Below are 179349 nucleotides of genomic sequence, written 5' to 3'. Positions count from 1 at the left end.
TGCCGATGGTACTGCGATTAGTGGGAGAGTAGGTTACCGCCGTTTTAAAGAAGAGTCCTCATACTTGATAGTATGGGGACTTTTTTGTGTTTAGAGGGGGAGGGATGTACAAGAAGTATTTTCAATTCGGAATCTAAAAGCTATTTTTGTCTTTCTATAATTAAATATGGAAGAACATCTCAAAATACTGAAATCATCATTGATATATGCTTTTCTTATAGTAGCCATCCTATGGCTTATAAGATTGATGGAATCATTGTTTGGCTTCGAATTTTATATGTATGGAATTCTTCCTCGCGAAACACAAGGACTGATTGGTATTTTTACTTCTCCTCTGGTTCATGCTAATTGGGAACACCTGATAGCTAATACAATCCCGATATTTGTATTGTTGTCTTTTCTCTTTTTCTTTTATAGAATGAAGTCCGCTTATATTCTTCCATTGCTGTGGCTGACAGCCGGTTCGATAACATGGTTTATCGGGCGTTTGTCATGGCATATCGGGGCAAGTTCGGTCATATATGCCTTAGCCTCTTTTCTTGTTTTTGGCGGATTTTTCAGTAAGAATATCAAGTTGATGATAGTATCTGTTATTGTAATTGCTGCTTATTACGGGCTTATATTCAGTATATTTCCGGGAGCAGAAGGGATATCATGGGAAGGGCATTTATCCGGTTTCCTGAGTGGACTGTTATGGGCTTATGTATTCAGGAAACATCTGCAAAACAAAAAGGATATCTCTATTTGAAAGCCTATGGATTAGGAAAAAGAGGTATTTGAAGACAGAAATACCTCTTTTTCTCTTTTCTCAGCTTAAATAGTCTGCTATTACCATCTCACAGGTGGAAACAAATTCAAGATGACTCTGAATATTTAAACAGACTCTTATAAGACAATATTTTTATTATCTCTATTATTTTTGACATATCTGTCCTCCACTTTCCTTGCATAATATACTATATCACTCACAGTGAGTGTCGGATTCGGGTTGTTTAGTATATACTGCACATAAAATCCTCTGGTATATCCGTTTTGCAATTCGGTATATCCGACCGGAGCCGGTGCATCCCAGTCCACTTTTTTAATATCTGTCTGATCAGGATTTATATATAACTTATATCCCAGTTCGGCATCAGTAAGTTTTCTGCACCATCTCACATTCAGCATGTGATACAATACGTGCTCGTAAGTATCTACAAAGTCGTGTATGGTAACCGTACCTATTGCCAGTTCGTCTTTAGGGTCTACAACAGCCAAGGGGGCTGTATAGAACAAATGGTAAATATCGCCTTTTTTGCCGTCATAGTAGCAACCGTCATCCGGCCCCAATCCGTTACACCAAAACCAGTCTCCGTTAAGTCGTGCGCCACCGGGCATCAATCCGAAACCGTACATATTGGTTGTATGAGTAGGGTCGAACCAATACGTTTTATATGTGCTGTTATCCGGATCTTGTATATTGTATGCCATCGGATTGTCGCCCTCTTTAGCTCCCAATGCAAACCGTACATCCCTTTCATTCAGATTGATATGGTACGGGTCGGAAGTAGTATTGAAAGGGCACATTGCAAATAATTGCCTGTAATCGCGTTGATACGGTAACCTCCAACCATCCAGCGTATTTCCTTCCTGATCACGCATTTGTCCGTGCTGGTTCATGTACAGGATGCTTGGGTATCCATAATACCGTCCATAGTATTTCTCAAAGTCACTCAGATTAGCCAGTTGGAACTGGTTAGGATTTATTCGTACCCGTTCGACATATCTATCCAACAGTTGCTGCGTTATTGGATGCGAGTTTTCAAAATCTCCGCCCCAAGGCACTTCATGTGAAAAACTTCTGTCTGTCCAGTAATACTCACCTATGCGGATTGCATTATATTCGCCCATAAGTTGCTCTGTATCGGTTCCGTAAAAGTTTAGGTTGAACGAAGAAGGTATTTGTCTATCATCTTCATCTATGTATCGGAATACTGTACTTTTGCATCCCGAGCCAGTGAGGGTTACCGTTTTTTTCTTCTGGTCGGCTATATAACCATCAGGAGCAGTTATTTCTTCAATGGAATATGTTCCTTCAGGCAGGTCATATACTTTTACCGTACCATTGTCTAATGTATGTGTTTGAACGATATTACCATGTTCATCTAATATGCGGTATTGTCCCCCATTCAGGGTAGAATTGTCAGCTATGTCTTTCGAAGATATGGTGAAACATTGTTCTTTCTCTTCGGTAACGTTGTTTTTGTCACTGCATCCGTATACTATGAGGGATAGCAACATATAAATAAATATATACTTTTTCATCACTTTTGTTTTTTTTGAGGTAAAGATTGTAGAATCTGTAATGAGAAATTAATTAGGCATTCCAACAAAGGGTGTTGTATTAATATCTCATACTAAACTGTATAATGTAGAAAATAACTTTCGCTACGAAAGGCTTTTATACATTAAGTTAACTTTCTCTATTATTGCAATATAGGTACACAGCTATAAATTGGAGAATAACCGGGTACTTTTAATCGGGTTCGGTGTCGTACCGACAGCTTAAGCGTTAAATCTGGGTATGAAAATTAGATTTTAATGGTTAATACTCATTTCATTTCTTCTCTATAATTGTTACAAGAACTGTATAGACCTGTGAAATGAGAGATTAACCGGATTCCGGAATTCCGGTCGGGGGGCATTAGTCATCCTGTATTTTGTCTTCACATATTAAAACAACTAAGTAGATAAAAGGTTCACTGATAGTTGTATTTTTTTTATATTTCTAAGAGCCTGTTTAAATTTTACCAAAATATTTTATTATGGATTCTTTTTCATTCATTTTTAGGCTCTTTTGGTTTAATTTATCCCTTTTATCGGCTTAAATAGCCCGCTATTATCACCTCAAAAAAGAATAAATTATTCCCAAAATGGCACTAAAAATCTGAATGAATAAAATTTAAACAGACTCTAAATAAATAATGCGAATTAGTATTCAATATAATCTCAACTACTGATTGGCATTAATTAAAATATGTAAGTCTGGTTGGAATAGCCGTTAACACAACGAAATGCGGCAGATAGCCTATAATTACACAGATTAATATTATCTTTGTGCTTCATAAAATAGATGGTATGCCGAAGATTTCGATAATAACGCCGACTTACAATTCAGAAAATACTTTACATGGTACGGTGGAAGCTCTTTTGAGACAGACATTTTCCGATTTTGAATATATTATAATAGATGGTGTGTCTAAAGACAGGACACTGGATAAGCTCAAAAGTTATATTCCCCGTTTCGAGGAAAAAGGTGTGACTGTCCGCATTATCAGCGAACCCGATAAAGGTGTCTACGATGCCATGAATAAAGGTATTTCACTCGCACAAGGTGAACTGGTTGGGATAACCAATTCTGACGACTGGTACGAAGATAATGCATTGGAAATCATGTGGACTAAATACACAGATGGGAAAACGGATAGAGCCAACTCCATGTTGTATGGCATAGAGCGTGTATGGAAAGATGATAAAATATTCAATGTGCAGCGTCGCGGAGCAGCCTTTATTGCCGAAAGCGTATTGCCCCATTCCACATTCTTTGTTGCCAAATCTGTGTACGATAAGTACGGTGCATTTGACTTATCCATCAGGGTGTTGGCCGATTACGATTTCATCTGTCGATGTGTAAGTCAGGGCGTGGTGCTCGGCGAAGTAGATGTTGTCATATCTAATTTCCGATTGGGAGGAATCTCTTCCTCATACTTCGATTTTTACTCCGACTACTATATGATCCAACATAAATACGGATTCATATCCGATAAAAAATATAAGGAGTATAAATACTTGTTAAAAGTTAAAAAACTGGTCAATAAAGTGACTAAAAGATGGTAGTTTACATCTTTTATTTTCTTGCTTTTTATGATAAAATTTCGTATATTTGTTAGATTTTAAAACGCAAAACATAAGGTGGATATCCGCCTGTTAAACAGCAAAATACAGATATGACAGAGAAACAAAAAATGGCGAGCGAGTCTTACTCCGCACAGAATATTCAGGTGCTTGAAGGCCTGGAGGCTGTAAGGAAAAGACCGGCGATGTATATCGGCGATATCAGCGAAAAGGGATTACATCATCTTGTATATGAAGTAGTGGATAACTCTATCGATGAAGCTCTTGCCGGATATTGTGATGATATCAAAGTTATCATACACGAAGATAATTCAATTTCAGTAAAAGATAATGGTCGTGGTATCCCTGTGGATATCATGCCGAAAGAAAATAAATCGGCACTGGAGGTTGTTTTGACCGTTTTGCATGCCGGAGGTAAATTCGATAAAGGAACATACAAAGTTTCGGGAGGTTTGCATGGGGTAGGAGTATCGTGTGTGAATGCGCTGTCGACACACCTGAAAGCTGAAGTGTATAAAGAAGGAGATATCTATGTGCAGGAATATTCTTGTGGAAAGCCTCTTACCGGAGTAGAAAAGAAAGGTAAGACTACCGAGACAGGGACTGTCATTACTTTCAAACCGGACGATTCTATCTTTATCGTTACCGAATACAAATACGATACACTGGCTTCGCGCCTGCGCGAACTTGCGTTCCTTAATGCAGGTGTTCGCCTGTCACTGACAGATGAAAGACATAAGAAAGATGATGGAACTTATCGCTCAGATAATTTCTATTCCGAAAAAGGACTTGAAGAGTTTGTTCGTTATATAGACGCCTCGAAGGAAGCCCTGATAGAAGATGTAATACACATCGTTACCGAAAAGCAAGGTGTGCCTGTAGAAGTGGCGATGACATATAACACGTCTTATAATGAGAATGTATATTCCTATGTGAACAATATACATACCATCGAAGGAGGTACACACCTTACCGGATTCAGAAGAGGCTTGTCGCGTACATTGAAAAAATATGCCGATGACAGCAAGATGCTGGAAAAGGTAAAAGTAGAGATTACGGGTGACGACTTCCGCGAAGGACTTACTGCCGTTGTTTCCATAAAAGTAGCCGAACCGCAATTTGAAGGGCAGACAAAAACAAAACTCGGAAACAACGAGGTTATTGGTGCTGTCGATCAGGCTGTAGGTGAAGCTTTAGGTATCTACCTCGAAGAGCATCCGAAAGAAGCAAAGATCATTGTAGAGAAAGTTATTCTTGCTGCTACGGCGCGTGCAGCGGCGCGTAAAGCACGCGAGCTTGTTCAGCGTAAATCTCCGCTTACAGGTGGAGGTCTTCCGGGCAAACTGGCAGACTGTTCGAGTAAAGTTGCCGAAAGCTGCGAGTTGTTCCTTGTCGAGGGAGACTCTGCGGGTGGTACTGCAAAACAAGGGCGCGACCGTATGTTTCAGGCTATTCTGCCACTAAGGGGTAAGATACTGAATGTGGAGAAAGCAATGCCTCACAAGGTGCTCGAAAGCGATGAAATAAAGAATATATATACTGCACTCGGTGTGACGATAGGTACAGAGGAAGACTCGAAAGAGCTGAACCTCGAAAAACTGCGTTATCACAAAGTAGTAATCATGACGGATGCCGATGTGGACGGAAGCCACATTGCTACACTGATACTTACATTCTTCTTCCGCCACATGAAGGCGCTGCTCGATAAAGGATATATCTATATTGCTACACCGCCGCTTTACCTGTGCCGTAAAGGAAAAGTTGAAGAATATTGCTGGGATGACCGTCAGCGTCGTGCCTTCATAGATAAGTACGGAGACGGAGACGAGAATTCTATCCATACCCAGCGTTACAAAGGTCTTGGAGAGATGAATGCCAGTCAGTTGTGGGATACGACTATGAATCCGGAACACCGCACATTGCGTCAGGTGACGATAGAAAGTGCAGCCGAAGCAGATCATATCTTCTCTATGCTGATGGGCGAAGACGTAGCGCCTCGCCGCGAGTTTATTGAAGAAAATGCGACTTATGCGAAAATAGACGCGTAAGGAGTATTATAATAAAAAGAAAGGCCGTAGAATGTTATCTGCGGCCTTTTCGTATTTAATAATCTTTGCGGAGTTTATAGTAAGTTCCCCGTTGTTTCCTCTGTACATAGTCTTTCCGGTTGTTCTCGTTCAGAAACTTGACGATAAAGTCGGCGGTTTCTTCTATTATATCATTATTGCAGATCAGTGAATTAGGGATTCGCAATGTAAGGAAACCTTTCAGAAAAGAGTAATAGGTACGTTTCAGATCAGCCATAGCCTGTTTTGTATCGTAATTGTGATGGCCGCCGTCTATTTCCAGATTTACGCGGGCATCGGTGATGGCTATGTCGATGTGTTTGAAGCCGTCAAATTTTTCAAGTTCGGCAGGTACACCTCTAGTTTTCAGCGCAAAATAGAGTGTTATGGTCTGCCATGTACTTATCTTCTCTACATCTTCGAGCCATTGCTGATGCGGTATGCAGAGTGAAATTCCGTATTTTCGGTTTGAAAAATCATGAACCTGCTCACTGATAGTGCAATTACATTCTAAACAATTATTCATGTTTGTGCAAAGTTTCTTATTTGTTAAATAACAAAGTAAAGTAAAATAATAAAATTAACAAAATAAAGGTTAAAGCAAATCTGATTAGACTGAGGTATTCTATTCTAATAAACAGTTACTAACAGACAGGCTTAAAGAATTTCATCATTTTCAAAAAACTTTATCTATACTGAAAAAGTATTCACTAAAGAATTTTGAAAACCATGAAATACAGCGATAGACTTGTTGAAAAAATAGTAAAACTGATCGAACAGGACAGCTACACCATCACCGAAATTTGCAGAACCCTGAAACTGACTACCAAAACCTTTTACGATTGGAAGAAAACCCGCAGCGACTTCCGCCGAGCCATAGAAGAAGCCGAAGACCGCCGCGACGAAGCCCTTGCCACCCTTGTGCGCCACTCCCTGCGCGACCAGCTCGAAGGCTACATAGAAGTTAGCGAACGCATCACCTACGAAGACGATGGCTGGGGCGGTGAGAAAATAAAGAACCGCGTAGTAACTAAGCGTAAGCGCGCACCAAAAGCGCATGTAATGAAGCTCGTGCTCGACCGTCAGGACAAGAAGCGTGAAAAGCAAAAAGAAACGGAACAGACCAGCAGGCCTTTTGTCCTAAAATTCCCGAAAGATGCCAATGTGGAAGCCTCCACACAGATGGTGAATAAATTTCTGGATAAGGTGACAAGCCCACAGCCCCACGAAATCCGCCAACAGGACAATGGCGAGACTGACGATGACGACAGGTACACAACGGTAATATTATAAGCAGTGCTTCCAAACCTTCCCATAAGACAGGGTTGTTAAGTTCTGCGAGTTGCCACGTCTTTTAAGGCGTGGGTTGGAAGTAATACCTAAAACGACTTTAGTCAAATCTGTTTTGGCTAAAGCCATGTCACAATTATCAAACTTATTCCTCCACTTAAAAGTGGAGGCAATTAATTGAATAGAAATCAGAACTTAACAGCCCTGCTCTAAAGAGAGGCAACAAAAGAGAATAGTAAGAGCCTGTTTAAATTTTACCAAAACATTTTGTTATCGTTCTTTTTTCGTTCATTTCCAGTCTCTTTTGGTGAAATTTATCCCTTTCTTCAGCTTGAATAGCCCGCTATTCGCGCTTCAGATAAGAAAAAATCATTCCAAAAATAGTGCTGAAAACCTAAACGAATAAAATTTAAACAGGCTCTAAAAAAAAGTAACAAAAAACAAAAACGATGCAAAAACGTTACATTCGTTACATTTTAGTTAAAATAAAAACTGATTGCTCATAACTTGTAACTTACAACTAATCCTTATCTTTGTCTGCTGTAATTATAACTTTCACAAAATGACAATGAAAAATATCTTGATTATAGGTCTGGCTTTTTCGTTAATTACCTGTTCGTGTGTCAACAAGACAAGTTCCGGGACTACAACTGTAGAAGCATATCAGAAAATATCACCCGACTTTAGTGGCGACAGTGCTTATGCTTTTGTTGACAAGCAAGTCTCGTTTGGTTACAGAATACCTAATACGGCCGAACATGTGGCATGTGGTAACTATCTGGTATCGGAACTGAAACGTTTGGGCGCAGAAGTACAGGAACAAAAAATGACACTAACAGCCTATAACGGAACCAAGCTTAATGCACGAAATATTATCGGCTCATACGGATTGGATAAGAAAACGCGTGTACTACTGTTTGCGCATTGGGATACACGTCCGTATTCAGACCACGATGCTGATCCTGCAAACCATCATAAACCGTTATTAGGAGCAAATGATGCTGCCAGTGGAGTAGGGGTGTTGCTCGAAGTGGCGCGTGTGCTGCAAACCAAATCGCCGGAAGTAGGTGTAGATATAATCTTCTTCGATGCCGAAGATTACGGTTTACCTGTATTTGTAAAAGATTATAAAGGAAATTCTGATGAAACGTGGTGTCTGGGTTCCCGCTACTGGTCGAAAAATCCGCATGTGGCAGATTATAAGGCCAAGTATGGTATCTTGTTGGATATGGTAGGTGCCGAAGGTGCGACATTCTATAAAGAATATTACTCGAAACGCTATGCTGCTAATGTAGTGGAAAAAGTGTGGAGTACGGCCGGACAGCTGGGCTTTGGTAAATACTTTATAGGTACAGACGGAGGTGGTGTCACCGACGATCATGTACCGGTGAACGAGATACGCCGTATACCGAGTATCGATATTATTGATTATAAACTTGAGTCGGAAAACGGATTTTTCCATGCGTGGCATACTCAGAAAGACGATATGAGTAATATCAGCAAGGAAACACTCAGAGTAGTAGGACAAACAGTTCTGGAAGTAATATATAAGGAAAAATAAAGAGAGACATGGCTACAATAAACGAAGTACAGGATGAAATAATTGAAGAATTTTCTATGTTTGACGATTGGATGGATCGTTATGCACTACTTATAGAACTGGGAAATTCATTGGGAAAACTGGAAGATAAATATAAGACCGAAGACAACCTTATAGTAGGTTGCCAGAGTAGGGTGTGGCTCGAAGCCGAATATACTGACGGTAAAATCATATTCAGAGCAGAGAGCGATGCTGTTATCGTAAAAGGTATTATCGCCCTGCTTATTAAAGTGCTGTCGGATCGCACGCCCGATGAGATCATCAATGCCGATCTGTATTTTATAGAAAAGATCGGACTAAAAGAAAACCTCTCGCCGACACGTTCCAACGGTTTGGTTTCCATGATAAAACAAATGAGGTTTTATGCAATGGCTTTTAAGGCGAAAGAGGGACATTCGTAATTATAAGTTATAAATTATGAATTATAAATTGCGAAGCAATCGACGAAGTCAATTATGAATGTGGTTTTCCATGTGACGACTGCTATTGGTATCGCTGTAGCTCTTACCGATACAGCAAAAACGGATACGAAGAAAGCTGTTTGGATAACAGGTGCAGCGGCTTTTGTAACAGGTGTACTTGTACATGGAATACTCGATTATCTACCTCATACCTACCCTTTTGCAGCTAAGGTAGATGCTGTGCTGGGGCTGCTGATAATAGCTGTAACACTGTTCTTTACCAACAGGCAGTATATCTGGATTATGGTGCTCGCTTTTCTGGGATGCGTTTTCCCCGATCTGGTAGATCTTTCCGTTCCCATAGTGAACAAATATACAGGATTATCTCTGCCTGTGGGCGATAAGATATTCCTGTGGCATCAGAAGGAATATTCGGGTTCTATTTTTACAGGGCATAGTACTGCTTCGGATATAAACCATGTGGCTGTCATTGTCATAACAGTAATTGTCTGTCTATGTCGCAGAGCCGATTTAAAAAGAATTATAAATTATAAGTTATGAATTCTGAGCTTAGTATCTGTTGTCCATTCATAATTTATAATTAATGCGAATTTCTAAGATAGAACAAAGAAATATAGTTAATTTTTGTATATTATTCGATATGTTTGGTTAATAGAGTTTAAATAGCGTAATTGAAGTAAGTCATAAACTTTTCCTGTAAAGCAGAATGTTTACCCCATTTACCGAAATTCGGGGGTATATAATAAAATGTTTCGGGATTATTACCGGTTATATTAACCTCGAATTTAATAATCTTAGCAGACTTATCACCCATGATAAGGAAATTCATAAGCTTTTGCGTGTCGACACTCGTTATGACCTCGCCGGTATCGGTGTCAATGTCTTCACGACTAAAGTTGTCCTTAACAAAAGCCTGCAACTGATCTTCACTAATAACAAGACCCTGAGAACACCCCCAACGGCGACAATAGACTTTATCGGTAGATTTACCGATGTATTTCGAGATATAAGCGGACAGACGCCCGATATCCATACTGGAATAACGAATTCTCTCAAAGTCGACCGGACACAAAAACATAAAACGCTTAATACCCAAGTCATCACGAATGTACATGCGTTCGGAATCCTGCACAAAGTAATCATAATCACCCTTTGCAACAGCCTGACAAGCCCGTTTTAATTTGGCATAGTCCAGTGAAGTCTTTTTAAGACCGAGAGAATGAGATGATAAAATATTAAAACCATTCCGATGCAACAAACGAAGAAACCGCACATTAACAACGTAATAATTGATAGGATTTTCATAATCAAAGATACAATGATAGTGAAGCACTTCGCGGGCAGACTGTTCATGTTTTTCGAGCCGTTCACCGGATTGCCGTTCGTTTGTCCAAAGCCACATTTTAAGGCCGTAATTCTTTCTTTCATTATCGAGAAATTTTTTAAAAAGTTTATGCAAATACTTATCCTCTAGTATTTTAGAATTTTGGTTGTTATCTGAACCATCTTGCCGGGCAACAGAAGCCGGAAGAGGCGGGAAAGTGAACGTAATAAACCGAAGACGCGCCTTGTTTTCGCAACGGAAAAAGATCGAATTGCCGGCATTACGAATAGCCCTTTTACTTCGAGAACTAATAATATAACCATTCTCCGAATCATTGACAGACGGTTTTAAATTATCAGACTGTGTATCATCCAAACAACCATGACAGTCACAATCAATAGCATGACCAGCAGTAAAATGACCAAAACGGTCATACGCTCGAACCTTGTCATATTTTTTCCGCTTAAACTTCGGAGCAAAACAACTACTTGGAACAAAAACACTGCTAAAATCTCGGCGTATCTTAAGAACATAGTTTATTAGCATAATCAAATAATTTAACCAAAAGGACAGACAATAAACTGAAAGACAGCAGTAAACAGATAGAAAATAAAATAGACATAATAAGCTAATCCGAAAAGTGTAACATAAACAAGTCCAAGTAGTATACTAAGTAGCAAACAAATCAGGGTTAGCTTTTAAAGTATCAAAGAAGCCCAAAACACGTTTTATAGTAGACCTGTGATAAGGGTCGTTAGTTAAGCTTTGCAGTTCAGCAAAAGCCACTATAAGCAACTGCCGGAGATCGAAACCATGTAACACGAGCCTCGGATACATACACGTAACGAAATACTGACCGGAAACACCGTCTTTGGTAATACGCACATGAATATTGCTACCACTAAAAGAATAAAGACACAAATACGATTCAGTACCGGAATCAACATCCGCTTTAATCCACAGATGTCTAATATTTTTCTCTAATATATTCATAAAACTAGGGATATAAAGGGTTAAGGTGTGTATATTTCGACACACCTAAAATACTAATATAAAGTAAGTTAGCTAGCTGAGAGAGCCAGACTGCGTAACTGTCAATGTAGCAGTCACAGAAGGATTATCAACAGAGGCAAAAATAACAGTACCTTGTCTTGATTCAGTTAGAGTAGTAACATCTACACTAATATCTACACTACAGTCACCAGTATGATCATAAGGTTGCACGTTTATCCAAATCTCAGATTTTTTCAACTGCCAAGCACCCGAAGATTTTAAACTAATAACACTAAAACCGCCCCTCTCATCAAAAGGCAATATTTGAGGCGAAACCGTTAACGTAGGCAACGGGACATCCTGCAACCATGTAGCGATGACAACGACATCGCCGGAATCAAGCAGGAATTTAGCTCCCGACTGATAAATAGTGCCATTAACATCAAAGCCTTTAAAGGTATAACCGGAACGAACAGGAACAGCGGGAAGTGTAACCTGATAGCCTACAGGATAAGCACCCGCAGGGGTTGTATAGCTACTTAGCGTACCACCGTCAAGATTATAAGACAAATTATAAAAAACCTGTTTAGCTCCCTTTACGGGGCGGATAAAATAACCCGCAGACTGAGAAGATGTATCAACCGAAGCGCCCGGAGTACGAAGGACAAGATTATAAGCCATCGTAGTTGAACTAGATTCAGAACTCCGATAAGGATTATTAAGGGAAGAAGGAGTAGTAAACACACCATTATTACCAAGATAGCCAACTATAGCTAAAAAGATACAACCCTGCATATCTCCAATAGAAGCAGTAGCATGATTAGCACCGAAGAAGCTACCCGCTACATCATTACCGGCAGTACCGACCTCCCTGTAAGTAAAACCGGAAGAGGCCAAGGCCTGACACTCGGCGCGTGTAGGCAAACGCCATCCATCAGGACAAGGGTCATCTACCCAAAATTTTGCATAAGGATAAGAAGAATTCCAACCTGCAGGGGCAGTAAGACCGTTAGAAGCCCAGCCACGCCGGCGAGAATATTGGTAGTAGCTTGTTTCCATATCTTCACGCTCAGAGATAACACTTGTCATACCTGTAGTATCGGAAGCATCTGTTATCAGGTTACCTTTTGCCCACTTAATACCGGCTATTTCGACATAATCGACATAGGTATAATTATATTGAATTACCTTTTCTATATCACTACCGCTCTGCTTAATAATAAGATCAAAATAGACCGGCGGTTCTGCCTGATCTGTCCATGTCCATTCTATAAAACCGTTAACGGCATCAAAAACAATATCTCTTATACCGTCATGTGAACTAACAAGCACACAGTCATTAAAAGGCTCACCGTTTTTTGTGGATATAAAAGGCGTTGTAACCCTTACACCCTCTGTGACTTGCATTTCAACAACAAAATGACCGTTTGGCACTTCAAAGACATAAGTATCGACCGGTTCGGGCTCTTTTTCATCTATTTTATTATTGATTTCCCCTACTATTGTAACTAATGTACTGAGAGCTTCACAGGCACAATTTGTGTTATCGGCTATCTGATGAGAAAGCAGATTATTTTGCTCTAGCAAAGAAACCATTTGTGGCAAGCCGTCCAATTTAGAATTAATTTCAATAAGGGCAGAAGCCATATTCGACATAGATTTTTGCATTTCTGCAAGATAATCAAGTTGTTTTTGCGGGGAGCTTTTCCAGTCCAACCGGAATTTTTTAACATCCATAATATTAACTTATTAGAAGTTTAAACACAATAAAACATATACGTACTGATTAAAATCAGAACGGCTCAAAACGTTGCCGTCAATATCGACATCACCGTCAGCAGGACGAATGTCCTGCACATAGTAACGACCGGCAGCGATATGAAAAGAGCTGATCTCAGCCACATTCATAACTTGAACGATCGGATGCGCCTCTAAAAACAAAAGAGCATTACTCATACCCTGCGAGAGGTCAGAATAACGGTCATTCACATCTGGGTACAAGCTTGTAAAAGCATGAAGCAGAACAAAAGGCCTGTCAACCTGAAATTCGACAAGGTTATCAACCTGAACGCCGTCCTGCATGACGGGCAGACAGGGATACATCCGAAGAGCATATTTAGTTTGACGGTCAAAAATATTACCGGACTTATTTAAATTACTCATTTTTAAAAAGATTTAAAATATTTGTACTGGAGACATAGAAAATCGAATTAAAAAATTCGATCAAAGAAACGTGTAAAACGAAAGCTTGTGCGCTCTCGTAATACTCACCGCGCCAAGAAGAAAGGGAAAGACGCTTATTTGCATCGCTATACGTAAGCGGAACTAAACCCTGATAGGTTTTAACCTGCGTTACAATAAGGCTTTGCATCGGCGTGTTTATACACTTTGCAAATTCCGAATAGATATGATCGGAATCAGCAAATAACGACTGGAAATGTCGTCCCGTATATTCTGCAAGATGTACAGGGACTTGCAACGCGAATACAACATTATGCGCAGGGAATAACGAAGAATGCTCTGTTAATGCCTTGTAAAAAGACGCAACAGAGATTATATGCACAAGGAATTTGCGCTCAGATTGTACATAACAAACAAAAAGCCAACTGATATTAGATGTTTTCATAAATACGATAGGAATGATAATTAAAACTATAAACCTGCCTTATACGCAACTCTCTACCAGCAAGAGGCTCAATAGCCTCAGGGCAAGAGGCGCGAACGCGTATCCTGTCTAATTCAGACAGGTCTTTATCATAATAAACGATCACAAAAGTTTTCATGAAGTAACCTTTTTGAAGATAACAGATTCATTGTCTGAACGGTAGTGCTCGGAACAATTATAAAGTCTACAACTGAAGCAGTCATAAAAATAACAATCACAACAGCTTTCAGATATATTAGTAACAATCAGCTCAACACCATCAACCTTAAAACGCGTATCTATAGGTAATTCTATTTTAGACATAATAATAACGATTTAATAGATTAACCTCTTCTGCGTTTGCGCCAAACCCGGCGAGAGGTACTGCGAACCTGAGAAACACCAATATACAAAACCGCAGGATTTACATTAAAATCATACAGATCACGAGCTTTTGAAAGAGCAGCATCGTAAGACGGCAGAAACTTAACTTCACTATGAAGCGTCTTACCGCTCTTAGTCACCCAACTAAATTTATACTTAGGCATAATATTAAATTTTAAAAAATTAAACTTTTATGTAGACTGCATATCTGTTACCATGCCACTTCATGCCTGCATAAGCGAAATACCTAGCATCGTGAGCACAGGCAAACTTTTTGCAAATGCGGGCAGTAACGTAACCCCGATGATCAAAATACTCAATCAAATAATAGCGCATTCTACCGGACATAACTTTTTTATTTTTATATTTGGGGAAATATTAACGAAAAACAACAATAAAATGAACACATTGCTATTTTTAGGAAATATAGGAACAGGGGAAATTTTAATAATACTTTTATTAATAATACCACTATTTTTAATCTTCCCAATATGGACTATTATAAAAATCTCAAACCTCAAAAACAGAATTAAAAATCTTGAAAATCACACAAGATTTAAGTGAGATGTATATTTCTTATATTCAGAAGAAGAAAACAAATCTCGCAAATCAGCCAACAAATCAGCATTCCTATCAGAAACAGATAGAGAAGGCAAATTATCACGCTTATATAAAAGATAAGTGCTATTCAATTGACGAAATTCAGAACTGGTAACAGACAGTATATATTTACCAACAACACCCTCATCTGTATTTTTAAGCCATGGAAAAAACATAGCCTGAGAAAACATTTCATTAAATAGATAAACAGAACCCTGCATATACGTATCACCGTTTTGCATCCTATCAGACGACCTATTAACAATCTGCTTTGCATCAGCATCAGAAATAGAAGAAGTCAAAGACTTATTCAATACAAATTTCTTCAACAAAATAAAAATTGTAACAAAAATCAACGTAACCAACACCCAAGGGATAAACGTTAAAAACCCGTCAAAACTATTCTTTGACTTATTATATCTATAGCTCATAACCACACATTTTACAATTAATTTTAAAGTATCTTCCGGGAGTTTCACAACGACCGGAAGATGGATAAAAAACAAACTACTAGAAACCTAACACAACATATGTAAAAACAAAGAGTATCAATAGCAATATAGCGGGAACATTAGCTAACAGCAGGCAGCAGCTACTTAAACTGTATAAGAACGAACCAAAGGGAGTACCTAATTACTGTATAGCCTATAGTGATCACGCGTCAAAAAATTACACCTTAGTAGACCATTCAAGATACTTCTCGCGCGGAACCCAGTAATAACCAGCTTCAACCCTGTGGATATAGTAACCGACCGCAGCAAGCAACTGCCTGTTACTGTCAAGATTAAACTTATCAGTCGTATTCATACCCATACAGGAAGCAAGCGTTTGAGCATAAACAGCAGGGTTGTTATTACCATGTCCATAGGGAGCGTAACGCGTAGTAATACCGATCAGCGTATTTATACCATGCTTTTTATAGTAATTCTTCAGCGTCATTAGTTGAGCGCGGACACCGTAATCAACAGAATCGAAGTACATGATAGCACCCGATTTGCATTTTGATTTCGTCATACCCTGCCAGTTAGTCGAACCGTCCCAAAACAACGCACCGGGATTGTTTGTCCGTTGAGACAAGGCATTTCCCGTCTCCAGCGTTTCTTGCGGGGTAGGATTGAAACCGGTACTCAGTATTTTAGTGTCACTCATATCCACACTATCAGAATTACCAAATTCGCCGGTATTAATATTAACATAAGGCGGAGCAGTGGAACTCGAATCCTGTGGGCTAATAGGATTATTAGCTACAGGAGGTGGAGCCACAGAATCAGAAACAACCGTATTGGTTACCGTATTTCCTTTACGGAAAAAGAACCAATAAACGAGAAAGGCAATGATAGCGAGCAACCCCGCTATCATAAAGCCCATAAGACCCTTGTTTTCCATAACTTATATTTTTATGATCTTACCTTTCAGATACTTAGTCCAAACGAAATAAGCACCGAAGCCGATCAAAGCCAAGATAGCAAGGTACTTAATTGAACCCCAAAGATTATTACGACCGCCCATACTGCGGAAGCGCGTACGGTAGCGTGTTTTGAAAATCGTACGGAAACGCGTACGGTAACGGCGGAAACGACGGCGGAAGCCATAACGGCGATATCTTCTAAAACGTGCCATAATTAACCCTCCTTTCCTTCGCTAATGAATGCCTGTGCATCCGGTTTAAACAAATCTGATGCCTGAACGACATTACCGAGAGCCTCGCCGGCGTCCTCTTCGTCCTCTTCAGGTTCAGGTGGATATTTCTCGCGCCACGCCTCATACTCGGGCGTAAACGCATCGATAAAACTCTTAAGAGCAACGGCGATAATAGCCATAAGAGCCAAATACTTAACAACAGTTTTCATAACCAAACTTTTTAATTATTAACACTAAAATTTTAACAAATAATTTTATTTACCTTGAAAGCGATATTTATTTTTTACCACTTTTCGGATTAGACACAGAAGCCTTATTTTTCGCTTTCACAGTCGAACCCTGCAAAAATCTTTTGCGAAATTCTAAACGCCATACCTGACGCTCAGAAAGCTTGTCTTTTTGAGCAAGACGCGCATTAATAGAAATAATATTGATAGGCATAACTACAGCTTTTAACGGCGGGAGCGACCCGACAGAAAGACAATCAACAAAATGATACCGACAGCACCACCGAACACCAACAGCATGTTATCTTTGATAAACCGGCTGATCTTTTGAACAATAGTCTCTTCGACCATATTTGTGACGGTAGGCACAAGGATTTCACCCTCAATACGTTTTACCGTATCGCTCACACCGGGTATATTCGCAACCTTTGCCGTATTCCAAAGACCGGTAAGAATCGCAATCCAATCAACGGCGCTTTTACCCGTAGCCTGCGATAAAGCTTGAGCCGTATAACTCAGTGCTTCGGGGTCTTTGTTTATGACATCTAATGCGATAAGATTACTCTGTTGCACGCCATCCAAAGGATTTTGACCCGTAACGAAATTATTAACGGCACTCATAGTCATATTTGCCTTATCGACACCTAAAGGATTGGAATAAGAATCAAGCAACGTTTGTACATAGACAGCCTTTGCGCTTAAACTGGCAGGAATCGGAGTAATAGAACCGTTCGGAGCAACAGAACCCGATACGGGCGGGTTAGTCAAATCGCTAGGATTATAACTAACTGTACCATTATTATTTACCGTATAAGCGTAGGAACCGTCAGCATAGGTATATACACCCGGAGGATCAGCAGATGTTTGCGGTAACTCCTCTCCGGGCTGAAGCGCAGACGGGAAAATAACGCCGACAAGACCACCCGAACCGATAAGAGCCTCATTAAGACCGGCTTTAATATCATTCCCGATATTACCACCACCGGTAACAGATGCAATCGTATTACCGAGAGCCTCGACAGGGTCAAGACCGACAAGAGAGGTCGCAGCCTGATATATTTGACCGACACCGGGAGTAGCCTTAATAACACCGCCAACGACCTTTGAACCGGTCTTAACAACAGTGCTTACAGCCTTTCCGATGCCTTTAACTAAACCACTTAGAAAACCCATAACAAAAAGTATTAGTAATTAGATAACAGAAGTATCGACAACACGAAGCACATAGGCGCGGTCGTCGTAACGGCTGGTAACCTTAGCCGTAATGAAGTCACTCACACCGATAGCATTATAATAAGTGCCACCGGAAGCGATTTCCACAGCTTCAAAACCAAGATTAGAAGCCACAGAAGCACCCTGTATAGTGCGATTAGTGACAAGGTCTTTCCCGAACATAGCAAGGAGATCATTTTGAGCGCGGGAAACGGCTTCAATTTCAGGTTCAGACCAGTTCACAGAGTATTGTGTGTCTTTTGCGAGCAACTGAAAGTCAAGTATTTCCTTGCTTAGAATCAACTGATTACTGTTAGTCAGGTCAATAGCCTTTTGTGAAGACGCATTTAAATGTATGGACTCATACATAAATGCAAAATTCGACTTGACAGTATCAACGGCATAGATGCGCAATGATTTTTCATTGCCGGAAGCAGTGGAAGCCAAATTGCCAAAGTTTGTACTTACCGACAGATAACTATTATTGTCAAGCGTCAGAGCACCGCCCGCACCGATCATAACAGGGAATACAACGCGATTAATGTTACCATTTGAATCGAAATAACACTTTATGTGTTGTGGGCCCATAGTACCGGCAATAGCCAAAGGAAGAACAGGCAGTGACGGGATTAACGACCTTTGTCCACCTGTACGTGAAGTATATAATACTTTCAACGTATCGGAAGTAGGCAAATTAAGATCACCAAAGAAAGCCGGTAAACTGGCAGCACCGGTAGTCTTTGTTACATCGAACAAAAGAAAAAACGTACCATTCTCAACTTGCAAGTCTGCAATATTGGAATCTTTGTTGTAAACTCTCATAACTAATTAAAAATTAAATAAAACAATAAAAACAAAACAATATTTTATGAGGCGAAACCGCCTAATTTTACGAACGGACTACCACGCTTAATAACCGCAAACATTCTACATATAAGCTTAAACTTAATAGCATTCATCACAGAGCCATGATGCTTACCCGCAGCAATTTTACGTTGATAATAAAGACGAATTTCAGCATCAAAACGGGAAGCGGACAAAGCTGCCTGCGAAAGTTCAGCCTTAAGCAAATGATTACATTGCTTACTGACTCGAGGTGCAGAGTGAATACTTGTACCGGACTGTCTGCCAAACGGAGCAACACCGCAATAGCAAGCATAAGACCGGGCATTATTAAACGATGTGAAATTATTTGTATAAAGAATGATATTAACGGCATTTACAAGAGAAACACCAACAATACTAGTAAGTAACGTATAAGAAGATTGCAAACAGGAATCAGCAGAGACCAAAGACAGAATTTCTTTTTCTATATCCTTAACAAAAGAACTGATTAAATCTAATTCAGTTTTATAGCGGGACAATGAAGATTCATCTTTTTTATTCTTATACTCAGTTAAATAGCCTTTAATCTGAACAGAACGTTTAATGTAATTCCTGCGCTCCGAAATAAGCTCGCGAATACGCAACAAATTCTTACTCTTTTGACGCGTATAGACATGTTCATCACGTAACAGGTAGCAATAACGGGAAATACGGTAAGCGTCCAGCATATCAGTTTTACCACGAGCAAAACCGAGAGAACGGCGAATAACAAGACCGGAAACAGCAACATAATCAATACTTAATTCCTCTAAAAACAAACTGATATCCAAATTATATATACCGGTATGCTCCATACAAACAACAACAGAACTAAAATCAACTTTCTTCGATTTAAGCCATTTGGAAAATTGTTTAAAACCAGTCAAATTATTTGCTATACACAAGTAATTTTCTGGCAAATTATGGACAGCATTATAAATGCAGATATCCAATGTTTTTTTTGAAATGTCAATACCAATAAAATGCTCTTTCATGTCTAATTAATTAATAGTTAATAGATACACAATTTGACCAGAGTTGAGTTATCTAACACCTTTAATAGTTCAAAACTAAATTTCTACATAGACCTGTCAACAAAAAGAAAAGGGGGACTAAATCGCATAATAGCAGTAAAATGCTCGAATCAGTAATAGTTCACCCCCCTTTCAGGTCAAATCATTTATAGAAATAAAGAACACATATATTTGTTTTCAAAATGAATTTTTTCGAGTTAAACACGATCTAAAAGACCAAAAACGCGGAAACCGTTTAACATATAATATTCGTCTTTGTAAAGTAGAAGAAAACGCGTGTTAGCCGTTTTCAACCATTTGTCACAATAGAATTTAAGAACATGTTCGTCATTGTCACGACGGAAGCGATAAGTCCTATCTACTACTTCTTTTTGAGTTACACGCGTTACTTTCATAATTCTTTAATTTAAAATGATTTGTGATTGATTTAACATAGTGCAAATCTAAAGGAATCAGTAGTTGAAATTATATGTTCTATTATATTCTACTGCGCGCAATCACAGATTGCTTGCATTCCTTTTGCCCGAAGCCGCAAAAGGAATCAAAAAGTCTTTAGCGCCCCGCTTCATAGGACGACCCGTTAGAGGGCTCAAAGGCTAAACAAAAAAACTCGCTCACAACTTTGTATTGTTCCAATCAACGGTTAAGCTCAAACACGTTTTTGTTTTACGCCTTTCTCACCCTACGGGTGCCCCGTCCATAAAGCTAATGGCGCGTGCTGACGCTCGATTGAGTGACGATTACCCTGCCTTGTCGGCGCGTGCGACTCTGTGCATTAGCTCCGCAAGCGGGCACCTGTCCGGTGCAGGTGGCGTAGAAGGGGATGGGGCGATAGCCCGTTTGTCCCCTTCAGCCGTCAAACCGTTGACAGGTCGCTGAGGAGCGAAGCACTAGACTTTTGTTTACTTTTGGGCGATGCAAAAGTAAAAACAAGCACAGGAGTGTGCGTTAGTAATGAGCTAAATCTATTAACTCCAGACTAAGATTGAGGTTATACAAATCGAACGATTATTGAATACAATCTCAAATACTGATTGGCATAATTAGTCTAAACGAACACGCGGTAAACAACCACTCTGCCATCGGTATCTATACGGAATTGTTCGCCCTCTGATTCGTTGAGGGTTGCCTGCCACCAGTTGGTGAATATTTGGTCTTTGATAGGATATACAAGGTTGTGGGATGTCAGTTTGCACTGGTCGATACAAAACAGTGAAACCTGTTGCCCTGCTCTGCTCTCGAATGAAGATGGGGTGTCTATTGCATTAAATATGCCATAGTCTGTGATCATTTCCACATCGGCATCTTTCATATATTCGCACAGCAGACTCACATTGGCAATGGTATGGTCTTCGCGCTTACCTGTCGCACCCAGTATGGTGAGCTTGGTTCGCCCCTGTTGCAGGCAAAAGTGTACTGCTTTTGTCAGGTCGTTGGTTTCCTGTTCGGGTATGCGGTGAATGATATCGGCAAAGCGTACGAGGTTTTCCCCCGATAACGAATCGCAGTCGCCCACAATGGCATCAGGCCGTTTGCCTGCCTTTACCAGATTGTTGATAGCACCATCGCAGCACACAAGGTATTTACAGTTGTTGAGCAGCGACAGTGCTATAGGATGAGAGGGAAATTCCCCATTGGCTAATATTACTGTATCTGTTTGCCGGTTTGTGTCCGGCAGTATGTATTTCTTCATTCGGGTAGTTTAATCTAATAGAACAGCAAAATTAGCGAATTGTTTTCTATTATTGCTCCCCCGGTTTGTACATAAGGTCGAGTTGATAAGTCGTTTTGTTTGGGAACAGGTCGTTTTCCCTTACATCTTCTTTCCCCTTATCGTCGAAGGTGTACATCTTATATTGCTCATCGTTGCGGTCTACTCTGGTACCCCATGTATGACCGTCGGGGGAATGCCAGAAAGAGCATTTCCACTTGTTGTCGTCTAGCGGCATGTAATGGCCTCTCATTCTCAGGTACTCGAGTACATCATTGTATCCGTAGGCATCGCGCTCAATCTCGTGATTGATGATCGTACAACGGCCATAGTCGTCGCATTCCATCCATTTGCCGACTTTCACTTGTCGTGGCAGGAATACGCCCATCTCTTTCAGATTACCGTCGGCGTAGAATCTTTTATATACATAATGTATTGCCGGCTCCGGCGGAGTTTCTACTACTTCAAATCCGGCATCGTTCTGGAACGACTTTATCCGGATTGTGGTGCCGTCCGACTTTCGATAGCTATAATCGAGCATCGAGCCGTTATACCTGTTGCGGTGAGAATCGACATCGAGCCGTTCCTTGTTGATGGTGATTTTGTAGTTCGGATAAACTTCGGTAACAGCAGTCTGTGCATTGACTGCAAACTGGCTGCATAATAGAATAGGCAGCAGAATGATCTTCTGATAAATGGTACGCATGTCTTGTTTGTCTTAGTTTGTGTATATTCGTAACGTAATTTCCTTTCGTTTATCTATATGTTAATGGCATTCCGGACTCATATAGATTGCGTATTCAGTTTGCTAAGATAAGCATTATAGATTAAGAGTCTGTTTAAATTTTAACGAAATTTTTTATTATTGTTTTTATTTATATAATTCTTGGCTACTTTTTTCTGTTCATTTGAGCGTGTTTTTCATTTTTTCCTCTTGATTCAGCTCGCTGAATCTGCTAGTAAAAACTAAAAAATCCATCTCAAAGCAACTCTAAAAAAGATAAGCCATAAAATTTAAACAGACATTAAAAAATTAATATCTTTGGGCTTCAAAATGAAAAAAGAGTTTTAACAGATGATTGAAATAAATAAAATACCATCACCTTGTTTTGTGATGGAAGAGGAATTGCTGAGAAAAAACCTGTCTCTAATAAAATCGGTAAAAGAAAGAGCCGGAGTAAATATTATACTTGCTTTTAAGGCTTTTGCCATGTGGAAGTCGTTCCCTATTATCAGGGAATATGTCCCTTATTCTACGGCAAGTTCTGTTTTTGAGGCACAGTTGGCATTTGAAGAAATGGGCAGTTTGGCGCATACTTTTTCTCCGGCTTATACAGCCGAAAATTTCCCGGTGTTTATGCGTTACAGCAGCCATATTACATTCAACTCGCTGTCACAGTTCGAGCGTTTCTATCCCGAAACCCTGAAATACAGGAAGAAAGTTTCATGCGGTCTGCGTATCAATCCTGAATACTCGGTGGTGGAAACCGATCTATATAATCCGGCGACTCCCGGATCGCGTCTAGGGGTATCTGTCGAGCAACTTGGAAATGAGTTGCCAGAAGGAATAGAGGGGCTACATTTTCATACCCTCTGCGAATCGTCCTCTTACGATCTGGAAAAAACATTGGAAGTGATAGAACAGAAATTCGGACACCTGTTGCCAAAAGTAAAATGGTTCAATATGGGAGGCGGACATCTGATGACCCGTAAAGATTACGATGTGGAACATCTTATCCGCGTGTTGCAGTCGTTCAAGGCAAAGTATCCGAATCTGGAAATCATAATGGAACCTGGTAGTGCTTTTGCATGGGAAACAGGCGTATTGGTATCTACTGTAGTAGACATTGTAGAAAACAGGGGAATAAAGACCGCTATACTGGATGTGTCGTTTGCATGCCACATGCCCGATTGCCTCGAAATGCCGTATAAGCCTCGAATCAGAGGGGCATACCACGAACCTGTGGAAGGCCGTCCTACCTATCGCATGGGAGGAAGCAGTTGCCTGAGTGGCGACTTTATCGGAGAATGGTCGTTTGATGAGCCGCTTCTGGTAGGTGATAAAATAATATTTGAAGATATGATCCATTATACAATTGTGAAAACAACCATGTTTAATGGTATATCGCACCCTGCCATTGCTTTATGGAACAAGTATAACCAGTTGGAAATATATCGTGAATTTGATTATGAAGATTATAAAAACCGGATGAGTTAATATCCGTAAAATGTTAAAAATAAGACTGTAGACAATAAGACTTATATAAGGGCGTTTCTTTATTAGAAAACTAGAAGAACTAAAAAGAACTTAAAGAACAAGGGGATCGCCTATGAAAAAAGTCTTTACTCCGAAGAACGTTGGTAAGAAACAAAAGGAGGTTGTCGCACCTTCTGAAAAAACACTGGATTTCTTAAGACAATTTGCAAGAGCATATTATGTAGAGAAATCGCTGCCGAGAGCAGTCAACGAAATTTGTGTTAATTAATTGGTCCTTATACTAAGGGCAGAGAAGGTACAGGCAGTTATAGTTTGTGCCTTTTTTGTTTATATAAGCCTTTTTCTATACATTTACATTCATATTTCAGATCTATAAAAACAACCATTATGAGCCATAAAATAGCACCTTCTCTTCTGTCTGCCGACTTCCTCAATCTGTCTGCCGATATAGAAATGATAAACAACAGCGAAGCCGACTGGTTTCACTGCGATGTAATGGATGGTACCTTTGTTCCTAATATATCGTTTGGTTTTCCTATCATAAAGCAGATCAGTAAGATTGCCAAGAAGCCGCTGGATGTTCACCTGATGATTGTCAACCCCGATAAGTATATCGCGCAGGTGAAAGATGCCGGAGCTTATATGATGAATGTGCACTATGAGGCTTGTACCCATCTCCACCGCGTGGTAGGTGCTATCCACGATGCCGGAATGAAGGCCGGAGTGACACTCAATCCGCATACGCCTGTATCGTTGCTCGAAGATATTCTGCAAGATGTGGATATGGTACTATTGATGACGGTGAATCCCGGATTCGGAGGGCAGAAGTTTATAGAGCATTCTCTAACTAAAGTGGCACGACTGAAAGAAATGATACTGAAACGTAATCTGCATACACTGATAGAAGTAGACGGCGGCGTGAATCTGGAAACAGGAAAACGCCTGATAGATGCCGGAGCAGATGTATTGGTGGCGGGTAATGCTGTATTTGCAGATGCCAATCCTACAGAAATGATCCACAAGCTAAAGAGTATCGTATAAGCAGGCTTAACCCTCTTCGGGACAAATGAAGAATCCTCTGGCGAAGATACCCTTTCTGTTTCTGCTGATACCTTTGCTGGCAGGGATTGCGATTCAATACTATCTCGGGATAGATTATCTGAGCATTGCCTTTTTTAGTATTGGTGTAATGGCCATGCTGCTCTCATATCTGATAGCTGAGAAATATCAGTTTCGTTTCAGATGGCTGTTTGGCGCGGGTGCCGCATTATTCTTAATAGGGATGGGTATTATATCTACTGCCTTTTGTCAGCAACGATCTGAATTTACCTTTGTCGATGAGGTTCGTGCCTATCGGGGCGTGGTAACTGATACTCCGCAGGAAAAGCCATCCACTACTGCATACCGGGTATATCTACCCGATGAGGATAAGCAGATTGTTTGCTATTTTCAGCGTGATACGATATGTGATAAGCAATTGACTCCGGGCGATGAGTTTCTTTTTCAGGCTAAAATACAGCCGTTCCGTAATATGGGAAAACCTGATGATTTCGATTATGTGCGTTATATGTATAATCAGGGATTTGCGGGTTCGGCATATGTTACAAACATTTCATGGAAGGCAACAGGAAATGTCTCATCCTCGTTGAAATATACAGCTTTACGCTGTCGTCAGCAGATAATGGACTTTTATCGGTCGCTGGGTTTTAACCATACCGAATATTCCATACTATCAGCGCTTACATTGGGTTATCAGAATGACCTGACAGATGATATAAAGCAAGGGTTCAGAACTACGGGCACAGTACATGTACTTTCGGTGAGCGGTCTACATGTGGGTATCATTTACCTGATGATTAGTTTTCTGTTGGGATTTATCCGCAGAGGTACAAAGTATTACTGGCTGAAACCCGGTTTAATTATATTACTCCTGTGGGTATATGCCTTTATAACGGGCTTACCGCCTTCTGTAATCAGAGCGAGTGCTATGCTTACCGTCTTTTGTGCTTCGGAGCTTTTCGGTAAGAAGAGCTTTTCAGTACATGCCTTGTATATTGCAGCCTTCTTCATGTTGTTGGTAAATCCGTTCTCGTTGTTCGATATCGGTTTTCAACTGAGTTTTATGTCGGTTCTTTCTATTCTGTATCTGCAACCAAAAGCATCAGGCTTAATAAAGATAGAGAACAAATATGTGCGTAATCTCTGGCAGATGTTCACTTTGTCGCTAGTGGCGCAATTGGCAACTTTTCCTATCTGTTTGTATTACTTCGGTACGTTTCCGACTTATTTTTTTGCAGCCAATTTGCTGATTGTACCGTTAGTCTCGTTTATAACTTATGCGGTCGGAGGAATTGGTGTCGCTAGGTTGCTAAGTCTGTTATTACCTGATTTTAGTCATTACTTCTATTATCTTCCGGTAAAGATATTGCAGATATTGGTAAAGTTGATGACTTCTGTTATCCGCTTTTTTGAAAGCCTGCCTTTTGCACTGATTGACGATGTGAAAATATCCCTTGCCGATATGGTGCTGATCTTTGTTGTTATTTTATCATTTCTGGCGTTCTTTATCTATAAGAAGACAAGAGGGCTTGTTGTCGGTCTGTCGGCGGTATTGATTTTGTTACTTACCGGAATTTATAATAATACGGAAAATAGTCAGAATGTAGTTACTGTTTTCAATAGGAGACAGGCTACTGAAATAAAATGGAATGAAGGGCATACTGAAAATATAATAATGTCTGAAGATGTAGGTGATTATAAACTGATAAAAGCAGGAAATAACAGAGTGGTGGTCTTATCTTCTGATAACTGGAAAGACAAAGAAACGGCGAACAGATTTGATGTATCGCATCTGGTATTGACGGGTGAGGAAGAATTGTCTTTATACTCTTTAACTCAAATCTTTTTGCCACAAATGGTTGTTTTAGATGCTTCATTATCAAGCTATACCCGCAGAAGATTATCTAAAGAATGTCAAAAACTGAATATTCCCTGTCACGATGTAGTTGAAAATGGTGCTTATAGTCTGATTTTTTAGTATTTTTGTTGCTCCGTAAAAGATTCAAAAGAAGAAAAAGTAAATGATTTCAAAGATAATAGCAAGTGATAAGATAACAGCAGTAGAAGAACTGCTCGACAAATATGAAAAGATTGTAATTGTAACTCATGTGTCGCCCGATGGGGACGCTATCGGTTCATCTTTGGGATTATATCATTATCTGAGCGATTCGGGGAACGATGTGAATGTGATCGTACCCAATTCTTTTCCTGATTTTCTGAAGTGGATACCCGGAGCAAAAGATATTCTCGATTATGAAAAATATCCCGAGTTTGCCCAGAAATTGATAAATGAAGCTGAACTTATATTCTGTCTCGATTTCAATTTGCCTAAGCGGGCTTATCATTTGGGACCACTGATAGAAGCAGCCTCTGCAAAAAAAGTGATGGTAGACCATCATCCCGAGCCTGCGGATTTTTGCGATGTAGTGATTTCATATCCCGAAATATCATCGACTAGCGAACTCATATTCAGGCTGATCTGTCGTATGGGAGACTTTGAAGTAATGAGTCACGAAAGTGCAACAGCCATTTATACCGGTATGATGACCGATACGGGGGCTTTTACATATAATTCCAACAATGCCGAGATTTATTACATCATCGGCGAGTTGTTGAAGAAGGGAATAAATAAAGATCAGATATATTCGAATGTATATCATAACTATTCGGAAGACCGTTACCGTATGCTCGGTTATACGCTTTGCGAAAAAATGAAAATATACCCCGAATACAATTCTGCGCTGATATGGCTGACCAATGAAGAGCAAAGCCGTTATCGTGTGAAAAAAGGAGATACCGAAGGGTTTGCAAATCTTCCACTGAATATAAAAGGAATTATTTTCTCGGTTTTTATCAGAGAAGACAATGATTTCATAAAAATTTCGTTTCGTTCTCAGGGGAGTTTTCCGAGCAACAAGTTTGCTGCACAATGTTACAACGGCGGCGGCCACCTGAATGCCTCGGGAGGAGAGTTTTACGGAACAATGGAGGAGGCAATAGCTATTTTTGAAAACGCATTGCCCGAATTCGGGGATTTATTGAAAAAGAAATAAAAACATTTAAGTCATAATTTTAGAAAATAGATGAAGAAAATTATCAGTTTTATATTCGCCATGATGGCATTTGCTATTGTATTCACAGCCTGTGGCGGAGAAACATACGCCGATAAGCTGAAAAAAGAAGAAAAAGCGATCAATCGTTTTATCGATGCTCAGGACATAAAAGTTCTTCGTACATATCCTGATAAACACAAGTTTGCAGACAATGAGTTTTTTCTTGATGAATCTACCGGTGTGTATTTTCAGGTTGTAGACTCGGGCGGAAAAGACAAACCATCGAAAACAGACCCTAAGACCGATATATATCTGAGATATGATACGATATACGATCTGTTGGATAATGAAGTAATCGCAAATCCGAATTATTCGGGAATATATATGACATTCAAGTATGGCGATCCAGGTACATATTCCAGTAAAGATTATTCATCGACATATACATCACAGATGTATTATTTCATGTCTCCGGCATGTGTAATTCCTTTGGAATATGGTTTAGGAAAGAATGCAACAGTAAGGTTGATTATTCCGTTTGCGAGCGGATCGACAGTTCAGATGTCTACATATACTCCTTACTTTTATAGTTTGCTGAGATATGACTTTACGTTAGATGTACCACACGAATAAATAAAATATGGCCTTAATAAAATCTATCTCCGGAATCAGGGGAACAATGGGAGGCAAAGTAGGCGAAGGACTGAATCCGTTGGATACAGTGAAATTTGTATCTGCTTATGCCTCATTCATAAGAGAGAATGTGAAAAACGGCTCCAATACTATTGTTGTTGGACGCGATGCCCGTATTTCGGGTAAAATGATGGAACAGTTAGTTATTGGTACCCTTATGGGGATGGGATTCGATGTTGTTAATATCGGTCTGGCTACAACACCGACTACCGAACTGGCAGTGGCAATGGAACAGGCTTGTGGGGGTATTATACTTACAGCCAGCCACAACCCTAAGCAATGGAATGCCTTGAAGTTGCTTAACGATAAAGGAGAGTTCCTTAATGCTAAAGAAGGGGAAGAAGTTCTCCAACTGGCAGAAGCCGAAGACTTTAACTATGCACATATAGACCATATAGGAAAAGTAACGGAAAAAGACTATACCGATCGCCATATTCAGGCTGTGCTGGACTTGTCACTGGTAGACGTAGAATCTATTAAAGCTGCTGATTTTGAGGTGTCTATCGATTGTGTAAACTCAGTAGGGGGTATCGTTCTGCCTAAGTTGCTGAAAGCGCTGGGTGTGAACAAAATAAATGAACTTTATTGTACGCCTAACGGTGAATTTCCACACAATCCGGAACCGTTACCCGAACATCTGAAAGATATATCGGTGATGATGAAAACAACATCTTCCGATGTCGGCTTCGTTGTCGATCCAGACGTAGACCGTCTGGCTATTATTTGTGAAAACGGAGATATGTTCGGTGAAGAATATACACTGGTGGCTGTAGCCGACTATGTGCTGAAACATACGCCCGGCAATACTGTGTCGAACCTGAGTTCGAGCCGTGCCCTGCGTGATGTTACCCGCAAGTATGAAGGATGTGAATATTATGCAGCTGCTGTAGGAGAGGTGAATGTAACTACCAAAATGAAGGATGTAGATGCAGTGATCGGTGGTGAGGGTAATGGCGGAATTATTTATCCTGATAGCCATTATGGGCGCGATGCTTTAGTAGGTATTGCTCTGTTCCTATCCCATCTGGCATTTGAGAAGAAGAAAGTGAGTGAGATACGCGCTTCGTATCCGCAATATTATATCGCTAAGCAGAAAGTAGAACTTACACCAAGCATCGATGTAGATGCCATACTGAATGCTGTGAAAGAAAAATACAGCCAGTATGATGTGACAGATATAGATGGTGTGAAGATAGACTTCCCCGACAAATGGGTACACCTGCGCAAGTCGAATACCGAACCGATCATACGTGTGTACTCCGAAGCACACTCGATGAAAGAAGCCGAAGAGATAGGCGGTGAGGTAATGGCAGTAATAAAAGAACTGGCGAAATAAAGGATATATTGGAAAATAGCAGTTTTGGAAAAAGCTGCTATTTTTTTATCTTTATATTTTAATTATTAAAGATCAAATGGCAAAAGAAGATAGCCTTTTCAAAGGTTTCACACCACAAACATTTCAGTTTTTCAAAGATTTGAAGGAAAACAACTATAAAGAATGGTTCGATGCCAATAAACATATATATGAAAAGGAATTACTCAATCCGCTGAAAGCTCTTGTGACTGCATTATCGCCTGCCATGTATAATATCGATCCGGCATTCGAACTGCGTCCGCATCGTTGCCTTTCTCGGATATACAGAGATATCCGTTTCTCCAAGAATAAAGATCCGTATAAAGACTTTATGTGGATGGCATTTCAGATTCCCGTTACTAACGATGTATGGAAGGATTATCCCGGTTATTTTATGGAGATCAATGCCGATGGATATGCTTTAGGTTTAGGGCTTTTTCAGCCTAAAAAGAAAGTAATGGATGCCTTTCGCGATGAAGTGGCTTACGATGCCGAAGAGTTCCAGCGTGTAACACAGAAAACCGTATTAGACAGAGGATACGTGATAAACGGTGAAGAGTATAAACGTCCAGTACCAAACGATTTGCCGGAATATTTTCAACCATGGATACAGCGCAAAGGTATATGGGTGAGTAAGACCAGGCCGGTAGGGGAAGAACTATACTCTGCCGCTTTTGCAGAAATGGTGAAAGAAGACTTCGTGGCTATGGAATGGCTGTATAATTTTATGAAAGAAGCAACACAATTATAATTCAAATAGTTAATGAAAAAAATAAGAGCAGCTATTGTCGGATATGGTAATATCGGGCGATATGTATTAGATGCAATTCTTGCATCACCCGATTTTGAAGTGGCAGGTATTGTTCGTCGCGATCCGGCAAATATACCGGAAGAACTGAAAAAATATCAGGTGGTGAAAACAGTAAAAGAACTGAAAGATGTAAATGTGGCTGTGCTATGTACGCCAACACGCAACGTAGAAGATTATGCTAAAGAATGCCTTGCAGCAGGCATCAATACGGTAGATAGTTATGACATTCATGGCGGTATTGTAAATCTTCGCAAAGAACTCGATACAGTAGCGAAGGCGAACAATACAGTATCTATTATTTCTGCCGGATGGGATCCGGGTACAGATTCTATGGTACGTTCCATGCTTGAGTTTATGGCGCCAAAAGGAGTAACTTATACAAACTTCGGCCCCGGTATGAGTATGGGGCATACGGTTGCCGTAAAAGCAATAAAAGGTGTAAAAGCCGCCCTTTCTATGACTATACCATTGGGTACGGGAATCCATCGCCGTATGGTGTACATAGAAGTTGAGGACGGATACAAATTTGAAGATGTAGCTAAGGCGATTAAAGCAGACGATTACTTTGTACATGACGAAACGCATGTGATGCATGTAGACTGTGTAGACAGCCTGAAAGATATGGGGCATGGTGTAAACATGGTGCGTAAAGGTGTTTCGGGTGAAACTCAGAATCAGCTTTTCGACTTCAATATGAAAATAAACAATCCTGCACTTACTGCTCAGGTACTTGTTGCTTCGGCGCGTGCTACAATGAAACAAAGACCGGGAGCTTATACAATGATCGAAGTTCCTATCATCGACTATATATATGGTGACAGGGATGCCCTGATAAAAAAACTTGTTTAATAATTAGTTATAAATTATGAGTTATAAGTTATGAATGAAGTAGGAGTAATTTATAATTTATAACTCATAACTCATAATTCTACAACATGATCACTTTCCCCAATGCTAAAATAAATCTCGGACTGAACATTGTTTCTAAAAGACCTGATGGTTACCACAATCTCGAAACAGTGTTCTATCCTATTGCTATACAGGATGCTCTTGAAATTATTGTAAGAGAGGATCAGAATGAAGATACATTCGCCGAAACCGGAATAAAAGTAGATGCTGCACCCGAAAACAATCTGGTAATGAAAGCGCTGAAGCTAATGCGCCATCACTATGTTTTTCCTCCGGTAGAAGTGCATTTATTAAAGAAAATCCCTTTTGGGGCAGGATTGGGAGGCGGTTCGGCAGATGCCTCGTTTATGCTGAGACTGTTGAATGATACATTCGATTTGCAGGCGACAAATGAAGAGTTGGCTGCGTTAGCTGTTCAACTGGGTGCCGATTGCCCGTTCTTTATTTACAATCGTCCGGTATTTGCTACAGGTATCGGCGAGATATTCGAGGAAGTAGAACTATCGCTTAAGGATTATTACTTTGTATTGGTGAAACCCGATATCCATGTAGCTACCAAAGATGCATTTGCCGGAGTGCAACCACGACAGCCCGAAATGTCATTGAAGGAAATTGTCACAAAGCCATTGGAGCAATGGAAATCTCTGATGAAAAACGATTTTGAAGACAGCGTGTTTGAAAAATATCCTGCAATAATGGAGATCAAACAATCGCTATATGATATGGGTGCTGTTTACGCGTCCATGTCCGGATCGGGTTCTTCCGTTTTTGGAATTTTTAAGGAAGAAGTCAAAGACCTCGAAAACGTGTATCCGGACTGCTTTGTGTGGGGTGGAAGGGGATTGTAAGGGCTTCATCTGTTTTTTATAACTGAAAATTAAATAGTACCTTTGATAGTTATTATCTATAAATGCCACTCGGTTTTGAAAAGATTTTTCTATAATATTGAAAATGAGTCTTGAAAGCTTGGTCGGGAAAATAATAAAATAGAAGAATAATAACCTGTAAAAGAGAAGAGCATTGCACTTCTCCTTTTTTGATTATTGTTAATGTCTAAACTTGTTTATAATGTTCACATGAAAAAAAGTCTGATATATATCATCCCTATAGCATGTGTGGGAGCACTTGCTTTTCTTTTTTTATCGAATAATAGTATGGAGACAGCAGAATCTAAGTTACCTCATGTACTGTCGATGACTAAATCTGTAGGAGTTCCCCATAAGGTCGATTTTGCCGGAGAAGACCTTGTGCTCGACAGATACGATCTGCATGAGCGTTACGACAGGGAAATAAACGGATTCACATACCTGCATTCTACCACTTTGCTACTTATAAAAAAAGCCAATCGTTATTTTCCCATCATAGAACCCATACTGAAAGAAAACGATATTCCCGATGATTTTAAGTATCTGGCAGTGATAGAGAGCAGTCTCAATCATCGTGCTGTGTCTCCAGCCGGAGCTGTAGGCCTGTGGCAGTTTATGCCTAAAACGGCACCCTCATACGGGCTGGAAGTATCATCGGAAGTAGACGAAAGATACTCTATAGAAAAATCTACTGTTGCTGCCTGCAAATATTTTAAACAGGCATATGCAAAATATGGAAGCTGGTCGAGTGTTGCCCTTTCGTATAATGCCGGACAAGGACGTATAAGTGGAGAGTTGGAAAAACAACAGGCCGAAGACGGGCTAGATCTTTGGCTGGTAGACGAAACCACCCGTTATTACTTCCGTATGCTGGCAATAAAACAGGTATTTGAAAACCCTCAGAAGTACGGGTTTGTTCTTACCGAAAAAGATTTATACAAACCGATGGAATTTAAAAAAGTTGAGGTGACCCAGTCTATCGCTGATCTGACGGCTTTTGCAAAAGATAACGGTATATCCTATGCTCAACTGAAAGACTTTAATACATGGCTTCGCGACAGAAAACTGACTATTTCAGCAAAAAGCCAGAATTCATATACGATACTTATCCCTACACAAGAATCCCTTTATTACAAAAAAGGGGAGAAAATAAAAGTTCACAACAGGGCTTGGCTCTCTCGTGACTGATAAATATAGAAAAAGGAGTACAATATATATAATGGAAACAGCCACAGAGGAAAAAGAAAAAATAAGCGTGTATGGCGCACGCGTACACAATCTTAAGAATATAGACGTGGAAATTCCGCGCGATTCGCTTGTTGTGATTACAGGTCTTAGCGGCAGCGGAAAATCGTCACTGGCATTCGATACTATCTTTGCCGAAGGGCAGCGCCGCTATATAGAAACGTTTTCGGCATATGCCCGCAATTTTTTGGGAAATATGGAACGCCCCGATGTTGATAAAATAACAGGGCTAAGTCCGGTTATTTCCATCGAGCAGAAGACAACAAATCGCAATCCACGTTCTACAGTAGGTACTACTACCGAAATATATGACTTCCTGCGCCTGCTCTATGCTCGTGCCGGAGAAGCTTATTCTTACCTCACAGGTGAGAAGATGGTGAAATATACAGAAGAGCAGATACTCGAACTTATACTCGAACGCTATATCGGAAAAAAAATATACCTGCTTGCACCTGTAGTGCGTAATCGTAAGGGGCACTATAAAGAACTTTTCGAGCAGATCAGCAAAAAAGGATACCTGACTGTGCGTGTCGATGGTGTGATACGGGAGATAATACCCGGTATGCGCCTCGACAGGTACAAGATGCACAGTGTGGAGATACTGATAGATAAGCTTGTTGTCTCCAATAAATTTGCAGATAACCTGAAAACAAGCCTGCGCACAGCTATGAAGCAGGGTGACGGGCTGATCATGATACAGGATGTAGACAATGACGAAGTGCGTCATTTCAGTCGCCAGCTGATGTGTCCTACCACCGGCCTGTCGTACAGCGAGCCTGCACCGCATACGTTCTCTTTCAACTCGCCATACGGTGCCTGTCCTAAGTGTAAGGGGTTGGGTGCTGTCAATCAGATAGATATGGCTAAGATTGTACCGAAACCTCAATTAAGTATCTATGCGGGAGGAATAGCTCCACTGGGGAAATATAAGAACTCTCTGTTTTTCTGGCAGATAGAAGCTATTTGTGAAAAGCATGGAGTAACCATTAAAACGCCGATAAAGGATATTCCCGAAGAAGCGATGGATGAGATCATGTTCGGGACAGAAGAACGTTTGCAGATAAAGAACGAATCGCTTGGCAGTTCAAACTACGTAGTTGCATTCGAAGGGGTAGCCAAATATATAGAGATGCAGCAGGACAGCGAGTCGTCTGCATCGGCACAGAAGTGGGCTGAACAATACATCAAAACAGATGTATGCCCCGACTGTAATGGTCAGCGGCTGAATAAGGAAGCATTACACTACAAAATAAACGGAAAAAATATAGCTGATCTGGCGGTAATGGACATTCATAGTCTCTACGAATGGGTACAGGATATGGATGACTACACATCAGACAGACAGAAAACAATAGCTTCGGAGATAAAGAAAGAAATTGTTTCCCGTCTCTCGTTTCTGCTCGATGTAGGACTCAATTATCTGTCACTCAACAGGGCTTCCGTTACCCTGTCGGGAGGGGAAAGTCAGCGTATCCGTTTGGCTACCCAGATAGGCTCGCAACTCGTGAATGTACTGTACATCCTCGATGAGCCGAGTATCGGGCTTCACCAGCGCGATAACAACCGTTTGATAGATTCGTTGAAAAAATTGCGTGATAGCGGCAACTCTGTAATTGTAGTTGAGCACGATAAGGATATAATGCTAGATGCCGATTATGTAGTCGACTTGGGGCCTTATGCCGGTCGTCGCGGAGGTAAAGTCGTTTTCTCGGGTACACCGCAGGAAATGATGAAGGCCAGCACAATGACTGCCGATTACCTGAATGGTAGGCTCAAAATAGAAGTTCCTAAAAAACGCAGAAAGGGCAACGGCAAAAAAATAACATTGAAAGGAGCTACAGGGCATAATCTGAAAGATGTATCAGTCACTTTCCCGCTCAATACCTTTATTTGTGTGACCGGAGTTTCCGGTAGTGGCAAGTCCAGTCTTATCAATGGTACATTACAGCCTATCCTTAGTCAGCATATGTACAGGTCGTTGGCAGATCCGTTGCCTTACAAATCGTTGGACGGAATAGACAATGTAGATAAGGTAATAACCGTTGACCAGTCTCCGATAGGGCGCACACCACGCTCCAATCCGGCTACATACACAGGGATATTCTCAGATATTCGCAATCTGTTTGTCAATCTGCCCGAATCGAAAATACGCGGATACAAGCCCGGACGTTTTTCGTTCAATGTGAAAGGCGGGCGTTGCGAAGTGTGTAGCGGTAATGGATATAAAACCATCGCAATGAACTTCCTTCCCGATGTATATGTGCAATGTGAAGAATGTCATGGTAAACGCTACAACAGGGAAACACTCGAAGTACGCTTTAAGGGAAAATCGATTGCCGATGTGCTGGATATGACTATAAACATGGCGGTAGAGTTCTTCGAAAATGTGCCTAATATCCTCCATAAGATCAAAGTATTGCAGGAAGTCGGTCTGGGGTATCTCAAACTGGGACAACCATCTACTACGCTTTCGGGAGGCGAATCGCAACGGATAAAACTGGCTGCTGAGCTGGCTCGCGTAGATACAGGGAATACCATATACATACTTGATGAACCTACAACAGGGCTTCATTTCGAAGACATACGAGTATTGCTGGGAGTGCTGAACAAACTGGTGGACAGGGGAAATACGATTATTATTATAGAGCATAATCAGGATATTATTAAGTGTGCCGATTACATCATTGATATGGGCCCTGATGGTGGTGTAGGTGGCGGGAATGTGGTTGCCGTAGGAAAACCGGAAATAGTAGCAAAAGTAGATGGAAGCTTTACCGCTGAGTATCTGAGAAATGAGTTGTCGTAGGCGGGGAAAAACAATGTTTTTCAAAAAAAAATAGATTTTATCTATTGTATTGTGTAAAAATTGCTATCTTTGTTACGTAGTATGAGAGATCAGGGATGTAAATTGCTATCAAAAAGTAATTTAGCATTAAAAAAAAATATAATTGAACACAGAGTTGGTTCCTGAGATTACGAATGAACCAAAGATCAGGCTGCAATCAGCTCTATTGTGTAGTTTTGTAAAGTTTGTGTTAAGGTTGGGGAGTCTGCGAAGGTGATTTCGCGGACTTTCTATTGTTTTAGCCGCTTCTATTCCTTTTATCTGCACAAAAAGTTTTAGTAATAATATCCTGTAATTTCTACTGTTTATCATTTACCCTCAGCCCTTTTTTCCGTACCTTTGTGCCCGAATAAGAAAAAGAGAAAATAAAATATGGCTCAACCATCCCTATTGGAAAAATTAGAAGCTTTGGTCATTCGTTTCGAAGAGATCGGTAAACTTATAACCGACCCTGCCGTAATAGCAGACATGAAACGTTATGTAAAGCTGAATAAAGAATACCGCGATCTGGAGAAAATAAAGATAGCTCATGACGAATACAGGCAACTGTTGACAACGGTGGATGAAGCAAAAGATATTCTTGATAAAGAGAATGATGCTGAGCTACGTGATATGGCCAAAGAGGAGCTGGAAGCCGCTACTATTCGTTTGCCCGAACTCGAAGAGGAAATAAAGTTCCTGCTTGTTCCTGCCGATCCGCAGGATGGCAAAGATGCCATTGTAGAAATCAGAGGCGGTACAGGAGGTGACGAGGCAGCCATATTTGCCGGCGATCTTTACCGTATGTATATCAAGTATTGCGAAAATAAGGGTTGGAAGACGGAGATAACCAGTCTGACCGAAGGCTCATCCGGAGGATATAAGGAAGTAGTATTTACAGTAACAGGCGAAGGTGTATATGGTATTCTGAAATACGAATCGGGAGTACATCGCGTACAACGTGTGCCTGCAACCGAAACACAGGGACGTGTGCATACTTCGGCGGCAACGGTAGCGATATTGCCTGAGGCCGAAGAGGTAGACGTTGACATCAATCCGGCCGATATAGAAATGCAGACAGCTCGATCGAGTGGGGCAGGAGGACAGAATGTAAATAAGGTGGAAACAAAAGTACAGTTGACACACAAGCCATCGGGAATTGTTGTTGTCTGTCAGCAGGCACGTTCGCAGTTGGCAAACAGGGAGCTAGCTATGCAAATGCTGAGGGCAAAACTGTACGATATAGAACTGTCCAAATATCAGGAAGAAATAGCTTCGAGAAGAAAAACGATGGTCTCTACCGGAGACAGGTCGGCTAAAATACGGACATATAATTATCCGCAGGGAAGGGTAACCGATCATCGCATAAACCTGACGTTGTATAATCTGACGGGTGTGATGGACGGCGAGATACAACCGATAATTGACCAACTGATAATTGCCGAAAATACAGAGAGACTGAAAGAGAGTGAATTATAATTGCTATTAGCCAAAAATAAGAACATGACAAGGCAACAACTATTTGAAAATATAAAAAGGAAACAATCGTTCCTCTGTGTGGGGCTCGATACCGATATAAAGAAAATACCGGAGCATCTGTTGGAGGAAGAAGATCCGATCTATGCTTTCAATAAGGCGATTGTAGATGCTACAGCTAAATATTGTGTGGCTTACAAGCCAAATACTGCGTTTTATGAAAGTCATGGTATAACAGGGCTTATCGCATTGCAAAAGACTATTGAATATATCCGCACAAAATATCCCGACCAGTTTATTATACTCGATGCGAAACGCGGAGATATAGGCAACACTTCGGAAATGTATGCTGTATCGGCATTTGAAGACCTTAAAGCCAATGCTGTGACTGTCGCCCCGTATATGGGAGAGGATAGTGTGAAGCCATTTGTGAAATATTCCGGAAAATGGGTTATCCTGTTGGCTCTGACATCAAATAAGGGTTCTGCCGACTTTCAGTTAACTGAAGATAAAAATGGAGAACGGTTGTTTGAGAAAGTGCTGAAAAAATCGCAGGAGTGGGCTACTGATGAGCAGCTGATGTATGTGGTAGGTGCTACGCAAGGTGAAATGTTTTCTGATATTCGCAAAATTGTTCCTAACCATTTTCTTTTAGTACCCGGTGTAGGAGCTCAAGGCGGTAGTCTGGCAGAGGTTGTAAAATACGGAATGAATGCCCAGTGTGGTCTGTTGGTTAATTCTTCCAGAGCTATCATTTATGCCGATTCTACACGTAATTTTGCATTCGCAGCAGCAGCAGAGGCTAAGAAAGTGCAGGAAGAAATGAGCGGATACCTGAAAGATATTATTTCTTGAATCCGTGATAGTTGACTGAGTAGTAGTAGTCTACTGTTCCTTGTTCAATTTGCAGTACAATTGCTTCTATAGCAGCATCTTTATCGTCAGGGTCATATTTTGATTTGAGACTATTGCCAAAAAGGCCGGCAAATGCGTTGTAAACACTGGCTTTGAAGCTTCCTACCAATGCCTTTACTATATTATATGATGGGGTGTTACATTCGCGGTCGATAAGTTTAACCAGTATCTTGCCCTGATTTTTAGTCATCTTTTTCATTTGTGGTTTGTATTCTGCCATCATGTATTTCTGTACATCTTCCAGATATTTCTGCTTTGCTTGTTCAGTGGGTATAGTTTCCATATACTCGTATGTCTCTATGATAGAAGATGCTATCATACGGGCATAAGGATAGGCTTTTTTTACGTCCCGTACCAGTTTTGTATATTCCTGCCGTTCCTTGTTATTCTTAAATTTGATCGGAGCAAATATATAAACGGGCTTTAGTGCAAACATCGCAATGGTGTCTCCTTCGTATATCGCAGCCATATCTATATATGTCTTAGGCTTCTCATCTTGTGACCAAACTGTGGCCGAGAATAAAAGCAATATGCAGAGTATGAGTACGATTCTTTTCATAAGAGATTACGCAATATAAGCGTTCAAATATACAAGAAAATATAATATACTGATGAAATTTAGGATAAATTATAAATGAAGGTTCGAAAAATTTATCTATAGAATGAGGCGAATTATATATTATAAGTTATGCGAATCAGTATTTGAGATTGTATTAAATAATCGTTCAATTTGTATAACCTCAATCTTAGTCTGGAGTTAATAGATTTAGCTCATGACTAACGCGCACTCCTGTGCTTCTTTTTACTTTTGCATCGCCCAAAAGTAAACAAAAGTCTAGTGCTTCGCTCCTCAGCGACCTGTCAACGGTTTGACGGCTGAAGGGGACAAACGGGCTATCGCCCCATCCCCTTCTACGCCGCCTGCACCGGACAGGTGCCCGCTTGCGGAGCTAATGCACAGAGTCGCACGCGCCGACAAGGCAGGCTAATCGTCACTCAATCGAGCGTCAGCCCGCGCCGTTAGCTTTATGGACGGGGTACCCGTAGGGTGAGAAAGGCGTAAAACAAAAACGTGTTTGAGCTTAGCTATCGGTTCGTATTATGCAAAAGTCATGAGCGAGTTTTTTTTGTTTAGCCTTTGAGCCCTCTAACGGGTCGTCCTATGAAGCGTGGCGCTAAAGACTTTTTGATTCCTTTTGGGGCTTAGGCCAAAAGGAATGCAAGCAATCTGTGATTGCGCGCAGTAGAAAACAAACGAACAATTAATTCCGACTACTGATTCGTATAAGTTATAAATTAACTCGAAAAGCGATCTTTGAATTGATAAATTGGCGGGGAGTCAGTTAATAAGCAGGTGATACAAAAAGTAATGAAAAAATGAAACAGTGCAAAACCATTACTTTTACATACGCTTTGCTCCTGTGACCGTTGGTTGTTACTTTTTAGTTAAAATCGTCTGATCTGATATGCTGAAGAATGAAGTATCTCTTGATAAACGAAGGGAAGAGACTCTTACCTTTGGTCAGAGTAACAGCACGAAAAGTAATGAAAAAGAAAAAAGGTGGAATCCGTTACTTTCGTTACATTTTAGTTAAAATATGGGAGATAAGCTTTAATTAAAGCTCTTTAGCTTGGAGTACACTCTGACAAACCGGAGATAATATGCCGCCAGTACACTTTTGGGATAGATTGTTTTAACCTGATTAACAGTTCTTTTTGTCAAGTTTTCCTGTCTTGCACTTCTGTAGTTCCGTCTGTTGTCGTAAAAGTCTTTGTGCGCTCTGATTACTTCTTTCGCATTCGCATATTTTCCAGTCAGGGTAAACTGCACAGCTGCTATATAGTCGAGAATCAGGCGTATGATCATTACACGTTTCAGGTGTTTTTGTGGCAGGTTCTTATAGAGCATCAACAGGTTGTTCCTGAAGTTGAGGAATGTCTTGCGCGGACTCTCTTTTTTTAGAGTCGCAGCTCCTACATGATATACTGTAGAGAACGGCAGGCATACAATCCGTTTTCCGCGACAGTTGAGACGCCAGCATAGGTCTATTTCTTCCATGTGCGCAAAAAAGCTCGCATCGAAGCCTCCGGCAGTAAAGAATTCTTCGGAGCGAATGATCAGACAGGCACCTGTAGCCCACAATACATCTATAGGTTCATCGTATTGCGCAAGGTCTTCTTCTACGCGTTGGAATATTCTACCTCTGCAAAACGGGTATCCGTATTTGTCTATGAATCCACCCGATGCACCTGCATATTCGAAATAAGGCTTGTTTCGTTGTGCTCGTATTTTGGGCTGTGCAGCGGCAATGTCTCTATGTGTATCGAGGTATTCGATTACAGGTATCAGCCAGTTATCGGTGACTTCTACATCAGAGTTGAGCAGTACAAAATACTTGGCATCAATTTCTCTCAGTGCCCTGTTGTAGCCGTCTGCAAAACCATAGTTCTGAGGAAGCACAATGCGTGTAACGGGAGGGTATGTATTCTCAAGAAACAAAAGCGAATCGTCGGTAGAGCCATTGTCGGCCACCACGATTTCCACATCGGGATGTGTTGTGTATTGCAGCACTGATGGCAGAAACTCTTCGAGCAGTTCCTTTCCGTTCCAGTTGAGTATTACAACGGCTACCTTTTTCATTTGCGGTGTTGTTGTATTTGTTCCACCTCTTCGCGGGTTCTTTTCCAGCGTTTATGTGTCCACAGCCAATAGGCAGGATTTCGGAGTATTGTTTTCTCCATAGCCTGTATGTAGGTGTCGGTGATTCTGTTTTCCGGCTCGGCAAGCGGGTTGTCGGTAACCAATCTTACGGTGGCTTTGTAATATCCCCGCTTGATTTTCTCCATATCCAGATAGATCACCGCATAACCTGTTTGTTTGGCAATACGCTCCACACCTGTAAATACGGCACTATCCTGATTCAGGAAGTTAGTCCAGTAATGTATGTTGGGTACAGACGGAGTCTGATCGGCCATGAAGCCGATGAGTACCTGTTTTTTCTCGCGGCGGAGTTTCACAATCATGCGTAGTGTGTCGTTCTTAGGGATGCCTAGCGAGCCGAAGCGGCTGCGTATCTTAAGGAATAAATCGTCGACAGCCTTATTACTCAGCGGTTTGTATATCTGTCCTAATATTTTGTTCTCATCTCCCTTGTCTCGAAAATCCATAGTGATAGACGGAATCCATTCCCAGTTGCAGTAATGACCGAGAAACATGAGTACAGAGTTTCCGTCTTTCATCAGGTCTTTTATCTGCTCCACGTTTTCGAATTGCATCCGTTTCTTCATCTCTTCATCCGAGACGTGCAGTAGTTTCAAGGTTTCTACAAAGTAGTCGCAGAAGTGGTGGTAGAACTCCCGTTCTATTGTCTTTCTCTCCTTGTCTGTTTTGTTGGGGAAAGAGAGTGCCAGATTATGCCTGACTACTTTCAGCCGATAACCTGCAACTTTGTACACCAAGAAGTAGAGTATATCGGAAAGTATATATAGTACACTGAATGGCAGCAATGCATGCAGATACATCCAGCTATACATTATATAATAGAGTAGTTTGTTCATTGCTTAAGCTTCTACGAGTGCTGATTTTATCCCATTGAAAGTGCCTAAGGTAACTATTTTTATCTTATTGGCTTTATTCTCATGGAATGGAGTTTGTACTTTTATGTAATTTTCGGTAAATCCGTACATTATATCATCGTGTCGTGTGTGTTCGAATAACACTTTCCGTTCGGTACCTTGTTGCGACTGATAGAATGCTTCGAGTTTCCGGTCAGACAGATCGAGTAAAACTTTGCAGCGCGCATGTTTTGTTTTGGGATCCACTTCATGGTCTATCTTCAATGCCTGTGTATTTGGACGTTCCGAGTAGGTGAATACATGCAATTGTGAAAAATCGAGGCTTTCCAGAAACTGCCTGGCTTCTTCAAAGTATTCGTCTGTTTCACCTCGTGTGCCTACTATCACGTCTACACCGATAAAGGCATCGGGCATCACCGATTTTATCTTTTCCACTTTGTGGCGGAATAGTGCAGTGTCATACTTACGGCGCATCAGTTTCAACACTTCGTCGGAACCCGATTGCAATGGTATATGGAAATGTGGTGCGAAGCGTTTCGATGAGGATACAAACTCAATGATCTCGTCCGTCAGCAAATTGGGTTCGATGGACGATATGCGGTAACGTTCGATTCCTTCTACGTTGTCGAGCGCTTTTATAAGGTCGATGAATGTTTCTCCGGTTGTCCTGCCGAAGTCTCCGATATTTACACCAGTCAGTACGATTTCTTTTCCGCCTTTGGCTGCTACTTCCTGTGCTTGTTTTACCATGCTGTCGATAGAGCCGTTGCGGCTGCGTCCGCGAGCAAAAGGTATGGTGCAGAATGAACAAAAATAGTCGCAACCGTCCTGCACTTTCAGAAAGTAGCGGGTGCGGTCGTCCTGCGAGCAGGATGGTACGAATGATTTTATCTTGGCTGTCTTGGAAGTGTGGATCACTCCCTTGTCTTTCTTTTTCAGTTCGTCGAGGTATGCAACCACGTCCAGTTTCTGTTCAGAGCCCAGTACGATGTCCACACCTTTTATTCCGGATATGTCTTCGGGTTTGAGCTGTGCGTAGCATCCTGTAACGATAACGTATGCGCCGGGATTTTCCTTTATCAGTTTGCGTACTGCCTGACGGCATTTCTTATCGGCAAATTCGGTGACCGAGCAGGTGTTTATGACACATATGTCGGCAATCTCGCCCTCGCGTGCTTTGCGCACACCTACCTGAGAGAGTTGTTTGCCGATAGCTGATGTCTCTGCAAAATTAAGCTTGCAGCCCAGTGTAAGATAGGTTGCCTTCTTATTTTCAAATATTGAATGATCTATCATTGTTTTGAGAAAAACCTAAATAAGTAATATTGAACTATATACTATTTCCTTTCGATGAAAGGTAAATCTAAAAGAGTACAAAATTACATAATTGTTGCAACTTTACCGATAAAATACTTGTAGATTCTGAGCAGACTTTTTATTTTTGCACAAAATCATCAAAAATGAGCAATATTATATGGTTGATAAAAATCTAATAGAATTATACGAAAACAGTTTTAAATATAATTGGGACTTACAAGGGCTATCCGATTATTCAGAGAAGAAAACGCTATACTATAAAGACCTTGCCCGCGAAATAGCCCGCATACATATCCTGCTGTCAGAAGCTCAGGTGAAGAAAGGCGATAAGGTTGCCCTGATAGGTAAGAATAATATTCCCTGGTGTGTCACATATCTGGCTGTACTAACCTATGGAGCTGTGATTGTTCCTATCTTGCAGGACTTTCATGCCGATAGCATCCAGCATATCGTAAATCATTCTGAGTCGAAGCTTATGTTTGCCAGCACACAGATATGGGATTCTTTAGATGAGGATTATTTGCCTGCCATCAGAGGTGTGTTTTCTATAAACAGTTTTAAGTTTTCCTGCTTGTATGAGCAGAAAGGGGAGAGATTGTCAGCGATAGTAGAATCTCTGGATAATAAGATGGCAGAGAAGTATCCGAACGGCTTTACAGCAGATGATATAAAATATGCAAAGGTAGATAATTCGGAACTTGTGCTGATCAACTATACATCGGGTACAACGGGCTTCAGTAAAGGTGTAATGCTTTCAGCTAACAATCTGGCGGGGAATATTACGCACGCCCATTACCTGAAATTGCTTTTCAGGGGGCAGAATATTGTATCGTTCCTGCCGTTGGCTCATGCCTATGGATGTGCATTCGAATTTCTTTATTCGCTTACCGAAGGTTCTCATACCACATTGCTGGGGAAAGCCCCGTCACCGAAGATTTTGGCGGAAGCTTTTGCTGAGATCAAACCGCATCTTATAATATCGGTGCCGTTGGTTATCGAGAAAATATACAAGAAGTCTATACTACCTAAGATAGAAAAACCTGCCATTAAGATGGCATTGAAGATACCAATTGTAAGAGATCAGATATATGCTAAGATCAGAAAGGGTATGATGGAAGGGCTCGGAGGTAATTTCCATGAGGTTATCATTGGTGGAGCGGCCTTGAATGGTGAAGTAGAAGCTTTTCTGCATAAGATCAAATTCCCGTTTACAGTAGGCTATGGTATGACCGAATGTGCGCCGCTGGTTTCTTACGATCACAACTATGACTTTATACCTACATCGTGCGGAAAGGTCTTGGATAATATAATGGAAGTGCGTATCGATTCGGAAGATCCTTACAATGTTGTAGGTGAAATACAGGTAAGGGGCGAGAATGTGATGATGGGTTACTATAAGAATGAGGAAGCCACTAAGGCTGCCTTTACTGAGGACGGATGGCTCAAAACAGGTGACTTAGGGACAATAGACAAAGATTACCGTATATTTATACGTGGACGTAGCAAGACAATGTTGCTGGGGCCTAGCGGACAAAATATATTCCCGGAAGAAATAGAGTCGAAGCTGAATAATATGCCTTTTGTGCTTGAAAGCCTTGTGGTGGAGCGCAATGGAAAACTGGTTGCATTGACACATCCCGACTATGAGACAATGGATGCTGCTCACGTAGATCAGGAAATGCTTCCGGCTATAATGGAACAGAACAGGCAAAACCTGAATAAGATGCTCTCAAACTATGAAAATATATCTGCTATACAGATATATCCAAGTGAGTTTGAGAAAACTCCTAAAAAAAGCATAAAAAGGTATCTGTATGATAATTAGTGTCTTATGTAGCAAAAAGTAATCAGAGAGTAATTGCCTCTGAAAAATCTGAAAAAAAACACTAAAAAAAACATAATTGTGTTATACAACATCTGAATAATATGTATATCTTTGCATCGTGTTATCAGGAATAACTCAAATACATTTACCGTTTAAGTTTTAATAGAAAAGAAAAATGAAAAAATTAGTTTTATTTGCTGTTGCTGTTGTTGCAATTTCTTTCGCATCATGTGGTGGAAACAAAGTTGATCCTCAAGTGGAAAAACAAAGAATCGAAGATTCTATCAAAGCTGCTACTGAAGCTGAAGCTGCAAAACTTCAAGAACAAGCTCTTCAAGACTCTTTAGCTAAAGTACAAGCTGAAGCTGATTCTATCGCCGCTGCTGCGAAGAAATAATAGACAGACTACAGTAAAAAAAGATTAGACCTATATGGGAGTATTCCCGTATAGGTTTTTTGTTTTTAACCAAATATATCTGTACTAATAGCCTCATTCTGTCTGAATATCTGTGAAAAATGATTATCTTTGCACGTCGAAAAATAAGCACAAACAACCAAAAATAAATTTATATAAATGGAATCCGAAAAAGAGCATTGGGATATCATTATAAAACCCCGAAGTAGCAACTTTTCTTTAAATCTGGGTGAGATATGGAAGTACAGGGATCTCATCAGGATGTATATCCATCGTGATATTGTAACCATGTATAAGCAAACGGTTTTGGGGCCGTTGTGGTACGTTATACAGCCAATATTTACTACAGTAATGTATATGCTGGTTTTTGGTGGTATTGCAGGTATTGCTACAGATGGTATCCCTCAGCCGATTTTTTATTTGTCAGGGCTCATTCTTTGGAATTATTTCACTGAGTGTCTTGGACGCTCTTCGGGTACATTTAGTTCTAATGCGAGTGTGTTTAGTAAAGTTTATTTTCCTCGCCTGGTTGTCCCTATTTCAGGACTGGTTTCGAGCCTCGTAAAGCTGGGAATACAAATGGCCTTGTTTCTGGCTTTCTATTTCTATTTCTATTTTAAAGGAGAAGTATCAGCTCCAAATTCGATGATACTGATGGTTCCTGTTTTGGTTCTTATTACAGCACTGTCTGGCTTTGGTATTGGTATTGTAATATCATCTTTAACTACAAAATATAGAGACCTGACATTCCTGTTTGGTTTTATTGTTTCTCTATGGATATATGCTACCCCTATTGCATACCCACTTTCAGCTATTCCTGCAAAGGTCGGTAATTTTAAATGGGTAGTAGAGTACAATCCGATGACGCCTGTTGTAGAAGCTATGCGCTATGCATTTACAGGTTCGGGGCAATTCTCATGGTTTGGAGTGATGTACAGTCTGCTATTTGCAGTCATTATTTCTGTAATCGGTATCTGGATCTTCAATAAGATAGAGCGTAAGTTTATTGATGTTGTATAATATCTAAATTGAAAGGAAAAATATGTCGGATATAGCTATAAAATTTGAGAACATCTCTAAACAATATCGTCTGGGGGTAGTAGGTACAGGTACTATAAGTCACGATCTTAACCGGTGGTGGCACACAGTAAGGGGTAAGGAAGACCCATATCTTATGGTCGGAGAAGCAAATGACCGGTCGGTAAAGGGAGATAGCAAGTATGTATGGGCACTGAGAGATATTTCTTTTGATGTAAAGCAAGGTGAAGTAATCGGTATCATAGGAAAAAACGGAGCAGGAAAGTCAACATTACTTAAGATATTGTCGAGGGTAACATCTCCGACTATTGGTACTATAAAAGCGAAAGGGCGTATTGCTTCCCTTCTGGAAGTAGGTACGGGATTTCATCCGGAACTTACTGGTCGTGAAAATATATATATGAACGGTTCTATAATGGGTATGACAAAATCAGAGATAACCAGTAAACTGGATGAGATAGTTGATTTTGCCGGTATAGAAAGATATATTGATACTCCTGCCAAACGTTATTCATCGGGTATGACTGTGCGTCTTGGCTTTGCTATTGCTGCACATCTGGAACCGGAGATACTTGTTGTAGACGAGGTGCTAGCTGTGGGTGATGCCGAATTTCAGAAAAAGGCTATCGGTAAAATGCAGGATGTATCGCGTGGAGAAGGTCGTACAGTACTTTTTGTGAGTCATAATATGGGTTCGGTTAGAAGTTTGTGTAATAATGGTATATTATTGCAAAACGGGAGTATTGATTTTTCGGGAAATATATCAGATGTAATTGATAGATATCTGACCTATCAGGAAAATAGTGGAGACAAAGGCATCTTTTATCCCGATCAGGCATTGGAAGATAAATTTACGTTTATTAAAGTATATAATAGTTTGGGAAGAGAGACTACCGAAATAATATCGGGAGACCCGATTTCTTTTAAAATAGGAATACAAAACTCTACATTCGATAAAAGTATAGGTATCGGAATTTATTTTAAAAACCGGTATGGAGAACGTATTGGAGGAATTACATCTTTTTTTGGAGAGATCAATGATAGTTACTCTAAGATGAAGGATGAGCGAATTGTACATTTGCAGATGCCCCAGATTCAACTGACTCCTGGCACATACACGATGGAGTTAGCCCTTGCTAAAAAGAATTTGCGCAGGTTAGATTATCATGAAGAAGCCATGAATATAACGGTTATTGATGGTATCCCAAATGTAGATAGCAGTATAGGTTATTTCTTTCTTAATGGCAGATGGACAATAGAATAAAATGAATATTTTAGTTGCAAATCATCAGTTGGTCAAAACCGGAGGGACGGAGAACTATACGTATGCTATAATCGTCGAATTGCTAAGACTAGGACATACTGTAGAATATTTTGCATTTCTTAGAGGGGAGATTTCGGATAAGATAGAAGCATTAGGAGTGAAATTCAGGTCTAAAAAGACTTACGATCTGATTATTGCAAATCACAATACAACTGTGGAACTACTATACAGGTACGGATTTATTATACAAACCTGTCATGGTATGCTACCGGATCTCGAACAGCCAGCGCCACATGCCGATCATTATGTTGTTATCAGCTATGAAGTACAACAATATCTCAAGGCTAAAAACATAGATAGTACTCTTATTTATAATGGAGTTGACTGTGAGCGCTTTTCGCCCAAAGGGGAGATAAAAAATACACTTACATCTGTGTTGTCCTTGTGTCAATCAGATGAAGCAAATAGATTTATATCAGACTGCTGTAGTGAGATAGGTGTCGAATTTGAGAAATTGAATAAGCATACTGATAACCTGTGGGAAATAGAAACGGTTATAAACAAATCTGATCTGGTAGTGGGTATAGGAAGGTCGTTATATGATGCAATGGCTTGCGGACGAACTGTTATATCATATGATAATAGAAGCTATAGCAAAGATTTTGGTGATGGGTATCTGAATAAAGAAAATTTAGAACAGTCTTTGATGTATAATTGTTCGGGGCGCGGAATGCAAAAAACTTTTACAAAAGAGACCTTCGTCAAAGAGCTAGAGAAATACAGCAAAGAAGATGGCATCTATATGAGAAATTTCGCATTGGAAAATTTTAATATAAAATTGAGCGTTAGCCAATATCTGGATATAGCACCTAAGGCGTTTACCTTGAAAAAAATGAAAGTGAAAAAATTTTTTCAACTGATCCAAGGTTATATTCTATATCTATTGGATCATGTAAAAAATAAATAGATTGCAATTATAATATATAGGTGCGAATATCAAATGCTATTTGGTTAATTTTTAATATTACATTTGATTCGTAATCGCTGATGTAAATAATTATTAATCAAATGTATATTTCTATTATCCTCCCTAATTATAACCATGCTCCCTTTCTGAACGAGCGCATAGATTCTATACTGAATCAGACATTTCAGGACTTCGAACTGATTATACTTGACGATAAATCTCCTGATAACAGTAAGGAAATAATAGAGCAATATCGTGGGAACAAACATATTTCCCATATCATATACAATGAAGAAAATTCAGGCTCTACCTTCTATCAGTGGAATAAAGGTATCGGTCTGGCTAAAGGGGAATATATCTGGATAACCGAAAGCGACGATTATGCCGATCCCCGTATGTTGCAAACGCTTTACGATAATATAACAAAAGAAGAAAACATAGTCGTTTCTTACTGTCAGTCGTATAATGTAAACCAGCATGGAGAAGTTAATGGAGACTGGTCTGATCATACTAAAGAACTTGCGCCGGAATTATTCGCCCGAGATTTTTTGATGGATGGAGAAAAATTTATCCATAACTATTTGATATATAGAAATGTCATACCTAATGCCAGTGCAGTGCTTTTCAGTCGTGAAGCATTCCTGCGTGCAGGCGGGGCTGAGACAAACATAGGCTTTGCCGGAGATTGGTTTGTATGGCTCAAAATCGTATCTTTAGGAAAAATTGCTTTTACGTCCCAAATATTGAATTATTACAGAAGGCACGATAAAAGTATTGTAACAAAGGCTCTTTCTGAGAATGAATCCCGTAAGAATCTGTTTCTCAAAAAGCATGATTTACGTATGCGGTTAGTGTACGATAAATATCAGAAAAAGTATAAAACAGATAATGTAGTGCGCAAGCTAAACAGGGAGAATATTGTCGATGACTCTTTTGTGGAAGCACGATATCTGTGGGTACATGGTAAACGGACAAATAGTTTGAAATATTATTTGCAGGCATTACGATATTCAGATAATAAATTGAAAACGATAAAAAGAGCATTCGGTTTCTTTACAAAAAAATAAAACCAAACAGCATGAAGATCGTTCAGATATCATCCACAGCCACATACGGTGGGGCAGGCATAGCCGCACTGAGGCTTCATCAAAGCCTGATGAAACATTCCGGTATAGAGTCGGTCTTTGTGCAAAGGCTTCCGGTTGATGCCGGATTCGCAGAAGAAAACAATATATATACTGCCGCTACAGGCCGAGGACTTATCACACGTTTCAGAAAAAAATACAATGTACATACCGAGCACTATCATTGGGTAAATCTGAATAAATACCCGGCTGACTATGAAATTGCTACATTTGGTACCACGTCGTACCGGCTCGAAGAATTGCCTGTAATAAAGGAGGCGGACATAATTCATTTGCATTGGGTTGCCGAATTTTTGAATTATCCGACATTCTTCAAAAATATAAAACAACCCATTGTCTGGACATTGCATGATATGAATCCTTTTCGGGGAATGTTTCACTACAGGGAAGACGAAGAAAAGAATAGAGTGAATTTCGGGGAATTAGATAAGAAAACACTCAGGATAAAAACCGATGCGATACACAAACATAAGAATATCAATGTTGTATGCTTGTCCGAATGGATGAAGGGGCGGTCGCAGGCAAGTGAAGCTTTTGGTATCTATCCCCATTATTTGATACCCAACGGCCTCGATTTTTCTAAATATCCGGTTTTGGATAAACACTTAGCAAAAAAGGCTGTAGGAGTAGATAATGCTCTTCTTACTATCTTGTTTGTGGCTAACGGAAGCCATATTTATCGTAAAGGTTTCGATCTTGTGGTAGATGCGCTAGCCGCACTGAACAGGAAAGATTACAATTTGATAAGTGTAGGGGGAGATAAAATAGAAGTAGGTACCGATATAAAGCATATTCATCACAACCGGATAGATAATATCGCACAGCTTAATGAATTGTATTCTGCGGCGGATATGACCGTATTGCCCTCGCGTGAAGACAATCTTCCTAATGTAATGCTGGAATCGTTTGCCAACGGTACGCCTGTTATGAGTTTTACCAACGGAGGGATGGCAGAACATGTAAAGACCGGAGAAAATGGCGTATTGATTAACACAATAGGAAGTGCACCTTTAGCGCAGGGAATCGAGGATTTCTTGAATAATAGATATATCTTTGATAGCGAAAAGATAAGGGATTATGCCTTAACTCATTTTTCCGATACATTGCAGGTAGAGAAATATATTAACCTGTACAAAGAGATACTGAATAGATGAAGCTGTCTGTAGTCACCATAAACTATAATAATGCAGCAGGACTGAGGAAAACCATAGAAAGTGTAGTTCCTTACCGTTCTGCTGATACTGAATATATTATTATAGACGGGGGCTCTTCCGACGATAGTGTCGATCATATAAAGGAATATGCCGACAGGATAGACTATTGGCTAAGTGAGCCCGATAAAGGCATATTCAATGCCATGAATAAAGGGATGAAACAAGCCAAAGGCGACTATCTGCTATTTATCAATAGCGGCGATATGCTGATACAAGATATAAACTTCGATAAAATACTGGCACATCTGAATGGCGAAGATATGATCTATTTCAATATAGAGATGGCTTATCCCGATGCACTTGAACATTTTGGTGACACATATCCCGACAGACTCGATTTCAAATTCTTTGCAGAGCGTTCACTGCCTCATCAGGCTTCTTTCATAAAGAGGGAAACCCTGTCAGAGTACGGCGGATATGATGAGAGTATGAAGATAGCTGCCGACTGGGCTTTCTCAGTAGATGCTGTTTGCCTGAAGCAATATAGTTATAAGCATATAGATGATTGTTTTTCTATCTATTTTCTTGATGGGCAGAGCTCTATGTCGGAGAACTATAACTTGCTTTGGGAAGAGAAAAGGCAGCACATCGAGAAGAATTATCGGCTGTATTATAGCCTTTATCAGGAGTGGCGCGAGAAGAAAAATGAATTATATAAATTAAAGACGTCGGTAAGCGTCAGATATCTGAAAAAAATAGGCCTGCTGAGATGGCTTAAATTATAAATTATACTGAGATGAATCCTATCATATCTGTCATAGTACCTTGCTACAATCAGGCAATATATTTGCCCGAAGCCTTGCAGTCTGTTCTCGATCAGGACTATCCGCATTGGGAATGTATTATAGTGAATGACGGTTCACCAGACAACACAGAAGAAGTGGCTAAGCAATGGACAGAAAAAGATAGCCGCTTCAGATATTTCAGTAAGGCAAATTCAGGTGTATGTGATACCCGAAACTTCGGTGTGAAGCAAGCCATAGGAGAATATATTATTCCTTTAGACGGTGATGATAAGATCGGTACCCGTTATTTTAGTGAGGCGATAGCCGCCTTTACAAGCGATCCTACCATCAGGCTTATATTCAGCGACACCATATTGTTTGGTATTGTGAATGATAAAAAGATCAATCCCGAGTTTGTGTTTGAAAGTATGCTGACCGAAAATCAGATATTCAATTCGGCGATATTCCGCAGGGCTGATTTTCTAGAAGTAGGTGGCTACAATCCGAATATGGTAGATGGCATAGAAGACTGGGATTTTTACCTGTCGCTAATCCGTCCTGACGACAAAGTCGTAAAACTTCACGATTATCACTATTATTATCGTATCAAAGAGGTATCGCGTTCGGCAGATATAGCCCGCCATACCGAAAAAAACGATGCAATGCTTTTACAAATGTTCAGGAATCATGTACCTTTGTTCCTCGAATATTTCAATCCTGTAAGAGATCGTATAGAAGCCGAAACATACAAAAGAGAATTACGCTGGCATTATCATACAAAAGAATACCGTCTGGGACGTATTCTTTTTGCTCCGTATAACGGCTTGAAAAAGCTCTATCACAGTATGTTCTCTAAAACGGATTAACCACCGATACAAACTGTTATGAAAGTAAACGTTATACTCATTACATACAATCATGCCAACTATATCCGCCAGACGCTGGAAAGTATTCTGATGCAGGAAACTCCTCACGATGTGGAGATCATAGTGGCGGACGACTGCTCCACCGATAATACAGTAGGCATTATAAAGGAGTATGAAGATAAAACCCGTTTTACATTTACATTTCTTTCCCGAACACAGAATCTGGGCTATGTCCGCAACTATCAGCAGGCTTTTGCCGCATGCGGGGGTGACTATGTTGTCATTATGGAAGGAGATGACTATTGGGTAAAACCATCGCATATACAAAACCATGTCGATCATCTCGAACAACTACCCGAATCCTCCATGAGTTACAACAGGCATATCCGTTTGTTTGCCGATCAGAACAGGGAAGAGATATTCGACTGGACAGCTGATAAGGATTACGAATCGGTAACAACAGAGCAATTGACTATGAGTAACCGTATAGGTAATCTGTCGTGCTGTGTCTTCAGAGGCAAGCTTATAAGGGAGATAGACCGGAAGCTTTTCGATATGGAGATAGCTGACTGGATGCTGGGTATGTATATGGGGCAGTTCGGAGCGTTACTGTATCTGAAAGATGTGACTTCGGCATATCGCATACACGACAACGGTCAGTGGTCGCGGATGGACGAAAAAGCCCAATGCCTGCGGGTAATAGAGCTGATAAACGAATACGATAAGTATTTCGATTATAAATATACAGATACATTCACAAAGCATAAACGACGGTTAGAGATATTACTGTACGGCGATAAATCATTAAGAGGATTTATCAAGAATATCACACCGGAATTTATCAGACGAATATATAGAAAAACAGTTAACTAATGATAAGTTATAAATTATGAGTTATGAATATTTGTAACTCGTAACCTGTAACTTGTAACTTTAAAAATATGAGCAAGAAAATAATGGTTACACAGCCCGCTCTTCCGCCATTGGATGAGTTTATACCTTATCTGCAACAGATATGGGACAACAAGTGGCTGACAAATAACGGGCCTTTTCACGAGCAGTTTGAAAAGGAACTGGCTGATTATCTTGGCGTAAAACATATATCCGTATTTGCTAACGGAACACTGGCGTTGATAACTGCTTTGCAGGCATTGCGTATTACCGGTGAAGTTATCACTACTCCATTCAGTTTTGTGGCTACGACTCACTCTCTGTGGTGGAACAATATCAGGCCTGTATTTGTAGATATAGACGACAAATATTACAATATAGATCCTAAAAAGATAGAAGCTGCCATCACGCCGCAAACCACAGCTATTATGCCTGTGCACGTTTACGGTAATCCGTGCGATGTGGAAGAAATCCAGCGTATTGCCGACACCTACGGATTGCGTGTGATTTATGATGCTGCCCATGCCTTTGCAGTGAAAAAGGACGGACATTCGGTGATGAACTGGGGTGACTTGTCCATTCTGAGCTTCCATGCAACGAAGGTGTACAACACCATAGAAGGCGGTGCAATCGTTTGTCAGGACGAAAAGACCAAACAACGTATCGACCTGCTCAAAAATTTCGGATTCAGAAACGAGACCACTGTAATAGAACCCGGTATCAATGCGAAGATGAACGAGTTGCAGGCAGCATACGGATCGTTGCAGTTGAAGTATGTGGATAGCTATATCTCAAAACGCCTCGAACTGGCAAAGCTATATGACAGCCTGTTGCACGATGTTAGAGGAGCTACTATAATGGCAGTAGGAGAGGGTGTAGAGCATACCTATCCATACTATCCGGTACGTATCAATGCTGCCGAATATGGTATGACGCGTGACGACTTGTATTTCAAATTGCAGGAATACGATATTTTCGGTCGTCGCTATTTCTATCCGCTTATCAGCGATTTCCCAACATACAGGGGATTGCCTTCGGCTACGGCAACCAATCTGCCGGTGGCTACTCAGATAGCCAAAGAGATTATCTGCCTGCCGATGTATGCCAATCTGGAGTTTGAAGAAGTAAAGAATATTTGTGATTTAATAAAGAATAAGCCTTGGGAGAAATGAAACTGGGGATAATGCAGCCTTATTTTCTGCCATATATCGGCTATTTTCAGTTGCTGAATGCAGTTGATAAATATGTGATATATGACAATATACAATACACTAAAAAAGGCTGGATAAACCGTAACCGCATTTTACAGAACGGAAAAGATTTGCTTATAAGTGTGTCGGTAGAGAAAGACTCCGATTATTTGGATATAAGGGATCGTGTAGTCTCTGCCGGATTCGACAGAAAGAAGCTATTGAACCAGATACGCGAGTCATACCGTAAAGCTCCCTATTTCGGTGAAGTAATGCCTTTTATAGAAGAAATTGTAAACTGTGAGGACACCAATCTGTTCGACTATGTATATAACTCAGTAAAGCAAGTGTGTAATTATCTGGATATAAAGACCGAGATAATAGTTTCCTCGACTCTCGATATAGATCATTCGCTGAAAGGGCAGGATAAGGTTATTGCCATCTGTAAAGAGCTGGGAGCCACTGACTACTATAATGCGATTGGAGGACAGGAGCTTTATACTGTAGAGGACTTTAAGAAAGAGAATATAAATCTGCATTTCGTATCTACCAACCCGATAGAGTACAAGCAGTTTGCCAACGAATTTGTGGCATGGTTATCTATATTGGATGTGATGATGTTCATTTCGGTGGATGAGATCAGAGGAATGCTGGGTAATTATAAGTTAGTACAATAGGTTCAAAGTTTACTAGCTTGCTGGTTTTTATAAAGACTAGTAAACTAGGATACTAAAAACTAATAAACTAAAAGATGAAAGAAATAGGCGGATTTTTTGAACTTCAACTCCGTAAAGGGGAACATTATCATAAAGGGGCTGTACAACTGAACACTGCCCGAAATTGCTTAGAATATATTCTCAAAGCTAAGAAATATAAGAAGATTTATATTCCTTATCTCGATTCGGAAGTGATATGGGAGCCTATGGAAAAGCTCGGGATAGAATATGAATTCTATTCAGTCGATTTCAGAATAGATCCTATATTCGATAAAGAATTAAAGGACGGAGAGGCTTTCTTTTACTCCGATATTTACGGTATAAAGTGCAATACAGTTGAAAAACTCGTAAAACGATTTGGCAAACAACTGATTGTCGATAATACACATGCGTTCTTTTCCCAGCCGTACGAAGGTATCGACACCATTTATTCACCGCGTAAATTCTTCGGGTTGCCCGATGGAGCTTACCTGTATACCGATACCTTGCTTGATGAAGAACTTGAGCAGGATATGGCAATCCCACACATGACGCATTTGATGAAACGTATCGAATATGGTACGGCAAATGCTGCTTATCAGGATTATCTCGATTATTGTGCCGGGCTGATTAATCAGCCTATTAAAAAAATGTCGAATCTTGGAGAAGCTTTGCTAAAAAGCATTGACTATGATAACCTGAAAGAAAGACAGGTCAGGAATTTCCAATACCTGCATTCTGTGCTGGGGAAAGAGAATAAATACGAATTCGATGATTTTCCGGCAGATACCTGTCCGCTGAGTTATATGTTCTATTCGGAAGATGCGAACCTGAGAAAGAAACTGATCGAAAACAAAATATATGTTTCCACTTACTGGAAAGCGACCTTAGATTTGGTCAAAAAAGATTCAGCTGAGTATAAAATTGTAAACTATTTGTTGCCTCTGCCTTGCGATCATCGTTACGATGAGGAAGATATGAAAAGGATAGTGGAGGTGATAAGAGGATAAGGAATAAACCGATTTGTCAGATTTATTCGGTTTTATCTATATATAGTTGATGGCGTTTAGCATTTTAGCTTATAATTAAAAGAAAAAGTAATAGAAAATAAAAACAGGAGAAATCGTTACTTTCGTTACATTTTAGTTAAAATTATAGTTGCCTCCTGTTTTAACTAAAGTCATTTTCGGATAGCCTCATATAAAAATCGTGGCAACTAAAGAAAAGTAATGAAGAATAAAAACAAGGGAAATCTATTACTTTCGTTACTTTTTAGTTAAAATAATTTTTACGTATAAGATCAGGCAAAAAGTAACAACGAACGAAAATTAAGTAAAAACGTTACCTTTACATACACTTCGCTTCTGTGACCGTTGGTTGTTACATTTTAGTTAAAATGTGAAGGTAATAATCTGTAATACAGAATGACAGAAGAAAAAGATATAATGGTTTCGGTTTCCATGATTACATACAATCATGAGAAATTTATAGCGGAAGCAATAGAAGGTGTTGTTTCGCAGAAGACTACTTTCCCTTTCGAACTAGTGATCGGGGAAGACCTCAGTACCGACACTACACGTGCCATTTGTATCGAATATCAGAAAAAATATCCCGATATTATCCGCCTTAGGCTAAATGACCCCAATCAGGGCATGATGCTTAACTGGATAAACAATATTGAGAGCGGACAGGGAAAATATATAGCCCTGTGCGATGGTGACGATTACTGGACAGATCCATATAAATTACAAAAGCAGGTAGACTTTATGGAAGCCAATCCCGATTTTGCAATGTGTTCCCATAAAGTGCATACATTGATGTGTGGTGTATTGGATGAAAATATAGAAATGGAACGCGATGTGCTGACAACCGAAGACCTTATCAAGAAAGACTGGGGTTTGCTTACAGCTTCGATCTTTTTCCGCAAGGAGGCACATAAAACCCCCGATTGGTATTATACGGTGAAGAATGGTGACTTTGCGTTGCAACTGATCGTTTCATTATCGGGAAAGATAAAGTTCCTGCCTGAATATATGGCTGTTTACAGGCAGCATCTGGGGGGGATGTCGTCGACACTGAAACCACTGAACCAAACCGCATGGATGGTATATCTGCTGCACGAATTCGATAAATATACACATCGGGGATTCCGCAAGGCAATAATAGAACGTATAAAGCGGATGTACAAAGTGCAGATATATTATGCAAAGGGTTACAGCCTGCGTAAGGCCGCTGCTATGCTGATGTTATATCAGAAATTAGTAGCAGTGAATCCCTTTTTAATAGAATCGAGAAGGAAATAGAAGAAGGGTGTACTAAGTAGCAACTAGTAAACTAGAACTCTAATAACTATAAACTAAGATGAAACTATCTATAATAACCATAAACCTCAATGACAAGGCTGGTCTGAAAAAGACAATGGACAGCGTGCTGTCACAGACTTTTACCGATTATGAATTTATAATAATCGATGGTAAGTCCACAGACGGCAGTGTGGAGTTGATAGAGGAAAATAAGGATAAGATCGCATACTGGGTGAGCGAAAAGGATAGCGGGATATACAACGCTATGAATAAGGGCATCCGTCAGGCTAAGGGGGAATACCTTTACTTCCTTAATTCGGGCGATGCACTTTATGCAAATGATGTGCTGGAGAAGATATTTGAAGGCGATCCGCACGAAGCTTTTATCTGTGGTAGCTTCTATATGGAGCAGGAAGGGAAACTGACACCCGATACCTCGTATAAAGGGCGTGACTGGCGTTTCTCAATTTATGACCTTTTCGCCGGATTCCTGTGCCATCAGGCGTTTTTCATTCATCGTTCTAACTTTGAAAAATACGGTTTGTATAGCGAGGAGCTAAAAGTTATATCCGACTGGAAACTGTTTTATCAGGGGATAGCTATCGATCAACTGCCTGTGCGCTATGTAGATGTATTCATCGTTATTTACAACATGGAAGGTTTCAGTACGCAGGTAGGAGGAGAGATTATATATAAAGAGAAGTTACAGGTGTGTCGTGAACTGCTTTCCGAGCAACTGACGCAAAAACTTATCCGTCTGTATTATCTTGATCAGAACGGATTTGTGACAGATATTATGAAGTCTAAAAAATGGATATATAACGGATTTCGTGCTTTTAGCAAAGTAGGACGAGCTTTGGGTTTTGTAAAAGGATAATAGCCGGTCAGCGTAATACTTCAACAATTTCTTCCGGCACATTAGCCGAGCGAATCCGCCACTCCTGAGGGTAGAGATTATTTGCCCTGTTCCCTATGTTTTTCACAAAACCGAGAGGTATATTATTGTATGTCAATAGTATATACCCTTTTGGCTGGTCTGTCAGAGTAAGAGCCTCCTTACGTAGGTAAGATATGGCTGTATGCCAGTCTATTACGGTAGAGTTGAATGCTTTGATATTGAGACTATTGCTCATTGCCAGTGATTGGCTTGGTATGAAGTCCTTGCCTTTAAACTCACCCAGACAAACACCCTCTGATATGGTATTGAGTCTAGATTGCACCATGAGCAGATCGTTATGTAGTACAGATGGAAAAGCGTGCCATGCTTCACCCTTTTGATAGAATGTATAGTTGTCTTTATCTCTGATATAGTCCCGATACTGAGTGTCGAGCTTAACCTTTGTTTTCTGATCCTTATTGTTCTTTGACTTCTTAAAGCTGATACTGTCTTCCTGCTCTGTACCGGTCTTCCTCAGCAACGCGAAGAAGAATCCCTCTCCCTTTGTCTTATGAGGGAAGAAGCGGTATGCGTGGATATCATCTGCAAACGAGGGGCTAATGTCCCATTCATCCTTTATCGCGACGGGGAGCACTTCGGCTTGCAGTTCATCTCTTATCCATTGCACATTCTGCTCGTTCTCCTCCATATTGTATGTACAGGTACTGTACAGAAGAAGTCCGCCGGGTTTCAGTGCAGGCCATATATCAGCCAGAATACGTTGTTGACGTTCTTTGCAGAGCTTTACATTGTCGACAGACCATTCGCTTATAGCTCCTTCATCTTTGCGGAACATACCCTCTCCCGAGCAAGGTGCATCGACAAGTATGATGTCGAAGAAGTTATTAAGTTTGCCTATTTGCGCAGGATCGTTGTTGGTGACAATGGTATTCGGTTTGCCCCATTTGGTTATATTCTCTGACAGGATATGAGCGCGGGAACGGATCACCTCGTTAGAAACAAGCAGGCTGTTTTCGCTTATCAGGTCTGCTATCAGTGTTGATTTGCCACCGGGAGCGGCGCAAAGATCCAGCACTTTCACATCATCGGATATGTATTGTCTGAGAGCTTGTCCGATAAACATAGATGAGGCTTCCTGCACATAGTAGCATCCGGCATGAAATAGCGGATCGAAAGTAAACTGTGGCCGCTTGTTGAGATAGTATCCGGCATCGCACCACAAGATGTTTTCGGTATCCGGTTTATAGTTGTTGCTTTTCACCTTATTCAGGCGGATGCTTGTGGGAGGATTTGCTGTTAAAGCTGCAACAAATTTGTCCCAGTCGGTTTTCAGTAAAGGCTTTGTACGTGCTATAAAGTCAATAGGTAAATCGGTCATGCGTCAATGTTTTAGAGGATACAAAGGTAAGGTAAATTATAAAGTGCAGTATTATATCCATAAATCAATTTGAGTAAAAATGTGAAGAAGAACGGATGAGTTTATCTATAGGATATATTCAGTTAACAGTGATCAGTCTACAGTTGACACCATCGACAGAATAAAAATAAAAGTGATCTTTGAAATAGTAATTGCCAGAGCCAAATCATAATATTATCTTTACAGGCTCTAGTATAAAAGAATGGATTAAATAGAATATATGCTGATTGATGGCACGATTAAAAATAAGATTTTAGAGGATAAGTTCATTTTTATCTTCCTTTTTGTCTATACTTTCCTGCTACTGTTCTTTTGCTCCAAAATGTCTCCACTATACCCGATTAATGAATGGGCTGATGTGAACCTGTATTTTAATATCGGAAAAGGTATCTTTAATGGAAAAGTTCCTTATGCCGACACGTTCGATCATAAAGGGCCTCTCATCTTCTTTATATACGGCATAGGTTATCTTATCTCGAATACTTCCTTTCTTGGGATGTATTTCATACAGGGGATAACGTGGGTGCTGATTGTGAGCTTCACATACCTTATCGGGCGTGTCTATCTGGACAAGATATATGCTTTCCTTGTTGCAGTATTATTACCCTCGCTGATGTTGTCATATACAGCTACAGGCGGTTCTGCCGAAGAGTTTGTACTTGCTGCGGAATGTGTCAGTCTGTACTTATTCCTCCTTTATTTTGACAATCGAAATACTCAAGGTCACAATGCCGCTTATATGCTTGTGCATGGAATAATGCTGTCGGCCGTACTGTTTATAAAGAGCAATCTGGTTGTCTTCTGGGTGTTTCCTTTGGCTGCTATATTTGTCAATATTATACTGAATAAAGATTATCGGGGATTGTTAAAGGATCTGGGTGCTTTACTATTGGGTATCTTGATCGTTACGCTGCCTTTAGTATTGTATTTCGCATTGAACGGAGCGTTGGGTGAAGCATGGCATGTATATGTCGTATTAAATAAGTCATATTCGAATCCGGGCACTATCGGGCAGATTATAGAGCGATTGTATTCTACATTCTATCAATCTATCCGTTTCGGTTCTCCCATATTCATTGTTATGATTATTGGAGCGTTTGTCTTTCCTTTTATGCAGGTTAAGAACAAGTTGGGAGGAATCGCTATTGCTTTATCCTTCCTCTCTTTGTATGCAGCTGTTTACATATCTGTGAAGAATATACCATATTATACCATACCGTTCTTTGTGTATGCCGCGCTAGGTTGTCTTTTCATTTGCAGATATATAAGACTGGGCTCTTCGTGGTATCTTTACCCAATTATTGCTCTGATAACCTTCTATATAGGTATGAAACAGATTAATCTGTTCGGATATACTTTTGATGAACTGAGGACAGAACAGCCGGATAAAGGCGTTTCCCGTTTCAGTACCATAATAAAGAAAGAGAAAGGTCCCTCGTTACTCAATCTGGGGCTCGATCTGGGAAATACGGTGTTTACGGAGACAGGCATAGTGCCATCGGTTAAGTACTTTGTATCTCCGAATCTGGACTATTCAGTCTTTCCTGAAATGCGAAATGAGCAGGAAGAATATATCAGGGAGAAGAAGGTACAGTTCATTATTCTGTCCGAAGCATCGCTTAACTTCGATTACTTCTTCGGATTACCGCTTCTGTATCAAAATTATGAAGTAGTAGACAGCCTCAAAGATCAGGAGTCTAAGGCTTATTATTTATTTAAACGAAAAGACTGACGATATGCAACCATCTCTATATCTTATTCCGGTGACATTGGGTGAAACATCTGTAGAACAAGTATTACCCGCATACAATAAGGAGATTATTCTCCAGATCAAATACTATATAGTAGAGAATATCCGTTCGGCACGACGCTTCCTTAAGAAGGTTGACCGTACGATCAATATAGATGAGCTTACATTCTTCGAGCTGAATAAGCATACCGATCATACGCAACTGGAGAGCTATCTGACTCCTATAGAAAAGGGCTTTAGTGTCGGTATTATATCCGAAGCCGGTTGTCCTGCTATTGCCGATCCGGGAAGTGATATCGTAGCCATTGCCCAGCATCGTGACTATAAGGTAGTGCCATTGGTCGGACCTTCTTCCATATTGCTGTCGCTTATGGCATCAGGTTTCAACGGGCAGAGCTTTGCCTTTCAGGGTTATCTCCCGGTAGATAGTGGCGACAGAGTGAAGAAATTGAAACAGTTGGAGCACTCTATATACCACGATCACCAGACTCAGATATTCATAGAGACACCATACCGCAATCAGAAACTGGTAGAGGATATACTCAAGCATTGTAATCCCGCTACGAAGCTTTGCATTGCCATGAATATTACCTGCGACAATGAGTATATAAAGACACAGACTGTAAAGCAATGGGCTAAGCGGCTGCCCGATATGGGTAAGCAGTTGTGTATTTTTCTTCTATACAAATGATCGTCCAGTGTCTACATAATGAAAAGTGAGGACGATATGCCCCCACTTTCTCGTTGTGTGTTTTCAATAGTATAGTTGAATCTTTATTCGTCTTCGCTGTAAGCGATTTCCCCATGCTGAGAGATGTCAAGACCAACAGATTCATCTTCTTTAGACACTCTTAAACCGATTGTCTTGTTGACAATAAAGAACAGGATGAATGTCAGTATTGCGCTGTATGCCACAGATGCCGCAGTAGCTACTATTTGTATCCATAGCTGATTCCAGTCACCGTACAGAGCGCCCTGTACGCCCTCTGCTCCGGTGATAGACTGTGTTGCAAACACTCCGGTCAGTATAGAACCGACTATACCGCCTACACCGTGTACACCGAATGCGTCTAGTGAATCATCATATTTCAGTTTTGATTTTACATAGGCTACCATCCAGAAGCACACCAAAGCCGAGATTCCTCCGATAGCAAATGCACCTAGCACATCTACTGTTCCGGCAGCGGGTGTAATTGCTACCAGTCCGGCTACAGCTCCTGTACAGAATCCCACGATAGTTGGTTTTTTATACATGATCCATTCGATGCTCATCCATACTACAGCAGCTACACAGGTGGCCAGGTGTGTTACCAGAAAAGCATTTGCCGCAAGACCGTCTGCCGCAAGACCGCTACCGGCATTGAAGCCGAACCAGCCTAGCCATAGTAGTGCTGTACCAATAAATACGAACGGAATATTGTGAGGGGTAAATGGATGCCCTATTGTCTTAAAGCCTTTGCGGCGTCCGAGCATGATGGCCATTACCAGAGCCGAAATACCCGCATTGATATGCACTACTGTACCTCCGGCAAAGTCGATGGCTCCCATTTCCATGAGCCAGCCGCCACCCCATACCCAGTGTGCCATCGGGTTGTAGACTACAATAGCCCACAGTATGGTAAAGACAAGGAAGCCGGAGAATTTAATCCTTTCGGCAAATGCTCCGATGATGAGGGCAGGTGTGATAACTGCAAACATACATTGGAACAAAGCGAACAGGATTTCAGGTATGCCCGGTCCGTCCATGTATGTTTCTAGCGTGAGACTTTTAAGGAATACTTTGTCAAATCCTCCGATTACAGCTCCCACTGCATTACCGGAATCCATGAAAGCAGTACCGAATACCCAACTGTATCCGAATGCGATCCAGAGGATACTGATCACTCCGGTAATGATAAGACATTGCATAATGATGCTTAGTACATTCTTCTGGCGTACAAGTCCTCCATAGAACAGAGCAAGTCCGGGAACTGTCATCAGCATTACCAATATGGTAGCTACGATGATCCATGCAGTGTTTCCTGAGTTTAGAGTTTGTGTTTCGTCTACTATAGCTATTTCTTCAGTTACGGGAGCCACTGCTGCCACCTGAATGGTTTCTGTTGTTGTCGTTAGCGAATCCTGAGCCATCACGGCTGTAGGAATGGCTATCAATATGAATAATAATGCTGTGATATGTTTGAATAATATGCGTTTCATATACTTTTGTTTTTTTCCCTAATTAACCTCAATCTTTACTTCTCTTCTTCCTCTTTGTCGTACAACGATTCGTCACCATGATCGCCAGTGCGGATGCGTATAGATTGCTCTATGCTGGATACGAATATTCGTCCGTCCCCGCTTTCACCTGTGTATGCTGCTCTCAGAATGGCATCTATGGATTTCTCCACATTGATGTTTCTTACTACAAATGATATGTAAATACGGTCGATAGCATTCACATCATATGCTATCCCTCTGAATATTAACCCTTGTCGGGCGCTGCCCTGTCCTTTTACGTCCCACCACGACAGAAAGTCTATATCGGCTTCGTGCAAGGCGCTGCGTACCTCATTGAACTTCGATTTACGGATGATTGCTTCAATTTTCTTCATATTGATAAATGTTTTAGAATTACTTAATTGATATGCCGAATACAAAATGGATATCCTCTCTGTGCGGGTTGCATATTACATTGGCAAATACAGGCAATGAGAACGAGTCGGTGATCTTAATACTCTTAGATGCGTGTAGCGTAACTGATGTGAAGTTGAAACCTGTAGACCCATACACTGCACTTTCCCAAGGAGTGAAACCTGCCGCTATTCCCATGTCTACACCTTTTACCGAAAATGGATAAGCGAGTTCTACATAGGTAGAGTAGGAGTTGTCCCCATCGGCTTTTTTGTTGCCTTTACCCAGTACGAAGGTGTTCCATGTGATGCTTAGTGGAAAAGATTCGGGTAGTGTATAACCCAGTGTGGCTTCCAGATAATGACCGTTGTAACCTTCATTCGGACTACTGAAGTAGCGGTATGTACCTTCGCCATCCCACCAGTAATCCGTCACCATAGCTTTGAACCCACTGTTTTCGTACGATGCGTAAAAGTCGACTTCTTTGGCACCCGAGCTGGAAATGTCTGTTGAACCCCATGCTCCCAGAGTGAATCCGCTGATGCTGGCACTGATACCGGGTTGTACACTTGCCCCGGCTTGTTTATAGCCGCGCCATACATAAGAACTAACAAGGTCTGCTCCGAAGTCGACGTCAATGCCTTTCTGGGCTTTGGCTGATATCGCCGGAAGCAGACCGGATAACAGGATAACCAAACAAACTCTTTTACTAAAAGGATAAATCTTCATAATCAAAATATTTAAAGTTGTTAAAATCAATTTTAAATGTACTTTTTGATTAGAGAATGGATAGGATTGTATCTTTTTGATTTATTTAAAAGCAAAAGTATGATAAAATATTTTAATGAACAAGATTAAAAGAAAGAAAAATTTATTAAAAATCTTATCCTGTATGTTATGTTCTTTAATATCAGCTATTTTTTACTTCGGTTAACGATTTATATTGTTAGATGCAATTAAGATTTTAACTAAAATGTAACGAATCAACGATCGGCAGAGCGAAGCGGAGCCAAAGTAACGAGTTTACTAGTTTTTAGTTTACTAGCTTGCTAGTCTAAATTATATTTCTTTCTAGTACACCAGAAACATCGTTCAACGGAACGAAGTGTAACTAACCCTATGAACTAGTACACTGAATTTTAACTAAAATGTAACGAATGTAATGCTTTTGCACTATGTTTATTTTCTATTACTTTTCCTGCTTGTTGTAAATTGTAGTGCTGAACTCTATCAGCTATATATAGATAAAATAGTAGTAAATACATAAAAAAAGCGAAGACCCATTTCTGAGTCTTCGCCGAACTTTCTTTATTTCTTTTTACTTATTTTTTCTCCACAGTAAGATCTACTACATCTGCATCAGGAGCATTTTTCTTAACAGAAGCAATTCCGTTATCGCGGCTGGCAACACTTTCGTACATTTCACTTGTACCAATAATCTGTCCGTTTGTAGCTTTCAGATTGAAGTACGGCTTACCGTTTTTCGCTTCCAGTTTATCGAAACGAGCGTCTACCTGACTGTTTTTCTTAACTGATTCGATACCGTTTTTGCAATTTTCTTTTGTGGTATATCCTTCACTGGTCAAAATAACCTGACCGTTACTTGCTTTAAGATCAAATTGGAATTCCCCGTTTTTTCTTTTTTTGATTTCAAATTTTCCCATTTTGTATTGTTTTTAAGTAGTTCGTATTTAGTTTGAACGCAAGTTAATAATAAAAAGTTTAGATTCTATCTTTTTTTTGACAAAATTATGCGTTTCCATTGAAATGGAGGTGATAGTAATTCAGTATGTTTAATACTACGGATGAGGTATAAAGTATTGTATTGCAGACAGGGCAAGGGACTGTCAATTATTATTTAGTTAATACCACAAGATTTGCCAAAAATTTGAGATATTCCAATTTCTTATTTGATTAGCTTGTCGATTTGTTTATTTTTAATTAAATTTATTTTTTATTTATTAAAAATAATTCTTATGGAAAAACTTTCATTTTTACTTATTATTTTAGTTCTGGTGTTTATCAATTTAAATTGTACGGATGACAACCATTATTCGGAGGAAAGTACTAAACTTTTGAGTCTGAAAAAGGATGTGAACACTCGTTTATCTTTTTCTTCCTCCGAAGATTTGGTAAATGTAATTAATTCTGGTAGTTACAATAGACGATTGAAATCTGCTGAAATTTCGGAAGACGAGGAAACTTCGGAAGACGAGTTTGTGAGTATGCTCGAGGAAGTGGATATGAATGATGTTTTTATCTCGGAAGAATTAGCTGCTCTTATAGAAAAGGTAGCTCCTGGTGGTATGTTGGAAGAGGGGATAACCTATTATGAAGCTTTAGGATATGATACTCTAGTGCCGAATGTGAAATTTGCTGCATTGCTTAATCCTTTTGGCGAATTGGAGGTTTTGGATGAAGTGATAAAAATTACTCCGGAAGGAACTTATAAATATCCAAAAGACAAAGAAAAGGAGTTTCTCCAATTGATGGCTTCTGAAAATATCATTAGGAAGGATTCGGTGGGAGAAAAAGTTTATGAGCTTGCACCGGATATATTATTAATAGATACTTATCAGGAGAATGTAGATGATATAGTTCTTGTCGATGAAGGCGAGTGCTATGAAATAGAGAATTTAGATATTGACCTTAATAATTGGTATAGTACACCTTCGTTGAGTAAGCCTGCTCCTATCGGCCCCGATTATGACAGTTTTCAGACTTTCTCAGATAAAAGAAAGACTTGGGCTGGAAAAATAATCCAAAATATTTTTCAAACATCGGTTACTCCTACTGTGAATTTTAGTAAGGACAGGAGGATAAGGGGTAAGTTTTATCATTATAATTGGTTTGTATATACGGAAACGGGCGTTAGCGGTTGGACTGATAAAAAAAACTGGATTGGATGGAGTAAGACAAATGCGGATGAATTGCGTATTGGTTGGCGAGGAGTTGTTTTAGAAACAAAATTAAGAGATAATTTTTCTGAAAGTATACAAGGTATGCAAACCATAAGACAGTTTCCTCCAGTTAAACTACTTGTACCTGGTGCAAGTGGGGAGTTGTCGATAATACCAGTTTATAATCCTGATATTTCTGGTAGTGAAATTGTTAAATATGCTAAATATGGAGTGAAGCCTTTATATAATTTTTTGAAAGGATGGCTTACGGAGCCAAATCAACTGGAGAAAGCTCAGGCGGTTTTGGTAACTAATCGAACACATATGTATACAATTATTCTTGATGAAGAAGTAATAAAGTATAATGAAGATAAGTATACACATGTTTTTGCAAATCAAGTTAAATTTGCCATTTCTCTAAATTTGATAGATGTGCCAGGTTTTTCTTCATGGAGTGATGCAGGTCGCTGGGCTAATTCAATAAAAGAAACTTCTAAAATGAATTATCCTACATTAAAAGCAGGAGAGGTATATACGTGTGGTCGTTTTGGAAATGTGTGGCGAGGATTAAAAATTGTAAAAAAAGATTAGTTGTTTAGTTAATTATCTAATAGTGATTATAATATCTTAAAATTTATCTTATGATTAAAAAGAGAATACTACTATATCTGTTTATTCTTGTTCCTTTCGCGTTGTATGCACAATGGGGAGTGAAAGGTGGCTTGGATTATTGTACATTGGTAAAGCATGATTTATCTAATTATCGTTTGGGATTTCATATTGGGCCTACTTATGATTTTTATTTATCAGAAAAAATATATTTGCAGCCTTCCGTATTATTTTCATATTTCCAATTTGGGTTCGAATCAGATGAATACATAGTAAAAGGTTCTGTCGAAAGGTATAATCTGGAAATTCCCGTAAATTTATCTTTTCGACAGCCGCTTTCCGAGAACACAAAACTAATAATAGATCTCGGACCATATTTGAAATGCGGGCTTTTCGGGGATAGTAATTATGATTATAAAAATAATACTATTAATGAGTTCTCTACTTATGACATATATAGCCGATTTGAGTTCGGATTGAATGTCGGTGGAGGAATAGAGATAGATAAAATTTATGCAGGTCTGGCATATCAGTATGGGCTGACTGGTGCAACAGGAAAGAATAGTCGGGTCAATAATCAACTATTTCGCTTCAGTTTGGGCTATAAATTTTGAAGTGAATTCGGTGCAACAAAAAAAGAGAACCGATTCCGGTTCTCTTTATCATTTTAACTTGATTGCAACAGTCTCTGTTACCCCAAGTAGCTTTTTAGTAATTTGCTTCGTGAATTTTGGCGTAGACGCTTGATTGCTTTTTCCTTAATCTGACGGACACGTTCTCGTGTGAGTTGAAATTTATCACCGATCTCCTCAAGGGTCATTTCCTGATACCCTATTCCGAAGAACATCTTGATAATTTCGCTTTCTCTTTCCGTCAATGTCGATAATGCACGTTCGATCTCCTGCTGGAGCGATTCGTTTATCAATGTGCGGTCGGCAATCGGAGCATCGTCGTTTACAAGTACATCCAGTAAGCTGTTGTCTTCACCTTCTACAAAAGGTGCATCCATTGAGATGTGACGTCCCGAAACCTTTAGCGAGTCTGCAATTTTATCTACCGGTATGTCCAGTTGCTCGGCTAGCTCTTCAGCTGATGGCTTGCGTTCGTTTTCCTGCTCAAATTTAGAGAAAGCTTTGCTAATTTTGTTTAGCGAGCCTACTTGATTGAGCGGAAGGCGTACGATACGCGATTGTTCTGCTAGTGCCTGCAATATGGATTGGCGAATCCACCATACCGCATAACTGATAAATTTAAATCCTCTGGTTTCGTCGAACTTCTCAGCAGCTTTAATCAGTCCCAGATTCCCTTCGTTGATAAGATCGGGTAAGCTCAGCCCTTGATTTTGGTATTGTTTGGCTACGGAAACCACGAACCTTAAATTAGCTCTCGTTAGTTTTTCCAATGCAGCCCTGTCACCTTTTTTAATGGCTTGTGCTAACTCTACTTCTTCTTCAACTGTAATAAGATCTTCTCGGCCAATTTCTTGTAAATACTTGTCTAAAGACGCACTTTCACGATTTGTAATTGACTTTGTTATTTTTAACTGCCTCATATATAGATATATATGTTAGAATGTTCCAAAAATGTTTGCAAATATAGTAAAAAAATAGCAAACATAGCCTATCTGCTTCCCTTTATTATGAGAAGGCTATTGTTAATAATATTCAATTAATGTATTTGTCTTATTATAAATTTTATTTATAAACAGGCTTCTATATAAATAACGCTTAAGCATGTATTTTGTTTCATGCTTAAGCGTTTTTCATTGTTAAGAATCTGATTGGTTATTTATTCACTCAGATCTACGGCATAATATTTTCGTTCTCCGTTAGATGTTATACCTGATATAAACAGAACTTTGTCCTGACTGTTGCTTGTAGCCTGTATTATTCTTTCCACTTCGACAGGCGAAGATACAGTCTGATTGTTGATCTTCAATATAACAAATCCCTTTGCTATACCTTCCTTGTGGAATTTGCCGGCATTGTCTACACCTGCTACTTCCACTCCATAGCTGATGCCCAGCTGTTTCTTCTTTTCAGTAGTAAGTTCTTTGAACGCTGCACCTGCCGATCCTACAGCATCTTCTTTCTTCACTACCGAAGTGCTGCCTGTACTGGTTTTAAGTGTAACGTCAATGTTCTTATTGGCTGCACCTCTTACAATATCCAGTTTTACTTTGTCACCCGGACGGAACCTGTTGATCTGATCTTGAAGCTCACTTACATTTTTTACTTTTACTCCGTTCACTGCGGTTATTACGTCACCTTCTTCTACTCCGGCTTGTTTGGCAGGACTCATTTCTGCAAATCCACTCACATGAATACCTTCATTTACCTTTATATTTTTAGTCTTTTCGGGATCGGCCTCTTTTGCTGTAGATATATCCTGTATCATTACACCGAGAACGGCACGCTGAACAGTTCCGAATTCTTTAATGTCGGCAACCACTTTTCCGGCAATCGAGATAGGTACGGCAAAGCCATAACCTGCAAAGTCTCCGGTCTGTGAATAGATGGCTGTGTTTATGCCTATCAGTTCTCCGTTGGTATTTACCAGTGCACCACCACTGTTACCTCTGTTGATAGCGGCATCAGTCTGGATAAATGACTGGATATTTCCCTGATTGAACGATCCGATTCCTCCACGCCCTTTGGCACTTACGATACCGGCTGTAACGGTTGATGTCAGGTTGAAAGGGTTTCCTACGGCCAGTACCCATTCACCTACTTTCAGATTGTCGGAGTTTCCGAACGGGATATAAGGCAAATCTTTCCCTTCGACTTTCAATAAGGCTATGTCGGTCTGAGGGTCAGTACCTATAAGCTTAGCTGTATATTTACTGTTATCATTTAGTGTAACTTCTATTTCGTCAGCTTTTTCGATTACGTGATTATTGGTAACAATGTAGCCATCTTTAGAAATAATGACGCCTGAACCGAATCCTACACTAGGCTGCGGACTGCCATATTGATAATTGTCTCCGCCACCGCCGGGATTCCCGAAAAAGAATTCGAACGGATCGATCATTCTCTGTCTACCCTGCCGTTGAGGCGAAGATGAAGACTGAGCTTTTACTGTCGACTTGATGTGTACTACCGCATGGATAGAGTTTTCTGCAGCTTTGGTAAAATCTGGGTAACCGTCGGCAGTAAGGCTGGCCAGATGCACGCCACTTTGGTCAAACTCGTGACCATAGTTGTATGTGTCAGATGAACTGTAGCCTTTACGATAGTCCATGTAGCTGTACATGCCATATGTAGCGCCTATACTCACTAATGCAACCACAACATAGGTTGAAACATTTTTCCAAAAATTTTTCATATGCAAGTATCTTTTAATTTATTAAACTCTTTTTTTTATTTCAAATGTAAACACAAAAATCATACACTTGGTACGGGATAACTCTATTTTTTAACACTTTTAACCGAGATGAAATCCTTTATTGCTATTTTAACAATTTAGCCGGACTTTTTGTCAGTTCTTCTTTCCCTGATATAAAAATAAGACATCGGATATAATATGTCCTGAAATTAGCCTATTTTTGCATGGATAACGGGGTGGAACATATAATTGAATAGGGTTTCGATTCTATATCATTTTTTTTAGAATTATGGGTATATATATATTAATAGTTATCGCAGTATATTTCGGTGCCTTGCTGCTGATATCTTATTTCGTAAGCCGTAAAAGTAGCGATAATGAAGCTTTTTTTCTCGGTAACAGGCAATCGCCCTGGTTCGTTGTAGCCATAGCAATGGTGGGTACATCTATCTCCGGCGTTACATTTGTGTCTGTTCCCGGAATGGTGGGCAGTTTCGACATGACATATATGCAGATGGTATTCGGCTTTGTGGTCGGTTATTTTGTTATAGCCTATGTGTTGTTGCCATTGTATTATCGGCTCAATCTGACAACTATATACGGATATCTGGAACAACGTTTCGGATTTCATTCATACAAAACAGGCGCTTCATTCTTTATCTTATCTAAGATCATCGGAGCCGCAGCACGCCTTTATCTGGTGGCGATGATATTGCAGGCACTGGTTTTCAGTCAATGGAATATTCCGTTCTGGGTTACTGTTGCCGGCATTATCCTGCTTATCTGGGGCTATACTTTCCGCAGCGGAATAAAGACTATTATATGGACAGATACATTGCAGACATCATGTCTGTTGCTGGGCGTAATACTCATTATATGGCAGGTAGCATCTAAAATGGATTTGAATATACCTCAGGTTATAGATGCCGTTAGCAACAACGAACATTCCCGTATTTTTGTATTTGACGATTGGGCATCGAAGCAGAATTTTTTCAAACAATTTCTTAGCGGTGTGTTTATTACAATCGTTATGACGGGGCTCGATCAGGATATGATGCAGAAGAACCTTACGTGTAAAAGCCTTAAAGATGCCCAGAAGAATATGGTGACTTACGGCTTTGCATTTGCGCCTATCAATTTTTTGTTTCTGTCGTTAGGAGTTCTTCTTTTGCTTTTTGCTGCCCAATATGGTATTGCTTTACCCGAAAAATCGGATCAGATATTGCCGATGCTTGCTACCGAATATCTGGGATTGCCTGTTCTCATATTTTTTACGATAGGTATTATTGCTGCCGCTTTCTCCAGTGCCGATTCGGCTCTTACGGCCCTTACTACTTCGGTTTGTGTCGATTTGTTGAATATAAACAGGGAAGATGCCCAAAAGGCAAAGAAAACACGCAAAACAGTGCATGTCTTGGTTAGTCTGGCGTTCCTTATTGTAATACTTATTATAGATTCTGTACAGCAGGAAAATATTCTCGACACCATATATAAAGTGGCTTCTTATACCTATGGCCCGTTGCTTGGCTTATTCTTTTTCGGGCTGTTTACCAAGATGAATATAAAAGACAAGATAGTGCCGTTTGTCTGTATTCTGGCTCCTTTGCTAAGTTTTGTACTTGAAATGTTTTTGTTGAAGGAGTATGGTTATCAGGTGGGTTATGAGATATTATTGTTTAACGGATTGCTTACTGCCTTTGGTTTACTCTGTATCGCGAAGAAGAAAACAGCATTGGAAATAAAATAATAAGAGTATAATACAATGTATTATAATAAAATAAACCCGATAGAAACTCTACCGGGTTTATTTTATTTTGGAGTAATTCCTTAATCAGAATAACATATTCTTGATATCCGAATTGTTGAGGAATTTAGTAAATTCTATATCATTCAATATTTCGCCGGCTGATATACCGTTGTCCAGAGCCGATTTCAGATTTCCGGCAACGCCTGATGCATTATTAGTTCTGGCTGCTACAATAGCAGACAGATAATAAGTTGTAGCATCTTTGCTAGGTACAGCACTCAAAATTTGTTGCGCCTTATTATAGTTTTTAGTCATTATCTGAGCCAGAGCTGCATTGTTTGACTTAGTATCGCCAAATGATTGCACTGCTTTATTGTAATCGCCTTTTTGCAGGTACAATAGTCCCATCGCTTCACCCAGATTGCTAGCTCCGGCTGCATTACCCAATAGTTGTTCAGCTTTTGCAGTATTACCTTCCGACAGAGACAACAGAGCCTGATTCATGTTAGCTTCAGGAGCCAGAGCTGTTACACTTGCTGCTTTGCTGAATGCCTGAGCGGCTTTCGATGATTGGCCGTTTTGGTAATAGTAAGCACCTAAGTTATTCCATCCGCGATAGTCGTTAGGGAATTTCTGAGTGATGTGAGAATATATTTTTTCTTTAGATACGCCATCCAGAGTTGCAGTATAAAGCAATTCTTCTACTGTAAGCCCGGTAAGATTGCTGCCTGCCAGTTGTTGCAGTTCCTGGTCTGTTTTGCCGATAACTTCTACGTTTGCAACAAGGCGCGAACGGCGAAGTTTAGGCAGGATAGTTTCAGCAAGACCTGAATATACAGCTGAAATATTCTTAATTTCCCTTTCTCTTGTTTCGGTATCAGGGTACATAGACAGCACTCTCAGTACAAGGTCTTTGTCCTGAAGGCTTGATGCCTGAACCAGCTTTTGGAATCCTTCCCAGTCCTGAGCCGTATATCTGGCATTGATCTCAGTGTCGATATTTTGTTTCTTAAATTCTTTAGACAGATAGTCGGTTGTATTCTGTTCACGTTTTTCTGCCAGCTTCTCATTCAATTCGCGGCCACCGTCAGGAGATGCATAAGCCGAAACTTCTACATTCAGATTTTTACGGGAATTTTCATCTGCTTCTTTTACCAAGTCTCTCCATGCAGTCATATTAGAAGAGTTCAATTCGCTTGAACGCAACTCTGCACGTTGGATAAGAAACATGATGTCGGCATCGTAAGCTTCTTTGATGATGCGTTGGAATGCATCAGGAGCCAGAGATGGATTTGTTGTAGCAGCACTGGCTAATCCTTGTGTGGCTATTATACCATCAGCAATCTTTACATCCGAGAATCCCGGAATCACTTTACCGTTACGGTAGAAATCGAATCTCAGGAACAATTCGGATTTTTTCATTGCCGGAATGTAATCGAATTCGGATCTCATTGTTATTGCGCCACCATTTTCGTAGTTGATGGCAATACCGTTTCCGGCAACTTTTTCGCCCTGATATGTATATGGGGTACCTAGTGCCTCACCACCCTTGTATTTCAGTACAGGAGTAACAGTGATTGTAGTTTCTTTTTCGAACCACTTAGCAGGGAAACGTCCGTTAATAGTAACCGGAACTTTTGTTCCGACAAGCTCAAGTGGTGACGGATTCGTTGTAAACAATGAATTCGCCAGCGGGGTAATTGTCTTTTTGCTGCATGATGTTGCCAGTATAGCCACCAGTGCAATTAATGAAAGAAATGTCTGGAATTTCTGCCTTCTCATAGCTTCTAAAATTATAAATTATTTTTTATAGATGATTTTCCTTATTACTTAGTTGGCATTAGTTTCTACAAATCTACCTTTTTTCTTTCTGAATGCGAAATGTAGCTGCCCAATTTTTATTATAAATAAGAGTTTTAATATTTTTTAATCCTTTAGCATTTTGACACTTAGTGTGGATGGTACATAAATACCTTTTTCGCTAAGCGTCTTATATATTTCCTCATTCAACGCTACGCTTACACTGCTGTAGTCGCTGCTGTTGACCCACGAGCGTATAGTTACATCTATCGATCCGTTGTTGACGGCAGTTACCCCTACAAATGGAGCGGGAGTTTGTTTTATCAATGTATTAGTTTGTATAATGGTCAGAAGTGTATTTTTGAGGTCATAGACATCTACTCCGTAGTTGATGTTGAAGGAAATATCTACTCGGCGTTCTTTCTGTGCCGAGTAATTAGTAATGCTTCCGGTCGACAATGGCCCGTTGGGTACATAGATGGTAATGTTGTCGCCTGTAAGCAATACCGTATATAGGATTCCGATAGCCTGTACAGTACCGTCCGATCCTTGTGCCACAATTCTGTCACCCACCTTGAACGGTTTGTTTACCAACAACATTACTCCACCGGCAAAGTTCGACAAGTTATCTTTCATCGACATACCTACGGCAAGTCCTACTGCTGCTATGATGGCGGCAAAAGATGTTGTCTGAATGCCTATTATGTTGACAATCAGTAAAAACAGGATGATCTGCAATGTTATGTTAGCAAGGCTGTCGAGAAAGCGCCTGACCGTTTCTTCTATACGGCGGCGAAGAAGAAATCTGTCGATAAACTTCCGAAGCCAGCTGATCACCCATCGCCCTATAATGAATACTATAATGGCTGCTGTGATCCTGATGCCCAGCGATATGGCGTGATCGAGCAACTGATCGAATAAGCGGTCTAAAGAAGACAAGCTTGCTCCCGTATTTGAGATGTTTATGCTATCTCCAGGCAGAATATCAAGTAACATGTTAGTTGTATTAAGTTCTCTAATTTGTTCCAAAATTAATTAATTATTGAATATAACAGCTATTCTATTTTAACTATTTTATAAACCACCGGGAAAGCAGATTGTTGAGACAAATATGATTTTTTAGGAAATGGCTAATGGAAAGATTTAGTATATTTGAATACAGAATCTTATCGACTGTATAAATATATCGGATGAAAATACTTATTATAGAAGATGAATTTGAAATACTGAAATCTATCGAGTCTTTTTTATTGTCGGAAGGCTATATCGTAGAGAAGGCTACTGATTACATTTCGGGAATAGAGAAAGTACAGTTATACGAATATGATTGTATATTGCTCGACATCTCACTGCCCGGAGGTAGTGGGCTCATGATACTGGAAGAAATGAAGAAGGGCGGACAGGCTGCCAATACTATTATAATATCTGCCAAAGACTCGCTTGAAGATAAGGTTGCAGGGCTTGATCTGGGGGCTGATGACTATCTGACCAAGCCGTTTCATCTGGCAGAGCTGCATGCGCGCATAAAAGCTGTTCTGAGAAGGAAGCTTCTCGATGGAAAAGAGGTGTTGACACTGGGAAATCTGTCAGTAGATTTTAAAAGCCGTATGGTATTTATCGGGAGAGAAGAACTGAAGCTCAACCGCAAGGAATTTGATATACTGTCTTTTTTTGCTGCCAACATGAACCGCCTGATAACAAAAGAAGTGCTGGCAGAGCATGTATGGGGCGATAATATAGATTCGGCCGATAACTTCGATTTTGTATATGCCCAAGTTAAGAATTTGCGTAAAAAGTTGAAGGACAACGGTGCAGAAATAGTATTGGAAAATGTGTACGGAGTCGGTTATAAAATGATATTATGAAACTATCTAATCATCTTACACTAAGGCTGGCAGCCGTATTTATGCTGGTTATATTCGTTTGGTCTATCATTTACTTTGTCATACAAATGAAGGAAGTATATGACGGGATAGACGAAGGGCTTAACAATCTGAAGCAGGAATTTGTATATAAAGCCAATAATTCTCCCGATTTTGTAACAGCTATGCTACAGCACAATCCGCTCAACATTATTGTAGAAAAGATTTCTTACGAGGAGGCTCAGGATTTTAAAGAGATATATTCCGAAAGCAAGGTGTACTTTGTCACCGAAGAAGAAGATGAAGAGGTGCGGATGCTGACGACAGCATTCTATTGCGAGCAGGATGGCCAGTATTATAAACTAAAATTTTTTACATCGACCGTAGAGCGCGACGATATGGTAAAGAATATGCTTTATCTGCTTATAGCCCTCTGGCTATGTCTTGCTTTGGCAATAGTGGTGGTGATAAAGAAGATCATACATCGCAGCAACAAACCGTTCTATGAGTTATTAGATAATCTGAAAGCGTTCAGGTTGGAAAATACCAAAATGATAAATTTTCCTGTGACAGATATATCCGAATATAAGGAGTTGAACGAATCGGTAAGAAGCCTGCTCGAAGATAATATCAATGCCTTCAGAGAGCAGAAAAACTTTATAGAGAATGCTTCACATGAGATGCAGACGCCGTTAGCCATTGCAGTCGGCAAACTGGAAATGATGATAGATGGTGAAGGCCTCGATCAGAAGCAAGTGGAAGATATTCATTCCATACTGGGTAGTATGAGCCGAATGAAGCGATTAAATTCCAGTTTGTTATTGTTGTCGAAAATAAAGAACAAGCAATTCCCTGCCAGCGAAGATGTAGTTATAAATACAATAGTGAAAGAAACCCTCGAAGACTTTGGAGACCTTGTTCAGCATAAAAAGATAAAGGTCAGTCTGCAAGAAAGGCAAAGCATTGCCGTAAGTATGAATAAAGACCTTGCCTATATAATGATAAACAATCTGGTGAAAAATGCAGTATCGCATAATATAAAAGGTGGAAAGATCGATGTTGTCATTGATACGGATAGTCTTACCCTTACCAATGACGGTTTGCCTGTGGCTGACAGTATAAATATCTTTGAGCGCTACAGGTCGGCAGGGGCAGATGCACTGTCTTCGTCAGGATTGGGGTTGTCTATTGTAAAGTCTATTACCGATATATATAAGTTCCGTATCGCCTATCATTATTCTGATGCACATATATTTCAATTAAAATTCCGTTAAGCTCCGGAAATATTTCATTTTTTCTTCTTTTAGGACTGTTTTTCCCAAATCTTTTCAGATTTGCTACCGGATATTTGCACTACGATAAACAAATAAATATCCGTTATGAAGAAAATTGCAAACTTACTGGCGTTAACCCTTGTGTTGCTAATCTCCTGCCAAGCAGCAATAGCACAGCCAACACCCACTATTACAAAGAAATATACAAATGCAGAGATCGAAAAATTTATAGATGGCTACAATGCTCTTCGCTCTCACGATACACATCCTTCTACAGCATTGCAACAACAACTGGCAAAGGATTTTCCTAATGCAAGAGACATAGATTGGGAAATGGCAGCAAATGTATATGAAGCCGAATTTGAGATAGGGCGTACCGACTATAAAGCCTATTACGATGCAGATGGTAATCTACTGGCTTACAGTATTGACATTCGCGAATCGCAGGTTCCGGCAATTGTGAAGAACGCAGCAGCATCGAAGTATCCCAACTGTAAAATGGATGATAGTAAAAAGATAGTACAGGGTACCGAAGTATTCTATAAGGTGGAGATGGAGAAACGCAAATTTGAAGCAAAGGCACTTTTCTCCCAGAATGGCGCATTTATAAAAGAATTACACAACTAAATAAGGAGCGTATTATGAAAAAGTTATTATTTGTATTTAGCTTACTGGCAGCCTCGTTCGCATTTATAGCTTGCAGCGATGATGATGAAAAAATATCGGTGGTAGATTTGCCGGCTAAGGCGAGACAGTTTCTTGATACTCACTTTCAGGGACAGGAAGCCCGCTTGGTAGAAAAAGACAATGACAGCTACGATGTGTCTCTGAAAAACGGGTTCGATATCGACTTCGATCTGTCAGGCGAATGGGACGATGTAGACGGACATACTCAGGCAATCCCACAAAGTATTATAGATCTGCTTCCGGAGACTATACCGGCTTATGTTGCCGAGCATTATGCAGGATCTGTTATAACTGAAATCAATAAAGAACCGTACGGTTATGAGATTGATCTCGATAACAGGGTAGAACTAAAGTTTGATAAAGATGGAACTTTTTTAGGTCTCGATACCTAATATAAGTCTTTTGAGCAATATGTTGTAGGGCAGAGGATTCTCTGCCTTATTTGTTTTTTATATGATAGAAAAAATTTATGTGTAATTTTCAGATAGCTATTCATGCGAATCAGGAGTTGAAATTATATGTTTGTTTATTAGTTACTAGTTACTAGTTACTTCGCCCTTTGGGCAGTTCAAGTTACAAGTAAAACCCTTTATTTGTCGTCTCCAGATCGTGCGTTAGCCCGCGCCGTTAGCTTTATGGACGGGGTACCCGTAGGGAGAGAAAGGCGTAAAACAAAAACGTGTTTGAGCTTAGCTATCGGTTCGTATTATGCAAAAGTCATGAGCGAGTTTTTTTGTTTAGCCTTTGAGCCCTCTAACGGGTCGTCCTATGAAGCGTGGCACTAAAGACTTTTTGATTCCTTTTGGGGCTTAGGCCAAAAGGAATGCAAGCAATCTGTGATTGCGCACAGTAGAAAATAAATGAACATTTACCCAATACAATCTCAAATGCTGATTGGCATTATTCATATACTTTTAGCAGTTCGCTACAAAAGCATTACCTTTGATCCGTTTTTGCTTAGCTGATTGCTGATTATTATTTTAACTGAAAGATGCAATGAATATAAGAGATATATCGAGCTTAAAATCTTTTCTGGATAAGAAAGTTGAACAGTATAATACCTCTGATTTTATAAAGGATGACCCTGTGTGTATCCCTCATAGTTTTACGCAGCAGCAAGACCGCGAGATAATGGGCTTTTTTGCTTCTATATTTGCATGGGGGCAGCGTAAAACCATAATAAATAAATGTCGGGAATTGGTACAACGGATGGACAATAGTCCGTATATATTTGTTAAGGAGCATGAAGACAGTGATCTGCGTAAATTGCTCGATTTTAAACACCGTACATTTAATGATACTGATTTGCTGTACTGTATAGATTTTATGAAACGGCATTATGTGCACAGCGATACATTAGAAACTGCTTTTTTCCCAACAGAAAATATGACAGTAGAAGAAGGGTTGAATCATTTTCAGTCTTATTTTTTTTCTCATCCCGATGCTCCACACCGTACCCGTAAGCATATCCCTTCGCCAGTGCAGAAGTCGGCCTGTAAACGGCTGAATATGTACTTGCGGTGGATGGTGCGGAACGATGGCAGAGGCGTAGATTTCGGTATATGGAAAAGTATTTCTCCGGCATCGCTGATCTGTCCGCTCGATCTGCACGTGGAACGCACAGCCAGGAAACTCGGGCTTTTGCAACGCGATAAACCCGATTGGCGTGCCGCAGAAGAACTGACTGGCAACCTGAGCCTGTTAGATGCAGCCGATCCGGTAAAATATGATTTTGCTCTGTTTGGCATATCTATCGAAGAGAAATGTGTCATTGATATACAGTAATAAACTTACATTATTAACGTTTTATATTTGACGGTTTAAATTTTTCGTATATTTGTAGCGAATAATGCTTGCATTGAAAGGAAGGAAATGGGAAAGTTATATATCATACCTACACCAGTAGGTAATTTAGAAGATATGACATTCAGGGCAATCAGGCTGCTCAGGGAAGCAGGGCTTATCTTGGCCGAAGATACACGTACTACAGGTATCCTGCTAAAGCATTTCGATATTCAGAACAAGATGCAGTCTTATCACAAGTTTAACGAACATAAAGCAGTTTCACACATTGTGGAAAGGCTCAATGCGGGAGAAAACATAGCGTTGGTTTCGGATGCCGGTACTCCCGGAATTTCAGACCCCGGTTTTTTAGTTGTAAGGGAATGTGTTAAAGCCGGCATCGAAGTAGAATGCCTGCCGGGTGCTACAGCTTTTGTCCCTGCACTAGTGGCTTCGGGTATTCCGTCCGATCGTTTTTGTTTCGAGGGCTTTTTGCCGCAAAAAAAAGGACGAATGACACGTCTGAAAATATTAGCGGAAGAGCCGCGCACAATAGTATTCTATGAGTCACCGCACCGGGTGACGAAAACGCTGACTCAGTTGGCCGAATATTTGGGTGAAGAGCGTTATGCAGCTACCTGTCGCGAGATTTCGAAGATGTATGAAGAGGTTCGTCGTGGTACTCTGAAAGAACTTATATCTCACTTCTCTGTGAACGAACCAAGAGGTGAATTTGTTATAGTAGTGTCCGGAAAAGAGAATTAAATTAAATATAATAGAACTAACAAGTTAAACAATTTTTATATGAAAAAGCTATTAGTAGGATGTCTCTGCCTGTTTGCACTGGCATCGTGTAATGTGAAAAATTCTGATGAATATAAGGCGTTGCAAGCTCAGAGAGACTCTTTGATGCAGATTAGTGCACAAAGCAACAGCGAACTGGAAGAAACGAACAGCCTGATAAACGAAATCGAAGAGAATTTCAGACAGATCAGAGAAGCTGAAAAATATCTGACGATAGAGTCAAAATCGAAAGGAGAAATGTCTAACGATACGAAGACACGTATCAAAGACAACTTTGAGATGGTGAATGAGATTTTGAAGAAAAACAAAGCCGACATTGACAAACTGAACCAAAAACTGAAAGGTAACTCAGGACAAATGGCTGCATTCAAGAAAACTATCGAAAATCTGAATGCCGAACTGACAGAAAGAGCGAACACAATTTCCGGACTTCAATCGGCTCTGGCTACTCGCGACGCTCAGATAGCGGCTTTGCAGACAGATGTACAGTCACTGACTGAAAATGTAGATAATCTGAATACTCAGACTGCGGAACAAGCTTCTAAAATTAAACAACAAGATAAAGAACTGAACACTGCTTATTATATGTTCGGTACTTCTAAAGAGTTGAAAGAAGCCAAAGTAGTAACAGGAGGATTCCTTGTGTCTTCTAAATTGTTGAGCGAAGGTATCGAAAAAAGCAAATTTATCAAGGTTGATATCCGCGATGTACAAAGCATTCCGTTGTACGACAAGAAAGCGAAAGTATTGTCGGATCACCCGAAAGACAGCTACTCTCTGGAAAAAGACGTAAATAGCAAAGTTGTAATCAAAATTACTGACTACAAGCGTTTCTGGAGCCTTACTAAATTCTTAGTGGTAGAAGTAGGATAATAAAGATTGATATATAAAACTATAAAAGACGCCAATACTCCGAGTATTGGCGTCTTTTATAGTTATATGAGAGGGAGTTTTATGTCCATTCCTCATACCCACCGATAATACTATACACTTCGGAAAATCCCTGTCCGGATAAATAGTCGGCTACCATCTGGCTACTGTTACCATGATAGCAAATAACCAGAACCGGAGTGTCTCTATTAGTCTCATTGATGAACGCGGGGAGAGTTTCCTGCGTCAGGTGAAATGCTTCGGGGGCATGACTTTCATTGTAACTGTTGGTATCACGTATGTCTACCAGTATTGCAGGCGATGAGCGCAATATATGCTTTGCCTGTTTGGCATTGATTTGTTTGAAGGGCATATGGCTAAAAATTTATGGTGTAATAAATATAAGTATTTGCTATTAGAATATAAATATTATAGATTGAACAAATAAGTATGCCTTTTGTTAATTAATTAGTAAAACTAATAAAAAATATAACATTCTTATGATACATAGAGCGATATTAATAACATTTCTTTTTGTGCAATCATTGGTAGGCTTTTCTCAAACAGAACCTGCTTACAAGAAAGGAACGTTCTACGCTTTCTGGGGGTGGAACAGGGGAGCATACACAAACTCGGATATACACTTCAAGGGTAACGATTATAACTTTACGCTTCGCGATGTAAAAGCTGCCGACAGACAGACAAAATTCAGTTTTAAAGACTATTTCCGTATAGATCGTATTACCATTCCTCAGACCAATCTGCGTGTAGGCTATTTTATCAAAGACAATCTTGCCATTACACTAGGTGTAGATCACATGAAGTACGTAATGGATCAGGATCAGACAGTTGATATCGACGGATATGTGAAGCCCGGATACGAATCGCATGTCAATGCCGATAATTCGATAAAACTTGCAGACGATTTTCTGCAATTCGAACATACAGACGGATTGAACTATATAAATTCGGAAATTGAATATTACAAGAATTTTTATACAAATGGCATACTCAAGGTAAATGGGCTTATCGGCGGTGGTGCGGGTATCTTACTTCCCAGAAGTAATGTGACCATGATGGGTAATGAGCGTCACGATGCCTTCCATCTGGCAGGATTCGGATTAAGTGCCAAAGGCGGGCTCGATGTTAATCTCTGGAACCTGTTTTTTCTCCGTTCCGAAATAAAAGAAGGCTATATAAATATGCCCAGCATACGGACTACCAAGTCGCCGGACGATAAGGCACATCAGGCATTCTGGTTTGCCGAGTGGACATATACTTTCGGTTTCAACTGGCATTTTTAAAGATACAGTACGGTTTATTCCTTATATTTAACAACAGATTCTAATATACAGAGGCGGATATTTCCGCCTTTTTCTTCTTATTTTTGTACCTTTGCATACTTAAATTAAAAGAATCTGACGATGCCAGTAAATATACCTAACAACCTTCCGGCAATAGAGATACTGAAAAAGGAGAATATATTCGTTATGAGCCAGTTGAGGGCTGATATGCAGGATATACGCCCATTGAGAGTGCTTATACTCAATCTGATGCCGATAAAGATAATGACGGAAACCGACCTGATAAGGTTGCTGTCGAATAATCCGTTGCAGGTTGAAGTCGACTTTCTGAAGCTAGAGACACATGCTTCGAAGAATACATCGGAAGAGCATTTACAGATGTTTTACAAAAACTTTAGCGAAGTAAAAGACGATTACTACGACGGTATGATCATTACCGGAGCTCCTGTTGAGTTATACGAATACGAAGAAGTAACATACTGGCCCGAAATATCTTCTATATTTGACTGGGCACGCACACATGTAACCTCTACATTGTATATTTGCTGGGCGGCACAAGCGGCTTTGTACAGATTCTATGGAGTAAAAAAACACCAACTTTCTGAAAAAATGTTCGGGGTATTCAAGCATGTGGCACATGATAAGAAATTTCCGTTATTCAGAGGATTCGACGATGAATTTTATATTCCTCACAGCCGTCATACTACTGTGACGCGCGAAGATATACTGAAAAAGGACGGGCTGAAAATACTCTCCGAGTCAGACGATTCGGGTGTCGGTATAGTGGCATCGCGTGGAGGAAGGGAATTTTACCTGACAGGCCATTCGGAATATGCACCATACACATTGCACAATGAATATATACGCGATGTGGAGAAAGGGCTTCCGATAAAAGTTCCGAACAACTATTATAAAAATGACAACCCTGCCAATCCGCCTGTTGTACGCTGGTCGGGGCATGGCAACCTGTTGTTTAATAACTGGCTCAACTACTTCGTATATCAGGAAACTCCATACGATAAGACTAAGATTAAAGATTTAGGAGATATACTTCCTGCAACTGAATAATAACAAAACTCTTGCTGAAAGCCCGAAAAATAGAATTACTTGCTCCTGCTAAAAATCTGGAGTGCGGCATAGAAGCCATCAATCATGGTGCAGATGCCGTATATATAGGTGCGCCCCGTTTTAGTGCCCGCGCAGCAGCCGGTAATACACTGGACGATATAAAAGCACTGGCAGGATATGCACATCTGTACAATGCAAAAGTATATGTAGCACTGAACACGATACTGACAGACAAAGAACTTACAGAGGCTGAGCCTTTGATCTGGCAACTGTATAACGAAGCCCGAATAGATGCCCTTATCATTCAGGATATGGGTATAACCCGGCTAAATCTGCCTCCCATAGCCCTGCATGCCAGTACACAGATGGATAACAGGGGAGTAGAGAAGGTGAAGTTTATGGAGGATGCAGGATTTCAGCAAATTGTTCTTCCACGCGAACTCACGATAGATGAAATACATGATATAGCCGCACAGGTGAAAACACCGTTGGAGGTCTTTGTTCATGGAGCACTGTGTGTTTGTTACAGCGGACAATGTTACCTGAGTCAGGCATTGTCGGGGCGAAGTGCTAACAAGGGTGCATGCGCACAGTATTGCCGCCTGCCTTATACATTAGTGGATGCTACAGGTGAGGAGATAATATCTAAAAAGCACTTCCTTTCCATGAAAGATCTTAATCTGTCCGACCATCTCGAAGAATTGCTCGAAGCAGGGGTGAGTTCCCTGAAAATAGAAGGCCGGTTGAAAGATGTATCATATGTGAAAAATATAGTTGCATATTATCGCAAGAAGTTGGATGCTATATTCAAGAAATACCCTCAGTATATCAGGTCTTCATCGGGAGTTTCGGCGTTTACTTTCGAACCCGACCCTCAAAAAAGCTTTAACAGGGGCTTTACGAAATATTTTCTGAACGGGCGTACATCTGATATGTGGTCGATAGATTCTCCCAAATCGGTAGGCGAACCTATCGGAAAGATTACAGATGTGACGACAAAATATATTCGTATAAATACAACGAAAGAGATTCATAACGGTGACGGACTTTGTTTTTTCAATAACCGGAAAGAACTGGAGGGAATCAATGTGAATCGAGTTGATGGCGAATACATCTATCCAGCATCGGTGCCTAACGTGAAGCGAGGGACTTATGTCTATCGTAATTATGATCACGAATTTGAGAAATTATTGTCTAAAAAGTCGGCAGAACGCAAAATAGATATTTCTGTTATTCTCAATGAAATACCTTTTGGATTTTCTCTTGAGGCAGAAGATGAAGACGGTAATAATGTTACTCTTAACTTTGAATATGAAAAACAACCGGCACAGAAAGATCAGACGGATAATATTCGTAACAATCTGAGTAAGACCGGAACGACCATTTTTCAGGTAAACGAAATTAATATAAATTTGACTGCGGGCTGGTTTATTCCGGCATCGGTATTATCTGATTGGCGCAGACAGTTAACTGATAAACTGTTGTCTGTCCGGAAAATTCGCTATCGTCAGGATATTGTTCCGCACAAACAGACTTATCATGCATTCCCTTTGAAGGATATTACTTATCTGGGAAATGTAATGAACGATAAAAGCAAGCAGTTTTATGTACAGCACCAGTCAAATGTAGTTCAGCCTGCCTTTGAAAAACAATTGCAGCAAGATGTGCCGCTGATGTTTACACGCCATTGTATAAAGGAATCGCTCGGTTGGTGCCCTAAAGAAGGAAATGAGAAACATCCATATAAAGAGCCTTTCTTTTTGCTATATAACAACACCCGATTGCGACTTTCGTTCGATTGTAAGGCCTGTGAAATGAAGGTATTCAGTGATTCTGTTTCAAAATAATATACATATTGATATTTTACGTATCTTTGAACTTGATATTTTATACTCCGACACGATTATATGCTAAAAAAAATATTTAAATATACATGGCCTCCTTTCTTAGTGGCTGTTGTCATTTTCTATCTATGTTGTCTCATTCCGCCTAAGGATGTTCCCGATGTCGATTTCGACTTTTTTATACCTACCGATAAAATTGTACATTTTATCATGTATTGGGGATTGGCGGGGGTAGCCTCATTCAACTATATTTACGATAAGAAAGGACATATTATAATACTTAAACTCATTGCTTTTGCCATATTCATCCCCATTTTGTATGGCGGATTGATAGAGGTATTACAAGCCGAGTTTTTCCCACCGCGTTCCGGCGACTGGTATGATTTTCTGGCAGATGCGTTAGGGGCTCTGGCTTCCCTGCCATTTTCGCTATGGTTTAGACGTTTATTGTTAAACAAACAATTAAGAGAACAGGAAATATGAAAAAATTACTTATTGCATTTTGTTCTTTATTCTTTACATTGGGCTTATTTGCTCAGAATGCTTATCCCGATCAGTATAAAGTAAAAGTGGGTGATACGGCTCCCGATTTCGAAATGAGTTTGCCGTCCGGTAAAACGGTAAAACTCTCATCCCTTCGTGGAAAAGTTGTCATGTTGCAATTTACAGCCAGTTGGTGTGGCGTATGCCGTAAGGAAATGCCCTATATAGAAAAGCAGATATGGCAAAAACATAAAGAGAATCCCAATTTTGCCCTTTACGGTATCGACAGGGAAGAGCCTGCCGAAACAATAGCCAAATTTGTAAAAGCTACAGGGGTTACTTATCCTATAGGTTTAGACCCCAAAGCGGATATATTCGGGCTTTATGCCGAAAAGAATGCAGGTATAACGCGTAATATTATAATAGGAAAGGATGGTAAGATAGTAAAGCTTACACGCCTTTTCAATATGGAAGAGTTCAACGAGATGGTAACCCTTATCGACTCTTTACTGGAAAAGTAGAAAAAGATGAATATTGTAATTATTAAATATAACGCAGGTAATATTTTTTCGGTCGAACACGCTTTTAAACGGCTGGGAGCAGATGCTGTTGTGACTGCCGATCAGGAGTTGATAAAGAAAGCCGACAAAGTTATCTTTCCCGGAGTAGGAGAGGCTAGTTCTACTATGCAACATTTACGGCAAACCGGATTGGATAAACTTATTCCCGATCTGAAGCAACCTGTACTAGGTATTTGTCTTGGTATGCAGCTCATGTGTTCTCATTCCGAAGAAGGGGATGCCGATTGTCTCGGTATATTCGATACCGGAGTAAAGCGTTTTATACCACAGCAGCATGCGGACAAAGTGCCTCACATGGGATGGAACAATATTGCAGATGTGAAAAGCAGCCTGTTCGATAATTCACTCGAGAATAGCTTTGTCTATTTTGTACATAGCTACTATGTAGCCCTTTGTGAGCATACTGCTGCTATCACCAATTACATTCAGCCGTTTAGTGCGGCACTAAACAAAGGCAATTTTTATGCGACACAGTTTCACCCCGAAAAGAGTGGTGATGCCGGAGAAAAGATATTAGTTAACTTTTTGTCAAAGACTAAGTAACTGTTTAAATTTGATTGGCAATTTTATTTTGTATTATTTCAAATATATTTTTTTCTTTTTATTCGCAGGTTTAGCGGGCTAAACCAAGAGTGAAAAGTAGAAAATAGAGAAGAAAGAATAAAAATAAGAGCCAAAGAATAATCAAAAACAGTTATATGAAATATTTTCGGTCAAATTTAAACAATTACTAAATAATAAATATACATCATGGATAAATATGATGACCTGAAAAAACTGGAAGAACTTAGAGAAAGAGGAGCTATTTCGGAAGAGGAATACCAAAGGGAAAAGTCTAAAATACTGGACGCTCCTTATACGTCACAAAAATCGCTGGGTACAGATCAGAATACTTATCTGGTACTGATGCATCTGTCCCAATTTGCCGGTTTTATAGTGCCCGGACTCGGATTTATCGCTCCTATAGCTATGTGGCTTGTAAACAAGGATAATCCGGTAGTAGACGAACATGGGAAGAATATAGCTAACTTTACCATCAGTATGATTATTTATATAATTGTGTCGGGCATATTATGCCTGTTACTTGTAGGTTTTGTTCTGTTGGGTGTTATCGCTATACTTGAGATCGTATTTATTATTATGGCTGCTGTAAAAGCTGCAAAAGGAGAATACTGGAAATATCCGTTGGCTATCCCATTTTTTACCTAAAACTGTGATATGATAGAAATAATTCCTGCCATTGATATAATAGACGGTAAGTGCGTTCGCTTGTCGCAGGGCGACTATGATGCGAAGAAGGTGTATAACGAAGATCCGCTCGAAGTAGCAAAAATGTTTCAGGATGCAGGTATTCGCCGTTTACATTTGGTCGATCTCGATGGAGCGAAGGCAAAAAAGATTGTAAACAGATCTGTATTGGAAAAGATAGCTTCCGGTACATCACTTATCATAGATTTTGGTGGCGGAGTTCAGAGTGACGAGGATATAGATATTGCTTTCAGCTCGGGAGCTTCTATGGTTACGGGCGGCAGCATAGCAGTCCGCAACAGTGAGCTTTTTACATCATGGCTGAAAAAGTATGGCAGTGAAAAGATCATACTCGGAGCCGACTGTAAGGACGATAAGATAGCCGTATCGGGCTGGCAGGAATCTACCTCTCTCGATATTATTCCTTTTCTGGATGACTATACACACAAAGGTGTGAAGAAGGTAGTGTGTACCGATATTAGCAAAGACGGAATGCTGCAAGGCCCATCAATAGATTTATATAAAAGAATATTGTCGGCTTTCCCTGATATGTATCTCATTGCTAGTGGAGGTGTAAGCTGTTTTCAGGATATTCTTGATCTGGAGACTGCGGGTGTCCCTGCTGTGATATTAGGTAAGGCCATTTATGAGAATCGTGTGACATTAGAAGAATTGAGCTTAAAAACTCATAACTCATAATTCATAATTAATTAAAGTGTTAGCAAAAAGAATAATACCCTGCCTCGATGTAAAAGACGGCATGACCGTAAAAGGAACAAACTTTGTCAACCTGCGTGAAGCGGGCGACCCTGTCGAACTCGGTGTGCGCTATAGCGAGCAGGGAGCCGATGAACTTGTTTTTCTCGACATCACTGCATCGCATGAGGGACGTAAGACATTTACGGATCTGGTAAAACGAATAGCGGCTAACATCAATATTCCGTTTACTATCGGCGGAGGAATAAATGAGTTGGCAGATGTAGATCGTTTGCTGAATGCCGGAGCAGATAAAGTTTCGGTGAACTCTACAGCTATAAGAAACCCTGAGATTATCGAAGAAATTGCAAAAAACTATGGCTCACAGGTATGTGTATGCGCTATAGATGCTAACTTTGAAAATGGAGTATGGAGTTGTTACACAAGTGGCGGACGCAACAAGACCGATAAAGAGCTGTTCTCGTGGGCAAAGGAAGCAGAAAATCTGGGTGCCGGAGAAATTCTGTTTACCAGTATGAACCACGATGGAGTAAAGACCGGATATGCCAATGATGCATTACGCCAATTGTCCGAAACACTGAATATACCGATAATTGCATCGGGTGGGGCAGGCAGTATGCAGCATTTCCGCGATGTGTTTACAGATGGTAAAGCCGATGCTGCTCTTGCTGCAAGTGTTTTTCACTTCGGGGAAATTGCGATAAAAGATTTAAAAGAATACCTGAAACAAGAAAATATAAACGTAAGATGAAACTCGATTATGATAAGGTAGGCGGATTGATTCCCGCAATAATACAGGACGATGAGACAAACAAGGTGTTGATGCTCGGTTACATGAACGAAGAGGCCCTGCAGAAAACACAGGAAACAGGAAAAGTTACATTTTTTAGCCGTACAAAGCAACGCCTTTGGACAAAAGGAGAAGAAAGCGGAAACTTCCTGAATGTAGTAAGTATAAAAGACGACTGTGACCACGATACATTGCTTATCAAAGTCAATCCGGTAGGGCCTGTATGCCATACAGGAGCCGACACCTGCTTCGAAGAAGAGAATAAAGAAGACATCCTGTTCCTGAAATACCTACAGCATTTTATAGAAAAACGATACAAAGAGATGCCGGAAGGTTCATATACCACATCGCTATTCGAGTCGGGAATAAACCGTATGGCTCAAAAGGTAGGGGAGGAAGCTCTGGAATCGGTAATAGAAGCTTGTAACGGAACGGACGATCGCCTGATATACGAATCGGCGGATATGCTTTACCACCTTATCGTATTGCTTACATCCAAAGGATTGAGTATAGAAGATCTGGCGCGGGAACTACAGAAAAGACACAAGAAGTAAGTGCCTGAGCAAAACTAATAACGATCAGAAATGTTCTAATAGGAGTATCGGAAAACGAATAAGCCCTGTAATAATATGGATACGGAAAAAGATGTGATACTGAAATACAAAGACGTGGATCTGGGACGCGATGGAAACATTATCCTGAGTGATATCAATATCTCCATTAGCGAGGGAGACTTTGTGTATCTTATTGGTAAAGTAGGTTCAGGAAAAAGCACATTCCTGAAAAGTGTTTATTACGAAATACCATTGTCGAAAGGGCATGGACGCATATTCGACTACGAACTGGAAAGTATAAAGAAGAAGCAAATACCCCATCTCAGACGAAAAGTAGGTATCGTATTTCAGGACTTTCAACTATTGATAGACCGCACAGCGGAAAAGAACTTAGAATTTGTACTTCGTGCTACAGGTTGGAAAAACAAGGGATTGATAGATATACGTATCAATGAAGTGCTTACACAGGTGGGGATGCAGAATAAGGGTTATAAGATGCCTCACGAACTATCGGGAGGTGAGCAGCAACGTATTGTTATAGCCAGAGCTTTGCTCAATTCGCCCGAAATTATTCTGGCAGACGAGCCTACCGGTAATCTTGACCCGGAGACCGGTAATCAGATCGTACAACTGTTGCATACCATCTCAGAAAGTGGTACAGCCGTAGTTATGTCTACTCACAACTATGCAGTTGTGCAAAAATATCCGGGGCGCATCATCAAATGCGAAGACGGACATCTTAGAGATGTAAAACTGAATAGTCAGACAAACTAGTATTATTTGACAGGATATTTATCTATAGGATATATTCAGTTAATAATCAACAACAAAAAAGTAACAGAGAATAAAAACAGTGCAAATCTGTTACATTTGTTACATTTTAGTTAAAATAGATGAGCTTGTAGGGGCGAATTGCATTCGCCCAAGTGTGTAAATGTTTAGCGGGCGAATGCAATTTGCCCCTACAAAATGACAACGAGAAGAAGAAAAGTAACAGAGAACGAAAACAATGTAAAAGCATTACTTTCGTTACTTTTTAGTTAAAAATAAAGGGAGATTGTTATGGAAATAAGGAAATTAGATGTGTCGAAACATCACGAATTATCATTTGTAGAGAATCTGTATATAGAGTCTTTTCCGCTGAGCGAACGCCGCCCTGTGGAAACAATGCTGGAATTTTACAAAAGCGATAAACCGTTCGTTATTGCCATAACCATAGAAGACGAGCAAATAGTCGGATTTCTTACCTATTGGGATTTGGATGATTTTATCTTTGCCGAACATTTTGCCATATCGCCCGAGTTCAGAAACGGAGGCTACGGGCGCAAAGCCATGGAATTGTTTATCGCGGATTTGTCTAAGCCTATCATACTGGAAGTAGAACTGCCGGCAACAATATTGTCAGAGCGCCGTATCGGTTTTTATCAGCGACTTGGTTTCAGATTGTGGGAGAATATACAATATCAACAACCTGCATATTATGAACATACAGGAACAGTGCCAATGAAGCTGATGTCGTACGGAAATGTAGATATAGAAACCAATCTGATCGAAATAAAAGGTAAAATATACAACATAGTGTACGGTTGCTGATTTATATTCGTACTATCTATATCTTTATTCGTTCTATAGAAAACTTTGATTTGATATAAATTCAGACTATCTTAATTGTAATTGTGTACAGATGTCTGTTTACTCAAAATATAACTTGGGCATAGGAGATTAAAAGCCTCATTTGTATATTTTTTCGGAATATTGTTTGTATATTCATCGATACTTTTTTTCCTTTGCTTAAATAAAACGCAATACCTCTTTTAATTAAGACCATATAATGCAAAACACAGTAAAAATTAAAGATGTTAAGAACATTGTCATCCGTTTTTCGGGAGACTCGGGAGACGGCATGCAGTTGACCGGAACTATTTTTTCCAACCTGTCAGCTATTTTTGGGAATCAGATATCTACTTTTCCTGATTTTCCGGCCGAGATACGCGCGCCGCAAGGAACGCTCTCAGGTGTTTCGGGTTTTCAGGTACATCTGGGTAATCAGATTTACAACTCGGGAGACAAATCGGATGTTCTGGTGGCTATGAATCCGGCTGCCCTGAAGGTAAACGCTAACTATCTGAAAGAAGATTCTGTGATCGTAATCGACTCCGATTCTTTCGCAAAGAGAGATCTTGAAAAAGCGCTGTTTGCAACCGAAAGTCCTTTTGCTGAACTGGGACTGACTACACAGCAGATAATTTCCGTTCCTATAACTACGCTGACAAAAGACAGTCTGGAAGGAATGGAACTGGATATGAAATCGCGTATCCGTTGCAAGAATATGTTTGCTTTAGGATTGGTATGCTGGTTGTTCAACCGTCCGTTAGATGTTGCCAATCACATGCTTTCATCCAAATTTGCCAAGAAACCTATTCTGGTAGAAGCCAATCTGAAAGTATTGGCCGACGGATTCAATTATGGTCACAATACCGATATGAGTATCGCTTCGTACCGTGTGGAAACAGTAAACGTAGACAAGGGATTCTATATAGATGTAAACGGTAATACCGCTACTGCATACGGCTTGATAGCTGCTTCTGAAAATGCAGGCAGGCCACTGTTCTTAGGCTCTTACCCGATAACTCCTGCAACAGATATTTTGCAGGAACTGGTGAAGTTTAAGCAACTGGGGGTAAAAGCCATTCAGGTGGAAGACGAAATAGCCGGAGTATGTACAGCCATAGGTGCCAGCTTTGCAGGCAATCTGGCAGCAACATCTACTTCCGGTCCCGGACTGGCACTGAAAAGCGAGGCTATCGGTCTGGCTGTGATGGCAGAACTACCACTTGTCGTTATAGACGTACAGCGTGGGGGACCTTCTACAGGATTGCCGACCAAAACAGAACAAACCGACCTCCGTCAGGCATTATACGGACGCAATGGAGAAAGCCCGATTGTTGTAGTTGCTGCGGCAAGTCCTACCGACTGTTTCGATATGGCGTATTGGGCATCGAAGATCGCATTGGAGCATATAACACCTGTTATATTGCTTACCGACGGATATATTGCTAACGGATCGTCGGCATGGCGAATACCCGATCTGGATCAGTATCCACCAATCAAGGTACACGATCAGAGCCTTGTAGATGTCAACGAATGGCGCAGTGCGTTGCGCGATGATGAAAACTATGCCCGCTATTGGGCTGCTGCCGGACTCGAAGGTTACACACACCGTATCGGCGGACTTGAGAAAGATTATATTTCCGGTGCTATCTCTACCGATCCTGTCAATCATCAGAAAATGGTAGATACACGCCAGGCTAAGGTAAATAAAGTAGCTGATTTTATTCCTCAACTTGAACTTATTGGTGGCGAAGATGCCGATCTGCTCATTGTAGGGTGGGGCGGTACCTACGGACACTTGCGCGAAGCTGTTGAGAAAATGAATGCTGCCGGACATAAGGTTGCATTGGCACATTTTCGTTTTATCAGCCCGTTGCCAAACAATGCGGCATCCATATTGCGGAAATTTGCGAAGGTGGTAGTTGCAGAACAAAATACCGGGCAATTTGCAGGTTACCTGATGGAAAAAATACCGGGCTTGCAGGTCGACAGGTATAATAAGGTGGAAGGGCAGCCATTCTCTGTGTCCGACCTTATCGAATCATTCACTAAAAAATTGGAAGAATAGCTATGATAGATACAAATTTGAAAATGGCCTCATTACATCAGGCTAAAGATTATAAAAGTGACCAGTACGTGCGTTGGTGTCCCGGTTGTGGAGACCATGCCATTCTGAATTGTTTACATAAAGCTATGGCCGAGCTGGATATTGAACCCCACATGACGGCTGTGATATCCGGTATCGGTTGCTCTTCTCGCTTGCCTTACTATATGAATACTTATGGCTTTCATACTATTCATGGGCGTGGTGCAGCTATTGCTACAGGTGTAAAGACTGCTAAACCCGAATTGACCGTATGGCTTGCTACAGGCGATGGCGACAGCCTTGCTATTGGCGGTAATCATTTTATACACGCCGTACGCCGCAATGTAGATATCAATATACTTCTGTTCAATAATAAAATATACGGACTGACCAAAGGGCAATTCTCACCGACTTCCGACAGGGGATTCGTGTCAAAGACATCGCCTTACGGAACGGTAGAAGACCCATTTCATCCGATAGAACTTGCATTGGGAGCCAGAGGAACATTTTTTGCCCGCTGTATAGACGTAGACCTGTCTAATACTACCGAAGTATTGGCTGACGCTGCCAGACATAAAGGAGCATCGGTAATAGAAGTATTGCAGAACTGTGTGATCTTTAACGATGCTATACACGAAAATGTAGCAGATAAGGCTTGGCGTGCCGAGCGTACCATCCTGCTTAAACAAGGCGAAAAGATGCTTTTCGGAGCCAATAAGGACAAAGGGCTGGTAATGGATGGCTGGAACCTGAAAGCGGTTACTGTCGGACAGGAAGGTTATACAATAGACGATGTACTGGTACATGATTCCACTACTGAGGACAATACTTTGCATCTGAAACTCGGTCTGATGTCGCTCGAAAACGGTCTGCCGGTAGCTTTGGGGGTTATCCGCGATGTAAAAGCCCTGACTTACGATGAGGGTGTTGCAGAGCAGATAAAAGAAGTACAGGCTAAAAATCCGATTCGCAGCCTGCGCGACTATCTGATGACTAAGGATGTATGGGAAGTGAAGTAAAAGATGAGAATGATTTTAAATCATTTATAGAAGGGAATATTGATAACACCCGATTTTTATATACTATATTTATCATTGTTCTTTTGGGTGCATCAGTATTCTCTTTTTATGTGGCTATAGAACTATCGGCTCCGCTTATGTTTGTTCTCGGAGTTATACTCATTATTTTCGCATTCTTCGAATATGTGATGTATATAGGAATTTTTAAGGGTGGGGCTTATTGGGCTCGTCTTATTGCTGCAGGAAAAGATAATAATTCAATAGTTTGGATAAAACCGGTAGTAGTGAAAGAGAAGCTTTATGGTCTCATACCAATATCTGAAACGCAACATTTTCAGTTTCTAGCAAAGAACGGTCTTAAGGTTATCATAAATTGTGGTACAGAAGAGAAGCGCGAAATCTTCTTAACCGGAATAAAAGAGTTTTTACCCAATGCTCATCTAGGTTATACGCCGAAGGTTAATTCCATTTATGAAGAGGATCCGCGAAACTTTATTCATAATCTGAAAGAGAGGAATCTGTATGTGCCTGTCAGCCGTAGATTATAAAAAAATGAGCAGGTAATATTAAAATAGTAAGTGAAAATTTTGATAAATTAAAAATAGCCTCTATATTTGCACTCGCAAACGCGAAAGTAGCTCAGTTGGTAGAGCACGACCTTGCCAAGGTCGGGGTCGCGGGTTCGAATCCCGTCTTTCGCTCAAATGTGACAAGAGGTCACATTTTTTGTTTACAGCAAAAGCGCACGTGGTGAAATTGGTAGACACGCTACTTTGAGGGGGTAGTTTCGGTAACGATGTGCGAGTTCGAGTCTCGCCGTGCGCACAAAGACTTTCAAGAAATTGAAGGTCTTTTTTGTTTTTAGTCTTTAGTTTATTCCTGATCTTGATATTTCAATAATGTATTTTTTCAAAATGAAATTATCTATACTGTGTATCGGATAAATTAAGCATAAAATAATGAAGATTTCAAAAACTGTAAGCCTGTGAAAATAAAACCCCAAAGTTTTTCTGCTTTGAGGTTTACTCTTTCAGATCGGGGCTATCAGCCTCTGTCCATACTGTTTTCGTCAGGGTTTATCCTGTTAAGGGCAGCTTTTACTTCTTTCTCGCTGATAATTACCAATGGTTCGTTTCTTTTGTCCTTACGGGCTTCTTCATAGCCTTTAAATTCGCCCACAGGTTTTAGTATTTGATTTGCTTTCATGATACAACAGGTTTACTATGTTTATGTATATCTAAGTAACACACCGAATGCGTTTTGTGTTGACGAATATATCATAGATAATATTTATAAGATTAGTTGTGTCAGCCCGACTATAGATATATTATGAATGAATATTGTAATTATTTTAGCATATTTCTGTTTCAGATAAAAAAAATGTATTAATTTTGTGCCATCAAGCGCATGTGGCGTAATTGGTAGCCGCGCTGTCTTCAGGTGGCAGTGACCTACGGTCGTGGGGGTTCGAGTCCCTTCATGCGCACATCAAAATTTGTTGGGCAGTGTAATACATAGTATTGCACTGCTCTTTTGTTATCAGAAACAGTTATCAGGAATATTTTCGGTCAAATTTAAACAGTTACTAAATGACGTTAGATATAGTTCTCATAGTTATAGGTGCCGTACTGACTATTATCGGTATTTTAGGCTGTATATTACCCGTATTGCCCGGAGTGCCTCTTAGCTATATAGCTATCGTGCTGCTGCACCTTACCACGCGTGTCGATTTTTCGCCTGCGTTTCTCATTGGGTGGGGTATTGTCGTTATCATTGTACAGATATTGGACTACTTTGTCCCCATTTGGGGAACTAAGAAGTTGGGTGGAGGCAAATGGGGGGCATGGGGATGTGCTATCGGTGTTGTAGTCGGTATGTTCATTTTCCCTCCCTATGGAATTATTTTGTTCCCTTTTGTAGGTGCTGTAGTAGGTGAGTTACTCAACGAAAAGGAATTTAAGGTCGCTCTTAAAGCCGGAGCAGGAGCATTTGTCGGGTTTGTAGCCGGTACATTGCTCAAACTGATAGTTGCTTTTATACTGGCTTACTATTTCTTCAAAGAAGTGATACTTATATTTTTTCAATAATAAGAGTCTGTTTAAATTTTATTCATTCAGATTTTTAGAGCCATTTTGGGAATAATTTATTCTTTTTTGAGGTGATAATAGCGGGCTATTTAAGCCGATAAAAGGGATAAATTATTCCCAAAAGAGCCTAAAAATGAATGAAAAAGAATCTATAATAAAATATTTTGGTAAAATTTAAACAGGCTCTAAAATAAAGGCGTGAATTTCGAAACTCACGCCTTTATTATTTGGGGTATTGTAAATGTCTTATCTTTCTACATAGGTGAAATGCATAAGAGTAGATCCACCATCAGTAGTTTCTTCTACATTCCATTGGGAGTCAACATGGTGTGTAAGACTGAAATAATCGGTCTGTTGGGTTGTCGCAGTCGTTACAAGATTATTATTATCCCGAGTATATGTGTAATTGATGGTCTCTTTAACCATCGATTCCCACTCCACGTTATTATCCGGGCTTTTCTTCATTTTTGCTTCGTCATTGTGTACTACTTGTTGTACTTCGTTAGCAGATAACACCAATGGGAGTATATCCATATTATCACCGTCTGAATCCATTACAGCCAGTAACTCTAATGGGATGTAAGCAAATGGGTTCGTTTTGTTGGTATTACATGTTAATGCGTACGAACAGGTATTTTCTCTAATGTAATAATCATCTGAGTACTCATGTGCTTCAATGGCTTTCTCTACATTGCTGCCATTGTAGGTGAAGTCATAATTGAATACTTTTTTAAGCTTGTTATTTTCCCATGTATACACAATTGTTTTACCCTTGTTGTTTACGTTTGATGCCTTTACAATGCGTCCGTTTGATGTGGTAAGGGTAGTGATCCATTCGCTTTTTGCATCGTCTTTTGTGTGATTTATACGAATGCAGTTTACCGATATTATATCGGCACTATGAATGAAATGATAAGTCATAGTTTCGTCCAGCTTTACGTCAGTCTCATCACCATCTTCTTCCCCGATATTGTAGAAATAATAGACTGCTTGTGTCAACTTATTATTATCATCATAGGTAAGATCGAACAAAGGTCTTTTTACCTGATCGGCAAATGTTACTTCTAATTTTGTCAGGTTATACTCTGTGATAGGGGGTTCGATGATATCGTTGTTGTCATCGCTGTCGCATGCCGCAAATGCAAACACAATAAAGAGAGGCAGGAAGTAGTTTTTTAATAGCTTCATAAGATTTAGTTTTGTTAAATTGAGTTATTGCCGGCAAAAGTATTAAAAAAATGAATATTAGCAAAAAAGATGTTGTTATACTGTTGATTGGAATGCCTCTTTGTGTTTTGAAATTCCATCAAAAAAAGCTATCTTTGAACGAGTTTTTTAATAGCTATTAAAATCAAATTTTACGCATGCTCCCCGAAGATATTATTGACGAACCAGAGAATTTAGAGAACGACGAACCACAAATAGAGGAGGATTCCACTGATGGGAATTCACATTCCGATTATAAAGTTCCGGTAAAAGACGCAGCGGATAATCAGTTACACCTGTCGGGCATGTTTCAGAATTGGTTTCTGGACTATGCTTCGTATGTAATTCTCGAACGTGCTGTTCCCCATATAGGAGACGGATTGAAACCCGTACAACGCCGTATTATGCACTCCATGAAACGCATGGACGACGGACGCTACAATAAAGTAGCAAACATTATCGGACATACAATGCAGTTCCATCCGCATGGTGATGCCTCCATTGGTGATGCGTTGGTGCAAATGGGACAAAAAGATCTGCTGGTAGATTGTCAGGGTAACTGGGGTAATGTGTTTACAGGTGACGGTGCAGCTGCACCGCGCTATATCGAAGCGCGCCTATCTAAGTTTGCACTTGAGGTGCTGTTTAATCCGAAAACAACAGAATGGAAACCATCGTATGACGGACGTAACAAAGAACCTGTTACGCTTCCCGTTAAGTTCCCGCTATTGCTAGCACAGGGAGCGGAAGGTATTGCAGTAGGACTGTCTTCAAAAATACTTCCTCACAATTATAATGACCTTTGTGATGCTTCGGTAGCACATTTGCAGGGTGAAGATTTTACGCTTTATCCCGATTTTCAGACCGGAGGTTATGTAGATGTCAGTAAATACAATGACGGTGAGCGTGGAGGTTCGGTAAAAGTACGGGCTAAAATATCGAAACTGGATAATAAAACACTTGTAATAAGTGATATACCTTATGGGCGTACATCTTCATCAGTGGTAGAATCTATACTGAAAGCCAACGACAAGGGTAAGATAAAGATCCGTAAGGTAGACGATATTACGGCACAGAATGTAGAGATACATGTACATCTGGCAGCCGGAGTATCTTCCGATAAAACCATTGATGCCCTGTATGCCTTTACCGATTGCGAGATAAGTATTTCGCCAAACTGCTGTATAATAGAGGACAATAAGCCGCACTTCCTTACTGTGAGCGATATTCTTCGTTTTACGACTGACAATACACAACGCCTGCTTCAACTCGAACTTGAGATTCAGAAAAGCGAACTGGAAGAAACACTTCATTTCTCTTCTCTTGAAAAGATATTTATCGAAGAGCGTATCTATAAGGATAAGGAATTTGAGAATGCTGCTAATATGGATGCTGCCGTTGAGCATATCGACAAGCGTCTGGCTAAATTTGCAAAACTCTTTATACGTGAGGTAACCCGCGAGGATATCATGAAGTTGATGGAAATAAAGATGGGGCGCATCCTCAAATTTAATTCAGACAAGGCTGATGAACTGATTGCCAAGTACAAGGAAGAAATAGAAGAGATAAAGCACAATATAGAGAATATTATAGACTATACCATTTCGTGGTATGTGATGCTGAAAGATAAATACGGTAAGAACTATCCCCGCAAAACGGAGATTCGCAGTTTCGATACCATCGAAGCCACTAAAGTGGTGGAAGCCAACGAAAAACTCTATATCAATCGCGAAGAAGGATTTATCGGTACATCGTTGAAGAAAGACGAGTTTGTTTCTAACTGTTCCGATATCGATGATATTATCCTGTTCTTCAAAGACGGAAAATATAAGATTGTAAAAGTGAGCGACAAGATGTTTGTCGGAAAGAATATCTTATACCTCAATGTTTTTCGTCGCAATGACAAACGTACGATTTACAATGTGGTATATCGTCATGGAAAAACAGGCCCCGACTATATCAAACGCTTTGCCGTAACAGGTATTACCCGCGACAAGGAATATGATGTGACACAAGGTAAGGAAGGTTCACGCATTGTGTATTTCAGTGCTAACCCGAACGGAGAGGCCGAAACGATACGCGTGATACTGAAACCGAAGCCACGCCAGAAGATTCTCGTGTTCGAGAAAGATTTCAGCGATATAGCTATCAAAGGGCGTCAGTCGATGGGTAATATACTGACTAAAGCCGAAGTGCATAAAATCTCGTTGAAGCAGAAAGGTGGTTCTACACTGGGCGGACGCAAAGTCTGGTTCGATCAGGATGTGCTACGTCTCAACTATGACGAACGAGGCAAATATCTGGGCGAGTTTCAGAGTGACGATCAGATACTGGTTGTAAATCAGAATGGGGATTTCCATACTACTTCATTCGAGGTGACCAATCACTACGAAGCCGGAATGATAGTTATAGAAAAATATGTAGCCGATAAGAACTGGACAGCGGTGTTGTTCGATGCCGACCAGCAGTATATGTACATGAAACGCTTTACTTTCGAGGCATCCTCGAAGATACAGAATTTCTTAGGAGAAAATCCCGAATCGAAATTGAATATACTGACCGATACAGTCTATCCGCGCATACAGGTTACATTCGGCGGACGCGACAGTTATCGGGAAGCATTGGAACTCGATGCCGAAGAATTTATTGCAGTCAAAGGCTTTAAGGCAAAAGGTAAACGCCTGTCTACATTCGAAATCGGCGAGATAAAAGAACTGGAACCGATCCGTTTCCCTGAGCCGAAGGAGGAGGATGAGAAGAAATTTGAAGTGCAGATAGATGATGACGACGATATAGACGATCGTCCTATATCTGATATTATAGATGAAATAACAGGACAGAAATCTTTGTTTAAAGATGAGGACAAGGAGGGGGAAGAATAAGAGTGTAAATAAAAAGAGACTATTTCGTTTCCTGTATTTATTTGCAGGCATATTCTTCTTTTTGCCTTCTTTTTCACAGAACGTAAATACTTTGACTAAAGAAGACTCTCTGGCTATATACTTCTCTATGATTCCTGTAGAGGAGGAAATTCCGGATGTGCCTATACCTATGGTCAGTCCTGAACTTGTAATGTCTCCGTTAATCACCAATAACACATTCTCCGCTTCTATCGGCTCAGCCAATATGTATGATACATACCTGTCTCCATTGGAGTACAAAGGTTTTAATATCCGGCTGATGTACGAACAACTGCGCCGTACTACGTGGTTTGACTATAAGTTTTATAAACAGCAAATATTCGAACTTGATTTCTCGAAGGGCGACAATCCTGCCGGAAATGTGTCTGAATACTGGCTATTAGCTAATTACCGTCTGGGCGGGCATTACAGCCTGTATAATACTCCGGCGTTTCGCTTAGGGGTAGGCGGATTTTGGGATGTCAATGCAGGAGTGCTTTATAATGAGCGTAACGGTAACAATCCGGCTACTGCACGCGCCTATACTAACCTGAACCTTTCGGTTATTGCATCATACAAATTCAAATGGTTTGCCCTTCGCTGGCAAGTCGGCAGCCCTTTCATGGGCATGCTGTTCTCCCCCAAATACGGACAATCGTACTACGAAATATCACTCGGAAACTCAGTCGGAGTGGTCAACTTTGCATCGCTGCACAATCAGCGGGCGTTACGTAATTATCTGACCGTAGACATTCCAATCAATAAATATACTATACGTGTAGGCTATCTTGGATCGTGGTATCAGACCAAAGTACACGATATACAGACGCATCATTATACAAACAGCTTTGTTATAGGTTTCCCTATGGAGGGTGTGAAGAAGCCAAGAGAAAAAGCCCGTAATAATTATTGGAATGGATATTGAAAAAAGAGCATTAAGGCCGTTTTTCAGATTCCTTACTTATAACTGGAAGTTGGGTGTATTCCTGATTCTGTTATTCGGGATTCCCCGCTTCATCATGGTGCTCGATGCCAATGCTTCCGGCGGATATGGCACTGTCTCCATTATATTTCTTATCATGTGGGTTGTACCTTTTATCCTTCTGTCTAAGGATGGTAGAAAGTATATCGGTATAAAAAAGCCGGTAAATTATTATTGGCTGATAACTTCTTTCTTTATCGGCTTTGCTTTTTGCGCTTTGATGTTTATTTGTGCAAAGTTTCTGTATGCCGATACCATTAATAATAGTTTCGTTTATATATCGAGATCATACACAATACCCGGTGAAGCATTAGCCGCAAATAAGCTTATGTTCTTCGTCATGTTTTCTCTTGTGGGAATGACTTTTAGTCCGATAGGAGAAGAGCTTTTTTATAGGGGTGTAGTGCATGGAAGTTTTGTAGAACAATTCGGTGAAACGAAAGCCTCTATATTCGATAGCCTTGCTTTCGCTCTCACACATCTGGCGCATTTCGGAGTTGTATATCATATGGGCGGATGGGAGTTTTTGTCTGTTCCTGCTATTCTTTGGGTTTCCGGTATGTTTATCCTTAGCCAGTTACTCTTTTTATGTAAGGAGAAGACCGGTTCCATATCAGGAGCAATTGTTGGTCATGCAGGCTATAATGTGGGGATGATGTATGTAATTTTTTATCATATATTTTAAACAGATATGTTCAGGGAAATCAGATGACAAAACAGAATATTGGATGACCAGATACGTATAAAAGAGTTATTGCAGGATTCCGAATATGGATTCCTCAGTTTGGGTATCGACGAAAGCGGTTATAGTTACGGAATACCTATCAGTTATGCGTATGATGAAACTACTAACAGCCTTTATTTCCATTGTGCACCCGAAGGAAAGAAACTCGATATACTGAAAGAAAATATGAAAGTCTCATTTACTATCGTAGGGGTTACAAAGCCTGTAGCCGAACAGTTTACTACTTTGTATGAGAGTATTGTTATATTCGGCAAAGCAGATATAAACCTGACAGACGAAGAAAAACGGAAAGCCCTGCGGCTGCTTGTCGCAAAATATTCTCCCGACTATACAGAATCGGGTGAAAAATATATGGACAAGTCATGGGGTAGGACAGCTACTTTCAAAATTGAAATAGAGCACATTACTGCAAAAGCAAAATATCACTAAAATATCAGTTATCTCCTATACATTTTCAAAGAAAGTAACTAGCTTTGCACAAATTTTATGAGGAAATTGATCAATTAATAATCCGAAATTCAGACTAAATTGCAAAGTGTGAGTACATCCGATAAGTCATATTTGGGAAAGGCTATTCTATTTGTTGTCTTATCCATCGTTGCATTTTTGATATTTAAAAATATACTGCCGCCACGTTTATTTCCGGAACATACCCTTGTTACCGAAAATATTATCATAGACAGTATGGCGCTCGAAGCACAGAACGACACAGTAGTTATAGAGGAAATTCCCGTTGTTGTACCCGATACTACTCAGATAAAACCTAAAGAGAAAGAGAATAAACCTGCTGATAATAATGAAGAGGATTCAGCTCGGGAACAACTGCCCGAGCCTGTAAAAGAAATAGATACCAGTCTTAGCCCATCACTCAGTGCCGAAGGTTACCATAATCTTCAACGCTTCTATGCAAAGCTCTATCAGTTGGAACAGAGCAAAGAAGGGAGTGTGCGTATCGGTTATTTCGGAGATTCCATGAATGACGGGGATTATATAGTACAGGATGTGCGCAGTGAATTCCAATCGGTTTATGGCGGAGAAGGAGTCGGATTTGTATCTGTATCTTCTCTTTCGGCTGCATCGCGCGGTTCTGTGTCACACCAGTTTTCGAAGAACTGGTTCTCTCAGTCTTTTGTCAGAGTGAAGAAACCGATAAGAGCTTTTGGTATCGACGGACAGGTCTTTTTCGCCAAAGATCCGGCTGATACATACTGGGTGAGATATAAAGCGCAGGCACAGCCCCACTCGAAGACACTGAATAACCCTACTTTATTTTACGGAAGTTCGCGCAACGGAAATGCCAGTGTAGCGGTGAGAGCCGATAAGGACTCTGTATCGGTGAAGTCTCTCAATCCTTCGTCTATACTGAATACTTTGGCGCTAACCTCACGTAGTGCGAGGTCATTACAGGTCGATTTCCTTAAAGCGGATTCTATCCCGATATATGGATTCAACTTCGATGATGGTAAGGGTGTGCACATCGACAACTTCTCGATGCGAGGAAATTCCGGTCTGCCGCTTTCTATACTGAGCCCGGCATTGATGAATGCATTCGACAGGGAATTGGGTTACGACCTCATCATTCTGCAATATGGAGCGAACGTGCTCGGTCATGGATCGTTGAACTACAACTGGTACGAAAAAGCGATGACGACGGTGGTTAACAATCTGCATAAGTGTTTTCCGAATGCCGATATACTTATAATTTCTACAGCCGACAAGGCATCTAAGATAGATGGTGAAATGCAGACCGATCCGGCAGTGACGGCATTGGCAAATGCACAAAAGAATTATGCCCGCAAGACAGGCTCAGGCTATATCAACCTATACGAAGTGATGGGTGGTAAAGGTTCTATGCTGACATGGGTGAACAACAAAATGGCCAATACGGATTATACACACTTCAACATTGCAGGTTCGAGGAAGATAGCAAAGCTCATTTATAATGAAATAAATAAAGGATACGCCAAATATAAAACTTCTAACGGAGAGGGCGTAGCAGAAGATTGATTTGATGAAGTTATTGAAAAAAGTACAACGCTATATATATTATTTTTCCGCACTGATATTTCTGTTGCCTCAGACTATGTCGGCAAAAGGAATAAAGGAGACGAATAACGATGGAAACATATTTTCCAATCAGGTGTTGCTGTCTCCCGTTTTTGAAAAGCTATACAATCTAGAGCGAAATAAGGACGGAAAGATAAACATAGTACACATTGGAGATTCGCATATTCAGGCAGACTTTTTTACTAATACCATTCGTGAAGCGTTACAGCTTAAATTTGGAAACGCTGGTGTTGGTTTTACCTTTCCTTACAGCCTTGTCAGGACAAACGGCCCCCGCTATATAAGATATTCATGCAATGCGACTTGGCAGAGCCTGCTGAACGTTTCTCCTATTGCCGATGTGGGAATAGGACTGAGTGGAATAGCACTTTATACCTCTGCCGACGATTTTGTGCTGCAACTATCAGCTACCGAAGGTTATGAATTTAGCAATGTGAAGATCATTTATCCTACTAAAGAGCCTCAATATACGATGTCGGTTACAGCAGAGCCATTAGAGACAACTGTGACGGGCGGGAGCAGGACTTCATCGGGCGGAATCAGGTATCACAAAGTGAAAAGAGGTGAAACTCTTTCAGCGATAGCCCGCAAATATGGTGTTACTGTGGCTCAGATAAAGAGTGCGAGCGGGTTGAGGTCGAATTCAATACGGGTGAACCAAAGCCTGAAAATACCGGGAAAAGGAAAAACAGTAGTACAGCCCCGCGTAGTCCGTTCCAATATAAATAAAGATGAGGTTGACCATGTAGATATGGTATCAGAGCCATATTATTCGTCCTATACCAGTGATACACTGATGAACTGTATTACAATATTTCCGGCAGCAAAACGGGCAATGTATAACCTGAACGGATTTGTGATAGAAAATGATAGATCCGGCCTTATTTATCACTCGATAGGAGTGAATGGAGCCAAGTTGTCCGACTACAATAAATATCCGCTGTTCTTTGAGCAGTTGCCCATATTGGCTCCCGATCTGGTTATACTGTCTTTCGGTACGAATGAATCTTTCGGAAAAATGTCCGATACCAATTACATCTTCCAGTTGAGGGAATTTGTCAACAATGTAAAGAGACAGAACAAAGAAGCCGTTATATTGGTGATGACCCCGCCGCCATCGATGTTTCGTCGCGGGCGCACCAATACATACGTGTCCGACTACAGTATAGCGCTTACAGGATTGACCAATATGCCGGTATGGGACTTATATACACGTATGGGTGGAGCATCGGGGATAGGTCCTAAGGGTGAATACTCCCGGATGATAGCCCGCGACAAGGTGCATTATACCACATCGGGTTATCAGGCTCAGGGAATGCTGTTTGCATCCGACTTTATCGACGCATATAATAACTATAAGAAAAAACACAGAATAAATTGAAAACACTGTTTGACGATCTCAGTAATATCTATTTGCCCGACTATATAGGAAAATTGCTAACCGATATAGCCCCTTATTTCGTGTTCAACCCCGAGCATCGCCTGTTGTTCAACAGTGCATTCTTTCTGGGCTTTTTCCTTGTTGTGTACACAGTGTATGTGCTGAGTAAAAACCACGATCATTTCCGTAAGGTATATCTGATCGCTTTCTCCCTGTACTTCTACTATCTGGCGGGAGGCGATACGATGGATATAAATGTCTTTGGCCTGTTCAGTTTCACACTCAATTATTTTGTCTTGCTCGTTATTTGTGCAGTCCTCACTCATTTGCTTGCGGTGAAGATGTATAATAGTGAGAAACGTTCGACACAGAAATTTTTGCTGACTGTTATTATTGTTGGCAATCTGTTGATGCTTGCCTACTTTAAGTACACCAATTTCTTCATACAGAATATGAATGCTCTGTTTCAGGGCGATTTTGCTTTGCATAATATCATACTGCCCATCGGTATTTCGTTCTTTGTATTCGAGGCTATCAGTTATGGAGTAGACCTGTACCGAAAAGAGATGAAACCTGCCGATTCGCTCCTCGACTTCTGTTTCTATATCACCTTCTTCCCTAAACTGGTGGCAGGTCCTATCATCAGGGCAAAAGATTTTCTGCCGCAGATGAAAAACAAACTTCATCTAACAAAAGAAGAGGCCGGTACGGCTATATTCCTTATTCTGATAGGGTTGATAAAGAAAGCTGTTATTTCTGACTATATATCCATCAACTTTGTAGACAGGGTATTCGATTCACCATTAAGCTATACTGCCTTTGAGAATCTGATGGCGGTATATGGTTACACCTTGCAGATATATTGCGACTTCTCCGGATATTCCGATATGGCAATCGGTTTGTCGTTACTTATGGGCTTTAAGATTCCGCCAAACTTCCTTACCCCTTACAAATCACAATCGATAACCGAGTTCTGGCGCCGTTGGCATATTTCCCTATCCTCGTGGCTGCGCGATTACCTGTATATATCAATGGGGGGAAACCGCAGGGGAAAGATAAGGACTTACTTCAATCTCTTTATGACCATGCTCATAGGCGGGTTATGGCATGGAGCATCGTGGAAATTTGTAGTATGGGGCGGACTGCATGGTCTGATGCTGACAATAGAGCGTTTCTTCAAACAATATATAAAAGTACCCGATAACCGTCTTACACGTATTGTCTGCATATTGCTCACATTCCATTTTGTAGCTTTCTGTTGGATATTTTTCCGAGCCGACAGCTTTGAACTTGCAGGTAATCTGATTGCAAATATCGGAAACCTCACATTTGCGCCTGCTGAGTGGTTTACTATATTGGAGGCATACCAGAATGTATTCATTCTTATTGCCATTGGTTATGTGATGCACTTTCTGCCCGAGAATTTTGTAAGTAAGGTAAAAGCAGGCTTCAATACTATTCCGCTGATCGGGAAAGCAACATTGGCAGGACTTATTTTCTGGCTCATATTTGCTACGGCATCCAGTGGACCGCAACCGTTTATATATTTTCAGTTCTGATAATGTTTGATCCCCTGTGTCTTACGCTTGGGTGTATCTCTTTTGTTTCTATTAAAACTAAGAACTTGCAAGTCGAAGACCAATAAAGATATGACTGTTACTAGGGAAAGTATAAAGACGACGTGATACACAACAAATTTGGGCTTCTTGCATCCAACTGCCACCACGTAGGATGTGGACAATACCAGACGAGGGACCGCTAGGATTAATCTGTGTATGGTTACTATAGCTTTCATACCAATCTGAGCACCATTCCAATATATTTCCACTCATATCATAGATGCCTAATTCGTTAGGCGATTTACTACCTACAGGATGTGATTGGTTTGAAGAATTGCCGTTATGCCACGCAACACTGTCTAAGTTATTACAACCACTGTATTTATAACCACGACTATTATTGCCTCCACGGGCAGCAAACTCCCACTCAGCTTCGGTGGGTAGACGGTAGTTTCTACCTGTAAGAGCATTTATCTTACTGATAAATTCTTGGATGTCATCCCAATTGATATTTTCTACAGGTAAGTTATCGCCCTTTCTATGCGATGGGTTACTACCCATTACCATATCCCATTGGTTTTGTGTTATTTCGTACTTACCTATGTAGTAGTCGCTGAGGGTTACTTGATGTGCAGGTTTTTCATTGTCATTACAGTCACTATTTTGTTCGCAGGTACAGCCCATAGTGAAAGAGCCTCCTTGCACATGTACCATTTCTATGTTTGGGATGGAAGTATCACTTGGTGGTGATTTCAAATCGATATTAGTAGTAGATTTTGGCTTTCCATTGCTCTGTGCTAACAATAGACCAGTGCATAGTATTATAGATAGTAGAATTAAATAAATTTTTTTCATCTAGTTCTTGCTGATTTTTTTAATTTGTCAGAATTTAAATCATTGTATTACATGTCAAACTCCCTCTCCATATCTTCCAGTTCCTTCTTTATTTGTTCCAGTTTTTGAATAACCTGTACTTTGCGTGTGGTTTCGTCTTTCTTTTGTTTTAGTGTCTGGCGCGCACCTTCCAGTGTCATGCCTTTCTCCTTTACCAGATGATAGACGACAGATATATTTTCTATATCCTGTTTTGTGTATTGGCGTGTTCCCCCATCGGTCTTGCGGGGGCTGATAATATCGAATTCCGTTTCCCAGAAAATCAGCAATGATTTATTCACCTCAAAGTGCAGGGCAACTTCTTTCAGGGAATAATATAGACGGTTGCTGTTTTCTAAGTCGATTTTCATTTTTTTAGTTTACTAGCTTAAAGTTTACTAGTGTACTAGAAACTGATATTTTGTTGTTGACTGCTAACTGTTAACTGTATTAGTCCATCACCTGTCCATGATTAGCTGCTATTTGTAGCATCTTATCATATTCTTCAGGCGTAAGATCCATAAAGTAGTATTTGGCAGGATTGTCTGCCTGTCCTCTCACATGTACTTCGTAGTGGAGATGAGGCCCTGTGGATTTTCCTGTGTTTCCTACTTCTCCGATCATTTCTCCGCGTGTGACCTTTTGTCCGGCACGTACTTTATATTCGTTGAGGTGAGCATAAAGCGTTTCATAGCCATAGCCGTGATCTATCATGATACATTTGCCATAACCCTGCTTCCAGTCGGCAAGGGTAACCGTTCCATCTCCTGTGGCATATACCGGAGTGCCTATATTAGCAGCAAAGTCCATTCCTTGATGGAAACGGGCTGTACCATATATAGGGTCTATCCGTACACCATACCCCGAAGCCATGTGTCTCAGAAATTTATCCGAAACGGGCTGTATTGCCGGAATGTGTTTCAGGCGATCCTTCTGGCTTTTAGCCATATCTAATACATCATCGAAAGAGTTGGACTGAATGTATAACTGTTTCGATATATAATCCATCTTTTTTGTGGTCTGTATTATCAGATCGGGGCTGGGCAATTCCATCAGATGATCGTATCTTCCGGGAGTACCTACACCCGAATTTCGTATCGATTGCGGAATAGGGTCGGCATGAAAGATAGCCCTGTAGAGGTTATCGTCACGCTGTTGTATGTCGCCGAGTACTCTGGATGCTTCATTCAGACGCTTCGACAATACTTCATATTGAGTACGCATCAATAGGTTCTCTTTCTTCTGAGCCTCTCCCCAGGGAGTTCCAAAAAAATAGACGAAAGCGACCAAAGCACCGATTCCCACAATGATTCCCGATATCAGGTGTCGAAAAACAGTGAAAAATTTATCCTTCATACTAGGATAAATTCTTTCGTAAGTAAGAGTTTGCGGGTTATATCGGTAATATACTTTTCGCTTCATTTTATGCAAATAGCCATTTTTATTTTCACGAGTTCGACAAAAGTAAAGTTTTTGAACTATTTTTGCAAATTGTTTATATTTAATTAAGGTGGCAATAGGTTAATGTACCGATATGCCAATATTGAAACTAAAATTATAACTTGTAACTTGTTTACTCGTAACTTGTAACTAAAATGATGACTTCCAAAGAAATTCGTGATTCGTTTAAATCATTCTTTACTACCAAAGGACACCAGATAGTGCCATCGGCTCCGATGGTAATTAAGGACGACCCTACACTTATGTTTACCAATGCGGGTATGAACCAGTTTAAAGACATTATACTGGGCAATGCACCTATTAAATATCCGCGTGTAGCCGATTCGCAGAAATGCCTTCGCGTGAGTGGCAAGCACAACGACCTTGAAGAGGTAGGACACGATACCTATCACCATACTATGTTCGAGATGCTTGGTAACTGGTCTTTTGGCGATTACTTCAAAAAAGAAGCGATAGAGTGGGCATGGGAATATCTGACAGAAGTATTGAAACTGGATAAAGAGCGCTTGTATGTGACCGTTTTTGAAGGAAGCCCCGAAGAAGGTCTCGATCGTGACGATGAGGCAGCAGGGTATTGGGAAAAATATCTTCCGAAAGGCAGAATAATCAACGGAAACAAGAAAGATAACTTCTGGGAAATGGGTGATACCGGCCCGTGCGGCCCATGCTCGGAAATTCATATAGACCTGCGTCCTGATGAAGAACGTGTAAAAGTAGATGGTCTTACGTTGGTAAACGAAAGCCACCCTCAGGTGATAGAGATATGGAACCTCGTGTTTATGCAGTTCAACCGTAAGGCTGATAAGTCACTGGAGCCGCTTCCGGCAAAGGTGATCGATACAGGTATGGGCTTCGAACGTCTTTGTATGGCTGTGCAGGGAAAAATATCTAACTACGATACAGATGTTTTCCAGATAATAATAAAAGCAATAGGTGAGATATCAGGCAGCATTTATGGTCAGGATGAAAAGAAAGATATCGCCATGCGTGTGATCGCCGACCATATACGTACAATCGCATTCTCTATTACAGACGGACAACTACCGTCGAATGCAAAAGCCGGATATGTGATTCGCCGCATACTTCGCCGTGCCGTTCGTTACGGATATACATTCCTCGACCAGCACAAGGCATTTATGTACAAACTAATCCCTGCTCTGATAGAGACTATGGGCGATGCTTACCCTGAACTTGTACAACAAAGAGTGCTGATCGAAAAAGTGATGAAGGAAGAAGAAGAATCATTCCTGCGCACTCTTGAAACCGGAATAAAGCTACTCGACAAGCAAATAACCGATACGAAAGCTAAAGGCTCATCGGAACTTAATGGTACAGATGCTTTCACCTTGTACGATACTTATGGCTTCCCACTCGACCTGACCGAACTGATATTGCGTGAAAACGGAATGACAGTAGATAACGACGGATTCAAGTCAGAAATGCAGAAGCAGAAAGACCGCGCACGTAATGCAGCAGCAGTGGAAACAGGCGACTGGGTTACTTTGAAAGAAGGCGAACAGGAGTTCTTCGGATACGATGTTACCGAGTGCGAGACCGAAATACTACGTTACCGTAAGGTGAAGCAAAAGAATCATGAGTTTTATCAACTAGTGCTCAACCGTACACCGTTCTATGCCGAAATGGGAGGACAGGTAGGTGATAGCGGCTGGCTGATAAACGACGATGAAGAAATAGAGATAACTGATACAAAACGCGAAAACAATCTGGCTGTGCATCTGGCTAACAAGTTGCCGCAGGATGTGACTGCCATATTTGTTGCACGTATCAATACGAAAAACCGTACGGCTACGGAATGTAATCATACGGCTACGCACTTGTTGCACGAAGGCTTACGCGAAATATTGGGCAACCATGTGGAACAAAAAGGTTCGTATGTGTCCCCATCGGTACTACGTTTCGACTTTTCTCATTTCCAGAAACTGACGGATAAGGAGATACGCAAGATAGAGCGTTATGTGACAGCCAAAATCCGCGAAAACATCACTCGCGTGGAAATGCGCCATGTGCCGATTGCCGAAGCTAAGGAAATGGGAGCAATGGCCTTGTTCGGTGAAAAGTATGGTGATGATGTGCGTGTGATCCGATTCGGTGACTCTGTAGAACTTTGCGGTGGAACACATATTTCGTCTACAGGGCGTATCGGTTCGTTCCGTATAATCAATGAAAGTTCTATTGCTGCGGGTATTCGCCGTATAGAAGCTATTACAGCCGAAGTATGCGAAGATTATTTCTATACCCAGCAGGAAGTATTGACCGAAGTAAAATCATTCTTCAATAATACGCCTAACCTGATACAGTCGCTGCATAAGTTCATAGAAGAAAATTCAGAACTGAAAAAACAGGTAGAAGAATATGTAAAGGAAAAGACTGTACAGATAAAAGAGGCATTGATAAAGAAAAAGCAGGTTATCAATGGCATAGACGTTTTTGTGCTGACAGGCCCTTTCCCTGCCGATATAGCAAAAGATATCGCTTTCCAGCTGAAAGGACAATTTCCAGCTAATTCTGTTTTCGTGGGTGCTACCCAGTCGGAAGACAAACCGATGCTGACACTGATGATAAGTGACGATCTGGTGAAAGATCGCGGACTGAATGCTTCGCAGATAGTACGCGATGCGGCTAAGCATATACAAGGAGGAGGAGGAGGACAGCCTCACTTTGCTACTGCCGGAGGTAAGAATGCAGACGGATTGTCGAATGCTTTACACGAGATAACTGAAAAACTGAAATAAAATTTAGATAGTAAAGATGAGCCGGTAAGCAGATTACCGGCTTTTTTATTTTATCTTTATCTCATTGTAAAATGAGTTATAAATTATGAATGCAGGAAGAAAAAGTAATGAAAAGTAAAACAAGGTAAAAGCATTACTTTTACATACGCTCTGCTCCTGTGACCGTTGGTTGTCAGGTTTTAGTTAAAAAGTTAGATATGAAAACAATTCTGGCTACTCTCAATGCCAAATATATACATACCTCACTGGCTCTTCGCTGGCTCTATGTAGCCAACAAGGACAGATTTGATATATCGTTCAGAGAATATACCATAAAGGAGAATATAGAAAAGATTGCGCAGGAGTTGTCGGATACAGGTAGCGATATTATCGGACTGAGTGTGTATATCTGGAATGTAAGCCATACGAAAGAACTGGTAAGGCTGCTTAAGGAAAGGAATCCGCAACTGATCATAGTATTGGGAGGCCCTGAAGTGATGTATGAGCCTGAATATTTTCTCGAAAACTGGAATATAGATTATGTGATAGGAGGGGAGGGCGAGTTTGTGCTTGGAGAACTGCTTGAAACGCTGGAAAATGAAATACCAGTGCAGATTGCAGGTGTTTCATCGAAGGGTAATATAAATAAAGTGATTGTGCAAGCCGATCCGGAAAAGCTAGCCTCACTGGATTCTCCGTATATGCTCGAAGAAGACAAGCCTGAAATCGGTAATAAACTGGTGTATTTCGAGACTTCGCGCGGATGCCCTTATCAGTGTCAGTATTGCCTGTCGTCATTAGAAAAAGGCGTGCGCTACTTTCCGCAGGAATATATAGTAAAGAATTTACGCTATCTGATAGAAAGCGATGCAAAGCAGATTAAATTCCTCGATCGTACTTTCAACCTCAACAAGGAACACACGCACATGGTCTTTGACTATCTGATTGCCAATTACCGTCCGAATCTGAGTTGCCAGTTTGAAGTATATGCCGACCTGTTGAAAGACGAAACGATAACATATTTGAATACTCATTTGCCAAAGGATTATTTCCGCTTCGAAATAGGAATACAATCGACATACGAGCCTACAAATGTTGCCGTAAAGCGAAAACAGGATTTTCCTTTACTGGCAGGCAATGTGAAGAAAATAATGCAGGGTGGTAAGATAGACTTACACCTCGATCTGATAGCGGGATTACCATACGAAACATTCGACCGTTTCCGAAAATCATTTAACGATGTATTTGCCCTTGGCGGAAAGGAAGTGCAACTAGGCTTTCTGAAGATGCTGAGGGGCACGAATCTCAGACGGTTTGCCGAAAAGTACGGTTATAAGTATGATGAGGATGCTCCGTACGAAATAGAATACAATGCCGATATTTCACGTACTGAACTAGACCGCATTCATGAAGCGGAACATGCTCTTGAAAAATTCTGGAACAGCGGGCGTTTCGTACAGACGATGGAAGCACTTTTTGCAGATAAATACAAGGGACGATATTTTGAGTTTTTTGATGAGCTAGGGCAGTTTTACAAAGAAAAGAACTATCCTCATCGGGGTTATCAGTTGGAAGACCTTTTCAGGTATCTGCACGCATTTCTGATTATGAAGGGCATTGACTTATTTTCGACCTTACGTACTGATTATTATGGTAATTTTACCCGCAGACCGCAGGGCTTTTGGGAAGATACACTAGGGAAGCAAAAGCGGAAACAGTTACTATATCAGATAGGGCAGGATAAGGCTTTTCTGAAAAAGTACAACCTGACACGAAAAATCGTAGAAAAGCAGACTGCTTTAGATTATATATCTGATAATGAGTTGTTACTGACTATTTTTCTTGCAGATGGTGATAAAGCCAAACGCCTGTCAGTGGGGTATGTGCTGACCGAAGGACACAGAAAACAATAAGAGCGGCTACAGATGAGCCGCTCTTATATATACTATCGTATCCGGATTATCCGGTCTTTATTTGCCGCCGCCGAATAAACCGCCGATCATATCGAGCAGTCCGCCGCCGCCTTTCTTCTCTTTGCTGTCATTGCCACCGCCAAGTGCTGATTGTAAGATGTCGCCCAAATCGAAAGAGTCGTTCGGGTCGTTGTTCTTTTTTGAGATCAGTCCCATGATGGCAGGGATTACAGTAGAAGCGATACCGTTAGCTACATTTTTGTCCAAGCCTACTTTCTGAGCCAGAGCCGAAACTACTGATGATTGTATAGAGCTTGTCAGAGCATTGCTGGCATTCGAGTTGCCGCCGAATAGTCCGACCAGGTTTGTAATATTTCCCGGAGTAAGCTGGTCTTTGAATCCGTCCAGAATAGAAGATGTAGTTGTTTCTACTGCTGCCTCTCTTTTATCGGCAGGAACACCCGCGTTATTCGTAATGGCTTCCAGAGCCTGATCTTTTACAAGATCCATGATTTTGTCTAGCATAAATTTGTGGAATTAAGTTTCTAAATAAGAACTCTAACGTATTTGTGTGTTATATTGTTTAGCAGATAAAGCTTGTTTAAGTTAAATAGTTAAATATCCGTCTTGTTTTAATATATGGTCTGTCCTTCGTCCGTCCAAAAGTAGGAAAAAGGATGGACAAAATCAATTATTTAAGGAATAAAGATTTGTGTTTTTAATCAGCTTTGGCTATTAGCTGCTTGCGATATTCGCTCCAGTTGGTATATAGAGCCTCCATTGAGGGTAAAACTATATTAGCTCCGGCATCCGCCAGTATCTTTTCGGGTATGGGGCCTGTATTTATGGCAATGGTAAATATACCGGCAGCAACAGCGGCTTCTACACCTCTCGGTGCATTTTCGATTACAATTGCCTGATTGGGCTTCAGACGACCTGCTTTCTCCAGCCCCATCAGGTAAGGCTCGGGGTGCGGTTTTCCATGCTTTACATCAAAGGCAGTTACCATGCGTTCTTTGCTGAATAGTCCGGCAAAGTTCGTCTCTATTTTATTGATCAGTGTCGGCTGCCCCGATCCGGTTACGATAGCACAGATAAATCCGTCATCGTGTACCTGCTTTACAAAGTCGTAGGCATAGGGGATAAGGCTGCCGTCGTTGTATTCGGAGAATAGTTCAGTCTTTCGTTTATATATGGCGTCTGTTTCTTCGGGTGTGGCATCGCGCTTACGTTCCCTGTTCATCAGATGATTGATCGTGCTTCTGCCTACCATGCCTTCATACAGGTAAAACTCATCGGATGTACTGGAAATATTGAATTCATCCATCGTCTCTTTCCACGATTTGGCATGCCACTTCATAGAGTCGTACAGCACTCCGTCCATATCGAAGAGGACAGCTTTGAGATCGAAATTTTTATAATCGTGTTGTTTGAGGTAATCGGAGAATGCAGTAGTCATAAGATGAAAAATTTAGGCACAAAGATAGGGAATATTTCCGGGTATGAAAAAAGACGGTCTGTGCAGACCGTCTTTTCTACTATAGTTTAGAGTTCTCTTTATTTTACTTCGGTGTATTCGAATTTCCAGATAGTTGTTTCATCAGCATCTTTGGCCGTCATTTTGGTCGGGTATCCGTTTTCATCATATTCGTATGTCATAGTATCAACATCACCATCTTCTTCCGATGATATTTTTGCTATATTATTTGTTTTAGCCAGAAGGAAGCTATATAAGTCATCATTTAGATTTAGCAGTACAGCCTGCCACATTGTTATATTAACATGTGTGCTGATACCGGTTTTATTGTCGTATTCATACGAATTATAATATATATTGGTGCCAGTACCGCTAACAGACGTATTTGTTTCTTTCACCAAGCGCTTGTTAGTATCATATTCGAATACAGTCTCGTCCTTGTATTCAGGAAGTTCATAATACCGAACTACTTTCTCTGCAAAATTAGCTGAGTTCACAGCCCAACCGTAAGTATCATGGCTATCTTTCTGAATTATGGAATCAGTTTTATATGTATAGGTGATAGCATAAGGATCTTTATCGTCAACATTGCCAACACTAGATTTCTGTGTCCACTTTACTAAATTGCCAGTTGTGTTATATTCAAAAATGTCCGTTTGTGTTTCATTTTCATCAGGAGTAAAACATACTATAGAAGCCACACGATAATCTTTATCGTAGGTTATAGTAAGAGTTTGTTCGCCTGCTGTTCCTGGATCGATGGTGATTAGAGATGGAACATACTTTTTATTATCCGTATTTCCATTATTGTCATCATCATCGCTACACGAAGAGAATCCTAGCGAGAAGATTGTTGCCAGCACTATAAGCGGCATAATTTTGTAGAATGTTTTCATTTTTTGATTGTCTTGTTTAGTTTGATTTAGTATTTATCGGCGGCAAAGGTATAAATTAAATCAGATTTGCCATATAATACATAAAAGAATCTTAGTATATTGAAACTCTATTCTTTGATGATGTCGAAATGTAAAAATGTTAGATTAAATCAAATAATATGTCTTTTTATTTGTATTTCTGAAAAAATGAAATAACTTTGTCAACCAATAAAGAAAAGATTACAATGTTAGCACATAGTATTATTATTAGTTCACTCATTATCCTCTGGAGAAATTTAGGGTGAGCATTGCTATGTAGTATAATCATAAAGAATAAACTTGAGCCTTTCTCACTCTGTAAAAGATGAGAAAGGTTTTTTTTTGAGAATAAAAGAGAGTTTTTAGAATACAAGAGTTCTAGTTTACTAGATTTTAATTCTAGAACTCTAGTAAACTAGAATCCTTATAAACTATAAAATACAAAAAAATATGGACAAGTTATTTATTTTTGACACAACACTAAGAGATGGAGAGCAGGTACCGGGTTGCCAGTTGAACACAATTGAGAAAATAGAAGTAGCCAAAGCCCTCGAATCGCTCGGTGTTGACGTTATCGAAGCCGGTTTTCCTGTATCTAGTCCGGGAGACTTCAATTCGGTAGTCGAAATATCAAAAGCTGTAACTTGGCCAACTATATGTGCTTTGACACGTGCCGTAGAAAAAGATATCGAAGTAGCAGCTGAAGCATTGAAATATGCTAAGAACAAGCGTATACACACCGGAATCGGAACATCAGAATACCATATCAAATATAAGTTCAATTCTACTCAGGAAGAAATACTGGAACGTGCAGCTGCATGTGTAAAATATGCAAAGCGTTATGTAGAAGATGTGGAGTTTTACGCTGAAGACGCAGGTCGTACCGATAATGAATATCTTGCCCGCGTGGTTCAGGCTGTGGTAAATGCCGGAGCAACAGTCGTAAATATTCCCGATACAACAGGCTATTGTCTTCCTACCGAATACGGAGCAAAGATAAAATATCTGATAGACCATGTGGATATGAAGAATGCGATACTTTCTACACATTGTCATCAGGATTTAGGTATGGCAACAGCAAACTCTATCATGGGAGTTCTTAACGGTGCCCGTCAGGTAGAAGTTACAATCAACGGAATAGGAGAGCGTGCCGGAAATACATCACTCGAAGAAGTGGTGATGGCAATAAAGAGCCACAAAGAACTGGATATAGAAACGAATATCAATACACAAAAAATATATCCGGTAAGCCGTATGGTATCGAGTCTGATGAATATGCCTGTACAACCCAATAAGGCTATCGTAGGGCGTAATGCTTTTGCTCACTCGTCGGGTATTCATCAGGATGGTGTTTTAAAGAATCTGTCTACATATGAAATCATCGACCCTAAAGAAGTGGGTATCGATGATAGCGCTATCGTATTGACTGCCCGCAGCGGACGTGCAGCATTGAAGAACAGATTGTCATTGCTTGGTATAGAAGTGAATGATGATAATCTTGCTGAAATCTACCAACGTTTTCTTGAACTAGCCGATCGTAAGAAAGACATCACAGATGAAGATGTTTTGATTCTGGCTGGAAAAGAAACAGACAAAATGCACCGTATCAAGCTAGACTTTATGCAGACCACTTCGGGTAAAGGTGTGAAATGTATCGGGGTTGTAGGTCTTGATATTGCAGGAGAAAAGTTCCAAGCGTCAGCAACCGGTAACGGCCCTGTGGATGCAGCTATCAAAGCAGTGAAAGAAATTATAAAACGACAGATGGTGATTGAGGAGTTCCTTATCCAGGCTATCAACAAAGGAAGTGACGATACAGGAAAAGTACATATGCAGGTTTCACATGAAGGACAAAATTACTATGGTTTCTCGGCACATACCGATATAGTGGTTGCTTCGGTCGAAGCCTTTATAAATGCAGTAAACAAGTTTGTTAAGTAAAATTGAGTGTACTAGCTTAAAGTATACTAGTTAACTAAAAATAGATAATAAGGTATACAAAGTTGAAATAAAACATCTGGTACACTAGTAAACTAAATACTAAAATACTAAATAGAATGAAAACATTATTCGACAAAATCTGGGATGCGCACGTCGTATCATCCGTAGAAAACGGTCCGACACAGTTATACATAGACCGCCACTTCTGCCACGAAGTGACGAGCCCACAGGCTTTCAACGGATTGCGAGCAAGAGGTCTTAAAGTATTCCGTCCCGAGAAAACGACTATCACAGCCGACCACAATACGCCGACTATCAATCAGGATAAGCCGGTAGCAGATCCAATTTCAAAGAATCAGTTGGATACTCTTTCTAAAAATGCAAAAGAGTTTGGTATCGATCTGTATTATCCGCTTGGGCATCAGAAAAACGGTGTGGTTCACATCATCGGCCCTGAAAACGGATTTACCCAACCGGGTATGACCATCGTTTGTGGCGATAGCCATACATCTACTCATGGTGCATTTGGAGCTATTGCATTCGGTATTGGAACCAGTGAGGTCGAAATGGTACTTGCATCACAATGTGTATTGCAATCCCGCCCTAAGACCATGCGTATTACATTCAACGGAAAACTGAATGAAGGCGTTACAGCAAAAGACTTGGCATTGTATATGATCTCTAAATTGACCACAGGTGGCGCAACAGGCTATTTTGTAGAATATGCAGGAGAGGCTATCCGCAATATGTCGATGGAAGAACGCATGACGCTTTGTAATCTGAGTATAGAAATGGGTGCTCGTGGTGGCCTTGTTGCCCCCGATGAAACTACTTTCACCTATGTGAATGGTCGTGAGTTCGCACCAAAAGGTGAAGAGTGGGATAAGGCACTTGCTTACTGGAAAACTCTGAAAACCGATGAAGGAGCAAAATTCGATAAAGAGCTGACTTTCGATGCAGCTGACATTCAGCCGATGATCACCTACGGTACCAATCCGGGTATGGGAATGGGCATCAATGAAAATATACCTACTCTTGATCAGGTAGATGAAGCCGGACGCATATCGTTCCAGAAATCAATGGACTATATGGGATTCAATCCGGGTGAGAAGGTAGAAGGTAAACAGATAGACTATGTATTCTTAGGTAGCTGTACAAACGGGCGTATAGAGGATTTTCGTGCATTTGCCAACTTTGTGAAAGGTAAGAAAAAAGCCGATAATGTGATTGCATGGCTTGTTCCGGGAAGCCACAAAGTAGTAGACCAAATACAGGCAGAAGGAATAGATCAAATATTGAAAGATGCAGGTTTTGAACTTCGTCAACCGGGATGCTCGGCATGTCTGGCGATGAATGATGACAAAGTGCCTGCCGGAAAATATGCAGTATCTACATCGAACCGTAACTTCGAAGGACGTCAGGGACCGGGTGCACGCACCATTCTTGCAGGGCCATTAGTGGCAGCGGCTGCGGCGATTACTGGACGAATAACTGATCCCCGTAATATCTAATAACACCTCACCCCAGCCCTCTCCAAAAGAGAGGGAGTTTCGATATATACGCAAGCCCCTCCCCTTTTGGGGAGGATGGGAGGGGTGGCATTTTTATTTTACAGATTAATATTATTATGGAAAAATTTCAAACACTTACATCAACATACGTTCCACTACCTATCGAGAATGTGGACACAGACCAGATAATACCTGCACGCTTCCTGAAAGCGACTGATAAAAACGGTTTCGGAGATAATCTTTTTGCTGATTGGCGTTACAACAAAGACGGAAGCCCGAAAGCAGATTTCGTACTAAACAATTCTACGTATAGCGGGCAAATTCTTGTTGCAGGAAAGAATTTTGGTAGCGGTTCGAGCCGCGAGCATGCCGCATGGGCAGTAGCAGGATATGGATTCCGGGCAGTAGTTTCGAGTTTCTTTGCAGATATTTTCAGAAACAACGCATTGAATAATGGCGTATTACCTGTTATCGTTACACCTGAATTCCTTTCAGAAATATTTGCCAGTGTAAATGCTGACCCAAAAGCAACATTGACTATCGATCTGGAAAAGCAGACAATAACTAATAATGCAACAGGCAAGTCAGAAAATTTTGAGATCAATCCATATAAGAAAGAATGTCTGCTTAAAGGGCTGGATGATATTGACTACCTGCTTTCTAAAAGAGAGTTAACAGAGAAATACGAAGCTAATTCATCTCACTAATATATAGGTAATGAAATTCAAAACAGTCCTTATATTATTAATCTTTATCCTATCCGGAACACTTTGCACATTGAATGCAATCAAACCGGATAAGAAATATCGCTTTTATCCGGAGAAGCTAGGTTTGATTTATAGAGAACTCGATGTTACGACAAAAGACAGTTTGAAAATCAAAACATGGTTTTTCCCTGCACAGGATAACTTGCCAGAGAAAGAGCTGGAAAGGGCATGGGATGAGAGTAAAAAAAGAGAATATAAGGTGCTGGATGAGACGAAGCGTCCTACTTTGATCATATGTAACGGGGATGCCGGAAATATGTCATGGATACAATTACACCTTGCACAGGAAATGACAACGCGGGGTATAAATGTTGTGACATTCGACTGGCGCGATTTCGGAGAAAGTTCAGTGTGGCCTATGGATACCAATTATATGTGTTATACGGAAATGCTGTGGGATTATGACGCCGTAATTAATAAAGTAGCAAAAGAAGATACTGTTGATAGCTCTAAAATAATATTGATGGGGTGGTCTACAGGCAGCTATCTCTCTATGATAGCTGCTTACAATAACGCTTTCACTGGTGCTTATATTGGTATTGCAACTCCTTCCTCCTTCGAAGAAGTAATGCCTGTTATTAAAAAGGTACAAAATAAGAAAGATGAAGAAGTGATAATTCCAACGGATTTCCCAACGCATCAGATGCCTGTTTATATTGCTCCGGAATTTAATAAACCCACTTTCCTTATTGTGGGTGATAAAGATGACAGGACGTTCCCGTCTATGAGTCAGGATATATATAATCTCCTGCCGGAAGATGTTGAAAAAGATATCTGGGTGGTCGAAGGTGCGGAACATGGAGGACGATACGGGCCTGTTACGTATAATTTTAAGAATTTTATTGCAAGGATAGATAAATTTATCAAAGACATTTTTTGAAAGAGTTTAAAACATATTTCCAATGATAGAAATAATGGATACTACCCTGAGAGATGGAGAGCAAACGTCCAGCGTTTCTTTCTCTACTCAGGAAAAAATGAGTATAGCTCACCTGTTGCTGGTCGATCTGGGGGTAAACCGTATCGAGATAGCATCGGCGCGTGTGTCGAATGGAGAATTCGATACGGTGAGTAAGATAGCTGCATGGGCTAAATCTACCGGGCATATCGACAAAATAGAGATATTAGGTTTTATAGATAAAGGCGTTTCGCTGGAATGGATCAAGAAAGCCGGATGTAAGACTATAAATCTGCTAACAAAAGGTTCGTATAAACATGTGACCGAGCAACTGCGGAAAACGCCGGAAGAACATCTCGAAGATATCAGGTATGAAGTAAACCTTGCTCATGAAATGGGGATTACAGTCAATGTATATCTCGAAGACTGGTCGAACGGTATTATACATTCCGAAGACTATGTCTACTCTATGATGGACGGATTGAAAGACCTGCCGATCAAACGTTTCATGTTGCCTGATACACTGGGGATACTTAATCCGCATAGTGTATGGCGGGCATGCCGCCGGATGATAAACCGTTATCCGGAGCTTCATTTCGATTTTCATGCGCACAACGATTATGACTTGGCTGTAGCTAACACGATGGTGGCGGCCGAAGTAGGAGTGAAGGGTGTGCATGTGACAATGAACGGATTGGGCGAACGTGCCGGAAATGCCTCGATGGCGAGCGTGGTTGCTGTCTTTCATGATCAGTTAAATATTAAGACCTCTATAAAAGAAGAGAATATCAACAAGGTAAGCCGTGTTGTAGAATCGTATTCGGGACAGATTATCTCAGCCAATCAGCCAATTGTAGGTGATAATGTGTTTACGCAGTGTGCGGGAATACATGCTGACGGAGACAATAAGAACAACCTTTATTTCAATGATCTTTTCCCTGAGCGGTTCGGACGAGTCAGAGAATATGCTTTGGGTAAACTTTCGGGTAAATCCAATATCCGAAAGAATATTGAGGCTCTAGGTATAGAACTCGACGAAACTGAAATGATGAAGGTAACAAACCGCGTTATCGAGTTGGGAGACAAAAAGGAAATCATTACGCAGGAAGACTTACCGTACATTATATCTGATGTATTGAAGAACAATGAGAAGGAAAAACGGATTAAGATATTGTCCTTTGCATTCCTGCTCACCAAAGGTCTTCGCCCGACAGCTACGGTAAGGATAGAAATAAACGGCGAAGAATACGAATGGACAGCACCCGGCGACGGTCAGTACCACGCATTTTCCAAAGCCTTGTACAAAATATATACCCGATTGGGTAAACCTACCCCTACATTGACTAACTATGCCGTATTTATACCACCGGGCGGACGTACCGATGCGTTGGTTCAGACAGTGATTACATGGGAGTTTAAAGGGAAAACTATCAAGACTCGCGGACTGGATGCCGACCAGACAGAAGCGGCTGTAAAAGCGACCGAGAAAATGCTGAACATGATAGAAGAAATGTAATAGCCCCTCCAACCTCCCCAGTGGGGAGGCTTAAGTCCCCCTTGGAGGATTTAGGGGCCGTAATATAAAATAATAATAATTATATGAAATTAAACATTGCTGTACTTCCCGGTGACGGGATCGGACCTGAGATTATAGAGCAGGCATTGAGAGTGACCGAAGCCGTTTGCGAAAAATTCGGACACGAGCTTTCTTATGAATATGGATTGGTAGGCGCATCGGCTATCGATCAGGTAGGCAACCCATATCCCGATGGTACGCACGAGTTGTGTATGACTTCCGATGCAGTTCTTTTTGGAGCTATCGGCGATCCTAAATATGATAACGATCCTTCGGCTAAAGTGCGCCCAGAGCAGGGACTACTTGCTATGCGCAAGAAACTGGGACTGTATGCCAATATTCGCCCTGTAAGCACATTTCCATCACTGATACACAAATCTCCGCTACGCGAAGATTTGGTACAGGGAGCCGATTTTATGTGTGTGCGTGAACTTACAGGCGGTATGTATTTCGGACGTCCGCAAGGTCGTAGCGAAGACGGCGATACAGCATACGACACCTGTGTATATACCCGTGAAGAAGTAGAACGTATCCTTCATCTTTCGTACAAATATGCGCAGATGCGCCGCAAGAAAGTAACAGTAGTGGATAAAGCCAATGTGCTGGCTACATCGCGCCTGTGGCGACAGGTTGCACAAGAAGTGGAAAAACAATATCCTGATGTGGAAACAGAGTATATGTTTGTAGACAATGCAGCAATGCAGATCATACAATGGCCTAAGCGATTCGATGTTTTGGTAACTGAAAATCTGTTCGGAGACATTCTTACCGATGAGGCGTCTGTTATCACAGGTTCTCTTGGTATGTTGCCGTCGGCTTCTATCGGTATACACACATCTGTGTTTGAGCCTATACATGGATCGTATCCGCAAGCGGCAGGAAAGAACATCGCTAATCCGCTTGCTACGGTGCTTTCGGCTGCCATGATGTTCGAGTATGCCTTCGAACTGAAAGAGGAAGGTGAACTTATCCGTCAGGCAGTAGCCGCGTCTATGGATGCGGGAGTAGTTACCGAAGATATTTCGCTCCGAAACGGTAAAGTACACTCTACATCTGAGGTAGGTGACTGGCTCGTAAATTATGTGAAGGGATAGATTAACACCCGATTCGATAGGCAAAGGCAGAACTTAATTGTTTTGCCTTTCTTTTTCTGTATATTTTTATTGTATTAATGTTTTGGATTCAAATAAAAGTCATATTATGTTTTACTTATGTGCCTTATTATTAATACTTTATTTTTTTTATACTACCTTAAAAGTCATATTGAATTTAATTGAATCATTTTGTTGGTTTTTTTTAGATACATTTGTTATTAAACCTAATTTACGCTTGTAGAGAATTATAATATTGTTGTTTGCTGTCCAAAAATGCATAATAATGTAACAATAAATCTTAATACGAGATTACACGAATATAAATAATCTTTAATCTACCAATTACTATGAAAAAACTATTTTTTTATTTAACACTAGCGATTTTACCTCTATTAATATTAAGTTGTTCAGATGATGAGGACAACAACAGTAATATAATTGATATTACTGAAATTAAACTAAACGGCTCTGATCAATGGGTAGAAACCACCTATGATTTGTTGGTAGAGATAAAATCTCAAGCTGAACTGGAATCTTATATTGACAGTCCTTCAGGTAACTACCCGGAAATTGACTTTTCTAAATATTCAGTTTTTAAAATAAGTGCAGGATCTCCTTATATATCTACTCAACATGAAACGAAATTGGAATTAGTTGATAATAGGTATCAACTTACAATTAATATCTATTTGACCGAGCTGACTGCGCCTCAAATTGTTGAAGTTGTCTTTAAATGTAAAAAACTAGATGCTAATATTCCCATTGAACTAACTGTAAGGAAATTAAGAAAATGATTTATTAACCTTAAAACAAAGGCTATAAGAGGATACTACTTTTTTTGTGCTTCTCTATTCTGGTAATCAATATCTATGGACAGAAATTTTATTATGGAGAGAATGGAGAAAAAATATATCTGAAAGAGAATAAGAATTTAGTATTGGTAAAGAAAGATAGCAAGACCTTAAAGTCTTTCGGTTCGAATATTAAATATGAATTGGATGATTATTTAGTGATAGATAAAACTACAACAACCCTAAAATCTTTAAATGAAAATGATTCGGAAACCTATATGCTGGAAGCAGAAGACGGCACACTCCAAGCTGAGACATCGACAGTGATAATTAAACCTAAACAGAATACAAGTTATAAAAGTATTCTAAAACTAATAGAGACAGTATACCCTGTTATAGAAGTAGATTCGTTAGGTTCAAATGGCGATATATATTTTGTGAGATTTAATACTGAAAATTGTATTGAGATTTCCAATGCGATATGGAAGACTGGGCTTGTAGTGTTTTCATCTCCATCTTTTTTAATGTTAGAAAAAACTCACAATCATTTATTCTATACACAATGGGCGTTACAGAATAACGGGTGGACCTATTCTCCAAGTGTTCCTGGAATTGATATTCGTGCTGTAGAAGCATGGGGTATTTCCAGAGGTAATAATATTAAAGTTGCTGTTATTGATGATGGGGTTCAATTAGACCATCCGGATTTACAAGCTAATATCTATATGCCTGCTAATTTTGCAGGTGGAGTAAGCAGTGGAGATGGAAATCCATCAGCAGGCAATACACATGGGACAGCGTGCGCCGGAATTATTGCGGCAGTAGATAATTCAATAGGAATGATAGGTGTTGCACCCGATTGTAAGATAATACCAATTAGAGATGCTTATGAAACATCAGAAAATAGTGTTAGAGTTACTACATCTGAAATTAAGGTGCGTGCCCTCAATTATGCTTGGAATACTGCAAAAGCAGATGTAATTAGTTGCTCATGGGGTGGTGGGTCAGTTGATTCGGCACATGGTAATGAATTAGCAAAAGCGTCAACACAGGGTAGAGGCGGAAAAGGTTGTATTATTTTCTTCGCGTCAGGTAATGATGATGAAGCCTCAATTATTAATCCATCTACTAACGCGAACGTACTATCAATAGGAGCAATCGGTAAGTGCGGTCAAAGGGTAGGGACAGATGCCTGTGATTACGTAGGTTGGGGTTCTAATTACGGAACAGGACTTGCTCTTGTAGCTCCGGGGATTGACAATATAACAACTAACATAAATAGTAATTACTGGAGTTTTGGAGGTACCTCTGCTGCAACTCCTCATGTAGCCGGAGTAGCGGCACTAGTTTTATCAATAAATCCGAACTTGACAAAAAGTGAGGTAGTAAGGATATTAATAGATAACGCCCGTAAACTGGAAGGTTATACATTCAATGCATCTGGCTGGAATAACGAAGTAGGATATGGTTTAGTAGATGCCTATGCCTCTTGTTTAGCTGCAACAAAGTTATCTATAAGTGGGAATGACTATGTGTGTGGGGAGGGACTTTATTCAATCTCTAATCCTTTAAATCTTCCGGTTACATCAGTAAGTTTTTCAATCATAAATTATTCGGGAATGCGACCCGCAATGTCACAGCAAAGTAGTATAAGTACGAGAATAAGTTCTTATGAGGGTCAAGCATCTCAAAGTTTTACTCTTGTAGCACGCCCGCGATTGTCATCAGGAGTATATCTTGAATTTACAAAACAAGTTTATATTGAAAGTAAATTAAGATATTCAGGAACATGGTCGCAGCAAACATGTTTATTCTATAATGTTCAGCACCCTGCTGTATCAGGTACATTATCCAGTACTCAATCATCATATTTTCTTCATCAGGGATGTTTAGCTACAATTAATTTTACAAATATTGAGGTCGGGCAGCCAATGAGATTATCTACATATGGAGCGATACCGGATTATTGGAACTACAACGCAAATACAAGGACATTACTTCTCCGATTACCGTACGGCTCTGGGGGTATTCCATATACATTTGTATCTGGTCCGGAAGGTGGTTGTGGAGAGCGTTCAATAACATTCTTCTCTGTTTCTAATAATGGAAATCTGAAGAACGCTATTGTTGAAAAGAAAGAAGTAGGAATAAAAGAAGTAAAAGTATATAACTTATCGGGCGTTTTAGTTTACTCCAATAAGCAGGAAATGGAAAAATTTAACATATATAATACAAACTTATCCAATGGTGTATATATTGTAGTAATGAATAACGGAAGTGAAATATTAACTGATAAAGTTTTGTTAAAACGTTAAATTTAGAAAAAGTAGATAAACACCTGATTTAATAGACAAAGGCAGAGCATAATTGTTTTGCCTTTCTTTTTTAACACTATAGGTGTAGATTTATTTATTTCTATAGCCAATTTTTTATACTTTTGGGATTCAATTATTAAGAGATGGCGTTCGAGAAACTTTATAATAACTTCCTTGTCTGGAAAACCCAGCATGTAAAGGAAAAACAAATGGTCTTGTTTGTGAGTTTCCTTATCGGGGTGCTTACAGCATTAGCTGCATACATACTGAAAAGTCTTATTCACCTTATTCAGCATGTACTAACCTCACCTTTCCTCACAGAAGGAGCTAATTATATCTATCTGGTATATCCGGTTGTCGGTATCCTTATCGCCGGTCTGTATGTAAGATATGTGGTAAAAGATGATATCAGTCATGGGGTAACCAAGATTCTGTATGCCATATCGCAACGGAAAAGCTATATTAAACTCCACAATATGTACACATCTATTGTGGCCAGTTCTATCACCATCGGTTTCGGGGGATCGGTAGGAGCTGAGGCACCGATTGTACTCACCGGTTCTGCTATCGGTTCCAATCTGGGGCGTTTCTTCAAGGTAGAGCAAAAGTATCTGATGCTTCTTATCGGTTGCGGGGCTGCCGGAGCTATTGCGGGAATCTTTAAAGCACCTATTGCCGGGCTAGTATTCGTAGTAGAAGTGTTGATGCTCGACCTTACCACATTTACCGTAATGCCTTTGCTGGTAACATCGGTTACAGCGGCTACCCTGTCATACCTGACAATGGGTACAAAAGCCATGTTCAACTATGCGCATACTGATGTTTTCATGCTCGAGCGCATACCTTATGTTATTCTGCTCGGTATCTTTTGCGGGCTTGTTTCTTTGTATTTTACAAGGGCTATGGACTGGTTCGAGAGTCAATTCAGAAAGTTGAATTACTGGCAGAAATTTGCTATCGGTGCAAGTATTCTCAGTATTCTTATATTCTTGTTGCCGCCACTTTACGGTGAGGGTTATGATACGATAGAGGCATTGATAAACGGGAAGAAAGATTATAACGGATTGCTTGATAACAGTGCGTTTTTTCAGTTTAAAGATTACCGCTGGACACTTATCATTTTCTTATCGGGTGTCCTGCTTATGAAGGTGTTTGCTTCCAGTGCAACGAATGGAGCCGGCGGAACAGGGGGGATATTTGCTCCCTCGTTGTTCTTAGGGTGTATATCAGGTTTTATTTTTGCTTATGTACTCAATCATTCCGAACTGGGAACATATGTACCGCTGTTGCCCGAAGAAAACTTTGCATTGATGGGGATGGCCGGAGTGATGGCCGGAGTAATGCATGCGCCATTGACAGGAACATTCCTCATTGCAGAACTTACAGGGGGGTATGAGTTGCTGTTGCCACTGATGATTGTTTCTATTTGTTCATATTTCTTTATCAAGTTGTTCGAGCCGCACAGTATCTACTCTATGCGTCTGGCTAAAAAAGGAGAGCTGATAACTCATCATAAAGATAAAGCCGTACTGACATTGATGGAAATAGAAAAGCTGATAGAAACAAACTTTCAGGCTATACATCCCGAAATGACATTAGGAGATATGGTAAAAGTAATTTCTCGTTCGTCGCGTAATGTATTTCCTGTGCTAGACGATAGAGGACGTTTTTTGGGTATCGTTCTTATCGACAATATCCGCAATATCATGTTCCGTCCCGAATTGTATAACCGGTTTACAGTGTCGCGCGTAATGACCTCGCCTCCTGCAATTATTGTGGTTGGCATGACAATGGAAGCTGTGATGAAAAGTTTTGACGAAACCAAAGCGTGGAATCTGCCGGTGGTAGACGAAAACGATGTTTATCTCGGATTCATTTCCAAGTCTAATATTCTCGATGTTTACAGGGGTGTTTTAGCCGACAACTTTGTAGAAGAATGAAAATATAGCATTCTGAAAATCTTTACAAAACATGTCTAAAAAAGTAAAATCTATAAAGTGTCCGCAATGTGGCTGTGTAGAAAATACGCTGATAAAAGAAGACTACAACAAATGTATTAATTGTGGGGCACAATATTATCTTTATAGTGACGATATAAGCATCAATGTGACCCATCGTGTAGAAGGTAATAAATGACGATGGCAAAAACGGAAAACACTTTAGCCTGAAATAACACAAAAATAGATTATATAAGAACACAAATAGGTATGGCAAAACAGATAAAAGTAATAAAGTGTCCTCAGTGCGGAAGTACGCAGAAAACACAACTGAAGGAAGACTATTATCGATGCAATAATTGCGGTACGGAATATTTCCTCGATAATGATGATATAAATGTGAATGTAAACCACAGGGTGAGCCCTACGGCAAATGTAAATACAACGAAGATCGTTCTGGGTATTGTGGGTGGAATCGTGCTTCTGTTCATCCTGTCATTGATGGTAAGTCTGTGTAGCCGCCCTAAAAAGACCACCCGAAATTATGGAACTTATGAGAACTCTCCAGTTACTGCTGTAAAAGAAAATCCTGATGCACACGAAGATAGCTATTCGTTCTCGTCACTGTTGGCAAAGGATGGCAAACCTGTTGTGTTTTCAGTTGTAGAAAGAAAGTACGGCAAAAGAGGCAGTAACAAGGATGAACGTGACGGATTATATTATGTTTTTCGCGATTTGTCTTCCGATAAACTACTGAAAGAAGAGAAAATAGGAGAAAAGTCTAACCGTAGTGACTACAAGTATAAGCATTTCATTAGTACAGGTAAATCTTACTTTATTCTGAACAAGCGTAATATATATGAAGTAAGGGCTGCTGATTTGTCTTTTACTGACGTTACAACGGAAGTTTTTGATGGAGAATCACAGTTTGAATCGGGAATAGCCTCAGCCGAATTTATTCCTGACGACAGAGGCGAAGGTTTCAATGTGATGACCAATATGGGCAAGAACTTCTATTATTGTCCCGGAGTGAAAAAAGTATATACCAAAGATAGTTTCTATAGCAAGTCTCAGGATATGAATACATTGCTTCCAGGAGCTAAGGATATGACATATTATGTGTTTACAACTAATACGCACGACTATCCGGAAGAAGATTTACAACTTTTACGTATTACATATAAATTCAATAACGGAGGTCCCGAAAGCAAGCAGATGCGTCCGGGATGGTATAAGCATTATGCGCATTGGGGACTGATTTCAGACAATACTCCATACAAAAAGCAATTGGTTCGATCTGAAATTGGACGAGTTGTAAGTTATGCAGATGTTACACCCGGCAGGATGTATTTTTCGCCAAGCGTTTTCTACTATGACGATGCCGGTATTCTGATAAAATTTAAGGCTACTGCTGCACCCGATGCTCCGGCTTCTCTACAGTTGCTGAAAACAAATGGAGAAATTGTATGGGCAGAGGCTGTCGAAGAATCATTCAGGATAGAGCCGGATAAAGGTGGTGTAGTGAAAACTGATAACCTATTTGTACTGAAAATAGATAATGGCAAGTTTCTACAGATAGGCACAGACGGCAAAGGAAAAAAAGTAATAGAATTACCGAAGAAATTCGATTGAATAAATACTAAATATCAAACAATATGGGACTAAAGAACTTTTTCAGAAAACAGTTGAGCACTGTTATAGAATGGACAAACCAGAGCCCCGATCTTTTGTTTTACAAGATTGAAACTCCTACCGATGAAATAAAAAATGCAAGTAAACTTATCGTTTCACCCGGACAAGGTTGTATTCTTGTCTATGAGGGTAAAGTGCAGGATGTGATCACCGATGAAGGTACGTACTTCCTCGAATCGGACAACCATCCGTTTATTACTACCTTTCTGAAGCTTCGTCAGATGTTCGAAAGTGAGCACAAAATGCACATCTATTACTTCCGTACAGCAGAGATATTGAATATAAAATGGGGTACAGCTACTCCGGTGAAGTATGTCGATGCTGTGTATAAGTTTCCCATAGAGCTGGGTGCATACGGAAATTTCTCGGCACGTATCGATCAGGCACAGGCTATGTTCACCAATATTATAGGGTCTAAAAATCGCTATACTACATCTGATTTGCAAAGTCTGATTTCGGCACGCATAGCTCCGACTCTGGCTTCGTATATGGCACAGGCGAAATATTCGTACAGCGATATAGATGCACATCTGGCCGATATGTCGGATGATACAAAGGACTTGCTGAACAGCACTTTCTCCGATCTTGGATTTGAACTAACGGACTTCCGCATTCAGGCTACTTCGTTCGATGACGAAACCAAAGACCGCATAGATAAAATAGCTAATATGACGGCAGAAGCCCTTTCGGCAGCAGAAGTAGGACTCGACTATGTGCAGCTGGAGAAATTGCGTGCATTGCGCGATGCAGCTAAGAATGAAGGCGGATTGGCCGGAGCCGGATTACAGGTAGGTGCGGGGCTGGAATTGAGCAAATCACTGATGAATCAGAAAGATCAGGTGATAGCAGACGGAGCGACTGATGATGCTGTTACCCGGCTGAAAAAACTGAAAATGCTGCTCGATGAGCAAATTATCACGCAGGAAGAATTTGATACGAAGAAAAAGGAAATTCTGGACGGAATGTAAAGGCGTTTTTATATATTTGCATTTATAAACCCTAAAACGATAAGTAGTTATGAAGATTTTTATAGGTGTTTTATCAACAATAATCATACTTACGGGTGCTACTCTTACTATATTGGCCTTATGGGGAATTACGCCCATCGAATGGCAACATATATGGAAAACAGGTGTTTCCATTGCTATAGTTTGCATCACGTTCCTTATACTCTGGCTCGTACGCGTTCTGTTCTTTACGAAAGACCCGTTCGATCCGACTAAAGGAAAGAAAGCACATCCGATAGACTAACGTATAGATTTTTTATTACAAAATAGCCTCTCGTAAAGCCATAAAGGCGCAAATGTAATCTAATATTATTCTTTGCTCCTCTGTGTCTTTGCGAGAGTTTCATTTTTATGTAAATTTGTGTCTAAACAATCAAAATAGATGAATAAAAAAGATTTACGTATCGTTTTCATGGGAACGCCCGACTTTGCTGTCGAGAGCTTGCGTATCCTTGTCGAAAACGGATATAATATAGTGGGAGTGATCACTATGCCCGATAAGCCGAGTGGCAGAGGGCATAAAATACAATATTCGGCAGTGAAGAAGTATGCTTTAGAGCATGATCTGCCCTTGCTTCAACCCGACAAACTGAAAGACGAATCGTTCCTGAAAGACCTCAGGGCATGGAATGCTGATTTGCAGATTGTAGTTGCTTTCCGTATGCTGCCCGAAGTGGTGTGGGATATGCCCCGCTTAGGAACATTCAATTTGCATGGTTCGTTGTTACCTCAATATCGGGGTGCTGCACCTATCAACTGGGCGATAATAAACGGTGAGAAAGAAACGGGTGTCACTACCTTTTTTCTGACGCACGAGATAGATACCGGCAAAATCATATTACAGGATAAAGTCAGTGTTGGCGAAAACGACAATGCAGGAAAAATCCATGACGAACTGATGCATCTGGGTGCAAATCTGGTTCGTAAGACGGTGGATATGATCATAGAAGATAAAATATCGGCTGTAGATCAGAGCCAGTTTTACAAAGATGAGAACGACCTGAAAGCTGCACCGAAGATATTTAAAGAGACTTGCCGCATCGATTGGGATAAGCCGGCAAAGGCTATTCATAACCACATACGCGGGCTGTCTCCATATCCTGCTGCATGGACAGAGTTGTATGTAGAAGGCAAAGAGCCGCAAATGGTAAAGATATATGCTTCGGAGGTTGTAGGGAACGATGAGCCACATAAAGTAGGTAATATCAGCACCGATAATAAATTATATCTTCATGTGGGTTGTGCCGATGGCTCTGTCAGTATAACTGAAATACAGTTTGCCGGAAAACGTGCCATGAAGATAGACGAAGTCCTCAGAGGGTATAAGTTTGAGGATGGGGCGTATTTTAAATAGAAATCTTTATCTATACCCCAAAAGGGTGGTGTAATGATGGAGAAAATGTAACAAGAAATAAAAACGATGCAAATCCGTTACTTTCGTTACATTTTAGTTAAAATTGAAAATATATACTCACAACATATAATTTATACAACGTGCAAAAAGTAATAAAATCTACCGATCTGAATAAAGATCTGACCGATATACTCAGCAAGCTTTCATTTGACAGGTTGTTCATCCTTACCGATGAAAATACGGATAAACTTTGTTTTCCCTATGTGAAAGATAACGAGCAGATTGCCTGTGCCGGAAAGATCGTGATTAAGGCAGGGGACAATAATAAGAATATAGAACAACTATTGGCTATCTGGAAATACCTGTCCGAAAACGGAGCTACACGCCATTCCCTGCTTATCAATCTGGGAGGCGGTATGCTCACCGATATAGGCGGGTTTGCAGCAGCAAGCTTCAAGCGGGGTATCAAGTGCATCAATATACCGACTACATTACTCGGTGCTGTGGATGCAGCAGTAGGAGGGAAGACGGGTATCAATTTCAACGGATTGAAGAATGAGATTGGTGCTTTTGCTCCTGCCGAAACAGTATTGATAGATTCCGTCTTTTTCCGCAGTCTCGATCATCAGAACTTTCTGTCGGGATATGCCGAAATGGTGAAGCACGGACTGATAGACAGCGATAAGGAATGGCAGGCGACTCTGTCGTTCGATACGGAAGAAATAGACTATGAAAAGCTGAAACAACTGGTTGTAGACTCGGTAGCAGTCAAGGAACGTATTGTGGAGATAGACCCGTTCGAGAGAGGAATACGCAAAGCCCTCAATCTGGGGCATACCATCGGGCATGCTTTCGAAAGCCTTTCGTATGAAGTCGGAAAACCTGTACAGCATGGCTATGCGGTGGCTTGGGGCATTGTTTGCGAACTGTACCTGTCACACAAATTCTGTAATTTCCCTAAGGAGAAATTATACAAGACAGTACACTTTATAAAAGAGAACTATGAAGGCTTTTTCTTTGGTTGCGACCATTATGAAGAGCTTTATGCATATATGAAACACGATAAGAAGAATGAATCGGATACGGTTAACTTTACCTTCCTTTCGGATGTGGGAAAAATAGAAATCAACCGGACCGCAGATAAAGAAGATATCTTCGATTCGATTGATTTCCTGAGGGAGAGTGTAGGGCTTTAAAAGCCCCTCCCTACCTCCCCGAGGGGAGGAGTAAATTAGTTTATTTTTTGAGCTTTAATACTTCGATCCAGTAATCGTCGGGGTCGTTGATAAAGTATAGCCCCATATCGTGGTTCTCGTAGCAGATGCAACCCATCTCGCGGTGATATTCCCTCGTCTGGTCGTAATCACCATCGACGCGGATGCACAGGTGGCTTTCGTTCTCGCCTAGCTCGTATGGTTGCGGATGATCTTTAAGCCATGTCAGTTCGAGCGAAAACGGAGTAACCCCGTCACCCAGATAAACAAGGATAAATGAGCCGTCAGATGATTCTTTACGTCTGACTTCTTTTAGCCCTAAAGCTTTGTCGTAGAACTCGATGCTCTTTTCCAGATTGGTTACATTGATGTTAAAGTGGTCGAATCTTCCTTTTATTTCCATCGTTCTTTGGTTTATTAGTTATGTTGTTAAAATTCAATGCTTTCGCCTCTGTGACTCCAGCAGATGTATTTTGTGTCGTATGATTCGGCTATGGGAGCAAAAGGCGCAATGCTTTCGTAGCCATTCTCGCTGAAGTGCATAGGTACAAAGATATCGGTTTTTATTGTTTTAACGAACTGTTCGGCTCCTTTCATGTAGTCTTTACCCAAACGCTTGTCGATAGGGAACATAGCCAGGTTGAGGTGCTTCACATTATCGGCTAAGGGGTTCAACTCTCTGCTGTAGAAGTCTTCGGCTTCTTTTATCTCTTCGGGTGTAGACTCTTCGTTCCAGTGCCAGTTGTTAAGATCTCCTGCATGAAATATAGTCTTATCCTTTGTCCTGATCAGAAATGAGCCACCCAGATCGGTAGAACCGAAAAGCTGTACGGAAAGGGTGCTGTCTTTGTATGTATCCAGTTTGTTCATGTAGATACCCGCATCATCAGCCGCCTTCTGATTGATGTAAATATCCTTCGAGAAGATGTAGATAATGTCAGGTCTTTCCTGCTGCCATTTCAGTATCTCCTTGTTGAAGTGATCGTGGTGCGAGTGAGTGCTGAGTACATAGAGTTTCCCTTCGCGTTTCAGCAATTCGCTATATACGATGCCTTTACTCTTGTTGTCGTCCGAATCTTTGTAATAGTCTATAATAATGGTAAATCCGTCTCCCTCTATAGCAAAGCCGCTATGGTAAATGTATGTCAGTTTCATTTTTCTGGTTTATAGTTTTGTATATAGTAACAAAAATCCGGCTGATAGGGTTCAACGGATTCTGTATTCTTTGGATATAGGCAGAATTGTTATCTCTTATTTATTATTCAGTTTGCTATGTTTTATTCCGTATGTAAAGTAGATAATAAAGCCTAGTATAGTCCAGCCGATCAGTCTCGACCATGTACTCCAAGGCAAAGAGATCATTTGTATAATACAGATTGCAGCACCCAGCAGAGGGATGAATGGAACGAACGGAGTCTTGAACGGACGTTTCAGGTCGGGTTGTGTTTTGCGAAGTACAACAATGGAGATACACACAATGGTAAAAGCCATCAGCGTACCTATCGACACTAGTTCGCTGAGAACGTGCAGCGGGAATAATCCGGCGATGATAGCTGTAACGACACTTGCAAATATAGTAGCATTGTGTGGTACTCCGTGCTTGGAGTGAACCTTTGAGAATATTTTTGGCAACAGTCCGTCTTTCGATATGGAGTAATAGATACGCGATTGTCCGAGCATCATCACCAGAATAACGGAGCTAAGCCCGGCAATAGCACCTAGTTTTATAAACGGGCTAAGCCATGCCAGACCAGCGCCTGTTCGGTCGATAGCCAGTGCAATAGGAGCTTCTACATTCAGTTCTTTGTAGTTGACTATTCCGGTAAGTACCGTTGTTACGGCAATGTATAATATAGCACATATCAGCAGGGAAATGAGTATCCCTTTTGGCATATCCTTTTGCGGGTTACGGGCTTCGCCTGCTGCGGTCGACAGAGCATCGAATCCGAGATAAGCATAGAAGACGACAGCTGCACCCCTGAGAATGCCTGTCCATCCGAATTGTCCGTATCCCCCTGTATTTTCGGGAATATATGGTACCCAGTTGGTGGTATCTATGTATGAAAGTCCGAATCCGATAAATAGCAGGATAACACTGACTTTGATAATGACTATAATGTTGTTGACAAAAGCCGATTGCTTAATACCGCCTATCAGGAATGCAGAGACAAATCCGACAATAAATACTGCCGGAAAATTGATGATCCGTCCTGTCCATACCCAGCTCCCGTCTTTGAGGTGATCGAATGTCGCCCCAGCCAATTGTTGAGGGAACTCTATACCCCATCCATTCAGCAGGCTGAGCATATAACCCGACCAACCTACGGCCACACTGGAGCATGCAAACAAATATTCAAGTATAAGTATCCATCCTACAAACCATGCCAGTACCTCACCCATCGTAGTGTAACTGTACGAATATACACCTCCCGATACAGGGATCATTGCTGCAAATTCGGCATAGCATAGTCCTGCCATGATACAACCGAGAGCCGAGATCACGAATGAAATGGTCAGAGCCGGTCCGGCGTACATAGCTGCCGCTTGTCCGGTAATCACAAAAATACCTGTACCTACAATGGCTCCGATCCCAAGTGTGACCAGATTGGTAGCCGACAGGCTTCTTTTTAGTCCGGTTGACGATTCGTGAGGTTCACTCAGTACGGCCGAAATATCTTTTTTCTTGAATAGCTTATCCAACATAATTCGAAATTTGTACAAAAGTAATGAAATAGGAGTGATTATCTACTTTTTGATTGGTGTTTTAGATCAAAAAGGCATTTGTGTGTGATTTTTCTTTTCTAACGTTTGTCATTAAGGATGATTATTGTCATATATTTGTAGTTAAATTATCTATACATGGTCTTTATGAAATCAATTAATAAAAATGTAGCGTTGTTGGAGTATGGCGGATCGCATACAGAATGTATGTACTTTCAGATCAAATCATTAAAAGATAATGGCTACAATGTTTTTTTGATATGCAATAAGTCGTTAGTCCGTCAGTTTCCCGACCCGGATATTTTTAGTGATATACTGGAACTTCACGATACCTATGAGGGGCTAACCAATAAAGAAAAATGGGGCGACGTAAAGAAGTTACGCAGATTTACGAAAACGAATAATATAAATACAGTTGTAATTAATACATTAGAGCATAGGGCTGTTCGTAATCTATTATTATTACCGTTGCCAAAAGTTAAAAATTATATAGGCTTTGTTCATTATGTGCGTTACATGTTGAAATCGGGCACTTTTAAATGGTTATACAGAAAAGTAAAGAAAGTCTGTGTTCTCAGCGATTCTTTATTGAAAGTAGTTGATAAATATCCCCGTCCTATGCAATTGGTTTCAATTTATCCTATATATTATCCTTCTTTTGATAACTATCAGTTGGAAAAGAAGGAGGGTGAATTTTGGTTTTGCATTCCCGGAGCTATTGTTCCTCAGCACAGAAATATTCAGTCATTGTTAGATGCTATGTCAAAAGATAAGCTGGCTGATAATATAAGGGTTGTTTTGTTGGGGCCTATTGAATCATCCATATATCCGCAAATAAAAAAGATGGTAGATGACGGTAATCCCCATATTATTATGTTTGACAGCAGGGTTCCTCAGAATGTTTTTGATGCTTACATGAAAAAGACGGATGTTGTACTGCCATTGATAAACAGTGATTTTTATGGTAAATACAGAATATCGGGAACCTATAATCTAGCTTACGGTTATCGGAAAGCAATGTTGTTGGAAAAAGAGGTTCAGGCATCCAATGATGACTTTAAAGGTATAAGTATGAGTTATACGCCCGATAATATAATTGAAAGAATGAATGAGATAAGTCAGCTTCCCGATGAGTATTACACTTGTCGCAAAGCAATGGAAAATCACCCTTATCTAAATATAAAAACACAATGCGATAAGTTTATCCGGCTGTTGGAAGAATGATAGATAACATGGATCAAACAATACGGTAAATATTGTTGTTTAATCTGTATCAAATGCTGAGAAGGGATGGTGCAGATAAAATTGAAACGTGTTTACGAAGATATGAGTGACAGCGATGGTTTCCGCGTATTGGTAGATCAATTGTGGCCGCGAGGAATGAAAAAGGAATACTTGCACTACGACCTTTGGGCAAAAGACATAACTCCGTCATCCGATCTGCGCAAATGGTTTCATGACGATCCGGCAGACAGATGGGATAGTTTTGCAGCCATGTACACAAAAGAATTGAATCAGTCGGAAGCTGTAAAGAAATTTATAGAGACTATCAGACCACAGGATACAGTCACTTTATTATATGCTTCCAAAGAACCGGAACACAACCATGCGAAAGTTTTAAAGGCTTATTTGGATAAAATGTTAGAGTCTGTTTAAATTTTATTCATTCAGATTTTTAGAGCCATTTTGGGAATAATTTATTCTTTTTTGAGGTGATAATAGCGGGCTATTTAAACCGATAAAAGGGATAAATTAAACCAAAAGAGCCTAAAAATGAATGAAAAAGAATCTGTAATAAAATATTTTGGTGAAATTTAAACAGACTCTTAGTAAATTGACTGAATAACCTGTCATTTTTTTGTTAATTTTGTTTTTCTAGAAAATATCAAAGATATACGTATATGAAAATATCTATTATAGGAGCAGGGAATATGGGGGGAGCCATAGCTTCGGGATTGGCAGTAAGCGGTAGCATAGCTCCGCATGATATTACTGTGATAGACCATAAAGGCAAAAATGTTCCCCGCCTGAAAGCTATATGTGAAGACCTGAATATTGTGGTCGAAGATTATACTTCCCTTTCAACAGCCGATATTGTAATAGTAGCCGTTAAGCCATGGGCTGTAGAGGAGGTGCTGAAAATACATAAAGCTTCACTGTCGAATCCAAAACAGCTGATCGTGTCAGTCGCAGCAGTAGTTTCGTTAGAGCAACTGGAAGAGTGGACTTTGCCCCGTAAGCCTGTTTTTAGGGTAGTACCCAATACTGCTATTGCCGTAAGGCAGAGCATGACATACATTGCTTCCATGAATGCTGATAAAGAGCAACAGACTCAGGTGGCGCGTATCTTTGCCCAATTAGGGAAAACCGAGATAGTGGAAGAGAAGCTGATACCTGCCGTTACGTCCCTTACATCGTGTGGTATTGCATTTGCTTTCCGCTATATCAGGGCTGCAACTGAAGGCGGTGTAGAAATGGGTATTTATCCCGATAAGGCAAAAGAGGCCGTATTGCAAACGCTGCGTGGGGCAATCGAATTACTTGAAGCCAATGGAACGCATCCCGAAGTAGAAATAGACAAGGTGACTACAGCGGGTGGTATTACCATAAAAGGGCTGAATGAAATGGAGCATGCAGGCTTTACTTCATCTGTCATAAAAGGGCTGAAAACCAGTAATGTTAAATGAAAAATTATCTAAGAAAATCTATATATGAAAGCCCGTTCTTATGACTCGGGCTTTTTTGTTCAGTTTATAGAATAGGGCTATATGCGTCCTTGTTTTATAGATTATTATAATATTGTAGATAATAAAAAACGGAATCGTACACAATGATTTCACATATATGTATTATCTTTACAAATTCGTAATAAACTGCCCTTTCAGAGAGTAGGAAAGCATTACGCAGAGGTTGAAACTTTATGCTGTTTCCATATTTTAAGGAATATTTGTTAACCAGCCTCACCCCAGATAGAAGAAAGAAAAACTATATATAATGATTTACAAATGGAATTACGAAGACCTAACAACCCAGCAAAAAGAGCAGAGAGATAAGCTCGCTAAAAAATTAGGCATAAGCCCTGTTCTTTGCCAGCTTTTGATACAGAGAGGAATATCTTCGGAGGAAGATGCCTTTAAGTTTTTTCATCCCAACCTGAAAGATCTTCACGATCCTTTCTTGTTGCCCGATATGGATAAGGCTATCAAAAGAATAGAGAAGGCGCTGGGGCAAAAGCAGCGTATATTGATATACGGTGACTATGATGTGGACGGCACTACTGCCGTAGCACTTGTGTATAAATTTCTGCGGAAATTTACAACAAACCTCGATTATTACATTCCCGACCGCTATGATGAAGGATACGGGATTTCGGAACAAGGTATCGACTACGCCGAAGAAACAGGCGTAAAGCTTATTATTGCCCTCGATTGTGGCATAAAAGCCATAGAAAAAGTTGCTTACGCTAAAGAAAAGGGAATCGATTTCATTATCGGAGACCATCATATGCCCGATGATGTATTGCCCGATGCCGTTGCTGTAATAGATGCAAAACGCACAGATTCTACCTATCCTTACGAGCATCTTTCGGGTTGTGGTGTTGGCTTCAAACTTGTGCAGGCTCTTGCACAGAACAATAAAATAGATTTTTCGGAACTGACTGACCTGCTCGATCTGGTAGCAGTGAGTGTAGCATCCGATATTGTGCCTATCACAGGAGAAAACCGCGTACTTACATATTTCGGACTGAAACAGATCAATTCAAACCCGAGTCTCGGGCTGAAAGGTATTATCGAAATCTGCGGACTGACCTACAAAAGCATAACCGTAAACGATATTATCTTCAAGATAGGGCCACGCATTAATGCATCGGGTCGTATGATGAAAGGAAAAGAAGCTGTGGACTTGCTTTTGGCAAACTCAATAGAAGATGCACGCGAAAAAAGCACCAATATAGACCATTATAATGACGACCGCAGGGAACTGGATAAACGGATAACCGAAGAGGCTATTCAGTTTATAGACGAAACTGTGGATATGAAAAAGAAGAAGAGTATTGTTGTCTATAACGAAAGTTGGCATAAGGGAGTTATCGGAATAGTGGCTTCCCGTCTTACTGAGAAATATTTGCGTCCGGCTGTGGTGTTAACCCAGTCGCATGGACTGATAACGGGGTCAGCACGTTCGGTGATGGGATTCGATGTGTATAAAGCCATTGAGGCCTGTAAAGATATTCTTGAAAACTTCGGAGGACATACCTATGCCGCAGGACTTTCGCTGAGAGAAGAAAATCTGGCAGAATTTAAAAGACGTTTCGAAGAACTGTCACTGGAAATGATAGCGCCCGAAATGATGCGTCCGCAAATACATGTCGATGCGCAGCTGTCATTTAAAGAGATAAATAATAAATTTACCGAAGACCTTGCTAATTTTGCGCCTTTTGGCCCTGAGAATCTGAATCCGATATTTGTTACATGCGATGTTATGGATTATGGTACCAGTAAATTGGTTGGTAAAGATAATGTACATCTCAAGTTGGAAATGATAGACCGCACTACCTCTGCACCGGTCAATGGTATTGCCTTTCGTCAGAAAGAAAGCTATGAAAAGGTTAAAAGTGGAGAGCCATTCGATATCTGTTATACATTGGAAGAGAATACGCATAACGGTAAGACCAACATACAACTATATGTAAAAGATATAGATACCGGACAATTTTGTTAATTATGTAAATAATGGCAGAGGGTATATTAAGTTTGAGAGATAACAGGTAGATCTATATGAATGCTTATAAACGGTTAAAAATATAGGTATGGAAATAAACGACAAGAAGCTGAAACGTACAACCAGGATCATATACTTTCTTATATCCGTTGTATTGGCCATATTCCTTATACTGTTATCGAATGTACTTATCGGTGATCTTGACTCTACCGTTCGTTATCCCGACAGATCGGATTATATTGACCTGCAAAGGCAGAAAGAATATTCTGACGCAAGCCGTAAGTTGATGCTGCAAGTTGAAGATTTGCAACAACAACAGGTAAATATACAGAAAATGATAGACGTTGCCAGTGAAAACAAAAGAGCTGAGCAGGAGTCGTTTGATAACTGGATAAAGACGCGTAGTACATTGGGTAGTCCCAATCAGGATAAAGAGGTCCTTCAGCGTGTGAAGAAGCTTGATGAATTCCAAAAAGTAGTGGCTGATTGGAAAGCCTCCTATGACAGTGTACAATATAAGATAAAGACTTTGTATGAGAAAAATGAAACAAACGAAAGTCAGTTAAGTATCATAGAAGACGATGCCAATGAGCGATACTATTCGGCGGTTAACTCTTACGACTTACATGTATTCCTTATCCGTTTGTTGTTCACTGCGCCTATATTGATTCTGGGAGTTTACTTCTTCATACGTAAGCGGCATCATAAACTATCGCCCCTATTCATGGGCTTTTCACTTTTTTCGGTATATGTATTCTTTGTCGGGCTTGTACCTTATTTGCCTAGTTATGGCGGATATATACGCTATACGGTAGGCATAATACTAACTGTTGGTTTAGGATACTATGCTATCCGTAAAATACGCAATTATACCGAGCGTAAGAAAGCAGAACTGAAAGAGTCAACCACTGAGCGTGCTCAAAAACTCGAAGTTGACACTGCCGAAAAAGCTTTTAACAATCATATATGTCCTTCGTGTGGTAAAGATTTCTTGTTGAAATCGTGGGAAAGGCCGGAAAAGAACAATATGAATACAGCACAGCCCATCAGTCGTTTCTGTCGTTATTGCGGGCTCGAACTGGTGAAAAAGTGTAGTAATTGCGGACAGGACAATTATGCCCATCTGCCATTTTGTATCACTTGTGGCGAAAAAATAAGATAATATATGTGTCGAGGCTTAAAATAATAAATGAACTAATTTTTCAAATCATTTGGATTAGAAACCTTAATTCGTATAAACAATGAACATTATGAAAAAAGTACTATTGTTTTCTTTGTCAATAGTTTTGTTATCATTCGCAGCTTGTGGAGGAAAAGCCAAAAACAAAGAAGAGAATAAGAATAAGAATGCAGAAGAAATAAGCAGATACGATATTCAGTCGGGTAAGGTAATTCCTTGCGACAAATATTGGACAGGCAAAGATACGCTATATGTAACGTTGCTCGGACATGCTTCGCTTATGTTCGAGTTTGATGAAGAGATATTGTATTTTGATCCTTATTCGCAGGTGACAGATTTTTCCGTATTGCCCAAAGCCGATTATATCTATATAACACATGAGCATGCCGATCATCTGGATACTACAGCTATAAAGCAGATAGAAAAGGAGGGGACAAAAATTGTTGCACCCGAATGTACTAAAGATATATTAGGTTCTAAAGTAGAGTTTTATTATACCGATCATACAAATTTTTCCCGTCACAGGATAACTGGCAGATCTGTTTTAGCTTATAATATAATTAATAAAAAGCCTAATGGAGAAGCTTATCATCCAAGAGGGCGAGGGGTAGGCTATGTGATTGCATTTGATTCATTGACTGTATATGTAGCCGGTGATACGGAAAATATACCCGAAATGGATGAACTGAAAGGAACAGTCGATATTGCTTTTATGCCAAAGAATCTGCCATATACAATGACAGACGAAATGTTTATAGATGCAGTGAAGAGGGTAGAGCCTAAAGTTGTTTATCCATATCATATGTCGGAATTCGATCAGGAAAAAATAGGTAAAGCACTGGAAGGCACCAATGTGAAAATAGAGGTGCGTCCGATGAAAAACTAATGTAATCAGATAATAACATAATATGCCGATGTGCCAATGATATTTTATTTATAATTTGTTCATTGGCACATTAGCATATTAAATCATTGGCACATTGATTAATGGATATCTATCACGAAATACTTAAACGCTATTGGGGTTACGATCAGTTTCGCCCTTTACAGGAAGATATTATCCATTCAGTCAGTGCAGGAAAAGATACACTGGGGCTGATGCCTACAGGTGGCGGTAAATCATTGACCTTCCAAGTGCCTGCAATGGCAATGGAAGGTCTTTGCCTTGTAGTTACGCCGCTTATTGCCCTGATGAAAGATCAGGTAGACAATCTTCGCGACAGGAATATAAAGGCTTTAGCTGTATATTCGGGAATGACTCGTCAGGAGATCATTACTACACTGGAGAACGCTATATTCGGCGATTTCAAGTTCCTGTATGTTTCTCCTGAACGACTCGCTACACAATTGTTTTTGAGCAAGCTGAAAGATATGAATGTCTGTTTGCTCGTAGTAGACGAATCGCATTGTATTTCGCAGTGGGGTTACGATTTTCGCCCCTCATATCTCAAAATAGCCGAAGTGCGCCAGTTTATCCCCGATGTGCCGGTTCTGGCCCTTACCGCTACTGCCACACCGGAGGTGATAGACGATATTCAGGGGCAACTTCACTTTAAAGAGAAGAATGTATTTAAGAAAAGCTTCGAGCGAAAGAATCTGGCATATATTGTACGCAGCACAGAGAATAAACCCGAAGAACTGACCAAGCTGCTCACGCAGGTCAAAGGCTCATCGATCATCTATGTGCGCAGCCGCCAACGCACAAAAGAAATATCAGATTTTTTGGTGCAGAACGGCTTTTCGTCCGACTTCTACCATGCAGGACTGAGCAGTGCCGATAAAACCCGGAAACAATCGAAATGGAAGAATAACGAGACGCGGATCATCGTTTGTACAAATGCTTTCGGTATGGGAATCGATAAGCCCGATGTACGACTTGTTGTGCATACCGACCTGCCCAATTCGATAGAAGAATATTTTCAGGAAGCCGGACGTGCGGGACGTGACGAGGCATATTCACAGGCGGTAATCCTATATGAGAAAAACGATAGTACGAAGTTGAAAAAGCGGGTGAGGGATGAATTTCCCGACCGTGAATTTATTCTGCATGTGTACGATTCGCTTGCATACTTCTTTCAGGTTGCTGAGGGTTATGGTGTGGGGATGATATACGATTTCAGTATTCGTCAGTTTTGTGCTGCATACAAATTGCCTTTGTTGCCTACCCATAATGCGCTGAAGATTCTCGATCTGAGTGGTTATATCGAATATACCGAAGAGATAGACAACCGCTCACGCCTGATGTTTACGGTTTACAGGGACGATCTGTATCATTACGACTTTGACCGCAAGAATGAGCAGCTTGTAAATACGGTTTTACGTCTCTACACCGGACTCTTCACCAATTATGCCGGTATAGATGAAGCCGAAATAGCGATTCGCCTGGATATGACACGAAAGGATGTTTATGAGATGCTGAAAGCACTGGATAAACGTAATATCATAGACTATATACCCCATAAAAAAACACCGTTGATTGCTTATACAAGGCCGCGAGTGGAATCTAAATACCTGACTATTCCCCGTATTGTGAACGAGGACAGAAAAGACCGATTCGGTAAACGGATAGAGGCAATGAACCATTATGCCGAACAGACGGAAATCTGTCGCAACCGTATCCTGTTGTCTTATTTTGGAGAGACAGAAACGTCGGATTGCAGGCAGTGTGATGTTTGTAAGGCAAAGAAAGATATGGGTTTGACAGATGAGAGGTATAAAAACATCTCAATTTCTATTAAAAAATTGCTATACGAAGAAAAAACTATTACTTCTATTATGGAATCGTTAAGTGATTTCTCTCAAAAAGATATAGTCGAGGTTATTCGATTTATGGCTGACAGGGGAGAAGTTGTTCTTGTTATGGATAGGATTAGCTTAAAATATTAAAAACTAATTACATATAGAAGACAGTCGTAATGAGTAAGTTTTGTTTATTCTTTATATTTATTGTTGTGTTATCAGCTTGTACCGGAAAAAAATCTACTGAAGAACTGATTGTTGGCGATAAGGGGTTTAACTATTGGATGATGATTGATGACGATTCAATTCAAGGGTTCGATTATTTAGACAAGAATGGAAAATGGTTGGTTTTTGTAATTGAGGATGGAGCATTTGAGAAGCATGGACTGCCGCATGATGTTGTTCGTATAGAAGAATGGTATATGAAAAATGATAGTGTAATTGTTATTGGAGAATCTTCTGTTAATGAAATTTTGAAATTAACAAAAGATACAATGATTACTTATAGCCACCTCTGGGATAGAGAAAGCGTTTATATTGTTGCTCCCGATAGCCTTATCCCAGAAGAATATAGAAAGTTTCAATGATAACTTGTATAAAGACGAAAAAACTTTATCGATAAGATATCAATGAGCAAATATGCCGATGTGCCAATGAAAGTGGTCTTTGAGTATAAGTGAGCAGGAAAAAGTAATGAAAATTGAAAATGATGTAAAAACGTTACCTTCGTTACATTTTAGTTAAAATTTTAGTTGCCTCCTGCTTTAGCTGGAGGATAAAAGTATGAGAAGAAGGAAGGCTTTAGCCGAATACTTTGACTAAAGTCATTTTCAGGTAATCTTACAGCTCCACGACTCAAAAGTCGTGGCAACTAAAAAGTAATGAAAATTGAAAATGATACAAAAACGTTACTTTGGCTCCGCTTGGCTCTGCCGATCGTTGATTCGTTACATTTTAGTTAAAATTAAATATAGCATTTAAAATCTTTTTAATCATTAAAATATGATTGTTTCAATCGTTTTTTGTTAAATGAATACACAAATATATTATCTTTGCAACATTATCATTCGTACTAAAATATGGACATTGTCTTAGCAGTATTAGTTACTCTTTTTTTCGTATTCTTAAATGGTTTTTTCGTTGCGGCTGAATTTGCTATAGTTAAAGTAAGGTCTTCACAACTCGAATTGAAGGCTCAGGCTGGAAGCCGCGTGGCTATTCTCTCTAAACACATTGTTACTCATCTGGATGCATATCTGGCTGCTACTCAGTTTGGTATCACGATTTCCAGTCTTGCTTTAGGTTGGATTGGGGAACCTGTAGTATCTAAAATGGTAGCAGGATTTTTTGACCTTATTGGCGTTAATTTTGAATCATTCTCTATATTAGGACTGACTATAACCATTAAAACGATAAGTATAGCTATCGCATTTTTGCTCATTACAACACTGCATATCGTACTTGGGGAATTGGCTCCGAAGTCGCTGGCAATCCAGCGCTCCGAGCAGACAACCTTGGTTATAGCCTACCCGCTCCATGCTTTTTACTGGATTTGCCGTCCTTTTATATGGGTATTGAATGGTGTTGCCAATTTTGTGATCAAGGCAGTCGGATTACATGTAGTTTCCGAACAGGAAGTATATACGAGTGACGAGTTGCGTTACCTTGTAGATCAGGCAAAGGAAAGCGGAAAGGTCGATGAAACCGAATTTGATATTATCCAGAATGCCTTTGACTTTTCGGAGCGTACTGCCCGCCAGATCATGGTGCCGCGTACACAGGTAGTAGCAATAGATGCCAATGACTATGACGAGAAAACGTTGGAGTTTGTTATCGAAGAAGGTTACTCACGTATTCCCTGCTATGAAGACAGTATCGACAATGTAATAGGAGTTGTCCATCTGAAAGATATATTGAAAAAGATGCGTATAAGCGGATCGGTAGATATTCGTTCTATTGTGCGTCCGGTATCATTTACCCCCGAAACCAAACGTATCGGACAATTGCTGAAAGAATTTCAGGTGAAACATCAGCAGATAGCGATGGTGCTGAACGAATATGGCGGTGTGGAAGGTGTTATCACAATGGAAGATATACTCGAAGAACTTGTAGGTGAGATACAGGACGAATACGATAATGAGATACCGTTTGTAGAACAAACAGGCGATAACACATATTCGGTGATAGCTACAGCAGCTATATCCGACATCAATGATGAGTTGCCGCATCCGATAGATAAAGATAAACAGTACGATACACTGGCAGGTTATCTGATCGATAAGTTCGGGCGTATTCCTAACACACACGATAAACTGGAAGCAGAAGATTATCAGTTTACCGTCATAAAGAAAAATAAGACTTCTATCGTTGTCGTTCAGATGCGTGATCTGATAGAGACTAATGAGGATGAAGATGCAGATCAGCCGAAAATCAACCAGATCTGAATAAATAGTTCAAATGGATTTTAAACTTCAATATACCGATAGCCGCTCGAAGGCCAGAGCCGGACTTATTACGACAGATCATGGTCAGATAGAAACTCCCATCTTTATGCCTGTGGGTACACAAGGTGCCGTAAAAGCTGTGCATATGACGGAGTTGAAAGAAGATATACATGCCCAGATAATACTGGGAAATACATACCATCTGTACCTTCGTCCCGGATTGGAAATTCTTCGTCAGGCAGGAGGCCTTCACAAGTTCAACAGTTGGGACAAACCTATATTGACAGATAGTGGTGGTTTTCAGGTGTTTTCACTGGCTGAAAATCGTAAGCTGACCGAAGAAGGGGCTATATTCCGCTCGCATATTGATGGTTCAAAGCATTTTTTTACACCCGAATCCGTAATGGATATACAGCGGGTGATAGGTGCCGACATTATAATGGCATTTGACGAATGCACACCCGGTGATGCCGACTATACCTATGCAAAAAAGTCTCTCGATCTTACCGAAAGGTGGCTCGACAGGTGTATAATGCAATTTAATAGTACAGAATGCGAGTATGGCTACAAACAGGCTCTTTTCCCTATCGTACAGGGCTGTGTTTATCCCGATCTGCGAAAAAGGGCTGCTGAGAATGTGGCTTCTAAAGAAGCAGAAGGAAATGCTATCGGAGGCTTGGCAGTGGGTGAGCCTACCGAGAAAATGTACGAAATGATAGAGGTGGTAAACGAAATACTGCCTGCCGACAAACCCCGTTATCTGATGGGAGTGGGTACTCCGGCCAATTTGCTGGAAGCAATAGAGCGTGGTGTGGATATGTTCGATTGCATAATGCCGACACGCAACGGGCGCAACGGACAGCTGTTTACCCGTAACGGTATAATGAATATGCGTAATAAAAAATGGGCGACAGATTTTTCTCCTATCGACGAAAATGGTGCATCATTTGTTGATACTTTATATACAAAAGCATATCTTCGCCATCTGTTTATTACAGATGAGATACTGGCTTTGCAGATAGCATCGATACACAATCTGGCTTTCTATCTGTGGTTGGTAAAAGAAGCACGCAGCCATATTATTGCAGGTGATTTTACGGATTGGAAAAGGTCTGTGATAGAAGATATCTCAAGACGAATTTGATATATTGAACCGATAGATTTTATGATAATTGAAATAATTTATCTATACGGTAAATACAAGGTTAATAACCTATAACAGAAAAAATGAAAATACTATCGATACTCGACAGGTATATAATCAGGAAGTTTCTGGGGACTTATATATTCTCCATCATCCTTATTATCTCTATTTCGGTAGTATTCGATATTAATGAAAAGCTTGATAAGTTTCTGAACAACAATGCGCCGTTGAAAGCCATTGTGTTCGATTATTATATGAACTTTATTCCGTATTATACAAACCTGTTCAGTGCTCTGTTTGTATTTATTGCGGTTATCTTCTTTACGTCCAAGCTGGCAGACAATTCTGAAATTATAGCTATGCTGTCTAATGGCATGAGTTTCAAAAGGCTGATGAAGCCATATATGATTTCGGCTGGTGTTATTGCTATATTTTCTTTCCTGCTCAGCAGTTTTATTATACCCCCGGCAAATAAAGATCGTATTGCATTTCAAAACAAATATATAAAGGATAGGAGTGTGGATTATGCTACCAGTGTACAATTACAGGTAGACAAGGGCGTGATCCTTTATCTGGAGAGATTTGACAATAAGACACGTGAAGGCTATAATCTGACATTGGATAAGCTTGGAGAAAAAGGGTTGGAATCGAGGCTTATAGCCACACGTATCCAATATGACACCGCAAACCATTGGGTATTGAATAATTATTCTATTCGCGAATTCCAGGGAATGAAAGAGGTTATCACTTCGGGTTCTAAACTGGATACGACAATCAATGTTGTGCCGAGTGATTTCCTTGTATCTGTAAATGACTTTGAGCAAATGACTACGCCTGCGCTTTATAAATATATCCAACGACAGAAAGAGCGTGGCCTGGCCAGTGTGGGAGACGTGAGTATAACCCAATTCGAGATAGAGTTTCACAAACGTTTTTCCTCTGTTTTCTCAGCTTTTATTCTGACTTTAATCGGAGCTGCGCTTTCTGCCCGTAAGGTAAAAGGAGGGATGGGGCTGAATATCGGTATCGGATTAGGATTGAGCGTATCTTATATAATGTTCCAGACGGTGAGTTCATCTTTTGCCGTTTCGGGTACGATGCCGCCGATGCTTGCCGTATGGATTCCCAATATCTTATTCATGTTTATAGCAGCCTATCTGTATTCTAAGGCTCCTAATTAAGAGAAGATATTATTAAGGTGCTTTATAGATAAAATAGAAGTTCTTACCATCCAAAAGCCTCTTCGCTCATCCAGTCACCCTGCACTTTCAGCACTTGTTCTATTACATCGCGGGCAACACCTTCTCCGCCTTTGCAGTGTGAAATGTAGCGCGCTATGTGCTTTATTTCATGAGCAGCATCGGCCGGAGCAACAGACAGTCCGACAGTTTTCATTACATGATAGTCGGGTATATCGTCTCCTGCATACATGATCTCTTCCGGTTTGTAGCCGGTACGCTCCATATAGTCGTTCAGGTCGTGTATTTTGATCTTTGACTTCATATAGATATCCTTGATGCCCAAGCGGGAGAAGCGTAGCCGTACGGCTTCCGTATCGCCTCCGGTGATAATTGCTGTGCCATAACCATGCTTTACTGCCAGATTGATGGCATAACCGTCTTTTATATTCACCATGCGCATTGGTTCGCCTTCGGGTGATAATGGGATAGAATCGGGAGAGAGAACTCCGTCTACGTCAAATATAAATGCTTTTATCTTGCTGAGGTCGTAATTGATCGTGCTCATTGTTCTTTGCTTGTTTTATGGATGTTTTCACTGATCTGTTTGTACAACTGCTTTATGTCATTGTCTTCGATCAGGCTGATGTGTTTGTCTATTACATTTTCATCGTAACGGATAGCAGGCCCAGTCTGAGCTTTCTTAGGGCTTAGAGTATGTACTTTGGCGGCAGTTTCATCTATCAGGGGAAGCGCTACATCGAATGGCAACCCGATCTTTTTCAAGAACTGCTGTGACAATGTGTACATATGATTGGTGAAGTTGCAGGCAAATACTCCTGTCAGATGCAGGTATTTCCTGTCTTCCGAAGATAGATGGAAGATTTTGTCCGAAAGCTGTTTGGATATCGCTTCGAGTATAGACAGGCTTCCAGCCTCTGATGCTTCTATAAATAGCGGGATGCTTTTCCAGTCCACGCTTCTGTCTTTGCTGAATGTTTGGAAAGGGTATAGCACACCATAGTGTGTTGTGTAATTATTGAATATATCAGCCGGAATGCTACCGGCCGTATGTATCCACAATCCGCTGTTACTCGGGATTTGCGAAGCAACTCCTTCCAGTACGGAGTCTTTCAGTGCAAAGATATACAGGTCAGCATCATCTATGATGTCTTTCAGATCGGTGACAGGTACAGCATGAACGGTTTTAGCCAGCGTTGCAGCAGACTCTAACGTGCGGCTATATACCTGTATTATGTCAAATGATTTGCCATAGAGGGCTGTAGCAAGGTGAGTAGCTACATTACCTGCTCCGATGCATACAACTTTCATCAGTTTTTCTTTTTAGCAGTCAGTACCAAAGCTACGCCGGCTATAATAAGCCCGATAGGTATTATGAGATTGGAGTAGTTCGACATCCAGCCAAAGAATAGGTTAGCATTCAGTAAAGCACCGACACCCAGAAGTACCCAACCCAGAACTTTCTTGGGTTGAGTGGCGATGAAAACTACTCCTGCAATGAGAGAGAACACACCTACACTCATTATATTATCGCCGTATGGGATATTATCTAAGAAACCTATTTTATCGAGCAGGAATATTACTCCGAATATGAGGATGATTATTCCATACGATAGGCGGTCATCTGATTTATTAGTTGAAGAGCTCATAGCTTATCCGGTTATCTGATTGATATTAAACTTTCCTATATGTATTTTCTCCCATTGGAGTTTTTCTTCATCGAAGGGAGGTCTTTCCTGTGCTTTGTGCCCGAAAGCAATAACAGACAGTACCTGAAATTGCATCGGTATATCGAGCAGTTCTCTGATATACTCATCGGAAGGAGTATCGGCCATTGTATGGCGTTCACGTATTTGCACCCAGCAACTACCCAATCCCAGATCTTCGGCTTGTAGCTGCATCATAATAGATGTAATGGAACTGTCTTCGATCCACACATCACTAACGAAAGGGTCGGCGAGTACTACAACAGCTAATGCACATCCGGCAATTAATTTGCTGCCTATCTTTTTGCAGAGCGATAGTTTTTCCAGCGTTTCCTTATCTTCTACCAATAGGAATTGCCATGGATTGGAGCTCTTCGATGTGGGCGACATCAGAGCTGCTTTCATTATTTTTTCTACCTGTTCGGGAGTCAAAGGTTCCTCTGTAAATTTGCGGGTACTTCTTCTGTTTATAATAAGTGTTTGGAAGTCGGTCATTTTGTGTTTCTAACGTCTTGTTAAACTTTCTATTTCTTCATTAAGCTCTACTACACTTTTCACTCCTTCTGTACTATTCTTGCGTAAGAGGATATTCAATGTCTGCATAATGAGCTTAATATCGAGTGCTATCGAATAGCCATTGATATATAAGAGATCGTATTTAAGTTTATCCATTACAGAGGTATTATATTTTCCTTGTACCTGAGCCAGACCTGTCAGTCCGGCCTTTACTCTGTGACGGAGATTATATTCGGGTATATCTTTCTCAAACTGTTCTACAAAGAACGGGCGTTCGGGGCGTGGCCCTACAATGCTCATATCCCCGATCAGGATATTATATAGTTGTGGCACTTCATCCATGCGGGTAGCTCTGAGGATACGTCCCATTTTGGTTATACGTTTATCCAGTTCGTTGGCTAATACAGGGCCTGACATAGCTTCGGCATTTTTTACCATTGTTCTGAATTTATATATTTTAAACACCTTATTGTCTCTGGTAATGCGTTCCTGTACATAGAATGCCGTTCCACTGCTTAGTTTAAGAACAAGATATATAAATGCACCCGGAACGAAGAATATAATAAGTGCTATAGAGCCTAGAATAACATCTATCACTCTCTTGAGAGTTTCACTACTACCCGAAAGCCCGATATCGCGGACATCCAGTACCGGAGAATCATCTATTTGCAAAAAGTGGGCATTGAATTGCAAGATCTCAGAGTTTTTAGGCTGGTATAGTACTGTTCGGTTTTTCTCTACACAGTACAGTATAATATCTTGTTTTATATTTTCTTCTACATCTTCAGTCAGAAACGTGACATCACATTCATCAATGAAGCTATAGAGATCAGGATGAGTGGGGGCGCAGACATGTTTTATCCTCGACCACATACCTCTCGATTCTAAAAGTTTGTAGGCCAGTGCCTGTACTTTCTCATTACCGACAACCAGAACCGATTTACCTTTGTTTACCCTGTAATACATCCGGTTGGCAAAAAAGTGCCAAAGTGATATGAGTAATATTTGGAGGGCGGAACTGGTTAATAATATACTACGGGGGTATGCAAATTCTCGGAACAGGAAACTTATACCCATCGTTATAAATAGAAGGGCAAATATGGTAAGCACAACTGTGTAGCCAATACCCAGTAGCGAAAAGTCCTTTGGTTTATCCAATTCGAATATATGACTCAGAATAATATAGCTGATAATCATATAAGGATAAATAGACCAGAAAGCCTGATAATTAATTGTAAAGTTATCCAAGGCATCTTTAAACAGGAAAAAGGCCAGGATATTAGTCCCTAGTATGATCGCCAGATCTAAAAAGGGTATTATTATCCTGAATCCCTTATAACCGAATATGCTCTCTATAAATTTATTCATCGAGTGGATTACTTATTTAATGATACCTCTATGATACAGATTGACTATTTCTTTTTACCTTTTGCTTTGCTTTTGGTTTTACTTTCTGCTTTGCTCTCTGTTTCATTCACTATTTTCATTGCAGCATCAAAGTCCAGACTTTCGGGGCTCACACTTTTTGCAATCTTATAGTTGCTCTTTTTGTATGCGATATATGGGCCGTAGCGTCCATTTAGTATTTGCAAATCGGGATCTTCGGTAAAGGTTTTAATGATCTTTTCTGCATCCTTTTGCCTTTTATCCAAGATGAGTGGAATTGCCGCATCTATATCTACACTATATGGGTCATAGCCTTTGGGCAGGGATATAAACTTTCCGTCATGTTTGATATATGGACCAAAACGACCTGTACCTACAGTTACATCTTTTTCTTCAAAATCGCCTATAGTACGCGGAAGTTCAAATAGCTTCAGTGCCTCTTCTAGTGTTATATTGGTTATAGACTGTGTCTTTTGCAGGCTGGCAAACTGTGGTTTTTCTTCTTCCTCTTGTACACCGATTTGTACCATTGGCCCAAATCTGCCGATCTTTACTGATACCTGACGTCCTGTTTTAGGATCTGTTCCTAATATGCGTTCGCCAACTTTGTGGTCAGTCTGCATATTTGTAGCAGATTCTACAACCGGATGGAAAACTTTGTAGAATTTGTCGATCATCTTCGTCCAGTTCTCCTCACCTTCGGCAACCAGGTCGAATTCTTTTTCCACATTAGCTGTAAAGTTGTAGTCGAGGATGTTCGGAAAATATTCGGTAAGAAAATCGTTCACAACCATACCTATGTCGGTAGGGATAAGCTTGCCCTTATCGGCTCCGGTTATTTCGGTTTTTTCGTTATCCGATATCTTATCTTTTTTCAGCGTGAGTACATTGTATTGGCGTTCTGTACCTTCAATATTTGATTTCTCTACATATTCTCTGTTCTGTATCGTTGAAATTGTAGGAGCATAAGTAGAAGGGCGACCAATTCCCAGTTCTTCCAGTTTTCTTACCAGAGAAGCCTCGCTGTAGCGGCTCGGGCGTTGGGTAAAACGTTCTGTGGCTACAGTTTCCTTCATGTCCATCACTTCCTGTGGCTTTACAGGAGGTAGCAGGCTTGTTTCGGTGTCAATATTTTCGTCATCTGTTCCTTCCAGATATACATGAAGGAATCCGTCGAATTTGATAACTTCCCCGACTGCTGTGAATTTCAGGTCTTTGTTGTTTGATATGCCAATTGTAACAGTAGTTTTTTCCAGTTCGGCATCAGCCATCTGCGAAGCGATCGTTCTTTTCCAGATCAGTTCGTACAGTTTCTTTTCCTGAGCTGTACCGGAAACACTGTGTTCCGATATATATGTAGGACGGATAGCCTCGTGTGCTTCCTGTGCACCTTTCGACTTGGTAGAGAATTGTCTGACCTTTGAGTATTGTTTCCCAAATGCCGATTCAATTTCGTTTTTTGTTGTATTAATCGCCAATCCGGATAAGTTTACCGAGTCGGTACGCATATATGTGATTTTTCCCGATTCGTACAATTTCTGGGCTACCATCATTGTCATCGAGACGGGGAATCCCAGTTTTCGGGATGCTTCTTGTTGCAGGGTAGAGGTGGTAAACGGAGCAGCCGGAGATTTTTTCATAGGCTTGGTTTCTACATCATCTACTTTGAAGTTAGCTTTCTTCAGTTCTTCCAGAAATGCCAAAGCTTCTTTTTTAGTTTTCAGTCGTTTGTTCAACTCCGTTTTTATTTCGGAGGTGACACCATTTTCTTCTTTTGTGAAAATAGCGGTGATCCTGTATGCAGCTTCGGCTTCAAATGCCTGTATTTCGCGTTCACGCTCTACGATAAGGCGTACAGCCACCGACTGAACTCTACCTGCCGAGAGGGCAGGTTTTACTTTGCGCCACAATACAGGAGATAGCTCGAATCCTACAATACGGTCTAAAACACGGCGAGCCTGCTGGGCATCAACGAGATTAACGTCTATTGCTCGCGGATTCTCTATCGCATGGAGTATGGCGTCTTTTGTTATTTCATGAAACGCAATTCGCTTCGTCTTTTTCTCATCAAGTTTTAGTGTTTTGAACAAATGCCACGAAATGGCTTCTCCTTCCCGGTCTTCATCGGAAGCGAGCCATACTATATCAGCTTCTTTAGCAGCTTTTTTAAGCTCGTCCACTACCTTTTTCTTGTCGCTCGGAACTTCATATAGAGGTGTATAGCCATTTTCCAGATCTATACCCAGATCTTTCTTCTTCAAGTCTCTGATATGTCCGTAGCTGGACATGACTTTGAAATCTTTTCCCAGAAACTTTTCTATGGTTTTGGCTTTAGCAGGGGACTCTACAATTACTAAATTCTTTTGCATATATTAAGGTATTCTTATGAAGGCCGAAAAACTAAGTAATAGTTATCCGGATTCAACAATTAAATATTTGTACTCTGTATCAACTCGCAAAAGTAATGAATTTGTTTTAAAAATTAGAATAAAAAAACTTAGAACGGATTTTGTTATGCTTTTTATCTATAGATAAATAAATATTAAAATAATAATGCACCGCAAATTTCCGGTGCATTATATTGTTAATTGAATAATATTGGTTCTGCTTGTGCTGTGAAGTCCGAATATCCTTTTTCTTCAAAGTCATACCCCGATAAGACGGCTTTGGCTATAGCAAGAAAGGCTTCAAAATCGTAAATTATAAAATCGATATACGAAAAATGAAATCCTGTAGCTCCTCCCAGACTATTCGCTATCCCATATGGCGTTGTTTGAGCAACAATCTTATCTTCTATATCTCCTCTGAAATTTACAATGTTCTCGCGGGGGATATTTACATTCTCAAAAAACAGGAACCCATAAAATAATCCGTCTTGTTTTGCTTCTTCAAGACGGCTGTTGTCCTCATTATAGTAGTCATTCAACAACGGTGTGCACGACGTATATCCCGAAAATATGTCTTCGCGTAGCTTCCATCCTTCATTTTCATTCGGTTCCATTCTGTAACCACTGTATTTTTCTGTGGGATTTTCGAACCTTTGCCAGTTGTTATTGTCTATTATTTTATCTATTACAGATTTAAAGTTAGTAATAGAGATCGAACTCTTGTTATGTTCCGTATCTGTGAAATCAATGTAACCAATGTACTCCATCGTGTATATTTCGCCGATATACTGATCGAGGAAAATAAAGAACATTGAATAGCGCTTGCTTTCATCTAATGCTATTAGTTTCGGGCAGTACACTTCTATGTTGACTTTATTCTTGTCATCGTCTATTTCGGGATAGATAATGATGTTATCGGCAGACAGGTCGGTGTCGTACATTCTCATAGCCCATCCATCTCCGGCCATACCGGGTTTGGCGGAGTAAAAGTTCCATTTTTCCCAAAGATGTTCCGGCGCATATTGTAGCCAGTAGTGTAACTGCATTAGTTTCGATCGGTCGCCTTCCGGAGTAAGTATCAGTTCGTATTTACCCGATTTGTTTATGCCCATCTCGAAATACGCCTTATGAAATGCAATTTTTAATATGCTGTCTACGAAACTGATAAGTGTTTCTCCCTCTACTTTGTTGTCCATCATTTCTCTGATTTGGGCTTCTTCTTCAGAGAAGGATTTCCAGAACTTATTTATTCTGTTTTTAAAAGAATCTTGCATAAAAGAAAAAATAAAAGTTGTGTGTTAATTCTTGTCATTTGATTCATGTATTCATGAATCAAAGATATAAATTTATATCTCTATGTTGAAATTTTTTCAGATAACATAACATTAGCACTTGGTAACATTATGTAGCATAATGGTAGTATAGTTTGAGCTTCATAAGATATATATTTGTCAGATGAAATATATAACGAATAAACTATGAAAATATTATTATTAACAGCTTTATTTTGTTTTTCGTCGTTTTCTTTCGGGCAAACATATTTTTTGAAGAGTACAGCTATGAACGAGTCTAACCAGACAGTGGAGGCTGTTACATGTATTCTACAGCATGTAGAAGATTCGCTTCAGATGAAAACAGTTATATCCGATGCCTCCGGTAAATTTGAGTTCAATGGAGTCGAAAAAGGTAGCTATAAACTAATACTCCAACATCTGGCTTATGAAACGGATGTGCATTCTATTGATATCGGTGCAGATACAGAACTACCGCCTTTTGTAATGCGGTCTCTCAGTAAAGATCTGAAAGAAGTTGTTGTGAGTGGTGAACGCCCTGTCGTAAAGGCTGATGCCGGTAAGCTTATTTACGATGTACCTCAGTTGATAAGGAATAAGGCTGTTTCCAATGCTTACGAATCATTGCAAAATGTTCCCGGAATAATAGGGGCAGAGGACAATCTTCAATTGGTAGGCTCTTCGGAATATACAATATTGATAAACGGACAACAAACAAGTATGACTAAAGAACAACTGATCGGCCTGCTCAAAACAATGCCTTCTGCGCGTGTCGCTAATATCGAAGTGATGTATAGTGCCCCGCCTCAATATAATATACGTGGTGCAGCGATTAATGTTATCCTCCATAGCCAATCGGAAGGTGTCCCTGTGTTGCAGGGAGAAGGCAATGTAGAATATCGTCAGGCGTTCTATGCCGGATATGGTGCGCGGGCTAATCTTATTTATACCAAGCCATCATTTAATGCAGACCTTACAGTCGGTGTAAATAAATCGAAAGGGTGGGGAGACAGCCATATGTTTGCCATACATCTTTTCGATGGGCATAAATATGATATCACGCAAGACAACAGGTCGAAGAATGATTCACGCGATCTGAATGTAAGACTGGGGCTTGGATATACATTTAGGAATAAAGATAAATTGCGATTCGTCTATACCGGCAATATTGGAGACATGGAATCTACACCATCATCTAAGACTGTGTTTTTGCAGGATAGTGATCCATACAGTGATATAAGATCGTACAATGAGAAATCATCTGACGATAATCTACACAATCTGAAACTTGAATACAACTCTCATAAGAAACTGAATATAGGTGCAGATTATACATTCTACAGCGATCCGGCTACCGAAAAATATTATGATTATTCAGACCGAGATATCTTGCAGAGAACCTTTAAGACTGAGACCGGGCAACGGATAAACAAAGCAGTACTGTTTGCAAACCATAGCGTGACTTTGCCTTCAAAATGGACTTTGAATTATGGTGCTAATTATACCATGTCTGGTAATAACAATAAATATGACTATTACAGAAAGCCGGAGAATATGACTGTAGATTCTGTAAATGACATTAAGCAAAAGGAATACAGTGGTTCGGTCTTTGCCGGATTTACAAAGACCTTCGGTGCAAAGATATCGACACAGGCTTCGGTATCGCTCAACTACTATAAGGCTACAATAGATATTATGGGCGATAAAAAAACACTCTGGGATGATTTTCAACCCTTTGTAAATGCCAACCTGACCTATACTCATAGTCCGGATAGAATACTACAGTTCTCGTTTTCGTCCGATATAGATTATCCACCCTATTGGGCATTGAGTACCGACCGTTTCCAGATTAATGCCTACTCTTTGGCTGAAGGAAATCCCGAACTGAAGTTCTCGAGGAAATATAAAAGCCAGTTGGTATTCATCATGAAACGGAAGTATATGGCGGGAGCATTTTTCGAACATGTTCCGGACAGATATATACAGTTGCCGTATCAGTCACAAGATAGGTTGGAGAATGTCTTCCAAATGGTGAACCTCGATTATGCCAGACAATACGGCGTGTTCTTCATTGTGCCGTTTGCTATAGAAAAGATCTGGGATACCAAAGTGACATTGAATCTTTTGCGGCAGGAACAGAAGAAGGATGACTTCTACGATACCCCTTTCAATAGAAGCATGAATACATTCGCGGTGAATATGAGCAACACATTCAATATATCATCCAAACCCAACATAAAGCTCGATGTATCGGCCTTCTATATGTACGGAGCCATTCAGGGCATCTATGATATCGGGCAGATATGGAATATGGATACGGGTCTGAAATGGACTTCTCAGGATAACCGGATAGAACTGATGCTACGCGGACAAGACATCTTTAAGATAGGGAAGCAGACAACGAAAATAGACTATATGAACCAATACAATACAATGCGGATTAACCCGGATACTCCTGCCCTTAAGCTATCATTTACTTACCGCTTCGGTAATTACAAAAAGGCTAAAATAGAAGAAGTAGATACGTCGCGTTTCGGTAGATAAACACTCTTTTCAACATACTTCAATTCCCATCTTTATCTTAGGTTCTCCGGCAGCAACTTGTCGGAGAACTTTGTGTTTTTGTAGACCGGTTTGGAAAAGACCGCCTAAAATATCATCTTATATCCGATTCCCCTGATGTTAATGATCTGTATCTTACTGTCCAAAGCGAGTTTTTTACGCAGCTTGACTATAAAGACATGCAGGCTGCGGGTATTGAAGAAGCTATCGTCGCCCCATAGTTCCAGCAATATGACTTTGTTCTCCACTATGTTATTCTGATTCGAACATAACCTTTCCAGTATGGCTGTTTCGCGATGCGAGAGCATCTCTTCTTTTTGTGGATGGGAGAGCTTTTGCGAAAGAGAGTCAAAGGTGTATTGTCCGATCTCATATATTTTGTTCTGAGGTGCTTGTTGCTGCATGCGATTGAGAAGCGCTTTGATGCGTACAATAAGCTCTTCCATACCGAAAGGCTTTTTCAGATAATCGTTCCCGCCGATCTCAAAACCCTGTACAACATCGTCCGTCCGCGACTTTGCACTCAGAAACAATACGGGAGTATGCTTGTCGCTTTGCCTTATTAGCTGTGTCATGCTGAATCCGTCCAGTTTAGGCATCATAATATCGGCAACAACAATGTCGGGTTTCATTTTATGGAACATTTCCAACCCTTCATTGCCATTGGATGCACAATCGACTGTAAATTCCCTTTTCTCGAGAGAATCTTTTATGATCATAGCCAGAGACGGCTCGTCCTCTACCAGTAATACTTTTATCTTCATATGATTATTATATTAAAGCAGGAGCCTTGTCCTTCCGTACTTTCTATTTCTATTTTCCAATTGTGTTTGTCTATAATGGTTTTTACATAATACAAGCCCAGCCCGTAGCCCTTTACGTCATGTATATTACCTTTCGATACTCTGTAAAACTTGTCGAATATCTTATCCTGCAAATTTTGTGGAATTCCTATCCCATTATCGCAAACAGATATAATGGTCGTGTCCCCTTTCCGGTAAGCCGAAAGTTTTATATCTACACTTTCACCTGAATATTTTATGGCATTTTCGATAAGGTTGCTGATCACATTACCGAAATGAAGCCTGTCGCCCTCTATTGCTAAGCCCTCAGACTCAATGTCGATAGTGAATGTAACCGGTTTTGCGGAGTTTAGCAAGAACTGGCTTTTTTGCTTTTCGAAAATAGCTGATATGTAAATTTTTTCAGGAGTTATCTTGAGGTTTTTTCGCTCTTCTACCGACATGGTCAGTATCTGTTCCACAAGGCTATTCAGGTAGGTCAGTTGTTCCTTCGATACAGTCAGGTATTTGTTCCGTTTCTCCGGCTCGTCTCCCATGCCGAAATTCTGCATGGCATCCACAGCCGCATAAGTAACCGATATCGGGGTTTTCAGCTCGTGTGTCATATTGTTTATAAAATCGCTCTTTATCTCATCTATGGTTTTCTGTCTCAGAATGATTTTGAGCAGATAGATATATGATATTATAAGGAGGACGATCATCAGTGCAGAAACACATACCAGTCCGGTCATGCTTTTGAATATATGCCACTTTGGTTGTTTCAGATACAGATGATAAGCCTGAGTATTATTTTCTGTAAAAGGAAATATATACTCTTCATACTTTAGTCTTTCGGTAGTAGAGATACTATCCGGTAAACGCATTAACACAGAGTCATTGACAATATCTACATATTCCAGATAATAGGGTATGTTTATATCCAACAAAGACAATTCGGCGTGCAATATACTATCGAAACGGACTACATTCACCTCTTTCAGAGAATCTATTGTTCTATGAAAGCCCTGTTGAACCGAAATGTTCATTTGCTCTGCGTTACTCCATATATTTACCCCATTCTTTTTACTCTCTATACGTACTACTACATCCGGCATTTTATAGCTTGGGTTGGTCATCACGCCGTTTTGGTTCTGTGGTGGAATACTGTCAAGTTCCAATAGTTTGTGAACATCAGTTATTCTCAATGCGATCTCCTTAAAATCGGCGTTGCTCATAGAGTTCATTATTGCCAGTTCCATCTTGTGGTATTGCTCGTTGTGGAAATTTAAGAGCCAGTACACCTGATACCCGCATACCAAAACAAGTAATGCCAATATAATGAATGCAATAAGTCTGAACCGGAATCTCATTATTTATAAAAATTAAAAGTTTAAATAATTACCAATTTGAAATTTTAACTAAAATGTAACGAATGTAACGTTTTTGCATTGTTTTTAATTTTCATTACTTTTTTAGTTGCCACGACTTTCAAGTCGTGGAGCTGTAAGACTATCTGAAAATGACTTTAGTCAAAGTATTCGGCTAAAGCCTTCCGCCTTTTCATCCTTTTATCCTCCAGCCAAAGCAGGAGGCAACTAAAATTTTAACTAAAAAGTAATGACGGTAATGCTTTTGCATTGTTTTTAATTTTCATTACTTTTTTAGTTGCCAAGACCTTTAAGTCGTGGAGCTGTAAGTCTATCTGAAAATGACTTTAGTCAAAGTATTCGGCTAAAGCCTTCCGCCTTTTCATCCTTTTATCCTCCAGCCAAAGCAGGAGGTAACTAAAATTTTAACTAAAATGTAACGAATGTAACGTTTTTGCATTGTTTTTAATTTTCATTACTTTTTTAGTTGCCACGACTTTTAAGTCGTGGAGCTGTAAGACTATCTGAAAATGACTTTAGTCAAAGTATTCGGCTAAAGCCTTCCGCCTTTTCATCCTTTTATCCTCCAGCCAAAGCAGGAGGCAACTAAAATTTTAACTAAAAAGTAATGACGGTAATGCTTTTGCATTGTTTTTAATTTTCATTACTTTTTTAGTTGCCAAGACCTTTAAGTCGTGGAGCTGTAAGTCTATCTGAAAATGACTTTAGTCAAAGTATTCGGCTAAAGCCTTCCGCCTTTTCATCTTTTTATCCTCCAGCTAAAGCAGGAGGCAACTAAAATTTTAACTAAAATGTAACGAAGGTAATGCTTTTGTATTATTTTTTATTCTCTGTTACATTTTCTGCCGTAAGGGCTGACCTATGTGTCTGCTCGTTTATCCGATTTCTGAGTACGTGTCAAAATTTGACAGACCCTTCTACAAGCTTGTATTCTCTTTTTCGCGTCTTTGCGTGAAATAATTTTAACTAAAAAGTAACGACGGTAATGAAACAACGTTCGACAGAGCAAGAAGGAGTCAATTTTCCTTGTTTTTATTCTTTGTTACATTTTCCAATCGGACCAATTTATAACTTATAACCTCTTCCTGTCCTATAGATAAAGAACCGCAGGGAAAATACAATCTGTTATACTAAACTTAGAGTCTGTTTAAATTTTACCAAAATATTTTATTACAGATTCTTTTTCATTCATTTTCAGGCTCTTTTGGTTTAATTTATCTCTTTTATCGGCTTAAATAGCCCGCTATTATCACCTCAAAAAAGAATAAATTATTCCCAAAATGGCTCTAAAAATCTGAATGAATAAAATTAAAACAGACTCTTAACAAAAATAATTAATCACTCCATGATAAAAAATAGCGATAACACTAAATAACAGTAATTATGTCTTGTGGTATTAGCAGCACATAATTCACATAAATAACAAAAAAGTAACGAAGTAATAAATGTGTATTGTTTTTATTACTTCGTTACTTTTTAGTTTTAAACAATTTTATCCTATTTCGTACCCTTCATTATTCCGGCATCCGAGTCGTTGTTATTCATACGCTTATCTCCTGCTTTATACTGACGACCGAAATTGAGATTCAGTGAAAAGTTAACCATCAGTATACGTTTCAGATTAGTAGTATATACATTCGATATATTCGGAGCCAGTACCGACTGGTTGCGGCTACCTTGTGTATATTCACTAGAGAAAGGATTGAACATTACCAGATTCAGAGACCATTTAGGAGCATTATAGCCTGCCGATACAATGTGTATCTCTTCGCCTATATTGAGTGTTTCTCCCCAATAATTGTTCCAGCGAGGATGCCATTCTCCACTAACTGACCAACGCTTATAGTTGAGTGTCAGATTTACAGGCACACGCCAGTTGTTATAAGTATGCGTGAATGTATTGCCCTCACTTATATAACGGTTCAGTCCGGGCGAGACACTTAGTGTAATATAGTCTTTCCAAGGCTTAAATTTCAGAGACAACTGCATATTCAGGCGATGAAATCCTTTCTGGTTGATGTTGGTGCGGATAAACTTTCCCTCTTCAAGCCCCTCTATACCAAAGCTTATTTGTTCCATAATAGGCTTGTGATCGTAAGTGTATCTCATGAAAAATTCTGCTCCGAACATCCCCTTGTTATATCCGGCATTCAGCGTACTGGAAGAAAACATAACTGTTTTAAGAGCCGGATTACCTTTTCGTATTTGTAATGAATCTATAGCTTGCACTACATTGTTAAGATCCGACAACGAGGGTGAATAGCCCGATATGTAACTATGCAGGCGTACATATGCGTTATCGTTGATATTATATGCTATGCGCAGCGTAGGACGAAAAATATACTTTTCATTACTGTCGTCTCCCTGACTATTGTAAGAGCGCATTACCCCTACACCCAACGAGTAGTTGAATTTGCCTTTACGCAACTGATATTCGGCATACCCGTAAGTCTCGGCAAAATTAAGACCTATATCGGTAGATACATTACCACTATATTCGTTGCTGGTATAGCTTTGTGTATGTTTCAGCCCTGCGGACAATTTTCCGGTCTTGAAGGTTTTCTCGTATATACCTTCCCCAATAAGGGAATATTTATCACCCAGCACTAACGAATATATGTCAGTATTCAGTTGATTCTGCCTGTGCTCCTGATAGAGACGTGACGAACGGGAATCTATATACGTACCTACAGCATTGAATATGACTATCTGCTCGTTTTTCAGATTGTGCTGATAATAAAGGTCTAAAGACGGAGTAACATTCTTCCACGTTGTATGATCGAGTATCGACAATGGATTATCATTGTCGGATGAATAGATAACGCTTTTCCTGTCCGAAAATTCATTTGGTGTATATTCGTAGTTATATCTTAATGTCGCATTGAACAGATACTTATCCGGTTCCTGCAAGCTATAATTGAGTGCTGTATTAACCCTGTTGGTCTTAAAACGGGTAGGTTCTCCCTCTTCTTTACGCTCCAGTGTTTTATCCGGAAAATTAAAAGTTTCGGTATTCTCTCGCGTCCAGTTTATACCTCTGCGAGACCAGTAGCTATTCACTCCGAATTCCGATTTCTTATGATTGACTTTGGCTGAAACAAAGTTTTCGCCCCAGTCCATATCATAAAATACATTTCCCAGATTAGCAGACACACTTCCGCCCGATTCCTTACGGAGGGTTATGTAATCTATAACAGCAGCAGCATCGCCATATCGCATACCCGGCTCGTCATGGTACTCGATACGTATGATGTCGGCAGGCTGCAAGGCAACCACTTCTGCACTGGTAACCTCAACGCCATTGATACGCAGTTGTACAGCTTTGCCATCGGGAACGGTGATCGTATTATTTATCGGATTGATTACAATACGCGACAGTTGCAGGTTACGCAGCAGTGTAACGCCATTATTCGAAGCCTTTATCTGATTCTCAGTCGGCATTATTATCTTGCGGTCAGGTTTCTGTATCACTGCACTGGCTGTTACTGTGACATCTTTCAGTGCTACAGCCGAGTGGCTTAGGTCTATATTTCCCAGATCGGTATTTCCTTCGACGCGATTCAACGGAATGTATTTTTTACCATATCCTACAAAGGCTGCCGATACTATATAGTCGCCGGACGGAATATTATTGAAAGCAAAAAGTCCTTTCATATCAGACGAAGCACCCGACACGAAGGTAGAGTCTGACTTGAGTAATGCTATGTTGGCAAACTCTATTGCATCTTTGGTTTCCGTATCTACAACAGTACCTGATATTTTAACTTGCGATTGTGCTGAAATTGCCAGTAGAAGTAATATAATCAGAAGGGTTAATCGTGGGCTCATAATCTAATTCGTTTAAAATTTTCCATATTTGTTGTTTCAGATATATGACGCCCTTTTATCAGGATTAGTTACAATAAAAACCAAACTTCTGGAAAATTTAACATTTTTCGATAATAAAAGAATCTATTTTATGTAATAATGATACCCGAAACAAAGAAGTGAATAAGAAAGATACTGAGATATTGATGTATCTTTGTAGACTATTTTTATCTATAGAGGATGGCAGAAGCAGATACAAATCATAAAAGAACTTTTTCGAAAGAAGAAAGGCTGTGCAGTACAAAATCTATCGACAGGCTTTTTTCGGAAGGGGAGTCTTTTATTGCTTATCCTCTGCGTGTAGTATATTATATAGAGGATGAAGAGAACGAGCAGAACAGACATGCTACCATTCTGATCAGTGTATCTAAAAAGAAATTTAAGCGGGCGGTAAAACGAAATCGTGTGAAAAGGCTGGTAAGGGAGGCTTTTCGTTTAAATAAAGCTCATTTTTCGGATTTGTTATTTCAGAATGGGAAAAAGATGGATATAGCATTCCTTTATCTAAAGAATGAACTACCAACGTATAATGAGATAGAAAAGTCTATATTGAAAACAATAACTGTTCTGACCGAAAAATCGGGTAAAAATAAAGAGGGATGAAAAAGCTATTGTCATGGATATTATTGTTACCTGTGTATTTCTACAAATACAGTATATCCCCTATGCTGCCGCCATCGTGCCGTTATACTCCTACCTGCTCGGAATATGCAATACAGGCTATAAAAAAGCATGGACCTTTTAAAGGCTTTTGGCTGGCGACAAAACGTATAGCACGCTGTCATCCGTGGGGAGGACATGGGTACGACCCTGTGCCTTAATCGCGATCGCAATCAGGATAATGTGAAAGAGGAGGTATAAATTGCTTCCAGAATTCAGTTTCATGAACGTTAAAGGCGTGGCAGCCAAATGGGAGTTGTTTGTCATTCATCTCATAAGCAGTTGAAGGATATTCTTCAAATGAGAAAGTCAAAGCTTCGCGCCAACCAGGTTTCTTAAAGGATTTGTTGATCTTTACCGCTTCCACCCCCCAGAATACATCTTCATTATAATCGGTTTGCTGAATGTCTTTGTACTTATCCAATATATGTGCAGGAACAGAGTTCAGCACTGATATGAAAGATGATATTTTACGTAAAGATAGTCCCCCGTTACCGACATTATTATATACCCGATGTCGCCGTTCTGCCGAATCAGAGTACAAGAAAGGAAAATAGCGTAAGAGAAAATTATAGATGCGTGTCTTCGTTAGCTTATGCGGTTTGAACCAAGGAGCACCGATATAGTCATAATCTTTATTACACCAATAATCCAATTCGGACTTAAACAAATAAGCGTCGGTTTGATGTATCAATAAATATCTGTAATCGGCAAAAGCCTGATAGAATTCGATGGAAAGCATCAATTTATTATAGCCGCTTATTCCCGAGAAATATTCATCTGGAAACCGGACAACATCTGTATCAGACAGATTACCGAATGAATCGTCAAATATCATAGAAGACGGGGCTATAAATACCTTCTGGTATCCCTCAGTCATAGCCACAGCTTGCTCCAGACATTCTTTTTCCCATTGATGAATAGATCTGTAAACAGGGAAAACTATAATACAATCCTTATTCGTTCCCATTATCTGTTACAGTAAACTTTGATAAACCTGATAGTATTTTCTTGCACAATTCTCCCAATTAAATGAGAAAGCATGTTGTTTTATCAGTTCAGCCTTATCTTTATCAGCTATATAATCTTCCATTCCTTTCTCGAAAATGCCTTGCATATATTCGGGATCGAAGTTCTCGAAATAATAGGCATACTTCCCACCTATTTCAGGTAACGATGTCAGATTGGAAATAAAAACAGGCTTCCCAAAACGCATAGCTTCAAGCACCGGCATACCGAACCCTTCCGCAAGCGATGGAAATGCAAAGGCCAGGCAGTTTTTAAGATACCAATACTTCTCGGCATCGGATATAGCTCCTATTATCTTTACGCGGTCTTCTACATTATGCCGCCGGGCTTCGTCTTCTATCTTCGCCACATAGTCACTTTTTATCCCTGCAATTATAAGCTCGTAATCATTGTTCTTCAATATTGCAGGTAATACATGAAAATTCTTCTTAGGAACTACAGTTCCTATAGCCAGTATATAAGGTCTCTGAGGTCTGTATAATGGGGCATCGAAATCGTCATATTCGGGCAGGATACATCCGTTATGAATGGCGATAACAGGCTTTCCCTTTACATCAAGGTGTTCCAGAATATCCTTTTTTGCAAACTCCGAAATAGCAACAATATAATCTGCCCTGTCTATGCGTTTCTGGTGCTTCTTGGTATATCTCACGATATCCGAAGGCGAAGTTTTTTCGTACAAAAAGTTGAGGTCATGCACAGTCAGTACATTCTTCGTATTCTTACTGCCTCCTATATATTTGGACAACTGATATGTGGTATGCCATATATCCAGACTTTTCACAGGAACAGGCAATAATTTATCGATTAAACGCTTCTCTATATATCGGGCATCTTCGCCCATAAACTTTCCTGTGCGGCGATCTATATAGAAAGAGATATTATCTTCGGGTGAAATTACACTATTGATAGCATGGGAAAACTTATCACCAAAGGTATACAGTCCCGTATTGGGGTACTTCATGCGTTCGCAGTCTATAACTATATTCATTATCCTTATTTATTTTAATGGTTGAGTATCAGAAGCGAAACAGTTTGCGATACCATTTGCCTGCTTTCCTTTTATACCGTTCAATAACTCTATGTTGGACACAAATCATTTCGATCATATCTATCTCGGTACCAAACTCTTTAAGATATAATTCTCTATAATTATCATATACCCGCTGACGGTTTTCTCTCTCGAATGTAGCATTTTTCTCTCTGCTATCTGTCAATGAAGACTTATCCTCATGTTTTCTGTAATAGAATAATAGCTCGGAAAGCAAAACCACATCTCCACCATCTTTCAGCATACCAATCCACAAATTCCAATCTTCATAAATTCTGAGCTTTTCGTCATACATTCCGGCTTTGTAGAAATCTTCGCTCCGCATTAGTGCTGATGCATGAATCGTATTCATCATTATCAATTCACTAAAGTTATATTTAGAGAATTTCCATTTCTTCTTTATGGCTCCAAACATCCAGCCATTGGAATAAACAAGCTTTACATCCGGTCTGTTATCCAGCACATCAACACATTTTTCGATATAAGCGGGAGCTATTAGGTCATCCGAATCCAGAAAAAGGAAATATTGTCCTGTAGCTAGTTTAGCCCCGGTATTGCGAGCTCCGGCTAAACCTTTGTTTTCTTGTTTTGTGTATTTTATACTACTATACTTTTCCAAATATGGCTTTACAACCTCTTCTATATTATCGGGCGATCCGTCATTGACTAATACAATCTCAATATTGTTATATGTCTGTCCGATAACAGAATCTATAGTTTCGCCCACTGTAGCAGCCGAATTATAGCAAGGGATAACAACCGAGACTAGATTTTTCATTTACAATACAGTTTTCAATATTTTACGGAAAGCTGATAAAGGTAATACTTTCCGACAAGAAAATGCACATTTTATTAGCATTGTAGACTGATTGAAGAATACAAAGTATTGCTTCAGCATATCACTATTCGTATCATCTAACCGATGTTTAATAAACTGCCTTAGCCAATGCTTTATCTGCCGCTTATAATCCGTCCTTATTTGTGGATATTCGGAAGAAAGATACATCATCATATCCAAGACTTCTTTACTTTCATTTTTTACCCCTGCCATTATAGATTGCTCTCTCAACCGATATGCTGACAACGGAGTATCAATACTGCGAAATTTATGTTTTCTAAACAGCAGTTCCAGCCATAAGCAATAATCTTCAGCTATACGAAAAGAGGGGAATCCTCCGGCTTCGATCAATATATCCCGTTTTGTCAATACTGTAAGTATAGGAATGCGGTTCTGTTCTATAAAAAGACGAGTTGCAGCCTCTCCTTCATAAATACGTGTACTTACACCCAACGTCTTTAAAGAGGAGGTGTCTTCAAGGTCTGATAACTGGTAAAAAGTATATGTGTCTGTAAAAAATAGATCGTGATCTGAAGAAAGAAGTTCAGAAACAGATACTTCCAGTTTATCGGGAAACCAGATATCATCACTATCGAGAAAAGCGACCAATTCACCTTGTGCAACCTGTAATGCTAAATTGCGGGCAGTATATTGACCTTTATTTTCCTGAAAATAATATTTTATACGATTATCCTCTTTTTGCAGATTCTGTACGATTTCCTCCGTAGTATCATGCGATCCGTCATTTACGACTATAAGCTCCCACCTGTCATAACTTTGCTGCATTACCGACCTTACCGATTCAGCGATATAACCTGCGGCATTATACGCCGGCATTATAACTGATACTAAAGGTTTTACATTATCGGTGACAGGCATATTATTTCTACTAAATGTGGTATTGCAATATATTTATCTCCTGCTGATCGTCCGGAATATCTAGTTCTGTAAACCGGTGACGAACTTCGGACTTAATACTATTCATTAAAGAATCTGTTGCTGAAACTGTGTCGGGCAAAAAGATTAACAACCCCGAATAAAATTCGGTCTTTTCTATTTCTGCTTCGAACGGAAAATATGTCGTGATTTTATCGTCATCATTCAACTCAACGATATGATTCTTCAGGCATATATCGGGATATATAAATGTGTAGTGAGAATAATATCGCTTCATTATTATATCGCTACTATCGGGTACCTCTTGATATCCTATTTAGTTCTTCTTCGGCAGCTGTGGGCTTCCTGTCTTTCTGCTCAGTAGCAGCAGGTGTTGCAGGTTTGGCTTCCACAGGTTTTACAGATTCGGCTGCGGGAGATGGTTTATTCGTTGTTGGAGCCGGTAAATCAGATTGAGCCTGTACCGGAACATTTGACGAAAGAGAATCAATATAACTTATGTTATACAAAGATATATTCAGTGGCAGGTCATAACCTCTATCACTTAGATGAACATACCCTGATACTCCTTTTAACAAACTATCTGCCAGATGTGGCTTGCTGAATGTGTAACTTTCATTTTTATCCAGTGGAACGATTTTCTTTATCAGTGTATCTTTATACGTAAAGAAAACGGCCGCCTCCACTTTCTGTAAGGCATTTAATCCCTGTACATCAAACCTTATATTGAATCTGGACAAATCCAGTTTCTTGATTCTAAACGAATCCAGATCAAACGCAAATGTAGGAGTAACAGTGTTCAGATTATAAAATGGTGGTATAAGAAGATCGGTTCTCCGTACTTTTCCTTTCGGTTTATTCAACTTGTCCATCATCTTTTTGTTGCTGGCACTCAGTCTGGATGCAACAGAGTCGTTTATAGCTTCGTAATATGCTATATTATCGGAGTACCAGAGTAAGGATGAATCCAATTCGGCCTGCGAAACTTTATGCTTTCTCAGTACACCTTCAACCAGAGCATCTTTCTTTTCATTCGTGCCGAATTCAGAACTCCGATTATATATAGCCTGTGCTATTTGTATGTCGTACAATACTTCTGCCATCTTGTTTTCGGACAACACATAGCTTGGCCTCCGGCTACATGAGCCTAAAAGCAACAGGGCTGTGATTATGATAAAGATGGAACTGCGCTGCATAGGTCAGACGTTATCTTTTTTTTCCAAAGATATTGATAATGTCTTACGATAAAAAATAAGAAGGATAAAAATACCTACAGTGATAGCCGAATCGGCAATATTGAATATCGGACTGAAGAATACAAAATTCTCTCCTCCCCATATAGGGAACCATGAAGGAAAAGTACTTTCTATCAGAGGGAATTGGAGCATATCTACAACCCTGCCATGCAGCCATGTCGAATAGCCTTCGCCTATAGGTACAAATGAGGCTACATGCCCTGCATAACTCTCGGAGAAGATTACGCCATAAAATACACTGTCGATAATATTACCGAATGCACCCGCCAGTATAAGAGAAATACAGGCTATAAAGCCTTTGGAATACCCCTTCTTCACCAAAGTATATAGGTAATAACCGATAAAGATGATGGCTACTATACGAAACAGGGACAGGAATAATTTACCCCAGGCCTTGTTGCCTTCTCCTCCCAGCTCGAGACCAAAGGCCATACCGGGATTTTCTACAAAATAGATTTTAAACCAACTGGCTATCTCTATCATTCCACTTTCGCCTATAGACATATGGGTTTTTACCCATATCTTAGAAGCCTGATCTATTATTATAACCAGAACTATAACCAGAATCGCTATTAATCCCCTATTCTTATTGTCCATATAATCCCGTAAAGAAAGTGAAGAAAAAACAGATGTGTGCACGCCTATTTTTTCTTCCCTTCATAGTTATTCTTGGTTTTATTTTACTCCGCTGTTTTTAGCTTCGATACTCAATGTCGCATGAGGCACTGCACGCAAGCGTTCCTTCGGTATCAGCTTACCTGTTTCGCGGCAAATACCGTAAGTTTTGTTTTCGATACGGATCAGAGCCGATTGCAAGTTTTGTATAAACTTCATCTGACGTTGTGCCAAACGACCTGCTTCTTCTTTCGATAGCGTAGATGCTCCTTCTTCCAGCACCTTGAATGTAGGTGATGTATCGGTCACATCATTACCGTCTGCATTAGTGATGGCTGCTCTCAGTCCATCATACTCTATTTTTGCTTTTGTCAGCTTTTCGAGAATTATATCGCGGAATTCGTTCAATTCCTCATCTGTGTATCTTGTTTTTTCTGCCATGACTTTAGGTATTAAAAGTTGAACATCCTGTTTATATTTTCTTAAAGATAATTATTTTGTCAGACTTTTGCTATTTCTATTTGCAAAATATAATCATCCATATCTATTTCCTGCCCATTTTTCACATCTGTTAGTTCTATTTTATCAGCAAGAACCTGTGATGATATATAGGCGTTATATTCTGATACTGTTTCTCTTATCTGCTCCCGGTCAGATATTTTTACAACGATTCGGTCTGTTATATCAAGGCCACCGGATTTACGTATATTTTGTATACGGTTTACTAGTTCACGGGCAATACCCTCTTTGCGAAGGTCGTCGGTGATAGTAACATCCAAAGCCACTGTCAGTTTTCCGGCATTTGCAACCAACCATCCCGGTATATCTTCCGATATTATTTCCACATCTGCCAATTCTATAGTGGCAGTCTGTCCTTCTATATCGAATGAGTAGTTACCGTCTTTTTCGAATGCTGCAATCGCTTCCTGTGGCATAGCTTGCACTTCGGCTGCCAGTTGTTTCATTATCTTACCGTAACGCGGCCCTAGTTTTTTGAAGTCGGGTTTAACCTTCTTTACTAATATGCCTGCCGCATTATCTACATAATTCAATTCTTTTACATTGACTTCTGTCAATATAAGATCGCGAACGGCTTCTATATCCTGTCTCTGACCTTCATTCATTACAGGTATCATGATCTGCATCAACGGCTGGCGCACTTTGATGCTTTCCTTACGGCGAAGCGCCAATACTGCCGACGATATATCCTGCGCTATCTGCATGCGCTCCTCTAAACGTTTATCTACTACTGACGAATCATAAGCAGGGAAGTCTGTCAGGTGAACAGATGCTATATCTTCACATCCTATTCCATCTGTCAGGTCGCGGAAAAGCCTGTCGGCATAAAATGGCGATATCGGAGCCATCAGTTTAGCCACAGTTTCGAGGCAGGTATATAATGTCTGATATGCAGACAATTTATCTTTAGTCATCTCTCCACCCCAGAAACGTTTGCGGTTGAGGCGCACGTACCAGTTACTCAGATTGTCGTTTACAAAGTCTGAGATTGCACGTCCGGCTTTAGTCGGCTCATAAGCATTCAGATTCTCATCCACATCTTTTACCAGTGTATTGAGTAACGATATGATCCAACGGTCTATCTCGGGTCTTTCATTTACAGGGATCAGTTCTTCACTGAATGTAAATCCATCGACATTTGCATACAAGGCGAAGAACGAGTATGTATTGTATAGTGTGCCGAAAAACTTACGGCGCACTTCTTCTACTCCTTCTATGTCAAATTTCAGGTTATCCCAAGGCGAGGCATTGGTTATCATGTACCAGCGAAGCGGATCGGAACCGTATTGTTCTATCGCTTCGAACGGATTGATAACATTGCCTTTGCTCTTCGACATTTTATTGCCGTTCTTATCGAGTACAAGTCCGTTAGAGATAACATTCTTGAACGATATGCTATCTTTAAACATTGTAGAGATTGCATGTAATGTATAGAACCAGCCGCGAGTCTGGTCTACTCCTTCGGCTATGAAGTCGGCAGGATAAACTTTATTGAACTCCTCTTCACTGATATTCGGATAGAATACCTGTGCAAACGGCATTGCTCCCGAATCGAACCAAACGTCGATAAGGTCTTTTTCGCGTGTCATCGGCTGCCCCGAATCGGAGACAAGTATTATATCGTCTACATACGGACGGTGAAGGTCTATCTTTTCATAGTTGGCTTTATCCAGATTTCCTATCTGGAAGTCTTTCCAGAGTACTTCTTTCATAAATCCGGCATCGACAGCCTTCTGCATTTCTTCGTAAAGTTCTTTTACGGAACCTATGCACTTTTCTTCTTTTCCGTCTTCGGTGCGCCATATCGGCAGCGGAGTACCCCAGTAGCGACTACGGCTCAGGTTCCAGTCCTGCAAGTTTTCGAGCCATTTACCGAAACGGCCTGTACCGGTAGATTCCGGTTTCCAGTTGATAGTCTTATTCAGTTCTATCAGACGTTCGCGTGCTCCTGTTGTACGTATAAACCAACTATCGAGCGGATAGTAAAGTACAGGTTTGTCGGTACGCCAACAGTGTGGATAGTTGTGCACCTGACGCTCTATCTTGAATGCCTGATTTTGCTGTTTCAGCATCACGCTGAGGTCTATATCCAACGTATTAGCATCGGCAGGCAATGTGTCGTCATATTCGTTTTTTACATAACGGCCTGCATATTCTTTATAGAGATCAACGTTTACATATTCTTTTACATATTCCGGATCGAGATCTTCTATACGGAAATATTTGCCTGTAAGGTCTACCATAGGGCGCTGATTGCCATCTTTGTCCAGCAAAAGCAATGCAGGCACATCGTTGGCTTTGGCTACTCTGGCATCATCTGCACCAAATGTCGGTGCTATGTGTACTATACCTGTACCGTCCTCTGTGGTAACGAAGTCGCCCACCAATACTTTAAAGGCATTCTCACCCGGATTCATCCAAGGGATAAGTTGCTCGTATTCCATTCCTGCAAGGTCTTTGCCCGACCATTCGCCTACTATTTTATACGGTATCAGTTTATCACCCTGCTTGTAATCTTCAAGAGCCAGATCTTGCGCTTTCTCGTTGAACATGCTGAACACAAGCGATTTTGCCATAACGGCAGTCATCGGCTGACCGGTGTACGGATTGTATGTCTGTACGGCGACATAAGTAACATCCCCCCCTACAGCTAAGGCTGTATTTGATGGCAATGTCCAAGGGGTAGTCGTCCATGCAAGGAAGTAGGCATCACCAAACTGAGCCATTTCCGCCTTCGGCGATTTTATCTTGAATTGTGCTACACATGTAGTGTCTTTCACATCGCGATAGGCACCCGGTTGGTTCAGCTCGTGTGTACTAAGGCCTGTACCCGCAGCAGGCGAGTATGGCTGTATGGTGTAGCCTTTATAGAGGTATCCTTTCTTATAGAGTTCTTTCAGTAAAAACCAAAGTGTTTCTATATAACGGCTGTCGTATGTCACATACGGATCGTTCATATCTACCCAGTACCCCATGATACGGGTCAGGTTTTCCCACTCTCCGGTATATTTCATCACCTCCTTGCGGCAGGCATCATTATATTCTTTTACAGAGATTTTCTTCCCTATGTCTTCTTTGGTTATACCCAGCTTCTTTTCTACTGCAAGTTCTACAGGTAATCCGTGCGTATCCCATCCCGCCTTACGGTTTACAAGAAAGCCTTTCATCGTCTTGTAACGGCAGAAAATATCTTTTACGGTACGTGCTATTACATGGTGAATACCGGGCATGCCGTTTGCCGACGGAGGTCCTTCGTAAAAAACGAATGAGGGAGCTCCTGCACGTACATCCAGACTCTGTTGGAATATATTTTCCTTATCCCACTTTTCCAATATCTCCTTATTGATATCGGATAAGTTAAACCGATTGTATTCTGAAAATCGCTTGCTCATAGTGCGTATTAACCTGCTTTAAAAAAATTGAGGGCAAAGATAGTGAAAAGTTGCGAATTATGAAGTAAACAGATACAGCCAAATATTAATAATGCCTATGAGTATTTGAAAATATATTAAATATGCCAATCAGTATTTGAGATTGTATTGAATAATCGTTCGTTTGTTTCTACTGCGCGCAATCACAGATTGCTTGCATTCCTTTTGGCCTAAGCCCCAAAAGGAATCAAAAAGTCTTTAGCGCCCCGCTTCATAGGACGA

General features: G+C 40.2%; 165 protein-coding genes and 3 tRNA genes. 105 read left to right on the top strand and 63 right to left on the bottom strand.

Annotated elements, in window-relative coordinates; translation table 11 throughout:
* The first annotated feature begins 166 nt into the window (after window positions 1-166).
* Entirely contained in the window at window positions 167-748 is a 582-nt protein-coding gene (locus M2448_RS13300) for a rhomboid family intramembrane serine protease (RefSeq protein ID WP_280646306.1), read from the top strand.
* A 137-nt stretch (window positions 749-885) separates the two neighbouring features.
* Here the strand turns inward: M2448_RS13300 and M2448_RS13295 are convergent, their stop codons facing one another.
* Window positions 886-2304, bottom strand: a complete 1419-nt coding sequence (locus M2448_RS13295; protein WP_280646307.1) for a prealbumin-like fold domain-containing protein — start codon at window positions 2302-2304, stop codon at window positions 886-888.
* An 813-nt stretch (window positions 2305-3117) separates the two neighbouring features.
* On the opposite strand from M2448_RS13295, the gene M2448_RS13290 reads away from it, so the two are divergent.
* Window positions 3118-3876 (top strand): glycosyltransferase family 2 protein, encoded by a 759-nt coding sequence (locus M2448_RS13290; RefSeq protein ID WP_280646308.1) that lies wholly within the window; start codon window positions 3118-3120, stop codon window positions 3874-3876.
* 110 nt (window positions 3877-3986) lie between these two features.
* Complete coding sequence (gene gyrB, locus M2448_RS13285) at window positions 3987-5942, top strand: DNA topoisomerase (ATP-hydrolyzing) subunit B (protein WP_280646309.1); 1956 nt, start codon at window positions 3987-3989, stop codon at window positions 5940-5942.
* A 55-nt stretch (window positions 5943-5997) separates the two neighbouring features.
* Here the strand turns inward: gyrB and M2448_RS13280 are convergent, their stop codons facing one another.
* Window positions 5998-6486 (bottom strand): hypothetical protein, encoded by a 489-nt coding sequence (locus tag M2448_RS13280; RefSeq protein WP_280646310.1) that lies wholly within the window; start codon window positions 6484-6486, stop codon window positions 5998-6000.
* A 203-nt stretch (window positions 6487-6689) separates the two neighbouring features.
* Here M2448_RS13280 and M2448_RS13275 point away from each other — a divergent pair, with 203 nt between their 5' ends.
* The 4 genes from M2448_RS13275 to M2448_RS13260 all read left to right on the top strand — a co-directional run bounded on the left by M2448_RS13275 (window position 6690) and on the right by M2448_RS13260 (window position 9812).
* Window positions 6690-7253 carry a transposase gene (locus tag M2448_RS13275; protein ID WP_280646311.1) on the top strand — a complete coding sequence of 188 codons (564 nt, stop codon included), beginning with the start codon at window positions 6690-6692 and terminating at the stop codon, window positions 7251-7253.
* A 565-nt stretch (window positions 7254-7818) separates the two neighbouring features.
* Entirely contained in the window at window positions 7819-8811 is a 993-nt protein-coding gene (locus M2448_RS13270; RefSeq protein ID WP_280646312.1) for a M28 family peptidase, read from the top strand.
* A gap of 8 nt (window positions 8812-8819) precedes the next feature.
* On the top strand, window positions 8820-9251 hold the full coding sequence (locus M2448_RS13265) for a SufE family protein (RefSeq protein ID WP_280646313.1): 432 nt from the start codon (window positions 8820-8822) through the stop codon (window positions 9249-9251).
* Window positions 9252-9305: 54 nt separating this feature from the next.
* Complete coding sequence (locus M2448_RS13260) at window positions 9306-9812, top strand: hypothetical protein (RefSeq protein ID WP_280646314.1); 507 nt, start codon at window positions 9306-9308, stop codon at window positions 9810-9812.
* A 118-nt stretch (window positions 9813-9930) separates the two neighbouring features.
* Here the strand turns inward: M2448_RS13260 and M2448_RS13255 are convergent, their stop codons facing one another.
* The 15 genes from M2448_RS13255 to M2448_RS13185 form a co-directional block, all read right to left on the bottom strand.
* Window positions 9931-11142: a hypothetical protein gene (locus M2448_RS13255; protein ID WP_280646315.1), complete on the bottom strand. Its 1212-nt coding sequence runs from the start codon at window positions 11140-11142 to the stop codon at window positions 9931-9933.
* A gap of 123 nt (window positions 11143-11265) precedes the next feature.
* The gene (locus M2448_RS13250; RefSeq protein ID WP_280646316.1) at window positions 11266-11589 is read right to left on the bottom strand and encodes a hypothetical protein; all 324 of its coding nucleotides are present in this window, start codon (window positions 11587-11589) and stop codon (window positions 11266-11268) included.
* Window positions 11590-11661: 72 nt separating this feature from the next.
* The gene (locus M2448_RS13245; RefSeq protein ID WP_280646317.1) at window positions 11662-13326 is read right to left on the bottom strand and encodes an InlB B-repeat-containing protein; all 1665 of its coding nucleotides are present in this window, start codon (window positions 13324-13326) and stop codon (window positions 11662-11664) included.
* A 12-nt stretch (window positions 13327-13338) separates the two neighbouring features.
* Window positions 13339-13752, bottom strand: a complete 414-nt coding sequence (locus M2448_RS13240) for a hypothetical protein (protein WP_280646318.1) — start codon at window positions 13750-13752, stop codon at window positions 13339-13341.
* Window positions 13745-14215, bottom strand: coding sequence for a hypothetical protein (locus tag M2448_RS13235; protein ID WP_280646319.1), 471 nt, complete (start codon window positions 14213-14215; stop codon window positions 13745-13747). Before M2448_RS13235 ends, M2448_RS13240 begins: the two co-directional genes overlap by 8 nt.
* On the bottom strand, window positions 14202-14372 hold the full coding sequence (locus tag M2448_RS13230; protein ID WP_280646320.1) for a hypothetical protein: 171 nt from the start codon (window positions 14370-14372) through the stop codon (window positions 14202-14204). Before M2448_RS13230 ends, M2448_RS13235 begins: the two co-directional genes overlap by 14 nt.
* Before the next feature lie 205 nt (window positions 14373-14577).
* A complete protein-coding gene (locus M2448_RS13225) occupies window positions 14578-14781 on the bottom strand; it encodes a hypothetical protein (protein ID WP_280646321.1) in 204 nt (67 codons plus the stop codon).
* A gap of 381 nt (window positions 14782-15162) precedes the next feature.
* Window positions 15163-15648 (bottom strand): hypothetical protein, encoded by a 486-nt coding sequence (locus M2448_RS13220; protein WP_280646322.1) that lies wholly within the window; start codon window positions 15646-15648, stop codon window positions 15163-15165.
* Between the two features lie 238 nt (window positions 15649-15886).
* On the bottom strand, window positions 15887-16603 hold the full coding sequence (locus M2448_RS13215; protein WP_280646323.1) for a hypothetical protein: 717 nt from the start codon (window positions 16601-16603) through the stop codon (window positions 15887-15889).
* A 3-nt stretch (window positions 16604-16606) separates the two neighbouring features.
* Window positions 16607-16837, bottom strand: a complete 231-nt coding sequence (locus M2448_RS13210) for a hypothetical protein (protein WP_280646324.1) — start codon at window positions 16835-16837, stop codon at window positions 16607-16609.
* 2 nt (window positions 16838-16839) lie between these two features.
* Entirely contained in the window at window positions 16840-17067 is a 228-nt protein-coding gene (locus M2448_RS13205) for a hypothetical protein (protein WP_280646325.1), read from the bottom strand.
* 67 nt (window positions 17068-17134) lie between these two features.
* Window positions 17135-17299, bottom strand: coding sequence for a hypothetical protein (locus M2448_RS13200; RefSeq protein WP_280646326.1), 165 nt, complete (start codon window positions 17297-17299; stop codon window positions 17135-17137).
* Window positions 17300-17310: 11 nt separating this feature from the next.
* Complete coding sequence (locus M2448_RS13195) at window positions 17311-18258, bottom strand: hypothetical protein (RefSeq protein WP_280646327.1); 948 nt, start codon at window positions 18256-18258, stop codon at window positions 17311-17313.
* A gap of 18 nt (window positions 18259-18276) precedes the next feature.
* Entirely contained in the window at window positions 18277-19119 is an 843-nt protein-coding gene (locus M2448_RS13190; protein WP_280646328.1) for a hypothetical protein, read from the bottom strand.
* 44 nt (window positions 19120-19163) lie between these two features.
* Window positions 19164-20156: a transposase gene (locus M2448_RS13185; RefSeq protein WP_280646329.1), complete on the bottom strand. Its 993-nt coding sequence runs from the start codon at window positions 20154-20156 to the stop codon at window positions 19164-19166.
* Between the two features lie 747 nt (window positions 20157-20903).
* On the opposite strand from M2448_RS13185, the gene M2448_RS13180 reads away from it, so the two are divergent.
* Complete coding sequence (locus M2448_RS13180) at window positions 20904-21074, top strand: hypothetical protein (protein ID WP_280646331.1); 171 nt, start codon at window positions 20904-20906, stop codon at window positions 21072-21074.
* Window positions 21075-21243: 169 nt separating this feature from the next.
* Here the strand turns inward: M2448_RS13180 and M2448_RS13175 are convergent, their stop codons facing one another.
* Both M2448_RS13175 and M2448_RS13170 read right to left on the bottom strand, forming a co-directional pair.
* Complete coding sequence (locus tag M2448_RS13175) at window positions 21244-21888, bottom strand: thiamine diphosphokinase (RefSeq protein ID WP_280646332.1); 645 nt, start codon at window positions 21886-21888, stop codon at window positions 21244-21246.
* Between the two features lie 49 nt (window positions 21889-21937).
* On the bottom strand, window positions 21938-22612 hold the full coding sequence (locus M2448_RS13170; protein ID WP_280646333.1) for a hypothetical protein: 675 nt from the start codon (window positions 22610-22612) through the stop codon (window positions 21938-21940).
* Window positions 22613-22981: 369 nt separating this feature from the next.
* Here M2448_RS13170 and nspC point away from each other — a divergent pair, with 369 nt between their 5' ends.
* The 13 genes from nspC (at window position 22982) to pyrF (ending at window position 39269) form a co-directional block, all read left to right on the top strand.
* On the top strand, window positions 22982-24124 hold the full coding sequence (gene nspC, locus M2448_RS13165) for a carboxynorspermidine decarboxylase (protein WP_280646334.1): 1143 nt from the start codon (window positions 22982-22984) through the stop codon (window positions 24122-24124).
* 387 nt (window positions 24125-24511) lie between these two features.
* Window positions 24512-25165 carry a ribulose-phosphate 3-epimerase gene (gene rpe, locus M2448_RS13160; protein ID WP_280646335.1) on the top strand — a complete coding sequence of 218 codons (654 nt, stop codon included), beginning with the start codon at window positions 24512-24514 and terminating at the stop codon, window positions 25163-25165.
* A 25-nt stretch (window positions 25166-25190) separates the two neighbouring features.
* The gene (locus M2448_RS13155) at window positions 25191-27161 is read left to right on the top strand and encodes a ComEC/Rec2 family competence protein (protein WP_280646336.1); all 1971 of its coding nucleotides are present in this window, start codon (window positions 25191-25193) and stop codon (window positions 27159-27161) included.
* 43 nt (window positions 27162-27204) lie between these two features.
* Window positions 27205-28236 (top strand): bifunctional oligoribonuclease/PAP phosphatase NrnA, encoded by a 1032-nt coding sequence (locus M2448_RS13150; protein WP_280646337.1) that lies wholly within the window; start codon window positions 27205-27207, stop codon window positions 28234-28236.
* 30 nt (window positions 28237-28266) lie between these two features.
* Entirely contained in the window at window positions 28267-28869 is a 603-nt protein-coding gene (locus tag M2448_RS13145) for a DUF4827 family protein (RefSeq protein WP_280646338.1), read from the top strand.
* Between the two features lie 7 nt (window positions 28870-28876).
* Entirely contained in the window at window positions 28877-30265 is a 1389-nt protein-coding gene (gene glmM / locus M2448_RS13140; protein ID WP_280646339.1) for a phosphoglucosamine mutase, read from the top strand.
* Between the two features lie 76 nt (window positions 30266-30341).
* Window positions 30342-31034, top strand: a complete 693-nt coding sequence (locus M2448_RS13135) for a DUF2461 domain-containing protein (RefSeq protein ID WP_280646340.1) — start codon at window positions 30342-30344, stop codon at window positions 31032-31034.
* Window positions 31035-31046: 12 nt separating this feature from the next.
* On the top strand, window positions 31047-31943 hold the full coding sequence (locus tag M2448_RS13130) for a diaminopimelate dehydrogenase (protein WP_280646341.1): 897 nt from the start codon (window positions 31047-31049) through the stop codon (window positions 31941-31943).
* Window positions 31944-32029: 86 nt separating this feature from the next.
* A complete protein-coding gene (ispE, locus tag M2448_RS13125; protein ID WP_280646342.1) occupies window positions 32030-32851 on the top strand; it encodes a 4-(cytidine 5'-diphospho)-2-C-methyl-D-erythritol kinase in 822 nt (273 codons plus the stop codon).
* A 228-nt stretch (window positions 32852-33079) separates the two neighbouring features.
* Window positions 33080-34057, top strand: a complete 978-nt coding sequence (locus tag M2448_RS13120) for a lytic transglycosylase domain-containing protein (RefSeq protein ID WP_280646343.1) — start codon at window positions 33080-33082, stop codon at window positions 34055-34057.
* A 31-nt stretch (window positions 34058-34088) separates the two neighbouring features.
* Entirely contained in the window at window positions 34089-36920 is a 2832-nt protein-coding gene (gene uvrA / locus M2448_RS13115) for an excinuclease ABC subunit UvrA (RefSeq protein WP_280646344.1), read from the top strand.
* A 411-nt stretch (window positions 36921-37331) separates the two neighbouring features.
* Complete coding sequence (prfA, locus tag M2448_RS13110; protein WP_280646345.1) at window positions 37332-38417, top strand: peptide chain release factor 1; 1086 nt, start codon at window positions 37332-37334, stop codon at window positions 38415-38417.
* Between the two features lie 24 nt (window positions 38418-38441).
* Window positions 38442-39269 carry an orotidine-5'-phosphate decarboxylase gene (gene pyrF / locus M2448_RS13105; RefSeq protein WP_280646346.1) on the top strand — a complete coding sequence of 276 codons (828 nt, stop codon included), beginning with the start codon at window positions 38442-38444 and terminating at the stop codon, window positions 39267-39269.
* Here pyrF and M2448_RS13100 read toward each other — a convergent pair.
* From M2448_RS13100 to mtaB, 4 genes are all read right to left on the bottom strand, one after another.
* On the bottom strand, window positions 39259-39888 hold the full coding sequence (locus M2448_RS13100; RefSeq protein ID WP_280646347.1) for a DUF4294 domain-containing protein: 630 nt from the start codon (window positions 39886-39888) through the stop codon (window positions 39259-39261). The two genes, pyrF and M2448_RS13100, sit on opposite strands and share 11 nt — an antisense overlap.
* A 1053-nt stretch (window positions 39889-40941) precedes the next feature.
* On the bottom strand, window positions 40942-41970 hold the full coding sequence (locus M2448_RS13095) for a glycosyltransferase family 2 protein (RefSeq protein WP_280646348.1): 1029 nt from the start codon (window positions 41968-41970) through the stop codon (window positions 40942-40944).
* Window positions 41967-42887: a lysophospholipid acyltransferase family protein gene (locus tag M2448_RS13090; protein WP_280646349.1), complete on the bottom strand. Its 921-nt coding sequence runs from the start codon at window positions 42885-42887 to the stop codon at window positions 41967-41969. The genes M2448_RS13095 and M2448_RS13090 overlap by 4 nt, the downstream gene beginning before the upstream one ends.
* A 3-nt stretch (window positions 42888-42890) precedes the next feature.
* The gene (gene mtaB / locus M2448_RS13085; protein ID WP_280646350.1) at window positions 42891-44201 is read right to left on the bottom strand and encodes a tRNA (N(6)-L-threonylcarbamoyladenosine(37)-C(2))-methylthiotransferase MtaB; all 1311 of its coding nucleotides are present in this window, start codon (window positions 44199-44201) and stop codon (window positions 42891-42893) included.
* A 178-nt stretch (window positions 44202-44379) separates the two neighbouring features.
* Between mtaB and M2448_RS13080 the strand changes: the two genes are divergently transcribed.
* The 15 genes from M2448_RS13080 (at window position 44380) to M2448_RS13010 (ending at window position 59637) form a co-directional block, all read left to right on the top strand.
* On the top strand, window positions 44380-46047 hold the full coding sequence (locus tag M2448_RS13080; protein ID WP_280646351.1) for an AMP-binding protein: 1668 nt from the start codon (window positions 44380-44382) through the stop codon (window positions 46045-46047).
* A gap of 175 nt (window positions 46048-46222) precedes the next feature.
* Window positions 46223-46444: a hypothetical protein gene (locus M2448_RS13075; protein ID WP_280646352.1), complete on the top strand. Its 222-nt coding sequence runs from the start codon at window positions 46223-46225 to the stop codon at window positions 46442-46444.
* A gap of 177 nt (window positions 46445-46621) precedes the next feature.
* Window positions 46622-47482: an ABC transporter permease gene (locus tag M2448_RS13070; protein ID WP_280646353.1), complete on the top strand. Its 861-nt coding sequence runs from the start codon at window positions 46622-46624 to the stop codon at window positions 47480-47482.
* Window positions 47483-47504: 22 nt separating this feature from the next.
* Window positions 47505-48764 (top strand): ABC transporter ATP-binding protein, encoded by a 1260-nt coding sequence (locus M2448_RS13065; protein WP_280646354.1) that lies wholly within the window; start codon window positions 47505-47507, stop codon window positions 48762-48764.
* Window position 48765: 1 nt separating this feature from the next.
* A complete protein-coding gene (locus M2448_RS13060) occupies window positions 48766-49731 on the top strand; it encodes a hypothetical protein (protein ID WP_280646355.1) in 966 nt (321 codons plus the stop codon).
* A 101-nt stretch (window positions 49732-49832) separates the two neighbouring features.
* On the top strand, window positions 49833-50798 hold the full coding sequence (locus tag M2448_RS13055; protein WP_280646356.1) for a glycosyltransferase: 966 nt from the start codon (window positions 49833-49835) through the stop codon (window positions 50796-50798).
* Between the two features lie 11 nt (window positions 50799-50809).
* The gene (locus tag M2448_RS13050; protein ID WP_280646357.1) at window positions 50810-52030 is read left to right on the top strand and encodes a glycosyltransferase; all 1221 of its coding nucleotides are present in this window, start codon (window positions 50810-50812) and stop codon (window positions 52028-52030) included.
* Window positions 52027-52815 carry a glycosyltransferase family 2 protein gene (locus M2448_RS13045; RefSeq protein WP_280646358.1) on the top strand — a complete coding sequence of 263 codons (789 nt, stop codon included), beginning with the start codon at window positions 52027-52029 and terminating at the stop codon, window positions 52813-52815. The genes M2448_RS13050 and M2448_RS13045 overlap by 4 nt, the downstream gene beginning before the upstream one ends.
* Window positions 52816-52826: 11 nt before the next feature.
* The gene (locus M2448_RS13040) at window positions 52827-53681 is read left to right on the top strand and encodes a glycosyltransferase family A protein (RefSeq protein WP_280646359.1); all 855 of its coding nucleotides are present in this window, start codon (window positions 52827-52829) and stop codon (window positions 53679-53681) included.
* A gap of 18 nt (window positions 53682-53699) precedes the next feature.
* Window positions 53700-54554 carry a glycosyltransferase gene (locus M2448_RS13035; protein WP_280646360.1) on the top strand — a complete coding sequence of 285 codons (855 nt, stop codon included), beginning with the start codon at window positions 53700-53702 and terminating at the stop codon, window positions 54552-54554.
* A gap of 68 nt (window positions 54555-54622) precedes the next feature.
* The gene (locus M2448_RS13030) at window positions 54623-55744 is read left to right on the top strand and encodes a DegT/DnrJ/EryC1/StrS family aminotransferase (protein WP_280646361.1); all 1122 of its coding nucleotides are present in this window, start codon (window positions 54623-54625) and stop codon (window positions 55742-55744) included.
* A complete protein-coding gene (locus M2448_RS13025) occupies window positions 55741-56439 on the top strand; it encodes a WbqC family protein (RefSeq protein WP_280646362.1) in 699 nt (232 codons plus the stop codon). Before M2448_RS13030 ends, M2448_RS13025 begins: the two co-directional genes overlap by 4 nt.
* 74 nt (window positions 56440-56513) lie before the next feature.
* Complete coding sequence (locus M2448_RS13020; RefSeq protein ID WP_280646363.1) at window positions 56514-57467, top strand: hypothetical protein; 954 nt, start codon at window positions 56514-56516, stop codon at window positions 57465-57467.
* A gap of 414 nt (window positions 57468-57881) precedes the next feature.
* On the top strand, window positions 57882-58760 hold the full coding sequence (locus M2448_RS13015; protein ID WP_280646364.1) for a glycosyltransferase: 879 nt from the start codon (window positions 57882-57884) through the stop codon (window positions 58758-58760).
* A 58-nt stretch (window positions 58761-58818) separates the two neighbouring features.
* Window positions 58819-59637, top strand: a complete 819-nt coding sequence (locus M2448_RS13010) for a glycosyltransferase family 2 protein (RefSeq protein ID WP_280646365.1) — start codon at window positions 58819-58821, stop codon at window positions 59635-59637.
* A 7-nt stretch (window positions 59638-59644) separates the two neighbouring features.
* On the opposite strand, the gene M2448_RS13005 is transcribed toward M2448_RS13010, so the two are convergent.
* On the bottom strand, window positions 59645-61036 hold the full coding sequence (locus M2448_RS13005) for an rRNA cytosine-C5-methyltransferase (protein WP_280646366.1): 1392 nt from the start codon (window positions 61034-61036) through the stop codon (window positions 59645-59647).
* Window positions 61037-61295: 259 nt separating this feature from the next.
* Between M2448_RS13005 and M2448_RS13000 the strand changes: the two genes are divergently transcribed.
* Window positions 61296-62807: a glycosyltransferase family 39 protein gene (locus tag M2448_RS13000; protein ID WP_280646367.1), complete on the top strand. Its 1512-nt coding sequence runs from the start codon at window positions 61296-61298 to the stop codon at window positions 62805-62807.
* Between the two features lie 4 nt (window positions 62808-62811).
* Complete coding sequence (locus M2448_RS12995; RefSeq protein ID WP_280646368.1) at window positions 62812-63516, top strand: SAM-dependent methyltransferase; 705 nt, start codon at window positions 62812-62814, stop codon at window positions 63514-63516.
* An 83-nt stretch (window positions 63517-63599) separates the two neighbouring features.
* On the opposite strand, the gene M2448_RS12990 is transcribed toward M2448_RS12995, so the two are convergent.
* The 4 genes from M2448_RS12990 to M2448_RS12975 form a co-directional block, all read right to left on the bottom strand.
* Window positions 63600-65024: an ammonium transporter gene (locus tag M2448_RS12990; RefSeq protein ID WP_280646369.1), complete on the bottom strand. Its 1425-nt coding sequence runs from the start codon at window positions 65022-65024 to the stop codon at window positions 63600-63602.
* A gap of 35 nt (window positions 65025-65059) precedes the next feature.
* Complete coding sequence (locus M2448_RS12985; RefSeq protein WP_280646370.1) at window positions 65060-65419, bottom strand: P-II family nitrogen regulator; 360 nt, start codon at window positions 65417-65419, stop codon at window positions 65060-65062.
* Window positions 65420-65438: 19 nt separating this feature from the next.
* A complete protein-coding gene (locus M2448_RS12980; protein WP_280646371.1) occupies window positions 65439-66167 on the bottom strand; it encodes a hypothetical protein in 729 nt (242 codons plus the stop codon).
* 593 nt (window positions 66168-66760) lie between these two features.
* A complete protein-coding gene (locus M2448_RS12975) occupies window positions 66761-67102 on the bottom strand; it encodes a YegP family protein (RefSeq protein ID WP_280646372.1) in 342 nt (113 codons plus the stop codon).
* Between the two features lie 312 nt (window positions 67103-67414).
* Here M2448_RS12975 and M2448_RS12970 point away from each other — a divergent pair, with 312 nt between their 5' ends.
* On the top strand, window positions 67415-68929 hold the full coding sequence (locus M2448_RS12970) for a hypothetical protein (protein WP_280646373.1): 1515 nt from the start codon (window positions 67415-67417) through the stop codon (window positions 68927-68929).
* A gap of 50 nt (window positions 68930-68979) precedes the next feature.
* Window positions 68980-69561 (top strand): porin family protein, encoded by a 582-nt coding sequence (locus M2448_RS12965; protein ID WP_280646374.1) that lies wholly within the window; start codon window positions 68980-68982, stop codon window positions 69559-69561.
* 77 nt (window positions 69562-69638) lie between these two features.
* Here the strand turns inward: M2448_RS12965 and M2448_RS12960 are convergent, their stop codons facing one another.
* Window positions 69639-70499: an RNA polymerase sigma factor RpoD/SigA gene (locus tag M2448_RS12960; protein WP_006797564.1), complete on the bottom strand. Its 861-nt coding sequence runs from the start codon at window positions 70497-70499 to the stop codon at window positions 69639-69641.
* A gap of 236 nt (window positions 70500-70735) precedes the next feature.
* Window positions 70736-72271: a Do family serine endopeptidase gene (locus M2448_RS12955; protein ID WP_280646375.1), complete on the bottom strand. Its 1536-nt coding sequence runs from the start codon at window positions 72269-72271 to the stop codon at window positions 70736-70738.
* A 289-nt stretch (window positions 72272-72560) separates the two neighbouring features.
* Here M2448_RS12955 and M2448_RS12950 point away from each other — a divergent pair, with 289 nt between their 5' ends.
* On the top strand, window positions 72561-74018 hold the full coding sequence (locus M2448_RS12950) for a sodium:solute symporter (RefSeq protein WP_280646376.1): 1458 nt from the start codon (window positions 72561-72563) through the stop codon (window positions 74016-74018).
* Between the two features lie 84 nt (window positions 74019-74102).
* On the opposite strand, the gene M2448_RS12945 is transcribed toward M2448_RS12950, so the two are convergent.
* Entirely contained in the window at window positions 74103-75800 is a 1698-nt protein-coding gene (locus tag M2448_RS12945; RefSeq protein WP_280646377.1) for a hypothetical protein, read from the bottom strand.
* Window positions 75801-75944: 144 nt separating this feature from the next.
* A complete protein-coding gene (locus M2448_RS12940) occupies window positions 75945-76814 on the bottom strand; it encodes a mechanosensitive ion channel family protein (RefSeq protein ID WP_280646378.1) in 870 nt (289 codons plus the stop codon).
* A gap of 194 nt (window positions 76815-77008) precedes the next feature.
* Between M2448_RS12940 and M2448_RS12935 the strand changes: the two genes are divergently transcribed.
* The 7 genes from M2448_RS12935 (at window position 77009) to M2448_RS12905 (ending at window position 83100) form a co-directional block, all read left to right on the top strand.
* Entirely contained in the window at window positions 77009-77683 is a 675-nt protein-coding gene (locus M2448_RS12935; RefSeq protein ID WP_280646379.1) for a response regulator transcription factor, read from the top strand.
* Entirely contained in the window at window positions 77680-78954 is a 1275-nt protein-coding gene (locus M2448_RS12930) for a HAMP domain-containing sensor histidine kinase (RefSeq protein ID WP_280646380.1), read from the top strand. Before M2448_RS12935 ends, M2448_RS12930 begins: the two co-directional genes overlap by 4 nt.
* Window positions 78955-79059: 105 nt before the next feature.
* Entirely contained in the window at window positions 79060-79581 is a 522-nt protein-coding gene (locus M2448_RS12925; protein WP_280646381.1) for a PepSY-like domain-containing protein, read from the top strand.
* A 14-nt stretch (window positions 79582-79595) separates the two neighbouring features.
* Window positions 79596-80033, top strand: a complete 438-nt coding sequence (locus M2448_RS12920; RefSeq protein ID WP_280646382.1) for a PepSY-like domain-containing protein — start codon at window positions 79596-79598, stop codon at window positions 80031-80033.
* A gap of 604 nt (window positions 80034-80637) precedes the next feature.
* Window positions 80638-81426 (top strand): TIGR02757 family protein, encoded by a 789-nt coding sequence (locus M2448_RS12915; RefSeq protein ID WP_280646383.1) that lies wholly within the window; start codon window positions 80638-80640, stop codon window positions 81424-81426.
* An 87-nt stretch (window positions 81427-81513) separates the two neighbouring features.
* Entirely contained in the window at window positions 81514-82188 is a 675-nt protein-coding gene (gene rsmI, locus M2448_RS12910; protein ID WP_280646384.1) for a 16S rRNA (cytidine(1402)-2'-O)-methyltransferase, read from the top strand.
* Between the two features lie 39 nt (window positions 82189-82227).
* A complete protein-coding gene (locus M2448_RS12905) occupies window positions 82228-83100 on the top strand; it encodes a hypothetical protein (protein ID WP_280646385.1) in 873 nt (290 codons plus the stop codon).
* Window positions 83101-83179: 79 nt separating this feature from the next.
* Here M2448_RS12905 and glpE read toward each other — a convergent pair whose 3' ends face one another.
* Entirely contained in the window at window positions 83180-83470 is a 291-nt protein-coding gene (glpE, locus tag M2448_RS12900) for a thiosulfate sulfurtransferase GlpE (RefSeq protein WP_280646386.1), read from the bottom strand.
* Between the two features lie 127 nt (window positions 83471-83597).
* On the opposite strand from glpE, the gene M2448_RS12895 reads away from it, so the two are divergent.
* From M2448_RS12895 to M2448_RS12815, 17 genes are all read left to right on the top strand, one after another.
* Complete coding sequence (locus tag M2448_RS12895) at window positions 83598-84401, top strand: hypothetical protein (protein ID WP_280646387.1); 804 nt, start codon at window positions 83598-83600, stop codon at window positions 84399-84401.
* A 120-nt stretch (window positions 84402-84521) separates the two neighbouring features.
* On the top strand, window positions 84522-85469 hold the full coding sequence (metA, locus tag M2448_RS12890; RefSeq protein ID WP_280646388.1) for a homoserine O-succinyltransferase: 948 nt from the start codon (window positions 84522-84524) through the stop codon (window positions 85467-85469).
* A gap of 11 nt (window positions 85470-85480) precedes the next feature.
* A complete protein-coding gene (locus M2448_RS12885; RefSeq protein ID WP_280646389.1) occupies window positions 85481-87316 on the top strand; it encodes a U32 family peptidase in 1836 nt (611 codons plus the stop codon).
* A 60-nt stretch (window positions 87317-87376) separates the two neighbouring features.
* A complete protein-coding gene (locus M2448_RS12880) occupies window positions 87377-87796 on the top strand; it encodes a VanZ family protein (RefSeq protein ID WP_280646390.1) in 420 nt (139 codons plus the stop codon).
* Window positions 87793-88317: a TlpA disulfide reductase family protein gene (locus M2448_RS12875; protein WP_280646391.1), complete on the top strand. Its 525-nt coding sequence runs from the start codon at window positions 87793-87795 to the stop codon at window positions 88315-88317. Before M2448_RS12880 ends, M2448_RS12875 begins: the two co-directional genes overlap by 4 nt.
* A 6-nt stretch (window positions 88318-88323) precedes the next feature.
* Entirely contained in the window at window positions 88324-88920 is a 597-nt protein-coding gene (gene hisH, locus M2448_RS12870) for an imidazole glycerol phosphate synthase subunit HisH (protein WP_280646392.1), read from the top strand.
* A gap of 207 nt (window positions 88921-89127) precedes the next feature.
* Window positions 89128-89586 carry a DUF4870 domain-containing protein gene (locus M2448_RS12865; protein WP_280646393.1) on the top strand — a complete coding sequence of 153 codons (459 nt, stop codon included), beginning with the start codon at window positions 89128-89130 and terminating at the stop codon, window positions 89584-89586.
* A gap of 9 nt (window positions 89587-89595) precedes the next feature.
* Window positions 89596-90324 (top strand): 1-(5-phosphoribosyl)-5-[(5-phosphoribosylamino)methylideneamino]imidazole-4-carboxamide isomerase, encoded by a 729-nt coding sequence (gene hisA / locus M2448_RS12860; RefSeq protein ID WP_280646394.1) that lies wholly within the window; start codon window positions 89596-89598, stop codon window positions 90322-90324.
* Between the two features lie 16 nt (window positions 90325-90340).
* Window positions 90341-91093, top strand: coding sequence for an imidazole glycerol phosphate synthase subunit HisF (gene hisF / locus M2448_RS12855; protein WP_280646395.1), 753 nt, complete (start codon window positions 90341-90343; stop codon window positions 91091-91093).
* Window positions 91090-91686, top strand: a complete 597-nt coding sequence (hisIE, locus tag M2448_RS12850; protein WP_280646396.1) for a bifunctional phosphoribosyl-AMP cyclohydrolase/phosphoribosyl-ATP diphosphatase HisIE — start codon at window positions 91090-91092, stop codon at window positions 91684-91686. The genes hisF and hisIE overlap by 4 nt, the downstream gene beginning before the upstream one ends.
* A 75-nt stretch (window positions 91687-91761) precedes the next feature.
* Window positions 91762-92460: an ATP-binding cassette domain-containing protein gene (locus tag M2448_RS12845; protein ID WP_280646397.1), complete on the top strand. Its 699-nt coding sequence runs from the start codon at window positions 91762-91764 to the stop codon at window positions 92458-92460.
* 288 nt (window positions 92461-92748) lie between these two features.
* A complete protein-coding gene (locus M2448_RS12840) occupies window positions 92749-93279 on the top strand; it encodes a GNAT family N-acetyltransferase (protein WP_280646398.1) in 531 nt (176 codons plus the stop codon).
* Window positions 93280-93517: 238 nt separating this feature from the next.
* Complete coding sequence (locus M2448_RS12835; protein WP_280646399.1) at window positions 93518-95365, top strand: 2-oxoacid:acceptor oxidoreductase subunit alpha; 1848 nt, start codon at window positions 93518-93520, stop codon at window positions 95363-95365.
* Window positions 95366-95367: 2 nt separating this feature from the next.
* Window positions 95368-96402, top strand: a complete 1035-nt coding sequence (locus tag M2448_RS12830; protein WP_280646400.1) for a 2-oxoacid:ferredoxin oxidoreductase subunit beta — start codon at window positions 95368-95370, stop codon at window positions 96400-96402.
* Entirely contained in the window at window positions 96387-96950 is a 564-nt protein-coding gene (locus M2448_RS12825) for a hypothetical protein (protein ID WP_280646401.1), read from the top strand. Before M2448_RS12830 ends, M2448_RS12825 begins: the two co-directional genes overlap by 16 nt.
* 80 nt (window positions 96951-97030) lie before the next feature.
* Window positions 97031-97103 (top strand) — tRNA-Gly (locus tag M2448_RS12820).
* A 40-nt stretch (window positions 97104-97143) separates the two neighbouring features.
* A tRNA-Leu gene (locus M2448_RS12815) sits at window positions 97144-97227 on the top strand.
* A 219-nt stretch (window positions 97228-97446) separates the two neighbouring features.
* Here M2448_RS12815 and M2448_RS12810 read toward each other — a convergent pair.
* Window positions 97447-97608 (bottom strand): hypothetical protein, encoded by a 162-nt coding sequence (locus M2448_RS12810; protein ID WP_280646402.1) that lies wholly within the window; start codon window positions 97606-97608, stop codon window positions 97447-97449.
* A 197-nt stretch (window positions 97609-97805) separates the two neighbouring features.
* On the opposite strand from M2448_RS12810, the gene M2448_RS12805 reads away from it, so the two are divergent.
* Window positions 97806-97888: transfer RNA gene (locus tag M2448_RS12805), tRNA-Leu, on the top strand.
* 103 nt (window positions 97889-97991) lie between these two features.
* Complete coding sequence (locus tag M2448_RS12800; RefSeq protein WP_280646403.1) at window positions 97992-98489, top strand: DUF456 domain-containing protein; 498 nt, start codon at window positions 97992-97994, stop codon at window positions 98487-98489.
* Window positions 98490-98735: 246 nt separating this feature from the next.
* Here the strand turns inward: M2448_RS12800 and M2448_RS12795 are convergent, their stop codons facing one another.
* On the bottom strand, window positions 98736-99677 hold the full coding sequence (locus M2448_RS12795) for a hypothetical protein (RefSeq protein ID WP_280646404.1): 942 nt from the start codon (window positions 99675-99677) through the stop codon (window positions 98736-98738).
* A gap of 176 nt (window positions 99678-99853) precedes the next feature.
* Between M2448_RS12795 and M2448_RS12790 the strand changes: the two genes are divergently transcribed.
* From M2448_RS12790 to M2448_RS12760, 7 genes are all read left to right on the top strand, one after another.
* Entirely contained in the window at window positions 99854-102577 is a 2724-nt protein-coding gene (locus M2448_RS12790; protein ID WP_280646405.1) for a DNA gyrase/topoisomerase IV subunit A, read from the top strand.
* The gene (locus M2448_RS12785; protein WP_280646406.1) at window positions 102552-103520 is read left to right on the top strand and encodes a DUF3316 domain-containing protein; all 969 of its coding nucleotides are present in this window, start codon (window positions 102552-102554) and stop codon (window positions 103518-103520) included. The genes M2448_RS12790 and M2448_RS12785 overlap by 26 nt, the downstream gene beginning before the upstream one ends.
* Complete coding sequence (locus M2448_RS12780) at window positions 103510-104262, top strand: CPBP family intramembrane glutamic endopeptidase (protein WP_280646407.1); 753 nt, start codon at window positions 103510-103512, stop codon at window positions 104260-104262. The genes M2448_RS12785 and M2448_RS12780 overlap by 11 nt, the downstream gene beginning before the upstream one ends.
* A gap of 39 nt (window positions 104263-104301) precedes the next feature.
* On the top strand, window positions 104302-104751 hold the full coding sequence (locus M2448_RS12775) for a pyridoxamine 5'-phosphate oxidase family protein (protein ID WP_280646408.1): 450 nt from the start codon (window positions 104302-104304) through the stop codon (window positions 104749-104751).
* Window positions 104752-104859: 108 nt separating this feature from the next.
* Window positions 104860-106329: a hypothetical protein gene (locus M2448_RS12770; protein ID WP_280646409.1), complete on the top strand. Its 1470-nt coding sequence runs from the start codon at window positions 104860-104862 to the stop codon at window positions 106327-106329.
* A gap of 4 nt (window positions 106330-106333) precedes the next feature.
* Window positions 106334-107770, top strand: a complete 1437-nt coding sequence (locus M2448_RS12765) for a LysM peptidoglycan-binding domain-containing protein (protein WP_280646410.1) — start codon at window positions 106334-106336, stop codon at window positions 107768-107770.
* A gap of 44 nt (window positions 107771-107814) precedes the next feature.
* Window positions 107815-109329: an MBOAT family protein gene (locus M2448_RS12760; RefSeq protein WP_280646469.1), complete on the top strand. Its 1515-nt coding sequence runs from the start codon at window positions 107815-107817 to the stop codon at window positions 109327-109329.
* A 57-nt stretch (window positions 109330-109386) separates the two neighbouring features.
* On the opposite strand, the gene M2448_RS12755 is transcribed toward M2448_RS12760, so the two are convergent.
* From M2448_RS12755 to M2448_RS12745, 3 genes are all read right to left on the bottom strand, one after another.
* Window positions 109387-110184 carry an SUMF1/EgtB/PvdO family nonheme iron enzyme gene (locus tag M2448_RS12755; RefSeq protein WP_280646411.1) on the bottom strand — a complete coding sequence of 266 codons (798 nt, stop codon included), beginning with the start codon at window positions 110182-110184 and terminating at the stop codon, window positions 109387-109389.
* A gap of 47 nt (window positions 110185-110231) precedes the next feature.
* Window positions 110232-110573 carry a MerR family transcriptional regulator gene (locus M2448_RS12750; RefSeq protein ID WP_280646412.1) on the bottom strand — a complete coding sequence of 114 codons (342 nt, stop codon included), beginning with the start codon at window positions 110571-110573 and terminating at the stop codon, window positions 110232-110234.
* Window positions 110574-110652: 79 nt separating this feature from the next.
* The gene (locus M2448_RS12745) at window positions 110653-111624 is read right to left on the bottom strand and encodes a M23 family metallopeptidase (protein WP_280646413.1); all 972 of its coding nucleotides are present in this window, start codon (window positions 111622-111624) and stop codon (window positions 110653-110655) included.
* 173 nt (window positions 111625-111797) lie between these two features.
* Between M2448_RS12745 and alaS the strand changes: the two genes are divergently transcribed.
* Window positions 111798-114416, top strand: a complete 2619-nt coding sequence (alaS, locus tag M2448_RS12740; protein ID WP_280646414.1) for an alanine--tRNA ligase — start codon at window positions 111798-111800, stop codon at window positions 114414-114416.
* 197 nt (window positions 114417-114613) lie between these two features.
* Window positions 114614-116308 carry a radical SAM protein gene (locus tag M2448_RS12735; protein WP_280646415.1) on the top strand — a complete coding sequence of 565 codons (1695 nt, stop codon included), beginning with the start codon at window positions 114614-114616 and terminating at the stop codon, window positions 116306-116308.
* 57 nt (window positions 116309-116365) lie between these two features.
* Here the strand turns inward: M2448_RS12735 and M2448_RS12730 are convergent, their stop codons facing one another.
* The 3 genes from M2448_RS12730 to M2448_RS12720 form a co-directional block, all read right to left on the bottom strand.
* A complete protein-coding gene (locus M2448_RS12730; protein WP_280646416.1) occupies window positions 116366-116833 on the bottom strand; it encodes a DUF937 domain-containing protein in 468 nt (155 codons plus the stop codon).
* Window positions 116834-117026: 193 nt separating this feature from the next.
* Window positions 117027-117767, bottom strand: a complete 741-nt coding sequence (locus tag M2448_RS12725) for an HAD-IA family hydrolase (protein ID WP_280646417.1) — start codon at window positions 117765-117767, stop codon at window positions 117027-117029.
* Window positions 117768-117865: 98 nt separating this feature from the next.
* Window positions 117866-118681 carry a hypothetical protein gene (locus M2448_RS12720; protein WP_280646418.1) on the bottom strand — a complete coding sequence of 272 codons (816 nt, stop codon included), beginning with the start codon at window positions 118679-118681 and terminating at the stop codon, window positions 117866-117868.
* A 468-nt stretch (window positions 118682-119149) separates the two neighbouring features.
* On the opposite strand from M2448_RS12720, the gene M2448_RS12715 reads away from it, so the two are divergent.
* From M2448_RS12715 to aroB, 15 genes are all read left to right on the top strand, one after another.
* Window positions 119150-120640 (top strand): 2-isopropylmalate synthase, encoded by a 1491-nt coding sequence (locus M2448_RS12715; RefSeq protein WP_280646419.1) that lies wholly within the window; start codon window positions 119150-119152, stop codon window positions 120638-120640.
* A gap of 116 nt (window positions 120641-120756) precedes the next feature.
* Window positions 120757-122151 (top strand): 3-isopropylmalate dehydratase large subunit, encoded by a 1395-nt coding sequence (gene leuC / locus M2448_RS12710; protein ID WP_280646420.1) that lies wholly within the window; start codon window positions 120757-120759, stop codon window positions 122149-122151.
* Between the two features lie 116 nt (window positions 122152-122267).
* Window positions 122268-122858 carry a 3-isopropylmalate dehydratase small subunit gene (gene leuD / locus M2448_RS12705; RefSeq protein ID WP_280646421.1) on the top strand — a complete coding sequence of 197 codons (591 nt, stop codon included), beginning with the start codon at window positions 122268-122270 and terminating at the stop codon, window positions 122856-122858.
* A gap of 10 nt (window positions 122859-122868) precedes the next feature.
* Entirely contained in the window at window positions 122869-123798 is a 930-nt protein-coding gene (locus M2448_RS12700; RefSeq protein WP_280646422.1) for an alpha/beta fold hydrolase, read from the top strand.
* 22 nt (window positions 123799-123820) lie between these two features.
* Window positions 123821-125332 carry an alpha-isopropylmalate synthase regulatory domain-containing protein gene (locus M2448_RS12695; protein WP_280646423.1) on the top strand — a complete coding sequence of 504 codons (1512 nt, stop codon included), beginning with the start codon at window positions 123821-123823 and terminating at the stop codon, window positions 125330-125332.
* Window positions 125333-125415: 83 nt separating this feature from the next.
* Window positions 125416-126486, top strand: a complete 1071-nt coding sequence (leuB, locus tag M2448_RS12690) for a 3-isopropylmalate dehydrogenase (RefSeq protein ID WP_280646424.1) — start codon at window positions 125416-125418, stop codon at window positions 126484-126486.
* 347 nt (window positions 126487-126833) lie between these two features.
* Window positions 126834-127280 carry a hypothetical protein gene (locus M2448_RS12685; RefSeq protein ID WP_280646425.1) on the top strand — a complete coding sequence of 149 codons (447 nt, stop codon included), beginning with the start codon at window positions 126834-126836 and terminating at the stop codon, window positions 127278-127280.
* A 143-nt stretch (window positions 127281-127423) separates the two neighbouring features.
* Window positions 127424-129592, top strand: a complete 2169-nt coding sequence (locus M2448_RS12680; protein ID WP_280646426.1) for a S8 family peptidase — start codon at window positions 127424-127426, stop codon at window positions 129590-129592.
* Window positions 129593-129735: 143 nt separating this feature from the next.
* Window positions 129736-131532, top strand: coding sequence for a chloride channel protein (locus M2448_RS12675; RefSeq protein ID WP_280646427.1), 1797 nt, complete (start codon window positions 129736-129738; stop codon window positions 131530-131532).
* Window positions 131533-131563: 31 nt separating this feature from the next.
* Complete coding sequence (locus tag M2448_RS12670) at window positions 131564-131728, top strand: hypothetical protein (protein WP_280646428.1); 165 nt, start codon at window positions 131564-131566, stop codon at window positions 131726-131728.
* Window positions 131729-131799: 71 nt separating this feature from the next.
* Entirely contained in the window at window positions 131800-133161 is a 1362-nt protein-coding gene (locus M2448_RS12665; RefSeq protein WP_280646429.1) for a hypothetical protein, read from the top strand.
* Between the two features lie 23 nt (window positions 133162-133184).
* Window positions 133185-134189, top strand: coding sequence for an SPFH domain-containing protein (locus M2448_RS12660; protein WP_280646430.1), 1005 nt, complete (start codon window positions 133185-133187; stop codon window positions 134187-134189).
* Window positions 134190-134238: 49 nt separating this feature from the next.
* Window positions 134239-134472: a hypothetical protein gene (locus M2448_RS12655; protein ID WP_280646431.1), complete on the top strand. Its 234-nt coding sequence runs from the start codon at window positions 134239-134241 to the stop codon at window positions 134470-134472.
* Window positions 134473-134610: 138 nt separating this feature from the next.
* Complete coding sequence (gene fmt / locus M2448_RS12650) at window positions 134611-135582, top strand: methionyl-tRNA formyltransferase (protein WP_280646432.1); 972 nt, start codon at window positions 134611-134613, stop codon at window positions 135580-135582.
* A gap of 152 nt (window positions 135583-135734) precedes the next feature.
* Window positions 135735-136778 carry a 3-dehydroquinate synthase gene (gene aroB, locus M2448_RS12645; protein ID WP_280646470.1) on the top strand — a complete coding sequence of 348 codons (1044 nt, stop codon included), beginning with the start codon at window positions 135735-135737 and terminating at the stop codon, window positions 136776-136778.
* Between the two features lie 40 nt (window positions 136779-136818).
* Here the strand turns inward: aroB and M2448_RS12640 are convergent, their stop codons facing one another.
* From M2448_RS12640 to M2448_RS12630, 3 genes are all read right to left on the bottom strand, one after another.
* Window positions 136819-137199 carry a VOC family protein gene (locus tag M2448_RS12640; protein ID WP_280646433.1) on the bottom strand — a complete coding sequence of 127 codons (381 nt, stop codon included), beginning with the start codon at window positions 137197-137199 and terminating at the stop codon, window positions 136819-136821.
* Between the two features lie 26 nt (window positions 137200-137225).
* On the bottom strand, window positions 137226-137951 hold the full coding sequence (locus M2448_RS12635) for an MBL fold metallo-hydrolase (protein WP_280646434.1): 726 nt from the start codon (window positions 137949-137951) through the stop codon (window positions 137226-137228).
* A gap of 96 nt (window positions 137952-138047) precedes the next feature.
* Window positions 138048-139499: an amino acid permease gene (locus M2448_RS12630; RefSeq protein WP_280646435.1), complete on the bottom strand. Its 1452-nt coding sequence runs from the start codon at window positions 139497-139499 to the stop codon at window positions 138048-138050.
* Between the two features lie 165 nt (window positions 139500-139664).
* Between M2448_RS12630 and M2448_RS12625 the strand changes: the two genes are divergently transcribed.
* From M2448_RS12625 to M2448_RS12575, 11 genes are all read left to right on the top strand, one after another.
* Window positions 139665-140741, top strand: coding sequence for a hypothetical protein (locus M2448_RS12625; protein ID WP_280646436.1), 1077 nt, complete (start codon window positions 139665-139667; stop codon window positions 140739-140741).
* 66 nt (window positions 140742-140807) lie between these two features.
* Window positions 140808-141173: a DUF488 family protein gene (locus M2448_RS12620; RefSeq protein WP_280646437.1), complete on the top strand. Its 366-nt coding sequence runs from the start codon at window positions 140808-140810 to the stop codon at window positions 141171-141173.
* 245 nt (window positions 141174-141418) lie between these two features.
* Window positions 141419-142204 carry a pyrroline-5-carboxylate reductase gene (gene proC / locus M2448_RS12615; RefSeq protein WP_280646438.1) on the top strand — a complete coding sequence of 262 codons (786 nt, stop codon included), beginning with the start codon at window positions 141419-141421 and terminating at the stop codon, window positions 142202-142204.
* 307 nt (window positions 142205-142511) lie between these two features.
* Complete coding sequence (gene recJ / locus M2448_RS12610; protein ID WP_280646439.1) at window positions 142512-144239, top strand: single-stranded-DNA-specific exonuclease RecJ; 1728 nt, start codon at window positions 142512-142514, stop codon at window positions 144237-144239.
* Between the two features lie 88 nt (window positions 144240-144327).
* The gene (locus M2448_RS12605; RefSeq protein WP_280646440.1) at window positions 144328-145401 is read left to right on the top strand and encodes a hypothetical protein; all 1074 of its coding nucleotides are present in this window, start codon (window positions 144328-144330) and stop codon (window positions 145399-145401) included.
* Between the two features lie 88 nt (window positions 145402-145489).
* Window positions 145490-146305, top strand: coding sequence for an MBL fold metallo-hydrolase (locus M2448_RS12600; RefSeq protein ID WP_280646441.1), 816 nt, complete (start codon window positions 145490-145492; stop codon window positions 146303-146305).
* A 101-nt stretch (window positions 146306-146406) separates the two neighbouring features.
* Window positions 146407-148305, top strand: a complete 1899-nt coding sequence (locus M2448_RS12595; RefSeq protein WP_280646442.1) for an ATP-dependent DNA helicase RecQ — start codon at window positions 146407-146409, stop codon at window positions 148303-148305.
* A gap of 29 nt (window positions 148306-148334) precedes the next feature.
* Window positions 148335-148745 carry a hypothetical protein gene (locus tag M2448_RS12590; RefSeq protein ID WP_280646443.1) on the top strand — a complete coding sequence of 137 codons (411 nt, stop codon included), beginning with the start codon at window positions 148335-148337 and terminating at the stop codon, window positions 148743-148745.
* A gap of 492 nt (window positions 148746-149237) precedes the next feature.
* Window positions 149238-150602 (top strand): hemolysin family protein, encoded by a 1365-nt coding sequence (locus tag M2448_RS12585; protein ID WP_280646444.1) that lies wholly within the window; start codon window positions 149238-149240, stop codon window positions 150600-150602.
* Between the two features lie 13 nt (window positions 150603-150615).
* The gene (gene tgt, locus M2448_RS12580) at window positions 150616-151746 is read left to right on the top strand and encodes a tRNA guanosine(34) transglycosylase Tgt (RefSeq protein ID WP_280646445.1); all 1131 of its coding nucleotides are present in this window, start codon (window positions 150616-150618) and stop codon (window positions 151744-151746) included.
* A gap of 83 nt (window positions 151747-151829) precedes the next feature.
* Window positions 151830-152927 (top strand): LptF/LptG family permease, encoded by a 1098-nt coding sequence (locus tag M2448_RS12575; RefSeq protein ID WP_280646446.1) that lies wholly within the window; start codon window positions 151830-151832, stop codon window positions 152925-152927.
* Window positions 152928-152970: 43 nt separating this feature from the next.
* On the opposite strand, the gene M2448_RS12570 is transcribed toward M2448_RS12575, so the two are convergent.
* The 7 genes from M2448_RS12570 to M2448_RS12540 form a co-directional block, all read right to left on the bottom strand.
* Window positions 152971-153492 (bottom strand): HAD hydrolase family protein, encoded by a 522-nt coding sequence (locus tag M2448_RS12570; protein WP_280646447.1) that lies wholly within the window; start codon window positions 153490-153492, stop codon window positions 152971-152973.
* On the bottom strand, window positions 153489-154256 hold the full coding sequence (locus M2448_RS12565; protein ID WP_280646448.1) for a Rossmann-like and DUF2520 domain-containing protein: 768 nt from the start codon (window positions 154254-154256) through the stop codon (window positions 153489-153491). Before M2448_RS12565 ends, M2448_RS12570 begins: the two co-directional genes overlap by 4 nt.
* Entirely contained in the window at window positions 154256-154594 is a 339-nt protein-coding gene (locus tag M2448_RS12560) for a hypothetical protein (RefSeq protein WP_280646449.1), read from the bottom strand. The genes M2448_RS12565 and M2448_RS12560 overlap by 1 nt, the downstream gene beginning before the upstream one ends.
* Before the next feature lie 3 nt (window positions 154595-154597).
* Window positions 154598-155146: a nitroreductase family protein gene (locus M2448_RS12555; RefSeq protein WP_280646450.1), complete on the bottom strand. Its 549-nt coding sequence runs from the start codon at window positions 155144-155146 to the stop codon at window positions 154598-154600.
* Window positions 155147-155155: 9 nt separating this feature from the next.
* Window positions 155156-156535, bottom strand: coding sequence for a sugar transferase (locus tag M2448_RS12550; protein WP_280646451.1), 1380 nt, complete (start codon window positions 156533-156535; stop codon window positions 155156-155158).
* Window positions 156536-156579: 44 nt separating this feature from the next.
* Window positions 156580-158922: a type I DNA topoisomerase gene (topA, locus tag M2448_RS12545; RefSeq protein WP_280646452.1), complete on the bottom strand. Its 2343-nt coding sequence runs from the start codon at window positions 158920-158922 to the stop codon at window positions 156580-156582.
* A gap of 215 nt (window positions 158923-159137) precedes the next feature.
* Complete coding sequence (locus M2448_RS12540) at window positions 159138-160214, bottom strand: hypothetical protein (protein ID WP_280646453.1); 1077 nt, start codon at window positions 160212-160214, stop codon at window positions 159138-159140.
* A 204-nt stretch (window positions 160215-160418) separates the two neighbouring features.
* Between M2448_RS12540 and M2448_RS12535 the strand changes: the two genes are divergently transcribed.
* Window positions 160419-162776 carry an outer membrane beta-barrel family protein gene (locus M2448_RS12535; RefSeq protein ID WP_280646454.1) on the top strand — a complete coding sequence of 786 codons (2358 nt, stop codon included), beginning with the start codon at window positions 160419-160421 and terminating at the stop codon, window positions 162774-162776.
* A 104-nt stretch (window positions 162777-162880) separates the two neighbouring features.
* Here M2448_RS12535 and M2448_RS12530 read toward each other — a convergent pair whose 3' ends face one another.
* The 3 genes from M2448_RS12530 to M2448_RS12520 form a co-directional block, all read right to left on the bottom strand.
* On the bottom strand, window positions 162881-163558 hold the full coding sequence (locus M2448_RS12530) for a response regulator transcription factor (protein WP_280646455.1): 678 nt from the start codon (window positions 163556-163558) through the stop codon (window positions 162881-162883).
* The gene (locus M2448_RS12525) at window positions 163555-164946 is read right to left on the bottom strand and encodes a HAMP domain-containing sensor histidine kinase (protein WP_280646456.1); all 1392 of its coding nucleotides are present in this window, start codon (window positions 164944-164946) and stop codon (window positions 163555-163557) included. Before M2448_RS12525 ends, M2448_RS12530 begins: the two co-directional genes overlap by 4 nt.
* Before the next feature lie 1515 nt (window positions 164947-166461).
* Window positions 166462-168792: a carboxypeptidase-like regulatory domain-containing protein gene (locus M2448_RS12520; protein ID WP_280646457.1), complete on the bottom strand. Its 2331-nt coding sequence runs from the start codon at window positions 168790-168792 to the stop codon at window positions 166462-166464.
* Window positions 168793-169011: 219 nt separating this feature from the next.
* Between M2448_RS12520 and rnpA the strand changes: the two genes are divergently transcribed.
* Together rnpA and yidD are read left to right on the top strand one after the other, a co-directional pair.
* Window positions 169012-169434, top strand: coding sequence for a ribonuclease P protein component (gene rnpA, locus M2448_RS12515; RefSeq protein ID WP_280646458.1), 423 nt, complete (start codon window positions 169012-169014; stop codon window positions 169432-169434).
* Window positions 169431-169652: a membrane protein insertion efficiency factor YidD gene (gene yidD / locus M2448_RS12510; RefSeq protein WP_280646459.1), complete on the top strand. Its 222-nt coding sequence runs from the start codon at window positions 169431-169433 to the stop codon at window positions 169650-169652. Before rnpA ends, yidD begins: the two co-directional genes overlap by 4 nt.
* On the opposite strand, the gene M2448_RS12505 is transcribed toward yidD, so the two are convergent.
* The 9 genes from M2448_RS12505 to ileS form a co-directional block, all read right to left on the bottom strand.
* Entirely contained in the window at window positions 169649-170461 is an 813-nt protein-coding gene (locus M2448_RS12505; protein ID WP_280646460.1) for a DUF5672 family protein, read from the bottom strand. The genes yidD and M2448_RS12505 overlap by 4 nt on opposite strands.
* Window positions 170462-170467: 6 nt before the next feature.
* Window positions 170468-171511 carry a glycosyltransferase family 1 protein gene (locus tag M2448_RS12500; protein WP_280646461.1) on the bottom strand — a complete coding sequence of 348 codons (1044 nt, stop codon included), beginning with the start codon at window positions 171509-171511 and terminating at the stop codon, window positions 170468-170470.
* A 28-nt stretch (window positions 171512-171539) separates the two neighbouring features.
* Entirely contained in the window at window positions 171540-172349 is an 810-nt protein-coding gene (locus M2448_RS12495; protein ID WP_280646462.1) for a glycosyltransferase, read from the bottom strand.
* Entirely contained in the window at window positions 172350-173288 is a 939-nt protein-coding gene (locus M2448_RS12490) for a glycosyltransferase family 2 protein (RefSeq protein ID WP_280646463.1), read from the bottom strand.
* A 10-nt stretch (window positions 173289-173298) separates the two neighbouring features.
* On the bottom strand, window positions 173299-173583 hold the full coding sequence (locus M2448_RS12485) for a hypothetical protein (RefSeq protein WP_280646464.1): 285 nt from the start codon (window positions 173581-173583) through the stop codon (window positions 173299-173301).
* A 13-nt stretch (window positions 173584-173596) separates the two neighbouring features.
* Window positions 173597-174502 (bottom strand): DUF4296 domain-containing protein, encoded by a 906-nt coding sequence (locus M2448_RS12480; RefSeq protein WP_280646465.1) that lies wholly within the window; start codon window positions 174500-174502, stop codon window positions 173597-173599.
* Window positions 174503-174505: 3 nt separating this feature from the next.
* Window positions 174506-175159 carry a lipoprotein signal peptidase gene (locus M2448_RS12475; protein WP_280646466.1) on the bottom strand — a complete coding sequence of 218 codons (654 nt, stop codon included), beginning with the start codon at window positions 175157-175159 and terminating at the stop codon, window positions 174506-174508.
* Window positions 175160-175237: 78 nt separating this feature from the next.
* On the bottom strand, window positions 175238-175618 hold the full coding sequence (locus M2448_RS12470) for a TraR/DksA C4-type zinc finger protein (protein WP_280646467.1): 381 nt from the start codon (window positions 175616-175618) through the stop codon (window positions 175238-175240).
* Window positions 175619-175677: 59 nt separating this feature from the next.
* Entirely contained in the window at window positions 175678-179088 is a 3411-nt protein-coding gene (ileS, locus tag M2448_RS12465) for an isoleucine--tRNA ligase (RefSeq protein ID WP_280646468.1), read from the bottom strand.
* Window positions 179089-179349: the final 261 nt, after the last annotated feature.

Origin of the sequence: Dysgonomonas sp. PF1-14 (assembly GCF_029892965.1) — a bacterium.
In the GTDB taxonomy this organism is placed as follows: Bacteria; Bacteroidota; Bacteroidia; order Bacteroidales; family Dysgonomonadaceae; genus Dysgonomonas.
The sequence above is the reverse complement of the archived record's forward strand: the minus strand, read 5'-3'. Positions and strand labels throughout refer to the sequence as shown.

Excerpts from the sequence above, each read along its gene's own strand:
- M2448_RS12935 (WP_280646379.1), top strand. The coding sequence starts at position 77,009 with ATGAAAATACTTATTATAGAAGATGAATTTGAAATACTGAAATCTATC.
- M2448_RS12735 (WP_280646415.1), top strand. The coding sequence starts at position 114,614 with ATGAAAACAATTCTGGCTACTCTCAATGCCAAATATATACATACCTCA.
- M2448_RS12540 (WP_280646453.1), bottom strand. The coding sequence starts at position 160,214 with ATGCAAGATTCTTTTAAAAACAGAATAAATAAGTTCTGGAAATCCTTC.
- M2448_RS12780 (WP_280646407.1), top strand. The coding sequence starts at position 103,510 with ATGGATATTGAAAAAAGAGCATTAAGGCCGTTTTTCAGATTCCTTACT.
- alaS (WP_280646414.1), top strand. The coding sequence starts at position 111,798 with ATGATGACTTCCAAAGAAATTCGTGATTCGTTTAAATCATTCTTTACT.
- M2448_RS13035 (WP_280646360.1), top strand. The coding sequence starts at position 53,700 with ATGAAAGTAAACGTTATACTCATTACATACAATCATGCCAACTATATC.
- M2448_RS12535 (WP_280646454.1), top strand. The coding sequence starts at position 160,419 with ATGAAAATATTATTATTAACAGCTTTATTTTGTTTTTCGTCGTTTTCT.
- M2448_RS12495 (WP_280646462.1), bottom strand. The coding sequence starts at position 172,349 with ATGAAAAATCTAGTCTCGGTTGTTATCCCTTGCTATAATTCGGCTGCT.
- M2448_RS12525 (WP_280646456.1), bottom strand. The coding sequence starts at position 164,946 with ATGAGATTCCGGTTCAGACTTATTGCATTCATTATATTGGCATTACTT.
- M2448_RS12550 (WP_280646451.1), bottom strand. The coding sequence starts at position 156,535 with ATGAATAAATTTATAGAGAGCATATTCGGTTATAAGGGATTCAGGATA.
- M2448_RS13005 (WP_280646366.1), bottom strand. The coding sequence starts at position 61,036 with ATGACCGATTTACCTATTGACTTTATAGCACGTACAAAGCCTTTACTG.
- glmM (WP_280646339.1), top strand. The coding sequence starts at position 28,877 with ATGGCCTTAATAAAATCTATCTCCGGAATCAGGGGAACAATGGGAGGC.
- M2448_RS12965 (WP_280646374.1), top strand. The coding sequence starts at position 68,980 with ATGATTAAAAAGAGAATACTACTATATCTGTTTATTCTTGTTCCTTTC.
- gyrB (WP_280646309.1), top strand. The coding sequence starts at position 3,987 with ATGACAGAGAAACAAAAAATGGCGAGCGAGTCTTACTCCGCACAGAAT.
- pyrF (WP_280646346.1), top strand. The coding sequence starts at position 38,442 with ATGACAAGGCAACAACTATTTGAAAATATAAAAAGGAAACAATCGTTC.
- M2448_RS12555 (WP_280646450.1), bottom strand. The coding sequence starts at position 155,146 with ATGACCGACTTCCAAACACTTATTATAAACAGAAGAAGTACCCGCAAA.
- M2448_RS13225 (WP_280646321.1), bottom strand. The coding sequence starts at position 14,781 with ATGCCTAAGTATAAATTTAGTTGGGTGACTAAGAGCGGTAAGACGCTT.
- M2448_RS12810 (WP_280646402.1), bottom strand. The coding sequence starts at position 97,608 with ATGAAAGCAAATCAAATACTAAAACCTGTGGGCGAATTTAAAGGCTAT.
- M2448_RS12605 (WP_280646440.1), top strand. The coding sequence starts at position 144,328 with ATGGAAATAAACGACAAGAAGCTGAAACGTACAACCAGGATCATATAC.
- M2448_RS12940 (WP_280646378.1), bottom strand. The coding sequence starts at position 76,814 with ATGTTACTTGATATTCTGCCTGGAGATAGCATAAACATCTCAAATACG.
- M2448_RS13275 (WP_280646311.1), top strand. The coding sequence starts at position 6,690 with ATGAAATACAGCGATAGACTTGTTGAAAAAATAGTAAAACTGATCGAA.
- M2448_RS12620 (WP_280646437.1), top strand. The coding sequence starts at position 140,808 with ATGGTGCAGATAAAATTGAAACGTGTTTACGAAGATATGAGTGACAGC.
- M2448_RS13060 (WP_280646355.1), top strand. The coding sequence starts at position 48,766 with ATGAATATTTTAGTTGCAAATCATCAGTTGGTCAAAACCGGAGGGACG.
- M2448_RS13010 (WP_280646365.1), top strand. The coding sequence starts at position 58,819 with ATGAAACTATCTATAATAACCATAAACCTCAATGACAAGGCTGGTCTG.
- M2448_RS13300 (WP_280646306.1), top strand. The coding sequence starts at position 167 with ATGGAAGAACATCTCAAAATACTGAAATCATCATTGATATATGCTTTT.
- M2448_RS13050 (WP_280646357.1), top strand. The coding sequence starts at position 50,810 with ATGAAGATCGTTCAGATATCATCCACAGCCACATACGGTGGGGCAGGC.
- M2448_RS12590 (WP_280646443.1), top strand. The coding sequence starts at position 148,335 with ATGAGTAAGTTTTGTTTATTCTTTATATTTATTGTTGTGTTATCAGCT.
- M2448_RS12880 (WP_280646390.1), top strand. The coding sequence starts at position 87,377 with ATGCTAAAAAAAATATTTAAATATACATGGCCTCCTTTCTTAGTGGCT.
- M2448_RS12655 (WP_280646431.1), top strand. The coding sequence starts at position 134,239 with ATGAAGATTTTTATAGGTGTTTTATCAACAATAATCATACTTACGGGT.
- M2448_RS12945 (WP_280646377.1), bottom strand. The coding sequence starts at position 75,800 with ATGAGAAGGCAGAAATTCCAGACATTTCTTTCATTAATTGCACTGGTG.
- M2448_RS13145 (WP_280646338.1), top strand. The coding sequence starts at position 28,267 with ATGAAGAAAATTATCAGTTTTATATTCGCCATGATGGCATTTGCTATT.
- M2448_RS12920 (WP_280646382.1), top strand. The coding sequence starts at position 79,596 with ATGAAAAAGTTATTATTTGTATTTAGCTTACTGGCAGCCTCGTTCGCA.
- M2448_RS13235 (WP_280646319.1), bottom strand. The coding sequence starts at position 14,215 with ATGAAAACATCTAATATCAGTTGGCTTTTTGTTTGTTATGTACAATCT.
- M2448_RS13055 (WP_280646356.1), top strand. The coding sequence starts at position 49,833 with ATGTATATTTCTATTATCCTCCCTAATTATAACCATGCTCCCTTTCTG.
- ileS (WP_280646468.1), bottom strand. The coding sequence starts at position 179,088 with ATGAGCAAGCGATTTTCAGAATACAATCGGTTTAACTTATCCGATATC.
- M2448_RS12730 (WP_280646416.1), bottom strand. The coding sequence starts at position 116,833 with ATGCTAGACAAAATCATGGATCTTGTAAAAGATCAGGCTCTGGAAGCC.
- M2448_RS12665 (WP_280646429.1), top strand. The coding sequence starts at position 131,800 with ATGGCAAAACAGATAAAAGTAATAAAGTGTCCTCAGTGCGGAAGTACG.
- M2448_RS13065 (WP_280646354.1), top strand. The coding sequence starts at position 47,505 with ATGTCGGATATAGCTATAAAATTTGAGAACATCTCTAAACAATATCGT.
- M2448_RS12630 (WP_280646435.1), bottom strand. The coding sequence starts at position 139,499 with ATGTTGGATAAGCTATTCAAGAAAAAAGATATTTCGGCCGTACTGAGT.
- M2448_RS12835 (WP_280646399.1), top strand. The coding sequence starts at position 93,518 with ATGCAAAACACAGTAAAAATTAAAGATGTTAAGAACATTGTCATCCGT.
- M2448_RS13245 (WP_280646317.1), bottom strand. The coding sequence starts at position 13,326 with ATGGATGTTAAAAAATTCCGGTTGGACTGGAAAAGCTCCCCGCAAAAA.
- uvrA (WP_280646344.1), top strand. The coding sequence starts at position 34,089 with ATGGAAACAGCCACAGAGGAAAAAGAAAAAATAAGCGTGTATGGCGCA.
- M2448_RS12930 (WP_280646380.1), top strand. The coding sequence starts at position 77,680 with ATGAAACTATCTAATCATCTTACACTAAGGCTGGCAGCCGTATTTATG.
- M2448_RS12875 (WP_280646391.1), top strand. The coding sequence starts at position 87,793 with ATGAAAAAATTACTTATTGCATTTTGTTCTTTATTCTTTACATTGGGC.
- proC (WP_280646438.1), top strand. The coding sequence starts at position 141,419 with ATGAAAATATCTATTATAGGAGCAGGGAATATGGGGGGAGCCATAGCT.
- M2448_RS13240 (WP_280646318.1), bottom strand. The coding sequence starts at position 13,752 with ATGAGTAATTTAAATAAGTCCGGTAATATTTTTGACCGTCAAACTAAA.
- M2448_RS13215 (WP_280646323.1), bottom strand. The coding sequence starts at position 16,603 with ATGGAAAACAAGGGTCTTATGGGCTTTATGATAGCGGGGTTGCTCGCT.
- M2448_RS12990 (WP_280646369.1), bottom strand. The coding sequence starts at position 65,024 with ATGAAACGCATATTATTCAAACATATCACAGCATTATTATTCATATTG.
- leuB (WP_280646424.1), top strand. The coding sequence starts at position 125,416 with ATGAAATTAAACATTGCTGTACTTCCCGGTGACGGGATCGGACCTGAG.
- M2448_RS12565 (WP_280646448.1), bottom strand. The coding sequence starts at position 154,256 with ATGAAAGTTGTATGCATCGGAGCAGGTAATGTAGCTACTCACCTTGCT.
- M2448_RS13020 (WP_280646363.1), top strand. The coding sequence starts at position 56,514 with ATGAAAGAAATAGGCGGATTTTTTGAACTTCAACTCCGTAAAGGGGAA.
- M2448_RS12560 (WP_280646449.1), bottom strand. The coding sequence starts at position 154,594 with ATGAGCTCTTCAACTAATAAATCAGATGACCGCCTATCGTATGGAATA.
- M2448_RS13045 (WP_280646358.1), top strand. The coding sequence starts at position 52,027 with ATGAAGCTGTCTGTAGTCACCATAAACTATAATAATGCAGCAGGACTG.
- M2448_RS12640 (WP_280646433.1), bottom strand. The coding sequence starts at position 137,199 with ATGGAAATAAAAGGAAGATTCGACCACTTTAACATCAATGTAACCAAT.
- M2448_RS12600 (WP_280646441.1), top strand. The coding sequence starts at position 145,490 with ATGAAAAAAGTACTATTGTTTTCTTTGTCAATAGTTTTGTTATCATTC.
- metA (WP_280646388.1), top strand. The coding sequence starts at position 84,522 with ATGCCAGTAAATATACCTAACAACCTTCCGGCAATAGAGATACTGAAA.
- M2448_RS12830 (WP_280646400.1), top strand. The coding sequence starts at position 95,368 with ATGATAGATACAAATTTGAAAATGGCCTCATTACATCAGGCTAAAGAT.
- M2448_RS13170 (WP_280646333.1), bottom strand. The coding sequence starts at position 22,612 with ATGCGTACCATTTATCAGAAGATCATTCTGCTGCCTATTCTATTATGC.
- M2448_RS12480 (WP_280646465.1), bottom strand. The coding sequence starts at position 174,502 with ATGCAGCGCAGTTCCATCTTTATCATAATCACAGCCCTGTTGCTTTTA.
- M2448_RS12720 (WP_280646418.1), bottom strand. The coding sequence starts at position 118,681 with ATGAAAACATTCTACAAAATTATGCCGCTTATAGTGCTGGCAACAATC.
- rsmI (WP_280646384.1), top strand. The coding sequence starts at position 81,514 with ATGGGAAAGTTATATATCATACCTACACCAGTAGGTAATTTAGAAGAT.
- M2448_RS12960 (WP_006797564.1), bottom strand. The coding sequence starts at position 70,499 with ATGAGGCAGTTAAAAATAACAAAGTCAATTACAAATCGTGAAAGTGCG.
- ispE (WP_280646342.1), top strand. The coding sequence starts at position 32,030 with ATGATCACTTTCCCCAATGCTAAAATAAATCTCGGACTGAACATTGTT.
- M2448_RS12520 (WP_280646457.1), bottom strand. The coding sequence starts at position 168,792 with ATGAGCCCACGATTAACCCTTCTGATTATATTACTTCTACTGGCAATT.
- M2448_RS13080 (WP_280646351.1), top strand. The coding sequence starts at position 44,380 with ATGGTTGATAAAAATCTAATAGAATTATACGAAAACAGTTTTAAATAT.
- M2448_RS12505 (WP_280646460.1), bottom strand. The coding sequence starts at position 170,461 with ATGGGAACGAATAAGGATTGTATTATAGTTTTCCCTGTTTACAGATCT.
- M2448_RS12840 (WP_280646398.1), top strand. The coding sequence starts at position 92,749 with ATGGAAATAAGGAAATTAGATGTGTCGAAACATCACGAATTATCATTT.
- M2448_RS12570 (WP_280646447.1), bottom strand. The coding sequence starts at position 153,492 with ATGAGCACGATCAATTACGACCTCAGCAAGATAAAAGCATTTATATTT.
- fmt (WP_280646432.1), top strand. The coding sequence starts at position 134,611 with ATGAATAAAAAAGATTTACGTATCGTTTTCATGGGAACGCCCGACTTT.
- M2448_RS13195 (WP_280646327.1), bottom strand. The coding sequence starts at position 18,258 with ATGGGTTTTCTAAGTGGTTTAGTTAAAGGCATCGGAAAGGCTGTAAGC.
- prfA (WP_280646345.1), top strand. The coding sequence starts at position 37,332 with ATGGCTCAACCATCCCTATTGGAAAAATTAGAAGCTTTGGTCATTCGT.
- M2448_RS12895 (WP_280646387.1), top strand. The coding sequence starts at position 83,598 with ATGATACATAGAGCGATATTAATAACATTTCTTTTTGTGCAATCATTG.
- M2448_RS12975 (WP_280646372.1), bottom strand. The coding sequence starts at position 67,102 with ATGGGAAAATTTGAAATCAAAAAAAGAAAAAACGGGGAATTCCAATTT.
- M2448_RS13090 (WP_280646349.1), bottom strand. The coding sequence starts at position 42,887 with ATGAACAAACTACTCTATTATATAATGTATAGCTGGATGTATCTGCAT.
- M2448_RS12595 (WP_280646442.1), top strand. The coding sequence starts at position 146,407 with ATGGATATCTATCACGAAATACTTAAACGCTATTGGGGTTACGATCAG.
- M2448_RS12750 (WP_280646412.1), bottom strand. The coding sequence starts at position 110,573 with ATGAAAATCGACTTAGAAAACAGCAACCGTCTATATTATTCCCTGAAA.
- M2448_RS13155 (WP_280646336.1), top strand. The coding sequence starts at position 25,191 with ATGAAGAATCCTCTGGCGAAGATACCCTTTCTGTTTCTGCTGATACCT.
- M2448_RS12955 (WP_280646375.1), bottom strand. The coding sequence starts at position 72,271 with ATGAAAAATTTTTGGAAAAATGTTTCAACCTATGTTGTGGTTGCATTA.
- rnpA (WP_280646458.1), top strand. The coding sequence starts at position 169,012 with ATGGCAGAAGCAGATACAAATCATAAAAGAACTTTTTCGAAAGAAGAA.
- M2448_RS13040 (WP_280646359.1), top strand. The coding sequence starts at position 52,827 with ATGAATCCTATCATATCTGTCATAGTACCTTGCTACAATCAGGCAATA.
- M2448_RS12915 (WP_280646383.1), top strand. The coding sequence starts at position 80,638 with ATGAATATAAGAGATATATCGAGCTTAAAATCTTTTCTGGATAAGAAA.
- M2448_RS13220 (WP_280646322.1), bottom strand. The coding sequence starts at position 15,648 with ATGAGCTATAGATATAATAAGTCAAAGAATAGTTTTGACGGGTTTTTA.
- M2448_RS13000 (WP_280646367.1), top strand. The coding sequence starts at position 61,296 with ATGCTGATTGATGGCACGATTAAAAATAAGATTTTAGAGGATAAGTTC.
- M2448_RS13200 (WP_280646326.1), bottom strand. The coding sequence starts at position 17,299 with ATGCCTATCAATATTATTTCTATTAATGCGCGTCTTGCTCAAAAAGAC.
- leuD (WP_280646421.1), top strand. The coding sequence starts at position 122,268 with ATGGAAAAATTTCAAACACTTACATCAACATACGTTCCACTACCTATC.
- M2448_RS13180 (WP_280646331.1), top strand. The coding sequence starts at position 20,904 with ATGGCGCGTGCTGACGCTCGATTGAGTGACGATTACCCTGCCTTGTCG.
- M2448_RS12660 (WP_280646430.1), top strand. The coding sequence starts at position 133,185 with ATGGGACTAAAGAACTTTTTCAGAAAACAGTTGAGCACTGTTATAGAA.
- M2448_RS12695 (WP_280646423.1), top strand. The coding sequence starts at position 123,821 with ATGATAGAAATAATGGATACTACCCTGAGAGATGGAGAGCAAACGTCC.
- hisH (WP_280646392.1), top strand. The coding sequence starts at position 88,324 with ATGAATATTGTAATTATTAAATATAACGCAGGTAATATTTTTTCGGTC.
- M2448_RS13135 (WP_280646340.1), top strand. The coding sequence starts at position 30,342 with ATGGCAAAAGAAGATAGCCTTTTCAAAGGTTTCACACCACAAACATTT.
- M2448_RS12950 (WP_280646376.1), top strand. The coding sequence starts at position 72,561 with ATGGGTATATATATATTAATAGTTATCGCAGTATATTTCGGTGCCTTG.
- M2448_RS13100 (WP_280646347.1), bottom strand. The coding sequence starts at position 39,888 with ATGAAAAGAATCGTACTCATACTCTGCATATTGCTTTTATTCTCGGCC.
- M2448_RS13175 (WP_280646332.1), bottom strand. The coding sequence starts at position 21,888 with ATGAAGAAATACATACTGCCGGACACAAACCGGCAAACAGATACAGTA.
- hisA (WP_280646394.1), top strand. The coding sequence starts at position 89,596 with ATGATAGAAATAATTCCTGCCATTGATATAATAGACGGTAAGTGCGTT.
- M2448_RS12670 (WP_280646428.1), top strand. The coding sequence starts at position 131,564 with ATGTCTAAAAAAGTAAAATCTATAAAGTGTCCGCAATGTGGCTGTGTA.
- M2448_RS12485 (WP_280646464.1), bottom strand. The coding sequence starts at position 173,583 with ATGAAGCGATATTATTCTCACTACACATTTATATATCCCGATATATGC.
- M2448_RS12500 (WP_280646461.1), bottom strand. The coding sequence starts at position 171,511 with ATGAATATAGTTATAGACTGCGAACGCATGAAGTACCCCAATACGGGA.
- M2448_RS12785 (WP_280646406.1), top strand. The coding sequence starts at position 102,552 with ATGAGGACAAGGAGGGGGAAGAATAAGAGTGTAAATAAAAAGAGACTA.
- M2448_RS12635 (WP_280646434.1), bottom strand. The coding sequence starts at position 137,951 with ATGAAACTGACATACATTTACCATAGCGGCTTTGCTATAGAGGGAGAC.
- M2448_RS13015 (WP_280646364.1), top strand. The coding sequence starts at position 57,882 with ATGACAGAAGAAAAAGATATAATGGTTTCGGTTTCCATGATTACATAC.
- topA (WP_280646452.1), bottom strand. The coding sequence starts at position 158,922 with ATGCAAAAGAATTTAGTAATTGTAGAGTCCCCTGCTAAAGCCAAAACC.
- M2448_RS13290 (WP_280646308.1), top strand. The coding sequence starts at position 3,118 with ATGCCGAAGATTTCGATAATAACGCCGACTTACAATTCAGAAAATACT.
- M2448_RS12625 (WP_280646436.1), top strand. The coding sequence starts at position 139,665 with ATGAAATCAATTAATAAAAATGTAGCGTTGTTGGAGTATGGCGGATCG.
- M2448_RS13270 (WP_280646312.1), top strand. The coding sequence starts at position 7,819 with ATGAAAAATATCTTGATTATAGGTCTGGCTTTTTCGTTAATTACCTGT.
- tgt (WP_280646445.1), top strand. The coding sequence starts at position 150,616 with ATGGATTTTAAACTTCAATATACCGATAGCCGCTCGAAGGCCAGAGCC.
- M2448_RS13205 (WP_280646325.1), bottom strand. The coding sequence starts at position 17,067 with ATGAAAACTGTTGTTAAGTATTTGGCTCTTATGGCTATTATCGCCGTT.
- M2448_RS13025 (WP_280646362.1), top strand. The coding sequence starts at position 55,741 with ATGAAACTGGGGATAATGCAGCCTTATTTTCTGCCATATATCGGCTAT.
- M2448_RS12995 (WP_280646368.1), top strand. The coding sequence starts at position 62,812 with ATGCAACCATCTCTATATCTTATTCCGGTGACATTGGGTGAAACATCT.
- M2448_RS12985 (WP_280646370.1), bottom strand. The coding sequence starts at position 65,419 with ATGAAGAAAATTGAAGCAATCATCCGTAAATCGAAGTTCAATGAGGTA.
- M2448_RS12585 (WP_280646444.1), top strand. The coding sequence starts at position 149,238 with ATGGACATTGTCTTAGCAGTATTAGTTACTCTTTTTTTCGTATTCTTA.
- M2448_RS12790 (WP_280646405.1), top strand. The coding sequence starts at position 99,854 with ATGCTCCCCGAAGATATTATTGACGAACCAGAGAATTTAGAGAACGAC.
- M2448_RS13070 (WP_280646353.1), top strand. The coding sequence starts at position 46,622 with ATGGAATCCGAAAAAGAGCATTGGGATATCATTATAAAACCCCGAAGT.
- M2448_RS12755 (WP_280646411.1), bottom strand. The coding sequence starts at position 110,184 with ATGAAAAAAATTTATTTAATTCTACTATCTATAATACTATGCACTGGT.
- M2448_RS12745 (WP_280646413.1), bottom strand. The coding sequence starts at position 111,624 with ATGAAGCGAAAAGTATATTACCGATATAACCCGCAAACTCTTACTTAC.
- M2448_RS13255 (WP_280646315.1), bottom strand. The coding sequence starts at position 11,142 with ATGCTAATAAACTATGTTCTTAAGATACGCCGAGATTTTAGCAGTGTT.
- hisIE (WP_280646396.1), top strand. The coding sequence starts at position 91,090 with ATGAAACTCGATTATGATAAGGTAGGCGGATTGATTCCCGCAATAATA.
- M2448_RS13265 (WP_280646313.1), top strand. The coding sequence starts at position 8,820 with ATGGCTACAATAAACGAAGTACAGGATGAAATAATTGAAGAATTTTCT.
- nspC (WP_280646334.1), top strand. The coding sequence starts at position 22,982 with ATGATTGAAATAAATAAAATACCATCACCTTGTTTTGTGATGGAAGAG.
- M2448_RS12765 (WP_280646410.1), top strand. The coding sequence starts at position 106,334 with ATGAAGTTATTGAAAAAAGTACAACGCTATATATATTATTTTTCCGCA.
- yidD (WP_280646459.1), top strand. The coding sequence starts at position 169,431 with ATGAAAAAGCTATTGTCATGGATATTATTGTTACCTGTGTATTTCTAC.
- mtaB (WP_280646350.1), bottom strand. The coding sequence starts at position 44,201 with ATGATAGATCATTCAATATTTGAAAATAAGAAGGCAACCTATCTTACA.
- M2448_RS12700 (WP_280646422.1), top strand. The coding sequence starts at position 122,869 with ATGAAATTCAAAACAGTCCTTATATTATTAATCTTTATCCTATCCGGA.
- M2448_RS13295 (WP_280646307.1), bottom strand. The coding sequence starts at position 2,304 with ATGAAAAAGTATATATTTATTTATATGTTGCTATCCCTCATAGTATAC.
- M2448_RS13190 (WP_280646328.1), bottom strand. The coding sequence starts at position 19,119 with ATGAGAGTTTACAACAAAGATTCCAATATTGCAGACTTGCAAGTTGAG.
- M2448_RS13030 (WP_280646361.1), top strand. The coding sequence starts at position 54,623 with ATGAGCAAGAAAATAATGGTTACACAGCCCGCTCTTCCGCCATTGGAT.
- M2448_RS12800 (WP_280646403.1), top strand. The coding sequence starts at position 97,992 with ATGACGTTAGATATAGTTCTCATAGTTATAGGTGCCGTACTGACTATT.
- M2448_RS13075 (WP_280646352.1), top strand. The coding sequence starts at position 46,223 with ATGAAAAAATTAGTTTTATTTGCTGTTGCTGTTGTTGCAATTTCTTTC.
- rpe (WP_280646335.1), top strand. The coding sequence starts at position 24,512 with ATGAGCCATAAAATAGCACCTTCTCTTCTGTCTGCCGACTTCCTCAAT.
- glpE (WP_280646386.1), bottom strand. The coding sequence starts at position 83,470 with ATGCCCTTCAAACAAATCAATGCCAAACAGGCAAAGCATATATTGCGC.
- M2448_RS12980 (WP_280646371.1), bottom strand. The coding sequence starts at position 66,167 with ATGAAGATTTATCCTTTTAGTAAAAGAGTTTGTTTGGTTATCCTGTTA.
- M2448_RS12925 (WP_280646381.1), top strand. The coding sequence starts at position 79,060 with ATGAAGAAAATTGCAAACTTACTGGCGTTAACCCTTGTGTTGCTAATC.
- M2448_RS12490 (WP_280646463.1), bottom strand. The coding sequence starts at position 173,288 with ATGCCTGTCACCGATAATGTAAAACCTTTAGTATCAGTTATAATGCCG.
- M2448_RS13260 (WP_280646314.1), top strand. The coding sequence starts at position 9,306 with ATGAATGTGGTTTTCCATGTGACGACTGCTATTGGTATCGCTGTAGCT.
- M2448_RS13095 (WP_280646348.1), bottom strand. The coding sequence starts at position 41,970 with ATGAAAAAGGTAGCCGTTGTAATACTCAACTGGAACGGAAAGGAACTG.
- M2448_RS13185 (WP_280646329.1), bottom strand. The coding sequence starts at position 20,156 with ATGAAAGAGCATTTTATTGGTATTGACATTTCAAAAAAAACATTGGAT.
- M2448_RS12685 (WP_280646425.1), top strand. The coding sequence starts at position 126,834 with ATGAAAAAACTATTTTTTTATTTAACACTAGCGATTTTACCTCTATTA.
- M2448_RS12795 (WP_280646404.1), bottom strand. The coding sequence starts at position 99,677 with ATGAAGCTATTAAAAAACTACTTCCTGCCTCTCTTTATTGTGTTTGCA.
- M2448_RS12475 (WP_280646466.1), bottom strand. The coding sequence starts at position 175,159 with ATGGACAATAAGAATAGGGGATTAATAGCGATTCTGGTTATAGTTCTG.
- M2448_RS13120 (WP_280646343.1), top strand. The coding sequence starts at position 33,080 with ATGAAAAAAAGTCTGATATATATCATCCCTATAGCATGTGTGGGAGCA.
- M2448_RS13230 (WP_280646320.1), bottom strand. The coding sequence starts at position 14,372 with ATGAAAACTTTTGTGATCGTTTATTATGATAAAGACCTGTCTGAATTA.
- M2448_RS13210 (WP_280646324.1), bottom strand. The coding sequence starts at position 16,837 with ATGGCACGTTTTAGAAGATATCGCCGTTATGGCTTCCGCCGTCGTTTC.
- M2448_RS12845 (WP_280646397.1), top strand. The coding sequence starts at position 91,762 with ATGGATACGGAAAAAGATGTGATACTGAAATACAAAGACGTGGATCTG.
- M2448_RS12905 (WP_280646385.1), top strand. The coding sequence starts at position 82,228 with ATGAAAAAGCTATTAGTAGGATGTCTCTGCCTGTTTGCACTGGCATCG.
- M2448_RS12715 (WP_280646419.1), top strand. The coding sequence starts at position 119,150 with ATGGACAAGTTATTTATTTTTGACACAACACTAAGAGATGGAGAGCAG.
- recJ (WP_280646439.1), top strand. The coding sequence starts at position 142,512 with ATGATTTACAAATGGAATTACGAAGACCTAACAACCCAGCAAAAAGAG.
- M2448_RS12470 (WP_280646467.1), bottom strand. The coding sequence starts at position 175,618 with ATGGCAGAAAAAACAAGATACACAGATGAGGAATTGAACGAATTCCGC.
- M2448_RS13250 (WP_280646316.1), bottom strand. The coding sequence starts at position 11,589 with ATGAATATATTAGAGAAAAATATTAGACATCTGTGGATTAAAGCGGAT.
- M2448_RS12970 (WP_280646373.1), top strand. The coding sequence starts at position 67,415 with ATGGAAAAACTTTCATTTTTACTTATTATTTTAGTTCTGGTGTTTATC.
- M2448_RS12725 (WP_280646417.1), bottom strand. The coding sequence starts at position 117,767 with ATGACTACTGCATTCTCCGATTACCTCAAACAACACGATTATAAAAAT.
- M2448_RS13280 (WP_280646310.1), bottom strand. The coding sequence starts at position 6,486 with ATGAATAATTGTTTAGAATGTAATTGCACTATCAGTGAGCAGGTTCAT.
- M2448_RS12825 (WP_280646401.1), top strand. The coding sequence starts at position 96,387 with ATGGGAAGTGAAGTAAAAGATGAGAATGATTTTAAATCATTTATAGAA.
- M2448_RS12575 (WP_280646446.1), top strand. The coding sequence starts at position 151,830 with ATGAAAATACTATCGATACTCGACAGGTATATAATCAGGAAGTTTCTG.
- M2448_RS12865 (WP_280646393.1), top strand. The coding sequence starts at position 89,128 with ATGGATAAATATGATGACCTGAAAAAACTGGAAGAACTTAGAGAAAGA.
- M2448_RS12675 (WP_280646427.1), top strand. The coding sequence starts at position 129,736 with ATGGCGTTCGAGAAACTTTATAATAACTTCCTTGTCTGGAAAACCCAG.
- M2448_RS12530 (WP_280646455.1), bottom strand. The coding sequence starts at position 163,558 with ATGAAGATAAAAGTATTACTGGTAGAGGACGAGCCGTCTCTGGCTATG.
- M2448_RS13150 (WP_280646337.1), top strand. The coding sequence starts at position 27,205 with ATGATTTCAAAGATAATAGCAAGTGATAAGATAACAGCAGTAGAAGAA.
- leuC (WP_280646420.1), top strand. The coding sequence starts at position 120,757 with ATGAAAACATTATTCGACAAAATCTGGGATGCGCACGTCGTATCATCC.
- M2448_RS13130 (WP_280646341.1), top strand. The coding sequence starts at position 31,047 with ATGAAAAAAATAAGAGCAGCTATTGTCGGATATGGTAATATCGGGCGA.